We start from the raw sequence: 227,929 nt of genomic DNA, 5'->3' as shown, positions 1-227,929 counted from the left end.
CACAACATCCATCACGTCTTCCAGGTCGCCGACCGCATCATCGTCATGCGCCGCGGCGAGATCGTCGCCGAGCAGACGGTCGCTGATACCGACCTTCTGACGGTGGAAAGCATCATCACCGGGGCCGACATGTCGGCCCTGCTCAAGGAGACGAGAGCAAAGTGAAGGAACTGGCCGTCACATGGTAGAGCTTTACGGCAAGACGCTTTCGCGCCGGCAGGTCTCGGAGCGCTCCGGCATGCTGTCGCAATTTGCCGGCGTGCGGCTGATGACGCTTGGCGACGGCGTCGAGCGCGGCATTCGCATGCTCGAATTCCGCACCGGCTCGGGATTGCGCTTCACTGCGCTGGTCGACCGGGCGCTGGACATCGCCGATTGCGATTTCAAGGGCCAGGCGATTGGCTGGCATTCGCCGAGCGGCTTTCGCCATCCCGGCCTACATGAGTACGAAGGCGAGGAGGGGCTGGCCTGGGCGCGGTCGTTTTCAGGCCTGCTGCTGACTTGCGGTCTCGACCACATCCTGTTCATGAATGAAGTGCCGGCCGACAGCTACAATTATCTACCGAAGAGGACGGTGCGCCATTCCCTGCATGGCCGCGTCGGCACCATCCCGGCGCGGCTGACCGGCTATGGCGAGACATGGGACGGCGACCGCTGCGTGCTGTGGGCCGAGGCTGCTGTCCAGCAGTCGACGGTGTTCGGCGAGGATCTGCATCTCTTGCGTCGCATCGAAGCCGATGTCGGCGGCAATGAGATCCGGCTTTGCGACCGCGTCGTCAATCACGGCTTCAACCGCACGCCGCATATGTATTTCTACCACATCAATGTCAGCCATCCCGTGCTCGACGAAGGCTCGCGCTATCTGGCGCCGATCCGGGATGTGGTCTGGGCCGGGCATGCCGGCGACCGCTACGAGGCGCAGAAGGTGGGCTATCGCACTGTGCCGGCGCCGCAATTGGGTTTCCAGGAACAGGTCTGGCAGCACGAGCTCGGCGCCGACGCCAGCGGCGACGTGCCGGTGGCGGTGGTCAACGACCGTCTTGGCCTCGGCCTCGAAGTCGTCACCCGCAAGGACCAGTTGCCTTGTGCCTACGAATGGCAGAATTTCCAGGCCGGGCAATATGCGCTGGGCATAGAGCCGTCGACGCATCACGTGCTCGGCAATCTGGCCGCGCGCGAACGCGGCGAGATGATCTGGCTGGAGCATGGCGAAAGCCGCTCCTATAATGCGGTGTTCCGGGTTCTCGATGGCGCCAACGATATCGCGACCGCCGAAAGCCGGATCGCGGCGATCGCCAGGCAGCCGCAGCAGGATTATCCGCAGCCGTCAGGTAATTTTCCGGTTCTCGGAGGCAGGTCGTGATGATGGCGAGGACGATGCAAAGCACCAGTTCTGGGGTTGGTCCCGGTCGGAGCAGGGAGGGCTCGCGGCCCATCGGGATTTGGAGGTCACAATGGCTGGCACAATGAAGCGCGATTACAGCCTGGTCGGTGAAAGCGCGCGCAGGGCGATCGAGACGGGGCTGGCCTCGGCCGAATGGTATCACACCGACGTCCCGCGCAAGGCGATGAAGGAATTGATGCAGCGCTCCGACGGCCCGGCGATCCGCGATACGATCATCTGGATCGTGGCCATCCTGGGTTCCGCTGCAGGCGGTATCTATTTCTGGGGCACCTGGTGGTGCGTGCCGTTCTTCTTCGCCTACGGCGTGCTCTACGGCTCCTCCAGCGACTCGCGCTGGCACGAGTGCGGCCATGGCACGGCCTTCCGGACGCGCTGGATGAACGATGTGGTCTACCAGATCGCCAGCTTCATGCTGATGCGCAACCCAGTGACCTGGCGCTGGAGCCATGCCCGCCACCACACCGACACCATCATTGTCGGACGCGACGCCGAGATCGCTGTGATGCGCCCGCCGGACCTTTTGCGCGCGGCGCTCGCCTTCACCGGGATCCTCGATTTCCGCTATTCGCTGCCGGCGCTGGTACGCCAGGCGTTCGGCAAACTCTCGCCCGACGAGAAGAGCTACGTGCCAGAGATGGAACAGCACAAGGCCGTCACCGCCGCGCGCTGGCATATCGCGATCTACATCGCCACGATAGCGCTCGCCCTTACTATGCGATCGTGGGTGCCGCTGGTGCTCATCGGCCTGCCGCGCCTCTACGGCACCTGGCACATGGTGCTGACCGGCCTGCTGCAGCATATCGGTCTGGCCGACAATGTGATCGACCATCGGCTCAACAGCCGGACCGTATACATGAATCCGATCAGCCGGTTCATCTACTGGAACATGAACTTCCATGTCGAGCATCACATGTTCCCGATGGTGCCCTATCATGCGCTGCCCAGGCTGCATGAGCTGATCAAGCACGATTTGCCGGAGCCGAACCCTTCGATGTGGCATGCTTATCGCGAGGTCTGGCCGGTTCTGCTGAGGCAGCTCAGATACGAGGACTACTTCCTCAAGCGCGAGCTGCCGCCGACGGCGCGCCCCTACCGTGGCGAGTTCCACGACGTGAACATGGCGGCCGAGTAGGGCAGCGCGCGGCGTCACCAGCACGACAAAGATATCGGAAGGCAGAGATGGCCGATTGGGTTGAGGCGTGCGCCGTGGACGATGTAGAGGACGAGGACGTCATCCGCTTCGATCACGGCGGTCGCACCTTCGCAATCTACCGTTCCCCGGGCGACGAGTTCTTCGCCACGGATGGGTTTTGCACGCATGAGCAGGCGCATCTGGCCGACGGACTTGTCATGGATGATATAATCGAATGCCCGAAGCACAATGGCCGCTTCAACTACAAAACAGGCCAGGCTAAGGGAGCTCCGGTCTGCGTCAACCTCAGGACCTATCCGGTCAAGGTCGAGGCCGGCAAGGTGATGATCCAGATCTAGAGCATGATCCCGAAAAGTGGGAACCGGTTTTTGCTGCGCTGACCTTCGGTTCGGAAAAGATCATGCGAATTGAAACCTGACCCGCCTTCCATACACGCAACAAGGGGACCAAAATCGATGAGCCGGAAAAGACCCACGATCGCAGACCTGCGCGCCATGAAGGGCAAGCGGCAGCTGACCATGCTGCGCGTTTTGACGATGGACGAGGCCGAGGCCGCCGAAAGAGCCGGGGTCGACATCGTCTCGGTGCCGCCGGAACTGGTGCTCGATCCGCAATACCGCGAAGCCGCACCCAGCCTGTTCACCATGCCGGGTGACAATTTCTACGAGATCGGCACCGCCGACGACTTCGTCCGCTGGGCGTTTCGGCTCTACAAGGCGAGCGCCGACGCGGTCTATTGCAGCGCCGGCTTCGCCACCGTCAAGCGCATGGCCGATGACAATATACCGGTGATCGGCCATGTCGGCCTGATCCCGTCGCGCGCCACCTGGACCGGCGGCTTCAAGGCCGTCGGCAAGACCGCCGACAGCGCCATGCGGATTTTCGAGGCGGTCAAGCAGTACGAGGCCGCAGGTGCTGTCGGCGCCGAGATCGAAGTGGTGCCGGTCGAGGTGGCCAAGGCGATCTCGGAACGCACCTCGCTGATCATGCTGTCGATGGGGGCGGGCACCGGCTGCGACGCGCAATATCTGTTCGCCGACGACATCCTTGGACAGAACCGCGGCCATATGCCCCGCCATTCCAAGGTCTACCGCAATTTCGCCGCCGAATATGACCGCCTGCAGGCGGAACGCGTGGCCGCCTTTTCCGAATATGTCGCCGACGTGAACAGCCAGGCCTATCCCGAAGACAAGCATGTGGTGCATATGGACCCGGACCAACTCGGTCTGTTCATGAAAAGGGTCGACGGCGCGTGAAACCCGACAGCAAGGCTGCAACCGGCGATGTGAAGCCGGTTCATATTCTCAATCTATCGTGTGAAGATCGGCCGGGGGTCGTTGCCGCGGTCACCACGGAACTCGCCGCGAACGGCGCCAACATCGCCGAGAGCAGTCAGTTCTGGGACCGACAGAGCAATCGCTTTTTCATGCGGATCGCATTCACCAGCCCGGCAGGTTCGACGAAGGACGATCTGGAGCGGGCCCTGAAATCCTCCGTCGACCGATTCGGGATGAAGACCGCGCTGGTCGATCAGGCGCGCCGCCCGAAGATCATCGTTATGGTCTCGAAGTTCGACCATGCGCTTCTCCATCTGCTTTACCAGATCAGGGTCGGCTGGCTGAATGCCGAGGTTGCCGCCGTCGTCTCCAATCATGAAGACGCCCGCCGCTTCGCCGAGATGGAGGGCATCCCCTACCATCACTGGCCGACAACCAAGGAAAACAAGGCGGAGCAGGAGCAGAAGCTGCTGGATCTCGTGCAGGAGACGGGGTCCGAACTCGTCGTCCTGGCGCGCTACATGCAGGTCTTTTCGAAAGGCCTGTCGGACCGGCTTTACGGGCGGGCGATCAACATCCACCATTCCTTCCTGCCGAGCTTCAAGGGCGCAAAACCCTATCACCAGGCCTTCGACCGCGGCGTCAAGCTGATCGGCGCGACGGCGCATTACGTGACCTCCGATCTCGACGAAGGCCCGATCATCGAACAGGAGACCGAACGCGTCACCCATGCGATGAGCGCGGAGGATTTCGTGGCCGTCGGCCGCGACATCGAAAGCCGCGTGCTGGCGCGGGCCGTCAAGCTCCATCTTGAAGCCCGTGTCATGCTCAACGGCCACAAGACAATCGTCTTTTGACGAGCGGCCGCTTGACGCGGTATCGCGGATAGTTTGGTGCGGCGTGCCCCTGCGACGTGGCGCTATCCCAGCCACGATCCGCTGGTGAGCGCTGTGTAAATCGCCTCGGCGTCGATGCCGAGCGGCCGGTCCTCCTTGAGCGGCAGGACAAGCGCACGCACTGCCGCATGGATCGCGGCGGTCGCCGGCGCCAGCGTCAGGCCGTCGCGCAGGTCGACTGCCTGTGCGGCAGCCATCAGCTCGAAGGCGATCAGCCGCTGCCAAAGCACAGTCATCTCGGCGCATTTCGAAACGGCCAGAGGTGTTTGCGTCGCGTGGTCCTCGACGGCTTCGGAAACGGCCAAGAAGTCGAGCATCACCGGGTTGGCCTTGTGGCGGATGGCGGCGAGGATAGCGCTCACTGTCTTTTGCAGCGGCACGAAGCCGGCCGAAGCGCCGCCGACCGGCGACAGATATTTGGGCAGGCCGTTGCGGCCAGAGCCGGTGAGCTGGATGAAGCGGGCGGCGGAGGCGGCCGCACATTGAGCGATGGCCAGGCCAAGCGTCTCGAAGGCCAGCGACAGTGAAGCAGTGTGGAAATTGCCGGTCGACAGCACCATGTCGTCGTCGCCCAGCACCAACGGGTTGTCGGCGGCGGCGTTGAGCTCAATCTCGACGGCCTGCCTGGCCTGATCGATCGCCTGTAGCAGCGCGCCGTGGATCGACGGCATGCAGCGGATCGACAGCGGGTCCTGCAAGGTCGTCGGCGCCGCCGCCTTTTCGCGCGTCAGAAGATCGCGCAAGCCTTTTGCCGCCTCTTGCTGGCCGGCGGCCGGCCGCGCCGTCTGCAGGCGCGGATCGAGGATCGTCTGGTTGGCGCCGATGGCTTCCATGATCAGCGCGCTCGCTTGCTGTTGCTGTGCGAAGGCGGACACTGCGTCGGCCACCGCCAGCGCGCCGCTGCCGGCGGACACCGCCGAGGCGTTTATCAGCGATAGCCCGTCCTTGGGCGCGAGGCTGACGGGGGCGAGGCGCGCCATCGCCAGCGCCTTGGCCGCCGGCATGCGCCGGCCCTGAAAGTCGGCTTCGCCGTCGCCGGTCAGCATGCGGCCGAGCGTTGCCATCAGCACCAGGTCGCTGTCGCCGATCGAGCCCAGCGACGGCATCACCGGGTGCACGCCGGCATTGAGCGCTTCAATGAGAGCGACGAAAACCGCTGATGAAATGCCCGAGCCGCCTGCCGAAAACATCGCTGCCCGGGCAAGCATCGTCGCCCGCACGATGTCTTGCGGCAGCGCGTCACCCACCGCGCCGCTGCGTCCTTCCAGTAACTGGCGCTGGAAGGCGCTGGCGTCGCCGCTGACCGACGTGCCGAGATTGGCGCCGAGACCGGTATTCAGGCCGTAGATCGACTGACCGGAGGCGGCGGCGCGGTCGAGCACTTTTCGCGCTCTGTCCAGTCTCTCCATGACCGCGGGCGCTATCTCCACCTTGCGTCCGTCGCGGGCAACCGCGACGACATCCTCGACCCTGATGCCGGCCCCGGTGAGGACGAGCGCGCTCATGCGAAGCGCAGCCGCTGGCCGATGCCTTGCGCTTGCGCCTTGGCCAGCATTGCTTTGCCCAGCGCGATATCGGAGAGCGACAGGCCGCGATGCCAGAACAGGATCGTCTCGTCGTCACTCTGGCGCCCGGCCTTGAGCCCGGCGGCGATCTGGCCAAGTTCGGCGTGCAGCGTTTGTTCGCTCAGGCGTCCGGTCTCGACATGGGCGCGCAGCGAGCCGAATTTGCCGCCCTTGCACTGGCCCCAATCGTCGACGACGATCTTGGCCATGATGTCGGTCAGGGACAGCTCCACCGCGCTCATCGTGCCGTAGGGCATCACCAGCGCGCCGGGCTTGATCCATTCGGTCTTCAGCAGCGGCTGCGGTTCCGGCAGCCGAGAGGCCTCGACGACGATGTCGGCGCCCTCGACGCAGGAGCGCCAGTCGGCGACCGCCGTGACCAGCTTGCCGAGATCGGCGGACAGCTTTGCGGCAAAGCCGTCGCGGCTTTCCGGCCGACGCGAATGCACGCGGATCTCGTCAAAGTCGAAGAGATGGTCGAGCAGGCGCACGTTCCAGTAGGCGGTGCCGCGCGCGCCGACATGGCCCAGCACCTTCGATGTCTTTTTCGCCAGATGCTTGGCGCCGATGGCGGTGACGGCGCCGGTGCGCATGTCGGTGATCACTGTGGCGTCGAGGATGGCACGCGGCGTGCCGGTGCGCGGGTCGAACAGGTTGAGGATGCCGAATTCCGACGGCAGGCCGTGCAGGTAATTGTCGACATAGTCGCCGACGATCTTGACGCCGGCCGCATCGAGCGGCGCGACGTAGCCGCGCAGGACGTTGAAATGACCGTTAAAGGAAGGGTCCGGCTCGAGATGGACGCGCGGCTCGATCACCGTCTCACCGTTGCCCTGCGCCACCAGCCCGGCCTCGACAGCTTCGATGATTTCCGCATCGGTCATAGCGAGTGCTTCGATGTCGAGGGCGTTGAGATAATCGATGTAGATGGGCTTCATGCGCAGATTGGTTCCTGATGAAGAGGGGAGCCTGGTCAAAGGCGAAACGAAATCGCGAAGTGTCGGCGGATTCGATGGCGCGGCTCAGTCATCGCATAACAGGTTGCGATACGACACGAAAGTTTGTTGGTCCATGTCTGGACGGCGCCGCCCAAATGCTGTTCAAACCGGTGCGTCATCGATTTGCCGGACAATTGTTCGGTTGCCGATAGAGCTTCGGACAGTTCTGTGCATGACCGCCATTCCCGAAAACAAAGCCATTCCCGAAAACGAAGCCTTGGCCGAAACCGCGACGGCGGCGCGGCGCGTGGCGCTGATCGTCGCCGTCGCCTTCTTCATGCAGCTTCTGGATTCGACGATCATCTCGACATCGCTTCCGCAGATGGGAGCATCCTTCGGCGTGCCGGCGGTGGCGATGAGCATCGGCATCACCGTCTACATGCTGACCATGGCGGTGTTCGTGCCGCTGTCGGGCTGGCTTGCCGACCGCTTTGGCGCGCGCAACATCTTCCTCGTGGCGATCGCGCTGTTCACGCTGGCTTCGATCGCCTGCGGCATCTCGCAGAACCTAACCCAGTTCGTCGCCGCGCGTGCCGTGCAAGGTCTGGGTAGTGCGCTGATGACGCCGGTCGGCCGCATCCTGGTGCTGCGCAACGCGCCGAAATCGGAACTCCTCAACGCCACCGCGCTGATCACCTGGCCGGCGCTGTTCGCGCCGGTGATCGGACCGGTGCTGGGCGGCTTCATCACCACCTATCTCTCCTGGCACTGGAATTTCTTCATCAACATCCCGCTTGGCGCAGCAGGGCTGGCGCTGGTTGCTCGCTTCATCCCCGGCGACCGCGATTCCGAAACCAAGCCGCTCGACTGGCCGGGGTTCCTTTTGACCTCGGTCGGGCTTGCTTGCCTGCTTTACGGCCTCGAACGCATCGCACATCCGGAAGACGGCGCCTTGCCGACCGTCGCGCTGCTTGCCGCCGGCATCCTAATCGGCTGGCTGGCTATGCGGCATCTGGTGCGTGCAAAGAATCCGCTGCTCGACCTCACAGCGTTCAAAGTGCAGACTTTCGCCATCTCGACGCTGTCGGGCGGCACCATTTTCCGGGTCGCCATCAACGCCACACCGTTCCTGCTGCCGCTGCTGTTCCAGGTCGGCTTCGGCCTGAGACCCGTCGATGCCGGCATGCTGATTCTCGCTTATTTCCTCGGCAATCTCGGCATGAAGACGGTGACGACACCGACGCTGCGACGCTTCGGCTTCCGCCCGGTGCTGGTCATCAACGGCGTGATCGCTTCTTTGTCGATCATGGCCTGCGCGGCGATATCGCCGCAGACCCCGCAGGCGCTGGTGGTGGCGCTGATGCTGATTGCCGGATTGACGCGTTCGATGCAGTTCACCGCGCTCAACACGCTGGCCTTCGCCGACGTGGCCGCGCCGCAGCGCAGCTCGGCGGCGACGCTGTCCAGCATGCTGCAGCAAATGGCGTTGCTGTTCGGCGTGGCGGTAGCGGCGGCGCTGCTCAACCTGTCGCAGATCGCGAGGGGCGGACCGGCGCTCGACCTCGTCGATTTCCGTTTCGCCTTCCTGGCGATCGGCGCTGTCGGGCTCATGGCCTCGTTCCGCTTCCTGGTGCTGCCGCCGGCCGCGGGCGCCGAGGTTTCGGGCCATTTGCCGCGGAACTGAAATCGAAAATCGGCGGCGTTGTCCGCCCTGTGTCGGCGGAGGCGAGGACAAAAAACAATATACGCGGCCGTGCATTAGCCACGTTTCCTCGCACGAAGAATCAAACGTTCGAGGTGGAGGGAGAAGGAAAGGCGCGTACTCTCACACCGGCCTGTAAACCCGCTCGGCAGTGCTCCAGAAAATATCCGCTTCGGCCGCCGCGCCGTGCTTGGCCACCGCCTCGCGGTGCGCCTTGATCAGCTCGGCATGGCCGGTCCACAGTTTTTCGATCGGGAAGTTCGAGCCGAACATCAGGTGGCCGCTGCCGAGGATGTCGATCGCGTTGTCGACGATATAGCCGATCAGAGCCGGGTCGTTGCGGTGAACGAAGGTGCCGAGGCCGGAGAGCTTGGCATAGAGATTGGGCGCCGCCGAAAGGGTGCGCAGGCCGGCCTTCCAGGCTTCCGTGGTTTCCTCCGACATGTCGGTCAGCATGCCGGCATGGGTGAGGATGAAATTGGTCTCCGGATTCTCGCGGACCAGCGTCAGCCCGTCCATCATCTGGGCCGGGAAAAGCTGCAGGTCGAAAGACAGGCCATAGTCCTTCAGCCGCGCCACATTGGCCCGCACCTTCGGGTCGATCACCTGATCCGCTGCTGTGGCGAAGCGGAAGGCCGGCGTTTCGTGCCAGTGCAGCTGCATGCGCACGCCGCGCAGCAATGGGTATTCTTTGAGCCGGTCGATCTGGGGCCTGACATCGTCCACTGTCATGTCGGCGTAGCCGACGATGGCGTGCGGCCAGCCGGTCTCATCGGCTGTCTTCTGCAGGAAGGCGACCTCGGTCTCGAAATCCTCCTTGGCCCAGTTGGTCTGGACGTAGACCGCCTTCTCGACGCCGGAGCCCTTCTGGTCGGCCAGGAATTCCTCGATCGGATAGTCGCGGCGGATCGGCTCGTAGGGGCCGAAGATGCGCGGCACCATCGGCCCGCGCAGCCAGGGCTGATCGTTTTGGCGCCAGATGTGGAAATGCGCGTCGATCGCCTTTTGCATCATGAAACCCTTTTCCAGATTGCCGCGGCCGTCGGAGCGGGGCGGGCAAGCGACAGGATGAAATCGGTGAGACCCGAGATCGAGGAACCATCGACGAGATCGTCGAGTACCGGCAGGATGGCGCGAAGCGCTGCTGTCGCCGGCTGGAAGCGCGGATCTCCGGCCAGCGGCGTCGCCAGCGAAAGCCGGAAGGCGCGGGCGCTCAGCCGGCGCATCGCCATTTCCAGCTCGGCATGGTCGCCGCGCTCCAGCGCATCGGACAGGATGACGACCGCCGCACCACGCGCGAAAGCGGAAAAGCGCGGCACCGACAGGAAGGCGAGCAGCGTCGGCCCCATGCGGGTGCCGCCATCCCAGTCGTCGACTAGTGCTGCCACGCGAGCCAGCGCCTGGTCGCGGTCGCGAATGCGCAGCGCCGGGGTGATACGGGTCAGCCGCGTCCCGAAGGTGAATATCTCCGCCCGGTCCGCGCCTTGCACCGCCGCATGCGCCAGCTTGAGATAGTCCGACGTGTGCAGCTTCATCGAGCCCGACACGTCGATCAACATCAGCAGCTTGCGCGGGACGATCTGCCTGCGGCGCAGCAGCGGCGAGGGGACATCGCCGTCGGCACTGACGATTTCCCTTAGCGACCGGCGCAGATCGAGCTTGCCGCGTGCGTGCGTGCGCACGGCGCGGAAGGAGCGCCGGGCGGGCAGGGCGGCGGAAAGCTTGCGGCGGAAGGCGGCAAGCCCGTCGCCGTCGCGCTGAAAGGCGCGGGTGCTCAACTGTTCGGCGCCGGACGCCAGTTCGCCGCCCTCCTCCTGGCGGGCCACCTGGGTTTCTTCTTCGCTCGCGCCGCCGTCGTCCTTGATGCGGGTTTCCTCGTCGGCCTCGCCTTCGACCACGGCTGCGGTGCTGCCGTAGAAATAGCTTTGGAAATGCGCTTCGAATTCGTCGCGGCGATCGGGCGGCGGTGCCAGCGTGGCAAGGGCGGCCTCGTGGATATCATTCATCGAGCGGGGGCCAAGCAGCGTCACCGCCTGCATGAAGCCCGACACCTGCTCGGGCGCGATCGGAAAACCGAAGCGGCGCAGCCGCCGCCCGAAACCGAGCAAGGGCGCAGCCGCCCGAGGCAGCGTTGCGCTCACGCCAATGCCTCCTCGACGATCCGGCCAAGCTCGGGCGCGAGATAGGACAGGTCCTCCTCGTCCTTGATCAGCACGCCGATGGCGCGGCGGAAGGCCTCTGGCCACGGGCTGCCGCCTTTCTCGAGGATTGTCGCGGCGTTCGCCCATTCGACCGCTTCGGCGATGCCGGGCGGCTTGGCCAGCGGACGGGCGCGGATGTCGTGCACGGCGCAAGCCACTGCGCGCGCAGTGGCTTGCGCCACGTCGCCGGCGCGCAGCATGATGATGGCGGCCTCGCGCTCGGCGTCGGGATAGGTGATCCAGTGGTAGACGCAGCGCCGCCGCAGTGCCTCCGCCAGCTCGCGGGTGCGGTTCGAGGTCAGGATGACGATCGGCTGCGCCGTGGCGCGAATGGTGCCGCGTTCGGGAATGCTGATCTGGAAATCGGAGAGGAACTCCAACAGCAGCGCTTCGAACTCATGATCCGAACGGTCGATCTCGTCGACCAGCAGCACGCGCTTTTCCGGCGCCTTCAGCACCTGCAGCAGCGGCCGCGCAATCAGGAACCGATCGTCATAGATGTCGATCTCGTGTTCGCCGGCATGGCGGATGGCGAGCAACTGGCGCTGGTAGTTCCATTCGTAAAGCGCATGCGCGGCATCGATGCCTTCATAGCATTGCAGCCGCACGAGATCGCGCCCGAGCACTTCGGCGATCGCTTTTGCCGCCTCCGTCTTGCCGACGCCCGGCGCGCCTTCGAGCAGCAGCGGCTTGCCCAGCCGTATCGCCAGGAAGATGGCGGTCGCCAGGCTTTCATCGGCCAGATAGCGCGAGGCGGCGAGGCGCGACGCCACCGCTTCCGGCGAGATTGCGACAGTCTCGGCGCTTGTAGTCCGGGCGCTTCTCTTTGGCATTTCCAACACTCAGTTCGGCGCGTCGGCCTGCGTTTTCAGCGCCCGCAGGATGCGCTCCGGCGTGATCGGCAGCGTGTCGATGCGCACGCCGACCGCGTCGAAAACGGCGTTGGCGACCGCGGGGATCTGCGGGTTGGCGCACATTTCGCCCGGCCCCTTGGCGCCATAGGGTCCGTCGGCCGACGGCCGCTCCAGCACGATGATCTCGGTTTGCGCGAGATCGCCCGGTCCCGGCATCAGATATTGGTTGAAGTCGGTGCCACCATGGTCGCGGTTGGGATAGTAGGGTTCGGTTGTCTCGTAGAGCGCATGGCTGATGCCCATCCATGAGCCGCCGACGAGCTGCTGCTCGACCATTTTCGGGTTCAGCGCCCGGCCGATCTCAAAGACGTTCTTGACGGTGAGCACGGTGACTTCGCCGGTCTCGTCGTCGACCTCGACCTCGGCCACGGTGCAGGCATGGGCATAGCAGGTCGACGGCTTCATCGCGCCTGTCTCCTTCTCCGGATAGGAGCGGGGGATGAGGAACATGCCGCGGCCGGAAATCGAGCGGCCGCGCTTGAAATGCGCCGACAGCGCGACATCGAAGATCGAGATCGACTTCTGCGGCGCGCCCTTGACCAGGATGTTGCCCTCGCCGTCGGTCTCGAGGTCCGAGGCGTTGACCTCCAATTCCTCGGCCGCCACTTCCAGCATCACCTGGCGGGCTTCCCTGGCCGCCTGGATGACGGCGTTGCCGGCGCGGTGCGTGCCGCGCGAGGCGAAGGTGCCCATGCAGTGCGGGCCGGTGTCGGTGTCGGCGGTGTCGACGACGACGCGGTCGGTCGGCACGCCGATCGTCTCGGCGCAGATCTGCGCCATGATCTGCTTCATCCCTTGGCCGAGATCGACGCTGGAGAGCGTCACCATGAAGTTGCCGGTCGGCGTCGAATGCACCAGCGCCTGGGTCGGGTCGCCGCCGAGGTTCATCCCGGTCGGATAGTTGATCGCGGCGACGCCGCGTCCGCGCCTGATCGCCATCTCAAGCTCCCTTCGGGTAGGACGACATGGAGAGGTACTTCTCCGCCACCGGCCAGTTGGCGGCGCGCGAGGCTTCCTGCATGCACTCGATCAGCGCCGCCCCCTCCGTCGGCTGGCGATGCGCCTTCATATCGCCGTCGCGATACGCGTTGATGAAGCGGAATTCGAGCGGGTCCATGCCGATCAGCCGGGCGAGCTTGTCCATCTGCACCTCCAGCGCGAAATCGCCGATGGTGACGCCGAAGCCGCGCATGGCGGAGGAGGGCGTGCGGTTGGTGTAGACGCAATAGGTGTCGATCCAAACATTCGGGATCGTGTAAGGGCCGGGATAGTGGCCGGCGCCCTTCTGCGCGCCATAGGGCGAGTGGCGCGAATAGGCGCCGGCGTCGGTGTAGCCGGTGACCTTGCGGGCGACGATGCGGCCGTCGTTCATGACGCCGTCCTTGATGACGACCTTTTCGGCGGCGCGCGGCGAGGAGATCTGCATCTCTTCCTCGCGGCTGTAGATGAAGGAGACCGGACGGCCGGTCAGCTTGGCGCCGAGGATGGCGATCGGCTCGACGATGACGTCGACCTTGCCGCCGAAGCCGCCGCCGACGGTGCCGCCGACGAAATGCAGCTTGTTGCCGGGCATCTGCAGGATGATCGAGGCATTGTCGAGGGTGAAGAACATTGCCTGCGTGTTGGTGTAGCAGGTGAAGCGGTCGTTGCCCTCGGGCGCGACGATGCAGCCGGTCGTCTCGGTCGGCGCGTGCTCGATCGGCGAAGACTGGTAGGTCTGCTCGAGCACGTGGTCGGCACCTGCGAAGCCCGCCTCGACATCGCCGAAGCGCACCTTGCGGCATTCGCCGCTGTCATAGAGGTAATAGTTCTGGCCGTGATATTCGTTGACCAGCGGCGCGCCGGGCTTCAGCGCTTCCTCCATGTCGAAGACGGCCGGCAGCACCTCGTAGTCGACCTTGACCTTGGCGGCGGCCTCTTGTGCTGCACGCTCGGTCTCGGCCAGCACCGCCACCACGGCCTCGCCCTTCCAGCGCACCTTGCCGTCGGCCAGCACCGTCTCGTCCTCCGGCCCGATCTGGATCAGGATGAGGATGGTGTAGACATTGTGCGGCACGTCCTTGGCCGTCAGCACCTTGACGACGCCCGGATGCTTTTCCGCCTCGGAAGTGTCGATGCTGCGGATGCGGGCGTGATGATGCGGACTGCGCACCATCTTCAGATGCAGCATGCCGGGAAAGTTGCGGTCGGCGAAATAGGCGGTCTTGCCGGTGACATGGCCGGGTGAATCGGAGCGCGGCCGCGGCTGGCCGATCTCGTGCAGATCGTCCTTGCGCTGGTCGGCGAAGTAGTTCTTGCGGAGCTCCATTTCCCGACCTCCTCAAGCAGCATTCTGCGAATTGGATCGCGCGGCGGTCAGCACAGCCTGGATGATCGGCTCGTAACCGGTGCAGCGGCAGATATTGCCCGACAGCGCCTCGACCACCTCGTCGCGGCTGGGGTTCGGCGTGTGGTCGAGCAGAACCTTGGCAGCCATGATCATGCCCGGCGTGCAGAAGCCGCACTGGGTGGCGAAGGCGTCGAGGAAGGCGCGCTGCAAAGGATGCAGCACGCCGCCCTCCGAAAGCCCCGATGTCGTGATGATTGCCGCACCGTTGCAGGTTTCGGCCAGCGTCAGGCAGGAAAGCCGGAGCTCGCCGTCGATGATGACCGAGCAGGCGCCGCATGTCCCCTGGTGACAGCCGCCCTTCGGCGAGGTGTCGCCGATCTTGTCGCGCAGTGCGTTGAGCAGCGTCGTGCCGCTGTCGATGAATTCGGCCTTCTCCGCGCCGTTGAGCGTGAACTGGACCGGGACCTTTGCCATGTTTCCTCCTTGCGCGCCTGCTCGTGGGGCAAGCGCGCGCCTCCCAATGGATGTTTCAGGCGAGCAGCAGCCGGCCGAGATGGACCGGCAGGACTTGCGTGCGATACCAGGCACTGGCGATCGGATCAGTGGCGGGCGAAGTGTCATCGCTCGCCACAGTCAGCGCCGGCGCGATGCCGTCGCTGGTCAGCGTCCGGCCTACCAATGCCTTCTCCGCCGCCTTGGCGCGCATCGGGCGGTCGGCCATGCAGCCAAGCGCGATCCGCGAAGAAGACACGGTCCCGTCCGGCGCCTGTTCCAGCACGGCGGCGATGCTCAGCACCGAGACGCCCTTCGGCTTGACCCGCGACACTTTCAGGAAGCGAAAGACGCCTTCCGTCCGAAGCTCAAACCGGACTGCTGTGACAATGGCTTGGTTGCTTTCGCGTGTTGCCAGGAAGGCTTCGATCGGCAGGTCACCATTATCGCTGCTGACGGTGGCATCCAACGCCAGCAGCGCGACGGTGAAGTCGCCATAGGGCGCCGGTGCGAATAGATTGCCGCCGACGGTCGCCATGTTGCGTATCGCCGGGCCGCCGACGGCGCGCGCCGCCCCGCTAAGTGCAGCGAGACCCGGGTGACGGGCGATCGCCGCCATCGTCACCGAAGCGCCGATGCTGACCTTGCCGCTGGAAACGGTGATGGCCGACAGGGACGGTTCGGTCGAGCGCACGAAGCTGGAGAGCGACACGTCGCCTTCATTGGCGGCGCGAACGACCAGCGTGCCGCCGCCGAGATAGCGGGTGCCGGCGGCTCTTAGCGCCGCATTCGCGTCCTTCACCGTCGAAAAAGTCTGCAGTGCAAGCGCCATGGAACGCTCCCTTTGCTCAACTTTGGCCAGCGAAATGACTTTTCAAAGCGTTGAAACCGCCTTGGAAGACGTTGGCACCCATGCCTTCGGCCAATTTGTCGGCTTCTTCCGGGGGCGCGTCGAAGCTGGCGGTCCATTCGGCATAGGTGCGGTCGCCATCGGTCACCCGGCGCAACTGCAGCGTCGCCTTGTGATCGGTGAGCGGCTGCGGCGTTTCCAGGATGGAGTAGCTGACGAGAAAGTTCTCGTCGGAGAAGTCGAGCAGTTTTTCACGGAGGCGGGCGCCGCTGGCGAGCTGGAAGTTGCGCACGCAGCCAATCGTGCCGGCATCCTTTCCGTCTTCGATATGGCTCTCGACCATGCGCGGATGCCAGCTCGGCAGACCGTTGAAGTCGCGTATGCGCGCCCAGACCTTTTCAACCGGTGCGTCGATGACGCTGGAGATGGTGACTTTCGCCATATGAAACGCTCCCTTGCGAGTTAGCACCTCAGAAGGCTAGGGCGGCAAGCCCGGCCGTGCTTATCAATGCGTCTTGAACGCCTATCAATGAGTCTGAAAAACGTGCGCAGTCTGAAATGGCAGTCTGAAAATAGGCAGGCTGAAAAGGCTGGCGGCGGCTCAGGAAATGGCCCGCGCCGCCTCGCGGTAAAGTGTCGGCGGGACGCCGACATGGTCGCGGAAGAAGCGCGAGAAATTGCCCTGCGTGGTGAAGCCGAGATTGCAGGCGACCGAGATCAGCGGCTCTTGCGACCATTGCAATTGCCGCACCGCTTCCTCCATGCGCAGCGTGTTCCAGTAGACGTTGGGCGTGAGGTTGGTCTGTTCCTTGAACAGCGCGAAGAAATGCGGCCGCGACAGGCCGACGCTGCGCGCCACATCGTCGAAGCAGATGCGCTCGCAGACATTGGCCTTCATCAGCTGGATCGCCTTGCGGACGCGGAAGTCCTGCATCGTATGAACACGGGCGCGTGCCACTTGCGGCGCCGAGGCGTCGGCGGCATCGAGCACGCTGTCGATGAAGCGTTCGATCTCGTAGTTGGCGATGTCGTCGATGCTCTCATTGTCGCTGAGATGGTCGAGAAGGTTGGCCGCCGCCTTGTGCAGCCAGGGCTCCAGCGTGATCGCCGGCGCTGAAAACAGCGGCGCGGATGAAGGCAGGTCACGGCGCCGGCGCGCCCAGTCCGGGTCGATGTAAAAAGCCAGGAACAGGCCGGGCGTGCCGTCGCGGGACAAAGCGTGGCTGTGCGGCTGGAAGGAATTGATGCCGGCAGCGGTGCCGGGTCCAAGCCGCACCGTCTCGCGGCCGATGGTCATCTCGCCCGCCGTGCCCTCCAGCCAGATGATGATATGCGCCTCGACATGGGCATGGGTGACGAAGTCGCTGGCGACGTTCAGGACAGAAACATGTCCGAACCGGCCCCAGTAGAGCCTGATCGCTTCCGTCATGGGTATATCCTCCCGCAGGCGACTGGCCTCCCTTCGCCTGCAATGGGATAGTGCGGCTCAGTCCGGGCCTGCGTCAAGGCGCATGCGCACGCCTGGCGCCCGCCATGGGCCGCGCCGGCTGATTTTCAGACTGAGCGATAGGAAGAAGGTGAATGTTTCCAAGTCGGTATGGCTAGACCGAAGCGGTCAGGCCGCCGTCGACATAGAGCGTGTGGCCATTGACGAAGGACGACGCGTCCGAGGCCAGGAAGACGGCCGCGCCGATCAGTTCGTCGACATTGCCCCAGCGCCCGGCCGGCGTGCGCTTCTCCAGCCAGGCGGAAAATTCCGGATTGTCGACCAGCGCCTGGTTCATCTCGGTGCGGAAATAGCCGGGTGCGATCGCATTGATCTGCAGGCCGTATTTCGCCCAGTCGGCGCACATGCCCCTGGTCAGGTTCCTGATCGCGCCCTTGGTCGCGGTATAGGGGGCGATGCCGGCTCTCGCCAGTTCGCTCTGCACCGAACCGATGTTGACGATCTTGCCCCTGCCGCGCGGGATCATGTGCCGCGCCACCGCCTTGCCGGCGTGGAAGGCGCCCGAGACATTCGTCTTGAACAGGCGCTCCCACTGATCCTCGGGAAAATCCTCGAGCGGGGCGCGGAACTGCACGCCGGCATTGTTGACGAGGATGTCGATGGCGCCGATCTCGGCCTCGATCCGGGCAACGTCCTCATTGACCGCCTGAAAATCCGTCACGTCGAAGATCGACGCATGCGCCTCGAAGCCGGCGTCGCGCAGCCGCGCGACAGCGCCTCCGACCTTGTCCGGGTCGCGGCCGTTCAGCACCACGCTCGCGCCATGCCCGGCAAGGCCCTGCGCCAGGGCAAAGCCGATGCCCTGGCCCGAACCGGTGATCAGCACCAGCCGCCCGTCGAGACTGAACAGCGATTTCGTCACCAGGCTCTCTTTTGTTTTGGCCATGATCCTATCCGAAAACCGGCCTGCACTTTTCGCTGATGCGGCCCTTCGGTTCGGGATCATGGTCCTAAATTAATCGTTGCGCCTGAAATTGCGGATCCGGTCGAACAGGACCGCCAGCAGAATGGCGCCGCCAATGAAGGTGCCTTGCCAGAAGGCATTGATGCCGAGCAGGCCGAGGCTGTTGCGGATCACCTCGATCAGCGCCGCGCCGACGACGGCGCCGAAAGCCGTGCCGACGCCGCCGGCCAGATTGGCGCCGCCGATGACGGTCGCGGCGATCACCTGAAGCTCCATGCCAGCGCCGAGATTGGTGGTGACAGCGCCCAGCCAGCCGGTCTGGATGATGCCGGCAACACCCGCGGCCAGCGCCGAGATCATGTAGACCGCGACCTTGATCTGGCGCACCGGAACGCCGGTCAGCGTCGCCGCATGCTCGTTGCCGCCAATGGCGAAGATGTGCCGGCCGAACTTCGTCCAGCGCAGCGTGAAGCCGGTGATCAGCGCCAGCACGATCGTGTAAAGCACCGGATTGGCGATGCCGAACACCCAGGCGCCGCCGCCCAGTGCGAGAAGCTTGTCGTGGTCCGGTCCGAACTGGAAGACGACAGTGTTGTTGGAGGCGACCATGGCTAGGCTGCGCGCGATCGACAGCATGCCGAGCGTCACCACGAAGGGCGGAAAGCCAAGATAGGCGATCAAGACACCGTTGAAGGCGCCGATGATCAGCGCTGTCGCGATCGAAGCGGCAATGCCGATCTCGATGCCATAGCCGGCATGCATGGTCACGGCCAGCACCATCGAACATAGGCAAAGCACCGAGCCGACCGACAGGTCGATGCCGCCGGTGATGATGACGAAGGTCATGCCCAGCGCGACGATGGCGACGAAGGTGACGTTGCGGGTGATGTTGTAGAGGTTCTTGGTCGTGGCGAAGGAATCCGTGGCCACGGACAGGAACAGGCAGGCGAGGATGACCGCGATCACCACCCAGAAGGTCTGGCTGGCAAACACCCTGGTCAGCAAAGTGTGCTGTTTCTGCGCGATCGTCTGGTCAAGAGTTACTGCCATCGTCGACCTTTATCTGCTTGCGTGGTGAAACCCGCCGACATCAAACCTGTTCGATGGCGCCGGTGATCAAGCCCGTGACTTCCTCGGGCGAACTCGACGCGATCGTCTTGTCGGCGACCTTGCGGCCGCGCCGCATGACGATGACGCGCTCGGCAACGTCGAAGACGTCGGGCATGCGGTGGCTGATCAGCACGACTGCGATGCCCTGGTCGCGCAAATGGCGGATCAGGTTCAGCACTTCGGCGACCTGCCGGACCGAGATCGCCGCCGTCGGCTCGTCCATCAGCACGATCTTGGCTTGCGAAAGCATGGTGCGGGCGATCGCCACCGCCTGCCGCTGGCCGCCCGACATCTGCTTGACCAGGTCGCGCGGGCGGGTCTCGGATTTCAGCTCGGCGAAGATCTGTCCGGCGCGCTTGTACATCGCGGCGTAGTCGAGGATGCGAAACGGCCCGACGCCGCGGCGCAGCTCGCGGCCGAGATAGACGTTGGCGGCGGCCGTCAGATTGTTGCACAGCGCCAGGTCCTGATGGACGATCTCGATGCCGTGCTGACGCGCCTCCACAGGCTTGTGCAGGACCAGCTCCTTGCCGTCCATCTGCATCGTGCCGTGGCTCGGGGGGAAGTTGCCGGCGATCATCTTGACCAGCGTCGACTTGCCGGCGCCGTTGTCGCCCATCAGGCCGACCACCTGTCCGGCCTCGATCGACAGCGACACGTCGTTGACCGCCTGGATGGCGCCGAAATGTTTCGAGATGTTGGTGAGTTCGAGAACCGCCACCAGCCTTCTTCCTCCCGTGCTTTCAGGCCAGCGGTTCTGCCGCGGCCTCGCTCTCTCCAGCCCCTCCCGGAAACAGCGCTTTCGCCCATTTACGCACATGCCCCCTTGGCGTCAACAGCGGCCTCTTTCGAAAAATCCGTTTTGTAGGACAAATAGCATTGACCTTGGTCGCAAGCCGATATTAGCTAAGCGTCGAGAGATTATGCCGATCTCCTGTTCCGGCTCGCCGGGCGGGGGCGGCGGAGGTTTATCGGTCGAGGATCGGGCAGCGTCCGTCGCGCTGGTCCGCGACCGTATCTGGAAATGCTTATCGGCCCGGCTTGGCGACACGAGCGCTCGCGAAACGAACCTCTGTCATCGCGCATCCGGGCTGATCTGTGTGGCGGGCACGTCGTGTCCGTCTGTTTCAAGGGAGGACTGACATGAGGAAATCACTATTGCTCGCTGCCGTCGCCATGTTGGCGTTGGGTGCCGGGCCGGCTTTGGCCAAGAAACAGCTCGTCATCGTGGTCAAGGGTCTCGACAATCCATTCTTCGAGGCCATCCACCAGGGCTGCGAGAAGTGGAACTCGGAAAACGCCAGCTCGGAATATGAGTGCTTCTACACCGGACCGGCATCGACCTCCGACGAGGCCGGCGAAGCCCAGATCGTCCAGGACATGCTGAGCAAGCCGGACACGGTGGCGATGGCCATTTCGCCGTCCAACGCGCCGCTGATCGCGCAGACGATCAAAAGCGCCAATCCGTCGATCCCGATCATGACCCTCGACGCCGACCTTGCCAAGGAAGATGCGGCGCTGCGCAAGACCTATCTCGGCACCGACAATTATCTGATGGGCTTCAAGATCGGCGAGTACATCAAGAAGGGCAAGCCGGATGGTGGCAAGATCTGCACCATTGAAGGCAATCCAGCGGCCGACAACATCCTGCGCCGCGCCCAGGGCATGCGCGACGCGCTTTCAGGCCAGAAGGATCTCCCGGCGCTGGCCGGCGAGGGCGGCTGGACCGAGGTCGCAGGCTGCCCGGTGTTCACCAATGACGACGGCGCCAAGGGCGTGCAGGCGATGACCGATATCCTCGCCGCCAATCCCGACCTCGACGCCTTCGGCATCATGGGCGGCTGGCCGCTGTTCGGCGCGCCGCAGCCCTATCGCGACCTGTTCAAGCCGATGGCCGAGAAGATCGCCAGCAACGAGTTCGTCATCGGCGCCGCCGATACGATCGGTGACGAAGTGGCGATTGCCCGTGAAGGTCTGGTGACCGCACTGGTCGGCCAGCGGCCGTTCGAGATGGGCTACAAGGCGCCCTCGGTGATGATCGACCTGATCGAAGGCAAGCCCGTCGAGGATCCGGTCTTCACCGGTCTCGACGAGTGCACCAAGGATACGGTCGACACCTGCATCCAGAAGTAGGTTCGCAGTTTTCGGGGCGTCCGATCGACGGGCGCCCCGTCACACCGGTTCACGAAAACGTACGAGGTGACGGTGCCGGGGCGATGCGCTCCAGCTTTGCCGCGCCTTGAGTTCAGCCGTGCCGGGGAACATGAATGTCGCACGCAAGACCAAATAAGCGACTTACCAAGGTCAAGGCACTGGCCAAGGTCAAGGCACCGGCCAAGGACAAGGCACCAGCCAAGGTGAGGGCCCCGGCCGCCCGTCCGGCCGGCGCTCGCCGTGCCGACGCAGCGCTGATCCCCGGATCGAGCGTGCATGCGTCGCTGGCCAACGAGATCGGTCTCAGGATCGTGCGCGGCGACTATCCGCCGGGAACCATCCTGCCCAACGAAGCCAAATGGTCGGAGACCTTCGACGTCAGCCGCTCGGCGGTGCGCGAGGCGATCAAGATGCTGATGGCCAAGAGCCTGCTCGCCTCGCGCCCCAAGATCGGCAGCTGGGTCGAGCCGAAAGAACGCTGGAACCTGCTCGATCGTGACGTGCTGGCCTGGTACGCGACCGCACCCGACCGCGAAATGTTCCTGCGCACCGTCCAGGAATTCCGCCACATCATCGAGCCGGAAGCCAGCGCCTTTGCCGCGATCCGGCACAGCGACGAGCAGATGGCCGAGATCAGCCAGGCCTGCCGGGAGATGGGCGAGGCGGCAACGCTGCCGGAGCGCACCCGCGCCGACACGCGTTTCCATCTCGCCATCCTGCGCGCCTCGGGCAACGATCTCCTGGTGCCGCTCGGCGTGCTGATCGAATCGGCGCTCGACCATCTGTTCGTCTTCGTCACACTCCAGACCAGCGACCAGCGGCGGGCACAGTCACTGCATGAGGCGATCGAAAAGAACATCCGTCTCAGGCGCCCGGCGGCCGCAAGGAATGCCGTGCACAGGCTGCTCGCCAACACCGACGACGTTATCGGGCGGTCGCGGCGGTGATTTATTCATTGACGCTAGCGCCGCCGCTCACTGCTTTTTCCTATCCTTGGTCGGCGTCAGGTCGACGCCGTTGACCTTGCCGATATGGGTCGCCAGCATCGGCACATATTGATCGGCCGGCCCGGCGGCGAAGGCGCCGGCGAAGGCGTTCTTGGTGGCATTGCCGAGCGGGTTGGCGATGCCGGCGGCACCCGCCATCGATTCGAGATAGGTGAGGTCCTTGAAGGCGTTGGCGATGGTGAATTTGTGGGCGTCGCGGTCGCCTTCAAGCGTCCAGCGCATGAAGGTCTGGTAGAAGCCGCAATCCATGCGGCCGTTGCGGATGACACTGTCGAAACGCGGCGGCGAGATGCCGACCTTCTCGGCCAGCGCCAGCGCCTCCGAATAGATCGCCGCGTAGCCGAGCGAGATGAAATTGTTGAGCAGCTTCATGCGGTGGCCGTCGCCGGTGTCGCCGATATGGACGATGCGTCCGGCCCAGGTGTCGAGCACCGGCTTCAGCCGGGCAAAGACCGCGTCGGACGCGCCGACCATGGCGTCGAGCGTGCCTTCCCAGGCCTCCTTCGGCGTGCGGCTGAGCGGAGCGTCGACATAGTCGACGCCGAGCGCCTTGAGTTCGGCTGCAAGCGCCACGGTCGAGGTTGGGTCCGAGGTCGAGCAATCGACGACGACCGAGCCCTTTTTCAGGCCCTCCTTGAGGCCGCCGGGTCCGCGGATGATGGCTTCGACCTCGCGCGAGCCGGTGACGCAGATGAAGACGATATCGGATGCCGCCGCCACGTCGCGCGAGGTCGCCGCTTCCTTCGCGCCCCGGCCGAGCAGGTCTTCCGCCGGAGCGCGGTTCTTGCGGCCGAGAAACGTCAGGGAATAGCCCTTGTCGACGATGTTCTTCGCGATTCCGTGGCCCATCAGGCCAAGGCCGATGAAGCCGATCTTTTCGCTCGCGGCAGTCGTGGTCATGTCGGTTCGTCCTGTTTGCGGGTGGTCGATAGCAACGCTGCCGTTGGCAGGCGCGGTGTTGAAGCGGGTTTTTGCCGCAGGCCATGGTAGGCGATTGCAGAGTTCGATATTGTCTGACAATACACATGAATTCTAGGGAATGTGGAGAGCAAAATGACGAAGCGGATCATGTTCACCGGCGGCAGCGGCAAGGCCGGGCGTCATGTCGTGCAGTATCTGGTCGAGCAGGGCTGCCAGGTGCTCAACATCGACACCAAGCCGCTCGACAATCCCAAGGTGCGCACGCTGATCACCGACATCACCGACAGCGGGCAGGTGTTCAATGCGCTGTCGAGCTATATGGGCCTGCATGAGTTCGACCCGTCGCTGCGCGCGCAGCCAGTCGATGCCGTGGTGCATTTCGCCGCCATCCCGCGCATCATGATCACGCCCGACAACGAGGTGTTCCGCATCAACGCGCTCGGCACCTACAATGTCATCGAGGCGGCGGTGAAACTCGGTATCCGCAAGGTCGTGATCGCCTCCAGCGAGACGACCTATGGGCTGGTCTTCGCCAACGAGCCGCGTGATCCGACGCATTTCCCGCTCGACGAGGAGTACGATGTCGATCCGATGGACAGCTATGCGCTGTCCAAGATCGTCAACGAGAAGACGGCGCGCGCCTTCGCGTTGCGCAGCGGCATCGACATCTATGCCTTGCGCATCGGCAACGTCATCGAGCCGCATGAATATTCGCTGTTTCCGAAATGGTTCGCCGATCCGGGTTTCCGCAAGCGGATCGCCTGGAGCTATGTCGACGCGCGCGACCTCGGCCAGATCACGTTGCGGGCCATCGAGAAGGACGGGCTCGGCTATCAGGTGTTCAACGCCGCCAATGATGACACGTCATCCGACCTGCCGACGGCTGAACTCTTGAAGCGGTTTTATCCCGATGTGCCGGTCAAGGGCGAACTCGGCGAATACGAGACGCTGCTCTCCAACCGCAAGGCGCGGGATGTGCTCGGTTTTCGTCCGGAGCATAGCTGGCGGAAGTACGTCAAGACGGCCTGACAGGGCGATGGCTTCGGGCTGATCTGTGCACAGAAGCGGGCTTTGCGGCCCGAGGCTTTTCCCGTGCTTGACAGCTTTCGGAATCCGGACTTTGTGAACGCATGCGGGACGGGAAGCCGAACACGGGAAAAACACCGGCCAAGGCGGCGTCCGCCGAGCGCCCGGCCGCCGCTCGCCGTGCCCCGGCCGGCGTTCGCCGTGCCGACGCTGCGCGTATGCCTGGATCGAGCGTGCATGCGTCGCTGGCCAACGAGATCGGCCTCAGAATCGTGCGCGGCGACTATCCGCCGGGAACCATCCTGCCCAACGAAGCCAAATGGTCGGAGACCTTCAATGTCAGCCGCTCGGCGGTGCGCGAAGCGATCAAGATGCTGATGGCCAAGAGCCTGCTTGCCTCGCGCCCGAAGATCGGCAGCTGGGTCGAGCCGAAAGAACGCTGGAACCTGCTCGATCGTGACGTGCTGGCGTGGTACGCGACATCGCCCGACCGCGAGGTGTTCCTGAAAACCGTGCAGGAATTCCGCCACATCATCGAGCCCGAAGCGACGGCTTTCGCCGCCATGCGGCGCACGGACGAGCAGATGGCCGAGATCAGCCGGGCCTGCCGGGAAATGGGCGAGGCGACGACGCTGCAGGAGCGCACCCGCGCCGACACGCGTTTTCATCTCGCCATCCTGCGCGCCTCGGGCAACGATCTCCTGGTGCCGCTCGGCGTGCTGATCGAATCGGCTTTCGATCATCTGTTCGCCTATACGACGCGGGAACTGGATGATCTGCAGCACGCGCAGAAGCTGCACGAGGCGATCGAGAGAAACATCCGCCTGCAGCGGCCGGATGCGGCACGCAACGCGGTGCGCAAGCTGCTGGCCAATACCGACGGCGTCATCAAATCGAGGTAAGTCGATGTTCAGGTGACGCCGTCTTGTTCTATCCTTCTCTCGGACGCCCAAATGCGGCGCGCAGTTCGTCCTTGGCGTCCTCCAGCACTTTCTTCTGCGTGGCCGGCAGGTTCTTGCCGGCGCGGTTGATGTAGAAATTCAGCATCGACATGGCGGACTGGAACGGCTCGGCCTTGCGCCGCTCGCTGTGCTCGGCCGATCGCTTGAGCGAGGCCGCGATCTTTTTGGGGTCGTGGGATTCGAAAACATGTTGCTCGAGATCCAGCGCATCGCTGTGCTCGGTCACCTCGGCAGACCATTTCCTTTTCGCGGTCATGGCAAACTCCTTCCCTTGATGAGTTGATGGAAAACGCCGGGACGGCGGCTGCCGTTCCACTGCCGCTTAAATCCCTGGAGCCACGGATTTGCCTGTCGTGGCGCTGCACGGCGCCGCGAATGCGCCGATAGTGGTGTCGAACCGGTCGATTTCACAGAACCGCGACGGGAAACGCCTTGACCACAACCGTCTCCAGCCAGGCAAGCAGCCGCGGCATCGACAGCGCCTATGCCTGGATGCGGCTCGGTATTTCGGTGCTTTTGGCGACGATCGGCGGCGTCGGCATGTGGGCGGTCGTCGTGGTGCTGCCCGCCGTGCAGGCCGAATTCGGCGTCGATCGGGCGGCCGCGTCGATGCCCTATACCGCGACCATGGTCGGCTTCGCCGCCGGCAACGTGCTGGTCGGCCGCGCCATCGACCGCATGGGCTACTGGATCCCGGCGCTCATTGCCTCGGTGGCGCTCGGCGCCGGTTTCCTGCTGGCGTCGCTGACCACGTCGATCCTGCAATTCACCCTTGCCCAGGGGATTTTGATCGGCGTCGGTACATCGGCGATCTTCGGGCCGCTGATTGTCGACATCTCGCACTGGTTCAACCGCCGGCGCGGCGTCGCGGTGACGGCTGCCGCCGCCGGCAGCTATCTCGCCGGGACGATCTGGCCGGTGGCCATGCCCTATGTCATGCGGGCCGAAGGCTGGCGCTTCACCTACGCTGCGATCGGAGTCGTCTGCCTCGCGACGATGGTGCCGCTGATCCTGCTGCTAAGGCGCGGCGCGCCACGTGCCGCCGCTCCCGGATCGCCCGGCAGCCGGCCGGTCCAGCCGATCTCGCTGTCGCCGGCAGCTCTGCAGGTGCTGCTCGTCGTCGCCGGCCTTGGCTGCTGCGTGGCGATGTCGATGCCGCAGGTCCATATCGTCGCCTATTGCATGGACCTCGGCTACGGCGTGGCGCGGGGCGCCGACATGCTGTCGATCATGATGGCGGCGGGCGTCGTCAGCCGGCTGGCGTCCGGCTTTCTCGCCGACCGCATCGGCGGCGTGAAAACCCTGCTGATCGGCTCGGTGCTGCAAGGCCTGTCGCTGTTGCTCTACATCCCCTTCGACGGGCTCGCCTCGCTTTACGTGGTCTCGCTGGTCTTCGGCCTGTCGCAAGGCGGTATCGTGCCTTGCTATGCCATCATCGTGCGCGAATACATGCCCGCCAAAGAGGCCGGCCAGCGCGTCGGCATCGTCATAATGGCGACCATCTTCGGCATGGCGATCGGCGGCTGGATGTCGGGCTGGATCTACGACCTGACCGGCTCCTACGCCGCCGCGTTCCTCAACGGCATTGCCTGGAACCTGCTGAATGTAGCGGCTATGGTGCTGCTTTTGTGGAAGGCGCGACGCAGCGCCGCGGCGATGGCCTGAAACGAGGCTGCCTGAGCCAATCACCGCACAGAAAACCCGCCTCGGCAGGGTCGCTGGCGCAAATCAGCACCATGAATAAATTCCTATCATAACTGCCGTCATCAGTCAAGTTGAAACCAGCCACAGTTCAGGGCAATCGCTCCAGGTTTGCGCTGCCCCTCACCCCGGCCTCTCCCCGTGAAAAACGGGGAAAGGGGTCGCCAGCGTTGCGGCAGGCGGATGAGGGGCGGTGCCGACATCGACAATTGGTCATTCGAACATGAGTTGGATGCCATCGTTTGTGCGAAGCGATTGTCCTGGCCGTCCTGCCCGTTCGCTTGACAATGGGGTAAGGCTGCGCGACGCCAGACGGGTGGGGCCGCAGGTCGGGTGGTATAGCGAGAGTGGCAAAGACGCTGAACATCGTTGCGTGGTCGGGCTTCGGCGCAGGCGCCGCGTTCGGGACAAGGCTGTGACCAGACCGCGCTCGCGCCGCGGCGGCGGCCGTCCGACGATCGCCGATGTCGCGCGCAGGGCCGGCGTCGGCGCCATCACCGTCTCGCGCGCCTTGCGCGAGCCGGAGCGTGTTTCGGAGGATCTGCGCCGCCAGATCCAGGCGGCCGTCGATGAACTCGGCTATCTGCCCGACCCGAATGCGCGGGCGCTGGCTTCGGCGCGCGCCGAGGTCTTTGGCGTGCTGGTGCCTTCGCTCACCAACAGCGTCTTTGCCGAAGTGCTGCGCGGCATCTATGACAGCCTGTCGGACAGCTCCTTCCGCATCCAGCTCGGCAACACCCATTATTCCGGCCTTGAGGAGGAACGGCTGCTGCAAGTGTTCGGTCCCCAGCGCCCGGCCGCGCTGATCGTGGCGGGCATCGACCAGACACCAACATCGCGAAGACTGCTCGAGACGGCCGGCTGCCCTGTGGTCCAGGTCATGGAGACCGGGCCCGATCCGGTCGACATGATGGTGGGCTTCTCGCATTTCGACGGGGGCAGGGCGGCGACCGTGCACATGATCGAAATGGGCTATCGCCGCATCGGCTTCATCGGCGCCCGCATGGACCCGCGCTCGCAGCGGCGTCTGGCCGGCTATCGCGCGGCAATGGAGGCGGCCGGCCTGTTCGACGCGCGGCTGGTCACCACCACGCCGGTGCCGTCCAGCGTGACGCTCGGGCGCGAACTGTTCCGCGATGCGCTGGCCAAGGCGCCGACGCTCGACGGGGTTTTCTGCAACAATGACGACATCGCGCTCGGCGTATTGTTCGAGTGCCACCGCGCCTCGATCGCCGTGCCGAAGACGATCGGCATCACCGGCTTCAACGATCTCGACATGATGGAAGTGGCCTTTCCGTCGATCACCAGCATCCGGACGCCTCGCTACGAGATCGGCCGGCGGGCGGTCGCCATGGCGCTTGCGGCGATTGCCGGCAAGCGGCCGCAAGAGCCGGTCGTCGACCTCGGCTTCGAACTCAAGCGCCGCGAGAGCACGGCCCGCTGAAAAGCACTTTGCAGGCATTCGCGAAATGCCGCTTTACACTGCGCCATGGTAGCGCTACCATTCGCCTTAGGGTGAAAGCTCGCGGCAAAGACCGAAGTCTGTTTATTATATATAAGCGACAGGTAAAGCTTGTTTATTATATATAATATGATAGTTTTTACTCCGGTTTACCGAGCGGCAAGGGAGGAGATCGGGTCGGCGTTCGGCCACCTGAAAATGCGCGACGGGCAAGGCGGGAGGTGCCGGGCCTGACGCGCAAGACGCGTAAGAACAATCAAAAACTGCAACTGGGAGGAATATCGATGATCAAGTCACTCGTTGGCGGCATCGTTGCTGCCACTGCATTCGTCATGCTGAGCTCGTCGGCGCTCGCCGAGCCCGAAATCGTCACAGGCCCGTCCGCCGAGCCGGACTGCTTCGCCCCTTGGGCGGCCGATACGCAGTTCTTCAAATTCCCCAAGAAAGACGGTCCGTACCGCATCGCGCTCGCCAATGGCTACATCGCCAACACGTGGCGCATCCAGATGGTGCAGACGGCGAAGGCCTACGCGGCGCAGCCGGAGGTCGCGGCGAAACTGAAGGAGTTCAAGGTCGTCTCGACCGGCGAAGACGTGCCGGCGCAGATTTCGGCGATCAACAACTTCATCGATTCCGGCTATGACGCGATCGTCGTCAACGCGCAGAATCCGACGGCGTTCGGGCCGGTCATCAAGCGCGCCAAGGAAGCCGGCGTCGTGCTGGTCGCCTTCGACAACATTCTCGACACCAAGGACGCCATCAACGTCAATGTCGACCAGAAAGGCCTTGGCGAGTTGTGGGGCAACTGGCTGATCAAGCACGTGCCCAATGGCGGCAAGATCCTCGAAGTGCGCGGCGTTGCCGGCACGTCGGTCGACACCGATCGCCATAATGGCATCCACGAGGTTCTCGACGCTTCGGGCAAGAAGTGGGAGGTCACCGAAGTCGTCGGCAAATGGGATGACGGCGTTGCGCAAAAGGCTTCGGCAGACGCGATCGCCACCAACGGCCCCTTCGACGGCGTCACCGGGCAGGGCGGCGACACCGGCATCGTCCAGGCGATGATCGACGCCAAGCATCCGTTCGTGCCGTTCGGCGGCGAAACGGAGAATGGCTTCCGCAAATTCTGCGCCAAGTTTGCCGCGGACGGGTTGAAATGCTCGTCGGCCGGCACCGGCCCCGCCCAGGTGGCGGTCGCCGTCAAGACGGCGATCGCCGCGCTCGAAGGACAGGTCGTCCCGCAAGCCGTGAAGCTGCCGTTGGCGATCGTCGAGGATCCGAACTTCAAGGAAGGCGAGGACTATTTCCCCGACCAGTCCGACAATTTCTTCGTCGGCAACTCCTTCCCGACCTGCGGCATCAACTTCACCGCGCAGGAAATCATGGGCCAGAGCAAGGAAAACCAGTAGACTGATCGCTTGGCGCCGTGGGACATCCCGCGGCGCCGGTCCCGAAGAACGAGCGCCTTGGGAGGGGCCGATGGACGGTGCGGTTCCGCTCTTCCGCATGGAGGGCATATCCAAGCGCTATGGCGGTGTGCGGGCGCTGGAAAAGGCCGAGCTTTCGGTCACATCGGGCAGCATTCACGCCATTCTCGGTGAAAACGGCGCCGGCAAATCGACGCTGATCAAGGTCATGGCCGGCGTCGTCGCGCCCGACGAAGGCCGCATGATGCTGGACGGAAGCGAGGTGACCTTCGCTTCGCCGGCCGCCGCCAACCAGGCCGGCATCGTCTGCATCTTCCAGGAACTGTCGCTCGTCCCCGAACTCAGCGTCGCCGACAACATCGTCATTTCCGATCCGCCGAAGCGCTTCGGCATGATCGACCGCAAGGCGCAGCGACGCATCGCGGAAGATGCCCTGGCGCGCGCGGGGGCGGCCGACATTCATCCGCTTGCGCTGGTCAAGGATCTGCCTCTTTCAAGAAGGCAGATGGTCGAAATCGCCAAGGCTCTCGCCAGGAAGCCGCGCATCCTGATCCTCGACGAGGCGACGTCGGCGCTGACCGCGGCGGACGTCGCCAAGATTTTCGGCGTCTTGAAGCGGCTGCGCTCGGAAGGGCTGGCGCTGCTCTACATCTCGCATCGCATGAACGAAATCGCCGAGCTTGCCGACCAATGCACGGTGTTCCGCAACGGCCGCAATGTCGCCAGCTACGTGGCTGGCACGAAGAGCGACAATGAAGTCGTCGAGCTGATGATCGGCCGCGAATACAGCCACATCTTTCCGCCAAAGCCGGTGCGCGCGCCGGCCACCGCCGCTCCGGTGCTGGAGGCGCGCAAGCTTTCCTGGACCGACCGGCTGGACAATATCTCGCTCACAGTCGGCGCAGGCGAGGTCGTCGGCCTCGGCGGTCTCGACGGCCAGGGCCAGCGCGAATTGCTGCTCGCCTTCTTCGGCGTGCTGCGCGGCCTGTCCGGCCAGATATTGATCGACGGCAAGCCAATGGCGATCGCCAGCCCGGCCGCCGCGCGCGACGATCGGATCGGCATGGCGCTGATCCCGGAGGATCGCAAGACGGAAGGGTTGATGCTGCCGATGACGGTGCGCGAAAACCTCTCCTTCGCCGCGCTCGACCGGCTGTCCAAAGCCGGCATCATCGACCGTGCCGCCGAGCAGCGACTGATCGACGACATGGTCGGCCTGCTTGCGATCAAGACGGCCGGCCTCGACATTCCGGTCGGCGCGCTGTCCGGCGGCAACCAGCAGAAGGTCGTGATCGCCAAATGGCTGATGCGGCAGCCGCGCATCATCCTGCTCAACGATCCGACGCGCGGCATCGATGTCGGCACCAAGCAGGAACTGTATCAGCTGATGCGCAAGCTCGCCGATCAGGGTGCTGCGATCCTTTTCTACTCGACCGACTATGACGAGCTGATCGGCTGCTGCGACCGGGTGCTGGTGCTCTATGACGGGGCGGTCAAGCGCGAACTGGTCGGCGCCGAGATCACCGAGCGGGCGCTGATTGCCAGTGCGCTCAACATCCATGGCGAAGAGATGCCTGTTAGCGGCATGGCGAAGACGCCAGCCCGAGGCATGGCGAAGACGCCAGCCCGAGGAGCGGACGCGTGAAAGATTGGCGCTACTGGCTTGCCGAACAACGCGGAACGTTGCTGGCGTTCGGCATCTTCATCGTGATGTTTACGATCTACACCTCGAACCATCCGGCGGGCTTTACCGCCAATGTCGTGCAGACGGCCTCGAACAAGGGCGTGCTGCTCGCCTTCGTCGCCATGGCGCAGACGCTGGTGGTGATCACCGCCGGCATCGACCTATCCGTCGGCATGATCTTTCTGCTGACCAACTGCCTGGCCTCATGGCTGGTCATCGGTACCGGCATCGAGACCGCGTTCGGTGTGGTAGCGGTGCTTGGCACAGGACTGCTGTGCGGGGCGATCAACGGCGCCATCGTCATCTACGGACGGCTGCAGCCGATCGTCGCCACCATCGCCACGGGTGCGGTGTATTTCGGCATCGCGCTGCTTTTGAGACCGTTTCCGGGCGGTTCGGTCAACGAGGATCTTGCCGACGCGCTGACCGGGCGGCTGTTCGGCGTGGTGCCGGCGAGCCTGGTGGTGCTTTTGGCCGTCGTGCTCGTGGTCTGGGTGCCGTTCAGCCGGTCGGTGCTCGGCCGCGCGGCTTACGCTGCCGGATCGTCGGAGATCGCGGCCTATATGTCCGGCGTGCCGATCCGCCGTGGCAAGTTCGCCGCCTATGCGCTCGCCGGACTGCTCGCCGCGATCGGCGGGCTGTTCCTGACCTTCTTCACCTATACGGGCGAGGCGGCCTATGCCAGCGGCAACGCCTATACGCTGTTCTCGATCGCCGCCGTGGTGCTTGGCGGCGTCTCGCTGTTCGGCGGCAAGGGCAGCGCCCTCGGCGCGATCTTCGGCGCGCTCGCCTTTCGCACCATCGGCGACCTGCTTTTCGTCTTCGATTTCGATCCGCTCTGGCAGCCGCTGTTCCAGGGTATCATCCTGCTGATCGCGGTCAGCCTCGGCGCCTTCGCCCTGTTCAGGGTCCGCAACCGGCTGGAGTGGTTCCTGTGAGCGAAACGACGATAGGTGGCATCGCCCGCCGCATGCCGAAATTCATCCGCCGCGCCGATCCCGCGGTGTTGACGGCCTTTGCCTGCATCGTGCTACTGCTGTTTGTCGGCAGCCTCTATTCGCGCAGCTTCCTGTCGCCGGATTACCTGCTGCAGCAGCTCAAGGTGGCCTCGTTTCTCGGCGTCATCGCCACCGGCATGATGCTGGTCATCCTGCTTGGCCAGATCGACCTGTCGGTGCCCTGGTCGGTGGCGACGGGCGCCATGATGGCCTGTGCGGCCGCCGCCTACGGCCCGGTCGGCGTGGCGCTGGCGATCCCGTTCGGCATTTTCTGCGGTGTCGCGATCGGCGTCGTCAACGGCATTGGCGTCGCTTATCTGCGCATTCCCTCGATGATCATCACGCTCGCCACCAATGCCGTCGCGCAAGGGCTGATGGTGGTCTATACGGGCGGCTTCTCGCCGCAGGATTCGGCGACCCGGGCGATGCGCTATCTGGCGACCGGCTTTGCCATTCCGGGCGTGCCCAACGCGGTCGTCATCTGGGCGCTGATCGGTGCCGCGATGGTTTTCGTGCTGACCCGCACCGGCTTCGGCCGCACCGTCTACGGCATCGGCAACCGCGAGCGCGCCGCTTACCTCTCCGGCATCGATACGCGGCGTGTCGTAATGATCGCCTTCGCCGTCTCCGGCGGTCTTTCCGCCTTCGGCGGTGTGCTGCTGGCCGGCTATGCCTCCAAGGCGGCGCAGTCGATGGGCGACGCCTATCTCCTGCCGTCGATCGCCGCGGTGGTGCTTGGCGGCACCTCGATCCTCGGTGGGCGCGGCTCCTATCTGGGCACGGTCGCTGGCGTCATCCTGATCACGCTTCTGCAATCCATTCTTTCGGTCATGCAGATGCCGGAGGCGGGGCGGCAGATCATCTACGGCGTCGTCATCGTCGCCATGCTCCTGCTTTACGGCCGCGCGCCGGCCAGCCGCTGACCCGCGTCGTGGACGAAAAGGCAGCTCACGTGCAGCGGGATCCCGTTCGGTCCGCACCGGCCATCGTGGTCATGGGCGTCGCCGGTTGCGGCAAGTCGGCCGTCGGCGAAGCGCTGGCCACGAAGCTAGGCGCCATCTTCGTCGAGGGCGATAGGCTTCACCCGCCCGAGAACGTCGCGCGCATGGCAAGCGGCGAGCCGCTGACCGATGCCTTGCGCGAAGGCTGGCTCGACGCGATCGGCCGGCGCATTGCCGGATCGGTCGGCGATGGGCAAGGCGTCGTCGCTGCCTGCTCGGCGCTGAAGCGCAGCTACCGCGAGCGTCTGCGCGGTTTTTGCCAGGGCATCGTTTTCCTCTATCTGGACATCGATCCCGCGACGGCAAAGCGGCGTGTCGGCTCCCGCCAAGGCCATTTCATGCCGGCAAGCCTCGTCGACAGCCAGTTCGCCACGCTTGAAGCGCCGGCAGCCGACGAGAACGCGTTGACGTTCGATGCGACGCGCCCGATCGCCGACATCGTCGCCGATGCCGTGAGCCCGTTCGAGGCGCCTGACTAAATCTGCGACGTCAGCTCGACCGGAAAATCGTCGTTGTCGGCGTCGCGCATGGCGGCGAGGCTGCGATTGTCCAGCACCTCGGCGACCGCCTGGCGCACCTCCAGCATCATGTGCCGGACCTGGCATGTCGCCTCGTCGCAATCCTCGCAGCGCTGATATTGGGTGCGGCTGGCGCAAGGGATCGGCGCCAGCGGCCCGTCGAGGACACGCACGACATGGCCGATCTTGATCTCGGAAGCCGGTCGGGCGAGGCGATAGCCGCCTTCCTTGCCCTTGCGGCTCTGGACGAAGCCGGCATTGCGCAATTCGCCCAGAATGGCATCGAGGAATTTCTTCGGGATGTTGTTGGCGACCGCAATGTCGTTGACGAATGCGAGCTGGCCGACCGGCAGGCCGGACAGATGGACGAGGGCCTTGAGGCCGTATTTCCCTTTTTTGGTCAGCATGCCCGAGTCAACCCATGAAGCCCCAACCAACCGCGTCTGGCGGCTGTTTGTGTGCAAATCATGACGGTTTAGCCGTGCGATGCCGTTTCGCGCAGACAATCCGCCTGATGACATATTGCACGCAAACGCGTTGATTCTTCGTAACGTTTTGGAGGACAGGCGCCTGGAAAGCGGGAAATCACCTTTCCCGAGCGGAAAACGAAGAAAGCCGGCAAAAGCCGGCTTCCCATCGTGTTCGAAGATCGCTTGCTTCAGCGACTGCCATAGGTCTGGTCGAGCAATCCGCCCGCGGCGAAATGCTCGGCCTGGATCTTGGCCCAGCCACCAAAGACATCTTCCACCGTCAGCAGGCGGACATCGGGAAACTCAGCCTTGTATTTGGCGGCGACGGTCTGGTCGCGAACACGGTTGCCGTTCTCGGCAAGGATGTCTTGGCCCTGCGGCGTGTAGAGGAAGTCGAGATAGGTCTTGGCGAGGTCACCCGTGCCATGCTCGTCGGCGACCGTGTCGACGATCGCCACTGGAAACTCCGCCAGCAGGCTGACCGAGGGCGTCACCTGCTCGAACTTGTCCTCGCCATACTCCCTGCGGATGCCGCGCGTTTCCGACTCGAAGGTGATCAGCACGTCGCCGATCTCGCGCTGCACGAAGGTGGTGGTCGCGGCGCGTCCGCCGGTATCGAAGATCGGCACGTTGTTGAAGAGCTTGGTGACGAATTCCTTCACCTTGGCGTCGTCGCCCTTGAAGGCTTCCTTGGCATAGGCGGTGGCCGCCAGATAGGTGTAGCGCGCGTTGCCCGATGTCTTCGGGTTGGGGAAGATCACCTGCACGTCGTCGCGCACAAGATCGTTCCAATCCTTGATCTGCTTTGGATTGCCGGCGCGCACCAGGAAGGACGGCAGCGAATAGAAAGGCGAGGCGTTGTCGGGGAAATCCTTCTGCCAGTCGGCGGAGATAAGACCCTTCTTGACCAGGAAGTCGATATCGGTGACCTGGTTGAAGGTGACGACGTCGGCGCCGAGGCCCTCGGCGATGGCACGCGCCTGCGCCGACGTCCCGGCATGCGACTGATCTATGGTCACACCGGGGTGACCGGCGACGAAGGCCTTGTTGACCTGCGCAAACAGTTCGCGGCCGACATCGTAGGAAGCGTTCAGCAGTCTGTCGGCCGACCAGGCTTGGGAGGATGCGAGGAACAGGCCGGCCAGAGTGGCGACGCCGAGCAAAAATCGCTTCATGAAAACAGGCTCCATGCAATGCATTTATTACCGGAACATATCGGCGTCATATCGTGTGCGGCGAGGCACGTACAGCAGCTCTGTTGCCGCGTTGCGAGAAAAGACATCGCCGAAACAGCCGGTTGTTAGGATTTCGTTCCAGGCGGAATTTTCCTCGCGCCTGAGTTTTCCGGCGCCTTGCATCACGGAGCTGTATGGCATATACAAAAGGCATATACAAAGGGAGCCGCGACCATGCCCCAGCGCCGCCATTCAACCCCGCCACCGAAGGAGGCGAAGCTGTTCCGCAACAACCGCAGCCAGGCGGTGCGCATTCCCGTCGAGTTCGAGCTTCCCGGCGAAAAGGTCTTGATCAGCCGTGAAGGCGACCGCCTGGTCATCGAGCCGGTCCGCAAACCTGGCCTCACAGCGCTGCTCGCCCAATGGGCGAAAGAGCCGCCGCTCGGTCCTGAAGACGACTTCCCGGAGATCGACGATGCGCCTATCGAATCCGTGGAAATTTTTTGATGCGGTTCATGCTGGACACGAACATTATCAGCGACATGATCCGAAACCCGGCTGGCAAAGCAGCAAGTGCAATGGTGCGCGAGGGAGACGCCGCCGTGTGCACCAGCATCGTGGTCGCCTCGGAACTGCGATATGGCTGCGCCAGGAAGGGATCGGCCAAGCTGCTTAAGAAAGTCGAGGAGCTGCTGGCTGAGATCCCTGTTTTGCCGCTCGATGTGCCGGTAGATACCGAGTACGGCGCACTTCGCACCGAGCTGGAAGGCGCGGGCCAGACCATTGGCCACAATGACCTTTTTATTGCTGCCCACGCCTGCGCACTGGGCATTACGCTGGTGACGGCCAACACGGGAGAATTCAACCGGATCAAGGGCTTGAAGATCGAGAACTGGCTAGCATAGTAGCGCCCTGCGAGGATCAAGCAGCCGGAAAAAGCTTCCAGCGCCGCGGCCGGAACGCCACCCGGCTTTTCTGCGCCGCCGGATGGCCGACGGGCAGCTCGACCTCGACCCGCTGGCGCTCGCCGCCGATTTCGAGCTCCACCCGCCTGGTGCCGGCGACGCGGCGACTGGCGACGACCGTGCCGGCGATGCAGCCATTGCATTCGTCCACCAGTTCGACATCGTGCGGGCGGAAGAACAGCGTCGCTTCGCCCTGCGGCGCCTGCGGCGCGGACAGCCCGATCGGGCGGTCGGCGATCCAGACCTGGCCGTCCTCGACCTTGACAGGGATCGAGCTCGATTCGCCGATGAAGCCGTAGACGAAGGGCGAATTCGGCGTGTCGTAGATCTCATCGGCGGTGCCAACCTGCTCGATGGTGCCCTGGCTCATCACCACGACGCGATCGGCAAGCTCGAGCGCCTCTTCCTGGTCATGGGTGACGAAGACGGTGGTGTGGCCGGTGGCGTCATGGATGTCGCGCAGCCAGCGGCGCAGTTCACGGCGGACCTGGGCATCGAGCGCGCCGAACGGCTCGTCGAGCAAAAGCACGGCCGGTTCGATCGCCATGGCGCGGGCCAGCGCCACGCGTTGGCGCTGGCCGCCCGAAAGCTGCGCCGGATAGCGCTTTTCCAGGCCGGAAAGCTGGACGAGGTCGAGAAGCTCGGAGGCTCGGCGGCGGATTTCCTGCGCCGACGGACGTGTCGGCCCGTGCCGAACCTTGAGGCCAAAGCCGATATTGTCGGCGACCGTCATATGGCGAAACAGCGCATAATGCTGGAAGACGAAGCCGACATTGCGCTCCTGGATCGACTTTTGCGACGCGTCCTCCTCGCCGAAGAAGATCTTTCCTTTCGTTGGCCGCTCCAACCCGGCGATCAGCCTGAGCAACGTCGTCTTGCCGGAGCCGGAAGGTCCGAGCAACGCGATCAGTTCACCGGATTTAATGTCGAGCGAGACGTCTTGAAGCGCCGGAAACCGTTCAAACTCCTTGCGCACGTTGGCAACGCGAACTTCCATATACAGAACCTTCTAATGTCCGCGCGTCGCGGCGATCTCGGCGCCGTAGCGCATTTCGAGAATTGTTTTCAAGACCAGCGTCACCAGCGCCAGGCCTGCAAGCAGCGAAGCGACGGCGAAGGCGGCGGCGGCATTGTACTCGTTATAGAGGATTTCGACATGCAGCGGCATGGTGTTGGTCAGCCCGCGTATGTGTCCCGACACCACCGACACCGCGCCGAACTCGCCCATGGCGCGGGCATTGCACAGCAGCACGCCGTAGAGCAGCCCCCATTTGACGTTGGGCAGCGTCACGTACCAGAAGGCCTGCCAGCCATTGGCGCCGAGCGATAGCGCCGCCTCCTCGTCGCCATTGCCCTGCTCCTGCATCAAAGGGATCAGTTCGCGGGCGACGAAGGGGAAAGTGACGAAGATGGTGGCCAGCACGATGCCCGGCACGGCAAACAGGATGACGATGCCATGCGCCTTCAGCCAGGCGCCGAGCAGGCCCTGTGCGCCGAACAAAAGCACATAGACTAGGCCGGAAATAACCGGCGAGACCGAAAACGGCAGGTCGATGAGCGTGGTGAGAAAAGCCTTGCCCTTGAATTCGAACTTGGCGATCGCCCAGGCGGCCGAGATGCCGAAGACGACATTGAGCGGCACCGAGATCGCCGCCACCAGCAGCGTCAGGCGGATCGCCGAGCGCGAATCGGGGTTGACCAGCGCTTCGGTATAAGCCTCGATGCCCTTTGCGAAGGCTTCGTTGAAGACGATGATCAGCGGTAAGAGCAGGAAAATGCCGAGGAAGGTGAAGGTCACGATCATCAGCACGGCTCTTGCCGAGCGGCTTTCGGTCACCGCCGCCGACTGGCTTTCGTGATGTGGCGCGTAGGATTTGATCTCCGGATCAGCCATAGCGCTTGCGGCTCCACGTCTGCACCAGATTGATGACCAGCAGCATCACGAACGACAAAGCGAGCATGATTGCCGCGATCGCGGTCGCCGCCGCGTAATTGTATTCCTCCAGCCGGATGACGATCAGCAATGGTGCGATCTCGGATTTGTAGGGCAGGTTGCCGGCGATGAAGATGACGGAGCCGTATTCGCCGACGCCGCGCGCGAAAGCCAGCGCGAAGCCGGTGACGATGGCCGGCGCAAGGCCCGGAAGCAGGACACGGGCAATGGTCTGGAAGCGATTGGCGCCAAGCGTGGCGGCCACTTCCTCGACCTCCTTGTCGATCTCCTCCATGATCGGCTGGACGGTGCGCACGACGAAAGGCAGGCCGATAAAGATCAGCGCGATGACGATGCCGAGCGGCGTGTAGGCGACCTTGATGCCGAGCGGCGCCAGCAAACTGCCGAGCCAGCCATTCGGCGCGTAGAGCGTGGTCAGCGCAATGCCGGCCACGGCCGTCGGCAGGGCGAAGGGCAGGTCGACCATGGCATCGACGATGCGGCGGCCCGGAAAGTTGTAGCGAACCAGCACCCAGGCGACGATCGTGCCGAAGACGACATTGACGGCGGCGGCAACGAAGGCGGTGCCGAAGCTGATTTCAAGCGCATTGATGGTGCGCCGGTCGGTGGCGATCGCCCAGAAATCGGTCCAGCCGAGCGCGGCCGATCGCCAGATCAGCCCCGACAGGGGAATGAGAATGATGAGGGTGAGGTAGGCAAGTGAGAAGCCGAGCGTCAATCCGAAACCCGGAATGACGCTCGGCTGTCTGAACCGCCACCTCGCCTTGGCGGGTGCTGTGGTCATGTCGTCCTGATCTAGAGTCTAGCTTATCGGGTCTATTGGGCCGGCTTGTAGATCTGGTCGAATATACCACCGTCGCCGAAATGGTAAGGCTGTGCTTTCTTCCAACCGCCAAAAAGTGGATCGTCGATGGTAATCAGCTTGATCTCAGGCAGTTTGGCGAGGTCCTCCGCCGGCACCAGCTCGGGCTTCGACGGGCGATAGTGGTTCTTGGCGATCAGCGTCTGGCCTTCCTTGGAATAGAGGAAGCTCAGATAGGCTTCGGCGACTTTTCGCGTACCCTTGGCATCGACATTGGCGTCGACCACGGCGACCGGCGGCTCGGCCAGGATCGAGGTTGGCGGGTAGACGACGTCGAAATTGTCGGCGCCGAACTCGTCGAGCGCCAGATAGGCCTCGTTTTCCCAGGCCAATAGCACGTCGCCCAGGCCCTTTTGCGCGAAGGTCACGGTCGCGCCGCGCGCGCCGGTGTCGAGCACCGGAACATGGGCGTAGAGGTTGCCGACGAATTCCTTCGTCCTGGCCTCGTCGCCGCCATCCTTGGCGTTGGCATAGGCCCAGGCGGCGAGATAGTTCCAGCGCGCGCCGCCCGAGGTCTTGGGATTCGGCGTGATCACCTGGACGTCGTCCTTGACCAGATCGCCCCAGTCCTGGATGCCTTTCGGGTTGCCCTTGCGGACGAGGAAGATGATGGTCGAAGTGTAGGGCGCCGAATTGTTCTCGAACTTGGTCCGCCAGTCCGGATTGATCTTCTTCGATTTCGAGACGATGGCGTTGATGTCGCCTTCGAGCGCCAGCGTCACCACGTCGGCGTCGAGGCCGTCGATCACGGCGCGGGCCTGGGCGCCCGACCCGCCATGCGACTGCTGGATGGTCACCGTCTCACCGGTCTCGGCCTTCCAGTGGGCGACGAAGGCCTCGTCGAATTGCTTGTACAGTTCACGCGTTGGATCATAGGACACGTTGAGAATGGTGGTATCGGCAAACGCGAAACCGAGCGTTCCGAACTGGACCGATGCAGCGACCAGTGCGCCGAGCAATTTCCTGAAATGAGGATTGGTCATTTCCGCCTCCGTTGAACTCATTTCAATCTACCGAATTGGTAGAAATTAGATGCATTCGGTGTTGCTTTTTTTGTCCGTTTGAAGCAATTTTTCGCCGATCTTTGGCCTAATGAGGAAATTCTTTCCTCACAACGCCGCCATGCGGAATCCGGGCTCATGAAACGATCTATTTAGGGACAGGTCGCGCCCCGGCAATGGCTGGTCGGGGCGTGGTTGTGCTCGGTAATGGCTGGTTCATTCGGCGGTGATGGGAAAATCGAAGCGCTGCTATGGAAACGGAACGGCTCGTTTTACAGCGTGAAGTGCCGCCATTCGCGAGCATAGTTCCTGAAGCCGCCGGCAGGCGCAAAACGCAATGTGTTGAATCGCTTGGCGCAGTCTACTCAACGAACACTTTCACTCAACGAATACTTTCACGCTGGCCGCACGTCCGGCCGCATCGATCACGGTCAGGGTCGAATAGCCGGCGCCGTCAGGCTGCCAGGTCGCTGTGCGCCGCCGGTCGATGCCGGCCAGCGGCTTGCCGTTGGCCAGCCAGCGGAACGGCGCCCGGCCGCCTTGCAGCTTCAGCACCAGCGGTGAGGCCCCGGCGGAGGTGGTGCCGAGATCGACGCGGGCGCCATCGGGTGGAAAGATGATCGTCGGCGCGGGCTCGGTCGGCGTCGCCTGGACCAGCCCGTCGGCGCCGGCGCCGAAACGGGCGAGCGTCACCGGCAGATCATCGCGCCTCGGTCTAATGACGCCGGCCGGCTGGCCTGGCAGCGGCACGGCAGCCAGGCCGGAGCGGACAAAGCCCTCGAACAGGATGGGTGCGGCCGAGACATAGCCGGACAGGCCGGGCACCGCGCCGGCATCGGGACGGCCGACCCAGACGCCCAGCACGTAGCGCCCGTCGAAGCCGACCGACCAGGCATCGCGGTAGCCGTAGGAAGTGCCGGTCTTGTAGGCGATGCCGCGTTGCATGGCCCCTTCGGGCGGCTTCACCCCCGACAGGATGTCGGTGATCTGCCAGTTTGCCTGATCGTCCAGGATGGTGACGGTGGAGCGCCCGGCATTCGCCGGTTCGGTGCCGTCATGCAGCGTGTGCGCCTTGCCGCCATTGGCAAGCCCGGCATAGAGCTGGACGAGGTCGCGCAGCGTCACGCCGACGCCGCCAAGGCCGATGGCGAGACCTGGCGCCTTGTTCAGGGGCAGCACCGGCGTGACGCCGGCCTGCCGGAAGCGCGCGAGCAGCCGCGCCGGCCCGACCGCGTCGAGCACCCTGATCGCCGGCACATTGAGCGACAGTTGCAGCGCCTGGCGGATGCTGACGTCGCCCTGGTAGCCCATGTCGAAATTCTTCGGCCGGTAGCCCCCGAAATCCGTCGGGCTGTCGTCGATCAGCGTTTCCTGCGCGACCAGCCCTTGTTCGAAGGCGAGCCCGTAGATGAATGGTTTCAACGTCGAACCGGGCGAGCGGACGATCCTGGTCATGTCGATCCAGCCGGAGCGGCTGGCGTCGAAATAGTTGGCCGAGCCGACCTCGCCAAGGATGTCGCCGGTGCGGGCGTCGGCCATCACCATGGCGACGGACAGGCGAGGCCCGAGCCTGGTGGCGGCATCCCTGGCCACCTGTTCCAGCCCTTCCTGGACGCTTTTGCGGATCGTCAGCTGCAACGACTGTCCGGGGACGGCCCTGGGCAGTATCGCATAGGCGACATGGGCGGCGAGCGCCGGCAGCGTGCGGCGGATGCCGGAAACGTCGTCGAGCGCGGCGCGCGCGGCCTCGCGCTCGCCGAGCAGGCCTGCCGAAACCATGCGCGTCAGCACCCGGTCGCGGGCGGCGTGGGCGAGTGCGAGATTGCGGTCGGGCCGGCGTTTTTCCGGCAGTTGCGGCAAGGCGACGAGCAGGGCCGCCTCCGAGATCGTCAGCCGCTTCGGCTCCTTGCCGAAATAGGCGAGCGAAGCGGCGCGCACGCCTTCGAGATTGCCGCCATAAGGCGCCAGCGTCAAATAGCGTTCGAGGATCTCGCGCTTGGTGAGCCGCCGCTCGATCTGGATGGCGCGCAGCATCTGCTTGACCTTCGAGCCGAGGCTGCGGCTGTCGCGCGGTTCGGTCAGCCGGGCGAGCTGCATCGACAGCGTCGAGCCGCCGGAGACGATACGGCCATTGGTCGCGAACTGGCCGGCGGCCCGCGCCAGCGCCAGCGCGTCGACGCCTTCATGGTCCCAGAAGCGCTTGTCCTCGTAAGTCACCAGCATGTCGACGAGCAGCTTGTCGATCTGGTCGAGGCGGGTGGCGAGCCGCCAATAGCCGTCCGGCGTGGCGAAGGCGCGCAACAGCTGGCCGTCGCGGTCCTGCACTTCAGCCGACACGATGAGCTCGGCCGGCAGCGGCGGCGGAAAGGCGCGGTCGAGCTGCCAGAGGGCGGCGGCGGAGAGGGCGAGGAAGCCGGCGCAGGAAGCTGCTGTGATGGCTATGCGGCGTAAGACTTTTTTTGAGAGCATGGCGCTGCCCCCTCATTGCCCTGCCGGGCATTTCTCCCCGTATAGAGACGGGGAGAAAGGGGCTTGCGCGGCGGCTTTCGCCAATTTCCAACGTTGCAGAACAGGTGCTGACGATCGTGACAGCTCCCTTCTCCCCGTCACTATACGGGGAGAAGGTGCCGGCAGGCGGATGAGGGGCAGCGCAATCGCCATTTTTATGATCGCCATCGGCGCCTTACGGCGCCCTGACCTCCATCATGCCTGTCGCGGTGCGGGCCGAATATTGCGGCCGGTACATATCCTCTACCGTTGCCGCCGGATGGGCGTACGTGCCCGGCGTCACCGCGCGCACGACATAGGCGAGCGTGATGTTGCGGTCGCCGTCGCCATCGTTGGGATTGAAGGCCGCGACGAAACGGTCGTCGCGGAATTCGAGATGGGCGGCGTCGGTCTGGGCCAGCCAGGAGAAGTTCGACAACTGGGCGCTGGAAACCAGGCCCGGATTGTCGATCTCGAAGCCGGCCGGCAGCAGATCGGTGATCACGAGCCGCGAAGGCCAGTTGTTCTGCTCGTAGATCTTGAGCACGACGACATAGCGTTCGTTCTGGGTCGCCTCCGTGACATTGGCTTCGGTGCCGTCGAGCTTGTAGTAGGTGCGGCCGATGGTGAAGCCGTTGCCGCTGGCCGGCAGAGGCTGGATCGGCGAGGCCACCGTGGTGACCACCGCCTGCAGCGGGTTGCTGCCGGTGTTGGCGACGGTCAGCGGACTGTCGGCCAGGTCGCTGCCGGCGATCTGGTCCGAATAGGCGCCGGCATGCGGCGCGCCATTGATGGTCAGCGCGATTGCATCATTGCCGGCCTTCAGCGCGCGGGCCGCCAGCAGCATCCAGGACTCGTCCTGCGTGCTGGTCCATCGGACGGCGGCGCGTTCCTTTGTCACCAGCTTGATCAGCGCCGGCACGATCGTCGGCACCGGCTTCGATTCCGCGGCAAGCGCCAGCATCGCCGCGCCGTCACGCAGCGGCGAGCCATAGTCCGACCGGTAGTAGTCGTATGCGGAGGTCGACAGGGCCAGCTGCAGCGCCGCCTGGAAGGTGGCTTCCGAGCGTTGCGTGTCGCCGTAAAGCGCCAGGCCCGCCGCCAACTGGGCGACGGCCATCGGGCTCGTGAAGGCCTCGAGCTGGGTGTCGGCATAATAGCGCAGATCGCCGATCGAGGCCTTCTTGTTGCGGGCCAGCACATAGAGCGCATAGGCGATCTCGCTGCCGCGGTCCTGAACGTCCTGATCGTAGCCGATCGAGTTCTGCAGATTGCTCAGCGCCTGGTTCATGGCCAGCGCCGGCACGTCGTATTTCTGCTCGCGCGCCCGGGTCAGGAAATCGGTGACATAGGCGTCGAGCCACAGGTCGCCGGAGCCCGGACCCCACAGGCCGAAGCTGCCGGCCGAGGCCTGATAGCTCAGCACCTTGTAGATGGCGTCCTGGATCCGGCCGTGCAGGTCGGGGTCGCTGGCCATGCCGACGCCCGACGCCATGTCGTTGACATAGAGAAGCGGCATGGCGCGGCTGGTGGTCTGCTCGGCGCAGCCATAGGGGTAGCGGTCGAGCGTCATCAGGAGCGACGGCACGTCGAAGGCCGCCGCCTGTGAAACGCCGACGCTGACCGAAGCGCCGTCGAGCAGGCTTGCCGCCAGCAGCTCCTTGTCGACGCGCAGCGATCCGCCATTGCCCTTGAGGTCGACGACCATGCGGGTGGTCACCGGCAGTTGCGCCGGGCGTACCGGAACATAGAGCGTCTGCTCGACAGCGGTGCCGTCGGCATGAGCGAGCTTGATGGTGATCGAGGCGTTGCCCGGCGTCGCGGCCATCAGCGGCACGGTCAGTGTCTGCCGCTTGCCCTTGGCGAGCGTCAGCTTTTCGGGCAGGGCGGCACTGCCGGCCGAGAGATCGCCGGTGGTGTCTATCGACAATGCATAGTCGCCGTCCGGACCGTCCGCGTCGGTGACGTCGAGCCGCATGACGGCCGAATCGCCGGGCGCCAGGAAGCGCGGCAGGCCGGAGGTGATCACCACCGGATCGCGCACGATCACGTCAGTCTGGGCATGGCCGACCGCGTCCCTGGTCCAGGCGACGGCCATCACGCGCACGGTGCCGTTGAACTGCGGGATGTCGAAGTCGATCCGCGCCTTGCCGTCGGCGTCGAGCTGGACCGGGCCGGAGAAGAAGGCGACCAGCTTTTCGGTCGGCGGGTTGCCTTGCGACTGCATGTTGGCGCCGTCGCCGCCGGTGCGCAGCTTGCCTGATGTGCCCAGCGAACCGTCGATCAGGCGGCCGTAGAGGTCGCGCACTTCAAGGCCGAGCATGCGCTGGCCGAAGAACCAGGTCTCCGGATCCGGCACCTTGTAGTTGGTCAGGTTGAGGATGCCGACATCGACGGCCGCGACCATGACATAGGCGTTGGCGCCCGGCTGCACGCCGGCCACCGAAACCGGGATCGACAGCTGCTGGCGCGGCATGGCCTTGTCCGGCGGCGTCAAGGCGACGGCGAGCTTCTTGGAGCCCGGATCGACCTTCAGCCATTTGACGCCGATGGCCCGCGCCGGCATGCGCGTTTCCTGCGCATCGCCCGGCCTGAACAGCGTTGCCGTGACATAGGCGCCTGCGCCCCAGTCGTCCGCGACCGGGATGTCGATGGTGCTGCCGCCGGCCGGCACGCTGACGGTGACCGTCTTCAAGAGCTTGTCGGCGCCGATGGTGACGAGCAGCTCGCCGGCGAAATGCGGCGACACTTTGAGCTTGGCCACTTCGCCTGCCGCATAGGTGTCCTTGTCGAGGGCGATCTCGAGGCCGTCAGGCGTTTCGGTGGTGGTGGAGCTGACATACCAGCCGGCGTCGAACTCGTAGCTGGTTGCCGGCCCTTCCGGATCCGATGTCTCGATCTCGAGCCGGTAGCGGCCCCAGTCCACCGGCAGCGAGACGGTGGCTTCGCCGTCGGCGGTCATGTCGACCTGTCCGTTGGCCACCGACTTGGTGAAGGTGACCGGCTCATAGTTCCAGGAATTGCTCGAACGGTACCATTGGTAATTGCGTTCGACCTTGACCAGCGACCATTGTGCGCCTTGCAGCGCCTCGCGCTTGCCGTCGGGGTCGACCGCGATCAGGCTGAACTTCGCCGTGCCGCCTTGCGGCACCTCATCGCCGTCGAAATCCGGACGGATGCCGATCATGTGGCCCTGCGGCCGGATGCCGATGTTGAGCGAGCGCTCGACGGCGCGGCCGCCGGTCTCGCGCATCCTGATTGCAACCTTGGCATCGACGAGCTTGGTGGTCGAGGGCAACTGGTCGACGGAAACCGGGAAGGTCGCCTTGCCGTCCTCGCCGACCGCCGGCAGATCGGTGAATGGCGTGACTGACGGTTCCGCCGACTGCTCGTCGGCGAGGCCGAAGGAATAGCCCTTGAAACGGTCCCAGTCGCGGGTGGTCGACAGCGTCAGCTCGCCTTCGAGCGCCAGCCCAGCGGCCGGCGCGCCATAAAGGAAGCGGCCGTCGACGGTGACATTGGCGGTTTCGCCCTGCGCGATCTCCTGCTTGTCGGAGGCGAGGTCGAACTCGATGCGATCCGGCACGAAATCCTCGACCAGGAACATCTGGCTGGCGACCGCCGCCTGCTTGGGGTCGGTGTGGATCGCCACCGTCCAGGTGCCGCGCATGGCGTTGGGTTCGAGCGGCAGGTCGACGGCATGGCCGCCGGCCGATGCGCCGTCGCTGACGATGCGGCGGTTCTCGACGCCGTCGGGGCGCGTGAAGATGAAGGTCAGCGGCAGGTTCTCGACCGCCTTGGCGGCGCCATCGCGGGCAAGTGCTGCGACATGGACGTCCTCGGAGGCGCGGTAGATGCCGCGTTCGGTCCAGGCATAGACGTCGAGCGCGCCCGGCGCCGGACGCCCGGTGACGCCGCGATCGGAAAGGTCGAAGCCGGCGCGGCCCATGTCAAGGAAGACGAAGTCGCTGTCGCCCTGCTTGGCTGTCAGCACGGCCGGCACCATGCCGCCTTCGCCGCGCGTCAGGCCGGGGTTGAAGACGGCTCGGCCTTCCGCGTCCGATGTCGCGGTGCCGAGGATTTCGTTGTTCCTGGCGAGCAGCGTCAGTTCGGCACCGGCGATCGGCTTGGCGGTTCCGAGCGAACGGGCAAAGACGTTCAATCCATCCTGTCCGGTATAGGTCGACAGGCCGATGTCGGAGACGACGAACCATTGCGTGGCGCGCGAATCATAGTCTTCGTCGTCGTCGCCATTCTCGTCGACCGGTTGTGCGGTCAGCACATAGACGCCGGGCTTGCGCTGCGGCAGGGCTTCGTCGACCGGGAAGGACGTCGTGACCTCCTTGTTCAGGTCGTCGGCGATGTCGAGCTGGCCTTGCCAGACCGGCTCGCCCATCTGATCGGTAATGTTGGAGATGTCGTAGCCGTCAAGCTGGCGCAGGAACTGGTAGCCGGACAGAAGCTGGGTCAGCGAGCGGTCGCCGATGCGGTAGAGCTTCATTTCGGCGGCGTTCATGTTGACGGTGACGACCGGGATACCGCGGCGCGCGCCGGCAGGCAGCACGAAGCTGTCGCCGGTGAAACGGGCGGACGGGGCGCGGTCCTGCACATAGATCGACAGCACTACCGGGGCGGTGATCACCTCGCCGATGGCGGCCGGCAGGCCGGAGCGGAAGGTCACGTCGTAATGCTGGCCGTGCTCGAGCCCTTCGACGCAGATCTGCTTGTCCTTGGCCTCGACGCCCTTGGGGGCGGCGTTGTCGACGGTGACGAATTGCGAATAGTCGACGCCGGTCTTGACCAGATCCTCGGAAAACTGCGCGCAGATGCGCGGCGCGCTGGTGTCGGCTTCGACCGTGTGCTCGACGACGCGGAAGCCCTTGCGCGCCTTCAAATCCTCATAGTCGGCCTTGACCGCCGGCGAGTTGACCAGCGCGAGGCTCGCTTCGTAAGCCTGCAGGGCGGGCCGGGAGAGGTCGCGGCGATCGAGCGCGGCGGCGAGCAGCGCCAGCACGTCGGCGCGCGTCTTGGTGGTGCGCAGCAACTTGTAGGCGTTGAAGCCGGCGGAGGTGGCGTTTGCCGGCAGGGTCGAGGCCTCGGCGCTGTTGGCGGTCGGCTGCACGGCGAGCGTTTCCCGCGCCAGTTCGAACCAGAGCGGGCCGTCGTCGGGCAATACGGAAACCAAGGCCTCGTATTTCTGCATGGCCGAGCGGTGGTCGCCGGTCTGCGACGCCTGTTCGGCCGCCTCCCGCAGCGCCGCCAGCCCTTCGGCGGGCTTGGTGTAGGCCGGGCCCGTGAGCCTGTTGCGGTATTGCTGGGCCTGGTCGGCCATCCAGGCGGGGAAGAAGGCGAGGTCCGGCGGCGCGCCGATATCGGGGTCGCCATCGATGTTGACGACCTTGCCGGCGACAGCGCCGTTGAAGGGTTTCAGCGCATTATAGTCGGATTTGAGAAAACACCATTTGGCTTTGGGGTTGTAGGTGAAGGCGCGGCAGGCAGGATCGCCGAGGCATGCCGTCTTGCACTGGTCGAGGCTGACATTCTGGTCGGATCTGAGATCGAAACCGAAATAATCGGAATTGTCCGATGTCACCACCCGGCGCGCTTCGGCCGCTTGTGCGACACTGCTGCCCCAGGCGAAAAAGAGAAGAATCAGAATCGACAGACCACGAGCCGCGCGCATTGCCATAACACCCCTCCAGACACTGCTTACGTTGCGTCCACACATGTTCAAGCTTCAGTCAGGCTTGTCAACACAAGGACGCGGCAGGTTCCGCCTGCCAACGGTTTCCTTTCCGGCCGATGACCGGTAGTACCTCCATAGGACAGGGATCACGCTTTCTTGCGACGATGCAGAAGGTGTGAATTCCAAGCCCTGTCCATTTCAGACAATTGGATTGTGGCTCCTTTACGAGCAATTCAGAAGTTCATTCCAATTTTAGCTTTGGGAGCTAGGGTAGAGTTGTAATGTTGGCGTATGAAGGGCAGATGTCGGGAGGAACCGCGCCACGGCGTGTGTTTTCGCACGCCCTGCTTTTGGCTTTGCTATGCTCGACTGCATTGGTTGCCGAAACCGGAAATGCGTCGGCTTTCGAGATTTTCGGTATCAAGCTGTGGGGATCGTCGGAGGACGAAGACGCCGATATCGTCGATCCGCTGCGTTATTCCGTGACGATCGAGGCGCCCGATGCCGACAAGGATCTCGTCAAGAAGCTCGAAAACGCCTCGGCGCTGAAGGGCGATGAAGAACGTCCGGTTGCCGGTTCGCTCGGCCTGCTGGCCAAGGCGCGCGGCGACCGCGATCAGCTTATCGCCGCACTTTACGCGGACGCCCGCTACGAGGGTGTCGTCACCATCACCATCGAAGGCAAGCCGCTCGACGATTTGCCGCCCGATGCCGAATTTTCGGGCCCGCAGCCGATCCCGGTGGTGATCGACGTTGCGACCGGGCCGAAATTCACGCTTGGCGACATCAGGCTGGAGGGCGATGCGGCGGGGCTGGCGAGCGCCGATTTCGGATTGATCGCCGGCGGCGATGCCGGTTCCGGCGCCGTGCTCAAGGCCGAGGCGTCGATCGTGCGGGCGCTCAAGGAGGAGGGCAGGCCGCTGGCCAAGGTGACGGGCCGCGAGATCGTCGCCGACCACGCCACCTCGACGCTCGACGTGACGCTGACGGTGGCGGCCGGACCGGTTGCCGGCTACGGCGACACCACCGTCGAGGGCACCGAGAAGGTGGACCGCGATTTCACCGAATACATGACCGGCCTGAAGCGCGGCCGCCAATATTCGCCCGAGGAGATCGACGACGCGCGCGACCGGCTGCTCGGGCTGGAAGTTTTCAACAGCGTGACGCTGAAAGAGGCCGACAGTCTCGACGCCGACGGCAACATCCCGATCGGCGTCGAGGTGAGCGAGCGCAAGCCGCGCTATTTTGGTCTTGGCGGCACCTTCTCCAACACCGAGGGGCTGGGCCTCGAAGGCTATTGGGGCCACCGCAATCTGTTCGGCCGTGCCGAAAAGCTGCGCATCGAGGGCAAAATCAGCGGCATCGGCAGCAACGCCCTGACCGAGCTCAACTACAATGCCGGCATCATGTTCGAAAAGCCGGGCGTGGTCGGGCCGGCCTCGAAATTCTTCGCCGGCGTCAAGACCGTGTTCGAGCATCCCGACGCCTACGACCATTTCTCGGTCAAGGGCAACACCGGTCTGTCCTATGAACTCGACAAACAGCAGACGGTTTCCGCGGAAGTCGCGCTCGACTATTCGAGGATCGAGGATTCCTTCGGCAAGCACACCTATCTGATCGCCAGCGTTCCGCTGCAATATGTCTACGACAACCGCGACAACCGGCTGAATCCGACGAAGGGATTCAGGGTGCTGGCCTACGTCGAGCCGAGCTACGACATTTTGAGTGGTGCGGCGTTCGTCAAGCTGAGGGGCGAGGGGTCGGCCTATCAGTCGCTCGATACGGCTTCGAAGTTCGTCTTCGCCGAACGCGTCGCCATCGGCTCGATCGTCGGCGCCGGCCTTCAGGATGTTCCTGCCGACCGACGCTTCTATGCCGGCGGTGGCGGTTCGGTGCGCGGTTATGCCTATCAGGGCATCGGCCCGAAGGACATCGACGACCAGCCGATCGGCGGGCTTTCGTTGTTCGAGACCTCGGTCGAGATGCGCATCGCCGTCACCGACACGATCGGCGTCGTGCCGTTCGTCGATGCCGGCACGGTCTCGACCGAGGAGTTCCCCAATTTTTCCGACATGAAGGTCGGCGCCGGCGTCGGCCTGCGCTATATAACGCCGTTCGGGCCATTGCGCATCGATGCGGCGGTGCCGCTCAACCGCGATCCCGACGATCCGCGTTTCGGCATCTATGCCGGTATCGGCCAGGCATTCTGATGACAATGTTCAAGCGCATCCTCCGCATTGTCCTTTACACGCTGCTCGTCGTGGTGGCGGCGGTGGTCGGCGCGCTCGTCGTGCTGACCAAGACCGAGCGCGGCCGCGACAATCTCGCCGGCATCATCTCGACCATGGCGTCAACCGATGGCCAGAAGGTCACGGTCAGCGGCATCGATGGCATCTGGTCCGGCGCGCTGAGGCTCGATCATGTGGTGCTGGAAGATCGCCAGGGCGCCTGGCTGGTGGCGCGCAAAGTGGCCGTCGACTGGTCGCCGCTGGCGCTTCTGTCGAAAAATTTCAGCGCCGGCCGCATCGCCGCCGATCGCATCGAACTGGCGCGGCTGCCGGTGGCCGGCACGCAGCCGAGCCAAGGTGGCGCCACCACGCTGCCGGTGTCGCTCGACATCAAGCAGATCGACCTGCCCGAAATCGCGCTCGGGCAGGCGCTGGCCGGCAGCGGCATCGCCGAACTCGCGGCCAAGGGCTCGTTCAAGGCCGACGCGGCGCCATTGGCGGTCGAAACGAACCTCAACATCACCCGCCACGACGGCAAGCAAGGCACGGTCGACGCCAACATCCATTTCGCGCCCGCCGACAATAAGCTCGACCTCGATCTGAAGGCATCGGAGCCGGCCGACGGCATCATCGCCAACCTGCTCAGTTTGCCCGATGCGCCGCCGGTCGACATCGTCGTCTCGGGCACGGGGCCGGTCGCCAACTGGAGCGGTATCGGCACCTTCGTTGTCGACGGCCAGATCGTCACCCAGCTCACCGGCCGTCATCAACTCACCGACAAGGGCAACATGATAGAGGCCAAGGGCGATGGCGACTTCCAGCGCTTCATGCCCGACAATCTGAAACCCTTGTTTGCGGGCAAGACCAGCTTCGACCTCGCCGGAACCGCGATCGACGCGGGCGGCGTCGATGTCGAGCGCGCCAGCATCGACAGCGATGCCGTGCATGGCACCGCCGCCGGTATTGTCGACCCCAACGGCGCCAGCGACCTTTCGGTGGAGCTCGCCGCCAAGGGTCCGCCGATCGTGCTCAGCGTCGGTACTGCGGCGCAGCCGGTGACCGTCGCGATCACAGGCGCCACGGCGCGCGCGTTCGGCGGCGGCAAGGCGCCGATCGTCGACATTGGCGCGTCGCTGGTCTCGGTGGTGGCGGGCGGCACGCGGCTGGACGATCTGTCGGCTGAAATCCATTCCGACGGCTTCGACATCCAGGACCGCAGCGGGCCAGTCACCATCAAGCTTATAGCCGGTGGCCTGAACACCGACGTGGCGACACTGGCGCCGCTGGTGACCGGCAGGGTGACCGCGGCTCTCGCAGGGTCGGTCAGCAAGGACGAGATTGTCCTCGATCAAGGCACGCTGCGCAGCGACGCGCTCAATGCCTCGGTGACGGCCAAGGTGACGCTGGCCGATCTGGCGATGACGCTGAAGATGAACGCCGATGCCGTGTCGACGGCGCTGCCGCCGCAGATCCGCTCGGTTCTCGGCGAACGCGTGACATTCTCGGCGACCGCGACCCGTGACCCGCAAGGTTCCTTTGCCGCCAATGCGCTGCAATTCACTTCCGGCTCGCTTAGCGCCAGCGGCACCGCCAGCGCGACGGGCACCGACATCCAGGCCGACATCAAGGGCACGCTCGGCGACGTTTCGGTGCTGTCGCCCATGGTTGGCGTACCGGTCGGCGGGGCCGTCGATTTCGCGCTGTCGGCGAACGGCGCCCGCTCGGCGCCGGATTTCTCGGTCTCGGCCGACAGCGACAGCCTGACGGCGTCGGGCCGCACGGTAAAGCAGATCAAGCTGTCGGCGACCGGCAAGGCCGACATCGCCAATCCGGCCGCCGATGTCTCACTGACCGGGTCCGTGAACGATCAACCGCTCGATCTTCGGGCATCATTGGTCACGAGCGACGGAAGGCGTTCCCTCAACGGGCTTAGCCTGTCGCTCGCCGACAACAAGGTCTCGGGTGACCTCGTTCTCGACGACAGCTTGCTGCCGCTCGGCACGCTGACGCTCGACGCGCCCGATATCGGCCCGCTGGCCGCGCTTGCCGGGCAGACGGCGGCGGGCGACGTGCAAGGCAGCATCCGCCTCTCGAATGATGGTGGCGCGCCGGCGGTCGCCATCGATATGACGAGCGCCTCGATTTCGCGCGGCGATCTGGCGGCGAAGACCATCGCCGTCAATGCGCTGGTCGCCAATTATCTCAAAGGCCCGGCGATCTCCGGCACGATAAAGGCCGATAACGTCACATCGGGGACCACCGTGATCAGCGGCATCGGCGTCGACTTGAAGCGCGATGGCGATTGGACCGGGTTTGCCGGCGGCGCCACTGTCGCCGGCATTCCGGCCAAGGCTGCAGGCCGGGTGAAGATCGCGGACGGCACGACAAGCGTCGAGATCGCCTCGGGAGAGGCGACCGTCCGCGGCATCAAGGCAGCGATCGCGCAGCCGTCGAGCTTAAGCATCGCCAATGGCGCGACCAGCATCGACAGACTGGTGCTCGACGTCGGCGGCGGATCAGTGGCCGTGTCCGGCACCGCCGGCCAGACGCTCGACCTCGCGGCAGAGTTTTCCGCGTTGCCGGCCGCCCTTGCCAATGATTTTTCGCCCGGGCTGGACGCCGCGGGCACGCTCGGCGGAACGGCGCGGATCACCGGTTCATCGGCTGCCCCCGACATTCGTTTCAACACGCAGCTCAACGGCGCCGAGACCAGCCAGACCCGCCAGGCGGGACTCGGGCCGTTCAATCTTGATGCGGCAGGCAGTTTCTCGTCCGCCGGCGGCATTGCCATCGACCAGGCGACGCTTGCCGGTGACAAGGTTTCCGGCAAGGCGGCCGGCACCATCAATCCGATCGGCGTCAGCGATTTTACGCTCGACCTGGCTTCGACCGGCCCGAGCCTGCCGCTGGCGCTCGGCAGCAGCGAAAGCCCGATCAAGCTCGAGCTGCAGGCGCTGTCCGTCAAGGCCGCGGGGCAGGGCACGCAGCCAAAGCTCGATATCTCAGCGACGCTGCCTTCGGCCGCAACGAATTTTACCAAGGTCGAAGGCATCACGCTTGCACTTCACTCCGATGCTTTCGACGTGAAAGGCCGGACAGGGCCGATTTCCGGCACGGTGACGGCGGACAAGATCGGCTTGGACAATCCGACCATCGCGCCGCTGATCGCCGGCAAGATCACCGCCAAGGTTGCCGGCAGCCTCGCCGCCGACACCATCGTCATCGACAGTGGGTCGGTGACGGGCGACGCGCTGAACACTGGCTTCAACGGAAAGGTCTCGCTGGCCGACGGCGCCATCGACCTCAACCTTAGGGCGGATGCGGCTTCCGCGGCGCTGCCGGCGGCAGCGCGCGGCGTGCTGGCGGAGCGGACGGAACTCAGCGCCGCGCTGAAGCGCGACGCCAACGGCAACGTCACCGCCAACGCGATCAGGCTGGTGTCCGGCGCGCTGACCGCCGACGGGCAGGCCAGCCTTGCCGACAACAAACTCGCCGCCGACATCAAGGGCGCGCTGGCCGACATTTCGCTTCTGTCCGGGGATGCCAAGGGCGCCATCGCTTTCGCGCTGAACGCGCAAGGGCCCAGCACCGCGCCCGACCTGTCGCTCACGGTGAACAGCGACCGGCTTTCGATAGCCGAACGCGAGATCACCAGACTGAAGCTTACCGCCACCGGCAAGGCCGATGCCGCCAACCCGGCGGCCAATGTGCAACTGACCGGAAATGTCGCGGGCCAAGCCCTGCAAGGCAGTGCGGTGCTGGCGACGTCCGACGGCAAGCGCTCCATCGACGGGCTTTTGCTGTCGCTCGGCCAGAACCGGGTATCAGGCGACCTGGCACTTGATGACGCCTTCGTGCCTGAAGGCACCGTGGCGCTCGACCTGCCTGACATCGGACCGCTCGCAGCCCTTGCCCTGGAAAAGGCGGAAGGCGACGTGCGCGGCACGATCGTCTTCTCGAAGACCGGCAATGCGCCTAACGTCGCCGTCAAGGCTTCGACCGCTTCGATCTCGCGCGGCGACGTCTCGGCGAAGACGGTCACCATCGACGCGCTGATCGCCAATTACCTCGCCGCGCCGGTGATCTCCGGAAAAATCCGTGCCGATAGCGTCACCTCAGGCGATACCGTCATCCGCGGCATCGATGTCGACCTCAAGCGTGACGGCGACTGGACCGGCTTTTCCGGCGGCGCCACCGTCAAGGACATTCCGGCCAAGGCGGCCGGCCGCGTCAGGATCGCCAACGGCACGACGACGATCGAACTCGCTTCCGGCGAGGCGACCATGCGCGGCATCAAGGCGGCCATCGCCCAGGCGTCGACCATCACCATCGCCAACGGCACGACCAGCCTGGAGAGGCTCGTGCTCAACCTCGGTGGCGGCACGGCGACGGTTTCGGGTAAGGTCGGGCAGGCGCTCGATCTCAATGCGGCGCTGGCGCGGGTGCCGATCTCGCTCGCCAACAGTTTTTCGCCGGGTCTCGATGCCGCTGGCTCGATCTCGGGTACGGTGAAGGTGACGGGCGCGCCGGCCAATCCGGCCGTCGCCTTCAACATAGACGCCGCGGGCGTCGAGACGTCGCAGACCCGCGGCGCCGGTTTCGGCGGCATGGGTGTTTCGTCCTCCGGCACATATTCGGGCAACAAACTGGCCTTCGACGCCGACATAAGCGACGGAGCCGGCCTTGGCCTCAAGGGTGGCGGCGCGGTGACGACATCAGGAGCGCCTACCCTTGATCTCGACTTTTCCGGCAAGGTGCCGTTCGCCTTCCTGACCCGGACACTCGCCGCGCAAGGCCTGTCGTTGAGCGGCACGGCCAATGTCGATGTGCAGGTGCGCGGCCCGGCGACGTCGCCGGTGATCTCAGGCACGGTCGGCACATCAGGCGCCCGTCTGGTCGATGCACGCTCGGGCCTTGCCATCAACGACATCGCTGCCGATGTCGCGATCGGCGGCGGCGTCGCCAGGATCAGCCGCCTGACCGGCACGCTGTCGACACGTGGCAGCCTGTCGGTCAGCGGCACGGTCGGCATTAATCCGGCGCAAGGTTTTCCGGCCGACCTCTCGGTCAAGCTCGTCGACGGCCGCTACACCGACGGGCGAGTTGTCACCGCCAATCTCGGCGGCGACCTGACCGTCAAGGGGCCACTCGCATCGGCGCCGGTGATTTCGGGCACGATCAACCTGGCCAAGACCGTCATCACCGTTCCCGAAAAGCTGCCGGGCTCGCTGGCGGCGCTCGATGTCAAGCACAAGAACGCGCCGCGCGCCGTGCGCGCGCAGGACAAGGCGCTGCACCCGGCGACGGCGAGCGGCGGCAGTGGCGGCAGCGGCCTCAACCTCGATGTCACGGTCAACGCGCCGAGCCAGATCTTCATCCAGGGCAGGGGCCTCGATGCCGAGTTTGGCGGTTCGCTGCGCCTGACCGGCCCGGCCGCGTCGCCGCAAGCGGTCGGCACCTTCACCTTGCAGCGCGGGCGGCTGTCGATCCTCGGCAAGCGGCTGACCTTCACCGAAGGCACGGTCGGCTTTTCGGGCTCTCTGGTGCCCTATCTCAACCTCACGGCGACATCGACGACGAGCAGCGCCACCGTCACCATCGTGGTGTCGGGCGAGGCGACCAATCCGAAATTCACCTTCTCGTCGGTGCCCGCCCTGCCGGAGGACGAGGTTCTGGCGCAGTTGATCTTCGGCCGTTCGATGTCGAACCTGTCGCCGTTGCAGATCGCGCAGCTTGCAGAGGCCGCCGGGCAATTGGCCGGTGTCGGCGGTTCGACCTCGCTGCTCCAGAACCTGCGCAGCGCGATCGGCGTCGACGATCTCGACGTGACGACGGACGACGAGGGCGGCACTGCCGTCTCGGCGGGCAAATATCTGAACGACCGCACCTATGTGACGATCCAGAAGGGCGACAAGCCGGGTTCGGGCAGGGCGGCGATCGATTTCAATGTCGGGCGCGGCGTCAAATTGCGCGGCGAGGCCACTGATGCCGGCGAAGCCAAGGGCGGCGTTTTCTACGAACGCGAATATTAAAGTCGGCCGGCAGCAGCGCCGCATTTGGCACCATATCCGAGATCGGCTGGCGCTGTGCAGACATTGGTGAATGTCTCAGTTTAATCGATGCCGGAGATTCCGAAGAAATCTGCCGGGCAGTAGCAATTTTGCGCCAAGACTGTCGTTATCACGCGAACTGCTTCCCTTCCAAAGTTGCACATTCCTTGGCATGTTCCCAATCCGTGCCGTTTTTGACATCATGGCCCGGATGCGGAATGGTAAAAGGCAGAAAGCCAACAATGGGAGTTTCGTGATGACAATCTACAAGAGTAATGGCGATCGCGTTCCGGATCACATCCAGGCAATGGCCGAGGAAGCCAGGGCCGGACGTGTCGATCGCCGCGAATTTCTCGCCTTGGCCAGCGTCTTCGGCGCGTCCACGGCGATGGCCTATGGAATGCTCGGCCTCGCTGACCCGACGCCGGCGAGAGCGCAGGACGCAGAGGCCAAGAAGGGCGGCATACTGAAGGTCGCGATGTGGATCAAGGATCCGAAGGATCCGCGCAAGGCCGACTGGTCGGAAATCGCCAATGCCGAGCGCCAGGCGCTCGAGCCGCTGGTCAAGTACACAACCGAATTCACGTTCCGCCCCTACCTGCTCGAGAGCTGGGACGTCAACGACGACGCCACCGAATACACGCTGCATGTGCGCAAGGACGTGACGTGGTCGAACGGCGACGCATTCACCGCGGACGACGTGATCTTCAATCTGAAGCGCTGGGCCGACAAAAAGGCTGAAGGCAATTCGATGCCCGGCCGTCTCGGCACGCTGGTCAAGGACGACAAGCTGGACGAAAGCGCCGTGACCAAGGTCGACGATTTGACGGTGAAGCTGAAGCTCGGCACGCCTGATATCGCGCTGATTCCCAACATGTGCGACTATCCCGGCCTCATCGTCCACAAGACCTTCGACGAAAAGGGCGGCGATTTCAAAGCCTGCCCGATCGGCACCGGCCCGTTCGAGCTCGTCTCCTACGATGTCGGCCAGAAAGTCGTCTACAAGCGCCGCGAAGACAACAAGTGGTGGGACGGCGAGGTCTTCCTCGACGGCATCGAGTTCATCGACTACGGCACCGATCCCGCGGCCACGGTCAGCGCCTTCGAATCGGGAGAGGTCCATACCAATTTCGAGACGTCGGCCGACTATGTGTCGATCCTCGACGGTGTCGACCTGGTCAAGTACGAGGTGGTCACCGCAGCCACCATCGTCTGCCGCACCAATGTGGCCAACAAGCCCTACGAGGACCAGAAGGTTCGCAATGCGCTGCAGCTCGCGGTGGACAACGCTGTCGTGCTGCAGCTTGGCATGGGCAATGCCGGTACCGTCGCCGAAAACCACCATGTCAGCCCGATCCATCCGGAATATTACGAGCTGCCGAAGATTGCCCGCGATCCGGCCAAGGCGAAGGCGCTGATGGAGGAAGCCGGTCAGGCCGATTTCGAGCACGAGCTGATCACGGTCGACGAGGACTGGCACAAGAATACAGGCGATGCGATCGCCGCGCAGATGCGCGACGCCGGCATCAAGGTGAAGCGCACGGTGCTGCCGGGTTCGACGTTCTGGAACGACTGGACGAAGTATCCGCTGTCGATGACCAACTGGAACATGCGGCCGCTCGGCGTGCAGGTTCTGGCGATCGGCTACCGCACCGGAGAGGCCTGGAACGAAACCGCCTGGTCGAATCCCGAATGGGATGCCAAGCTCAACGCTGCGCTTTCGGTCGCCGACGCCGCCAAGCGCAAGGAGATGATGAAGGATATCGAGCAGATCCTGCAGGATTCCGGCATCATCATCCAGCCCTTTTGGCGCAATCTCTACAGTCACTCGGTGGCCGCCGTTAAGAACTACGCCATGCACCCGACATACGAGCGTGATTACGGTAAGATCTGGCTCGACGAGGAGGCCTGACCGGGTCGAAGCCAACGGGGAGGGAGGGCGTTCGTCCCTCCCTCCTGTTTCGAACATGATCCGCAAATGTGGGTCAGCGCAAAAAGCTGCTGACTTTTGAAGCCGGCTCATGCGACAAATCAAGGGTTGACAGCACCAGACCCCAACCCGATCGGCAGGGGGCCACCATGCTTTCCTTCATCCTTCGACGCCTCGGCACGATGGCATTGACGATGCTGTGCCTGACATTGGTCGTCTTCTTCCTGATCAATCTCGACCCCAATCTGAAAAAGCTGGCGATCAGCCAGACCGAAATGCACACCTCGGCCGAGCAGCTCGAAAGCTGGCTGGTAAACCACGGCTACCGCCAGAATTTCTTCTCCCGCTACGCCCAATGGCTGGGTATCGTGCCCAAGCAGCCGGCGATCGACCCTGCGACGGGGGAGCGCACAAAGCGTTTCTCCTTCTGCAACGATCCAGTCGTGCCGACGTTCTCCGGCGTCCTGCAAGGCGACTTCGGCTGCTCGACCAAGTTCAAGACCACAGTGGCGTCAAAGCTCTTTCCAGCACTTGGCGCCACCGGTATCCTGATGTTCTGGGTGCTTGTGGTAATGGTTCCGATCTCATTGCTGATCGGCATCCTCGCCGGTATGCGCGAGGGTACGCGGACCGACCGGACATTATCGGTCGCCTCCATCGCCTCGACGGCGACGCCCGAATATGTGTCGGGTGTCATCTTCACCGTTATCTTCGCCTCATGGCTCGGCTGGCTGAACGGATCGGCGGCTTCGGCCAGCCGGGGCATCACCTTCTACAACTTCACCTTGCCGGTGATGACGCTGGCGATCTACGGCATCGGCTACATCGCGAGAATGACCCGCGCCTCGATGGTCGAGGTGATGACGCAGCAATATATCCGCACCGCGCGGTTGAAGGGCCTCTCCTTCGGCAGCGTCGTGGTCAAGCACGCGCTGCGCAACGCGCTGATCGCGCCGTTCACCGTCATCATGCTGCAATTTCCGTGGCTGCTCACCGGCGTCGTCATCGTCGAAGTGATGTTCCGCTATCAGGGCTTCGGCTACACGCTGGTCGAGGCGGCCGGCAACAACGACATCGATCTTTTGCTCGGCTGCTCGCTGGTCTCGGTGTTCATTGTCCTGATCACGCAGCTCATTTCCGATGTCGGCTACGCGTTTCTCAATCCGCGTATCAGAGTTCAATAGGGGATCGGGCGGATGCAGCTTGAATATATAGGCGCCTTCAATGTGGTGCTTGGCGTGCTTGCGCGCTTCTGGCCGGTTTGGATCGCTCTCGTCGTGGTGATGGGGGCAAGCTTCGCCTATAAGAAGAGGCTTGGCCTCTACGGTCAGCTCTTCGACAGCGCCGTCGGCGTCGCCGGCGTCGGCATCTGCCTGTTCTGGCTGTTCACGGCGATCTTCGCGTCGACCATCTCGCCCTTCAATCCGCTTGCCCAATTGGCGATCATGAAGGATGCGCTGCCGGGCGCGGTCGAGCCACAATCGGGACTTGTCTACCTTTTCGGCGGCGACAAGCTCGCCCGCGACGTGTTCAGCCGCATGGTCTATGGCAGCCAGATCGTGCTGATCATCGCGCCGGCGGCGACCGGTTTCGCGCTGATGGTCGGCATCACGCTCGGCCTGCCGGCCGGCTATTATGGCGGCAGGATCGACACTGTGCTGTCTTTCCTCGCCAACCTGGTGCTGGCCTTCCCGGTGATCCTCCTGTTCTACCTGCTGGTGACGCCGGGCATCATGGACACGCCGATCCCCTATGCGATGGCCGGGCTTTTCTTCCTGTTCCCGATCGTCTTCTTCAGCGTGCTGTTCTGGACGCGCTACAAGAAACGGCCCGACCGCCTCTACATCCTTCTGGGACTGACGCTGATCATTGGCGGCTGGGTCTATGCCGGCCTGGTCTTCGATGCCGACCCGTTCAGGATCATCCATATCGATCCCAACCAGCTCAACATCTTCGTGGCGGTGGTGTTCGCTTCCAGCCCCGGCGTGTTCCGCATCGTGCGCGGCCTGGTCATGGACATCAAGACGCGCGACTATGTTGCGGCGGCGCAGACGCGCGGTGAATCGCCCTGGTACATCATGCTTTGGGAGATCCTCCCCAATGCGCGCGGGCCGCTGATCGTCGACGCCTGCCTGCGCATCGGCTACACCACGATCCTGCTCGGCACGCTCGGTTATTTCGGCCTGGGGCTGGCGCCCGAAAGCCCGGACTGGGGCACCGCGATCAAGGACGCCAGCCGCCTGCTGCGCTCCTTCATCCACCCCGCGCTACCGCCGACGATCGCACTGATGTCGTTCGTGCTGGGCCTTAATCTCCTGGCCGACTCGCTGCGTGAACAATCGATGAAAGATTGATGGACGGGTCTTCGACCCTACTTAGAAGAACAGGATTGGAGCGACCCATGAATGAGGCAGTTCGAAATCCCGCCGAGCCGATCATCGAGATCGAGAACCTGTCGATCTCCTTCTTCACCCGCAAGGGTGAGATACCGGCCGTCATGGACTTTTCCTGCACGGTCATGCCCGGTGAAGCGATGGGCATCGTCGGCGAATCCGGCTGCGGCAAGTCGACCGTGTCGCTCGGCATCATGCGCGATCTCTCCAACATCGGAAAGATCGTCGGCGGCCGGATAAAGTTCCAGGGCAAGGACATGGGCGAATTGTCCGAGGAGGAGCTGCGCTCCATCCGCGGCAACAAGATCGCGATGATTTACCAGGAGCCGATGGCCAGCCTGAACCCGGCAATGAAGGTCGGCCAGCAATTGATGGAAGTGCCGCTGATCCACGACAAGGTGTCGAAGGAGGAGGCTTATAACAGAGCGCTCGAAATGGTGCGCTCGGTCAGGCTGCCCGATCCAGAGCGCATGATGCGATCCTTTCCACATCAGCTTTCCGGCGGCCAGCAACAGCGCATCGTCATCGCCATGGCGCTGCTGTCGAAGCCGGCGCTGCTCCTGCTCGACGAGCCGACGACGGCGCTCGACGTGACGGTGGAAGCCGGCATCGTCGACCTGGTCAAGGGGCTCGGCGAGAAGTTCGGCACCTCGATGATCTTCGTGTCGCACAATCTCGGCCTGATCCTGGAGACCTGCGACCGCATCACGGTGATGTATTCGGGCGAAGCGGTGGAAACCGGCAAGATCAAGGACGTCTTCGACCGGATGCGCCACCCTTACACGCAAGGCCTGTTCCGATCGATCCCGCTGCCCGGCGCCGACAAGAATTCGCGACCGCTGATCTCCATTCCGGGGCAATTGCCGCTGCCGCACGAGCGGCCGAAGGGCTGTAATTTCGGCCCCCGCTGCCACCATTTCGTCGAGGGCGTCTGCAACGTCGCCGAAATCCCGATGATCGCGGTCGAAGGCCATGAGGGCCATTTTTCGCGTTGCGTGCGCTTCAACGAGATCGACTGGGAAGCGCTGCCGCCCGGCGCCAAGAAGATCAACGAACGCGTCGAGCCCGGCGCGCCGGTGCTCAAGATCGAGGACCTCAAGAAGTACTACAAGGTCGGCGGCAGCGAAGTGTTCGGCTCGAGCGGAGGCCGCGTCGTCAAGGCCAACGAGACGATCTCCTTCGTGGCGCGGGAATCCGAGACCGTCGCCATCGTCGGCGAGTCCGGCTGCGGAAAGTCGACGCTGGCCAAGGTGCTGCTCGGGCTGGAGACGGCAAGCTCCGGCAATGTGACGCTCGGCAATGAACAGATCGAGTCGACCAGCATCGAGAAACGCAGCGTCGATACCGTGTCGTCGATCCAGATGGTGTTCCAGAACCCGTTCGACACGCTCAATCCCAGCCACACGGTCGGCTCGCAGATCATCCGCACCCTGGAAAAGTTCAATGTCGGCAACACCGTCGCCGATCGCCGCAAGCGCATGCTGGAGCTTCTCGACCTGGTGAAGCTGCCGCGGGCGTTCGAGACCCGCAAGCCGCGCCAGCTTTCCGGCGGCCAGAAACAGCGCATCGGCGTGGCGAGGGCCTTTGCCGGCGACGCCAAGGTGGTGGTGGCCGACGAGCCGGTCTCGGCGCTCGACGTGTCGGTGCAGGCGGCGGTGACCGAGCTTTTGATGGACATCCAGCGCAAGAACAAGACGACGATGCTGTTCATCAGCCATGACCTGTCGGTGGTGCGCTATATCGCCGACCGCGTCGTCGTCATGTATCTCGGCTATATCGTCGAGCAGGGCACGACCGACCAGATTTTTTCGCCACCCTATCATCCCTACACCGAGGCGCTGCTGTCGGCGATCCCGATCGCCGACACCAGCGTGATCAAGAAGCACATCGTGCTGGAAGGCGACATCCCGTCGGCGATGAACCCGCCAACCGGCTGCCCGTTCCAGACGCGGTGCGGTTACAAGAAGCTGGTGCCGGACAATCTTTGCGAGACGCAGGTGCCGCCGGTGAAGAATCTCGGCGATGGCCATATGAGCCTGTGCTGGCTTGCCGACGACGTGCTGGCCAAAATGGAACCGGTGATCAAATTCGACAAGGAGCATGCCGCCCATGAGGGCGTGCCGGACGACGCGCCGCAGGGTGTCGGTCCGGGCTTTGCCGGTGTCCCGCCCAAGCGTCCGCGCGGCAAGAGGCCGAAGCCGACGGACGGCTAGATGCGTGGTGCCCTCAAGGCGCGCACTGGCGTAGCTGCGTGGCGTAGTCCCGAGCCATCTGCTCGGTGGCCCGCGCATAGCGCTGCACGCCGGCATCACCCCGTTCGCCGCGCTTGTAGGCGGTCCAGCCGAGATAATAGGCAAGATAGAGATTGTAGCTGTCGTTGCGGGCAACGCCGAGCATGTCGGCGCTCCTGGAATGATACCAGCCGACGAAATCGACGGCATCGGCAAAGCTGGTGCGGCGCGCCGCCCAACTGCCCGTCTCGCTTTGATATTGCGCCCAGGTGCCGTCGAGCGCCTGCGAGAAGCCGGTGGCGCTGGAGACACGTTTCCAGGGAATGAAACCCAGAAGCTTGGTGCGCGGCGGCCTGGCGTTGCTCTTGAAGCCGGATTCCTTGCGCACCGTCGCCATCAGCACGGGGACCGGCACGCCGTATTTCTGCTCGGTGCGCTCGGCAGCCGCCTGCCAGTTGTCGAACCAGCCGTCATTCTGGTCGAATACGGCGCAGACATCGTTGATATGGCTCGGCGGCGTCGCGCAGGCCGACAGCGCCAGCAGCACGCTAACAGCTACAATTTTACTAAAACTCGACCTACCCATCGGAAGAGGATTAGGCCGAAAACATAAAAGGAATCTTGCGGTGGTTCTTAACGGCTCATGGTCCAGTCGGGCACATCGAGTATCGATATTTCGACCTTATCCGTCGCTTCTGCTTTACTGAAATTGCAGATATGCCGCCTTGGCTAAAATCGCGCCCGCAGGTGGCGGATTTCTGACAGCTTGGTGATCGCGCCAGGGCTTTGATGCGGCGCATGACCGAACCAAGACGCAAGCGCGGAGCCGAGCGAACCAGCAACAGGGGACCCGCCGCCATCCCGCAACTGCCGTTGCGCCGCGTCACCAATCCCTATCCGCCAATGGCGATGCTCTCGACCGACCAGATCGAGGCGATCCACGAAGCCTCGATGCACATTCTGGAAAATTTCGGCATCGAGGTGATGAGCCCGCGGGCGCTTTCGCTGTTCGAGAAGGCCGGGGCCAAGGTCGATCATGCGTCGATGACCGTCCGTGTCGACCGGGGCATGATCGACGAAGCACTGAAGACGACGCGGTCGAGCTACCGGCTTATGCCCCGCAACCCGGCCCATATCATCCATCTCGGCGGCAACATCATCAACTTCACCCTGGTCGCCGGGCCGCCCAATGTGCACGACATGGAACGCGGCCGCCGCGCCGGAAACCTGCGCGACTATTGCGATCTCACGCGGCTGGCGCAGCATTTCAACTGCATCCATATGCTCGGCAACCAGGTCTGCGCGCCGGTGGAACTGCCGGCCAATTCACGCCACCTCGACACCTATTTCGCCAATCTGACGCTGACCGACAAGAGCTTTCACGTCTCGGCGATCGGCCGGGGCAGGGCGCTCGACGGCATCGAAATGATGGCGATTTCGCGAGGGCTGACGCCCGACCAGATGCGTGACGATCCCGGCGTCACCACCATCATCTCGGTCAACTCGCCGCGCCGCTTCGACGAGATGATGGCCGAAGGGCTGATGACCATGGCCGAGTTCGGCCAATCGGTCGCGGTGACGCCGTTCACCCTGATGGGGGCGATGAGCCCGGTTACGCTTGCCGGCGCGCTTGCCCAACAGAACGCCGAGGCGCTGTTCGGCGTGGTCTTGACGCAGCTTGTCCGCCCTGGCGCCCCAGTCATGTATGGCGCCTTCACCTCCAATGTCGACATGAAGTCCGGCGCACCGGCCTTCGGCACGCCGGAGAACACCAAGGCCAACATTGCCTCGGGGCAGTTGGCACGGCGCTATGGGCTGCCCTACCGGACGACGCCGGGCTCGGCCTCCAACGCCGCCGACGCGCAGGGCGCCTATGAGACGCTGATGGCACTGTGGGGCGCGGTGCTCGGCCACGGCAATCTCGTCTACCACGCCGCCGGCTGGCAGGAAGGCGGGCTGACCGCGTCGTTCGAAAAGCTCATCATCGACGTCGAGATGATCCAGCACATGATGGAGTTTTTGCGCCCCATCGAGGTCAACGAGGCCGAGCTCGCCGTCGAGGCGCTGGGTGCGGTGCCGACCGGCGGCCATTTCTTCGGCGAGCCGCATACGCTGGAGCGCTATGCCACCGCCTTCTACCAGCCGATGCTTTCCAACTGGCAGAACTACGAGGCCTGGCAGGAGGCCGGCGGGCTCGACACCACGGCGCGCGCGACGCGGCTGTGGAAGAAGGCGCTGGAAGATCATGTCGAGCCGGCGATGGATATTGCCGTGCGCGAAGCGCTGGAGGCATATGTGGCCAAGCGCAAGGAAGCGATCGGGGCGGGCGAGCCGTGATAGTTTTTGATGGTCGGCGCCGCTCCTCATCCGCCTGCCGGCACCTTCTCCCCGTGAAGGACGGGGAGAAGGGACGAGCTCCAGCGCTGGCGACCCCCTCTCCCCGTTTTCACGGGGAGAGGGTAAGGGTGAGGGGCGGCGCCGGCCTCGCAACTGTAGACCAGAATCTCCTCGTCTCGATTCACTTCTCTCCTCCAACTCCCTGAAATAACGAGAAAACCCATGAAATCGCATGCAAAGGTCGTGGTCATTGGCGGAGGCGTCGTCGGGTGTTCCGTGCTGTTCCATCTGGCCCGTCACGGCTGGACCGACATCGTGCTCCTGGAGCGCGACGAACTGACCTCCGGCTCGACCTGGCACGCGGCCGGCGGCATGCACACGATCAATGGCGATCCCAACGTCGCCAAGCTGCAGAAATACACGATCTCGCTCTACAAGGAGATCGAGGAGCTGTCCGGCCAGGCGACCGGCGTGCATCTGACCGGCGGCGTGCTTCTGGCGGCGACCGAGGCGCGGCTCGACTGGCTGCGCAGCGTCGTCGCCAAGGGTCGCTATCTCGGCATCGATCTTGAAGAGATTTCACCTGATGAGGCGGCCGGGCTGATGCCGCTGCTCGACCCCAAGCAGTTCGTCGGCGCCGTTCGTAACAAGGAGGACGGCCATCTCGATCCATCGGGCGTCACTCACGCCTATGCCAAGGCGGCCAGAAAACTTGGCGCCGAGGTCGAACGCTTCACCAAGGTCGAGGATATCGTTCGCCGTCCCGACGGGCTGTGGCGCGTCCTCACCAACAAGGGCGAGGTGGTGGCCGAGCATGTCGTCAACGCCGGCGGCCTGTGGGCACGCGAGGTCGGCCGCATGGTCGGGCTGGAGCTGCCGGTGCTGGCGATGGAGCACATGTACCTGATTACCGAGGACATGCCGGAGGTCGCCGCCTGGAACCAGAAGACCGGCACGGAGATCATCCACGCGGTCGATTTCGACGGTGAGCTCTATCTGCGCCAGGAACGGGGCGGCATGCTGATGGGCACCTATGAGAAGGCCAACAAGCCATGGTCGGAATTTTCCACGCCGTGGAATTTCGGCCATGAACTGCTGGAGCCCGACATCGATCGCATCGCGCCATCGCTGGAGGTCGGCTTCAGGCATTTCCCGGCCTTCCAGAATACCGGCATCAAGCAGATCATCAACGGCCCCTTCACCTTCGCGCCGGACGGCAACCCGCTGGTCGGGCCGGTGCGCGGCGTGCCAGGCTTCTGGGTCGCCTGCGGCGTCATGGCCGGCTTTTCACAGGGTGGCGGCGTCGGTCTGGCGCTGTCGAACTGGATGATCGAGGGCGATCCCGGTGCCGACATCTGGGCGATGGATGTCTCGCGCTATGGCGACTGGGCGACGATGGCCTATACCAACGCCAAGGTGCGCGAGAATTATTCGCGGCGTTTTTCCATCCGCTTCCCCAATGAGGAGCTGCCTGCCGGGCGGCCGCTCAAGACCACGCCGGTCTACGATCTTCTGTCGGCCAAGGGCGCGCAATGGGGTGTGGCCTATGGGCTGGAAGTGCCGCTGTGGTACGCGCCGGAGGGCGTCATGGACGAGTTCTCGTGGCGGCGATCGAGCGATTTCGAGCATGTCGCGAACGAGGTGAAGACGGTTCGCGGTGGCGTCGGCCTGTCGGAAATTTCGAGCTTCGCCAAATACAGGGTGACGGGCGGGGGCGCGGCGGCCTGGCTCGACCGCCTGCTTGCCTGCAAGCTGCCAAAACCCGGCCGCATGACGCTGGCGCCGATGCTGAAGGAGGATGGCAAGCTGATCGGCGATTTCTCCCTGGCCAATCTCGGCAGTCCCAATTCCAACGGGGACGGCTGGTTTCTCGCTGGCTCCGGCATTGCCGAGCAGTATCACATGCGCTGGTTCGAGGCGCATCTGCCGCAGGACGGTTCGGTCCGTATCGAGGCGCTGGGGACGAAGCTGACGGGCCTGTCGATCGCCGGACCGAATGCGCGGGACGTGCTGGCAAAGGTTACGCGGGCGGATGTGTCGAATGCGGCGGTTCCGTTCATGGCCGTCCGCAAGATGGATATCGGCATGGCGCCGTGCCTGGTCGGCCGCGTCAGCTACACCGGCGATCTCGGCTACGAGATCTGGGTCGCGCCGGAATATCAGCGTGCCGCGTACCAGACCCTGATGGCGGCGGGCGAAGAATTCGGCATCGGCCTGTTCGGCTCGCGCGCGCTCAACGCGCTTCGACTGGAGAAAAATTACGGCTCATGGGCGCGCGAATACCGGCCGATCTATGGGCCGCTGGAGGCCGGGCTCGACCGTTTCGTCGCCTATGGCAAGGAGGCCGATTTCATCGGCAAGCAGGCGGCGCTCACTGAGCGCCAGCAAGGCGGCAAGCTGCGGCTGCGCGCCTTTGTCGTCGATGCGGCGGACGCCGACGTCATCGGCGACGAGCCGATCTGGTTCGATGGCGCCGTGCGCGGCTGGGTCACGTCAGGCGGCTACGCGCATCATTCGAAGACATCCGTCGCCATGGGCTATGTGCCGAAGGAAATCGCCGACGAGGCCGACGGTTTTGAGATCGAGCTGCTGGGCAAACGCTACCCCGCGCGCGTGCAGCCGTCGCCGCTGTTCGACGCGAATCTCGCGCGGATGCGGGGGTGAAGGCGCCGCTCGTCGGTGACTCAAGCGCTGCGGCGGTTGTCCAGTGCAAAAGCGCCGGGACCGGCGAACACCAGATAGAGGAAGATGAAGCAGAAGGAGATCGCCGAATCGCCGCCATTGTTGACCGGAAAGAAGCCCTGCGGCATGTGCGCCATGAAATAGGCGATCGCCAACACCAGCAGGATGCCGCCGGCGAATTCGAGGATGCCCGCGGTCAGCGACAGGCCGTTCAGGGCGCCGGCTTGGTCGCTGACGGGAAAATTGAACAGTTTCTGGGTGCCGTGCTCCATAAACTGCAGCGCCGTCATGATGCGAAGCACAGCCAGAGCCTGCCACTGATATTTGGCGAGGCCGTCAAAAAACTTCATCGAAAGCTCCATTTCACCCCTCGGGACCGGCCATAAATTATGGCCAAGCCATGGACCACTCACTTCCCATGGCCTGCCATCAACTATCGGTGATTGGAAATAGTTTCACCTCATATTTTTTCTCGCTATAGTTGCATTCGTATCTCTGTGGTTGTATTGATGTGTAGTTCCAAACCATGCGGGTTACCTTTGCCATGAAAAAAGTCGTCGTCAGCCTATTCGCAATCCTTACAGGCACGAGCGTCGCCATGGCCGGCGACGCCGGCTGTGATACCTTCAAATGGCCGGTGACACGCGAGCAGGCCCTGTTTGCGACGGCGCCCGCCGCGCAGCCGGGCACCGCCCTGACGGTCGGGCAAGCGATGGATTTCACGCTCGCAGCGATCGACACGGTCAGCTTTGAAGTGCCGCCGGAACATGCACCGGCAGCCGGCACATTCGGCGCGACGGCAAGCGTGACCGTACCACCTGAAGGCGAACTCCAGTTTAGCCTGTCTGATGAGGCCTGGATCGATGTCGTGCAGGACGGCCATGCCGTGAAGTCGGCGGGTTTCAGCGGCGTGAAGACCTGCCCGGGCATTCGCAAAAGCGTGCGTTTCAAGCTATCCGCCGGTCCGGCCACCGTTCAGCTCAGCGGCGCGAAGAAGGCTGACCTCAAAGTGGCGGTGCTGACGCCGGAATAACTCCCAAGAGTATGAGGTCGGAAGGACAGGCCCTCTCTGTACTGCCCGTCCTCCGCAGCAGTTGCGGAGGATGGACCGGACATCTTCCCACGAGGGGAGAGATCGGCTGTTGCCACCGGCTTCGCCGATGGCGACGCGATGTTTGTTACCGCACCGGCGCCGTCAGCGCGAAATGGGCGCCTTGCGGATCTGTGCACATCACGATCCAGCTTCCACCCGGAACCTCCATCGGGCCCATCAGGATCTGACCGCCATTGTCGGTCACGCGCTTGGCCGCGGCGTCGATGGCAGGAACATTGAAATAGAACTGCCAGACCGGGACCGGGATCTGCTCGGGCTTGTTCATCATGCCGCCAATAGGTTCGCCGCCGGCGGTAAAGAGCTGGTAGATGCCCATCGGCCCCATATCCATGGCATCGCCCTTTTCCCAGCCGAACTGGTCGGAGTAGAAATCGAGGGCCGCCTTCCAGTCTGTTGTATAGAGCTCATGCCAGCCGATATTGCCAGGAGTAGTGGCTGGCAGGGCAGGTTGGTCCGGGCCGTCGGGCTGCAGGAAATTGAACACCGCGCCTTGCGGATCGGCGACGACGGCGAAGCGGCCGACGCCGGGAATGTCGTCGGGTTCGCGGTGAACCGTACCGCCGGCTTCCTTCAACGATTTTGTCGAGGCATCGACGTCTTTCGTGTGGATATAACCGACCCAGGCCGGCGGCATACCCATCTTGCGTACTTCTTCTGGCTGCGTCATCAGCCCGCCGACGCCGCGCTCGCCGACATTCATGACTATGTAGCGCGGCATGCCGGGTGCCATGTCGAAAGGCTGCGCCTTCCAGCCGACCACGTCAGTGTAGAACGCTTCGGCGGCATCGAGATCGGTGGTCATCAGTTCGTACCAGAAGAAAAAGGGCATCGGGGACTTTGGCATTGTCGTGCTCCTTGGGTTTCCAGTCATCGATCATGCGTGGTCCATTCTAGGACGATCTTCGCGACGAAAATCCGACAGCCGAGCCAAAAGTTTGCAGCGCAAGCATCCAATAACATGAGTGTATGTATCAAGTTTTTATCCCGATATTTCAGCGAGTTGCGCTGAAAATTGACCAATTGATAAAAAAACAAAACGTGCTAGCCTTCGCCAAAACGAAAACAAAGGGGAAGCGGAATGGCGACTGGTCATTTCAAGCAGGGTATTGCCGGCGGCCGGCTTTCGCCCGAACAATATGCGGATAATTTTGCCGACCTGCATCCGCCGCTCGATCACCACGAGGCGCTGGTCGAGTCCGACCGCTGCTATTTCTGCTATGATGCGCCGTGCATGAACGCGTGCCCGACCTCGATCGACATTCCGCTGTTCATACGCCAGATTTCGACCGGCAATCCGATCGGCTCGGCCAAGACGATTTTCGATCAGAACATACTGGGCGGCATGTGCGCCCGCGTCTGCCCGACCGAAACGCTGTGCGAAGAAGTCTGCGTGCGTGAGGTGGCTGAAGGCAAGCCGGTGCAGATCGGCCGCTTGCAGCGTTATGCCACCGACGTCGCCATGGCTGAGAACAAGCAGTACTACGGGCGCGCCGCGCCGACCGGCAAGACGATCGCCGTGGTTGGCGCTGGACCGGCTGGGCTTGCGGCCGCTCATCGGCTCGCCCGTCACGGTCATGAGGTGACCATTCTGGAAGCCCGTCCGAAGGCCGGCGGCCTCAATGAATACGGCATCGCCGCCTACAAGAGCATCGACAATTTCGCCCAAGCCGAGGTCGACTATATCACTGACATCGGCGGCATCGATATCCAGAACGGCAAGGCGCTCGGCCGCGACTACCATCTGGCGGACCTGACCAGGAATTACGATGCGGTGTTTCTCGGCATGGGGCTTGGCGGCGTCAACGCGCTGCGCGCCGACGGCGAGGAAGCGCAAGGCGTCACCAATGCGGTGGAGTTCATCGCCGAACTTCGCCAGGCCAGCGATCTCTCGCGCCTGCCGGTCGGCCGGCGTGTCGTCGTCATCGGTGGCGGCATGACGGCGATCGATGCGGCGGTGCAGTCAAAGCTGCTCGGCGCCGAAGAGGTGACGATCTGCTACCGGCGCGGCCAGGAGCACATGAACGCCTCCGAATTCGAGCAGGATCTGGCCGCCGCCAACGGCGTCACCATCCGTCACTGGCTGCAGCCGAAGCGGGTCATTGCCGAAGGCGGCAAGGTCGCGGGCATCGAGCTCGAATACACGGCCTTGAAGGACGAAAAGCTCGTCGGCACCGGCGAGCGGCTGACGCTTGTCGCCGACCAGGTGTTCAAGGCGATCGGCCAGAGTTTTGTCCCGGCCGCGCTCAATGGCAGCGGCGCTTTGCTTGAGCTGGAAGGCGGCCGCATCAAGGTCGATGCCGAGGGCCGCACGTCGCTCGCCAATGTCTGGGCCGGCGGCGACTGCATTTTTGGTGGCGACGACCTCACCGTCTCAGCCGTGGCGCAAGGCCGCGACGCGGCTGAATCGATCCACCGGGCACTGACCTCAAACGGGAGGGCATGAGCATGGCAGATATCAGAAACAATTTCGTCGGCATCAAATCGCCGAATCCGTTCTGGCTGGCCTCGGCGCCGCCGACCGACAAGGCCTACAACGTCATCCGCGCCTTCAAGGCGGGCTGGGGCGGCGTTGTGTGGAAGACGCTCGGCGAAGAAGGCCCACCGGTGGTCAATGTCAACGGCCCGCGCTACGGCGCGATCTGGGGCGCCGATCGCCGCCTGCTCGGCTTGAACAACATCGAGCTGATCACCGACCGCGACCTGCAGGTCAATCTGCGCGAGATCAAGCAGGTCAAGAAGGACTGGCCCGACCGCGCCATCGTCGTCTCGCTGATGGTGCCTTGCGAGGAGCATGCGTGGAAAGCGATCCTGCCGGTGGTCGAGGAGACGGGAGCCGACGGCATCGAGCTCAATTTCGGCTGCCCGCACGGCATGTCGGAACGCGGCATGGGCGCCGCCGTCGGCCAGGTGCCGGAATACATCGAAATGGTGGTCCGCTGGTGCAAGGCCAACACCCGCATGCCTGTTATCACCAAGCTGACGCCCAACATCACCGATATACGCAAGCCGGCGCGGGCCGCGCTTGCCGGCGGCACCGACGCGGTGTCGCTGATCAACACCATCAACTCAATCACCGGCGTCGACCTCGACAGTTTCGCACCGGAGCCGACGATCGACGGCAAGGGTTCGCATGGCGGCTATTGCGGCCCGGCGGTGAAGCCGATCGCCATGAACATGGTGGCCGAGATCGCGCGCGATCCGGAAACGCATGGGCTGCCGATCTCCGGCATCGGCGGCATCACCACATGGCGCGATGCCGCTGAATTCATGGCGCTCGGCGCCGGCAACGTACAGGTGTGCACGGCGGCGATGACCTATGGCTTCAAGATCGTGCAGGAGATGATCGCCGGCCTGGAGAACTGGATGGACGAGAAGGGCCATGCCTCGCTCGACGACATCGTCGGCCGCGCCACTCCCAACGTCACCGACTGGCAATATCTCAACCTCAACTATGTCGCCAAGGCGCATATCGACCAGGAGGCCTGCATCAAATGCGGCCGCTGCCACATCGCCTGCGAGGACACCTCGCACCAGGCGATCACCGCAATCGTCGACGGCGTCAGGCATTTCGAGGTGATCGAGGCCGAATGCGTCGGCTGCAACCTCTGCGTCAATGTCTGCCCGGTGGAGAACTGCATCACCATGGAGCCGCTGGCGGCCGGCGTGATGGACCAGCGCACCGGCAAGCCGGTGTCGCCGGTCTATGCCAACTGGACGACGCATCCGAACAACCCGATGGCCAAGGTGGCGGCGGAATAGACTGGGATTTCCTCGCCCCACGAAGTGGGGAGAGGTGGCCCGGCGAAGCCGGGACGGAGAGGGGCCTTCGCAGCGGCTGGGAAATGTCCAAGGCTCCTGATGGACTTCCTATGCTGCTCGCGCCCGTTCTTCACCGGTTTCCGGCTTCGCAAATGTCGTCCCCCTCTCCGTCCCGGCTACGCCGGGCCACCTCTCCCCCGCTCCCGCGGGGGCGAGGAACTGAGGTCCTGCAACCGCCTCCGAAGACGGCGCATAGCGGCGGCCGCCTCGAATGGCGACCGCGCCCCTGCTCACGCCGCAAAGCGCAGGCCGCCGTCGCAGGTCAGCACCTGGCCCGTCATGAAGCCGTTGGAGACGAGGAAGGCGATCGCGCTGGCGACGTCTTCGGCGCGGCCGATGCGGCCGACCGGGGTCTTGCCGGCATAATCGGCAAAGATCGCCTGGCGCTGCTCGTCCGGCAAAAAGTCCCACCAGGGCGTGTCGATGACGCCGGGCACCACGACGTTGACGCGCAGCGGCTTCAACTCTATCGCCAGGATCGGCACAACGGTCAGCAGCATGCCGTTGATGGCGGCGATGCCGGCGACGCCCGGTGCCGACAATTGTGCCGATACCGCCGAAATGAAGGTCGCCGATCCGCTCTTGCTCAGCGTCGGCAACGCCGCCTGCAGGCAGGAGAGCTGCGGCCGGACTTTCTCGTCGAAGCCGCCGCCGATATCGGCCAGGTCAAGTGTTTCGAACGGGCCAAGTCCCTTGCCGCCGCTGGCGGCCAGAACAAGATGGTCGAACGGGCCGATAGCATCAAAGAATTGGCGGACCTCGTCAGACTTTGCGGCATCGAAGGCTGCCTTTTCGACAGCGCCGCCAAGGCTATGCCATGCGCCTTTGAGCTTCTCCGGGTTGCGGCCGGTGATCGTCACCTTCATGCCCGGGCCAAGCAGTTTGCGCGCCGTGGCAAGGCCGATGCCGGAAGAGCCGCCGATGATGACGGTGTGCTGGATTTTCTCTCTCATGAATGCTGTTCCTTCGATGTGAGGGATTCGACCAAGTCGAGACTCAACTCTCGCAGTTGCTGCCTGGCCTTTTCGTCATAGGCCTGGGCGTCGGCGCGCGATTCCCGCAGGCCGTCGAAATAGAGGCCGCTTCGACCTTCGAGCGCGGGCGATGTCGCAAGGTTGAGGATGGCGTCCGCGCCGGTTTCGACCGAGCTCCATGGCGTGACGCCTGCCTGCCGGACCATCGTGGTGTTCATGTAGCTCGCGGGGTGCAGGGAATTGACGGTGACGCCGGTGCCCTTCAGTTGCTCGGCTAGGTCGATGGTGAAAAGGATCTGCGCCAGCTTGCTCTGGCAGTAGGCGCGCACGCCGCTGTAATCGCGGGTCAGCATGACGTCGCTGAAATCGATCGCCTGCTGGCCGGCCGAGGCGACGTTGACGATGCGCGCCGGCGCGCTTGCCTTTAGCAGCGGCAGAAGTTCTGACGTCAGCAGGAAGCCGGCGAGGTAATTGACAGCAAAACGCAACTCGTAGCCGTCGGCGCTCACCTGTCGCCTGGCGCTCTGATCGGCAGTGCCGATGCCGGCATTGTTGATGAGGATGTCGAGCCGACTGGATTTTGCGCGCACGGCCTCTGCGAGGCGGCGGACTTCAGCGAGCGACGAGAGATCGGCAACGAACAATTCGGCCTCGCCGCCGGCGGCTTCTACCGCGGCGACGGTTGCCTTGCCTCTTGTTGCATCGCGGCCATGCACCAGGATATGCGCGCCGCTGGCGCCGAGCCTCTCGGCAACGACGCGGCCGACGCCATCTGTCGATCCGGTGATGAGGACAATCTTGTCTTTCAGTTCCATATTCAGAGCCTCCATTCTGCTGCTCTGAATGCAAGATGGGATGCTTGGCGCGCGCCAAACAGTTCAAACTTTATCCTGGTATCGATACTGCTATAATGGGCTAATGGATGCTTCCGCACATTCTCCTGAAGACAGCCGCCGACGCGAGCTCGGCGCGTTCCTGCGCTCGCGGCGCGAAAGGTTGTCGCCGCAGGTTGCCGGCATCGCCGCGGGCCAGCGCCGACGCACGCCGGGGCTCAGGCGCGAGGAGGTGGCGATGATCGCTGGTGTCGGCACGACCTGGTACACCTGGCTCGAACAGGGCAGGGACGTGCGGCCTTCCGTCGAGGTACTGACGGCGCTCTGTGAGGCATTACGCTTGGACGCCGTGGAGAAGCGACATCTGTTCATCCTTGCCGGCCGCCAGCCGCTGGAGCGTCGTGTGGCGTCACCGGAAAAGGTCGACGGTCCGCTGCTGCATATGCTGCAAAGCCTCGTTCTACAGCCGGCCTATGTCGTCGGCCGGCGCTGGGACGTGCTGGCCTGGAACCCGGCTGCGGCTGCGGTGTTCGGCGACTATGGCCTGCTGGAGGGCGATGCGCGCAATATCGTCCACATGGTGTTCACCAACCCGCACCATCGCCGCCTGCTGGTCGACTGGGAAGAGCTTGCCCGCGTGGTGCTCGCCTCGTTCCGTGCCGAGAGCGCCAAATATGTCGGCGACCCGGATTTCGACCGCCTGATCGCGCTGATGATGCGCTCAAGCCCGGAGTTTCGCGACTGGTGGCCGCTACGCGATGTCGCCCGGAAACTATCAGGGGTGAAGCACGTTCGACACCCCGCTGTGGGCGCGATGGCCTTCGAGCATATGAGCCTTTCGATCGACGACGGCTCGGACATCAGGCTGATTGTCTACACGCCGCTTGCCGAGCAGAACTCGATCGCCAAGCTGCAAAGACTGCTTGATGCGCTTCCGGTCGAGCGACGCAGCGCCTGACCTACAGCAATCAGCCCTTCGGCTTCAGCCCGTCGATGAACAGTTGCTCGAGAAATCTTGCCGCATCCTCGAAGCGGCCGTCGCCGCCGCGGTTGGGCCCGAGCACGGCGCGGACCTGGACGTCGAAATCGGCATAGTGTTGCGTCGTCGCCCAGATCGAGAAGATCAGGTGCCAGGGATCGGTCTTGGCGATCTTGCCGGCGCGCATCCAGCCCTTGATGACGGTAGCCTTCTCGTCGACCAGCGTCTTCAACTCGCCTTCCAGCATGGGCATGATGCGCGGCGCGCCCTGCAGGATCTCGTTGGCGAACAGGCGGCTTTCGCGCGGAAAATCGCGCGCCATTTCCAGCTTGCGCCTGATGTAGCTGCGCAATTCGGTCAGGGGGTCGCCGATGTCGTCGAGTTCGCGCAGCGGCGCCAGCCAGGTGTCCAGAAGCCGCTTCATCAGCGTCTCGTGGATGTCCTCCTTGCGGCGGAAATAGTAGAGCAGATTTGGCTTCGACATGCCGGCTGCTTCGGCGATCTGGTCGATGGTCGAGCCGCGAAAGCCGTTGGTCGAGAAGACCTCGAGCGCTGCCTCCAGGATGAGCTCGCGCTTTTCCTGCTGGATGCGGGTGCGGCGAGGAGCTGCTGTGTCCATGCCAGTCGTCATCCCCGCAAGACGTTGCCGCGAGGGCCGTCTGGACCAATTCTCTGGACCAGTTTTTCTCCGGCCTGTGGAGCGCGCTTCAGATGCCGCATTTCCGCTAGTAATCCCTTGACCGCCGACAGGGCGGTGCTAACGTTTGTCCAATCGGTCAAAAATTTGCGTAGCACGAAAACGCAGCAGAGACCAAGTGTTGGGAAGACCAAGCGTTAGCCGCACCGAAACAGTTACAAGGGGAAGTCTTGGTCATGTCCAACCGGCTGAAAGTCACGCCGAACGATCTCAGCGCATTCTGGATGCCGTTCACGGCAAACCGGCAATTCAAACAGGCGCCTCGCATGATGGTGTCCGCCAAGGACATGCATTATACGACGAGCGACGGGCGCAAGGTTCTCGACGGCACCGCCGGCCTGTGGTGCGTCAATGCCGGCCACTGCCGGCCGAAGATCACCGAGGCGATCCAGCGCCAGGCCGCCGAACTCGACTATGCGCCGGCGTTCCAGATGGGGCACCCAATCGTCTTCGAGCTGGCCAACCGTCTGGTCGATATCGCGCCGAAGGGCATGGACCATGTGTTCTTCACCAATTCCGGCTCGGAATCGGTCGAGACCGCGCTGAAGATGGCGATCGCCTATCACCGCGCCAGGGGCGAGGGCGCGCGCACCCGCCTGATCGGCCGTGAGCGCGGCTACCACGGCGTCAATTTCGGCGGCATCTCGGTCGGTGGCATCGTTACCAATCGCAAGATGTTCGGCACGCTGCTCGGCGGCGTCGACCACATGCCGCACACGCATCTGCCGGAGAAGAATTCGTTCACCAAGGGTGTGCCCGAGCATGGCGCGGAATTGGCCAACGAGCTGGAGCGCATCGTCGCGCTGCATGATGCCTCGACAATCGCGGCCGTCATCGTCGAGCCGGTGGCCGGTTCCACCGGCGTCATCCTGCCGCCGAAGGGCTATCTCGAGAGGCTGCGCGAGATTTGCACCAAGCACGGCATCCTTCTGATCTTCGACGAGGTCATCACCGGCTTCGGCCGCCTCGGTACGCCGTTTGCTGCCGACTATTTCGGCGTCACGCCTGACATCATGACGACCGCCAAGGGCGTCTCCAACGGCGTCATCCCGATGGGAGCGGTGTTCGTGAAGAAGGAAATCCACGACGCCTTCATGACCGGCCCCGAGCACATGATCGAGTTCTTCCATGGCTACACCTACTCGGGCAATCCGATCGCCTGTGCCGCAGCCTTGGGCACGCTCGACACCTACAAGGAAGAGGGGCTGCTGACCCGCGGTGAGGAACTGGCGCCGTACTGGGAAGATGCCCTGCATTCGCTCAAAGGCGAGCCGAACGTCATCGATATCCGCAACATCGGCCTGATCGGCGCGATCGAGCTGGCGCCGATCGCCGGCCAGCCGACGAAGCGGGCCTTCTCGGCCTTCGTCAAGGCGTTCGAGCGCGGCGCGCTGATCCGCACCACCGGCGACATCATCGCGCTGTCGCCGCCGCTGATCATCACCAAGGGCCAGATCAACGAGTTGATCGACCATGTGCGCGACGTGCTGAGGGCGGTGGACTAGATACTCCACAACGTATAGGGCGGCGACGGGAACCGTCGCCCAATATGTGAATAAATGAGAGGAACTTGAATGGCCGCTCCCGGCGAGAATCTGCGAATCAATTCAGACCGTTTGTGGGATTCGATAATGGAGATGGCGAAGATCGGCCCCGGCGTCGCCGGCGGCAACAATCGCCAGACTGTGACCGACGAAGACGGTGAGGGGCGGCATCTGTTCAAGCGCTGGTGCGACGCGGCCGGGCTCGAAATGGGCGTCGACGAGATGGGCACGATGTTTGCCCGCCGCGAGGGCACCGAGCCCGATCTGCCGCCGGTCTATGTCGGCAGCCATCTCGACACCCAGCCGACCGGCGGCAAGTATGACGGCGTTCTCGGCGTGCTCGGCGGACTGGAGGTTGTGCGCTCGCTCAACGACCTCGGCATCAAGACCAAACATCCGATCGTCGTCACCAACTGGACCAACGAGGAGGGCGCGCGCTTTGCGCCGGCGATGATGGCGTCGGGCGTCTTCGCCGGCGTGCTCGACCAGGCCGACGTCTATTCCCATGTCGACAAGGACGGCAAGAAATTCGGCGAGGAGCTCGAACGCATCGGCTGGAAGGGCACCGAGAAGGTCGGCGCGCGCCGAATCCACGCCTTCTTCGAATTGCATATCGAGCAAGGGCCGATCCTCGAGGACGAGGGCATCGACATCGGTGTCGTCACCCACGGCCAAGGGCTGAAATGGCTGCAGGTGACGCTGACCGGCAAGGAGGCGCATACCGGCTCGACGCCGATGCCGAAGCGCCGCAATGCCGGGCTCGGCATGGCGCGGGTGATCGAGCTGGTGCACGAGATCGCCATGGACTATCAGCCCGACGCCGTCGGCGCGGTCGGCCACATGGAGGTCTATCCCAATTCGCGCAACATCATCGCCGGGCGCACCGTTTTCACCATCGACATCCGCTCGCCGGAGAAGGAAGTGCTCGATGCGATGGACGGCCGCGTCCGCGAAGGCATCGACACGGTCTGCGACGCGCTCGACATCAAATACGCAATCGAGCAGGTCGGCCATTTCGACCCGGTGACCTTCGACCCCGGCTGCGTCAAGGCGGTGCGGGATGCGGCAGAGCGCTTGGGATATACGCACCGCAACATCGTCTCCGGCGCCGGTCATGACGCCTGCTGGATCAACCGCGTCGCGCCAACCGCCATGGTGATGTGCCCCTGCGTCGATGGACTGTCGCATAACGAGGCCGAGGAAATCTCCAAGGAGTGGGCGGCGGCCGGTGCCGACGTGCTGTTCCATGCCGTGGTCGACACGGCGGTGATCGTCGAATGATGGAATAAGACCGCGACCTCGCAGACGCCGCTCGCCAGAAGCGCGATAAGAACAAGGGAACAAGAAAATGACCAAAGTCATCAGGAACGGCACCATCGTCACCGCCGACCGCACGTGGAAGGCCGACGTGCTGATGCAGCACGGCAAGATCGTTGCCATTGGTTCCAATCTGCATGGCGACCATGAGTTCGACGCCACTGGCTGCTATGTGATGCCCGGCGGCGTCGACCCGCACACCCATCTCGAAATGCCGTTCATGGGCACCTATTCGGCCGATGATTTCGAGAGCGGCACGCGCGCCGCCCTTGCCGGCGGCACGACGATGGTGGTCGATTTCTGCCTGCCGTCGCCGCAGCAGTCACTGCTCGAAGCCTTGCAGATGTGGGACAACAAGACATCGAAGGCGTCCTGCGATTATTCCTTCCACATGGCGATCACCTGGTGGGGCAAGCAGGTGTTCGACGAGATGGCCACCGTCGTCGACAAGGGCATCACCTCGTTCAAGCATTTCATGGCCTACAAGGGCGCGCTGATGGTCGACGACGACGAGATGTATGCGTCGTTCCAGCGCTGCGCCGATCTCGGCGCGCTGCCGCTGGTCCATGCCGAGAACGGCGACGTGGTTGCCGGACTGTCGCAAAAGCTGCTGGCCGCGGGCAATAATGGCCCCGAAGGGCACGCCTATTCGCGCCCGCCGGAAGTCGAAGGCGAGGCGACCAACCGCGCCATCATGATCGCCGACATGGCCGGCGTGCCGCTCTATGTCGTGCATGTCTCCTGCGAGCAAGCGCACGAAGCCATCCGCCGGGCGCGGCAGAAAGGCATGCGTGTCTTCGGCGAACCGCTGGTCCAGCACCTGACCCTCGATGAGAGCGAATATTTCAACAAGGACTGGGACCATGCGGCGCGCCGCGTGATGAGCCCGCCCTTCCGCAACAAGCTGCACCAGGATTCGCTGTGGGCCGGCTTGCAGGCCGGATCGCTGCAAGTGGTAGCGACCGACCACTGCGCCTTCACCACCAGCCAAAAGCGCAACGGCGTCGGCGACTTCACCAAGATCCCGAACGGCACCGGCGGGCTCGAGGACCGCTTGCCGGTGCTGTGGACGACGGGCGTCAACACCGGCCGGCTGACGATGAACGAATTCGTCGCGGTGACATCGACCAACATCGCGAAGATCCTCAATATGTATCCGAAGAAGGGCGCCATTGTCGAAGGGGCGGACGCCGACATCCTGGTCTGGGATCCGAAGCGCAAGAAGAAGATCACGGCCAAGAAGCAGCAGTCGGTGATCGACTACAACGTCTTCGAAGGCTTCGAGGTGACCGGCCTGCCGCGCTTCGTCTTCTCGCGCGGCGAACTGTCGATCCAGGAAAACGATGTCAAGGCGAAGCCCGGCCATGGTGAGTTCGTCGGGCGCGAGCCGAATGCGGCGGTCAACCGGGCGCTGTCAACCTGGAAGGACATTACCGCACCGCGCAAGGTGGAACGCACGGGCATTCCGGCGACCGGGGTTTGAGCTTGGCTAACCCGGCAGTGATCGTCTCACTGGTTGTGGCGAGCATTACCACCGGTCCGGCAGCGGCTGAGGTCCTTGCCGGTTCCTATGGCAATGACGTCGGTTGTGCCGGTGTACGGATCGGTTATCAGGACAGCGATGCCTATGTCGTGCTGACCGCCGATGGCGTCGAAACCTATGGCAGCGGCTGCCGGTTCGCGCAGCAACTGGTCGCGGCGCCTGGCACGCAGTCTTTGAGTTCGACTTGTTTCGCTGAAGGCGAGGAAGGAACGACGACCGAGACCGTCAAGGTCACCAACAAGGGAGCGGACGGTTTCTTCGTGACCATTCCCGGCCTTGAAGAAATAGGGCCATTGAAATCATGTTCGTGACGGTGCCGATGACGGCCTCTGCGTCGATGCCGACCTCAGGCGACCAGCACATCCAGTTCCGGCAGCAGGACGACGCTTTCCTGTTCGTTGGGGTCGGTGCGGGCGATGACCGCCGAGGCCGGGCCGTCGCTCAGATTGGCCGGCAGATGCGGCACGCCGGCGGGAATGTAGAAGAGGTCGCCGGCCTTGACCACGATCTGCTGTTCAAGCCGGTCGCCATACCAGGTATGGACTTCGCCGGAGAGCACATAGATCGCCGTTTCATGGCTTTCATGCATGTGCGCCTTGGCGCGGGCGCCGGGCGGCATGGTGAGCAGATGCATGCAGATGCCGGAAGAGCCGACCGTCTCGGCGGCGATGCCGGCGAAATAACTCAGTCCCTGCTTGCCTTCATAAGAGCTTTCAGGGCGGATAAGATGGCAAGTGGGTTTGGGCGGCATCGGGACAACTCTCGATCGAGTGGGAACTCTCAGTCGGATAGGAACTCTCAGTCGGATAGGACGGGGCGAGTGGAAAGCAACATCGAGGAAAGATCAACCGGATTCCGGCCGGCACGGCAGCGGCACGAGAAGGCACGCAGCGGCCGATGACGGGAGCATCGCCAGCCGTCGTTTCGGCAAGCAAGCTTGGCCTGACCTTCCAGACCAGTGACGGTCCGGTGCAGGCACTGTCGAATGTCGATCTGACCATCGGCAAGGGCGAATTCGTATCGTTCATCGGGCCGTCCGGCTGCGGCAAGACGACCTTGCTGCGGGTCATCGCCGACCTGGAGAAGCCGACCTCTGGAACCATCTCCGTCAATGGTGTGACGCCGGAGCAGGCGCGCGAAAACCGCGCCTATGGCTATGTCTTCCAGGCAGCGGCGCTTTACCCTTGGCGCACGATCGATCGCAATGTGGCGCTGCCGCTGGAGATCATGGGCCTGTCCAGGGCGGAGCAGGCGGAGCGGATCAAGCGCACGCTCGACCTCGTCAACCTGTCGGGCTTCGAGAAGAAATATCCCTGGCAGCTTTCCGGCGGCATGCAGCAGCGCGCCTCGATCGCGCGGGCGCTGGCCTTCGACGCCGATCTTCTGTTGATGGACGAGCCGTTCGGAGCGCTGGACGAGATCGTGCGCGACCATCTCAACGAACAGCTTTTGGAACTCTGGAAACGGACCAACAAGACCATCTGCTTCGTCACCCATTCCATTCCCGAGGCGGTCTATCTGTCGACGCGCATCGTCGTCATGTCGCCGCGTCCGGGCCGCGTCAGCGACGTCATCGAATCGACGCTGCCCAAACAGCGGCCGCTCGACATCCGAGAGACGCCGGAGTTCCTGGCGATCGCGGCACGCGTCCGCGACGGCCTCAGGGCAGGGCACAGCTATGATGATTGAGGGGGCTCATGTGCGAGCGGCCAACCGCGCTTTCGTCATCCTAGGGCGAAGCACCCGCGAAGCGGCGTGCGCAGACCCTAGGATCCATGCCTTGACATCGGCCGAAGGGCGCAAGCGGTTGAGGGTATACGCCAGGCAGGGCGAGGTGGAGGGAGCCATGCTCCGCACCGCCGTAATGCTTGGAGGTAACGGAATGGATCCTAGGGTCTGCGCCGCGTCGCTTCGCTCCTTGCTTCGCCCTAGGATGACGAAGAGAGGGCGCGGCAGGGTAACGTCGTTGCCGCCGAAGTCCCCCGACCTCCGCTTCGCTCTGGCCACCCTCTCCCCGTTGGGGAGAGGAGGGGGCCAACCTCGCGAGGGCCGCTGATGGACTCCTTTCGCGACAAGATCGTTCCGGTGACCTCGATCCTCGCGGGCGTGGTGATCGTCTGGTACGTCTTCGCTGTCATCCTCAACGCGCCGTTCCAGCGCGATCTCGACCGCCGTGCCAATGAGACCCCGGGCGTTGTGGAATTCATCGGCAAAACGCTGTCGCAGCCGAAGCCGACGCTGCCGGCGCCGCATCAGGTGGCAGCGAATTTCTTCGAAAACACGTTTCTGCGCAGCGTCACCTCGAGCCGCAGCCTCGTCTACAATGCCTGGGTGACGCTGTCCTCGACACTGCTCGGCTTCGCTTTCGGCACCGCACTCGGCATCGTCATTGCCGTCGGCATCGTGCATGTCGCGACGCTCGACCGCAGCCTGATGCCATGGATCATCGCCTCGCAGACCATTCCGATCCTGGCGGTGGCGCCGATGATCATCGTCGTGCTGGCGGCGATCGGCGTCACCGGGCTGATCCCGAAAGCGCTGATCTCGACCTATCTGTCGTTCTTCCCGGTGGCCGTCGGCATGGTCAAGGGGCTGCGTTCGCCGGAACTCACCCATCTCGACCTGATGCACACCTACAATGCCAGCCCTTCGCAGACCTTCTGGAAATTGCGCGTGCCGGCTTCGGTGCCGTTCCTGTTCACCTCGATGAAGGTGGCGGTCGCCGCCAGCCTCGTCGGCGCCATTGTCGGCGAACTGCCGACCGGCGCCGTCGCCGGCATTGGCGCCAAGCTGCTCGCCGGCGCCTATTACAGCCAGACCATCGACATCTGGTCGGCGCTGGTCGCCGGCTCGGTGGTGGCGGCGTTGCTGGTGATGGTGGTCGGCATTGCCGGGCGCCTCGTCGACCGCGCCATGGGCGGGAGGCCGGCATGAATTGGCTGAAGCCGTCCTGGCAAGCGGTAACTGCAATCGTGCTCTGCATGATCGCGGCTGTGCTTGGCGCCATGTCGGCGCCGGAGGCAGCCGCACTGGCGCAACCCGCGTCAAGCGTCGAGTATCCCTATCTCGGCACGAAAGGGCTGATGTTCGGCTTGCTTGTCGTCACCGCTCTGGTCTCGATGACCAGGATACCGCCAGTCATCGAAGCCGTGGTGCTGTTCGTCGGCGCGCATTGGATCGCCTGGCTGTTGATCAGCGGCATAAATGGTTTCGAAGGCACGGCGCTGGCGCCGTTCTTTCTGCTGCTCGCGGCAGCCTGGCTGCTCGCCTGGCGTTGCGTCAGCGTGCTGTCGGCGACGCACCCTGTTTCGCGCTGGGTGGCGACCGCTTCGAGGCTGATCATCCCGGCCATCTTCGGCGCCTGGATCCTGATCATCTGGGAGGCGGTGACGCGCGGCGCCGGCATCCCCTTCATCCTGCTGCCGCCACCAAGTGCAATCGGAGCGCGCATCGCCAATTCGCTGCCGGTGCTGGCCGCCGACGTGCGGCAGACCATCTTCAAGGCGGTGATCTTCGGCTACATCGTCGGCAGCGGTGCCGGCTTCCTCGCGGCAATCGCGGCTGATCGCGTGCCGTTCCTGCGCCGCGGACTGCTGCCGATCGGCAACATGGTGTCGGCGCTGCCGATCATCGGCGTGGCGCCGATCATGGTCATGTGGTTCGGCTTCGACTGGCAGTCGAAGGCGGCGGTCGTCATCATCATGACCTTCTTCCCGATGCTGGTGAACACGGTCGCCGGGCTCGCCGCCTCCGGTCATATGGAGCGCGACCTGATGCGCACCTATGCGTCGAGTTACTGGCAGACGCTGTTCAAGCTCAGGTTGCCGGCAGCGGCACCCTTCATCTTCAACGCGCTGAAGATCAATTCGACGCTGGCGCTGATCGGCGCCATCGTCGCGGAGTTCTTCGGCACGCCGGTGGTCGGCATGGGATTTCGGATTTCGACCGAAGTCGGGCGGATGAACATCGATATGGTGTGGGCCGAAATCGCAGTTGCAGCACTTGCGGGTTCGGTCTTTTATGGCGTGGTCGCTCTTTTCGAGAGAGCAGTCACGTTTTGGCATCCCTCCGTCCGTGGTGGATAGGGCGGTGGCGGGTTTGGAATCAGGAGTATCGATAACGCCTGGTCCTAAAGGGTGAACACTTAACTCCAGAGGGTAAAAGCATGAAAAGACTCGTTATTTCGATGCTGGCCGGCGCAATGTCGCTTGCCGCGTTCGAGGCGATGGCCGCGGACAAGGTGACGCTGCAGCTGAAATGGGTCACGCAGGCCCAGTTCGCCGGCTACTACGCTGCCAAGGACAAGGGTTTCTATGAGGAAGAGGGCCTCGACGTCGAGATCAAGCCGGGCGGCCCCGATATCGCGCCCGAGCAGGTGATCGCCGGCGGCGGCGCCGACGTCATCGTCGACTGGATGGGCGGCGCGCTGGCTGCCCGCGAAAAGGGCGTGCCGCTGGTCAATATCGCACAGCCGTTCAAGAAGGCCGGCATGCAGCTGGTCTGCCCGAAGGATGGCCCGGTCAAGACCGAGGCCGACTTCAAGGGCCATACGCTCGGCGTCTGGTTCTTCGGCAACGAATATCCGTTCTACGCCTGGATGAACAAGCTCGGCCTGAAGACCGAGGGTGGCCCGGACGGCGTCACCGTGCTGAAGCAGAGTTTCGACGTGCAGCCGCTGATCCAGAAGCAGGCGGATTGCATCTCGGTCATGACCTACAACGAATACTGGCAGCTCATCGACGCCGGCTACAAGCCGGAAGAGCTGATCGTGTTCAACTACTCGGCCATGGGCAACGACCTGCTCGAGGACGGGCTCTATGCCTTGGAAGACAAGCTCAAGGATCCGGCCTTCGAGGACAAGATGGTGCGTTTCGTGCGCGCCTCGATGAAGGGCTGGAAATATGCCGTCGACAATTCCGACGAGGCGGCCGGCATCGTCATGGACAATGGCGGACAGGACGAGAACCACCAGAAGCGCATGATGGGCGAAGTCGCCAAGCTGATCGACAATGCCGACGGCAAGCTCGATCCGGCGACCTACGCGCGTACCGCCAAGGCGCTGCTCGACCAGAAGATCATCACCAAGGAGCCGAGCGGCGCCTACACGACCGCCATCACCGACAAGGCCATCAAATAGGGCCATCAAATAAGGCGATCAAATCGACGCGATCAACCGGGCCTCTGGGCCTGCAAATCGAAAAAAGGGGCGGGCGACCGCCCTTTTTGTTGGGACGTAAAATAGCCGTTACCCGGCGGAAACATCCGCTCGCACAACCGTTGTGCCGGTGCATCCAGCTTCAGCGGATGTCACCGCCACAACGGAGATTTCCATGCGCATCCAATCCTTCTCGCCGATGCTCTCGGCGCTGGCCGTTTCGGCTTCCTTCCTGTGCGCTTCACCGGCCCTGGCCGATATGATGAAGATGAAGGCGACGCTCGATGGCGCGCAGCAGAATCCGCCCGTCACCACGGAGGGCAAAGGCAGGGCCGATCTCGGCTTCGACACCGCCACGAAACAGCTCAGCTGGAACGTGACGTATTCCGGCCTTAGTGGGCCGGCGACGGCCGGACATATTCACGGCCCGGCTGCAAAGGGTGAAAATGCCGGCGTCGTCGTCCCGTTCAAGGGCGCTCCGAAAAGCCCGTTCAAGGGGGCGGCGGTGCTGACCGACGCGCAGGCCGCCAACCTGATGGCCGGCAAATATTACGTCAACATCCACACCGCCGCCCACGAGGACGGCGAAATCCGCGGGCAGATCGAGAAGGCCGAATAGCGTAGATCTCGACAAAGAGGGCACCCGCCCTGTTTGTCAGGCCTTATCCCTTATCTGGGTCAGCGTCCGGGTCGGCGTGATGGCCTCGGGATCAAGCCTGATCTCGACGATCGACGGCTTGCCGCTGGCGCGCGCGCGTTCGAAGGCCGGCGCGAAATCGGCCGTCTTCTCGACCGTTTCGCCATGGCCGCCATAGGCGCGGGCTAGCGCCGCGAAGTCGGGGTTCCGCAGATCGGTGGCGACGACGCGGCCGGGATATTCGCGCTCCTGATGCATGCGGATGGTGCCGTAGATGCCGTTGTTGACGACGACGACGATGATCGGCAGATCGTACTGCACGGCGGTGGCGAATTCCTGCCCGTTCATCAGGAAGCAGCCGTCGCCGGCAAAGGCGATCACCTCGCGCTCGGGGAACAATTCCTTGGCGGCGACCGACGCCGGCGTGCCGTAGCCCATCGAGCCGGAGGTCGGCGCCGCCTGCGTGGCAAAGCGGCGGAAACGGTGGAAGCGATGCACCCAGGTCGAGTAATTGCCGGCGCCGTTGGTGAGGATGGCGTCGTCGGGCAGCATCGTTTCGAGATAGTTCATGATCGGCCCCATCTGGACGGAGCCGGGACCGCTTTCGGGTGGCGTCGACCAGTCGAGATAGGCCGCATGCAGCTTCGGTGTTTCATCCGTCCATGCCGGCGTGGCGGCCGGCTTGCGCCCGGCAAAGGCGTCGACGAAAGCGGACGGCGAGGCGTTGATCGCCAGCGTCGGCCGGTAGACGCGGCCGAGCTCGCCGGCGTCGGCATGGACATGGACCAGCGTCTGGTCAGGGTAGGGGCTCTTCAGCAGCGTGTAGTCAGACGACGGCATCTCGCCCATGCGGCCGCCGACGAGCAGCACGAGGTCGGCCTGCTTGATCGCGGTCGCCAGCTTTGGGTTGAGGCCGATGCCGACGTCGCCGGCATAGTTCGGATGTAGATGATCGAAGAGCATCTGGCGGCGGAAGGAGCAGCCGACCGGCAGCGACCAGGCCTCGGCGATCGTCCGCATCCGCGCGACGGCCTGCGCATCCCAGCGCGTGCCGCCGAGGATAACAAAGGGGCGCTTTGCCTTGCCGAGCAGCTTTTCCAGCGCATCGAGCTCGGCCTCGCCAGGCCGCGTTTCGACCGGCGTGTAATGCCGGGCTTCGGGTGCCTCGGCAAGGCTGGTCAGCATGTCTTCCGGCAGCGAGATGACGACCGGGCCGGGTCGGCCGGAGGTCGCCACCGCGAAGGCGCGGGTGACGAATTCGGGGATGCGCGAAGCATCGTCGATCTCGACCACCCATTTGGCGATGTCACCGAAGAACCTGACGTAGTCGACTTCTTGAAAAGCCTCACGCTCCTTGGCGTGGCTGGCGACCTGGCCGATGAACAGGATGACGGGAACCGAATCCTGCATGGCGATGTGGATGCCGGCCGAAGCGTTGGTGGCACCGGGGCCGCGGGTGACGAAGCAGATGCCAGGCCTGCCGGTCAGGCGGCCGTGGCAGTCGGCCATCATCGCCGCACCGCCTTCCTGGCGGCAGACGATGGTGCGGATCGGCGAATCGTGCAGCGCGTCGAGCACCGCAAGATAGGATTCCCCGGGCACGCAATAGATACGGTCGGTGCCGTTGGCTTCGAGCGCATCGACGATCAGTTGTCCGCCGGTCTTCATTTTCCTGATCTCTCCAGTTCGGCAAGGATTTCTTCGGTGTGTTCGCCCAGACGCGGCGAGGGGCGCTCATAGACCAGCGGCGTGCCGGACATGACCATCGGCGCGCGCACCGAGGGCAACAGATTGCCGTGGCCATCGTCGAGATCGAGCCGCATGCCGCGCGCGATCGTCTGCGGGTCGGCGAACATCTGGCCGATCGTATTGATCGGGCTGGCAGGCACACTTGCCGCCTCCAGTTTGGCCAGCAGCGGATCGCGATCGAAGGTTTTCAGGGCATCGATGATGTGCTCGCGCAGCTTCGTCCGGTTGGCGACCCGGGCGGGATTGGTGGCGAAATCGGGGATCGACGGCAAATCGTCCAATCCGACGGCCGCGCAGAATTTGGCGAACTGGCCGTCATTGCCGATGGCCAGGATGACGTGGCCGTCCTTCACCGGCACCACTTCGTAGGGCGCGATGTTCATATGCGCATTGCCCATCTGCACCGGCGATTTGCCGGAGACCAGATAGTTGAGGTTCTGGTTGCCGAGCGTTGAGATCTGGGTGTCGTAGAGCGCCATGTCGATATGCTGGCCTTCACCGGTCTTCTCGGCGTGGCGAAGTGCGGCCTGGATGGCGATAACCGAATAGAGGCCGGTGAAAATATCCGAGATGGCGACGCCGGCCTTTTGCGGCTCGCGGCCAGCCTCGCCGGTGATCGACATCATGCCGGCCATGCCCTGGATGATGAAGTCGTAGCCGGCGCGTGGCGCATAGGGTCCGTCCTGGCCGAAGCCGGTGATCGAGCAATAGATCAGCCGCGGGTTGACCTTGCGCAAGCTGTCATAGTCGAGCCCATATTTCCTGAGGCCGCCGAGTTTGAAGTTCTCGATCAGCACGTCCGATGTCGCGACCAGCCGGCGGATCGTCTCGGCGCCTTCGGGCGTCGAGAAATCGACTGATATGGAGCGCTTGCCGCGATTGCATGAATGGTAATAGGCGGCCGAAAGATTTTCGCCGTCATGGCTCATGACGAAGGGCGGACCCCATTTGCGGGTGTCGTCGCCGCCGTCCGGGCTCTCGACCTTGATGACGTCGGCGCCGAGATCGGCAAGCAGTTGCCCGGCCCACGGTCCGGCCAGGATACGGGCGAGTTCGATTACGCGGATGCCTTTCAGCGGGGGCTCAGTCATGGATCACCGTGATCGGTCGAAAGCAGAGCCTTGGATCTCTTTTTGTGCATGTGGTTATCCCAAAACCGCTTGCGCACCTAGGTTCAAGACCGAGGGCATCTCTGGGCGACATGCACTAGCAATCCCGCGTGCTGCTGTCACGGCCCTTGCAATGGGCCACCCTCGTCATGCCGGTTTCAGCGTGCCGTCGGCCCATGCGGCGAAATCATCCATGATGATATCCCGGTTCACCTCGTTCAAGCTTTCGTGGCGGGTTTCGGCATAAACCTTTGAAACGAGATTCGAAAAGCCCATCCTGTGCAGGCGTCCGGCGAGATGGCTGACTGCCTTGCCGCCATCGGTGGCGGGGTCCTTTTCGCCGCCGGCCAGGCAGATCGGAAGGGTCTTGCGGACGCAGGAAAAATTAGTGTCGTCGGCACCGTCGAAGACAAAACCGAACAGGTCGCGCCACATCGACACCGAGGCATCCCAGCCGCAGAGCGGGTCGGCGATGTATTTGTCGACTTCGGCGGCGTCGCGCGACAGCCAGTCGAACGGCGTCCGGTGATCGGGGACGGCCTTGCCCCAGGCCTGGAAGGTCAGCCTCGGCAGCATGCGCGACGGCATGTCGGAGCCCAGCCGGAATTTTTCCCAGGCAAGGATGGCTTGCGCGGCACGACCGGCGAGCCCGGCGGAAAAATTGGCGTTCCAGATGGCGGCGGCGTGCAGCCGGTTCGAATGATGAAGCATGAAATTCAGCGCGACGAGGCCGCCCATGGAATGACCGAAGACGATGACCGGCAGGCCGGGATGGTCGCTGGCGATCAGATCGTGCACGGCGGCGACATCAGCGATGACCTTGGCGCCGCCATCTGATTGAGCGAACCTGCCGAGCGGGGCATCGGGCGCCCTGGTTGCGCCATGGCCGCGATGGTCATGGGCGTAGACATGGAAGCCGCGCTCACCCAGAAAGGTGGCGAAGCGGACATAGCGCGCGGCATGCTCGGCCAGCCCGTGATTGATCTGGACAATGGCGCGCGGGCGGCCCTCGGCGCGTTTCACATAAAGGTTGAGTGCGGCGCCGGTTGGCGATTGGAGTACGCGCTGCTGGCTGAATGACATTTCTCGTTCGTTCCCAACGCGCTTTCCACGGCTGCCAAGCGTTGTGTGCCGGCGCCTATCCTGCGTCAATCCGATGGCGTCGTTTTCCGCACCGTTCTTGCTTCGTGACGCCCAGTATCGCAATTCTGACATGGAGAATCCTGATACCGAGAGAGGGCGGCAGTCTGCTGTCGCAGCATTTTCAATCGGGGAATTCATATGCGGACAGGTCTTGCTTTCGGATTGGCGTTTTTGGCTGTGTCGCTGACGGGTGCCGCTCGCGCCGAGGTGAAGATGAGCGGCGCCTTTGTGGCCGACGCAACCTGTCCGGCCACGCAGGCCATCAAGAGCGGCAGGAACCCTGGCAATATCTCGACCAGTGCCGGACAAAGCTACGATCTGCTGGCCGGCAACAAGGACACCCCCACGCATTATCTGATCCTTGTGCCCGGCGCCGATCCGGAGCGCCGCTGGGTTAAGGCCGGTTGCGGCCATGTTTCGGGTGGCAGCGCATCGACGGTGCCTGCAGCACCCGCGCCGGCCGCGCCTGTGCCGGCCGAAGGCGACATGTCTGCTGCGCCGGTGTCGGGAAAGCCCGAATATGTCCTCGCGCTGAGCTGGCAGCCGGCCTTTTGCGAAACCAAGCCCGGCAAGACCGAATGCAAGGCGCAGACCGCGGCCGGTTTCGACGCGACGCATTTCACCCTGCATGGGCTGTGGCCGCAGCCGAACGGAAATTTCTATTGCCAGGTGGCAGCGGCCGACAAGGCCAACGACAATCCGGCGCACTGGCAGGACCTGCCGGCGGTCGAGCTCGATCCGAAAACGCGGTCGGAGCTCGATCAGGTGATGCCGGGCACCGCATCCGACTTGGAAAAGCATGAGTGGATCAAGCATGGCACCTGCTACGGCAAGAGCCAGCAAGAGTATTTTTCCGATGCGCTGAACCTGATGCGCGCGGTGAACGCTTCGCGGGTGCGCGATCTTTTCACCCAGAACGCCGGTCGGGATCTGACGTCGGACCAGATCCGCGGCGCCTTCGACAGCGCCTTCGGCGCCGGCGCCGGTGAGCGGGTCCGCGTCTCCTGCTTGAACGACCGTTCGAGCGGCAGGCGGCTGATCGGCGAGTTGACGCTCGGCCTGACCGGCCCGATCGGGCCGAACAGTTCGCTCAGTGAGCTGTTGTTTGCATCAGTGCCGACGAACAATGCCGGCTGTCCGAAAGGCCTCGTCGATCCCGTGGGATTCCAGTAACAAGCCGAACCGGGCTGCCGCTTCGCGTCAGCCGCCGAGGCCGCGATCCGGTCTGGCCCGTGCAGCGAGGCCGTCGGCCTGGTGGCCGCCCGGTTCGCCGACGACGCGGTCGCGTCCGGTCGATTTGGCCTTGTAGAGACGCTGGTCGGCCAGTGCGAAAAGATCGGCGAGGCAGCGGGTCGTCTCGCTGACGGTGGAGATGCCGGCGCTGACGGTGATGTCGAACCGGCTGGTGCTCGCGGATGCCTTGACCGCATGTCTGATGCTTTCGCCCAGCAGCCTGGCGACCGGATGAGGACGTGAGCAGAGGATGGCGAATTCCTCGCCGCCGATCCGGAACACCTGATCCTCGCGACCGACGATCTCGCCAAGCAGGGCTGCCATGGATTTCAGTACCTTGTCGCCCTCGGCATGGCCGAAGCGGTCGTTGATCGATTTGAAGTGGTCGACATCGATGATCAAGAGACTGAGCGGCCTGGCCGTCCGCAAGCTGGCGGCAACGGCGGCTTCGCCGTCGCTGTCGAAACGGCCCCTGTGCAGCAGGCCGGTGAGGCCGTCGCGGCCGACATGCTCGACCAGCGCTTCATAGCGCTCGCGATAGGTCAGCGTGTCGAAGATGTCGGACAGCCCGCGCGGCGCCGGTATCTGCCGCGCCTCGAACCATCTGATATAGGCGACAAGCATGATGCTGTAGGCAAGTGCCGCGCCCATCTTGGCGAACCAGCCGCCGAAGAAGACCGCGATCGGCGCGCCGGCGACGAAATGCAGCGCGGTGAAAAATCCAGCCTGGTCGAAAGTGAGCACGCAAGCGACGGAGATCAGGATGCGAGAAAACAGCGCCTTGCGAAGATAACGCCCAAGCTTCTCGTAAAGCAGGATGATCAGGATGGCGTCGATGAAGAGCAGCGTCGTGCCCCACACCATCAGCCAGCCCATCTGGTCGATGAAGCCGATGTCGGGAAGCTTGCCATTGGGAAGCGGCGAGATTCCATGCAAGCGCAGGACCAGCACAAGCCCGATCATCAGGCCATTGCCGAGCAGCAGGCCATAGATCGGCTGGCGGACGGTTGCCGCGTCCTCTTTGACGTAGAGCAGCAGGAGCATCACCAGCTTGCCGGAAAACAGCACCGCGGAACCTGGCGAAACCATGCCGAACGGCAGCGCGACGTAGAAGACGCTGGCGAGGTAGGTTTCGAGAAAATGCATGACGCCCAGCGCGCAGACAAACACGCCGAGGCCGATGCGGTCCCTGAACCGGAAAAGCGTGACCATGACGCCGAAATAGAGGACCGCTTCGGCAAGGAGCAGGAAACTGTTCAGCACGGTCCGATCTCTCTGTGGAAATCGCGGCTTACCGGCGATTCCCCATCCAACACCTTTTTGACGCGGAATGGTTAACCGGAGCTTTCGCCCGACTATGCGGCGAACCGAAAACGTCGCCGCTTCGATGAGTGCTTCCGGCCCGGAGACAGGATTGAAGCGCCAAAACAGTTTGCCGTTCGGCGCTGCATCGCCTACATAGCGCGCAACTTCCATTCAATCCGACATTCCAGTCGACTTTTCAGGGAAAGCGCGCGTGGCACGCCAGTTCATCTATCACATGTCCGGCCTGTCGAAGGCCTATGGCACCAAGAAGGTGCTCGACAACGTTCATCTGTCCTTCTATCCGGACGCCAAGATCGGCATTCTCGGCCCCAACGGCTCAGGCAAGTCGACCATCCTGCGCATCATGGCCGGGCTCGACAAGGAGTTCCAGGGCGAGGCGTGGCTGGCCGAGGGCGCGACCGTGGGCTACCTGGCGCAGGAGCCGCAACTCGACAACAGCAAGACCGTGCGCGAAAACGTCATGGACGGCGTCGCCAGGAAGACCGCCATCATCGAGCGCTACAACGAGCTGATGATGAACTATTCCGACGAGACGGCGGACGAGTCCGCCAAGCTGCAGGACGAGATGGACAGGCTCAATCTGTGGGACCTCGATCAACAGGTCGAGATGGCGATGGACGCGCTGCAGTGCCCGCCGGCCGATTCCGAGGTGACCAATTTGTCGGGCGGCGAGCGCCGACGCGTGGCGCTTTGCCGTCTGCTTCTGGAACAGCCCGATCTGCTGCTACTCGACGAGCCGACCAACCATCTCGACGCCGAAACCACGCAATGGTTGGAAAAGCATCTGCGCGACTATCCGGGCTCGGTGCTGATCATCACCCACGACCGCTACTTCCTCGACAACGTGACCGGCTGGATCCTCGAACTCGATCGCGGCCGGGGCATTCCCTACGAGGGCAACTACACCAAATATCTCGACGCCAAGGCCAAGCGCCTGATTCAGGAAGGCCGCGAGGACGACTCCCGCCAGAAAGCGATCTGGCGCGAGCGCGAGTGGATTCAGTCCTCACCGAAGGCGCGCCAGACCAAGTCCAAGGCGCGTATCAAGGCCTATGAGGAACTGGTCGAGCAGTCGCAGAACCGCAAGCCGACCGACACGCAGATCGTCATTCCGTCGAGCGAGCGCCTCGGCAACGTCGTCATCGAGGTCGAAGGCCTCAACAAGGGCTTTGGCGACGAGTTGTTGATCGAGGACCTGTCGTTCAAGCTGCCGCCGGGCGGCATCGTCGGCGTCATCGGTCCGAACGGCGCCGGCAAGACGACGCTGTTCAAGACCTTCACCGGCCAGGAGAAGCCGGACGCCGGCACGGTGCGCATCGGCGAGACGGTCAAGCTCGGCTATGTCGACCAGAGCCGCGACGCACTCGATGCGAACAAGACGGTGTGGGAAGAGATTTCCGGCGGCGCCGAGGTCATCAAGCTCGGCAAGCACGAGGTCAACAGCCGCGCCTATTGTTCGTCCTTCAATTTCCGCGGCGGCGACCAGCAGCAAAAGGTCGGCAACCTCTCAGGCGGCCAGCGCAACCGCGTGCATCTGGCCAAGATGCTGAAGGGCGGCGGCAACGTGCTTCTGCTCGACGAACCGACCAACGACCTCGACACCGAGACGCTGAGCGCGCTGGAAGACGCGCTGGAAGCCTATGCCGGCTGCGCGGTCATCATCAGCCACGATCGCATGTTCCTCGACCGTATGGCCACGCATATGCTGGCCTTCGAGGGCGACGCGCATGTCGAATGGTTCGAGGGCAATTTCGAGGAATATGAGAAGGACAAGCTGCGCCGCCTGGGCGCGGAAGCGGCGACCCCGCATCGCATGACCCATAAGCGGCTGACGCGGTAGGGGGCCTGCGATCCGTTGCAGGTGATCGTCGTTTGGCCTAAATTGATCGGATGGAGCTGCCGTGATCACGGTCAAATTGCCGCAAAAAGCCGAGAAGCTGCTGGCCGACATGGCCAAGGCCAGCGGCCGTACGATCGACCAGGTAGTAGTTGAAGCGATTCTTGAGACCATTGAGGATTGGCAGGATGCCAGGATTGCGGAGGAACGCCTGAGGGATGACGACGGTGCGCGCATTCCGCTGGAGCAGGTGATCCGGAAGCTTGAACTTCGCGAAGTCGAGGAACGGCGTAAGAAACCTGCCGCTGATTGAATTGGCGTGTCGAGTTCACGCGGCGAGCCGAAAAAGATATCGAGGGGCTTTCAACGAAAGACCAGCGGCGCGTCCTCGAATTCCTGCACCAAAGAGTTTTCTGCGCACCCCAATCCAAGAGCACTTGCCAAACGGCTGACTGGGACCAAGGAAGAAGCTTGGCGTTTTCGCGTCGGCGACTACAGAATCATTGCTCAGTTTCAGGATAGCCGGCTCGTCGTGCTGGTCGTGGAAATAGGCAACCGTCGCGAGGTTTATCGATGAACAACAGCATGCCAAAACCCGACTGGTCCGCCGCCCAATATCTGAAATTCGAGGACGAGCGCACGCGGCCGTCGCGCGATCTTGTCGCCCAGGTGCCGGTGGAGGCGCCGCGCCGGGTGGTCGACATCGGCTGCGGGCCGGGCAATTCGACCGAATTGCTGGTCGAGCGTTGGCCGGGCGCGCAGGTCAGCGGTTTCGACACCTCGCCTGACATGATCGACAAGGCGAGGGCACGTCTGCCCGGCGTCACCTTTGCCTTGGCGGACGCGGCGGCGTGGCAGCCTGAAAAGCCGGTCGACGTGATTTTTGCCAATGCAGTGTTCCAGTGGCTGCCGGAGCATCCGGCGATCTTCCAGCGGCTGATGGGCTTCTTGGCGCCCGGCGGCGCGCTTGCCGTGCAGATGCCCGACAATATGGGCGAGCCCTCGCACCGGCTGATGCGGGAGACGGCGGTCGAAATGCCGTTTGCCGAAAAGCTAAGGGGTGCCGCGCGCGCGCCGCTGCCGCCGGTGTCGTTCTACTATGATCTTCTCTCGCCGTTCTGCGACCGGCTCGACATCTGGCACACTGCCTACAATCATCCGCTGGCCGACGCCGGGGCCATCGTCGAATGGCTGAAGTCGACCGGACTGAAGCCGTTCCTCGATCCGCTCGACGAGGACGAGCGGCGGCTTTTCCTCGATCGCTACACGGCAGCGATCGCTGAGGCCTATCCGAAGACGGCGAACAGCAAGGTGCTGCTGCGCTTTCCCAGGCTCTTTATCGTCGCGCGGCGCTCCGCCTAGCCACCGAGAGGTATTGCCCGGCTGCGCTTGACCCGGTGTTGCCGCCATGCGCATTTCAGCGGTGCAAGATCGTGGTCTTTAACCTCAGGCACTTGATTTAAGCCGGTATAAACTAGCTAGGTGCCAAGGATGTTGCGCCGAGCCTTCACGGCGCCCAAATGAAGCCTGAAACGCCTGCGCATGGGGACGGACTGGAAATGCATCGCGTCATCATCAGCGGCATCGGCGTTGAAATCCCCGAGCCTTCGATCACCAATGAAGAACTGGTCGACAGCTTCAATGCCTGGGTCGAGATGGAGAATGTACGCCGCCAGGCTTCGGGCGAGACACTGCTGCAGAAATCCGACAGTGCCTTCATCGTCCACGCTTCGGGCGTCAAGACCCGTCATGTGATCGAGCGGGAAGGCATTCTCGACCCGACCCGGATGGCCCCGCGCATTCCGGCGCGGCCCGACGATGCGCTGTCGCTGGAAGCCGAGTTCGGTATCGCGTCGGCCAGGAAAGCGCTCGACTATGCCGGCGTGGAACCATCCGATATCGACCTGGTGATCTGCTCGGCCTCGCATCACCAGCGGCCCTATCCGGCGGTCGCCATCGAAATGCAGCAGGCTATGGGCACGAAGGGCGCCGGCTTCGACATGGGGCTTGGCTGCTCGTCGGCGGCGGCGGCATTGCACATCGCGGTCAATCTGGTGCGGGCCGGCGCCCACAGGCGCGTGCTGGTGACGACGCCGGAGATCATCACCGGTCATCTCAACTTCCGCGACCGGCAGACGCATTTCATCTTCGGCGACGCTTCTGTCTCGATGGTCGTCGAGGGGCTTGCCCAAGGCGAGAAGCGGCCGGGTCGCTTCGAGGTGCTCGACACGCGCACCTGGACGCAGATGTCCAACAACATCCGCACCAATCTCGGCTACCACACCCGCACCGCCCAGGACGATCCCTATATGATCAATCTGGAAGGAAATCTGATCAAGCAGGTCGGCAACAAGGTGTTCAAGGAAGTCACCGTCGCCGGGCACAAGTTCATCGTCGAATTTTTGGCCGAACACGGGCTGACGCCGCAAGCGATCCGGCGCTTCTGGCTGCACCAGGCCAATGCCCGCATGAACGCCATGATCCTGAAATTGTCGTTCGGCCACGAGGTCGGTCATGACCGCGCGCCGATGGTGCTGGAGCGCCTCGGCAACACCGCCGGCGCCGGCGCGATCGTCGCCCTGTCGGAGAACCACAAGGACATGAAGGCCGGCGACTACGGCCTGCTCTGCGCCTTCGGCGCCGGCTATTCGATCGGCGGCGCGCTTTTGCGCATGCTCTGATTTATTTCGGCGCGAACGGCACCAGCATTGGAACGCGACGGTGTAATCGCATCAGGCTTCTTGATTGGAGCATCAGCGCTTTCGACTGGACCTGATGAGCCGACTGCGGCTAATTGCATCGCATCATGCAAGGAATGAAGCCCATGCCGGATCTCTTCCCCGAGGCCGAGAACCCGGTCGAAATCATCCCGGCGCGGAAGCTCGCCGCGCAGGTGGCAGCGCTCTACGTCGCGCCATCAGATCATTTCGAGACACGCGCGGTGGATGAATTGCGGGTCAGCTTCGATGGCATCGATGGCGATTATCACGCTGGCATCACGCGGCGCTCCGGTGGGCGCGAGCCTTGGTATACACGCGGCACCGAGATGCGCAACGAGCGGCAATTGTCTGTCGTGGCGGCGGACGAACTGGCGATCGTGGCAGGGCGAATGGGCGTCGCCGAGGTCAAGCCGGAGTGGATCGGCGCCAATCTGTTGATCGAAGGCCTGCCGCATCTCTCCATGCTGCCGTCCGGCACGCTGCTGTTCTTTAGGGGCGGCGTCACCGTCAAGGTCGACGCACAGAATGGACCGTGCCGCATCGCCGGCCGCTCGGTCGCCGAAAATGCCGGAATGGCCGACCATGAGGCCGGCGCGCTGCTGTTCCCGAAGGCGGCAAAGCGGTTGCGCGGCCTCGTCGCCTGGGTGGAAAAACCCGGCCGCATCACGGCAGGCGAGGAGATATCGGTGCGCGTGCCGGAGCAGTGGATTTACCGGGCCTAAAGCGCGTCGCGTTTGAACGGATTCACGCGACGCGCTTTAGGCTCTTGTTTTTATGCATGTCGTTATCGCAAAACCGCTGCACACTTTTTGCGCGACATGCATTAGGGGCGTGGCCTGAGGGCTATGCCCCCATGAGGCGGCGCAGCAGGTTTTCTGATCGCCTCAGGCGGCCTTGCGGTTCTTGTTCGTCCCCTGCGCCAAGTCGGACACGTGATCCCACTTTTCCCAGAGCGCGATGCGGTTGGCGTATTCCTGGCGGATCATCGGCAGACCGCCATCGCCGAAGAACACCCTGAGCGGCGGTTCGGCCGCGTCGACGATCGCAAGCATCGCCGGTCCGGTGGCGGCGGGATCGCCTGCGACCGAGCGCTTGCGGCGCTCCGCCATCGCGGCGCGGGCCGGCTCATAGGCCGCGATCGGCTTCGAGACCTTGGCCGACGGTCCGGCCCAGTCGGTAGAGAAGCCGCCCGGCTCGACAAGCGTCACATGGATGCCGAACTCCGCGACCTCCAGGCTGAGCGCCTGGCTGAAACCTTCCAGCGCCCATTTCGAGGCATGGTAGAGGCCGAGCGAGGCAAAGGCGTTGACGCCGCCGATCGACGAAATCTGGATGATATGGCCGGAACGCTGCGCCCGCATGATCGGCAGGGCGGCCTGGGTCACCCAAAGGGCGCCGAACACGTTGGTCTCGATCTGGTCGCGCGCCTCCTGCTCGCCGACTTCCTCGATGGCGCCGAAATGGCCATAGCCGGCATTGTTTATGACGACGTCGAGCTGGCCGAAGCGTTTATGCGCTTCGGCAATCGCGGCATCGACGGCTGTCTTGTCGGTGACATCGAGCTCTATCGCCGCGATATGGTCGCCATATTCATCGACGAGATCGGCAAGCGTGCCGACATTGCGGGCCGTCGCAGCGACACGGTCGCCGCGGGCGAGGGCGGCTTCCGCCCAGACGCGGCCAAAACCCTTCGACGATCCGGTAATAAACCAAACCTTGTGTGTCATGATCCACCAGTTCCTGCCCTTGCGGGCGTTGATTTCGAGTTCTTGTTTGACCAGAGAAAACCGGACTCCACTTTTCGCTGACGCGTTTCTTTGGTTCGGCATCATGGTCTAAACGGAGGCTACTCCGCTTCCGCCATATACGAAGCACGCTCCGTCAATCAAGGTCGAGCACGTTTTGTTGATGAGGGCCGACGCCACAACATCCGGCCGGGTCAGGGATAGCGCACCGGGCTCGACCAGGCAGGATCCTCGTGCTTTTGCCAATAGAGTGCCATGAGGCGCCTGGTAATTGCGCCGACCTTGCCGTCCGCGACCGGAGCGCCGTCGATCATCGTCACCGGCATGATGCCGCCGGCAGTCGAGGTGATGAAGACCTCGTCGGACCGACGCAGCGCCACAACGCTGACATCGGCCGCTGTGACGGCAAGCCCCGCGTCCGCGCAAAGATCGAAGACGGTGCGACGGGTGATGCCGGGCAGCACGCCGACAGCCGGCGTCGACAGTCTGCCGTCATCGACGCAAAAGACGTTGAAGCCGGGGCCTTCCGCGACATTGCCGTTGAAATCGAGGATCAGCGCGGTCTCCGCGCCGCGGTCATAGGCGTCGTAGAGGCCTCGCACCAGGTCGAGCCAATGGTAGTTCTTGATCGCCGGGTCGATCGAGGCCGGAGGGATGCGCACCTTATCGCTGATCGCAACATGCAGGCCGCGCTGCAATTGCTCGGCATTGGCAACCGAGCCAAAGGGAACGGCGAAAGCCATGAAACGGTTGACCGCTTCGCGCGGGTCACGGCTGAAGGTCGGCGATGCGCCGCGCGTGCACAGCATCTCGACATAAGCGGCGCGATGACCCGACAGCGCCACGCAATTGTGGAGGATTTCGGCCACGCCTTCGCGGTCGAGCGGGATCGTCATGCGCAGCTTTTCCAGCCCGCCGAAGAAGCGATCGAGATGCAGGTCGAGGCGGAAGAAGCGACCGTTCCAGACATGCACCGTGTCGTAGGTGGCGTCGGAATGCAGGAAGCCCCAATCCAGCACCGAGATCCTGGCTTGCGACATCGGCAGATATTGGCCGTCCAGGAAGGCAACGCCATCGGGATAGGAATGCGGATCGATGTGATGGGCGGAGAGCACCGGCAGCGGATTGGCTTGCCGATCGATCGAGTTGCTCATCGCGTCCTCCGTCAGGCCGTCTCGGTTCAGATGGCGGGATAGAGCGGCACGGCGGGTGGCGCAAGACACAGGCCGGGCTTGCCGCTGGGCCATTGAAGGGCTGTCATTCTTCCTCGTCGTCTTCGAGCAGGCGCGTGGCGCGCCAGCGGGTCAGCACAATGTTGGTCTGCTCCATGACGAAGAAGCGCGCCGAGTCGCGGTCATAGCCGTCGGCCAGCAGCTTCTCGTAGTCGGTGTGTACATGGCGGATATGGGCGATCGTCGCCAGCCAAACGGCAATCGTCGGCGGCAGGTTGTGCAGATGCGCCCGGCCGGCGTCGGCGCGGATCTTTTCCATATCGGCATAGGGCGCCAGCGGCAAAAGCGCCGTCAGCGCCTTGGCGATGGCGCGGCGGCGGTTGGTCGGCGCTCTCATCGTTCGTCGCGTCCGGCCATGGTCGCCTCGGCAAAGGCATCGGTCGAAGCGAAATAAGGCTTGATGTCGATGACCGGTGTGCCGTCGAGGACGTCGATGGCGTCGAGATCGATGCGGCCGGTGCCGATGTCGAGGGCGACGAGCTTTGCGATATGCAGCCCGACTGGGTTCGGCCGGGCAGGGGAGCGCAGCGCAAAAACGCCTTTCGGTTCGGCCGCATGGCGGGGTTTCTGCACGATCAGTTGACGCGGCGCGTGGTGCAGCCAGGTCAGGATGATGATGTGGCTGGCGCGTTCCAGGCCAAGCAGGCCGTTACGATAGCGCTGGTCGATCGTGAGAACCGCCGGCTGCCCCGTTTCCCGCGCGGCTTTCATGTTCTTGGGGCAAGTCTCCCGCGTGGTCCAGGGTGAGGTTATGCGACCGATGAAGACGACATGACCGTCCGGCGGCATATTGGCCGGATCGGTTTCCAGAAGCTTTTCGCCGTCGCGCGTTTCGAACATGGGTTTGGCCTCGATCATGCTTCCGGTTTTGCGCGATCCGCCACGCATGCGTCATTTTCTTGTCCGGAAGCGACATAGCGCTTGCAAGCCTATCAAAATCGACATAAACATATGTTTATATCTTTTTCAAAGAGAATGCTCGCATGCATGTCGCGCTCGACACTATGGTAGATACATTGAAGGCGGCGGCCGAATCCAGCCGGCTGCGCATCCTGGCGTTGCTGTCGCGCGGCGACCTGACCGTCTCCGATCTCACCGAAATCCTCGGCCAGTCGCAGCCGCGCGTCTCGCGCCACCTGAAGCTTTTGCTGGAGGCCGGACTGATCGGCCGCTACCAGGAGGGCTCGTGGGCTTTCTTCCGGCTGTCGGATTCGGATGCGGCGCGCGATTTCGTGCTGCGGCTGGTTTCCGGCATCCGGGGTGCCGACCCGCAGGTCGAGCGTGATCTCGAGCGGCTGGCAGCGGTCAAGCGCAAGCGGCAGGATCGCGCCGCTGAATATTTTTCCGTAAATGCCGCAAGCTGGGACCATATCCGCTCGCTGCATGTGCCGGACCGCGCCGTCGAGACAGCGCTGCTCAAGCTCGTCGGCAAACGGCCATTCCAGTCGATGCTCGATCTCGGTACCGGCACCGGGCGGCTGCTCGAAATCTTTTCGCCGCTCTACCGGCGCGGCGTCGGCATCGACATGTCGCGCGAGATGCTGACCGTGGCGCGCGCCAACCTCGACAAAGCAGGCGTTTCGAATGCGCAGGTGCGCCAGGGCGACATCTTTGCGCCACCGGTCGAGCGCGACGCCTTCGATCTCGTCACCATCCACCAGGTGCTGCACTATCTCGACGATCCCGCCCGCGCCATCCGCGAGGCAGCAAGGCTGCTGCGGCCGGCCGGCCGGCTGGTGATCGTCGATTTCGCACCGCACGCGCTGGAATTCCTGCGCGACCAGCACGCGCATATGCGGCTCGGCTTTTCCGACCGGCAGATCGCCGATTGGTTTTCCGAGGCCGGGCTCGACATGGAGGACAGCCAGGAATTCGAGCCGCGCGGCGGCAACGAGGCCAGGCTCACCGTAAAACTATGGCTCGGCCGTGACCAGCGCATGCTGATCGCCGATCCTTCCAACGACACGCAGCCGGCCAATGCATATTCGATAGGGGAAACCGTCTGATGAACCAGTTCCGCTTTTCCCGCCGTCCCGACATCGGCGACAAGATCAGGGTTTCGTTCGAGTTCTTCCCGCCGAAGACCGACGAGATGGAAGCAAGGCTGTGGGATACCGTCACCAGGCTGGAGCCGCTCCAGCCGAACTTCGTCTCGGTGACCTACGGCGCCGGCGGCTCGACGCGCGAGCGCACAGCGCGCACGGTCAAGCGCATCCTCAACGAGACGACGCTGACGCCGGCGGCGCACATGACGTGCGTCGATGCGGCACGCCACGAGGTCGATGAGGTCATCCAGGAATTCGCCGGTATGGGGGTCACCCGCTTTGTCGCCTTGCGCGGCGATCCGGCCGAGGGCGTCGGCGCCGCCTACCGTCCGCATCCGGACGGCTATGCCAATGGTGCCGAACTGGTGGGGGCGCTGAAGGGTGTCGGCGATTTCGACATCTCGGTCTCCGCCTATCCGGAAAAGCATCCGGAGAGCCCGGATTTCGCCACCGACATCGACATGCTGAAGCGCAAGGTCGACAATGGCGCGACACGGGCGATCACCCAGTTCTTCTTCGACAATGATCTCTACGAGCGCTATGTCGAGCGGGCACGGCGGGCCGGCATCTACATACCGATCGTGCCGGGCATACTGCCGGTGCATAATTTCACCCAGGTCGCCAATTTCTCGTCGCGCTGCGGCGCGCTGGTGCCGGCATGGCTGGCCGAGCGCTTCGATGGGCTGCAGAAGGATCCGCAGACGCATGCGCTGGTTGCGGCGGCCGTGGCGGCCGAGCAGGTGCTGGATCTGGTAGAACGCGGCGTCGGCGATTTCCACTTCTACACCATGAACCGGGCCGATCTGGCGTTCGCCATCTGCCACATGATCGGCATCCGTTCGCATGAGGCTGAAGCTGCGGGATCAGCCGCGGCATAAATGACTGTGGGAACGCAAAAGGCCGGGTAAAAACCCGGCCTTTTCAATGGTTTGGAGTATTCTGTGCTGGTCTTCCTCCCGCTCTGGCGGCTTACGGAAGAAAGCCCATAATAAGGGCTCCGATGAATGCAAACGCAGCACAAATCATCAATGCGTTGATTGGCCTCGTAAGTCCCATGTCATAGCCTCCTCTTAAAGAGCTATGTGCAGAGTCTAGGGTCATTTGTGCCACAGGCAAGCGGAAAATGTGCTGCAATGCGACGAGATTGTGGAATTTGCGACCTGCTTTTTGCCGTTAGCTATTGAAACTCTTCGGCAAAAGCCGGCGTCGGACCTGTGAATAAATTGTGTCGAAGCCGGGGCAACAATAAGCATGGCAGCGCTACCGCCGTCGAAAATCGGAATCGATTTCTCGGCTCGATGGGAAAATTCAAAGAGTTGGAGCATCCTTTTGCGCGGCCAATTGGACGAGGCGCCCTAAAGCGCGTCTGGGATGCGACGCGCTTTAGGTTCTAGTTTGATGCATGTCGTTGCCCCAAAACCGCTACGCACTTTTGGGCGACATGCATTACCGTCGGCCGAACAGGCGCCCGTCGATGGTAACGAGGCCGAGCGCAATCAGCGCCATGCCGCCGAGTTCGAACAATTCGAGCCGTTCGCCCAGGAACAGGAAGCCAAGCAGGATGGCGCTGGCCGGCACGATCAGCGTGACCAGCGAGGCGTTGGTGGCGCCGGCCGAGGCGACGAGGTTGAAATAGAGGATATAGGCGAAGGCGGTGGACAGCAGGGCCAGCGCCAACACCGCCGCCCAGACCGGCAGCGAGGCCGAAAACAAGTTGGCAGGACCATAGCCGAGCAGCACGACCGGGATCATGATGATGGTCGAGGCGGTCAATTGTCCAGTGGCGATGACCGGTGACGGCACGCCCTTGAAGCGGCGGGCTATCATCAGGGCAACCGCATAGGACAGCGACGCGCCGATCAACGCGAATTTCGCCCAGACCGGGCCGCCCAGCCCGGCAAGCAGGCCGGGACCGATCATCACCGCCGTGCCGACGATGCCGAGCGCGATGCCGGCAAGCTTGTTCCAGGAGAGTTTTTCGTCTGATGTCAGCGCGTTGGCGAGGATCAGCGTCCAGAACGGCGTCGTCGAATTGAGCACCGAGGCGACGCCGGCGCCAAGCTCGGTCTGGCCGGCGAAGATCAGCGAGAAGGGAATGACGTTGTTGGCGAGCGCCAGCAGGATGAACAGGCCGGCATGCGGCAAGGCGAGGCGGAAGGAGGGACCGCGCAGGCCGAGATAAAGCTGCAGCGCCAGCGCCGCGATGGCGACGCGAAACAGCACCAGCACCAGCGGGGGAATCTCGGCAACCGCAATGCGGGCAAAGAAGAACGAGCCGCCCCAGATCGCGCCGAGCAGCAGAAGCTGTGCCCAGTCTTTCAGGACCATGGGTCCGCGCATTGCAGTCGTGGTTGTGATCGCCATGGATCGTCCTCCAAGATGGCTCCGATGCCAAGCCAATCAGGCGCCTGTTCAGGCCATATCCTGTTTGACGGCAAGGGCCACCCGAAACCGGATTGGTGGGCTAGCACTTCTGTCGTCTTGCCTGTCAGCTGGCGTAGCGCCGTGGCCGTCAGGGGCGCGAGACACAGAATTGTTTTCATTCACGCATAGGTTGGATTAATTGTGCGCGGGCCGATTTTGAGGATTCTTCCATGCAGCGATTCGAAAATGCCCGCGAAGCGGCGCTGGCGCTTCGTCCGGACGATCCGGTCTACTGCTTCCGCCCGCAGGTGCTGAAGGCCGACGCCAGGCAGTTCATGGGCATGTTTCCCGGCAGGACCGCCTATGCGGTCAAGACAAACGGCGAGCAGATCGTGCTGAAGGCACTGGTCGAGGCCGGCGTCAATGCTTTCGACGTGGCCTCGCCCGGCGAGTTCGCCGCCGTGCGCGCGGTCTCGCCCGATGCCGAGATGCTTTACATGCATCCGGTCAAGGCGCAGTCGGACATCAAGCTGGCGCTGGAGAAATATGGCATCCGCGTCATCTCGCTCGACCATGAGGACGAGATCACCAAGCTGACCCGCGTGGTGCGGGCGCTCGATATCGATCCGGGTGCGATCACCGTGTTCGTGCGCATCCAGACGAAAGGATCGGCCGCCTACGAACTGTCGAAGAAATTCGGCGCCGGGCCGGCCAACGCGGTCGAGCTGGCCGAACGGCTGAACCGGACGGGCTACAAGGTCGGCCTGTGCTTCCATGTCGGCAGCCAGATCGAGGATCCCGACACCTATGAGCGGGCGCTGGCTTCGGCCGACTGGGTGCGCAACCGCGTCAGTTTCGACATTGCCGGGCTCGATGTCGGCGGCGGTTTTCCCGCCGAATACGGCCATGATCCCAACCGCAAGCAGATCGAGATGCCGTCGCTCGGCCAGATCATGTCGCGGCTGTCCGGCGATTTGAAGGAATACCAGTTCGACCAGATGCCGCTGGTGGCGGAGCCGGGCAGGGTGATCGTGGCGCGCTGCCTGTCGCTGATCGTGCGCGTGCTGCTGCGCAAGGGCAAGCGGCTCTACATCAATGACGGCATCTGGGCGTCGTTGTCGGATTCATGGACCGGCAAGATCACGCTGCCGGCGCGCTTCATTCCTGATCCCGCGATCCGCTCGCGCAATGGCGAGGAGAAGACCATCGTGCCGTTCAAGGTGTGCGGCGCGACCTGCGATTCCGTCGACATTCTGTCGCGGCCGTTCTGGCTGCCGGAAACGGTCGACACCGGCGACTGGATCGAGATCGGCCATATCGGCGCCTATTCGCTGTCGCTGAGGACGCGGTTCAACGGCTTCTACCCCGACACGTTCGTCGAGGTGGCGACGCCGTTCGACGAGGGCGACGCGCCGGAAGGGTTTGCCAGCCTGGAGACGATGGCGGATTAAGCGATAGGTGGCTAAGCCACGCCGCCGCCGGCCTGGATGTTCTCGCCGGTCAGCCAGCGGGCCTCGTCGGAGGCGAGGAAAACCGCGACATCGGCAACGTCGCGTGGCGCTCCGATCCTGCCGAAGGGCGACATGCCGGCGGCGATCGCGCGATCCCGCTCGGGCAGCAGGTCGGTGTCGGTAAAGCCTGGCGAAAGCGCATTCACGGTGATGCCGCGCGGTCCGAGTTCACGCGACAGAACGCGGACGAACTGTTCGACGGCTCCTTTGCTGCCGAGATAGAGAGCCGTCTGAGTGAAGTACATCTTGGTGCCGCCCGTGGAGACGGCGATGATGCGGCCACCGTCGCGCACGCGGCGCGCCGCTTCCTGAAGCGTGAAGAAGGTGCCTCTGGCGTTGACGTCGAAGACGTGGTCGAAGTCGGCTTCGGTGGCTTCGACCAGCGGCTTTATGACGGCGACGCCGACATTGGCAACGACGATGTCGATCGGCCCCATCTGCCTTTCGGCCTCACCGAACAACCGGCGGATGTCGGAAACGCTGGAGATATCCGCCTGGATGTCGACAGCCTTTCCGCCATTCTCGCGGATGGCGGCAACGGCTTCCTGAGCGGCTTTCTCGTTGCCGACATAGTTGACGACCACGGCCGCGCCGTTTGCCGCGAGCCCCTCGGCGATGGCGCGTCCGATGCCGCGCGAACTGCCCGTTACGAGCGCGGTTTTGCCTTCAAGCGAATGATACATAGCTGCTGTCCCTTTTCTCGTCCGGCTACGGCCGCTCCAAACCGAGCGACGTCCCACGTGCAAGTTAGGGGCATGCTATTGCTCATATAATAGCCTATTATCGAACAGGCTTGTTAAGCCTGGAGTATATAATGCGAGGGAGCGAGTTTTCCGAGCTGAAGGCGTTTGCGACGATCGTCGAGGAGGGCAGCTTTGTCCGCGCTGCGACCAAGCTCAGGGTTTCGCCGCCAGCGCTTAGCCAGACGATACGCGGGCTGGAAGAGCGTGTCGGTGTCCGGCTGCTCAACCGAACGACCCGCAGCGTGTCACCGACCGCAGCGGGCGAAACGCTGTTTGCTCGCCTCGCACCGGCATTCAGCGAACTGGAAGGGGCCGTCGCCGACGCGCATGCATCACGCGATCGACCGGCAGGCTCGCTGCGCATCAACGTTCCACGCATCGCCGCCATGCGTTTCATCGCTCCCATCCTTGGCGATTTCCGCCGCGCCTATCCCGATATTGCCCTCACCATAATCGTCGACGACATGCTGGCCGATATTGTGGAGGGACGATTCGACGCCGGGATCAGGCTTGGTGAGCGGCTGCATAAGGACATGGTGGCGGTGAAACTCAGCGAGGATCTGGAGATGGCCGCGGTGGCCGCGCCCAGCTACCTGGAGCATCGCCCCATCCCCCGTCATCCCGCAGACCTGCATCATCACCAATGCATCAATTTCCAGTGGCCCGGCGGCGGCAACATCTATCGGTGGGAGTTCGCGCGTGGCCAACGCGCTTTGGAACTAGCCGTGAACGGCGGTCTGACGGTCAACGACACGGAACTGATGATCAGGGCGGTCCTGGATGGGGTCGGCGTCGCTTACATGCTGGAACACCAGGTTCGGCCGTGGATCGAAGCCGGCAAGCTCATCCGTTTTCTCGACGCCTGGTCGCCCCGATTTCCGGGCTTTTACCTATATCATACGAGCTCCCGGCAGGTTCCGCCGGCCTTGCGTGTCTTCATCGATTTCCTGCTTGCCAGGCGATGACCCGCTTTAAAGCTTCGCCAAAAACTCCGGCGTCGGCCAGCCGTCGACCGGCAGGCCGAGCCTGGTCTGCTCCTTGCGGATCGCCTCGCGGGTGTTGGTGCCCAGGATGCCGTCGACTGTTCCCACGTCATAGCCTTTGGTTTCGAGCTTTGTCTGCAGCGCCTTCATCTGGTCTCCGTTGAGGCCCGGTTCGGGATTGCGCGGATCGAATTGGGGCGCGCCCGCCAGCCGCGCGGCGAGATTTGCCGCGGTCAGCGCATAGGTGAAGGACTGGTTCCATTCGAGATAGACGTCGAAATTGTCGTAGACGAGGAAGGCCGGCCCCTTGCGCCCCATGGGCAGCGCGAGACCTGCCTTCAGGCCGTTGTCGACAAGAGGCGTGCCGTTCGGGTTGGTGACACCCCACTCAGCCCACTGCGTCAGCGGCAGCTTGTTGGTGCGGCCGGTCTGGTCCCACGGCATATCGTCTGGCACGCGGACTTCCTCGATCCAGGGCTGGTCGCGTTTCCAGCCGCGCGACATGATCTTGTTGGCCGTAGTCATGATCACATCAGGCGCGCTGCTGCGCAGGTCGACCAGCCCGTCACCGTCGCCGTCGACGCCGCGGTTGAGATAGTCGGACGGCAGCATCTGAGTCTGGCCGATTTCCCCCGCCCAGGCGCCGGTGACGTCGGTCGGCACCACGCCGCGATCGATCAGTGTCAGCAGCGGCACGATCTGCGGGCGAAAAAGTTGCGGGCGGCGGCAGTCATGCGAGAGCGTGACCAGTGCGCTCAACGTGTGGAAATCGCCCTGCACGGCGCCAAAATCGGTTTCCAGCGCCCAGAAGGCGGCGATGATCGGCGGCTGGACGCCGAATTGCTGGTCGGCGCGGGCAAAGACGTCGGCGTATTTTTTCAGATTGGCGCCGCCCTGCTTCAGCCGATAGGCCGAGATCATGCGGTTCGAGAATTCGATGAAGGTCTGGGTAAAGACGCCCTGGGCGCGGTCGCGCGCCAGCACCTTTTCGTCGGCGGTGGCGTCTTCCAGCGCCTCGAGGCCGGCATTGCCGACGCCGGCGTTCCTGGCCTCCGCCGCCACGCCCTGCTTCCATGCCTCGAAATCGCCGCCGCATTGCTGTGCCACCGCTGGCGCCGCCGTGGCGGCCAGAAGCACCGCCGCGAGAATTTCCAAGCGCAATCGCATCGCCATCCTTCCAAGAAGATCGCCAGCGGTTGCAGGCGTCCTTCATTGGCTGTGTCGAAAAGCAGGCCGCAGGCCCGGTGTCAACGGGTGTTCTGCCGCAGCCATTTGTTCCATGCGGCTTCCGAGCCGTTGAAGACATTGATGTCGGCGTTGCCCCTCATACCAGGCACAACGCCGGTTCCGGTGTACTGCCAGAAAGTGAAGGGGTGGCTGCCGTATTTCTCGCGCGGGTGGCCGGCCACCGAACGCAGCCAGTAGGGGTAGCCGCGAAAGGCCGACAGGCCATTGTCGTCGAAGAAATCGATCGAGGTGTAGATGATCGGCTTCTTGCCATAGTGGTTTTCGACGATTTCGAGGAATGTGCTCATCTCGCTGCGAACCGTCGCGGCATCGGGCCGCAGCTTGCAGGTCGGCGATTGCGGATTCCATTCCATGTCGAGAACCGGCGGCATTGCCGAACGGTCTTTCGGCACGTTCCTGATGAACCAGCGCGCCTGCGTGGCGGCCGGCGTGCAAAAATAGTAAAAATGATAGGCCGCGCGGGGGATTCCCGAGGCTCTGGTGCGGCTCCAATGCTCGTTGAAATACTCGTCGAAGCGATCGCCGCCTTCCGTCGCCTTGATAAAAACGAAGGAGATGCCGCTGGCCCTGGCCGCCGGCCAATCGACCGAGGTCTGGTATTTGGAGACGTCGGTGCCGTGAACGGCATAGCTCCACGGCGCGCCGCTGTCCCATTCATGCGGATCGGAGTCGTCGAAGCGGGGTGCGCGCACCGCAACGGTCGGGGCGCCAGATGAAGGCAGCGACGGCGCAAGATCGTCGACGGTCGAGCAGGCGCCCAGCAGCGTCAGCATGATGAGGACCGCGAAACGGCGCATCGCTACTCCTGAACCGGTTTCAGCCGGCCGCTGATGGGTTGTTGCTGCAGGTGGCCCCTCGACCGAAACCCCTCGAGCGATCGCCCCACAGGATCGCCCGTATCTTAAAGCGCGTCGCGTGGACGCGCTTTAATCTTTGTTTTTGTGCACGTCGTTATCCCCAAACCGCTGCGTACCCTCGGGTCAGGCCCGAGGGCATGCTTTTGGGGACATGCATCCCTATGATCGCCGATCATGGTTGATATTCCGTTGACGGCGCTCGACAAGAGCCGCGATTTTGCCGAAGCAATGGCGGCAAATCGATGACATGAATCAGCGTCCGGGGAGTCGGAAAAATGCGGATTGCTCTGAGGCTCGTCAAATGGCTGCTCGGGCTGGCCATGCTGGCGGTCGCGGCACTCGCCGCCTGGCTTTACATTGCGCCGCCGGAACTGATCCGTCTCGGCTCCGGCTATTCGGCCAAGATCGTCTGCTCGAATGTCTTTATCGCTGGACGCGATGCCGATGAGGTGCTCGCCGTCGACGTGCAGGCGCCGGGCCACCCGCTGCTCAGGCTGATGAGGATCTCCGTCGACAAGGAGCAGGGCACGGTTTGGGCGGGGCTGTTCGGTGTGTTCGGCAAAAGCGTCGCGGTCGTTCGCGACGGGCTCGGCTGCACGTCGGTTCCGGATGGCGACATCGCCACGGCCAAAGCAATTACCGGGCCGGCGCTGACGCCGGCACCGCCGCTCGACGCGCTCTGGCCGGACGGCGACAAGGTCGACGCCTCGCAGGACCCCGAAATCGCGAAAATCCTCGACGATGCAGCGCTCGCCGGCACCGGCATGCGGGCGGTGGTGGTGGTCAAGAACGGCCGCATCGTCGCCGAGCGCTATGGCGCCGGCTTTACCGAAAAGACGCCGCTGCTCGGCTGGTCGATGACCAAGACGGTGAACGCCGCGGTCGTCGGCACGCTGGTGAAGGACGGCAAGATGGCGATGACGAACCAGGGGCTGTTCGGACCCTGGAAAACGGACGGCCGCGCCGCCATCAGCCTCGCCGCCATGATGGCGATGTCGAGCGGGCTCGAGTTCAACGAGGATTACGGCGACGTCACCGACGTGACGCGGATGCTCTATCTCGAGCCTGATATGGCGGGCTTTGCCGAATCCAAGCCGCTGACCGGCGAAGTGGGCAAAGTGTTTTCCTATTCGAGCGGCACGGCGGTGATGCTGTCCAGGCTTTGGCAGGATGCGATCGGCGACAGGGACACAGCGCTGGCGTGGCCAAGGGTTGCACTGTTCGACCCCCGCTCGGCATGCAGAGCGCGGTGCTGGAAACCGACGAGCACGGCACCTTCGTCGGCTCGTCCCATCTCTACGCCACAGCCCGCGACTGGGCGCGCTTCGGCCAGTTCCTGCTGCAGGACGGCGTCTGGAACGGCCGGGAAATCCTGCCTGCCGGCTTCGTCGGCTGGATGCGGGAAGCCGCACCCGCCTCGAAAGTCTATGGCCAGGGCCAATTGTGGATCGAAGGGCCGGGCGACGAGGAGAGCCCCGGCGCCGGCGCCGCCGCGGGCCTGCCTGGGGATACCTATTGGATGGAAGGCCATGACGGGCAGACGGTCGCCATCATCCCCTCGGAGCAGCTGGTGGTGGTACGGCTCGGCCTGACGCCGGCCAAGCTCGGCTACCGGCCGCAAACGATGGTGGCGGCGCTGGCGAAGGCGCTGCATTAGAAAGCTATTTGCGCGGTCCGACAACGGCGAGCCACGCATAGCCGCGATACAGTGTTCTGAACCGAAGGCCCGCGCCGATCCGCTCGGATTCCGATTCCAGAACCGTGCGCAACGACTGACGCGGTTCGACGTGGAATTTTCTCAGCCAGCCGCGCAGCAGCGTGCGAAACCAGCGGGGCAGGGCCTCCTGCTGGCCGAAATCGACGACGTGCAGCGAGCCGCCAGGTGACAGGGCCGCAAGTGCCGCTGAAACCGTCTTTTCCCAACCGGGGATCATCGACAGCGAGTACGAGACAAAAATGCGGTCGAAACTTTCTACAGAAAACAGGGCTTTTGGATCGAAATCGGTGGCGTCGCCGCGCGCCAGCGTAACGCGGCCGGACAGGCCTTCACGGGCAATGGCAGCGTTGGCCGTCTCCAGCATTTCGGCCGAAATATCGAGGCCGTAGAAACGGGCGCCGGGATAGCGGCGGGCGGCAAGCACAATGTTGCGGCCGGTGCCGCAGCCAAGCTCGAGCACCGTGCCGCCGACGGGCGCATCCAGCCCTGATATCAGCCTGTCGCGGCCGAGCAGGTAATATTTGCGGGTCAGGTCATAGATATGGCGCTGCCAGCGGTAGACGCCGTCCATCAGTTCGGCATGCCCGGCCGGCGGTTCGCCGTGCCCGGCCTGCGGTTCGTCGTGCCTGGCCGGCAGTTCGGTCGCGCTCATGCGGCGCGCTTCACATAGAGGTGGAAGCCGCCATAGATGGCCGAGCGGTCGCGGGCCGAGAGCGCGCGGGATGCCTGATCCTCATAGCTCCACTGGTCGAGCAGCGAATTCGAGATTCTGCCGGGCAACAGGCTGGGCTGGGCCGCTGTGCGGAAGATGACACGGGCGTCAGTGGACGCGGTGCGGGTGATCTCGGCCCACAGCGCATTGAGCTGGGCGTCGGTCATCCAGTCCTGCGCGTCGAGCAGGACGAAGCGGTCGACCGAACCGGCATCCTTGCCGGCGAGGAATTCGATCAGATTGGCATGGTGGATGGCGACGCGATCGACATTGTCGCGGATCGTCTTGTAGTTGCGTTTTTCGAGATATGCGGGCAGAGCCGCTTCGCCGGGATTGGGATACCGACGGGCAAAAGCCTGCCAGGCGAAGTAGTTGTTCTCTAGCGGAAAATCGCAGGCGAGCTTTTCGAGCCGCGCCTTCAGCACGCTGGCCATGGTGCCGTCACCCGAGGTGATCAGCGAATCGTATTGGGCCGGCGGAATGCCGAGCCCGAACAGCGAGGCTTTTCGCGAGGTGGCCCATTTCAGCAGTGGCTTTTCGAAGACGGGCGCCAGTTCCTCGTTGAAGAAGCGGCGCTGGTCGGCAACGGTTTTCGCCTTCATGATGCCGGCGGGATCGACGCCGAAGAATTTGCCCGTGCGGTGGCCCATGGCGATGAACAGGCCGAGCAGCCCGGTTTGATAGAAATTGCGGTCGAAGACGGCGATGCGACGACGGCCGCGCCAGTTGCGGCCCTCCCAATAATGACGGCTGACCGGATCGAGATGCGGGGCGATGAACCGGTGGTAGGCTTCCGAATTATGGCTGGTGTCGACGGCGCCGAAGAAACGGAACAGGTCGCCCTGGGACGGCAGATGGCGCACCGCCTCCAGCTTCATGCGGTTCAGCGCGATATGGGCGGCGTTGAGATCGACGGCGTCGATCCTTTCCGGCGACTGGGTGAGATAGGCGAGGATGTTGCAGCCGCCCGAGGCGATGGTGACGACGCGGTGGCCCTGGCCAAGCTGCATCGCCTCCATATCGACGTCAGGATCTTCCCAGATCTGCGGATAGACGAGGCCGGAAAACAGAAAGGCGAAGAGCCGTTCGGAAACACCGGCCCTGGAAAGGGGGCGATTCTGATAGACGGCCTTGCCAACTTCCTTGCCGCGGCGAAAAACCAGATCTGCGGAAACGTCCGTCATGGCAAGGTGATTCCCCATTTGCTCTGACGCAAGCGGGTAGCGCAGGGTCATGACAGGCGGGTGACAGTCTTGTTGATGCCAGCTCAGGGTTTGCCGAAGCCACCCGGCGTCGGTGTCGTGAGGATGACGGCCTCGCCGGCGTCGAGCACGGTCTGGTCACAGGCTTTCAGCATCTCGACCGTGCCGTCCTGCCGGCGGACCTTGGTCGAGCCGACCTCGCCATCGCCGCCGCCGTCCAGGCCTTGCGGCGGGCGGTTGCGATGCGAGGACAGGATGGCGCACTCCATTCTTTCGAGGAAGCGGATGGTGCGTCGGGTGCCGTCGCCGGCACTCCATTTGCCCTTGCCGCCCGAGCCTTCGCGGATGTGGAAATCCTCGAGCAGGACGGGAAAACGCAGTTCCAGCACTTCCGGGTCGGTGAGACGCGAATTGGTCATGTGGGTGTGGACGCCGGATGTGCCGGCAAAGCCGCGGCCGGAGTTCATCCGGCCTGCCGGCGATCCGGAACAGATCGTCTCGTAATACTGGTATTGCTTGTTGCCGAAGGTGAGGTTGTTCATCGTGCCTTGCGCGTTGGCCATCGCGCCCATGGCGCCGAACAGCGCGTTGGTGACATGCTGGGAGGTCTCGACATTGCCGGCGACGACAGCCGCTGGGTAGGCGGGCTTCAGCATCGAGCCATCGGGGATGACGATGTTGATGGGCCTCAGGCACCCGGCATTCATCGGGATCATGTCCTCGACCATGACGCGGAAGGCATAGAGCACGGCGGCGCGGGCGACCGGCTCGGGAGCGTTGAAATTGTTCTTCATGACCGGCGACGTGCCGGCGAAGTCGACGGTCGCCTCACGCTTCTGCCGGTCGACCGATATCTTCACCTTGATGACCTGGCCGGTGTCGGTCGGATACTCGTATACGGAACTGTCGGGCAGCCGCTCCAGCACGCGGCGCACGCTCTCGGCGGCATTGTCCTGGACATGGCCCATATAGGCCTCGACCACGCCGAGGCCGAAATGCGCGACCATCTTGCGCAGCTCGGCGACGCCCTTTTCGTTGGCGGCAATCTGCGCCTTGAGGTCGGCGATATTCTGGTGCGGATTGCGCGCGGGCCAGCGATGGTCGGTGAGCAGCGTTTCCAGTTCCCTCTCGCGAAACCTGCCGCGATCGACGATGCGGAAATTGTCGAACAGCACGCCTTCCTCGTCGACGGTGGTGGCGAGCGGCGTCATCGAGCCGGGCGCGGTGCCGCCGATGTCGGCATGATGGCCACGCGAGGCGACGTAGAAGAGGATCTTCGGCGATTGCCCGATCTCCCCCACAAGGGGGGAGATCGGACGCATTTCCTCGAAAACCGGCGTCACAACCGTAATATCAGGCAGATGCGTGCCGCCATTGTAGGGCGCGTTGAGGGCGAAGACGTCGCCGGAGTGGATGTCGCCCGAGTTCAGGCGGATGATGGTCTCAACCGAACGGTCCATGGAGCCGAGATGCACCGGCATGTGCGGCGCGTTGGCGACCAGCGCGCCATGACGGTCGAAGACGGCGCAGGAGAAATCCAGCCGTTCCTTGATGTTGACCGAATAGGCGGTGTTCTGCAGCGTCACGCCCATCTGTTCGGCGATCGACATGAACAGGTTGTTGAAGACCTCCAGCATGACCGGATCGGCCCCCATCTTCCCGGAGAGACCGGTGCCGAGCGCCGCCTGCCGGCGCTTTTTCTCGATGCGGCGCAGGAGCACATGGTTCCTGCCGGTGATCCCGGCCTGCCAGCCCGGCTCGACGACGATGGTCTGGTTCGGCTCGATGATCAGGGCAGGGCCGGCAACCTTGTGCCCCGGTTTGAGCGCCTCGCGGCGGAAGATACCGGCATCGCGCCAGATGCCGTCGGTGAAGATTTGCCGGCGCTCCGAAGGGTTTGCGGCCATATCCTCAAGGACTGAATCACTTTCCTCGCGGCCGGCGCCGCCGGTGTCGATGCCTTCGACGCCGACCGATTCCACGATCATCGGCTTGTCGTCATAGACGAAACCGAACTGCGCCTTGTGCGCCGTTTCGAAATCGCCCTTGGCCCGTTCGATCGAGCCGTGCTCGAAATTCACCGGCAGCGCGGTGTCGGTGCCGTCGTAGCGGACCTGCAGCACCGGTTTCGAGGTGACGGCGTCCTCGTCGATGCCTTGTGCTGCAAGCTCGTCGATGACGGCTTTTCGCAATGTCGCGATGAGCTCGTCGATTGCTGGCCTGGAGTCTTCCGCCAGCGGTTTCAGCAGCGCCTGCTGGCGCGACGCAAAGACCGAGGACAACCCAATGCCATAGGCCGACAGCAGGCCGGAGAAGGGGTGGAGCAGCACCGCTTCCATGCCGAGTGCGTCGGCAACGAGGCAGGCATGCTGGCCACCGGCGCCACCAAAACAGTTCAAGAGATATTCGGTGACGTCGTAACCGCGCTGCACGGAAATCTTCTTGATGGCGTTGGCCATGTTTTCGACAGCGATGGTGACGAACCCCTCGGCGACAGCCTCCGGTGATCTGCCGTCGCCGATCTCGGCGGCCAGCGTCGCGAATTTCTCGCGCACGGTCTGCACGTCGAGCGGCTCGTTCTGGCCGGGTCCAAAAATGGCCGGGAAGAAGCCGGGCTGCAGCTTGCCCAGCATGACATTGGCGTCGGTGACGGCCAGCGGGCCGCCGCGCCGGTACGCGGCCGGGCCAGGATTGGCGCCAGCCGAATCCGGCCCGACGCGAAAGCGGCCGGCCTCGTAATGCAGGATCGAGCCGCCGCCGGCGGCGACGGTGTGGATGCGCATCATCGGCGCACGAATGCGCACGCCGGCAACCTCGGTGTCGAAGGCGCGCTCATAGTCGCCGTCATAGTGGGCGACGTCGGTGGAGGTGCCGCCCATGTCGAAGCCGATGACCTTGTCGAAGCCGGCGAGCTTCGCCGTCTCGACCATGCCGACGACGCCGCCGGCCGGGCCGGACAACAACGCGTCCTTGCCCTGGAACATGTCGGCGGCGGTGAGGCCACCCGACGACATCATGAACATGAGGCGGGGGGAATGGCCGATCCCCCCCACAAGGGGGGAGATTGGCGCCGTGCCAAGTTCCTTCGCCACCTTCTGCACATATCTCGACAGAATCGGCGACAAATAGGCGTCGACCACGGTGGTGTCGCCGCGGCCGACCAGCTTGACGAGCGGCGAGACCTCGTGACTGACCGAGACTTGGCTAAACCCCAGTTTTCTGCAGACTTTCGCAATAGCCTTTTCGTGGTCGGGATATTTCCAGGCATGCATGAAGACGATCGCCACGGCATCGATGCCGTCGGCCCTGGCCTGTTCGATGGCGGGGCGAACGGCGGCGACGTCGAGCAGCCGTTCGACGCGGCCGTCGGCGCGGACGCGCTCGTCGACCTCGATAACGCGCTCGTAGAGCTGTTCGGGAAGAATGATCTCCTTGGCGAAGATGTCGGGCCGCGCCTGATAGGCGATCCTCAGCGCGTCGCGAAACCCTCGGGTGATGAGCAGCAGCACACGGTCGCCCTTGCGCTCCAGAAGCGCGTTGGTGGCAACGGTGGTACCCATCTTGATGTCGCCGATCAGGCTGGACGGGATCGGAGCGCCGGATTTTAATCCGAGCAACTCGCGAATGCCCTGGATGGCGGCGTCGGCATAGGCTTCAGGATTCTCGGACAGCAGCTTGCGCGGGTGCAGCGCGCCTTCCGGGTCGCGGCCGATGACATCGGTGAAGGTGCCGCCACGGTCGATCCAGAAGTCCCATTTGGCGGTCACGGCAGCTGCTCCCAGGCATTTTATTGATTCAATGTGTTAATTCGCCGTGGCTTGGCCGGCAACGGCAAAAGCGGATGATGTTACATACGGAAATGCAACGTTACGAAACTCATAGGCGCCTGATGCATTTTGTCCTCGATCGTCACCGGTAGCGGGGGCGTGATTAGAGGAGAGATGTTATGAAGAAACTCATTCTTGCGTCGGTTTCGGCGCTTGCCCTGCTTGGCGTTGCGGCTTGCAGCGACAGCGGCACGGGCGGGGACAGCACAACCACGCAGAGCACCAATCCGCCGGCGGCCGAACAGCCGATGCAGCCGGCCCCTGACGCCACGAAGCCGGCCGAGCCGGCTCCGGCAGAGCCAGCTGCGCCCGCGCAGTAATTCTGATGTAACGAACAGAAGGCCGGCATGACGCCGGCCTTCTGACGGATTCGGGACACGCCTTGCGTTCGAAAGCGGTGACCGCCGTCACCGCAAGAGCGAAGGCATGGCCGTGCCCATCACCTTTTCGCCCAGGGCCTCCCAGCCCGGCATTTTCCGCGCAGTTTCCCCGAGAAGGCCGAAGCTCGCCGTCAGGAGGGCAACGAACGGCCAAAGTCCGCGAAATCGATTGAGACCCTGCGGCACTGTCTTCGCTTGATAGCGGTGGCCGGTTGGCCCTAATAGGTGCTTATGTCGATTTGGGATCGCCTCGGCGACTTCATCACACGCGTTTCGTCCTCTGCCTCGTCGGGTGTCGCCGACGTCGTCGAGGCTGTGCGGACGGTTTTCTCCGGCGATGCGGATTTGCGTCGCCGCGTCGCTTTCTCGGTGGCGATGATCGCGCTGTCGGCCAAGATGGCCAAGGCCGACGGCATCGTCACGCAGGACGAGGTGCGCGCCTTCCAGGAAATATTCGAAGTGCCGAAGGAGCAGACGCGCAATGTGGCGCGGCTCTACGATCTGGCCAAGCGCGACATTGCCGGATTCGAGACCTATGCCGAGCGCATGGCGCAGCTTTGCGGCTCCGGCCATTCGAACTGCGTGATGCTGGAGGATATCCTCGACGGGCTGTTCCACATCGCCAAGGCCGACGGGCTGGTCCACGAGCGGGAAGGCCAGTTTCTGCATCGCATCGCCGAGATCTTCCGGATCGAGGAGGCGCATTACCAGAGCATTCTGGCGCGGCACGTCGATCTGGGTGCGGCCGATCCCTATGTCGTGCTCGGCATCGAACGGGGAAAACCGTTCGAGGAGGTCCGAAAGCGTTATCGCAAGCTGGTTTCGGACAACCATCCCGACCGGCTGATCGCGCGCGGCCTGCCGCAGGAATTCATCAAGATCGCAACGAGCAGGATAGCGGCGATCAACGCGGCCTATGAGATGATTGAGCGAGGCCTGCGGCACGCATGAGCGGCTTCCTGCCCGACGAGCCGAGCGCCGAGGTAAGGGTATCGCCGAATTTCGGTCCACGCCGCGAGACGGCAAAGCCCGACATGATCGTGCTGCACTACACCGGCATGAAGACCGGCGGCGGCGCCGAAGCCTGGCTGTGCGATCCGGCCAGCGAGGTCTCGTCGCACTATCTCGTCCATGAGGACGGCCGTATCGTCCAGATGGTCAGGGAAAGCGACCGTGCCTGGCATGCCGGCAAGAGTTCCTGGTTCGGGCGCGCCGACATCAACTCCTGTTCGGTCGGCATCGAGATCGTCAATCCGGGGCATTTGCTGGGCTATCGCAACTTTCCGAAACGGCAGATCGATGCGGTGATCGGCCTGTGCAAGGGGATCGTTCAGCGCCATTCCATTCCAGCCGAACGGGTGCTCGCCCATTCCGACGTGGCGCCGGGACGCAAGATCGACCCCGGCGAGAAATTCCCCTGGAAGGCCCTGTTCGAGGCCGGTGTTGGCCACCTCGTCGAAGCGGCACCCGTCAGGCGCGGCGCGGCGCTGAAGGCCGGCGATGCGAATGCCGAGGTCGAGGCGTTGCAGTCGATGCTGGCGCTCTACGGTTATGGCGTGGAGATATCAGGCGCTTTCGACCGGCAGACCGAAATCGTCGTCGACGCTTTCCAGCGGCATTTCCGGCAGCGTCTGGTCGATGGCGTGGCCGACGGGTCGACAATCCGCACGCTGGAAAGGTTGGTTGCTTCCGTAAGGACAGTTCCGTCCAGCTAGTCTTTTCCTGCTCATCGAGTTACAGTTTGTTACTCAAAGTGATTTGCTTCGCCTTCTTTGCCGCCAATTCGACCGTCAAAGGCGCTACGTGCAAGTTGTCGGATCTACAGCCCCCCAGATGTTCCGATGTTGAATTAGCGTAGCTGCGTGAAACTCTTCGCGCGGTCCAACAGAACAGGATCACATGCAGAAATTGACCGTTTTGACGGCAGCTGTTGCTGCCGGCGTAATGACTTTTGCCATCGGTGCCGCGAATGGCGCGCCACTGAATCAGCGGGCAGACCAAGGTTTCATCGCCGCATCCGATAAAACCGCCGCGCCGAAAGACGCCCAAGGCGCAAAGGAAAAGAAGGTAAAAAGAACAGCCGCAAAGGCGGAAAAAGCTGGCGTAAAAGTGAAAAAGCCAGCTTCCGCAAAAAATGCGGTCTCCAAGCGGCATGTGAAGCGCAACAGGAAACGCATGGACCGGACGACGACGGCGTCGATTGGCCGGAAAGGCAAGGCGGCTTCGACGGCGGCCGCTGGCGGCAGCGGCCAGTTCTCGACGATCATCGAGCGTCATGCCGCCAGCAATGGTGTGCCGGTCTCGCTCGCCAAGGCCGTCATCAAGATCGAGAGCAATTTCCAGCCGAACCAGGTGGGCAGCGCCGGCGAGATCGGCCTGATGCAGATCAAGCCGTCGACGGCGCGGATGATGGGGTACAGCGGTTCGATCAAGGGTCTCTACGATCCGGAGACCAACATCAAATACGGCATGAAATACCTCGCCATGGCGCGGAACCTCGGCGGCGGCACGACCTGCGGCACGATCCTCAAATACAATGCCGGCCATGGCGCCAAGCGCATGAACCCGGTGTCCGCGGCCTATTGCGGCAAGGTCAAGGTACAGTTGGCCGCACTTGGGGCGCCGGCCTGACAAAGCCATAACCTGCTTTTTCGTTTGCGTTTTTGGGCGTGAACCCCTTTATACGCCTTGCCAGCTGGCCGGGCGGCCGCACCCGCGAAGCCGAAAGGCTGCGGGTGAGGAAAGTCCGGGCTCCATGGAGACACGGTGCCGGTTAATGGCCGGCGGGGGCGACCCCAGGGAAAGTGCCACAGAAAGCAAACCGCCACGGTCTACCGTGGCAAGGGTGAAAGGGTGGGGTAAGAGCCCACCGCGCGACTGGCAACAGGAGCGGCACGGTAAACCCCACCGGGAGCAAGACCGAATAGGGACGGTGCGAGGGGAAACCCTCGGGGGCTGTTTCCGGCCCACCGTCCGGGTAGGTTGCGTGAGGCGCATGGCAACATGCGCCCAAGATGAATGGCCGCCACGTTCTCGCCCCGCAAGGGGCGAGGGCCATACAGAACCCGGCTTACAGGCCAGCTGGCAATTTCTTCCAGATTCTACAGGAAATTCCCTGATATCAGCAGGTTGCGTCTTCGGGCGCGCCTGCGGATTCAGGCGCTTCAGAAACTGAATCAGCTTGCCTGAAGCAGCGAGACGTGGTGGCATTTCTTGAAATTGGTGCGATTAAATCGTACCATCCCAATGGGTGGATAGTGTCAGGAGCGCATCATGGGCCAAGTCGATAAACGCAGCATCACGCTTTCGCCCGAACTGGCGGCGGCGGTCGACGACGTGGTTGCCGCCGGCGAATACGCTTCGGCGAGCGAGGTGATCCGCGACGCACTCAGGCAATGGAAGGACCGGCGCGACCTGCACGGCTATACGGTCGAGGAGTTGCGAAAGCTGGTGCAGGAAGGGATCGACAGCGGGCCGGGACGGTTTGCATCGATGGATGAAATCAAGGCTGAGGCGCGCAGGCGTTTGCGATCCGATGACGCAGCATGAGCTTGCTGCCTATCATCCGGGCGGCGCGTGCTGAAGACGACCTGATAGCAATCTGGCTTCATGTTGGACACGATAGCGAGGCCGCGGCAGATCGTTTGCTCGATCGCTTCGAAGCCCGGTGGCAGCAATTGGCGACTTACCCTTTCTCAGGCGCGCCGCGCGAAGATATCGCGCCTGGTATCCGCCATCTGGTCGTCGGCGAATACCTCACCTTGTATCGCGTCGCCGACGATGCGATCGAAATCGTTCGCGTGCTGCACGGTCGGCGCAAGATCGAGGTCGACGACCTGAATCCTTGATCGATCCGTTTAGCGGCTTAGCGGCCGATCCTGTCCAGCGACGCCTCGATCGCCTTCCATAGCTCTTCAACGGGCTCGCAGCCGACCGAAAGGCGGACGAAGCCCGGCGCAACCGCATCGCCTCTTTTCGCCCGCCGTTCGGCGGAGGTGTGGACGCCGCCGAAGGACGTCGCCGCCTGCATCAATGCGCAGTTGTTAATGAAATCCTCGGCCTTGTCCTGCGAGGCCAGCACGAACGAGATCAGAAAGCCGAAGCGCTCCATCTGGGCGCGGGCAAGATTGTGCGAAGGGTCGCTTTCCAGACCCGGAAAGCGCAGCCCGCTGATCGCACGGTGGTCTTTCAGTCGGCGCGCTATCACTTCGGCGGAGGAGCACATGCGGTCGAAACGCACGTCCAGCGTTTCGAGGCCACGATGCACCAGCCATGCTTCGAACGGGCCAGGAATGGCGCCTGAGGTCTCACGCCAGCCGGACACCGCGGCGATGATGTCCGCATTGCGGCTGGCGACATGGCCGAACAGGACGTCGGAATGGCCATTGGGTGCCTTGGTGTCAGCGGCAATGACAATGTCGGCGCCGAGATCGAGCGGACGCTGGCCGAAGGGCGTCATCGTCGTGTTGTCCACGACAAGGATCGCGCCCGCCTTGTGCACGGCTTCGGCGACGGCGGCAATGTCGCAGAGATCCAATCCTGGATTGGCGGGCGTCTCGACGAAGGCCAGTCGATATCCATCGAAGCCGCCATCGAGGAAGGTCGATGTCGGCCGGAGATCGTAGGTGACGCCGAAAGGCTTGAGGAAGCGTTCTGCCAGCGCCCGCGTGGTGTGATAGCCGTCCGACGGCAGCAGGATACGGTCGCCGCCTTTGAGCAGCCCGAAAAAAACCGCCGAGATCGCAGCCATTCCCGAAGGAAAGCCAACACATGGTGCGCCTTCCAGATGCGTCAGCATATGCTCGACCGCGCCCCAGGTTGGATTGCTGAAGCGGCCGTATTGATCGAAGCCGGTGGCGTCGCCAGGCGCGTGAAAAATGGCGGCCATGGTTAGGGGCAGCGGAATTGGATCGCCCTTGGCAAGCCTGCCTCGGCGCAGGTGAGCAAGGGCCGCGGCGCGTGACCTGGCTGTGTCGGGCATGGATTTCAAACCTTGTTTCTAACCGAGAAAAGAATCTGTTTCTGACCAAGAAGAGGCGGGCCGACGCTATGCGTGGCGGCGTTCCGCGGCAAGCCGCTCCGGTTGGGCCAAGCGGCTCTAAACGCTTCGTTAGGCTTAATAGACGATAAAGACGGGAGTGCCGTCAAAGCTGCTCTCACCGGTGGTGGCGCGCGCGTTTGTGAAGCCTGTTCCCGTTGACGCCCATAGTGCCCCATGATATCCCATATCGATATTCAAGCCTTCGTTCCGCGTCAGGGTGAAGCGTACGCCAATCGGGCAGCCGCGGCGGCTGCGCGTTTGCCTGTTTTCGCCCCTCGGAACGAAGTCGGTTTTGGACAGGGACCGCGCCGCGGCGGCGCGGACGGGAAGATGCAGAGGGGTGCGGCGGCGCAGGCGGCCGTAACGCGTAATGGACCGGTTTCTGTCAAGCGCGGTGAACAAGGTCGATGCGAAGGGGCGGGTGTCCGTTCCGGCGCATTTCCGTGCGGTTGTGCAGAAACGCGGCTATTCGGAACTCTATGGGCTGCGCTGCCTGGATCGTCCGGCGATGGATGTCGGCGGGCTCGACCTGCTCGATCGCTACGAGCAGCGCATCGCGCAGGAAGACCCTTTCCTGCAGACGGCGGACGACATGTCGTTCTTCTGCCACGGCGACGGAGCCTTCCTGAAGCTCGACCAGGACGGCCGCATCACGATGACCGATTTCATCCGCGAGCATACGGGCATTGCTGCGGAAGTGGCTTTTGTCGGCCGCGGCAATTTCTTTCAGATCTGGGAACCTGGACGGCTCACCGCCTATGGGGCGGAAGCACGCGCCCGGCTTCTGCAGCTTCGGCAGGGGACGAAGCCTGGGGAGCGACCGGAATGATGGCGGGCTACGGCGATGACCCTCACGCCGTTGGCGGACCGGCCCGTCACATTCCGGTCCTCCTTGCCGAAGTGCTGGAGGCGCTTTCGCCCAAACCCGGCGAGGTGATCGTCGACGGCACCTTCGGCGCCGGCGGCTACACCAAAGCCATTCTGGCAAGCGGCGCTTCAGTCGTCGCCATCGACCGCGATCCGGATGCGATCGCTGCGGGTCGTGCCCTCGAACAACAAGCGGGCGGCAAACTCAGGCTCGTTCAGGCGCCGTTCTCGACATTGGACGAGCATGTCGAAAGCGCCGACGGGGTCGTGCTCGACATCGGCGTGTCCTCCATGCAGATCGACGAGGCGGAACGCGGTTTTTCGTTCCGCGCTGATGGGCCGCTCGACATGCGCATGGCGCAAGCGGGCCTGAGCGCCGCCGATGTCGTCAACAGTTTCAAAGTGGGAGACCTTGCCCGCATCTTCGGGTTTCTCGGCGAAGAGCGCCATGCCGGCCGCATCGCGCGCATGATCGAAGCCCGTCGCGAAAAACGTCCGTTCGAGCGCACGCTCGACCTTGCCGACGCGATCGAGACGCATATCGGCCGCGCGCCGAAGGACAAGATCCATCCGGCGACCCGCGTCTTCCAGGCGCTGCGCATTTTCGTCAATGACGAACTCGGCGAACTGGCCAAAGCGCTGTTTGCGGCTGAACGCGTGCTGAAACCGGGCGGGCGGCTGGCCGTGGTGACGTTCCACTCCCTGGAAGACCGCATCGTCAAACGCTTCATAGCTGATCGCGCCGATGCGGCGACCGGATCGCGGCACCTGCCCGAGGCGCAGGCGCGCACCGCCACCTTCAAAAAGGTGGGTAGCGGCGTAACGCCCGATGAGGCCGAGATATCAGCCAATCCGCGCGCGCGCTCGGCCAGGCTGCGCACTGCTGCGCGCACCGACGCGCCGGCGCGCGCCGGCGACTTTTCGATTTTCGGGCTTCCAAAACTTCCTGACCCAAAACTTCCTGGCGTCGATCGGCCGGGAGAGAGGTGAGCACGTGTTTCGTACCAGCGACATAGTCCTTATCGCCGTCATGGTTTCTGCTGCGGCCCTGACCTACAAGACCAAGCGCGAAGCCGAAGAACAATTGGCGGCGGTGCACAAGCTCCAGGCGCAGATCCGCTACGAGGAGGATACGATCGATCTCCTGAAGGCGGACTGGAGCCTGCTCACCCAGCCGTCGCGCCTGCAAAAGCTGGCCGAGATCTACAAATCGCAGCTCGAACTCGAGCCGGTCAACGCCCGCCAGATCATCGGGCTGGACGATCTGCCGGCAAAACCCGTCACCATCGAGGACCTTTCGTCCCAGCGGCTGGGCGGCATGGCCGACAATTCCGGCGAAGGACCCTTGGGCAAGGACCCCGTGGTGACCGGAGGCATCGTCCAATGATCGCAAGGGTTCCATTGATCGCCGGGCTGCTGAAGCGCCGTGCCAAATCCGGCGACGACGGATCGATTGTGGTCGAAGGCGCCCGCAAGGCGACCGGCGGCAAGGGCAGGACCCGCATCGTGATGACGATGGCGGTCTTCTTCGGCATCTATTCGACCATCACCGGGCGGCTGGTCTATCTGGGTTTCCAGAATCCCGACCTGTCCGGCGGCCCGCAGAGCCGGGTGACGGCGTCACGGCCCGACATTGTCGACCGCAACGGCGAAGTGCTGGCGACGGATATCAAAACGGCGTCGCTGTTTGCCGAACCGCGCCGCATCGTCGACGCCGACGAGGCGATCGAGAGGTTGGCGACGGTGCTTCCCGAAATCGACTACGAGCAGACCTACCACAAGCTCAAGAGCGGTGCCGGCTTCGTCTGGCTGCAGCGGCAACTGACGCCCAAGCAACAATCTGACATCATGCAGCTCGGCATTCCCGGCTTTGGCTTCCGTACCGAAAAGCGGCGTTTCTATCCGGCCGGCGAAACCTCATCCTACATTGTCGGTCTCACCAACATCGACAACAAGGGCATCTCCGGCATGGAGAAATACATCGACGAACAGGGGCTGAGCGACCTTCAGGCGTCGGGCCTGGCGGTGGCCAAGGATCTGAAGCCGGTGCGGCTCTCGATCGACCTGCGCGTCCAGCATATCGTGCGTGACGAGGTCGCCACCGGCATGGAGAAATACCGCGCGATCGCGGCAGGCGCAGTCGTTCTCAACATCAAGACCGGCGAGGTGATGGCGATGGCCTCGGTTCCCGATTTCGATCCGAACAATCCCTACAATGCGCAGGACAAGGACCGCTTGAACCGCATGTCGGCCGGCCTCTATGAAATGGGTTCGACCTTGAAGAGCTTCACCACCGCCATGGCGCTCGATTCCGGCAAAGTGACGCTGGAAAGCCGTTTCGACGCTTCGCGCCCGATCAGGATCGGCCGTCAGACCATCCATGATTTTCATGGCAAGGCCCGGGTGCTGTCGGTGCCGGAAGTGTTCATCTACTCGTCCAACATCGGTTCGGCCAAGGAAGCCGAAGCGGTGGGCATCGAGGGGCACCGCGAATTCCTGCATCGCCTGGGGATCCTCGAGAGGATGCAGACGGAACTGCCCGAGGTCGCCCGCCCGACCGAGCCCAAAGTCTGGAAACAGGTCCATTCGATCACCATCGCCTTCGGTCACGGTGTGTCGACGACGCCGCTGCAGACGGCGGTGGGCTGCGCCGCGCTGCTGAACGGCGGCTATCTGATCCAGCCGACATTCCTGAAACGCGCGCAGGAACAGGCGATCTCGGTGGCCAAGAAAGTCGTCAGCGACAAGACCGTCGAAGACATGCGCTATCTCTACGCACTCAATGCCGAGAAAGGGTCAGGCAGGAACGCCAGGGTTCCAGGCTATCGCGTCGGCGGCAAGACGGGAACGGCCGAGAAGGTTGTCAACGGCCGCTACTCAAAGGACAAGAATTTCAACGCCTTCGTCGCGGCTTTCCCGATGGACGATCCGCAATACGTCGTGCTTACGATCGCCGACGAACCGAAGCCGGAAAAACCCGGCATGGGTGCGACGGCCGCCTCGAATGCAGGCGTCATGGCCGCGAACATCATCCGACGTTCAGCTTCCATGCTTGGCGTAAAGCCAGATTTCAGCCATGAAAATGGCGCAACGCTGGTTTCCTATCAGTGATTCTTAGGGCGCGCCGGCAACTGCGCGCTATTTTGTTGTGATGAACGGGGTTCGATGAAGCTGAAAGATCTAGCCGGTATCCTGCCTGTCGAAGGAACAGCTCCCTTCGATGCGGAGGTTACCGGGATTTCGTCGGATTCCCGCACGGTCAAGACCGGCGTGATCTTCTTCGCGCTCACCGGTGCCAAGGCGGATGGCGCGGCCTATGCCGCTGACGCCGCCGAACGCGGCGCCACAGCGATCGTGGCTGGCAGGGGCAGCGCCGTCGCCGGCCTGCCGGTGCCGGTTCTCGCCGTCGACGATCCGCGCCTTGCGCTGGCGCTGAGCGCTGCCCGCTACTTCGGCAGGCAACCGCAAACCATGGTCGCGGTGACCGGCACCAGCGGCAAGACATCGGTTGCGGCCTTCACCAGGCAGATATGGGAGCAGTCAGGCTTTGCCGCCGCTTCGATCGGCACCACCGGCGTGGTGGCGCCGGGCCGCAACGAATATGGCTCGCTGACCACGCCCGACCCGGTCGATCTGCACAGGCTGCTGCGGGAACTGGCAGATGCCGGCGTCACCCACGCATCGATGGAGGCCTCCAGCCATGGCCTCGACCAGCGCCGGCTCGACGGCGTGAAGCTTGCGGCCGGGGGCTTCACCAATCTCGGCCGCGACCACATGGACTATCATCCGACGGTCGAGGACTATCACCGCGCCAAGCTGCGCCTGTTCGACACGCTGCTGCCGAAGGGCGCGCCGGCCGTGATCTTTGCCGACGATCCGTGGTCGGAGCCGACGATCCGGGCGGCGAGGGCGGCGGGGCTGGACGTGCTGACGGTCGGCCGTCATGGCGCGTTCCTGAGACTGAAGCGGGTCGAGCACGAGCGTCATCGCCAGCGTGCCGAGGTGGAGGTCGATGGCGTTCTCCACGAGGTCGATCTGCCGCTGGCCGGCGATTTCCAGATCGCCAACGCCCTGGTTTCGGCGGGCCTTGCCATCTCCACTGGAACGCCTGCCGCCAAAGCCCTGATGGCGTTGGAGAAATTGAAGGGCGCGCCGGGCCGGCTCGACCTCGTTGGGACAACATCCAACGGTGCGCCGGTCTATGTCGATTACGCGCACAAGCCGGATGCGCTGGAAAATGTGTTGGCCTCGGTACGGCCGTTCACCACCGGTCGCGTCGTTGTCGTGTTCGGCTGCGGCGGCGACCGCGACCGCGGCAAGCGCCCGATCATGGGCGAGATCGCCACGCGGCTCGCCGATGTCGTCATCGTCACCGACGACAATCCGCGCTCGGAAGTGCCCCAATCGATCCGCACTGCGATCCTTGCCGCTGCACCTGGCGCCATCGAGATCGGCGACCGGCGCAGGGCGATCCACGAAGCCGTCGCCATGCTCCATGCCGGCGACACGCTGATCGTGGCCGGCAAGGGCCATGAGGAAGGCCAGACCATCGGCTCTGAAACGCTGCATTTTTCCGACCATGAGGAGGTCCGCTCCGCGCTCCAGGAGCACGCCGCATGAGTTTCCTGTGGACCTCCGAGGATCTGGTCGCCGCCATGGGTGGACGGCCGCTCGGTTCGATGCCGGAGGGCATTTCCGGCATCTCGATCGACAGCCGCAGCCTGCAACCGGGCGATGCCTTCTTCGCCATCAAGGGCGAGGTGATGGACGGCCATGATTTCGCGACCGCCGCCATCAAGGCCGGCGCCGGCGTGCTGGTCGTCGCCGAGGGCAAGCTGCCGTCGCTCGGGCGGCTGACGGCGCCGATGATCGTCGTGCAGGATGTGCTGGCCGCGCTGGAAAAGCTAGGGCTGGCCGCCCGCGCGCGCTCGACCGCGAGGATCATCGCGGTGACCGGTTCGGCGGGCAAGACCACCACCAAGGAAGCGCTGCGCCACGTGTTGTCCGCGATCGGCAAGGTGCACGCGTCGGCCCAATCTTTCAACAACCACTGGGGCGTGCCGCTGACGCTGGCGCGGATGCCGGCGGATTGCGACTATGCCGTCTTCGAGATCGGCATGAACCATCCCGACGAGATCCGGCCGCTGGTCAAGATGGTCCGGCCGCATGTCGCCATCGTCACGCTGATCGCGGCGGCACATCTCGGCTTCTTCCGCAACCTGGACGAAATCGCCAAGGCCAAGGCCGAGATTTTCGAGGGCCTCGAGCCTGGCGGCGCGACACTGCTCAACCGCGACGATCCGCGCTCGAAGCTGCTGGGCAAAATGGCGAGAGACGCGGGCGTCGAACATGTCTACGGCTTTGGCGAGAATGCCCGCTCGACCTTCAAGCTGGTCAAATGCGTGCTGCATGCCGACCATTCCGTCATCACCGCCAAAATCGGCGGGCAGGAGGTCACCGCCAGGATTGGCGCGCCCGGGCGCCACATGGTGCAGAATGTGCTGGCGGTGCTGGGTGCCGCGCATCTGGTCGGCGCCGACATTGCCAGGGTGGCGCTGGCGCTGGCTGATCTTTCGGCCGAGCGCGGCCGCGGCAAGCGCCATGTGCTGCGCCACCCCCGGGGTCCGATCACGCTGATTGACGAGAGCTACAACGCCAATCCGGCGTCGATGGCTGCGGCAATGGCGCTGCTCAACGCGACGCCGGTGTCGGGCGAAGGCAGGCGCATCGCCGTGCTCGGCGACATGCTCGAACTCGGCGACCACTCGGCGAAGCTGCATGCGGCGCTTGCCGGTCTCATCGTCGGCACGGACACGCGCACGGTCTTCCTCGCCGGCCCGGAAATGCGGGCGCTGGCCGATGTCCTGCCCGACGAGATCAGGACGGAGTATCGCCCCAGTGCCGAGGATCTGAAGCTGGTGCTTCTGTCGGCGCTGAAGCCTGGCGATGTGGTGATGATCAAATCGTCGAAAGGCATCGGGTTTTCCAAGCTGGTCGACGCATTGCTCGGCAAATTTCCGGCCGTAACCACAACCGCCAAACAGACCTAGAGCCAGGTCCGGGGACCGCATCGCATGTTCACACTGCTCGTCGAATTCGCGGACAAGATCTCGGTCTTCAACGTCTTCCGCTACATAACCTTCCGTACCGGCGGCGCGCTGATCACCGCGGCGCTGATCGTCTTCATCTTCGGGCCGGCCATCATCAATTCGCTGAGGCTGCGGCAGGGCAAGGGCCAGCCGATCCGCGCCGACGGGCCGCAGACGCATTTCAAGAAAGCCGGCACGCCGACCATGGGCGGGCTGATGATCCTGTGCGGCATCGTCGGCTCGTCGCTGCTATGGGCGAACCTGTCCAGCATCTATGTCTGGGTGGTGCTGCTGGTGACGCTGGGTTTCGGCTCGATCGGCTTCTACGACGATTATCTCAAGGTGACCAAGCAATCGCATCTCGGCTTTTCCGGCAAGGCGCGGCTGGGGCTTGAATTCGTCATCGCCGGCATCGCCGCCTGGGTGATCATGCACAACGGCCAGGCGCCGTTCTCGTCGTCGCTGACTTTCCCTTTCGCCAAGGAATTTCTCATCAACCTCGGCTGGTTCTTCATCCCGTTCTCCTGCTTCGTCATCGTCGGCGCCGGCAATGCGGTGAACCTGACCGATGGCCTCGACGGGCTGGCGATCGTGCCGATCATGATCGCGGCGGCGTCCTTCGGCGTGATCGCCTATCTCTCCGGCAATGCGGTGTTCGCCGAATATCTGCAGATCCATTTCGTGCCCGGCACCGGCGAACTGGCGGTGGTCCTCGGCGCGGTGATCGGCGCCGGCCTCGGCTTCCTGTGGTTCAACGCGCCGCCGGCGGCGATCTTCATGGGCGATACCGGCTCGCTGGCCCTGGGTGGCCTGATCGGCACGGTCGCGGTCGCCACCAAGCATGAGATCGTGCTGGTTATCGTCGGCGGCCTGTTCGTCGTCGAGATCCTGTCGGTCATCATCCAGGTCGGCTACTTCAAGATGACCGGCAAGCGCGTGTTCCTGATGGCGCCGATCCACCATCATTTCGAAAAGCTCGGCTGGACCGAAAGCCAGGTGGTGATCCGCTTCTGGATCATCGCCGTCATCCTGGCGCTGGTCGGCCTGTCGACCCTGAAGCTCAGATAGGAGGCCGCTTGATCCCCGCCGCATCCTTCGCAGGCAAGCGCGTTTCGCTCTTCGGGCTCGGCGGCTCGGGGGTCGCCACGGCGCGCGCGCTGATCGAGGGCGGAGCGGATGTGCTGGCCTGGGACGACAATCCCGACAGCGTCGGCAAGGCCGCGGCCGTCGGCATCGCGACCGGCGATCTGCACGGCGCCGACTGGGCGAAATTCTCGGCCTTCGTGCTGTCGCCCGGCGTGCCGCTGACGCATCCGAAGCCGCACTGGACAGTGGAACTGGCGCGCGCTGCAGGCGTCGAGATCATTGGCGACATCGAGCTTTTCTGCCGCGAGCGGACCTTGCTGGCGCCGGCAGCACCCTTCATTGCCATCACCGGCACCAACGGCAAATCGACGACCACGGCGCTGACGGCGCATATCCTGAAATCGGCCGGGCGCGACACGCAGATGGGCGGCAATATCGGTCGCGCGGTGATGACGCTCGATCCGCCGGAGCCGGGGCGGCACTATGTCGTGGAATGCTCGTCCTACCAGATCGACCTCGCGCCCTCGATCAATCCGACCGCCGGCGTCCTTCTCAACCTGACGCCGGATCACCTCGACCGCCACGGCACGATGCAGCACTACGCCGCGATCAAGGAACGGCTGGTAGCCGGCAGCGAAACCGCCATCCTCGGTGTCGATGATTCCTGGTGCGCCCAGGCCGCCGACCGGCTGGAACGGGCAGGTCGGCACGTCATCCGCATTTCCAGGCGCCTGCCGCTGACCGACGGCTACTTCGCCGACGGCACCAATCTGATGGAAGCGGTGCATGGCCGTTACAGTCGCGTTGCCTTTCTCGAAGGCATCGGCTCGCTGCGCGGCCAGCACAATGCGCAGAATGCACTGGCCGCCGTCGCCGCCTGCCTCAAGGTCGGGCTCGAGCTGGGCGAGATCCAGTCGGGGCTGGAGAGCTTTCCCGGGCTGGCGCACCGCATGGAGCAGGTCGGCCGCAAGGGTCATGTGCTGTTCATCAACGATTCCAAGGCGACCAATGCCGATGCGGCAGCGCCCGCATTGTCCAGCTTTGCGCGCATCTACTGGATCGCCGGCGGGTTGCCGAAGGAGGGCGGCATCGAGCCGTTGCGCGGCCTCTTTCCGCGTATTGCCAAGGCCTATCTGATCGGCGAGGCCGCACCGGCCTTTTCGGCGACGCTCGGCGAGGCGGTGCCTTATGAGATCTCAGGCACGCTGGCCGCGGCGGTCGAACACGCCGCAAGCGACGCGGCGAGCGATGATGGCAATGGCGAGGTGGTGGTGCTGCTTTCGCCGGCCTGCGCCAGTTTCGACCAGTTCAAGAATTTCGAAGTGCGCGGCGAAGCCTTCAGGCAGGCCGCGAGCGCTATTGATGGCGTGAAGCCCATCGGAGGGACACGATAATGCAAAGCCGTCTCGACAAAAGCCCGGTTGCCACCTGGTGGTGGACGGTCGATCGCTGGTTCCTGGCTGCGTTCCTCTCGCTGATGGGGCTCGGCATCGTGCTGTCCTTCGCGGCGAGCCCGGCGGTGGCCCAGCGCATCGGCCTCGACAGTTTCCACTTCGCCACACGCCAGATCATCTTCACCATCCCCGCCCTTGGCGTGATGCTGGCCGTCTCCTTCATGGAATCGCGGCAGATCAGACGCATGGCCCTGGTCATGCTGTGCATCATGCTGGTGCTGATGGTGGCGGTTCTCTACATCGGCGTCGAGGTGAAGGGCGCGCGCCGCTGGGTGTCGCTCGCCGGCGTGTCGATCCAGCCGTCGGAATTCCTGAAGCCGGCATTCGTCGTCATCTGTGCCTGGCTGTTTGCCGAACACAAGCGCCAGCCCGACATTCCGGGCAATCTGTTCGCCATGCTGCTGCTGGCCCTCGTCATCTCGCTGCTGGTGGCGCAGCCGGATTTCGGCCAGACCATGCTGGTGCTCGGCACCTGGGGGGTGATGTTCTTCATGGCCGGGTTGCCATGGCTGTGGATCATCGCGCTGGGCGCTATCGGCATCGGCGGCGTGTTCGCCGCCTATACGGTGTTTCCGCACGTCGCCGGCCGCATCGACCGCTTCATGACCGGCGAAGGCGACACGTTCCAGGTCGACATGGGCCGCGATGCGCTGATCAACGGCGGCTGGTTCGGCGTAGGGCCGGGCGAGGGCACCGTCAAGCGGGTCATACCCGACAGCCATGCCGATTTCGTCTTCTCGGTGGCCGGCGAGGAGTTCGGACTGATCATGTGCTTCTTCATCATGACCATCTTCGCCTTCATCGTGCTGCGCGGGCTCAGCACCGCGCTCAAGGAGCAGGACGACTTCACGCGCTATGCTGTTGGCGGCCTGGTCACGGTTTTCGGTCTGCAGTCGGTCATCAACATGGCCGTCAATCTGCAGTTGATGCCGGCCAAGGGCATGACCTTGCCGTTCATCTCCTATGGCGGCTCCTCGCAGATCGCCATTGCCATCTCGATGGGCATGGTGCTGGCGCTGACACGCAGGCGGCCGGAAAAGCGCAAGCAGTTGGGCTTCGCGCCGTCGCAGCGCGCCATGCCGGCGGAATGAAATGGCGAAGGGGGTCATCCTTCTGGCGGCCGGCGGCACCGGCGGGCATCTGTTCCCGGCCGAGGCGCTGGCGCACGAGCTGACCAGGCGCGGCTGGACGGTGCATCTGGCCACCGATGACCGTGCCGAGCGTTTTGCCGGCCAATTTCCGGCAGCCAGCATCCATCCGATCCAGTCGGCGACGATGAGTTCGAAAAATCCTTTTGCCGTGCTCGCCGCTTTCTGGAAGATCTGGGGCGGCGTGCGCCAGGCATCCGTCGTGATCGGCCGGATCAAGCCCGCCGTCGTGGTCGGGTTCGGCGGCTATCCGACGCTGCCGCCGCTCTATGCCGCGACGCGGCGCAAGGTGCCGACGCTGATCCACGAGCAGAACGCGGTGATGGGGCGCGCCAACCGGGCGCTGGCCGGCCGCGTCGATGCCATTGCCGGCGGGTTTTTGCCGGAAGATTCAAGCGCTGCGGGCGTCAAGACGATGACGACAGGCAATCCGGTCAGGCCGCAAGTGCTGGAGGCGGCAAGGACGCCCTATGTGGCGTCTACGGGCGAGCAGCCGTTCCGGTTTCTGGTGTTCGGCGGCAGCCAGGGGGCACAGTTCTTTTCCGATGCAATGCCGGCGGCGGTCGGGCAGCTTTCCGACGCACAACGCAAGCGGCTGGTGATAACGCAGCAGGCCCGCGCCGACGATGTGGAGCGGGTAAGGGCGGCCTATGCTGCCCTTGGCGTCGAGGCCGAGGTGTCGCCCTTCTTCACCGACATGGCGGCGCGCATGGCTGCGGCGCATCTGGTGATGTCGCGGTCCGGCGCATCGACTGTATCGGAAATCGCGGTGGTCGGCCGACCGGCGCTGCTGGTGCCCTATCCGTATGCGCTCGACCACGACCAGGCGGCCAATGCCGCGGCATTGGCCGCGGCAGGTGGCGCCGAAGTGCACCCGCAATCCTCGCTTTCGTCCGAGCGCATCGCCACGCTCGTCGGGGCCTTGATGGACGATCCGGAGCGGCTGACCGCAATGGCGGCGGCGGCGAAATCGGCCGGAAAACCAGAGGCGGCACGGTTGCTCGCTGATCTGACAGAGGCTATTGCGTCGAAGAAAACCGTTTCGGACTTCAGGAAGGAGACGCACGCATGAAGATGCCGCAGACGATCGGCCTTGTGCATTTCATCGGCATCGGCGGAATCGGCATGAGCGGCATCGCCGAGGTGCTGCACAATCTCGGCTACAAGGTGCAAGGGTCCGACCAGGCCGACAGCGCCAATGTGCAGCGGCTGCGCGACGAAGGCATCGAGTGCTTTGTCGGTCATCACGCCGACAACATCGGCGATGCCGAAGTGGTTGTCGTCTCGACGGCGATCAAGAAATCCAATCCGGAGCTGAAGGCCGCGCGCGAAAAACTGCTTCCCGTCGTCCGTCGCGCCGAGATGCTGGCCGAGCTGATGCGCTTCCGGCAGGCGGTGGCCATCGGCGGCACGCACGGCAAGACGACGACGACCTCGATGGTGGCGACGCTGCTCGAAGCCGGCGGGCTCGATCCGACCGTGATCAATGGCGGCATCATCAATGCCTATGGCACAAACGCCCGCATGGGCGATGGCGAGTGGATGGTGGTCGAGGCCGATGAGAGCGACGGCACCTTCCTGAAGCTGCCGGCCGAGATTGCCGTCGTCACCAACATCGACCCGGAGCATCTCGACCATTACGGCTCCTTCGAAAAGGTGCGCGAGGCCTTTCGTCAGTTCGTCGAGAACGTGCCGTTCTACGGTTTCGGCGTCATGTGCACCGACCACCCGGAGGTGCAGGCGCTGGTCAGCCGCATCGAGGACCGGCGCGTCATCACCTATGGCGAGAACGCGCAGGCCGACGTGCGTTTCACCAATCACCGGATGGACGGCCCGACCTCGGAATTCGACGTGGTGATCCGCGACCGCAAGACCCGCGGCCAGTCGACGATATCGGGCCTGCGCCTGCCGATGCCCGGCCGTCACAACGTCTCCAACGCGACCGCGGCGATCGCCGTCGCGCATGAGCTCGGCCTTTCGGCCGAGGCGATCAGGAAGGGCCTGTCGTCCTTCGCCGGCGTCAAGCGGCGCTTCACCCGTACCGGTTCGTGGAACGGCGTCGAAATCTTCGACGATTACGGCCATCATCCGGTCGAGATCACGGCGGTTCTGAAGGCGGCGCGCGACGCCGCCAAGGGCCGCGTCATCGCCATTGCCCAGCCGCACCGCTTCACCCGGCTGCATGACCTGTTCGACGAGTTTTCCGTCTGCTTCAACGATGCCGACACGGTGATGGTGGCGCCGGTCTATGCGGCAGGCGAAGAGCCGATCGACGGGGTGACGTCCGAGGTACTGGTGTCGCGCATCCGCGCCGGCGGCCATCGCGACGCACGCTACATCGAAGGCCCAGCGGCGATTGCGCCTGTTATCCGCGACCTGGCGAAACCAGGCGATCTCATCGTCTTCCTCGGCGCCGGCAACATCACGCAATGGGCTTACGCGCTGCCCGGGGAACTCGGCGGGACGGCCTCATGATGCGCGGCCAGGCATTGATCGACAAGCTTGGCGGCCGGCTTGCCGGCCTGCGCGGCCGCATCACGCCCAATGCCGAGATGGACAAGATCACCTGGTTCCGCGCCGGCGGGCTGGCCGACGCGCTGTTTCAGCCGGCCGACGAGGACGATCTCGTCGCATTCCTGCGGGCGGTTCCCGAAGAAATACCGCTGACCGTCGTCGGCGTCGGCTCGAACCTGCTTGTCCGCGACGGCGGCATTGCGGGCTTCGTCATCCGGCTTTCGGCCAAGGGCTTCGGCGAGGCCGAAGTGATTGCGCCGACCACCATCAAGGCGGGGGCTGCCACGCCCGACAAGCGCCTTGCAGCCGTTGCCTACCAGGCTGGCATCGGCGGCTTTGATTTTTACCACGGCATTCCGGGCGCCGTCGGCGGCGCGCTGCGGATGAACGCCGGCGCCAACGGCGCCGAGACGCGCGAGCGCGTCGTCGAGGTGCGGGCGCTCGACCGCAAGGGCAATGTGCATACGCTTGGTAACGCCGATATGGGCTACGCCTATCGCCATTCGGCAGCGCCTGAAGGGTTGATCTTCACATCGGCACTGTTCGAAGGTGTTCTGGAAGACAAGGCCAAGATCAAGGCGGCGATGGATGCTGTCCAGCACCATCGCGAGACCGTGCAGCCGATCCGCGAAAAGACCGGCGGCTCGACATTCAAGAATCCGGAAGGCACCTCGGCCTGGAAAGAGATCGACAAAGCGGGGTGTCGGGGGCTGATGATCGGCGGTGCGCAGATGTCGCCGATGCATTGCAACTTCATGATCAACACGGGAACCGCGACCGGCTACGACCTCGAATATCTCGGCGAGACGGTGCGCGCGCGCGTGCTCGAAAAGTCGGGCATCCGGCTGCACTGGGAAATCAAGCGCATCGGTAATTTCCGGCCGGGGCACGAAGTCCAGGAATTCCTCGGACAGCTACTTTAGCGCTGTCGGATGTTCATGTGATGCTTGAACTTCAAATGGTCTGAAATCACCGCGCGACCGTTGCGCCAAAGACTCACAACGCAGTTTTTGTGGCCGTTTTTACGGAAAGTGAATCTCTCGGAATCGTAAGCACTTGCCAGCGAATCAACTCTCTGATTCTCTGCCTGAAAGCGTTTCCTGATTTGAGTCGTTCGACGCGTTTCCCGCGTTTTCCGTCTGGGGGGCAACCTGCCGGGAGACTCGGACTCAAAGTCGCGGAAATCGTGAGAGCAAAAGACTGCTCTGATCGAGAGATGCCGGCCCGCCGTGAGAGGGGATGACGGGAAATGAAAAGCAAGCATGTGGCCGTTCTGCTGGGGGATTCTCGTCCGAGCGGCCCGTGTCTCTGTCTTCGGGGAAGGCCTGTGCGGATGCACTCGAGAATGAAGGCTACCGGGTCACTCGCGTCGATGTTTCGCGCGATGTCGGCTCTGTGCTCGCCGAGCTCGGGCCTGATGTTGTCTTCAATGCGCTGCATGGCCCGTTCGGCGAGGACGGCACCATCCAGGGCATCCTCGAATATCTTGCCATTCCCTACACCCATTCCGGCGTGCTCGCCTCGGCGCTCGCCATGAACAAGGAGCAAGCCAAGAGGGTCGCCAGGGCCGTCGGCATTCCGGTCGCGGAATCGAAGGTGGTCGATCGCTTCGCCATCCAGGACAAGCATCCGATGAAGCCGCCCTATGTTGTCAAGCCGGTCAACGAGGGGTCGAGCTTCGGCGTTGTCATCGTGCATGAAGGCCAGTCGCATCCGCCGCAGGTCATCGGTTCGTCCGACTGGAAGTATGGCGACACCGTCATGGTGGAGCGCTACGTGCACGGGCGCGAGTTGACTTGCGCGGTGATGGGCGATGTGGCGCTCGGCGTCTGCGAGATCATCCCGACCGGCCATTCCTTCTACGACTATGATTCAAAATACGTCGCGGGCGGATCAAAACACGAATGCCCTGCAAAAATTTCACCGAATATTTACCAAAAAATACAGACACTGGCGCTCAAGGCTCACCAAGCTATCGGCTGCCGGGGCGTTTCCCGGTCGGACTTCCGTTATGATGATCGACACTCCGAGAACGGCGAAATTGTCTGGCTCGAGGTCAACACTCAGCCGGGCATGACGCCGACATCCTTGGTGCCTGAAATCGCTGCGCAGGCGGGACACTCGTTCGGCGATTTGTTGAGTTGGATGGTGGAGGACGCTTCGTGTCTGCGTTGAAGTGGGGACAGGGCAAGGGGAAGGACGCGACCGGGTCGACGCTGTTCGACATGCCGTTGTCGTTAGACCACTTCGTGCTGCCGCGTCTGCTTCGCCGGCCGGCGCGCGTGCTGGCGCGCCTGGGCGAGGGCGACTTCGAGGCGCCGCCTTTCTCCGCGGCCATCCTGTCGGCGGCGCTGCTCGTATCGGGCAGTGCCTATGGCGCCTATCTCGGCGGGCATGTCGACGGCATCGTCCAGGGCATCACCGCCCGCACCGGCTTCGCCGTCGAGCAGATCAAGGTGGTCGGCAACCGCGCAACCTCCGAGATCGATATTCTCGACAGGATGCAGCTCGATGGCTGGACGTCGCTGATCGGCTTCGATGCCGAAGCCGCGCGAGAGCGCATCGCCACGCTGCCGTGGGTCGAGGTTGCGGCGGTGCGCAAGGTCTATCCGCATACGCTGGAGGTGCGCATCGAGGAGCGCGAGCCCTTTGCGCTCTGGCAGCAGGGCAGCGGGCTTTCCGTCATCGAGCGGTCCGGCGCCGTGATCGCGCCGTTCTCCGGCGGCAAGCAGGCATTGCTGCCGCTGATCGTCGGCACCGGCGCGCCGGCCAAGGCGCCGGATTTCCTTGCCAGGATCGAAAAATATCCGGAGCTTGCCGCGCGGGTCAAAGGCTATATCCGCATCGGCGAACGGCGTTGGGACCTGAAGCTGGAGAACGGAATCACGGTCAAGCTTCCCGAGGATGGCGAGGATCAGGCGATCGCCGATCTGGTCAGGATGGATCGCGAGAACGGGCTGCTGACACGCGACATCGCCGCCGTCGACATGCGTCTTTCCGACCGCCTCGTCGTCCAGCTGACGCCGGAAGCGGCGACGCAGCGCGAGGCCGCGCTCAAGGAAAAGCCGAAAATGCCGAAGCGCAAGCCGGAGACGAAGATATGAGCTGGCTTGGCGGCAACGGCGACGCCTCGTCGCGCCGGTCCGGCACCTTGACGGTGCTGGATGTCGGTTCGAGCAAGGTCTGCTGTGTGGTGGCCAAGCTCAAGCCGCGCGAGGACGGCAAGCTGCTGCGCGGGCGTTCGCATCGCATCCAGGTGATCGGCATCGGCCACCAGAAATCGCAAGGCGTGAAATCGGGCGTCGTCATCGATCTCGACAGGGCCGAGCACGCCATCCGTCTTGCCGTCGATGCCGCTGAGCGCATGGCGGGCCTGACGGTCGATTCACTGATCGTCAACATGACGGCCGGCCGGCTGAAGAGCGAGAGCTTCTCGGCAACCATCAATCTCGGCGGCCATGAGGCCGACGAGGCCGACATCAAGCGCGTGCTTGCCGCCGGCGCCAAGCAGGCGCTCCGGGCCGAGCGCGAGGTGATCCATTCGCTTCCCGTCGGTTTTTCGCTGGACGCCGAGCGCGGCGTGCGTGATCCGCGCGGCATGGTCGGCGACCAGCTCGGCGTCGACATGCATGTGCTGACCGGCGACGCGGCACCCTTGCGCAATCTGGAGCTCTGCATCAACCGCTCGCATCTGTCGGTCGAGCGCATGGTGGCGACGCCCTATGCCAGCGGGCTTGCCGCACTGGTCGACGACGAACTCGAGATGGGCGCGGCCTGCATCGACATGGGCGGCGGCACCACGACGATCTCGGTCTTTTCGGAAGGCAAGTTCGTCCATGGCGACGCCATCGCCATCGGCGGCAACCACGTCACGCTGGACATGGCCAAGGGCATGTCGACCTCGCTCGACGCCGCCGAGAGGCTGAAAGTGATGCATGGCTCGGCGCTGCCCGGCAGTGCCGACGACCGCGACCTGGTCTCGATACAGCCGATCGGCGAGGATGGCGAGGTGCCGCTGCAGATACCGCGTTCGGTGATGACGCGCATCATCCGGGCACGCATCGACGAGACGCTCGAATTGTTGCGCGACCGGCTGAACAGGTCCGGCTACGGCAACGCCGTCGGCAAGCGCGTCGTGCTGACCGGCGGCGCCAGCCAGCTTTCCGGCCTGCCCGAGGCGGCGCGCCGCATTCTCGGACGCAACGTGCGCATCGGCCGTCCGCTCGGCGTGGCGGGTCTGCCGGAGGCGGCCAAGGGGCCGGCTTTCTCGACGCCGGTCGGGCTTCTGATCTATCCGCAGATGGCGAATTTCGAGAGCCATCCGGCGAAAGGAATTTCTGGTCTCAGGATGACCGGAACGGGCGGAAAACTGCATCGAATGAGTCAGTGGTTGAGAGACAGTTTTTAAATTGACGGGGACAGCCCCATAGGCGGCCGCGGCGGCGAAGCGGCGGGAAAGGCAAAGGACGGAGACAATGACCATCAATCTGCAAAAGCCGGACATCACCGAGCTCAAGCCACGTATCACCGTGTTCGGTGTTGGCGGTGGCGGCGGCAATGCCGTCAACAACATGATCACCGCGGGCTTGCGCGGCGTCGAGTTCGTGGTGGCCAATACCGACGCACAGGCGCTGACCATGTCCAAGTCGGATCGGCTGATCCAGCTCGGCGCGCATGTCACCGAGGGCCTGGGTGCGGGATCGCAGCCGGAAGTCGGGCGCGCGGCGGCGGAGGAATGCATCGACGAGATCGTCGATCATCTCTCCAACACCCATATGTGCTTCGTCACTGCCGGCATGGGCGGTGGCACCGGCACCGGGGCCGCGCCGGTCGTTGCACGTGCCGCTCGTGAAAAGGGGATTCTCACCGTCGGCGTCGTCACCAAGCCGTTCCATTTCGAAGGCCAGCGCCGCATGAAGACGGCGGATATGGGCATCGAGGAATTGCAGAAATGCGTTGATACCCTCATCGTCATCCCCAACCAGAACCTGTTCCGGCTGGCCAATGACAAGACGACCTTCGCCGATGCTTTCGCCATGGCCGACCAGGTGCTCTATTCCGGCGTAGCCTGCATCACCGACCTGATGGTCAAGGAAGGGTTGATCAACCTCGACTTCGCCGACGTCCGCTCGGTCATGCGCGAGATGGGCAAGGCGATGATGGGGACGGGCGAGGCTTCCGGCGAGGGCCGCGCCATGGCCGCCGCCGAAGCCGCGATCGCCAACCCGCTGCTCGACGAGACCTCGATGAAGGGCGCCAAGGGCCTGCTGATCTCGATCACCGGCGGCCGCGACCTGACCCTGTTCGAAGTCGACGAGGCGGCGACCCGCATTCGCGAGGAGGTCGACCAGGAAGCCAACATCATTCTGGGAGCGACGTTCGACGAGGATCTCGAAGGCGTCATCCGCGTCTCGGTGGTCGCCACCGGCATCGACAAATCGGCGGCTGAAATCGCCGCCGCGCCGATCGCCATCCGCACGGCTCCGCCAAAGCCGGTCAGCCGCCCGGCCGCTCCGGCCGTGGAAAGCCGTCCGGCGCCTGTCCAGCAGGGAGGCTACGAGCCACGCGCCGCCGACCCGGTAGCCGAGGCGATCCATCTTGCCGAGGCCAACGCCGCGGCGATGGCGCGTCCCGCGCCGGCTGCCCATGCGGAAGATTTCCGTCCGCAGAGCAAGATCTTCCAGGCGCCTCCGCCCCAGCCGCAGCCGATCGTGCAGCCAATGGTTCAGCAAGCGATGCAGCCCGCGCCGCAGCGCGAAGCGCTTCAGCCGGTCGCCGCGGCACCCCAGCGCATGCCGCGCGTCGAGGACTTCCCGCCAGTGGTGAAAGCCGAAGTGGAAGCCAAGGGCCGCCCGGTAGCCGATCATGAGAACAGCGGACCGATGGGACTGCTCAAGCGCCTGACGAATGGCCTTACCCGCCGCGAAGAGGAACCTGCACGGCTGCAGCCGGCGCAGCCGCGCGAGCCGAAACTGCGCCAGGCGGCGCCTGAAGTGCGTCGCCTTGCCAGCCAGGATCCGCAGCTTTACGCGCCGCGCCGTGGCCAGTTGGACGACCAGGGCCGGCTGACGCCGCAGAGCAGGGCTGTCCAGGAAGACGATCAGCTGGAGATTCCGGCATTCCTGCGCCGCCAAGCCAATTGATCTGTTAACGGTCCGTAACAATTGTTAACAGGCAGACAAGAGATTGTTTGCCTGTTAACGCAAAAAGTTCTTTTAAAACAGAATATTACGTGACCCTGCACGCCTCTGGTCGCGGTTACAGAAAGTAAGAAACCGTGATTTGGAGTCTCCCTGCCGGATCACTATCTTCGCCTCCGACCGACGTCGGTTTGCCGGGATTCGGGGGAAGTGGCCCCTGCCAGCCGATCAAATCAAGTGCCGTGCCCTTTGGGGTGATAAAGCGGACTTGGGCAGTGGGCTATGGGGTTTGTCTTGCAGGACTATCAGACGACACTTAAATCGCGTGCGACGCTGACGGGTACCGGCGTTCACAGCGGCAAGCCTGTTACCGTCCATTTCCTGCCGGCAGACGCTGATACGGGTATCGTGTTCCAGCTTTCGAGTGGAAGCGAGAGCCGTGAGTTCCGCGCGCTTGTTTCCGAAGTCGGCGCCACCGATCTGTGCACCATGCTCGGCGATCCGGCAGGCGAGCATATCGCCACCGTCGAACATCTGATGGCCACGCTTTTCGGGCTCGGCATCGACAACATCGTCATCGAGATCGACGGCCACGAGGTTCCGATCCTTGACGGCAGCGCCATGGCGTTCGTGGAGGCCATCGACCAGGCGGGCATCGATACGCTGCCGGTCAAGCGCCGCTACATCCGGGTGATCAAGCCGGTTCGCATAGAGAACGGTGCCTCCTGGGCGGAATTCAGGCCTTATGACGGCACGCGCTTCGAGATCGAGATCGATTTCGAAAGCCCGGCGATCGGCCGTCAGCTCTTCGCATCCGACATGAACGCCGACATTTTCCGCCGCGATATCGCGCGCGCCCGTACCTTTGGTTTTATGAAGGACGTCGAGCGGCTGTGGGCAGCCGGCTATGCGCTTGGCTCTTCGCTGGAAAACTCCCTGGTGATCGGCGACGACAACCGCGTCATCAACGTGGGAGGCTTGCGCTATCCCAACGAGTTCGTGCGGCACAAGACGATGGACGCCATGGGCGATCTGGCGCTGGCCGGCGCCCGGTTCATTGGCTGCTTCCGTTCCTATCGCGGTGGCCACAGGCTGAACGCGGCAGCGCTGCGTCGCCTTTTGTCGGACCGTTCGGCGTTCGAGATCGTCGAGACGACACGCCGCGAGCGCGGTCGCACCGCCGAGATGAGCGCCGTCTACGCGCCCGTTTACGCGCCCTGGATGATCTGATTCTTAACGTTTCTCGGGCTTTATGGTCGCCGGCCCGTGTTGCATGAATGCATCATTGGCCGGCGAAATCATGCAAGTGTGCAGGCTGCGCCGGGCCGCCACAAAAATGTGCGATTGGCCGGAGATAGCGTTGCCGGGCACGGCGGTTATGGTTTATGGCTGCTGCCCCAGAGCGAATGACGACTGAAATGGCGCCGAAAGGGCGGAATCCAATCATGTTTTTCAAGCGAGTTGGTCAATCGGAAGCGCCGCAGCGGGCTGTTTTCCTGGCGCTTTCGGTGGTCGTTCCATCGCTGTTACTGTCGGCCTGCATGTCGTCCGAGAAGGATGTCGACCTGTCGACCTATGTCGAGCAGACCGAGCCGGCCGACGTCCTCTACAATCAGGGCCTTGCCAATCTGAATGCCGGGCGCCTGCAGGAGGCAAGCCGCAAATTCGGTGCAGTCGACCGCCAGCATCCCTATTCGGAATACGCCCGCAAATCGATGGTGATGGGCGCCTTCGCCGATTATCGCCAGGGCAACTATACCGAGGCGATCGGTTCGGCCAAGCGCTATCTCACGCTCTATCCGACGACCGACGACGCCGCCTATGCCCAGTACATCATCGGGCTCAGCTACTACCGGCAGATCAAGGACGTCACGCAGGACCAGAAGGAAGCGCGTCAGACCGTGCAGACAATGCAGGATCTGGTGACGCGCTGGCCCGATTCGGAATATGTCGACGATGCCAAGGAAAAGATCCGCTTCGCCAACGACCAGCTCGCCGGCAAGGAGATGCAGATCGGCCGCTACTATCTCGAGCGGCGTGAATACATCGCCGCCGTCAAGCGGTTCCGCACCGTGGTGGAGACCTATTCCAACACGCGCCATGTCGAGGAAGCCCTTGCCCGTCTCACCGAAAGCTACTACGCGATGGGGCTGACGGCGGAAGCGCAGACTGCCGCGGCTGTGCTCGGCACCAACTACCCCGACAGCGTGTGGTACAAGGATTCCTACAAGCTCCTGCAGACTGGTGGGCTCGAGCCGCGCGAGAGTGCCGGGTCGTGGATCTCCAAGGCCGGGAAGCTGATCACCGGCGCCTGAAGCGGCGCGTCGCCATGCTTTCCAGGCTGTCGATCCGCGATATCGTTCTGATCGAGAAGCTGGACATCGACTTTTCGTCCGGCCTTTCGGTGCTGACCGGCGAAACCGGCGCTGGAAAATCCATCCTGCTCGACGCGCTGTCGCTGGCGCTTGGCGCCCGCGGCGACGCTTCGCTGGTGCGTCATGGCGCGGCACAGGGCCAAGTCATCGCCGTGTTCGACGTGCCGCGCAACCATCCTGCCCGCATGCTGCTTGCCGACAACGCCATCGAGGACGATGGCGACATCATCCTACGCCGCGTGCAGACGGCGGATGGCCGTACCCGCGTCTTCGTCAACGACCAACCCTCCAGTGTGACGCTGATGCGCGATGTCGGCCACGCGCTGGTCGAGATCCACGGCCAGCATGACGAGCGCGCCTTGGTCGATCCCGGCGCCCATCGCGAATTGCTTGACAGTTTCGGCGGTCATCTCGGCGCTGTCCGCGCGACCGGCGAGGCATGGCGGCATTGGCGGGCCTGCGAGCAGGAATTTTCGCGACACCGCGCCAAGGTGGAAGCGGCGGCCCGCGAGGCCGACTATCTGCGCGCCGCGGTCGCCGAATTGACGAAGCTCGACCCTCAGCCCGGCGAGGAAGCCGACCTGGCCGAACTGCGTGCCTCGATGATGCGGACGGAAAAGATCGCCTCGGAAATCCATGATGCGCAAGATGTGCTCTCGGGCCCGTCCTCGCCCTTGCCGCAGCTCGCCAGCCTGTTGCGGCGGCTGCAGCGCAAGGTGACCGAGGCGCCCGGCCTGCTCGAGGACGTGGTCAAATCGCTCGACGAGGCGATGCTGTCGCTCGACGCCGCCCAATCGGGCGTGGACGCGGCACTTCGCGCCACCGAATATGATCCGCGGCGGCTGGAACAGGCCGAGGAGCGGCTATTTTCGCTGCGTGCCGCCTCACGCAAGCACAACGTGGCGGTCGACGACCTGGCGCAATTGCGCGACACGATGGCGGCCGATCTCGCCGATCTCGATGCCGGCGAGGAGCGCCTGCACGGGCTGGAAAAGCAGGCCGCCGCCGCGCGCGAAGCCTATGACATTTCCGCGGCGCAACTTTCGTCGCTTCGCCTTGCGGCGGCGGTCGGATTGACCAAGGCGGTGATGGCCGAATTGCCGGCGCTGAAGCTCGAGCGGGCCGCGTTCATCGTCGAGATGGCAAGCGAGGCCGAGAGCCGCATGGAAGAGGGCATCGATCAGGTCGAGTTCTGGGTGCGCACCAATCCCGGCACAAGACCGGGCCCGATGATGAAAGTCGCCTCCGGCGGCGAGCTTTCGCGGTTCCTGCTGGCACTGAAGGTGGCGCTGGCCGACCGCGGCTCGGCGCCGACTTTGGTCTTCGATGAAATCGACACCGGCGTTGGCGGCGCGGTGGCGGACGCCATCGGCCAAAGGCTGGCGCGGCTGTCGAAGCGCGTACAGGTGCTTTCGGTTACGCACGCGCCGCAAGTGGCGGCACGGGCGGCGACACATTTCCTGATCTCCAAATCCGGCGGCGCCGATCGCGTCGCGACCGGCATCGCGGAGATGGACCGGGCGGCGCGCCAGGAAGAGATCGCGCGGATGCTTGCCGGAGCGACCATCACCGACGAGGCGCGCGCGGCGGCCGAGCGGCTGCTGCGCGAGAACACCGCGGCGGCTTAGCTACACGCCGTCCGACGTCGATAGCCCGGCCCTTCGGACAGAGTCAGGATATGGCTCCATCCCGCTGTTCAGGAATGATTTTCCCGTGCCTGGTCTCTCCCTTATGAGAGAATCCTGTTCTATTGTGTCGCGCCATCGCTACAGCGCCGCGCGTCCTTTCGGACGCGCAAAGGACGCTGTAGCAATTTTATTTTTACGCATGACCTTCGGGGTCATGCGCCAGGGAGCAGTGCATGGCCGAAAAACCAGTCGATTCGCTCAGCGAAAGCGAGGCCGCAAGCGAATTGAAGCGACTGGCGGCGGAGATCGCCGAGCACGACCGGCGCTACCATACCGAGGACGCACCGATAATCACGGACGCGGAGTATGACGCGCTGACGCGGCGCAACCTCGCCATCGAACAGCGCTTCCCCGCCTTGGTGCTAGAGGATTCGCCGTCGCGCCGCGTGGGCGCGCCACCGGCGGAAGGCTTTGCCAAGGTGCGCCATGCGGTGCCGATGCTCAGTCTCGCCAAGGCCTATACCGACCAGGACGTCGCCGACTTCATCGAGCGCGGCCGGCGGTTCTTTGACCGCGACAAGGATCTGGACATCGCCTTCATGGCTGAGCCGAAGATCGACGGGCTGTCGGCGTCCCTGCGTTATGAAGGCGGTGTGTTCGTGCAAGGCGCAACGCGCGGCGACGGCGCCGTCGGTGAGGACATCACCGCCAATCTCAGGACAATCGCCGACATCCCCAAGCACCTGAAAGGTTCAGGCTGGCCCGACACCATCGAGATACGCGGCGAGGTCTACATGACCTATGCGGAATTCGAGGCGCTGAAGGAACGGTCGGCGGCGGTCGGCGGCCAGGACTACGTCAATCCGCGCAATACGGCGGCCGGATCCCTGCGTCAGAAGGATCCTTCGGTTACAGCCAGCCGCAACCTCAAGTTCTTCGCCTATGCCTGGGGCTACACCACGAAAGATCCGGCTCCGACCCAGTTCGAATCCGTCCAGAAGTTCAAGGATTGGGGATTCAAGATCAGTCCGCTGATGGTGCGGGCGAAGTCGGTCGAGGAACTGGTCGCGCACTACCACCGGATCGAGGAGCAACGCTCGTCGCTCGGCTACGACATCGACGGCGTCGTCTACAAGGTGGACCAGCTCGAACTGCAGCGCAGATGGGGTTTCGTCACCGGCGAACCGCGCTGGGCCGTCGCCCACAAATTTCCGGCCGAGCAGGCAATGACGACGGTGCTCAAGATCGACATTCAGGTCGGCCGTACCGGCACGTTGGCGCCCGTCGCACGGCTCGCACCCGTCACGGTCGGCGGCGTGGTGGTCGAAAATGTCACGCTCCACAACGAAGACTACATCAAGGGCCTGGACAGCAACGGCCAGCCGATCCGTGACGGCATCGACGTACGTATCGGCGACACGGTGGTGATCCAGCGGGCAGGGGACGTCATTCCGCAGATCGTCAGCGTCGTCATCGACAAGCGTCCGCCCGATGCCGTGCCTTACGAATTCCCGCACACCTGTCCGATCTGCGGCTCACCGGCGACGCGTGAGATCAACGAGAAGACCGGCAAGGAAGATTCCCGCCGACGCTGCACCGGCGAACTGATCTGCCCCGCGCAGGCCGTGGAAGGATTGCGCCACTTTGTGTCACGCGGCGCCATGGATATCGAAGGCCTGGGCGCTGAGAACATAGACCTGTTCTTCAATGCGGGATTGATCAAGACAGCCGCCGATATCTTCACGCTCAGGGATCGCCGTCCCGCCGTCACCAAGGCGCTGGCCGAGCGGCGCGAGGAGCAAGCCAGGCAGCGCGAGGCCGCATCGGGCAAGACGCGCAAGAATGTGCGCGGTGTCGAGGAGCGCAATTACGAAGGTCTCGACAAGCTCTTCGCTGCCATCGACGCTCGTCGCGAACCGGAACTCGATCGCTTCATCTTCGCGCTGGGCATCCGCCATATCGGCGAAACGACGGCAGCCGTGCTTGCCCGAACCTTCTCGACCATCGAGGAGTTGATCCGTGTCGGCAAGGAGACGGCGGCGGCGGCCGATCCGCACACTGTCTTCCCATCGATCAACGGCATCGGCGACACGGTGATCGGCGCGCTGCGCGATTTCTTCGGCAATGAACGCAATGACGACGTGCTCGATGCGCTGCTCGCCCAGGTCCGCCCGAAGCCGTACATTGTCAACGTCTCAGCCGACAGCGTAGTCGCCGGCAAGACGATCGTGTTTACAGGTACGCTGGAGAAGATGACGCGCCCCGAGGCCAAGGCGATGGCCGAACGTCTCGGCGCGAAGGTCGCGGGCTCGGTTTCCGCGAAGACCGATCTGGTCGTGGCCGGACCGGGTGCCGGGTCCAAGCTCAAGCTCGCCACCGAACTCGACATCGAGGTGATCGACGAGGATGCCTGGCTCGCGCGGATCGGCAAGGCGTGATGGCCGGCACGTTCAACGGTTTCGGCCAGAAGGCCATTCCATTTCTCAGGGCGTTGGATTTCCACCAGAGCCGGGAGTGGTTCCAGGAGAACCGCGACCTCTTCGAACGCGAGCTGCGCGACCCCTTCGGCGATCTGGTCGAAACCCTCTCCGAGCGCTTCGCGGCAGCAGGGCTGGGCCTGCGCGGCGATCGCAAGAAGTCGCTGTTCCGGATCAATCGCGACGTGCGGTTCGCCAAGGACAAACGGCCCTACAACCGGCATCTGTCGGCAATCCTTTCGCCCGACGGCACCAAGATGGAGCAGGGTGTCTTGTTCGTCTATATCGGGCTCGACCGCTGTTTTGCCGGCGTTGCCTGGTGGCAGCCGGGGCCGGCGCTACTGCTGGCGATGCGCCAGGCCATCGCCGCGCGGCCGGGTGAATTCCGTGCCTTGGTGGCGGCGTTGAGGATGAACGGTCTGGGGCTTGAAACCGAAGGCCGCATGAAGCGCACGCCGCGCGGTTTCGAGCATGTCACGCAAGCCGATCTTCTCGATGCCATCCGCAACCGGCATTTCGTCGTCCAGCATAGAATCGATCCGGCGACAATCCATGGCGCTGCGTTGAGCGACGAACTCGTCGATTTCACCTTGCGCGCCAAGCCGCTGCTCGACTGGGGGCGGGCGATCGAGGGCAAGGTCCCGCAGGACTAGCCCCGGACCGATGGCGCACGCCCGGGCTTGCGGCGGGCCGGGGCGATCATTTCCGCTGATCGTTGGCTCAAGCGAATTGGTGTGACAAGGCAGGCGGCTCTCCCTACATACGGCCTTTCCCCAAGGAGTGGTCGATGTCGGCGGAAGCAATCTCCGAAAACCGCGCGAAAAGCGATTTCTGGCAAGGCGTGCGGCTCTCGATGCCCATCGTGGTGGCGGCGGCGCCGTTCGGGCTGCTGTTCGGGGCGCTTGCCGTCGACAACGGTTTTTCGGTGCTCGAAGCCATCCTGATGAGCGCCATGGTCTACGGCGGCGCCAGCCAGATGGTCGGCATCGAATTGTTCGGCCAGCATGTCGCGCCGTGGCTGATCGTGCTGTCGATCTTCGCCGTGAATTTCCGCCATGTGCTTTATTCCGCCGGTATCGGCCGGCGCATCGCGCACTGGCCGCTGGTCCAGCAAGCGGTAGGCTATTTCGTGCTTACCGATCCGCAGTTCGCGGTGGCCGAACGCAAGGCGGAGGCCGGCGAGACGGTCGGCTTCGCCTGGTATATGGGGCTTGCCCTGCCGGTCTATGTGTTCTGGGTGACCGAAAGCGCGCTCGGCGCGGTGTTCGGCAAGCTCATTCCCGATGCACATGCGCTGGGCATCGACTTTTTGCTGCCGATCTACTTTCTCGGACTGGTCATGAGCTTTCGCAGACGGCCGCTGTGGCTGCCGGTGGTCGTCGCCAGCGCCGCTGCCTCGATCCTCGCCTATAAAACGGTGGGCTCGCCCTGGCACGTCTCCATTGGCGCCGTGGCCGGCGTGCTGCTCGCGGTCATCCTGCCGCCGCACCACAGCGGCGTGGAGGCCCGGCGATGAGCACGACCTTGTGGATCATCGTCGCCGGTGCGATCGCGACCTATCTGACCCGCATCGGCGGGCATCTGGTGATCTCGCGCTTCGAAAACATCCATCCGCGCGTCGAGGCCGGGTTGAACGCCGTGCCGGCCGCGGTGCTGACCACGCTGGTAGCGCCGGCGGCACTTGGCACCGGACCGGCGGAATGGGTGGCATTGATCGTTGCCGGGCTGGTCTCGCTGCGCGGCGGGCTTATGGCGATGTTTTTGGCAGGTGCGGCCGTGCTGATCCTTGCGCGGCAGTTTGTCGGGTAACCAACTCTTGCCTTGGTGGCGCCGCCCCTCATCCGCCTGCCGGCACCTTCTCCCGTATGGTGACGGGGAGAAGGGGCTGGCCGCGGCCTTGGCACCCTTTCTGCAACGCTGGAGATTGGCGAAATCGTTCGCGAAGGCGTCTTTCTCGCCGTCACTATACGGGGAGAAATGCCCGGCAGGGCAATGAGGGGCAGCGCAAACCTGAAGCGATTGTCCGGCAACCACGGGTAGTTTCAACTTGACATGTGAGGGCAGTTATGCTAGGAATTTATTCACAATGATGAGTTGCGCCAACGACCTGCCCGCCGAGGCGGGTTTTTTGTGCCTCCCAACCTCAACGAAGGCTGCCACCGCCGCTACTGCTTGAGGTCGTGCGGCAGCGGTGCGGTTGCCTTTTCCAGCCAGGCCAGCGTCTCGCCGTCGAGCATCGGTCCGATCTCGGCCAGCACGCGTGCGTGGTATTGGTCGAGCCAGTGCAGTTCGTCGCGCGTCAAAAGGTCGGATCGCACCAGCCTGGTGTCGATCGGCGCCAGCGTCAGCGTCTCGAAGCCATGCATGGCGATGTCGCCGCCCTCGATCGGCTCAGCCGGTGTCACCAGGATGAGGTTCTCGATGCGGATGCCATAGGAGCCTTCCTTGTAGTAGCCCGGCTCGTTGGAGACGATCATGCCGGCGAGCAGCTTTTCGGTGCCGGTCCTGGCGATGCGCTGCGGGCCTTCGTGCACGGCCAGATAGGAGCCGACGCCGTGGCCGGTGCCATGGGCGAAATCGCAGCCGTGTCTCCACAGAGCGAGGCGCGCCACTGCATCGATTTCGGAGCCGCGCGTGCCTGCGGGGAAGCGCAGCGTCGAAATGCCGATCATGCCTTTCAGCACGAGGGTAAAACGTTCGCGCATTTCCTCGGTCGGCTTGCCGATCGGCACCGTACGGGTGATGTCGGTGGTGCCGTCCTGGTACTGTCCGCCGGAATCGAGCAGGAACAGCTCGCCATCCCCCAGTTTTCGGCTGGTGGCGCGAGAGACGCGGTAGTGCATGATGGCGCCGTTCGGGCCAGCGCCCGAGATGGTGTCGAAAGACACGTCGCGCAGCGGCATCTGCGTTTCCTCGCCGGTGCTGCGGCGGCACTCCTCGAGCTTGGTGACGACCGCGATTTCGTCGAGCTTGCCGGGTTTCTGGCGATCGAGCCAGCAGAGCAGACTGGCCACGGCGGCGCCGTCGCGGCGATGCGCGGCGCGGGCGCCGTTGATCTCGGCCAGGTTTTTCGTTGCGCGTGGAATGCGGGCAGGGTCGGGTGCTGAAATGACGGTGCCGCCATTATCCTCGACCAGCATCCGGAGTTTTTCGGCCGCCAGCACCGGGTCAAGCGCTATTCTAGCGCCGCCCTTGGCCAGCGCGACAACGGCCGCTTCGAATTCACCGGGCTCATGCAATTCGGCGAGCTGCGTCAGATAGGCCGCGACGGTGCGCGAGAACTTGCGCTGATCCATGAAAAGGAGGTGCGATCCGTCGGCGGCGAGTACAGCGAAGCCGAGCGCCAGCGGCGTATGCGGCACGTCGCCGCCCCGGATGTCGAAGGCCCAGGCGATGGAGGACGGGTCGGTCAGCACGGCATGGGTGGCGCCGTCCTTGCCGATGGCCGACGCCAGCCGCGCCAGCTTGTCCTTGGCCAGTTCGCCGGCAAAGGCGATCGGATGGAGCTCGACCGGCGCCAGCGGCGGTTCGGGCTGGTCCTCCCAGATGGCGTCGATCGGATTCTTCTCGAGCGGCACCAATGTCGCCCCCGACTTTTCGGCCGAAGCTTTCAGTGCCTTGACGTCGCCGATCGTCTGCAGCCAGGGATCGAAACCAAGCCGCACGCCCTTGCCGAGATTGTCCTTGATCCAGGCGGCGGGCGGATTGTCGACCAGGCTTTCGATCGAAAAGATGTCGAGATCGACCTCCTGGCGCACCTGCAGCGTGTAGCGGCCGTCAACGAACATAAAGGCGCGCTCGCCAAGCACGATGGCGACGCCGGCCGAGCCGCTGAAGCCGGTCAGCCATTTCAGCCGTGCCGAGCGGTCTGCGACATATTCGCCCTGATGCTCGTCGGCACGAGGCACGATGAAGCCATCCAGCCCGTTGGCCGCCAGCCATTGGCGCAGCAGCGCCACACGCGGCTTGCCGACGGCGGGGTCGCCGGCGGAATCAAAGGTCTGGAACATGACGGGCCTCTCCTCGGATGCTGGTTTGACCGTAGCGCATGAGTCCGATTTTTGGAAAGGATCACGCGCAAATCAAAGCGCTGCGGTTTTTATGCCAAGGGATGTGCGGCGCCGGCTGAACGCGGTTCAGCGGCACCGCTTTTGCGCATGGACGCCATGCAGAATCAGCGATTTTCAAACAGGTCGGCAGAGCCTACCTTTTTGCTGTGGAGGAACGAGTCTTATTGCCCTGCAAAGGAGACCATCATGTCCACGATTTCAGCCAGACGCGGATTTTTCAGAAGCGCCATGAACGCTCTCATCGAAGCGCGCCAGCGCGAAGCGAGCCGATATGTGAGCGGCGTTCTGCTTGGCTTTGACGACAAAACGTTGAAAGCGCACGGCTACGATCGCGAAGAACTGAAGAAGACGGCAAGGTCGCCCTACTTCTGAGCGAAGTTGCGGCTTGCGTTTGGAGGCGCTGCGCCTCACCGCTTGAGGTGGATCGTCACCCAGCCCTCGCGATGCAAAGTCCTGATATGGCGGAACTGCTGGCCGACATAGGCCGAGACCACCGCGTCGCGCTGCCGGTCGAGAATGCCTGACAGCACGATCGAGCCGCCCAAGTCGGTATGCCTGGCCATTTCGGGTGCCAGCCGCATCAGCGGCCGCGCCAGTATGTTGGCGACGATGAGGTCGAAAGGGCCGCGCGCGGCAAAGATCGGATTGTGGAAGCCCGGCGCCGTCACCGTTTCGACGAACGCCTTGACGTGGTTGAGCCGCGCATTGGCGGCGGCGACCTTTACGGCGACCGGATCGATATCGGTCGCCAGCACCGGGATATGCGCGAGCTTGGCCAGCGCAATGGCCAGCACCGCGCTGCCGGTGCCGAGGTCGAGCGCGTTGCGCGGGCGCTCGCGTCGCACGACCTGTTCCAGCATTTCAAGGCAGCCGGCGGTGGTGCCGTGATGGCCGGTGCCGAAGGCGAGGCCCGCTTCGATTTCGATAGCCAGTTCGCCGCTGTGGCGCTTCCTGCGGTCATGCGCGCCGTGAACGAAGAAACGGCCGGCGCGCACCGGCTTCAGCCCCTCCAGCGAACGCGTCACCCAGTCGATATCAGGCAGGGCCTCCCGCGTGATCGGCCTTAACAAGTCAAGCCCGGCGAGAATGTCCTTCACGCGCGCCTCGACGGCATCGACATCGCCGTCGGCATAGAGCGACACTTCGTGGATGTCGCGATCCTCGTCGACTTCGAGCACGGCAAACGGCAGGCCTTCATCCTCGAAGGCCGCGTCGAACGCCGCAAAGATACGGTCGGCCTCGATCTTTCCAGTGGTGAAATAAAGCCGCGTCTGGGTCATCGAAAGATGGTCTTGTTTGAGCATGATCTATCCGAAAACCGGTTCCCACTTTTCGCTGACGCGGTCCTTCGGTTCGGGATCATGCACTAACCTTCCGCCGCCAGCCGCTTCAGCTTGGCGATGGCGGTGTCCGGGCTTTCGCCATAGGCGATGGTGCCGGCGAAGTCGCCGCTGGCGTTGAGCAGCAGCACCGAAGCGGTGTGGTCCATCGTGTAGTCGCCGTCGCCCGTATCGACCTTCTTCGAGTAGATGCCGAAGGATTTGGCCATGGCGTGGACCTTGTCCGGGTCGCCGGTGATGCCGAGGATGCGGTCGGAGAAATTACTGATATAGGCGTTCATGACTTCGGGCGTGTCGCGCTCCGGGTCGACCGAGACGAAATAGGCGCGTAGGTTCTTGCCGTCGTCCCCCATCGTCTTCAGCCAGCCGGCCAGTTCGAACAGCGTGGTCGGGCAGACCTCAGGGCAATGGGTGAAGCCGAAGAAGACGACGCTGGGCTGGCCGCGAAACGCGGCCTCGGTGACCGGAGTGCCCTTCTGGTCGACCAGCGTGAACGGCGCGCCGAACGGCTCGCCGCCATAATGCCCGCGGTACCAGTCGAAGGTGAGCCAGCCGATGCCTGCCGCCATCAGGACGAGAATGCCGACCAGTATTGAACGCATCATCGATTGGTGTCCGTCGTGATTTTCGCTGGCACTATATCAGCGCCATGGAGCCTGTTCGGCGAACACTCTTAACGGGTTGACCTCGTGCACGCAAAGATGTCGCGTTGCCGCAACCGGCATTCCGGTCAAAAGGTGATCTGCTTGCAAAGCGCTGCCGATCGCCCCACCTGAGGTCGGCAAAACTCGAACCGCAGGAGGAGGCTTCCCTTGCAAAGACTGATTGGGCGAAAACTGATCGGCAGCGCATTGGCCGCATGCCTTGTCGTCGGTGCTGGTGCGGCTGTCGCCCAGGAGGTCGGCAAGGTCGGCGTCGACTGGCTCGGCAACGACATCATCGTCGAGGCGATCAAGGACCCCAAGGTCGAAGGCGTGACCTGTCACGTCTCCTATTTCGACCGTGGCGTGATCGACCGCCTGCAGAAGGGCAACTGGTTCGAGGATCCGTCCGATTCCTCGATCTCCTGCCGCCAGACCGGGCCGATCACCATCGGCGACATCGACATGAGCGAGGCCGGCGAGGAGGTGTTCAAGCAAGGCATCAGCCTGATCTGGAAGAAGCAGGTGGTGAACCGTATCTACGACAAAGCCAATGAGACCCTGATCTATCTGTCGCATTCGCGCCAGGTGCAGGACGGTTCGGCGAAAATGTCGGTCACCACCGTACCGCTCTACGGCCAGAACGTGGTGTGGACCAACGGCCAGCCGAAATAAGCTCTGGCAACAGCTGACCGACGATCGGTCCCGCTTGCGGGACCAATCGGCGACGCGACAATTGCTCCCACCTTGCGGGAGCAATTGCGCGGGAGTAAAGCCGCCGGCATGGATCGTCCTGAAAATCTTGTCGCCAAAGATTCCGAACCGCGCATTCATCCGACCGCGGAATTGAAGGCGTGCAAACTTGGGCGCTACGCCTCGATCGGCGAGCGGGTCATCCTGCGCGAGGTATCGGTCGGCGACTTCTCCTATTTCGAGCGTCATGCCGAGGCGATCTACACGACAACAGGCAAGTTCTGTTCGATCGCCGCCAACAGCCGCATCAACGCACTGGAGCATCCGGTCGAACGGCTGACCCAGCACAAGGTCAGCTACCGGCCGAACGAGTATTTTCGCTGGCTGGGCGTCGACGCGGCGTTCCGGGAGCGGCGGCGGGCGCAAACCGTCAGCATTGGCCACGATGTCTGGATCGGCCATGGCGCGGTGATCATGCCTGATGTGAGCATCGGCAATGGCGCGATCGTCGGCGCCAATGCTGTGGTGACGCGCGACGTGCCGCCCTATGCCATCGTTGCCGGCGTTCCGGCCAGCCCGCTGCGGCAGCGTTTCGCCGCGGATGTCGCCGCGCGAATCGAACATCTTGCCTGGTGGGACTGGCCGGTCGAAAAACTGGCCAGGGCCATCCCCGACATGCAGGCGATGCCGATCAAGGCCTTTCTCGATCGCTGGGAAAACGACAGTCCCTGATTTTTTTGCGGCCGCGTGCACGTCTGTGACGGTGAAATCCGTCCATTCAGGGAACCCGGAGCGGTCGCCGGATGTTTCTCCCTGCCATGATCGAAAAGCGTTTCACGAAGATCGCCAACTACGTCGCCCATCTCGCCGGTCTGCCGTCGACATTTGCCATCTGCTGCCTGATCATTGCGGCCTGGGCGATGAGCGGGCCGATTTTCGGCTTTTCGGACACCTGGCAGCTCATCATCAACACCGGCACCACGATCGTCACCTTCCTGATGGTGTTTCTCATCCAGAACACCCAGAACCGTGATGGCGCGGCGATCCAGACGAAACTCGACGAATTGATCCGGGTCGGCAAAGCCAAAGACACCTTTATCGGCATCGAGCACCTGACCGAATCCGAGGTCGAGGAGATTCGCGCCAAGTGCGAAGAAGCGGCGAAGCGCCATGACCGGAAGATCGCGGAGAATGCCGTCAAGAAAGCCGCGGCGCAAAAACGCGGCTCGAAGACGCGCGCAGCTTGAGCGTCAGCTTTCCATGAACGCCGCGAAAGCCTCCTTGTGGTCCGGGTGCCAGCGCGACAGAGCAGGGCGGTTTTCGATGATGTCGCCGATCGCCCAGGCCATGCGCTTTTCGTCCATGGGCCGCGTCGCCTCGTTGTCGGGGCACAGGATGTAGAAGTCGCCATGCACCAGCGCGGCCAGCATGAAGTCAACCACCTGCTCGCCGGTCCAGGCGCCGGCGGGCTTTTCGGTCGCACCTTCGGTAAGCCCGGTAAAAGTAAACCCCGGAATGAGCAGATGCGCGGCAACCTTTGCGCCGGGCTCGTTGCGCAGCGCGTGTGCCAGGCCTTCGGTGAAGGTCTTCACGCCGGCCTTGGAAACGTTGTAGGCAAGGTTGCCGGGCGGCGTGGTGATGCCTTGCTTGGAGCCGGTGTTGACGATCAGGCCCGGCCTCCCCGTGGCCAGCATGCGCGGCGCGAAGGCCTCGACGCCATGGACGACGCCCCAGAAATTGATATCCAGCAGTCGCTTCCAGGCGTCGCGGTTCTCCCAGGGCTTGCCGGGATTGTTGCCGACGCCCGCATTGTTCATCAGCAGCGACACGTCGCCGAAGGTGCCGAACGCCTTCTCCGCCAACCGGTCGACTTCGTCGGCTTTCGCGACGTCGGTGGCGACAGCGAGCACCGCGCTGTCACCGGTGATCGCGGCGACGGCGCGGCCAGCTTCATCGAGCCGCGCGCCGCCAATGTCGGCCAGCACGATTCTCAGGCCCATTGCCGCCAGCCGCTTGGCCGCGGCAAGACCGATGCCGCTGGCGCCGCCGGTGATGACGGCGACATTGCCGGAGGCGAGCGCAGGCAAAGCGGTCTGGATTTCGGCGTCGGCGGTCATGGGCGTAGTGTCCTCGTTCAAGCTGCGCCGAACTTAGCGCGGCAGGAAGCCCATGCAAGCCCGCTGTGGCACCTTCGGGTTGACCGCGTGGGCAGGCACTGCGCATGTTGCGCGGGTAAAAGGAGATTTGCCGATTGACCGATTGGATCAAGATCTTGAAAGAACAGACCACCACCGGCGACCAAATGAGCCGCGAGGTGCCGCAAATGCTTGCCAATCCCGACATCAGCGAAGCGCAGGTGAAGACGCTGTTTTCGGCACTCGAAAAACAGGCGGAGTTCGTCGAGAAGCTGCGCATGGCGCTGGAGAAATTCGGCCATGATTTTTCGGTGATCAAGGCGGCCGAGCAGCTGGAGGAGCGCTATGCCGATCTCGCCGCGTCCGTCGCCGAAAAGCTGAAGGCGATGCGGAAGTAGCGACGCCTATTTCTGTTTTTCGATCAACCGCTCGAACCGCCTATCCGGCACGAACCAGATCATGGCCACCAGCACGTAGATCGCGACGCCGATCCAGTGATTGAAAAAGGTCAACAGGACGGCGGCAATGTAGAGCACGAGCGAGATCCTTCCCTTGCGGTCACTGCCGATCGCTCGGGCAAAGGTTGTTTCGTGGCCGTGCAGTCGGTGCAGCGCAATGACGAGGATGGTGTAGGCGGCGGCGCAAAGCGCCAGGACGACACCGTAGACGGCGACAGGCACCGGCGCGAAATGGTTCTCGCCCATGAAGGCGGTGGTGACGGGCATCAGCGACAGCCAGAACAGCAGATGCAGATTGGCCCACAGCACCCATCCATCGACCCGCTGCACGGTGTGGAACATGTTGTGCAGATTGTTCCAGTAGATGCCGACATAGATGAAAGACAAGACGTAGCTGAAGAAGACGGGCCATAGCGGCGCCAGGGTGGCAAGGTCGTCGCCATGCGGCACCTTCAATTCCAGCACCATGATGGTGATGACGATGGCCAAGACGCCGTCGGTAAATGCTTCGACCCTGCCTTTGCCCATGGATTCTCCCCTACTGCGCTTGGCTCATCCTAGGCGATCGAAGTGGCTGGAGGGAAGGCTTGGGCGCCATCTTTCAGCCGTTAGGCGTCTCGCGAAAGATGCGCGCGCTGGCGCGGCACGCCGGCAACCGGCCTGTCCTGTGCGTGGTGCGCCAGCGGTCGAAGCGGTAATAGGCCGCCGCAAGCAACAGCGAGGTAATCGAGCCGGCCGGAAAGTTACTTCGCGGCGAGGGTGAGTGCAGCCATCATCAATCGCTGTCGCGCGCGATCAGCTCCAGCGGCCAGACTTCGCGAATGACGCGGGCACCCTCAGGGCCGGCGAAGGCGGGGATTGAGGCCAGCAGCATTTCGGCCAGCCGCCGCCCCATCGGCTCCAGGGGAGGGCGAAAGCCGGTCAGTGCCGGCGAGAAGTAGCGGCAGAGCGGCGTGTCGACGATGACGATCACCGCGATGTCGTGACCGGGGTTGATGCCCATCTCGGCCAGCGCCTTGCAGCCGCCGAGCGCCATCGCGTCATTGTTGAAGATGATGGCGGTCGGCGGGTCCTTGGAGCGCATCACCTGCGGCGTCACTTCGTAGCCGCCGGCCTCGTTGATGAAGCCTTCCGCGATCAGCCCGGGATCGACCTCGATGCCGTGCCGCCGCAAGGCCTTGCGATAGCCGGCCAGGAACAGGTAGCCGAAATTGAGGTCGAGCGACGGGCGGATGGCGGCGATGCGGCGATGGCCGCGCGCCACCAGGCGGTCGACCGCCTCGGCCCCGGCCTTCTCGAAATCGAGATCGAGCGACGGGTAGGACTTGCCGCCGGAGCGGCTGCGGCCGAGCGTCGCGAACGGGAAGCCGACCCTGGTCAGATAATCGATGCGCTCGTCCTCGCGCCGCGTCCACGCCAGTACCACCGCATCGGCCCGGCGCGTCTCGACCACCCGGCGCAGGCGCTCCTGCTGATAGTCGGCCGGCGCGCCCATCACCACGATCAGGTCGAGCCCGCTTTCGGCCAGTTTCGCCTGCAGCCCGGTAAGGAACGGAATGAAGAACGGTTCGCCATATTGCTGGTCGCCCGGATGCGGCTGCAGCATGAAGGCGATCGAGTGGGTGGCGCCGCGCCGCAGGCTGCGGCCGGACTGGTTCGGCGAATAGTTCAGCTTTGCCGCCGCATCGAGCACGCGCTGGCGCGTGTCGGCATTGACGTCGGCACGGCCGTTGAGCGCGCGCGATACGGTGCCGATCGAAATGTTCAGGTGACGCGCAAGGTCGTGAATGCTGGACGCCAAAGGACGGTTCTCCCCTTTCCTGGCTATCACCGGCCGCTCTTCAAGCCAAGGCGATAAAGGTGATTTTCGCGAGCGGCCAATTGACATTCTACGCCTTCGGGTGTGTTGTCGTAAACGTTTACGGAAAACGTTTACGGCCATGCCGTGAATGCCGTGGCGATCGGTCTGGAGGGGCCGAGCGGAGGAGGAGCGCTGGATGATCAATGTCGTCCTGGTCGGCTGCGGAGCGATGAGCAAGCACTGGCTCGATGCCGCGAGGCAGATCGACGGGCTCGCCATTGTCGGGCTTGTCGACCTTGACGCCGAGCGGGCGAGGGCAAGGGCGCGCGAATATGAGCTTGCCGGCGCCATTGTCGGAACCAATCTTGACGCCGTGCTTGACCAGACCAAACCGGACGCAGTGTTCGACGTCGTGGTTCCGGCGGCCCGGCGCGAGGTTGCGCTCTCTGCGTTTGCCCATCATTGCCACCTCCTGACCGAAAAGCCGCTCGCTGATAGCCCGGACAATGCGCGCGCCATCGTCGAAGCCGCCCGGCGCGCCAAGCGCGTGCACGCCGTCGTCCAGAACCGTCGCTACGTCGCCAATGTCAGGCGTATCAGGCGTTTTCTCGAATCCGGCGCTATCGGTGCTGCGACCAGCATCCACGCCGACTTCTTCGTCGCGCCGCATTTCGGCGGTTTTCGCGAGGAGATGCGCCATGTCCTGCTGCTCGACATGGCGATCCACACATTCGACGCCGCCCGCTACATGGTCGGCGGCAACCCGGCCAGCGTCTACTGCCAGGAATGGGAGCCAGCCAATTCCTGGTATCGGCAGGGATCGTCGGCCACCGCAATCTTCGATCTCGGCGGCAAGCTGTTCACCTATGCCGGCTCCTGGTGCGCCGACGGGTTCCGCACCAGCTGGGAGAGCACATGGCGCATCGTCGCCGAGCGTGGCAGCCTGATCTGGGACGGCGAGGACGGGCTGAAGGCGGAAGTCGTGCGGCCGGTTCGTGAGGGCCTGTTCGACCGTACCGAGCCGCTTGCCGTGCCGGCGCTCGACCCCGCCGACCGCATTGGCGGCCATCTCGGCATCATCCAGGATTTCGTGCACGCCATAGAAACCGGCAGCGAGCCGGAGACGCGGGGCGCCGACAACATCAAGAGCCTGGCCATGGTCTTCGCTGCGATCGAGAGCGCCGAAACCGGCCGCCGGGTCGCGATCGCCGCACAGGAAGGACAATGATGCCAAACCCGCTTCTCGACATCAGGATCGGCACCATGGTGCGGGCCAACCTCGATGATCCGGCCGCCTATATCAAGGCGATCCTGCCGCTCGGGTTCGAGAGCATCCAGCCCTTCTTCTGGCAGACGCTGGGCGGTAAGGATCTTCCTCGGCTGGCCGGCGAGATCCGCGAGGCGATCGGTGACGCCGACGTTACCGTCTCGTCACTTGGCGTTTTCGGCAATCCGCTGGAGAGCGGCGATGTCGATCGCGGCGTGCTTCATGCCTGGGAAACGGCCATCGACAACGCGCATCTGTTCGGCACCTCGATGGTGAGCGGCTTCACCGGCCGCATTCGCGGCAAGCCGCTGCCCGACAGCCTGCCGCGCTTCCGCGAGGTCTGGGGACCGCTGGCCAAGCGCGCCGCCGACAAGGGCGTGCGCATCGCCTTCGAGAATTGCGCCATGGACGGCAACTGGGCCAGCGGCGACTGGAACATCGCCCACAATCCGGACGCCTGGGAGCTGCTGTTCAACGAATTGCCGGACGACAATCTCGGCCTGGAATGGGAGCCCTGCCACCAGCTCGTCTACCTGATCGATCCAATCCCGCAGATCCGCAAATGGGCGCCGCGCATCTTCCATGTCCATGGCAAGGACGCGACGGTGCGCTGGGACGTGATCCGCGAGCATGGCGTGTTCGGCCGGCTGCCATTCGTGCAGATGCGCACGCCGGGCTTCGGCGACAGCGACTGGGCGAGGGTGATCAGCGAATTGCGGCTGGCCGGTTACAAGGGCGCCATCGACATCGAAGGCTGGCACGACCCGGTCTATCGCGGCGATCTCGAAATGTCAGGCCAGGCGCGGGCGCTGGACTATCTGAAGCAGTGCCGGGGAGGTGCGATCTATCTGCCGAACCCGGCGTGAGAATGGGCTGGCGGGAGGAGCCTGCAGCGAAGCATTGGTCGAAAACCCCTCGGCTTGTGAGGGAACAAAGGGAGGATAAGTGCATGAGCATGACGATGAGAAGGACACTTGGCCGGTCGACCCTCGTTGCGGCCGCCACGGCGCTCGCCGCCGCAATTTCCACCTTGCCGGCACAGGCGCTCGACGCCCAATGGTGCAAGGACGTCCACATCCGTTTCTTCGTCGGCGGTGCCGAGGGCGACGCCTTCGGCACCATCGTCTACAATGGCGCCAAGCAGGCCGAGGCCGATCTTGGGCCGAAGGTCGACTACATCTTTTCCCAGTGGGACGTCGAGAAGATGGTGCAGCAGCTGCGCGAGGCTGTCGCGGTCAAGCCCGGCGGCATCGCCATGATGGGCCACCCGGGCGATGCCTCGATCATGCCGCTGGCCGAACAGGCGCACAAGGACGGCATCAGGATGATGTACCAGAACGTGCCGGTGCCGAAGGTCACGGCGGCGTTCGGCGGCGGCTATGTCGGCGCCCAGCAGGAAGAGCAGGGCCGCGCGCTCGGTGCCGAGGCGTTCAAGCTTGCCGGGCTCAAGGCCGGCGACAAGGCGATCATGATCGGTCCGTTCGAGAACGAGAGCCGCGGCGCGCGCGAGCGCGGCACGGTCGCAGCCCTGGAAGAGGCGGGCGTCGCGGTCATCAAGTTGAGCTCGCCGCCGAGCGGCGAATGGGCGTCCGACCCCAATCTGGCCATTCCGGTGATCACCGCGGCACTGCTCAACAATCCCGACGTCAAGGCGGTCGGTTATCCCGGCGGGCAGATGCTGGGCAACGTCCCGACCTACATGCAGGCGGCGGGAAGGAAGCCGGGCGATATCTTCAACTTCGGCTTCGATACCAGCCCGCAGATCGTCGAGGGCTTCAAGGGCGGCTGGGTACAGCTGACGGCCGACCAGCAGCCGTTCCTGCAGGGTTATCTGCCGATCCTCAGCCTCTGCCAGCAGGTGGTGCTGGGCCTAGCGCCGATGAATGTCGACACCGGCGCCGGCTTCGTCACGCCTGAGAATTACGAGATCGTCGCCGAGCTCGCCAAGCAGGCGCTGCGCTGACCTCCCAAGCCGCCGCCGGCCGGGATCGAGCCCGGCCGGCGGGACCGCCGGCGGAAAAGGCCGGCAAGCGACAATCAAGCGAGGATCCGATGGCCGAACGCCTCATCGAACTGCGCGACATCAGCAAGTCCTATGGCCAGGTCTATGCACTCGGCGGGGTCAATCTCAGCGTCGACCGCGGCGAGGTGGTCGGACTGATCGGCGACAATGGCGCCGGCAAGTCGACGCTGATCAAGATCCTTGCCGGCGTGGTCAAGCCGACCAGCGGCGAGATCCTCATCCGCGGCAAGCCGGTAACCGGATGGAGCCCCGCGCGCTCGCGCGACGCCGGCATCGAGACGGTGTTCCAGGACCGCGCGCTGGCCGTGCAGCAGACGATCGTGCGCAACATCTTCATGGGCCGCGAACTCACCGGCTTTCTCGGCTGGCTGAAGGTCAACAAGGAGATCGAGGAGGCGAGCCGGCTGATGCGCGAGATCGGCTTCACCTCGAAGGTGTTCACGCCGCAGTCGATCGTCGGCCAGCTCTCCGGCGGCGAACGCCAGGGCGTGGCGATCGCACGCGCCATCTATAAGAAGGCGGAACTGATCGTCCTGGACGAGCCGACGACGGCGCTGTCGCTGACCGAGACCGCCAAGGTCTTCCATTTCGTGCGCCAGGTGCGGGCGAGCGGCCGCTCGATCCTGTTCATCGGCCACAACATCCATCACGTCTTCGACATCGCCGACCGCTTCGTCGTGCTGGACCGCGGTAAGGTGGCGCTCACCGCCGACCGCAGCCAGGTCAAGTCGGCCGAAGACCTCATCAACTTCATGGAAGACGTGGCGCATCCGGGCGGATTGCCAGGGTTGCACGACGGCGCGGAGCACGCAGCACGATGAGCAAGACGATGGAACCCGATCTGCACGAGCCGTCCGCCGGCATTCCCCGCCCGGGCAATCCCCGGAAAGAGTGGAAACACCCATCCGATCATTGGATGCGCGGCTTTGTTCTCGACAACCGCGCCGCACTCGGCACGCTTGCCGTGTTCGTGCTGATGATGGCGGTCTTCATGATCGCCAACCCGACCGTCTTCACCACCTGGTATCTCTACAGCTCTGTGCTCACCACGCTGCCTGTGGCGCTGTTCGTGGTGGTGCCGCTGGTCTTCGTCGTCACCTGCGGCGAGATCGACCTGTCGTTCCCGGCGACGATGGGTTTTGCTTCGTGGGTCTTCGCGCTGGTGGTCCAGGCCGGCTACGATCCCTTCCTCGGCATCGCCGCGGCACTCGTCACCGGCATGCTGCTCGGCTTCCTGGTCGGGTCGCTGGTCGTCTATGGCGGGCTGTCGTCGCTGATCGCGACGCTCGGCATGAATTTTCTGCTGCGCGGCCTGATCCAGATCATCAATGAGGGTAAGTCGACCGCGCTGACCAGCCTTGCCGACAGCTGGGCCTACAAGATTTTCTCCAGCCAGCTCTATGGCATCCCGGTGCAGATCTTCTGGGCCATCGGCTTCGTCGTTTTGTCGGCGCTGCTCTACAACAGGCATCGCTTCGGCGCGCAGGTGAAAGTAGTCGGTGACAATCCCGACAGCGCCCAGCAGATGGGCATCGACGTCAAGCGCGTGCGGGTGAAAGTGTTCGTCTTCGTCGGCATCGGTGCCGCGATCGCCGGCACCTTTTCGGTGATGATCAACTTCACCTGGTGGCCGACCGCCGGCGACGGCTATCTCCTGCCGGTGCTGGCCTCGGTGTTCGTCGGCGGCACGCCGACCTGGGGCGGCATTGGCACCGTGGTCGGCGGGGCGATCGGCGCGGTCACCGTGTCGTTCATCCAGACAGGCGTGGTGGCGGCGGGATTGAGCGGCTTCTACGTGCAGTTCTTCAATGGACTGATCATCATCCTGTCGCTGCTCGGCCATAAGTGGAACCAGGCAAGGTACAGGTGAGGGCAGTTTCGTTGACGGGCCGCATGCCTTGATGGGGGAGACGCCCGTCGCTTCGTCATCCTCGGGCGGAGCAAGGAGCGCAGCGACGCAGCGCAGACCCGAGGATCCATGCCGCGACCCAAACGCGCCACCACGGTGCAGAATTCTGTTCCACTGCGTTCCACGGCCAAGGTCACGGCATGGCTCCTCGGGGTCTCCGCGACGGAGCTTCGCTCCTGCTTCGCCCGTGGATGACGAAGATGGGGAGGCTTCCGCCAGAGAATGTCGCTTTAGGACAACAGGGCAAGTAGGCGGCTCAAACGCCAGTGACAAACCCGTCCAGCACGCGTTTCTGGCCGGCCTTGTCGAAGTCGATGGTCAGCTTGTTGCCGTCGATGGCTGATATGTTGCCGTTGCCGAATTTCTGGTGGAAGACGCGGTCGCCGACGCTGAAGGCGGACGGCGTATCGGCGACGGATTTGGCGACCAGCTCGCCGTCGATGGTGCGGCCCTTGATCGAGGTGCGGCCGGCGCCATAGCCGGAGTCGGTCTCGCCATAGCCGATGCGCTCGACCTGGTGGCCGGAACGCGAGCCCCAGTTGCGGTCGGTCGCCTCGGTGCGGTTCTGTTGCGCGCGCTGCCAGCCCGGCGTTGCATAGGTGTTGGAGAAGCTTCCCGCCTTTTCCTCGCCAACATTGTCGAAGCGCGAAGCGCCGTAAGGGTTCTGTCTTCCTGCCCCTTGGCCGCCCCGTCCGGAGGCGAACGATCCGCCGCCATAGGAATTGCCGTAGCCGCCATAGGAGTTGCCGCTCTCGGCGACATCGACATGGGCTTCCGGCAGTTCCTCGAGAAAGCGCGACGGTATGGTCGATTGCCACAGCCCGTGAATGCGGCGATTTGAGACGAACCAGAGGTGCAGGTTCTTCTTGGCGCGAGTCAGCCCGACATAGGCTAGGCGGCGCTCTTCCTCGAGGCCAGAGCGCCCGCCTTCATCGAGGGCGCGCTGGTGGGGAAAAAGACCTTCCTCCCAGCCGGGGAGAAAAACGGTCTCGAATTCGAGGCCCTTGGCCGAATGCAGCGTCATGATGTTGACGGCGTCGAGCTCGGCGTTCTGCTCGGCGTCCATGACCAGTGCGACGTGCTCGAGGAAGGAGCGCAGCGATTCATACTCCTCCATGGAGCGGATCAGTTCTTTCAGATTTTCCAGCCGGCCGGGGGCCTCCACCGAGCGGTCGTTTTTCCACATGTCGGTGTAGCCGCTCTCCTCCAGGATGGTCTCGGCAAGCTCGGTATGCGGCGTGGTTTCCAGCGCCTTCTGCCAGCGCTCGAAATTGGCGGCGACCTCGCGCAGTGCCGCGCGCGGCTTCGGCTTCAGCTCGTCGCTCTCGGCGAGCGTGGCGGCGGCCTCCAGCATCGGGATGCGCAGCGCGCGCGCCGTGTCGTGGATCTGGCGAATGGTGGCTTCGCCCAACCCGCGCTTCGGCACGTTGACGATGCGCTCGAAAGCGAGGTCGTCGGCGCCTTGCGCGACGACACGGAAGAAGGCCAGCGCATCGCGGATTTCGAGGCGTTCATAGAAGCGCGGCCCGCCGATGACGCGGTAGTTGAGGCCGAGCGTGACGAAGCGGTCCTCGAATTCGCGCATCTGGAAGGACGCGCGGACCAGAATGGCCATGTCGTTGAGATTGTGCCGATTTCCTTGTTTATCTGGGCGCTGGTAGGCCTCGATGGTCTCGCCGACAGCGCGGGCCTCCTCCTCGGAATCCCAGGCGGCGTGGACGTGCACCTTCTCGTCGTCCTCGGCGACTTTTTCGGTGAACAGCGTCTTGCCGAAGCGGCCCTCATTGTAGGCGATGAGGTGGGAGGCCGTGCCGAGGATGTGCGCGGTGGAGCGGTAGTTGCGCTCCAGCCGGATGATGGTGGCGCCGGGGAAATCCTTGTCGAAGCGCAGGATGTTGTCGACCTCGGCGCCGCGCCAGCCATAGATGGATTGGTCGTCGTCGCCGACGCAACAGATATTTACGCTGGCACGGGTTTCGGCTGAAGAGCGCCCAATCTCCCTCCTTGTGGGGGAGATGTCGGCGAAGCCGACAGAGGGGGGCGCTGTCCCGCCGGCCTTTCCACTTTTGAATTCCGCTGTGTGGGAAGGGTTGCGCTCTACGGCGCCCCCCTCTGTCCTGCCGGACATCTCCCCCACATGGGGGGAGATTGGGCGGCCGCTGTCGCCGCGCGCGCCCTTCGTCGAAGCATCCGGCCTTTGAGCGAGCAGGCGTAGCCACATGTACTGCGCGGTGTTGGTGTCCTGATACTCGTCGACAAGGATGTAGCGGAAGCGCTTATGGTATTCCTTCAGCACGTCCGGATTGGCGCGGAAGATGCGGATCGGGTGGCACAGGAGATCGCCGAAATCGCAGGCGTTCAGCGTCTGCAGCCGCTCCTGGTAGGCCTTGTAGAGTTCGCGGCCCTTGCCGTTGGCGAAGCTGCGGGCGTCGCCCTCCGGAATATCGGCGGGGCCCAGCCCCTTGTTCTTCCAGCCGTCGATCATCTGGGCGAACTGCTTGGCCGGCCATCGCTTGTCGTCCAGCCCTTCGGCCTGGATGAGCTGCTTGATCAGGCGCACGACGTCGTCGGTGTCGAGAATGGTGAAATCGGATTTGAGCCCGGCAAGCTCGGCGTGTCTGCGTAGCAGCTTCACGCCAATTGAGTGGAAAGTGCCGAGCCACGGCATACCTTCGACATTGCCTTCGCCGATCAGCAGGCCGATCCGCTGCTTCATTTCCCGCGCGGCCTTGTTGGTGAAGGTGACGGCGAGGATCTGCGAGGGGAATGCCTTGCCGGTGGCAAGGATGTGGGCGATGCGGGTGGTCAAGACGCGCGTCTTGCCGGTGCCGGCGCCGGCCAGCACCAGCACCGCGCCTTCGGTGGTCTCCACCGCGAGCCGCTGCTCGGGGTTGAGCCCCTTCAGATAGTCGGGCGCGTCGTTGCGCCCGCTGCGGGCGGCCATGGCGCGCGCGGCGATGCCGGACGGGGCCGTGGGCCGCGCATTCGGTTCGTCAAAAAAGGGCATGTCTTCCGAAAAGCCGGACATCGTCCCCGAATGTAGTGATTCGGCGGCGAAAGGCCAGAAGTGTCTCCGTTTTGTTCTCGATCACGGCCGCGACCGACAAATCCAGTAGAACACAACCTATCGCGCAGGCCTGCTTGACAGGCACCGCGGGCCGGAGAAAGTTGCGGTGGGGTAGGAACGCAATGCCGGGTTGCCCCATGGACCGCGGCGGAGCGCATCAGTCGAAGGAGTATCGTCTTGGCTGTCGTCATCACCTCCCTCATCCTTTTTCTCATCGGCCTGGCGCTCGGCGGCGGCGGCATCTGGTTAGCTTCGCTGGGCGGCAGCTGGTACTATGCCATTGCCGGTATCGCCTTCCTTGTCGCGGCCTGGCTGCTCTACAGGCGCAAGTCGATGGCGCTGTGGTCCTATGCGGCGATCGTCATCGGCACGCTTTGCTGGGCGGTCTGGGAGGCCGGCTTCGACTGGTGGGAACTCGGCCCGCGCGGCGGCATCATCGTGCTGCTGGCGCTCTGGCTGCTGACGCCGTGGGCGCGTCGTGGGCTCACCGGCCCGGACGGCCGAGCGCCGCTCATCCTCGCGGTGCTGGCATCGATCGGCGTTGCCGGCTATTCGATGACGGCCGATCCAAAGGATATTGCCGGACAACTCAACGCCGACGAGATCACGCCGACCGCCGATCTCGGCGGCAATGTGCCTCCCGGCGAATGGCACTATTACGGCCGCACGGAATACGGCCAGCGCTATTCGCCGCTCGACCAGATCACATCAGGCAACGTCGCCAATTTGCAGCCGGCCTGGACCTACCGCACCGGCGACGTGAAGGGGCCCGACGACGTCGGCGAGACGACCTATCAGGTGACGCCGCTGAAGGTCGCCGATACGCTCTACATCTGCACGCCGCATAATTTCGCCATCGCCATCGACGCCGCGACCGGCGAGGAGAAGTGGCGCTACGATCCCCAGGTCAAGCTGGACAAGGATCGCCAGCACCAGACCTGCCGCGGCGTGTCCTATTACGCGGACGCCAGCATCGCCGCCGGCCAGCCCTGTGCCGCGCGCGTCTATCTGCCGACATCCGACGCGCGGCTGATCGCGCTCGATGCCGCGAACGGGCAGGTTTGCCCCGCATTCGCTGAGGGCGGCACGCTGAACCTGCTCGCCAATATGCCCTATCCGAAGTCGGGCTATTACTATTCGACCTCGGCGCCGCTGATCGTTGGCGGCAAGATCATCGTCGGCGGCGCGGTCAACGACAATTATTCGACAGAGGAGCCGTCCGGCGTCATCCGCGCCTTCGACGTCGACACCGGCGCCTTGGTGTGGAACTGGGATTCGGGCAATCCGGACCAGACGACGCCACTGCCACCGGGCCAGACCTATACCCACAACTCGCCCAACATGTGGTCGACGGCGAGTGCCGACGAGAAGCTCGGCCTGCTCTACGTGCCGCTCGGCAACCAGACGCCGGACCAGCTCGGCGCCGGGCGCAGCGCCAATGTCGAGAAATTCTCCTCCTCAATCACCGCGCTCGATCTCAACACCGGACAATTGCGCTGGGTGCGGCAGACCGTGCATCACGATCTGTGGGACATGGACGTGCCGGCGCAGCCGACGCTGGTCGACATCACCACGCCAAGCGGCGTGGTGCCGGCGCTGGTCGGACCGACCAAGCAGGGTGATCTCTATGTGCTCGACCGGCGCAGCGGCGAGCCGATCGTCCCGGTCAACGAAGTGCCGGCGCCGGGCGGCGCGATCGAGGGCGACCACACATCGCCAACGCAGCCGGAGTCGGATCTCTCCTTCAATCCAAAGCCGCTGACCGGCGCCGACATGTGGGGCATCACCATGTTCGACCAGCTGGCCTGCCGGATCGAACTCCAGGGCCTCCGCTACGAGGGCCGCTATACGCCGCCTTCGGTTCAGGGCTCGCTGATCTATCCCGGCAATTTCGGCACCTTCAACTGGGGTGGCGTGGCCGTCGACCCGGTGCGGCAGGTGATGTTCGGCATGCCGACCTATCTGGCGTTCATCTCCAGGTTGGTCCCGCGCGCGGAGGTGCCGCCGCCGGGCGACACCAAAGGCAGCGAACAGGGCCTAAACCGCAACGACGGTGCGCCTTACGCGGTGATATTGAAGCCGTTCCTGTCGCCGCTCGGCATTCCCTGCCAGGCGCCGCCCTGGGGCTATGTGGCGGGCGCCGATCTCAGGACCGGCAAGATCGTCTACAAGCACAGGAACGGCACCGTCTACGACATGACACCGCTGCCGCTGCCGTTCAAGGTAGGCGTGCCGGGCATCGGTGGGCCGATGATCACGGCCGGCGGCGTCGCTTTCCTGGGCGCTGCCGTCGACGATTACCTTCGCGCCTACGATCTGACGACCGGCAGGCAGCTCTGGCGGACGCGGCTGCCTGCAGGCGGTCAGTCGACGCCGATGACCTATACTGTCGCCGACGGGCGCCAGTTCGTGGTCATTGTCGCCGGTGGCCATGGCTCTGTCGGCACCAAGCCGGGCGATTATGTGATGGCCTATACGCTGCCGAAGTAGGGCATCTTGTCTTTATGCATGTCGTTCGCTGCATGCCGGGGCCTCACTCTTCCGTGACTGGACCATGCGGGCCTCGACCCTATGTTGCGCGGCGGGGGTGTTTCCCCAAAGCCGAGGAGAGCGCCATGACAAAACCGATCCCTGCCAGCCCGGCCGCCACGAGACCCGCCATTACGAGACCTGCCATTACTCAGGCGATGATCGACGCCTATGACGAATACACGCATCTGACGCTCGACCGGCGGCGCTTCATGGAACAGTTGACCAGGCTTGCCGGATCAGGTGCTGCGGCCGCCGCGATCGCACCGCTGCTGGCGGCGAATTCCGCCCGGGCGGCGATCGTTGCCGAGGACGATTCACGCGTGACGGGCGAGGACATCAGCTATCCCGGCAGCGGTGGCGAGATGAAGGGCTATCTGGTCAAGCCGGCCGGCCAGTCCGGCAAGCTCGGCACCGTCATCGTCGTGCACGAGAACCGGGGGCTCAACCCGCACATACGCGATGTGGCGCGGCGCGTGGCGCTGGAAGGGTTCGTGGCGCTTGCCCCGGACTTCCTGTCGCCGCTCGGCGGCACGCCGGCCGACGAGGACAAGGCACGTGACCAGTTTTCCAAGCTCGATCCGGCGCAGACCGTTGCCAATGCGGTCGCAACGGTCGCTTTTCTCAAAGGCTACGAGGATGGCAACGGCAAGGTCGGCGCGGTCGGCTTCTGCTGGGGCGGCGGCACGGTGAACACGCTGGCTGCCAACGCGCCGGACCTGGCCGCCGCTGTCGCCTATTACGGCATGCAACCGAAGGCCGAGGATGTGCCGAAGATCAAGGCGGCGCTGCTGCTGCACTATGCCGGGCTCGACACCCGCATCAATGCCGGTATCGACGCCTTCAAAAAGGAACTCGATGCGGCCAAGATCGAGTACACGGTCTATGTCTATGAAGGTGCCAATCATGCCTTCAATAATGACACGTCCGCGGCCCGCTACGACAAGAACGCCGCGGATCTCGCCTGGGGCCGGACGAGCGTCTTCCTCAGGCAGAAACTGGCCTGATCAGTCATTCACCGGTCTGTGGCACCGGTCTGTGGCGCGGGTTTGTGGAAAGCGACGCCGGCCACCACCAGCGCGATGCCGAGGCAATCGGTAGGGCTGGGTATCTGGCGGAGCACAATGACGCCGATCAGGGTGGCGGTGACCGGCAGCAGCGACAGCATCAGCGCGAAGCTTGATCGCGGCAGCCGCGACATGGCAAGCTGGTCGCAGATGTAGGGGATGACCGACGAGCAGATGCCGACGCCGATGGCGGCGATGAGCAGCGGCGGCGCCGAGAAAGCCGGCAGCGCATCGGTGAAGCCGATCGGCAGCACGATGAGGAAGGCGACCGCCATGGCGGCGCCCAGGCCGGCGATGCCGTCGCCGGCGCCGGCGCGGGCGACGCGATGGCCAAGCACGATGTAGCCAACGAACAGCGCGCCGTTGAGGAAGGCCCAGAACAGGCCGATCGGGTCGCTTGACCATTTGACATCGATCAGCAGCAAGGTGCCGATGACGGCGACGGCAAGGGCTGCGAGATTGCGCGGGCTTCTGACGCCGACAAGCGCGACGCCGATGGTGCCGACGAATTCGATCGCCGCGACCAACGAAATCGGCAGACGGTCGAGCGCCAGGTAGAAGGAGCAATTCATCACGCCGAGGCAGGCGCCAAAGGCGAGCAGCAGCAGCCGTGTCGGCCGGTCGGCGCGAGCGAAGACCGTCCAGGGCCGGGTCAGCGGCGCGAAGGCAAGGGCGGCCGTGACGATGCGCAGCCAGGCCATGCCGAGCACGCCGACATGCGGGAAAAGCAGCACCGCGAAAGCCGGGCCGAGATAATGGAACACGGCGCTGACACCGAACCAGACATGCGGCGGCAGCGAAGTCGCCAGCTTGCCAAAGGCAGGGCCGGCGAGGGCAGGGATTGCAGCGGGTGCTTGTGTTCGATCTTCCATGCAGTCATTATCGCAGGCGATCTTGCCGGTTTACATGGATGATAATCAGCAAGAGAGGTAGTTCTCTTCCCGAAAGCAAGGAGTTTTCGTTGAAACGCCTTCGAAACGAAAATACCGATCTGGATGCGGCTGATCTGAAAATCCTGCGCCTGCTGGAAAAGGATGCGCGCACCAGCACCGCCGAACTGGCGCGCTCGGTCGGCCTGTCGGCACCGAGCGTGGCCGAGCGCATCCGGCGGCTGCAGGAGAGTGGCGTGATCGAGGCCTATACGGTGCGGATCAACCCGGCCGCGCTCGGCATGAAGCTGTCGGCATGGCTGCGGATCAGGCCGGTGCCGGGGCAATTGGCCGTTGTGGCCGAGATCATCCGCGACTTGCCGGAAATCGCGCAATGCGACCGGGTGACCGGCGAGGACTGTTTCATCGCGCTGGCGCATGTCGGCTCGGTGGCCGAACTCGAACGGGTGATCGACCGGATCATTCCCTATGCGATGACCAACACCGCGATCATCCAGTCGTCACCGGTGGTGGCGCGTTCGCCGCTGGAGGCGGTGAAGCGGCTGCCTTAATGTTCAAGAGAGAGGCGATTATTCGTGAGTGAGTTGGCAACAGCGGTTGCACCGGAGCAGAGCCAGAAGCCGCAAGACGACGCTCACGCTCGTACAGCCGTGTGAAGGGCGCGCAGAGGAAAGTCCGAATCAACGGAAGCTAGGTCATTCACCAGCATAATGGCAGCTTCGGCTTCTGCATCAGGTACTTCGGCAGCCATAGCAGCCAACCAAACCACGCGACCTGGCACTTGGGCGGCCCAGCGTGATGCACCAGACAAACCCTTCATATTGTCCTCGTGGGCGATCAACGGCCGATCGTCGCAATCGCCGTCAAGGGATGTTCGCGCCATATCACACAGCGTTGCCAAGTCACGGGCGATACTCGCGAGGTCCGCTCGCAAGGCCGCTGCCTCTTCAAGCAACGCTAGGCAGGCGTGCAGAAAAGCAAGGAGAGTCTCATGCCCGCCATCTGGTGCGGCGACGCGGCGGCGAAGCGCGGCCAGAACGACTGTCAACTTGCCAATGCTGCGTTTGCTGGAATGTCTGCGCCGGAAGAAGTCAAGTCTATTGGCGATTGCCGCCGCCCATATCGGCAATCCTGCTTCGATTTCAGATAGCGAGCCCTTCGCCATCCGCATCTCCATTGCGATCCGCCAGCAATCCATATCGGCAGGGATTATACAATGCAATTCAACGACTCTATAACCGTCGCGGGAACGCGTTGGCGCGATGGCGAGTAGGTGCCGGCAAGCGGATGAGGCAGCGCGGCCGGGAACTATTTTACAATGGCGGCGCTAGGCATGCCCGCGCTTCGAACGCGCCTGCTTCAGGATGGCACGCCAGCGGATCATGGCGAAAGGGATCGGCTCGTTGTTGTTGGCGATGTGAAAAATCTCGTTGTTGAGGTTCTTCAGCGAGCGCCAGAAATCATAGTCGCTGATGCGTGGATCGGCCGCCAGCCTGTCCGCCTCGACCTTGATGTCGGTTTTCATGCACGTTCCCCGAACCGCTTCAGCTCCGCCCCCCGTATCAATCCGATGCGGAGGGTTTTCCAACGCCGCGCTGAGTCGTTCAACGCCTCAATTCGGCTTGTTCACGTTAAAAACTCGGTAAGGTTAACGGCGGCCGGTTCGCGGTTCAAGCCGTCTTGAGGGCGAATGCCCGTCGCTCAACCGCGCATAGTGGCTTTGAGGCAACAACATGAGTGAAAACAAGGACTTATTACCGCAAGTCTCCTTCAAACGCGGCGCGCCTTGATGCCGATCGAACGGCCGGCGCGCTCGGGCATCGGCAGCGCCGCGTGGGCGGCGCGGATGGCTTCCACCTTGGTTAGGACATCGGCCGGGAAGGGTGCCACTTTCGGGCCGGACATGTCGACATGCAGCGAGAGCGATTCGGACGTGGCGGCGAGCCAGCCGTCGATGTGGCGGATTTCCTGGTAGGCCCTGAGACGCTTGTCATCATGGTCGAGGAGCTGGAAGGAGACGGCGACCTTGTGGTCGAGATGCAGTTCCTGGACGTAGCAGACATGGACTTCCGCCGTGTAGATGGTCAGCCGCCGCTGCTTCACATAATCCAGCCCCATCCCCATCATTTCGAAGGCTTCGTCGGAGCAGCGGTCGAACAGCACGTTATAATAGGCCATGTTGAGATGACCGTTGTAGTCGATCCAGCCCTTCTCGATGTCCATGGCGCGAGAGACGAAAGGGGCAGGGATGGGCATCAAAAAACTTCCTTCTGGCTGGACAGATCGTGGTTGACGAGACTACGCATCCATAAATCCATAACAAGGGTGGGCACTGGTCCATTCGCGGAGGAATCGATGGCTCTGAGCGACCTCAATCCGGTCGAACGCAACGAAGAAGGGATCGCCGCGGTGCTCGGCATCCTCAAGCAGCGGCTCGGCGAGCGGTTCCAGACCGGCGAGGCGATCCGCGCCCAGCACGCGCATACGACCACCTACATCCCGACCCAGGCGCCGGACGGCGTCGCCTTCCCCGAGACGACGGCCGAGGTGCAGGAGATCGTGCGTGCTTGCGCTGCGCACCGCGTGCCGGTGATCGCCTTCGGCGTCGGCTCCTCGCTGGAAGGCCATACCAACGCACCTGGCGGCGGCATCTCCGTCGATACCTCGCGAATGAACCGCATCATCGAGGTCAATCCGCAGGATCTTGACTGCACCGTAGAGCCCGGCGTCACGCGCGAGGATCTCAACCGGCATCTGCGCGACACCGGCCTGTTTTTTCCGATCGATCCGGGCGCCAATGCGTCGCTCGGCGGCATGGCGGCAACGCGGGCGTCGGGCACCAATGCGGTGCGCTACGGCACGATGCGCGAGAATGTGTTGTCGCTGACGGCGGTGATGGCCGACGGCGAGACAGTGACGACCGGCAAGCGTGCAAAAAAGAGCTCGGCCGGCTACGATCTGACGCGGCTCCTGATCGGCTCCGAAGGCACGCTCGGCATCATCACCTCGCTGACCCTGAAGCTGCAGGGCATTCCGCAAGCGATTTCCGGCGGCGTCTGCCCGTTTCCCAGCGTCGAGGCGGCCTGCAATGCGGTGATCGCAACGATCCAGATGGGCATTCCGGTGGCCCGCATCGAACTGGTCAACGCGCTGCAGATGCGGGCGATGAAGAGCTATTCGAAGCTCGACTATCCGGAGAGCCCATGCCTGTTCGTCGAATTCCATGGCAGCGATGCCGGCGTTGCCGAACAGGCCGAGACCTTCGGCGCGATCGCGGAGGAGTATAGCGGCGGACCGTTCCTGTGGACCAGCGTCGCCGAGGAGCGGACGAAGCTGTGGAAGGCCAGGCACGACGCCTATTGGTCGTCGCTGACGCTCAGGCCCGGCGCCAAGGGCCTGTCGACCGACGTCTGCGTGCCGATCTCGCGCTTTGCCGAATGCGTCACCGAGACAGAGGCCGACATCGCCGAGATGGGGTTGATCGCGCCGATCGTCGGCCATGCCGGTGACGGCAATTTCCATGTGCTGGTGCTGATGGACGCGGACGATCCGAAGGAAGTCGCGCTGACGGAAGAATTCGTGGCGCGGCTGAACATGCGGGCGATCGGCATGGATGGAACCTGCACCGGCGAGCACGGCATCGGGCAGGGCAAGGTCGGTTTCCTGCGCCATGAACTCGGCCATGGCGTCGACATTATGCGCACGATCAAGCAGGCGCTCGACCCGCTTGATATCATGAACCCTGGGAAGATATTGCCCGCCGACTAGAGCCGCTTTGCTCTTGGGGCCTTTGGCAATGGAATTGCCTCTTTATCGACACGCGGATGCGGGTAGAGTGCGGCTGATTTCAATCGATTGCTCGGGAGCTGATGCTCGCACGCCTGTTCGTGATCTTCGGTGGCCTTTTCGTGCTGGTGCTGTGCGCGGCGCTGGTGGTGCCGTATTTTATCGACTGGACGGGCTACCGTGCTGATTTCGAGCGCGAGGCGAGCGCGATTCTCGGCCGCAAGGTCACCGTTCAGGGCGATGCGACGGCGAGGCTGCTGCCGTTTCCGTCGGTGACCTTCTCGAACGTCACCGTCGCCGGCGGCCCCGGCGGCCAGCCGGCAATGACCGTCGAGACCTTTTCGATGGATGCCGAACTGGCGCCCTTCCTGAGTGGCGAGGTGCTGATCTTCGATATGCGGCTGGTGCGGCCGAAGGCGACGATCGACGTTGCCGCCGATGGTACGGTGGACTGGGCGATACGCCCGTCCTCGCCCTTCGATCCCGGCCAGATCTCGATCGAGAAGCTGACGGTGACGGACGGAGAGATCGCGCTGCGCCATGCAGCCGGCGGGCGCAGCCATCTCCTTTCAGAGATCAATTCAACGATCTCCGCCAGATCGCTGGCCGGACCTTGGCGGATGGATGGTTCGCTGCGGCTCGACGGCCTGCGCAGCACGGTCGTCGCCTCCACCGGCAAGGCCGGTGGCGACGGCCAGATGCGGGTTCGGCTCAAGGCCGGTCCGGACGCCTATCCGCTGGTCATCGAGGCCGACGGCAATGCCGGTATCGTCAACGGTGCCGCGACCTATTCGGGCCAGTTCAAGGTCGCAGGCTCCGACAAGAATGACGCCGACAAGGGCTCGGCGCAGCCTGACGGCACCGACGGCGGGACGACGAAGGCCAACGCGGGCAGGCCGGAGCCGGGGTTCAGGCTGAACGGCAAGTTCTCGCTCGACCACCGGAAGCTTGGCGTCGACGAATTCCGCTTCGAGACCGGGCCGCTCGACAATCCCTACACCGCCGACGGCAAGGCTGCCGTCGACCTTGGGCCGAACCCACGCTTTTCGATCGAGGCCGATGGCGCGCAGGTGCAGTTCGATGAAGCCGTCGGCGCCGCGACCGGATTGACGCTGTCCGAGCGTGTCACGGCGCTGGAGCAGGCACTGCACGATCTGCCCAAGCCGACCATACCGGGCACCGTCGAGGTGAGGCTGCCGGCGGTGTTGGCCGGCGACACAACGGTTCGCGATGTGCGCCTTTCCGCCGAGCCGGCCGATGGCGGCTGGTCGGTGAAGTCGCTGGCCGCGACGCTCCCCGGCCGCACCAGGCTCGAAGCAAACGGCATGCTCAGCGTCGAGGATCATTTCGGCTTCACCGGTTCGCTGCTTCTGGCCGTGGGGCAGCCTTCCGGCTTTGCCGCCTGGTTGTCGAAGGATGTCGACGAGGCGATCCGCCGGCTGCCGGCCGCCGGCTTCAAGGCCGAGGTCGAGCTGAGCGAAAAGCGCCAGGCCTTCAGCGACCTCGAGCTCGTTCTCGGCAAGGCGAGATTTTCCGGCCGTATCGATTCCAGCCAGCCCGACGACGCCAGGCCGTCGGTGCTGATGCGGCTCGAAGGGGGCGAACTCGATGTCGACGGCCTCGCCGCCTTCGCCTCGATCTTCATCAGCGACAAGGGCTCCAACCGTTTTTCCGACCGCGACCTCGATTTCCAGATCAGGGCCGGGCCGGTCAATGCCGGCGGGTTGACCGCCGATACGGTCGATACGGCGCTTCGACTGCGCGACGGTCTGCTCGAAATCGACCGGCTCTCGGTTGGCGGGCTTGCCGGCGCCTCGATCAGCGCCACCGGCCGGATCAAGGATTTCCCAGTGAGCCCGACCGGCAAGCTCGATGCCTCCGTCGTCGCCGTCGACCTCAAGCCATTGGTGGACGTAGCGGCGCGGCACTATCCGGACAATGCCGTGCTGAAGGGACTGGCGGCACGCACGGCGGCCTATCCTGAGCTGTTCCAGGATGCGCGCATCGATCTGGTGACGAGTGCCGCCGCCAATGGCGACGGCACGACAGGGCTTGCGGTCAGCGCGCAAGGCAAGGCCGGCGGCTCGGCGTTTTCGGCGTCGCTGTCGGGCAAAGGGGTGGGCGATCGGCTTCTCGAGGCGCCAGTGGCGCTGACCTTCAACGCCAGGAATGCCGACGCCACCGCGCTTCTGGCGCTTTACGGCCTGCCGGCGCTGCCGCTTGGCATGCTTGGCGAGGCGACCACCGATGTCTCGGCGAAAGGCACGCTTGGCGGCGGCATGGCGACCAGCTTCAATCTAGCCGGCGACGACTTCAAGGCCGGCTTCGACGGGACGGTCGCCGGTACGCCACAAGGCCCCACCGCCAAGGGCAAGATAAGCCTGGAGGCCGCCGACATCGAACCGTGGCTGATGACGACAGGCGTCGGTCTGCCGGGCATGGGGACGGGCATGTCGACATGGCTTACGGCCGACGCCGACTTCGGCAGCGGCCTTCTGGTGCTGTCCGGCCTTAGCGGCGCCATCAACGAGGCGGCGGTTTCCGGTGACGTCAATGTCGACGTCAAGGACGGGCTGCCGCATCTTGCCGGCGCGCTGGCGCTCGATGAACTGGATCTCGACCCGATGGCGGTGACGCTGTTGGGCGACCAGGCCTTGCTGGGCACCGGCGGAGCCTGGCCGAACGCCCCATTCAGCCAGAAATCCAGCCTGACGTTCACCGCCGACCTCGACCTGACCGCAGCATCGCTGGCCGTCGGCCCGCTCGCAACGGCCTATGACGCGGCGCTGGCGCTGGCGCTCGACCAGGAAGGCATCCGCGTTTCGGACCTCAAGGCAAAGTTCTCCGGCGGCGCGCTTTCCGGGCTGTTCGAGCTGAAGAACAATGATGGCACCGGACTTTTCTCCGGTCAGATGAAACTTGCCGGCGCCGATCTGGCGACCGTGCTGCCACAGGCCGGCATCAGCGGCAGCGGCGATTTCTCGGCGGCGCTTTCGACCAGCGGCAAATCGGTCGACGCGATGGTTGCGGCGCTGTCCGGTTCCGGCACGGCGGCGCTGAAGGGCTTGACCATTGCCGGCGTCAATCCAGACGCCTTTGGCGCCTTCATCGCCAAGGCCGATGCGATCGGGCGCGATGTCGATGCAGAAAAGACAGCCGTTTTCGCGCCGCAGATCGCCGCGGACGGCAGGTTTCCGGCTGGGGATACCGACATCGCCTTCACAATTGCCGGCGGCATGCTGAGGGCGCCGCCGGTCAATCTTGAAAATCCGGCGGCGGCGCTGTCCGCCGACATCACGGCGGACCTGAACGCCAGCACGGTCGCCACCAGTGGTTCGATCACGTATCGGCCCGGCGACGAAGCGCTGGTCGGCTCCGACCCGACTGTGAATTTCAGCGTCGGCGGGCCGTTCGGCGCTTTGAGACGGCAATTCGACAGCGAGCCGCTGGCGCAATTCCTGACCCAGCGCGCGTTGGAAAAGGAGCAGCAGCGGGTCGAGGCCATGCAGGCGGCACTGCTTGAAAAACAGCGGCTGCGGCGCGAGGTGCGTTACTACGCGGCCCTGCAAGCCGAGCGTGACAGGGCAGCCGAGGAATTGCGCAAGCAGCAGGAAGCGGCGCGGCTGCAAGCCGAGGCGGATGCCAGGGCGAAGGCAGAAGCCGAGGCAAGGGCTCAAGCCGAGGCAAAGGCTCGGGCTGAAGCAGAGGCGAAGGCTCGGGCCGAGGCAGAGGCGAAGGCCAGGGCGGATGCGCAGGCGAGGGCTGAAGCCGAGGCCAAAGCCAAGGCCGAGGCGGACGCAAAGGCCAAAGCGGATGCCGAAGCGAAGGCCGAGGCGGCGCGAAAGGTGGCCGACGAGGCGGCGAAGGCCGAGGAACAGCAACGCCAGAGGGCGGAAGAGGCGATGCGGATCGCTGCGGAGGAAAAGGCGAAGCTCGACGCCGAACGCAGGGCCGCCGCGGCGCGGGCGCGGAAAGTGGAGCGCGCGCCTCAGCCGCCGGCAAATGACAATCCGCCGCCAGCAGAATCCGGGCCAAAGCTTGAACCCTCGTCGATCGACAATCTGCTGAAGTCGCTGGGCGGCGGATAGCTCGATCTAGAGTCTGCGCCGTTCCATCCCTGTAGAAACGGGATAGGCTCCATCTTGTTTGACGATGATCTTATCCGAACCGGCTCACACTTTTCGCTGACGCGGGCGTTCGGTTTGGGATCGTGATCTAGAAAGAACTTTTCGTCCCCCGCTTCGCCCAATCCAGGACGTAGAGCCGAAGCGCCGAGGACAGGTTGGCATCGCGCGGCCGGGCCTCGTCGATTTCAGCGACGAGAGCGGCGAGCGTCAGTTTTCGCGCAGCCGCAATGGCGACGAGATCGTCGAAAAAGGGCTTTTCGAGCGAATAGCTGGTGCGATGGCCGCGAATGGTCACCGAGCGTTTCTCGACCGGGCTCACCGGGCGTGACTCATTCCATTTCAAGCATCGGATTTATCCGAAAACCGCAACGCACTTTTCGGTCCGATGCTCGGGGAATGCGGATCGCCCGAGGGTTCGCGGCGATGGCCGGCGACGAATCTTTCGGTCTTCTCGGCGTTCAGCCGGTTACGCTCCCGGTCAGCCGTGGAACGGCCGTGCAACGCCCGGTTCTGTTCGGCCAGGCGTTCCTTCTCGGCGCGCGCCTTCTGCTTGCGGGCATGGCGGAGATTGACGATATCGGCCATGTCGCGCGGCTCGTCGGATCACTTCTTGCGGAAGGCGTCGAGCGACACCACTTCGGCACCCTTGGCGGCGGCGTCGGCCACGGCAGGCTTCTTTTCGGTCTCAGCGGCCTTCTTCTTCTCAGGCTTTTTCTCGGCGACGGCGGCTAGCGCTTCGGGAGCGGGCTGGCCGGCCGATCCCTCGTCTGCCGAGGTTTCCGTCTTCACGTCGAATTCGAGCTCGAAATTGACGGACGGGTCGTAGAAGCCGCGCACCGCCGAGAACGGGATCTCCAGCTTTTCCGGCACGTCGGAGAAAGACAGCCCGACCTCGAAGCCGGTGTCGCTCACCTTCAGGTCCCAATACTGGAACTGGATGACGATCGTCATCTGTTCGGGATAACGCTCGCGCAGCCTCGAAGACACGCGCACGCCCGGGGCACCGGTCAGGAACGTGATGAAGAAATGATGGTTGCCGGGAAGGCCGGTGCGCGCGACTTCGGCCAGGACCTTGCGCATGACGCCGCGCAATGCCTCCTGGGCCAGAATGTCGTAGCGGATGTGGTCGTCGGCCATGTGGCTGTCGGGTTCCGTTGAATCGTCCGCATAGCTGTAATCAAGCTTGAGCGCGGCGTAAACCGGATATACAGCCGATGGCGCAGATGCGAGGGGGCGATGGCCGAGATTTGATCGCTCAGGCGTCAGCGAGCGGGCTGTGCTCTTGTGCATCGGCCACCGGCTGGCGTTTGCCGAAGGCGCGCAGGAAGGTGCGGACGCCGTGTGTCGCGGACTGCAGCACCTCCTCATCCGATGGCGTGCCGCCGAGCATGAAGGTCGTCTGCAATTCGGCATTGGCGAGTGCCAGGAACTGGCGTGCCGTGACGTCGGGATCGTCGATGTCGAGGAAACCGGCATGGGCGAGGCGGGCAAAACGGGCGGCGATCGCCGGCCATGTCTGGCCCGGTCCCTGTTCGCGCCATTCGGCGAAGAGCTCGGGATAGCGCTCGCCCTCGGTCTGGATCAGCTTGCGCAGGAATTTTCCATCGCGGTTGCAGACACAGTTTCGGTTCATGCGCACGGCGAAGGCGATCAGGTCGGCCTCGAGATCCCCAGGCTGGTCCGGAAAAGTCGAAATGGTGGCGAAGATGCCGGCATTGCAGCGCTCGGTGAGGTCGCGGACGATGGCGACGAAGAGATTCTCCTTGTCGCCATGGTGGTTATAGATCGTCTGGCGCGAAACGCCGGCCTCGGCGGCAATCATGTCGATGTTGGCGCCGGCGAAGCTCTCGCGGCAGAACACCTTGCCGGCAGCGTCCATGATGGAGATGCGCTTGGCCTCATGGCCGCGTGGCGGGATCGTGTCAGGAGAAACGTTCAGCTTCATGAAAACTATATAGAGGTGATTGACGAATTAGACAAGGGTGTCTAAATTTGTGGACTTAATACAAAGAGATTTCGACTCGGCAGTAGAGTCTGAATTTCACGGGATGGAACGTCCTAGGGTTTGCGCCGGTCGGCGGCGGTAACCAGATTTGAAAGAAGCCTGCTATCATGAGTCCCCAATTCCTCCGCATTGCGGTCGTGCTCGGCCTGTTGACCGCCATCGGTCCGTTCGCCATCGACATGTATCTTCCGGCGTTGCCTTCGATCGGCGCGGATTTGCAGGCCGGCACCGCTGCCGTGCAGATGAGTTTGCTGATCTTCTTTCTGTCCATGGGTTTTGGCCAGATCGTCGTCGGGCCGATCTCCGACATGGTCGGGCGCAAGCTGCCGCTCTATGGCGGTCTCGCGCTGTTCATGGTCGGCGGCATCGGCTCGGCGCTGGCACCTTCGATCGAATGGCTGATCGCCTTCCGTTTCCTGCAGGGGCTCGGCGCCAGCGCAGGCATGGCGGTACCGCGCGCCATCGTGCGTGACCTGCACACCGGCACCGACGCTGCCAAGCTGATGTCGCTCTTGATGCTGGTGTTTTCGGTGTCGCCGATCCTGGCGCCGCTGACCGGCAGCCAGATCATCGAGAATTTCGGCTGGCGTGCCGTGTTCTGGACGGTGACCGGTGGGGCGGTGCTCGCGACCATCCTGCTGGCGACCTCGCTCAAGGAAACACGGCCGGTCGAGGCGCGTGCAGGCAGTTCGTTCGGCACCGCGCTCTCGGCCTACCGCTTCCTGATGGGCGACCGCAACTTCCTTGGCCTGACGGCTATCGCCGGCTTCGGGATCGCGAGCTTCTTCGTCTATCTGTCGAGCTCCTCCTTCATCCTGATCGACCACTATGGGCTGTCGCCATCGGTCTACAGCGTGTTCTTCTCGATCAACGCGGTCGCCTTCATCGGCATGTCGCAGTTGACGGGGGTACTGTCCGAACGGTTCGGGCTAAGGCCCGTGGTGCGGGTCGCGGTGGTCGGTTATGCGACGACGATGGTGGTGCTGTTCGCGGTGATGGCGTCCGGCGTCGACCGGCTCGACGTGATGGCGGCGCTGCTGTTCATCGGCTACGGATTCCTCGGCCTGGTGATCCCGACGACTTCGGTGCTGGCCATGGAGGAGCATGGCGCGATCGCCGGTACGGCTTCGGCGCTGATGGGCACGCTGCATTTCGCCATCGGTGCGGTCGCCATGGGCATCGCCGGCGTGTTCTTCGACGGCACGCCGCTGCCGATGGTGGCCGGCATCACGCTATGCGCGGTGATCTCCTTCACGCTGGCCAAGGTGACGCTCGGCCGCGGTCGCGAGGTTGCCGAAGCGCCGGCCGAATAAGGCAATTGCTACCGACGAAAGAAAAAAGGCCGGACCCGTTCCCGGCCTTTTTCATGTCTGCGAAAAGGTTGAAATCTCCGCGCGCAGGGACCCGCAACCAGCGATGTGCCGGGAGGCCTGGGCGGCCTGAACACCCGCCGCAGCCGCGCGGGATGCAGATCACGTTCCAGACTGCCACGGTTCTGGTGCTCATCGCGCCGCCCCTCGGTCGCTCGCCGTTTGCGCCGCCTCTGCCCAAGAGACGTTGACGGTGAGCCGCTTTCGTTCCAGCAGCCAGGATCTTGAAGATCGCAACAGTGCTTGCAGTGGTAGCATATCCTCGTGTGCCACGAGCAAGTCCAAGCGCAAGACCCAATTGCGAGGCGCGAACCAGAAGCGTGCTGTTCCAGGTTGTCACCCGATCAAAGGCCAGTGACGATGGGTGGCGGCGAGAAGTTTTTGAAGCCAACTCGCGGTTCGTCACAGGTTTTGTCGAATACGCCGAGTGGGACTGAGCGATGACATTGAGGGCCCATGATGTTGGAAGCAGGGGAAGCTTGAATACTACCCGTAGTCTGAGAGCATCCAGCAATCACAAGTAGAGCTGCCGTGACCGCCAATTTCCTGCAGCTGAGAACCAGTTTTCCAAAACGCATGGGAACGCCCCTTCCATATTCTCCATCAACAAATTCACTGATTATTTACCAAGACCTGGTCTCGGATTCTTTGTTCTGGATCAAAAGCAGCTCGGCCTTGAAGCGCCGAGAAGCGGTGGCATGACCGGTTAAGGTGCGTTGATATTCAGGTGATGCCGGCCTGACCTGACTCTCAACACACCTTAGCCGGGCAGACAGCTTCGCGGCCGTTATTTGGCACGCGCGAGAATTCGGCCAGCAAGCCTGCTGCCGCGATAAACGTTGAAGGGGAGAGAAAAGGAGGAGTGGAGGTTTCTGTTGCCAGGTACCTCCGAACCCCGCCTAGAAGTGCGAACCACTAGGGCTTGAATTGAAGCTATCGCACCGCTTACGCGGCGAGACGTGCTTCCGCATAGTTGTCGTTGGCAACTATAAGTTTAGCCCGATAACGGTGGTACAATGCCGGGCAAAAGTACGATCTTTACACCTTCGTCGATCCTATTTCGCCCCCAGCAAAAGCCGCTCTTCGAAGAGCGGTTTTTGGTGGAGGCGCCGGGTACCGCCCCCGGGTCCGAACGGCTTATTTCATCGCCTGTTTATCGCCATAGTCGGTCAAGCCGACAACGCGAATATAGGGATCGATCATGGAAAATGAAAGGCCTCAACCGCGCTTTGTCGCTGTGTCAAACAGCATCGCCAAGGGTTGACTCGTGAACGGTCTCAACCGAAGCTTTGCGGCGGTGAGGAGTTACCGACCTAGCGCACATTTTGCGGCAGCGCGCCACAACCCTCATCGACTGGATCCCGTGGCGCCGACGAGGGGAAATTTGATGGCCGACTATCTCGCAGACGTGAAGAAATACGATGCCGCGGCAGACGCCGACGCGGTCGCCAAGATCGTGAAGCATTTGGGCATTGCGCTCAGGAACCGCGACTCCTCGCTGGTGTCCTGCACGGATCCCAAGGAACTCGAGCGCGTCAAGGACAACTGGGTCGCCAAGAAGCTCGGCATCGCCGACGGCAGCAAGGCGAACGCGGCCATCGAAAAGACCTGCAAGGCGATGGAGGCCGACAACACCAAGAGCCGCGTGACCTTCTATTACCTGGTCGCCAAGGACCTGGGCAAGCTCGCCAGCCTCTGACTGTCGTCCTGCATCAGGCGGAATGCTGACGCGATTTCCGCGCCAGCCCAGAGTGCAGCCGCTTGTTGGAACATTCCGCGCTTTGGTATGTTCGGCCGGCAGCCAGTCGGTTATGATGGCCAGCAACCCGAATCGAGCCGAAGCCGATGCGCCAGTATCTCGACCTCTTGAAGCACGTGCTGGAAAACGGCGCCGATCGCGGCGACCGCACCGGCACCGGAACGCGCTCGGTGTTCGGGTACCAGATGCGCTTCGACCTTGCGCGGGGCTTTCCGGTCACCACCACCAAGAAGCTTCACCTGAAGTCGATCGTGCATGAACTTCTGTGGTTCCTGGCCGGCGACACCAACATCAAATACCTCAACGACCACGGCGTCTCGATCTGGGACGAATGGGCCGACGAGAATGGCGACCTCGGCCCGGTTTATGGCAAACAATGGCGCTCATGGCCTGACGGCCATGGCGGCGCCATCGACCAGATTGCGAATCTTCTGAAGGAGATACGCAAGAATCCTAATTCTCGACGGCTGATCGTTTCGGCATGGAATCCGGCCGAGGTGGAAGCCATGGCGCTGCCGCCCTGTCATTGCCTGTTCCAGTTCTATGTCTCGGAAGGCAGGCTCTCTTGCCAGCTCTACCAGCGTTCCGGCGATATCTTTCTCGGCGTGCCGTTCAACATCGCTTCCTATGCGCTGCTCACCCTGATGGTGGCGCAGGTGACGGGGCTGAAACCTGGCGATTTCGTCCATACGCTGGGTGACGCGCATCTTTACGCGAACCATTTCGAGCAGGCACGCGAACAGTTGCGGCGCACGCCCAAGGCGCTGCCGACGCTATGGATCAATCCGCAGGTGAAGGACCTCTTTGCCTTCCGCTTCGAGGATTTCCGGCTGGAAAACTATCTCGCCGATGCGACGATCAAGGCGCCGATCGCGGTGTGAGCCGCAAACATCGGGCTTCTACCTACCCAGTCTCGAAATCGCTCGGCTGCCGTCAGCTCGTCGATGCCGGCCACGATATCCGATACTTTGACCTACGGCATCGGTCCGCAACGTTGCGCTGTATCCATCTCAATCGATCGCGAGCGGTGGCAGCGACACGCAATGCCATTGGCTGGGCCATTGCACGGCCTAAGTCTGGCAAAAAGCCTTCCCTTGTTATATTCATGCGGATATATCGATTGGCAGGCTTGCGCCGATCGGATTTTCAAGCCCAGGAGAGTTTCATGGTGACGCGCAAGGGTTTCGGATTGACGACGGCCGCCATTGGCGGCCTCGTGACGATGTTGATGGCCGCGATGCCGGCTGCCCACGCGGGTGACAGACTGATCGTCTTCGCCGCGGCAAGCATGAAGAACGCCCTGGACGCCGTGAACGCCGCCTGCGAGGTCGACGTCGGCGAGGCGGCGACCATTTCCTACGCGGCAAGCTCCGCATTGGCCAAGCAGATCGAGGGCGGCGCGCCGGCCGATGTCTTCATCTCGGCCGATCTCGACTGGATGAAATATCTGTCCGACAAGAAGCTGACCAAGTCGGATACCGAAGTGAAATTGCTCGGCAACGAAATCGTGCTGGTGGCGCCGAAGGATTCGACGGTCGAAGCCAGGATCGAAAAGGGTTTTGATCTTGCCGGGCTGATCGGCGAGGGCAGGCTTGCCATGGGCGATTCCAAGGCGGTGCCGGCCGGCAAATATGGCAAGGCGGCACTTGAAGCGCTCGGCGTCTGGTCCTCGGTGGAAGACAAGGTGGCACAGGCCGAGAATGTGCGTGCGGCGCTCAAGCTGGTCTCGACAGGTGAAGCGGCCCTCGGCATCGTCTATGCCACCGACGCGCATGCCGAGCCCGGCGTCCGGGTGATTGGCACCTTCCCCGAGGATTCGCACCCGCCGATCGTCTACCCGGTTGCCCAGACGGCCGACTCGAAGGACAAGGATACGCCGGCCTTCGTGAAATGCCTGCAGTCCGCCAAGGCCGGCGCGCTCTTCAAGGAGCAGGGTTTTACCGTCCTGACACCAAGCAACTGAGGCACTAAACCAAAGCATGAGCTGGCTGCTGGACCTCACTCCCGACGAATGGAATGCGGTCCGGCTGTCGATCAAGGTGGCGACAGTGGCGATGATCGCCAGCTTGCCGCCGGGCATCTTGATCGCGCTTATTCTCGCCCGCGGACAATTCTGGGGCAAGACGCTGCTCAACGGGCTGGTGCATCTGCCGCTGATCCTGCCACCGGTGGTCACCGGCTATCTGCTGCTGCTCTCCTTCGGCAGGCGCGGCCCGGCCGGCGCCTTCCTAGCCGAGCATTTCGGCATTGTCTTCTCTTTTCGCTGGACGGGTGCCGCATTGGCTTGCGGCATCATGGGTTTTCCCTTGATGGTGCGTGCGATCCGGCTGTCGATCGAGGCGGTCGACCGCAGAATCGAGGCGGCAGCCGGGACGCTTGGCGCCAATCCGCTGTGGGTGTTCGGGACGATCACGCTGCCGCTGATCCTGCCTGGTCTGATCGCCGGTGCCATTCTTTCGTTCGCCAAGGCGATGGGCGAATTCGGCGCGACGATCACCTTCGTTTCCAACATCCCCAACGAGACGCAGACGCTGCCGTCGGCGATCTACACGTTCACGCAGGTGCCGGGCGGCGATACCGGCGCGCTCAGGCTGACGCTGATCTCGATCGTCATCTCGATGGCGGCACTTGTCGCGTCGGAAGTGCTGGCGCGTCGCGTTGGGAAGCGGATGGACATCGAATGACGGTGGTAGTCGATATCAGCCATCGGCTCGGCGATTTCGGGGCCGACGCCCGCTTCGAGAGCGCCGGACGGCTGACCGCGCTGTTCGGGCCCTCGGGCTCCGGCAAGACGACGCTGATCAACATGATTGCCGGACTGATCCGGCCCGACAAGGGGCGGATCGAGGCGGACGGCCGCGTGCTGGTCGATACGGATGCCGGCCTGTTCGTGCCAATGCACAAGCGCCGCATCGGCCTGGTGTTCCAGGACGCGCGGCTGTTTCCGCACATGAGCGTGGCCAGCAATCTGCGCTACGGTCGCTGGTTCACGCCGACGGCGGAACGATATGCGGGCATGGGTGCCGTGGTCGATCTGCTCGGCATCGGTCCTTTGCTCGATCGGCGGCCGGCAAAGCTTTCCGGCGGCGAGAAACAGCGCGTGGCGATCGGCCGGGCGCTGCTCGCCAGTCCAAGGCTGTTGCTGATGGACGAGCCGCTGGCCTCACTCGACGAGGCCCGCAAGGCCGAAATTCTGCCCTATATCGAGCGGCTGCGCGACGAGACGAAAATCCCGATCGTCTATGTCAGTCATTCGATCTCGGAGGTGGCGCGGCTGGCAAGCGACGTCGTTGTGCTGGCGCAAGGCAAGGTCGCCGCCAGCGGCCCGACAGGGGCGATCATGCAGCGGCTCGACCTGTTGCCGGCGGAAGAGCGCAGCGAAGGCGGCGCGGTGTTGGATACCGCGGTGCTGCGCCATGACGAAGTCTTTGGCATGACCGTGCTTGGCTCGGCGGCGGGTGAGATCCGCGTGCCGCTTCTGGCAACGCCGGCCGGTGCGTCGGTCCGCCTCCGCATCCGCGCCCGCGATGTGATGATCGCCATCGAACAGCCGACGGGCCTCAGCGCGCTCAACATCTTGCCGGGCACGATCGTGGCGATAGAGCCGGGCGAGGGACCTACGGTGGAGATCGGCGTAGACTGCAATGGCGCAATCGTGCTTGCCCGGATCACCGAGCAGTCACGACAGACGCTGGAACTCAGGCTCGGTCGAAACGTCTATGCCGTGGTCAAGACGGTGAGCTTCGACCGAGCGAACACGAGCGCCGGCCTGCCTGCCGAGGCGGATGGATGACCGGCGGATGACTGTCGCTATATTGTTTTGGAATAGCGGTATCGCCGGAGAGCTTCTAGTATTGACGTGGCGTGACTGCGGAGGAGCAAAATGCCGTCGCTGAGCTTGCGGATAAACCTCGATCCCGAGGGGCGCATCGGGCCGGGCAAGATCGAGCTTCTGGAGCAGATCGCCGCCTTCGGGTCGATCTCGGCCGCGGCGCGCGGCATGGAAATGTCCTACAAACATGCCTGGGATCTGGTCGAGGACATGAACCGGGTGTTCGGCAAGCCGCTGGTCGCGGCGCAGACCGGCGGGAGAAAGGGCGGCGGCGCTCAGTTGACCTCGGTGGGGCTTGCGGTGGTCAGCCGCTTTCGCGCCATCGAACGGGCCGCGGCTTCCGCTGCGGCGACGCATATGGAGGCATTACAGGCGGAAATCGACGCAGGGTAGGGCAGTAAGGCCGTAAGGCAGTAAGGCAGTAAGGCAGTAAGGCAGTAAGGCAGTAGGGCAGTAGGTGTCTGGGGCGTGTTGTTGCAAAATCGAGCGAAAGAATTGCGCGCGTCCCTATTGCCCTATTGCCCTATTGCCCTATTGCCCTATTGCCCTACTGCCTTACTGCCCTAGTTTGCGCAGCAGATAGGTATCCATGATCCAGCCCTTTTTCCGCCGGGCCTCCTCGCGTGTCTTGACGATCTCGTCGCCGACGTCACCAAGGCGGCCGGAAATGAGGATCTCGTCGGGCGTGCCGAGATAGGCGCCCCAGTGGATGACGAGGTCCTTGTCGTCCAGCGTGTTGAATGCGCATTTGCCGTCCAGCATGACGACGGTGCTGCCGGCATTGTCGGGCAAACCTTCCTCGGTGAGCCGGCGGCCGGTGGTGATCGCAATGGCATCGCCGATGCGGTTCAATGCCATCTTGTGGCCGGCGGCAAGCGCCTGGACAGCGGTAATGCCGGGGATGACCTCCAGCTCGAAGTCGACATTGCCCCTCATGCGCACACGTTCGAGGATGCGCAGCGCGCTGTCGTAGAGTGAGGGATCGCCCCAGATCAGGAAGGCGCCGCAGCCATCTTGCGAAAGCTCGTCGCGGATCAGGCCTTCATAGATCGCGGCGATCGCCTCGTGCCAGTCATCGACGGTCGAGCGATAGGAGGGCGCCGGCTCGGCCCGCACCGGCACGTCGAATTCGACGCGGCGCGAGTTCGGGTTGGTGACGAAGCGGTCGCAGATATGGCGGCGCAATTCGGCCAGGTCGTTCTTCTTCGCGCCCTTGTCGGGAATGAACAGCACGTCGGCGCGGTTCAAGCCGTCGATGGCCTGCACGGTCATGTGATCAGGATTGCCGGCGCCGATGCCGATGACGAGAAGCTTGCGCATGGGCGAACTCCTGCCCGATCGCAACGCCGGTGTCCAGACAGGCCTGGCACGGTGGCACGGCATGTGGGCAAGCGTCAGCGGCGCGCGGAAGGGCTTTGAAACGCCACATCGAAACGGCTAGGGTCACAGGACATTCTGTGCCGAGGAAGCGTCCATGTTCCGTTATCTCCTGACCGCAGCGCTGGCGCTCTTGGCCACGCCGGTATTCGCCAATGATTCGATCGCCGAATTGGGGACCGGCGGGCTGATCCTGTCACGCAGCGATGCCGTCGCCATGGAGAGCGAGGATCTCACCATCTCGCCGGAAAAGGTGACGGTCGACTATGTCTTCCGCAACAACACCGACAAGGATGTCGATGCGATCGTGGCCTTTCCGATGCCCGACATCGAAGGCGATCCGTACGGAATGCTGGCGATCCCCGAGGGTCAGAGCGACAATTTCCTCGGCTTTGACGTGACGGTCGACGGGGTGGCGGCAAAGCCGCAGCTCGAACAGAAGGCGTTCGCGCTCGGCATCGACATCAGCGGCGATTTGAAGGCGCAAAACGTACCATTCTACCCGTTCGGTGACGCGGCCAAGGCGGCGCTGGCAAAGCTGCCGCAAGCGGTTGCCGACGACTGGGTCGACCGCGGCATCATCATCGAGGACACCGCTGACGACGGTTCGGGCGTGAAGACCGTCTATGCGCCGTTCTGGCAATTGCGCTCGACCTACTGGTGGCGCTCGACCTTTCCCGCCAACAAGGCTGTCCGCGTCGCCCATCGCTACAAGCCGAGTGTCGGCGGCACGTCCTCGGTCACTTTCTTCTCTGACGGCCAATTCCAGGGCCAATATGCCGCTTACAAGACCCGTTATTGCATGGACAACACGTTCGAGAATGCGGTCCGCAAGGCGGCGAAGAACAATGCCGACGGCACTCCGAAATATTTCGAAAACCGCATCGCCTATGTCCTGACCACCGGCGGCAACTGGGCATCGGGCAATATCGGCAAGTTCAAGCTGACCGTCGACAAGGGCAATCCCAAGAGCCTGGTCTCGTTCTGTGGCGACAACGTCAGGAAGATCGGGCCGACGACGTTCGAGATGACGGCCGATGACTTCTACCCCGAGCGCGACATCGACATATTGCTGCTGCAGCCGACCGACAGTGGTGGCAGCGACGGCGGGAGCGGCGGCTGATGGACGTCGCGATCTATGTCGCCATCGCCGAAAACGGCGTGATCGGGCGCGATGGCGGGTTGCCGTGGCGGCTTTCCAGCGACCTCAAGCGCTTCAAGGCCGACACGATGGGCAAACCTATCATCATGGGCCGCAAGACCTATGATGGTATCGGCCGACCTCTGCCGGGGAGGCTCAACATCGTGGTGACCCGCGACAAGGCCTGGCGCGCCGAGGGCGTCGAGATCGTGCATTCGCTTGACGAGGCGATCAGGCTGGCGAAGGTGCGCGGGCGCTGTATGGCCGGCGCCGACGAAATCTGCGTCATCGGCGGCGGCGAGATCTATACTCAGGCGCTGCCGCTGGCCGACCGTTTGCACGTCACCCATATCCTTGGCCCGGTCGACGGCGACGCGCATTTCCCGCCGATCGACCCGGATTTGTGGCGCATGGTCCGCTCGCAAGAGGTTCCGGCCGGCGAGAAGGATAGCCATGCGACACGCTATTCGGTTTACGAGCGACGCGGCGGCGTGCATTGAGAGATGGTAAAGGGGTCGCGACCGGCCCAAAAACGGATGATGTCGGCTGCCGATCACGTTGAAAGCGCGCCCTCGCATCCCTATAGAAGAACAACATTGGATTCTGCGCCGTTAAAGCGGCGCTTGAGGGAATTCCAAGCGAAAGGACATTCATGCCCTGGAACGACAAGAGTGGCGGAGGCGGCGGCCCATGGGGTGGCGGCGGCAATCAGGGTCCCTGGGGGCAGGGGCCAAGGGGACCCAGCGGCCCGCAGGGCTCGCCCCCCGATCTCGAAGACATCATCCGGCGGGGCCAGGACAGGTTGCGGCGTGCTTTGCCGGGCGGCGGTGGCGCCAGCCCCGCTGTGTTCGGGCTGATCGCGGCAGCGCTTGTCGTGCTGTGGGCGTTCAAGGCGGTCTATACCGTGCAGCCCGACGAGGTTGCGGTGGAACTCAGATTCGGCGTGCCGAAGGCGGAGCTCTCGCAGCCTGGCCTGCATTTCCATTGGTGGCCCATCGAAACGGTCGAGACGGCCAATATCGCCGAACAGCTCGTCAACATCGGCGGCGGCACGGCCACCGGCAACGGTTCCGGCCTGATGCTTTCAGGCGACCAGAACATCGTCAACGTCCAGTTCTCGGTGGCCTATCAGGTCTCCGATCCGAGGGCCTATCTGTTCGACGTGTCCGATCCCGACGGCATGCTGCGGCAGGTCGCCGAAAGTGCCATGCGCGAAGCGGTTGGCCGACGGCCGGCGCAGGATATCTTCCGCGACGATCGCGAGGGCATTGCTGCGTCCGTGCGCGAAATCATCCAGGCGACGCTGGACGGTTACCATGCCGGCCTGAACGTCAACGCGATCTCGATCGAGGATGCCGCACCGCCGCGCGAAGTGGCCGACGCCTTCGACGAGGTGCAGCGCGCCGAACAGGACGAGGACAAATTCGTCGAGCAGGCCAACCAGTATTCCAACCAGAAGCTCGGCCAGGCGCGCGGCGAAGCCGCACAGATTCGCGAGGAGGCGGCCGGCTACAAGAACCGGGTCGTGCAGGAGGCCGAAGGTGAGGCGCAGCGCTTCATCTCGGTCTACGACGAATACGCCAAGGCGCCTGACGTGACGCGCCAGCGGCTTTATCTGGAAACGATGGAGAGGGTTCTGAGGGATTCCAGCAAAGTCATTGTCGAGCAAGGCAGCGGGCAGGGGGTCATCCCCTATCTGCCGCTGCCGGCATTGCAGCAGAAGGCGCCGGCGCCGGTGCTCGGAGGAAACCAGTGATGGCCAACCGTCTTCCCGTCATCGCCGTCATCGCCGCGGTCGTCCTGTTCCTGCTCTATTCGTCGGTCTTCGTTGTCAATGCGCGCCAGCAGGCGCTGGTGCTGAGGTTCGGCGAGATCGTCGACGTCAAGAGCCAGCCGGGCATCTATTTCAAGGCGCCGTTCGCCTTCTTCGATGCCGACAGCGTGCAGTTGATCGAGAACAGGGTGCTGCGCTTCGACCTCGACAACATCCGCGTCCAGGTGTCGGGCGGCAAGTTCTACGAGGTCGACGCCTTCATCGCCTACCGGATCTCGGATCCGCGCGTGTTCCGCTCCGCGGTGTCCGGCCAGATCGAGCTGGCCGAGGCGCGGTTGAGGACGCGTCTCGACGCCGCCTTGCGCCGTGTTTACGGTCTGCGCGACTTCGAGGCGGCGCTCTCGGAAGAGCGCGCCGTGATGATGCGTGAAGTGCGCGATCAGCTGAGGCCCGACGCCACGTCGCTCGGCCTGCAGATCGAGGATGTCCGCATTCGCCGGACCGATTTGACGGCGGAAGTCTCGCAACAGACATACGACCGCATGAAGGCTGAACGTCTGGCCGAAGCCGAGCGGCTGAGGGCGCGCGGCAACGAGGCTGCGCAGCGCATCAGGGCTCGCGCCGACCGCGAAGTGGTGGAGATCGTCGCCGAGGCGCGGAGGGAGTCTGAAATCCTGCGCGGTGAAGGCGAAGCTCAACGCAGCGCCACCTTCGCGGACGCCTACCAGCGCGATCCAGCCTTCTTCGGCTTTTACCGGTCGATGAACGCCTACGGCACGGCGCTGGACAATACCGGTACGACGATGGTGCTGTCGCCGAATTCGGAATTCTTCCGTTTCTTCAGCAATCCGGCAGGCGGAGATACGCCGACAGCGCCGACAGAGCCGCCGGCAGCACCTGCTGCACCGGCAGCGCAGCCAGGCACCGGCCAGTAGCGGCCCGTGCAGGATTTTTTGGCGGCAATAGGTCTGGTCCTCGTCGTGGAGGGCCTGGTCTATGGCGGCTTTCCCGGCCTCGCCAAGAAACTTGCCGGCGAAGTCCTGTCGATGCCGGAGAATGCGCTGAGGATCGCCGGGCTGGTCGCAATCGCCGTTGGCGTCGGCGTTGTCTGGTTGGTGCGCGGTGGATGACGTGGTTGGGCTGTGATTCGGGATAACGCAGGATTTATCCTATGCCGATAGCCATAGCCGCAAACGTGCCGTATTTCTTGCCAACATGACTCGACGCAGCGTTTTCGGCGAGCGCTTTTCTTTTCAGACACACCGGGAGGCTTCTCGATGACATCCAACAGCTTTTTGCGCGCGGCGAGGCGGACGGTCACCGTGGGTGCCGCGGCACTTCTCATCGCCGCCTTTACCGTCCCGTCGCTGGTGTCGCCGACGGCAGCTGCGGATGGCCCGGAATCGGTCGCCGATCTCGCGCAGGGCCTGCTGGGCGCAGTGGTCAACATCTCGACCTCGCAGAGAGTGAAGGGCACCGAGGGGCCTGGCGCGGTGCCGATGCCGCAGCTTCCAGAGGGCTCGCCCTTTCAGGATTTCTTCGACGATTTCTTCAAGAACCGTCCCGGCGACCAGGGCAATCCCTCGCAAAAGGTGCAGTCGCTGGGCTCCGGCTTCGTGGTCGACGCCGAGGAGGGCATCGTGGTGACGAATAACCACGTGATCGCCGATGCCGACGACATCGAGGTGAATTTCTCCGACGGTGTGACGCTGAAGGCGACGCTGGTCGGTACCGATACCAAGACCGACGTGGCGGTGCTGAAGGTCGATCCGAAAGGGCACAAACTGACGGCGGTGAAATTCGGCGATTCCAGCAAGATGCGTGTCGGTGACTGGGTGATGGCGATCGGCAATCCCTTCGGCCTCGGCGGCACCGTGACGGTCGGCATCGTCTCGGCCCGCAACCGCGACATCAATTCCGGACCCTATGACGATTTCATCCAGACCGATGCCGCGATCAACCGCGGCAATTCCGGCGGACCGCTGTTCAACAGCGACGGCGAGGTGATCGGCATCAACACCGCGATCATATCGCCGTCCGGCGGCTCGATCGGCATCGGCTTTTCCATTCCCTCGCAGCTCGCGCTGGGCGTCGTCGACCAGCTCCGCCAGTTCGGCGAGACGCGGCGCGGCTGGCTCGGCGTGCGCATCCAGCCGGTGACGGACGACATTGCCGAAAGCCTCGGCATGGCCACTGCCAAGGGCGCGCTGGTCGCCGGCATCATCAAGGGCGGTCCCGTCGACAACGGCACCATCCTGGCAGGCGACGTCATCATCAAGTTCGACGGCAGGGACGTCAATGAAATGCGCGACCTGCCGCGCGTCGTCGCGGAAAGCACGGTCGGCAAGGCCGTCGACGTGGTCATCGTGCGCAAGGGTGTCGAGCAGACCGTGAAGGTGACGCTCGGCCGGCTCGAGGATGGCGAAAAGCTCGCCAGCGGCGAGAACGGCAACGCCGACCAGGACAATGGCGACGAGGCGCCTGCCGTTTCGACGGCTTCCGTGCTTGGCATGACCGTTGGCGAGCTCAACGACGAGACGCGGACGAAATTCGGCATCGCCGCCGAAGTCTCCGGCGTCGTCATCACCGAAGTCGCCAAGGATTCAGCCGCTGCCGAACGCGGCATCCAGGCCGGCGAGGTGATCACCGAGATCGCGCAGGAATCGGTCGCCACGCCCAAGGATGTCATGGACCGGATTGGCGCGTTGAAGGAGCAGGGACGCAAGAACGCGTTGCTGATGCTGGCGTCGAAGACCGGCGAATTGCGGTTTGTGACGATCCGGATGGATTGAGTCCGGTAAAGTCTCCAACTCTTTGATTTTAAGAAAAAAGGCGGCTAGCGAGCTGCCTTTTTTCTTGCCTGCCATTCCCTGCGCGAGAGCCTGTAGAACACATGCCGCTTGAGCCCGGCGTGGCTGTCCGGAATGCTGGGGTGATCGAAATCGCTGGCCGGGTCAGCGATCATGCCCAGGCGCTCCATGACGGCGGTGGACCGGTGATTATCCTCGACGGCGAAGGACACGATCTCATCGAGGCCAAGCGTTTCGAAGCCATAGGTGAGCCACGCTTCGGCTGCCTCGGTGACATAGCCACGGCCCCAGAAATCAGGCGCCAGCCGCCAGCCGATCTCGACGGTGCCGGCCGGCAAGAAAGGCAAATAATCGGTTGGCGTTATGCCGACGAAACCGATGCATTGGCCGGTGGCGGTGATTTCGGCGGCTGCGAAGCCGAACCCGTCACGGTCGATGATGGCGCGCAACTCATCCATCTTGGCGTCGGCCTGGGCGCGGTCGCGGCGAAATGGAAAAAACTCCATGACGCGTTCGTCGAAATTGATCCGGTGGAAGAGCTCGCGGTCGCGATCCTCCCAGTTGCGCAGGATCAGGCGCTCGGTGCGGATCGGTTTCACTCCACAAACTCCTCCCGACGGTAGCCCTGCAGATAGAGAAGCGCGGTCAGGTCGCCGTGGTCGATGCGGAATTTTGCCTCAGCCGCCACGGCCGGCTTGGCATGAAGTGCCACACCGGTGCCGGCAAGGCGGATCATGTCGAGGTCGTTGGCGCCGTCGCCGACAGCGATGGCGTCAGCGGTCGCCAGCCCGAGGCGCGCCGAAATCTCGAGCAGCGCATCGGCCTTGGCGGCGCGCCCCAGGATCGGCTCGGCCACCAGCCCGGTGAAGCGGCCGTCCTGCTCGATCAGGCGGTTGGCGCGGTTCTCCTGAAAGCCGAGCATGGCGGCGATGCGTGAGGTGAAGACGTTGAAGCCACCCGACACGAGCGCAGTCCATGCGCCGTTGGTCCGCATGGTCTGGACAAGCGCGCGGCCACCGGAGGCCAGCGTCAAACGATTGGCGATGATGCGATCGACCACGGCAGCGTCGAGGCCTTTCAGCAGCTCCACCCGCTCGCGCAAGGCCGGCTCGAAAGCGATCTCGCCATTCATCGATCGCGCCGTGATGGCGGCGACGTAATCCTTGACCCCGATCTCGTCGGCAAGCTCGTCGATGCACTCTTGATCGATCATCGTCGAGTCCATATCGGCGATGAGGATTTTCTTTCGCCTTCCCTCGGCCTGCTGAACGATCACGTCGACCGGTTCGGCAGCGAGCACGGCGCGCAGGCTGGCGGTCGTTTCAGCGGCTTCGGCCGCCTCGGGCAAAACGAATTCGCAGGCGATGCCTTCGGCCAGCCAGCGAACAGTGCTTGCGCCGACCGACCGTGACGCCATATTCGCAAGCGCTGGCGACAATGCACGGCCGGCGGGATGGGACACAAGCGTGGCGATTAAGGGCGTGGCGATCAAGGGCGTAGTAAGCGGGGGCATCGAAAATTCCGGCGAACAGGCGGGCGAGGGCCGCTTGAAGAACGCGATCCTGATAGCCGGGCCGACTGCCAGCGGCAAGTCGGCCCTTGCGCTCGATCTCGCCGAACGCAAGGGCGGCGTCATCGTCAACACCGATTCCATGCAAGGTTATTCGGTGCTCGACGTGCTGACGGCGCGGCCGACTGCTGCCGAACTCGCTCGCGCCCCGCATTATCTCTACGGGCATGTCCATCCCTCCACCGCCTATTCCACCGGCGCCTGGCTGCGCGACGTGATGAAGCTCATCGACGAGGGCACGTTCTTCGAACGGCCTGTGATTTTCGTTGGCGGCACCGGGCTTTATTTCCGGGCACTTGCGGAGGGCATTTCGGAAATGCCCGACATTCCGCGGTCGATCCGTGACCGCTGGCGTTATGAACTCCAGGAGCAGGGCGCGGCCAAGCTGCACCGCATCCTGCTGCGCGAGGATTCCGCGGCCGGCATGATGCTGAAGCCGACTGACGGCCAGCGCATCGTGCGGGCGCTGGAGGTGCTGGACGCGTCAGGCCGTTCCATCCTGGAATGGCAGGCGACGCGCGGCCGGCCGCTGATCGACAGGGCCAGCACGCACTTCTTCGTGATCGAACCGGACCGGGCGGCGTTGGTGGAGCGGATCGAGGCGCGGTTCGACCGCATGCTGGACAAGGGCGCTCTCGACGAGGTCAGGCGGTTGACCGATCTTGGGCTCGATCCCGATTTGCCGGCGATGAAAGCGATCGGCGTTCGCGAACTCCAGGCCGCAATGGCCGGGGAACTGGGTTTTCCCGAAGCGATCGAGCGCGCCAAGATCGCGACGCGACAATATGCCAAGCGGCAGGCGACCTGGTTCAGGCATCAATTGGGTCCGGAGTGGCTGCGATTGCGCCCCGGAGATCGTGCGGAATCCACGATCTTGGATATTCTTTCCAGTGCAACCTGGAAGTTGATCTGAGGCGAGATTCCCGCTGGAGTTGTCCAGGTTAACTGTCCGTAAGGCCGTCCATGGCATAAGGCCTATGGGAATTTTCCAACCGGGGGCAGATGCGTTTTCACAAGGCGGAATCAGCCTTTTTCGTCTTCATCTTCGTGATCCTGGCCGCCGGCCTGGTGACGCTTCACGCCTATGGGCTTCTGCAGGCCTTCGCCAGCGGAGTCAGCGCTCCGGACCGGGTCGAGCAGATCTCCTACCTCAACAAGTTGCTGTTCGCGACCGGCGTGCTTCTGGCAACCGCGCTGTTCTTTGGCATTTTCTTCATCTACCCGCTGATCCGCAAGCAGGCGACGGAAGAAGGCAAGCTCCGCGCCATGACGGTTTCGCTCAGCGCCCGTTCGGAAACGCTTGAGCATGCGGCGCTGACCGACAGCCTGACCGGCATGCAGAACCGGCGCTATTTCGACGATGCGCTGAAGGAGTATCTCGAGGAATTCCGTCGCATCGAAAAGCCGGTCGGGCTGATGATTCTTGATCTCGACCATTTCAAGCAGGTCAACGACACCCACGGACATGATGTCGGCGACGAGGTGTTGCGGGCGGTCGCCAACTGTCTCAAGGACATGACGCGCTATCACGACGTGGTGGCGCGCCTGGGTGGCGAGGAGTTCGCCGTGGTCACGCCCAACATGGATGCCGAACTTCTGTCCAAGTTCGCCGAGCGCATCCGCAAGGCGATCGCCAACATGTCGATACTGTCAGGCAATGTTCGCCTGAAGATCACCACCAGCGTCGGTCTTGCGGTCTGGGACCGCAAGGAAACGGCCGAAGAGTTCTATCGCCGCGCCGACCGCCAGCTCTATGAGGCCAAGAGGCAAGGCCGCAATCGCGTCTGTGCCTGAAATCCCATCATTGAATTCGTGAGGCTGGCCGCCTGCCGCTGCCTTCTGCGCTTCCGGTGCTCACGGACTTGATGTCCGCTCCGCTCCGGTTCTCGAAGACAGCACCATTCGACTCAGCCTGACGAATTCCCTGACGGGATTTACCCAGGGCTTCACGGGATGAAAAGTCTGCGACGCTGGAAGCTCGATGAGCTTGGCGACTGGAGGCAGCCCGGCTCAATCGTTTTGCGGGCGCAGGCCGAAGGTCGCCGGCTTCAGGCCGTAGCGCATGTCGAAGTCGTCGTCCGGCTGGACGCGCGCGACGGGCGGCTTACGATAGTCGGGATCGCCGGCCTGCCTGCTCGAATCCACGACTTCGGCGAAAGCCATCGCCTGCTGCGGTTTCGGCACGTTGCGCAGCCTCTCGACGATCGCCGCCAGGTCGACATCGTTGCCGGTTTCGGACGGCAAGGCGTCCTTGCGCTTGGCCGTGCCAGGAACCAGGTCCTCGGACAGCTTTTCGAACTTCAGCCGCATGGTCGTCGCCACGCCTTCACCGAAGGCGATGGCTTCGCGCTGACCCATCGAAGACAGGAATGCCAGCGTCGAGGCCGAGGAATCGGCGATCGCCGAGCGGATGATCGCCTGGTCCTGCTCATTGGCAAGCCGCATGGCGAAGAAGGTCGAGCACTGCGACAGGATGGTGGGATCGAGTTCGCCAGGGCGCTGGGTGACGACGCCGAGATAGCAGCCATATTTTCGGCCTTCCTTGGCGATGCGCGACAGTGCGTGCCGGGTTGGCGCGAAACCAAGGCGCGGATCGGCCGGCATATAGCGGTGCGCTTCCTCGCACAGCAAAAGCAGCCGCAGCCGGCCTTCGCTCCACAGCGCCAGGTCGAAGGCCAGGCGCGCCAGCACCGAGCAGACGGAATTGACCACTTCCGACGGCATGCCGGCCATCTCGAAGCAGGTCACCGGGCGTCCGTGGTGCGGCACGCGGAAAATATTGCCGATCGTCTCATGGATGGTGTCCTCGATCAGCCGCGAGTTGAACATGAAGCGATAGCGCGGATCCGAGGCCGCCGACTCGATGCGCGTCTTCAGCGATTTGAGGGTGGGGCGGTCGTTCTTGCTTTCCAGCAATCCCATGCGCTCGTCGATCTGCTTGATGAGATCGGCGACGCGATAGGGCACCGGCGTGTCCGCGGTCAGCGCATCGGTGCCGCGCCTGAGATAGGTAGCCGAATTCGGGTTGCGATACAGGTTCTTGGCAGCGGGAATGAGATCGCGCAAGGCATCGACCTCTTCCGGCACCGTCTCGCGTCCACGAAACAGCACTTCGGCAAATTCCTCGAGCCTGAACATCCAGAAGGGCAGGTCAAGCGTCGTCGAATCGACCTTGACGCAGTGTTCGGGCAGGGACGCGGCGAACTCGTTGTGCGGATCGAGGATGAGAACGCGCAGGTCGGGTCGAGCGGCGATCGACTTGCGCAAAAGCAGCGAGACGGCGGTGGATTTGCCGACGCCGGTGGTGCCGACAATGGCGAAATGGCGCGCCAGCGTGTCGTCGATGGCGATGTTGGCATCGATCGACTCGTCCTGTGAAAGCGTGCCGATGGTGATCGAATGACGTCCGGCGAGATCATAGACCGCTTGCAGGTCGCGGCTGCGGATGCGGTGGGCGATGGCGCCGATATGCGGATAGGTGGTGATGCCGCGATCGAAGATCGGCTTGGCGCCGGGCTCTGCGCCGTCGCGCACCTCGCCGATGAGCTCGATGCTGACTTCGATCGGGTTCTGGCCCTCATCGCTCCAGGCGCGATCCGACTTGCCGATCTCGTAGACCAGGCCGACGGTTCGCGTGTTGCCAAGATTGATGGAGATCATCTTGCCGACGGTCCAAAGGCCGGTGACCGTGCCTTCGACATCGTCGGCAAAGGCGCTGATGGTCGCGCGCGCGCCGTCGCACTGCACGACATTGCCCAGGATGCGCTTGTCGCTCTGCTCGGCCTTGCGGCGCTCCTGCGATGTCGGCTCTCCGACGGAGGCTTCGCGGTCGATGAACATGGCCAAGGCTGTTTCCCATTCCCAGGCGATCGACCTTACATCGACGGGGTTAAGGTGGGGTGAGGTCGGATGGTGTAGGGGTGGTTAAGTCATTCGCGAAAATTGACTCGAAACAGCCCCTTGCTCGACTCCGTGAGTTCAATATACTGGATTAATGAATGATATAACGAACAATATCTCCTCGACCATTGGCAGGAGAATACGCTCCGAAAGAGCCTTGAGGGGCTGGTCGCTGGCGGAGCTCGCGGACCGCTCCGGGGTGTCGAAAGCCATGCTCAGCACATAGAGCGCGGCAGGACGAGCCCGACCGCGGCGCTTCTCGTGCGCATCGCGGCGGCCTTCGGCATGACGCTTTCCACCCTTATCGCACGGGCCGAGCTGCAAGGCGGTGGGCTGCTTCGCGAAAGCGATCAGCCGGTCTGGCGCGATCCCGCCACGGGTTATATCAGGCGGCATCTTTCGCCGGTCTCCGACATGCCGCTCGAGCTGATCAGGGTGCAGTTGCCGGCGGGAGCCAAGGTAAGTTTTCCGGCAGCATCCTATGCCTTCATCAGACAGCAGATTTGGCTGATTTCCGGACGGCTGGAATTCACCGAGGGTGATATCGTGCACAGTCTTGAACCCGGCGACTGCCTGGCGCTCGGCGCGCCGTCGGATTGCGCCTTCCACGCTCCTGGACCGGACGCCGCCGACTACCTGGTCGCACTGGCCAGAGGCTGAGGCGATGGCGCGCCGCCCGAAACGCACCGACAATGGCGGCCCGCCTCTCGACGACTATGATGGCCCGCCATGGGGCGAGGGCGACGCCTATATCTTCCTTGCCTGGCAGGCCGCCCATGCCAAGGCCTGGAAGGCGCCAAGCCGTGACGTCATGCTGATGCGGCTGGACAAGGCCGAGCGGCTGGGCCTGACCTATGAGGAATACACGCTCGAACTCTTGGAGCGGGGACGTCATCTGCAGGAAGAGGATGACGAGCGCATCACCGAGATCAAGGCGGCCCGTAAGCGCCGCCGCTCCAGATAAAGATATCAGCCACAAACCAAGCTAGGCGTCGCGTCCTATCCCTTGTGATGGACCTGCTGCAGCCCGTAGACCGGCGTGGCGATGCCTTCGTGCCGTGCCTTCAACTGCAGCGACAGGAACTGCGAATAGTGGCGTGACTGGTGGAGATTGCCGCCATGGAACCAGAGCGCCTCCTGCTGGGTCGGCTTCCACATGTTGCGCTGTTCGCCCTCCCAGGGGCCGGGGTCCTTGGTGGTGTTCGAGCCGAGGCCCCAGCATTTCCCGACCTTGTCGGCGACCTCTTGCGAGATCAGTTCCGCCGCCCAGCCGTTCATCGAACCGTAGCCGGTGGCATAGACGACGACATCGGCCGGCAGCTCGGTGCCGTCGCTGAGCAGGACCGAATGTTCCTTGATCTCCTCCACGTCGACGCCGCTCTTCAGCTTGATGGCGCCGTCGATGATGAGCTGTGAGGCGCCGATATCGATATAGTAGCCGGAGCCGCGCCTGAGATACTTCATGAACAGGCCGGAGCCGTCGTCACCCCAGTCGAGCATGAAGCCGGCCCTTTCCAGTCCCTCGTAGAATGCCGCATCGCGCTTCTTCATCTCTTGGTAGAGCGGGATCTGGAATTCGTGCAGGATCTTGTAGGGCAGGGAGGCGAAGATGAGATCGGCCTTGGCGGTGGTCATGCCGTTCTGCACCGCCTGTTCCGAATAGAGCGCTCCGAGCCCGACATCCATCAGCGTGTCGGATTTGACGATGTGTGTGGTCGATCGCTGTACCATGGTGACGTCGACGCCGGCTTCCCAGAGCGCGGCGCAGATGTCGTGCGCGGAATTGTTCGAGCCGATAACGACGACCTTCTTGCCAACATACTTGTCCGGGCCGGGGTGTTTCGAGGAATGGTGCTGATCGCCCTTGAAATTCTCCATGCCCTTGAACTTCGGAAGGTTAGGCCGACCCGACATACCGGTCGCCAGCACCAATTGCTTCGGCTTCAGCGTGATGTCCTTGCCGTCGCGATGGACGACGACCGTCCATTCCTTTTTCTCGTCGTCATAGGTGGCGCTCTTGGCCTCGGTGGAGGACCAGTAATTCAACTCCATGACCTTGGTGTAAATTTCCAGCCAGTCGCCGATCTTGTCCTTGGGCGAGAAGACCGGCCAGTTCCTGGGGAAGTCGATATAAGGCAGATGATCGTACCAGACCGGGTCGTGCAGGCAGAGCGACTTGTAACGCTTGCGCCATGAATCGCCGGCACGCTCGTTCTTCTCGACGATGATGGTCGGCACGCCGAGCTGCCTCAGCCGGGCACCGAGCGCGATACCGCCCTGGCCGCCGCCGATGATGAGCGTGTGGGGCTGACGGACAAAGCCGAGTTCGGCTGCCTCCCTCTCGCGCTCCTCCTTCCAGGTCGGCCGGTTTTTTCCATGGCCATGCTTGGCGCCTAACGGGCGGGCGAAGCCGGCGGGTTCCTCATGCCCCTTGAGCTCGACCATGGTGGTGAGCAGCGTCCAGATCTTGCCGTTCTTCAGCCTGATATGGCCGAAGCCGCGCGCCACCTCTGTTTCGAAACTGATCCAGCCCTCCAGCAGCTCGCCGCTTTCGCTGGCGTCCTCGCCCTTGGCGATCGCCCAATTCGAAGGTTTTGTCTTCGCCAACTGGCTCACCAGCATGTCGCGCACCTGGTCGCGATCTTCCATGGTCTTGATGTTCCAGGTGAAGGTCACCAGGTCGCGCCAGTAGCAGTCTTCCTGAAAGCACCCGACCGCTCTGTCAATGTCGCCGGCGGTAAGCGCTGCGCCGAATTGGTCGAGCAGGTCGGACAGTTTCTTGGCTGGAGCCTTGTCGAGCATCAAATTTCCTCCCGTGAAGTCCTGGTCGTCATTGTGGCTTTGCCGAGCCCTCCCAGCCCGTCGATCGGAGTATCGCGGCAAAAGCCGCGCCGCGTCACGTCCTCAAATAGTTTGGCGCGTTTTCAATGGCTTATCGGCACGATCGAAGATCGTATACGCTTCCTACAGAAATACCCAACCACCTGTGGTTTTCAGGGGAAAGAGATATTGGGGAATCTTGAAACGGACGGCAGACGGGTGAATGGTCGAGTCCATGAAAACCACAGGGGTGTGGGGCGGTCATGAGTTTACTTCGCGAGATTCAGAAAGCAGTGCTGAGCGACGATGCCGAACTCAGCAGAATATTGCTCAAGGTTCGGTTGCTGGCCTCTAGGTTGGGCAGCGAACCGCTAGAGGATTGGGTCAAGTACGAGACCGAGGGGTATCCGTCCGACGCTGATGTTCCAGATTACCGGGTCATCAGCGTGACTTACAGGGGGACGTGGTCGGGGCCTTTCGGGTCAGGCATCCAGAACGCCCCGATCCCATCCTATCTCATAGAGAAACACGCGAGCAAAGTTTGGACGCATCGCAAGGTGCGCGAAAGCATTGCGAGCGTAGAGGAGCTGGCAAGAACAAAAGATGGAATTCTCAGCATCGATGCTTCCAATCTGATTCTTTTGCTGCAGGGCAAGGTTTACGAAGACTGGGCTTGTAATGGTGTCACCGGAACACTTTCGTCGGTCGCTATGAGAGAGATCGTGCAGTCGGTGCGTAGCCGCATTTTAGAACTCACGATCGAACTTGAAAAGCGAGTGCCGCAGGCAGTCGAGGTTACATTGGACAACCCAGTTTCTCTGAAACCCGAGGGCGAGGCCGCGGTGACCCAAATCTACAACCAGACTGTTTACGGGAATGTCACCCACGTGCACGCCGCTCAAGTCAATTTGTCCATCACCGCTGGTGATTGGGATTCGATGGTGGGCGCACTCGTGGATGCAGGGTTGCCCAAGGATGCAGCCAAGGAATTCGCTGAGATTATCGTGGACGAAAAACCGGAGAGTGTGGAGAAGCCTCTCGGGAAAAAGGCGCTGGCGTGGCTCAAGAAGAATACACCTAAAGCGGCAAGCGGCGCGTGGAAGATCGGTTCTGACGTACTGACAAAAGTGGCCACCGAAGCTGCGCTTCAGTACTCCGGCTTGAAGTAGTGGGCAGCGAGGTCGCTCGACTGCCGCTTCGAGCCGTTTAGACGCCCTCTTTGTATTTACGTCGCAATATTCTATCCTGTGGCAGGGGGAGGGCTCAGCAATGCAGCATTTGCGTTTAATGTTCACTTGGATGGTGGCCGCTTTTACGCTTCTCGCGGGAGGCGCTGTAGCTCAAGATGCTATGGACCTGACCTATCCCTTAGATGCCCTTGCACAGCTTGAAAAAACGCAGACTCCGGCAGTTTCGCAATCTGCAGGGAAGATTTCCGCGAACTGGAATTTCATCGCAGCGAGCTTCAAAAAGGTCGGCGATCCGAGCAATGACTTCCAGCAGGTTATGCAGCACAATGTTTCGCTCCTGCAAAAAGCTGCAGCCAAGCCTGATGATCCATTTTCTGCGACCCTTGTACGTGACGTTGAAGAAGATCTGCAGATCAAGGCTGAATACATCAGTACAGTGGGTGCGGTGGGCATGATGACTGCCGCAGCGTATAGCGAAGTCGACATTGAGGTGAGAACGAAGCAGAGCGATGGCCAAGAGGTCCATGGCTATTTCGTCGGCTTCAGCCCCAGGCATCTGGCCGGGAGCGATCCCATGTATAGATTCAACAATCCCACGAGCCCCAGCAGCGGCACTCTTCCGCCCGGCCGTTACGAGATGACTGCCAATTTGAATGGTCAGATCGTCCAGCGCCAAGAAGTTAGCATCGGGATTCAGGGTCAGGGACAGCCCATTACTTGCTTGGTTCCCTGACGATGTTCAAAGACTTGCTAGCGAAATGGAAGTCGGCTTGGTTACTTCAGGCGGCGTTTGTGGCGTTCCTCGTCCCTATCGTGGGTCAGTTGGTTGCCAGTCCCCCCACACTATGGCGTGAAGCTGGACAGCAACCGGCTTTTGCTACCTTTCTGATAACTGTTGTCGTTGCGTTTCTCGCATGCAGTGTCATGGCTGGAAGACAACCAGCGCTTCGATCAACAATCATATGGCTCGTTCCTGTCGCCGTCGTGTTCATGGTGGTCTACTTCCCTTTGCGTGCGTACTTTAGCTGCCCATTTGCCGACGACCGAATGTCCACCGGATGGACCTATCTTCCAACTGCCGCAGAATATGTGGAGAAAAACCCCGGTCAGGGTTGCGACCTCCTCATCGCCGATTTTATCGGCGATACGGATAAACTTTGGCCAAGAAGCCAAATATTGGTGACGTGGGCTCTTGTCCTCCTAGTCTATGTGGCTGCGGTGACTTTCGTAGCGATGACGCTCGTTCGGGTAATGGATCACATCCGAGGCGAATGAGTTCCCTGACTACGGCGCACAGCGCTCGGCAAAATCGAGCGGTTGCTAACGATCGAGCTCGACCCGCAACACCGTGCGGTGCAGGTGCGCGGTTTCGGCAATCGTCTCGCCTCGCTGGAGGAGCGCAAGATCATAGAGCGCTGGGCCAAGGCGAGGGGCGTAGTGCTCAAGGCTTGAAACGGAACTCCGCGCGGCGGAAGGGCCGTGCATATTCGCCGTTGACAGCGGCGCAAAACCAATTCTATTGTCCGCCACCATGAAAACGGCACTCATTCTCGTAGTAGGAAAGCGCGTGGGCAAGGCGGTGTAACCGCCGGGCGAAAACCTCCCATGCGCAAGACACAGGCTCCCCCGGGGGCCTTTTTTATTGCCCGAAACACGACTAAACGACCAGCAATCGCCGATGGCGGACAGTACGGGACCAGACCGATGAGCAGTGGACAGAACGAGCGGCGCGAAATGCCAAGGACGGAAATGACCGGCGCCGAAATGGTGGTGCAGGCGCTGAAGGACAATGGCGTCAAGCATGTTTTCGGCTATCCGGGCGGCGCGGTTCTCCCGATCTATGATGAAATCTTCCAACAAGAGGAGGTCGAGCACATCCTCGTCCGTCACGAGCAGGGCGCGGGCCACGCGGCGGAGGGCTATGCGCGCTCGACCGGCAAGGCCGGCGTCATGCTGGTGACCTCGGGGCCGGGCGCCACCAACGCGGTGACGCCCTTGCAGGATGCGCTGATGGATTCGATCCCGCTGGTCTGCCTGACCGGTCAGGTACCGACCTCGCTGATCGGCTCGGATGCTTTCCAGGAGTGCGACACGGTCGGCATCACGCGCCCCTGCACCAAGCACAACTGGCTGGTCAAGGACGTCAACGAGCTCGCGGCAATCATCCACGAGGCCTTCCATGTCGCGACCACCGGGCGACCCGGCCCGGTCGTCGTCGATATCCCGAAGGACGTGCAGTTCGCCAAGGGCACCTATGTGCCGCCACAGACGGCGCCGCGCACGAGCTACCAGCCGAAGGTCCAGGGCGATCTGGAGAAGATCAAGGCAGCGGTCGAACTGATGGCCGGCGCCAAAAGGCCGATCCTCTATACGGGCGGCGGCGTCATCAACTCCGGCCCGGAGGCCAGCCATTTGCTGCGCGAGCTGGTCGACCTCACCGGCTTCCCGATCACCTCGACGCTGATGGGCCTTGGCGCCTATCCGGCGTCGGGCAAGAACTGGATGGGCATGCTCGGCATGCACGGCACCTATGAGGCCAACATGGCGATGCACGATTGCGACGTCATGGTCTGCATCGGCGCGCGCTTCGATGACCGCATCACCGGCCGGCTCACCGCGTTCTCGCCGAACTCGAAGAAGATCCATATCGACATCGATCCGTCGTCGATCAACAAGAACGTCCATACCGATGTGCCGATCCTTGGCGATGTCGGCCGGGTGCTGGAGGATCTGGTGCGGCTGTGGCGGGCGACCGCCAGGGCCGACAAGAAGGCGCTGCACCCGTGGTGGGAGCAGATCGCGAAATGGCGCGCGCGGGATTCGCTTGCCTACAAGATGAATCACGACGTGATCATGCCGCAATACGCTATCCAGCGGCTCTACGCGCTGACCAAGGACCTGGACACCTACATCACCACCGAGGTCGGCCAGCACCAGATGTGGGCGGCGCAACACTATCATTTCGAGAAGCCGAACCGCTGGATGACTTCCGGTGGGCTCGGCACGATGGGCTACGGTCTGCCGGCGGCGCTCGGCGTGCAGATCGCGCATCCGGATGCGCTGGTCATCGACATTGCCGGCGACGCCTCGGTGCAGATGACGATGCAAGAGATGAGCGCGGCGGTGCAGCACGAAGCGCCGATCAAGATCTTCATCCTCAACAACCAGTATATGGGCATGGTGCGGCAGTGGCAGCAGCTTCTGCACGGCAACCGGCTGTCGCATTCCTACACCGAGGCGATGCCGGATTTCGTCAAGCTCGCCGAAGCCTATGGCGGCCACGGCATTCGCTGCGAGAAGCCGGACGAGCTGGACGACGCGATCAAGGAGATGATTTCGGTGAAGAAGCCGGTGATCTTCGACTGCCGCGTGGCGACGCTTGCCAACTGCTTCCCGATGATCCCGTCGGGCAAGGCGCACAACGAAATGCTTCTGCCGGACGAGGCGACGGACGAGGCGGTGGCCAACGCCATCGACGCCAAGGGCAGGGAACTGGTGTAACGCGCCAGCCGAGGCAGGGCTTGTCGGGAGAAGCCGTGCGGAAACAGAGAATTAGCGCCAAGAGTTTGAAATCGAGAATCATGTCATGAACGCACAGCTTCAGCCCACCGGCTCCGCCTATTTCATCGCCAAGGAGACGGAAAAGCCCGAGAATCACACGCTTTCCGTGCTGGTCGACAATGAGCCGGGCGTGCTTGCCCGGGTCATCGGCCTGTTTTCCGGACGCGGCTACAATATCGAGAGCCTGACAGTCTCCGAAACCGAGCATGAGAAGCATCTGTCGCGCATCACCATCGTGACGCGCGGCACACCGCATGTGCTGGAGCAGATCAAGCACCAGCTCGAGCGCATCGTGCCGGTGCACCGTGTCGTCGATCTCACCGTGCGTTCGCACGAACTCGGCCAGGAACGGCCGCTGGAGCGGGAACTGGCGCTGGTGAAAGTGGCCGGCACCGGCGAAGCCCGCGTCGAGGCGCTGAGGCTGGCCGACGCCTTCCGCGCCAGCGTCATCGACGCCAATACCGAGCATTTCATCTTCGAGATCACCGGCAAGGGCTCCAAGCTCGACCAGTTCATCGCCATCATGAAGCCGCTCGGCCTGGTCGAAATCTGCCGCACCGGCGTGGCGGCGCTGAACCGCGGCCCGCAGGGGATGTAGCATCCGGCGCTTGGGGCCGATGCTCTGGCGCCGCCTGTATCCGTTCTGTCGCTTTGCAATCCTGATCGTCTGGCCCGGCTGCCGCCCTAGGATGGCTTCTGTACGCCTGGCATAAAAGGGCAATAATGCTGACTTGATTGGAAGGAAGCCATGACCCTCGACGCATTCTTCGCCCTGCTGGTCTATGCCTTCGTGACCTCGATCACGCCGGGTCCGAACAATTTCATGCTTCTGGCTTCCGGCGTGAATTTCGGCTTCGCCAAAACCATTCCGCATATGTTCGGCATCAGCGTCGGCTTTCTCGTGCTGTTGCTTGCCGTCGGCTTCGGTCTGGGCGCCGTGCTGACGGCATTTCCGGTTCTCCACACCGGCTTGAAGATCGCGGGCGGCGCTTACCTGCTCTATCTCGCCTGGAAGATCGCCATGTCGCGTTCGTTCAGCGGTAAGGGCGAGACCAAGGCGCGACCGATGCGTTTCATCGATGCGGCGGCATTCCAATGGGTCAATCCCAAGGCGTGGGTGATGGCGATCACCGCCATGGCCGTCTACACCGATCCGGAGTATCCGTTTCTGTCGGTGGCGCTGATCTCGACCGCGTTCGCGATCGTCAACCTGCCGAGCGTGTCCACCTGGGCAGGTTTTGGTACGGCACTGCGCGGTTTTCTGTCGGATCCGGTGCGGCTGAAATGGTTCAACATCGCCATGGGCGTGCTGCTGGCGGCGACGCTATGGCCGATGCTGCGATAGCTGCCGGGTTTTGGGTCCATGCCGTTGCGCTTGCGGCCGAGGGTTTGCGATCGTAATTTGACGCCATGTCCCATGATCATGACCACGACAATGAACTCGATCCTTTTGCCGCCCGGGTGCGGGCGCTTGAGACGATCCTGACTCAAAAAGGGCTGATCGATCCGGCGGCGATCGACGTGATCGTCGACACCTACGAGACGAAAATCGGCCCGCGCAACGGCGCCAAGGTGGTGACGAAGGCGTGGGTCGATCCGGACTTCGCCGCCTGGCTGAAACGCGACGCGACGGCGGCGATCGGTTCGCTCGGCTATACCGGCCGGCAGGGCGAGCATATGCGGGCGGTGTTCAACACAGCGGACACGCACAACCTCGTCGTCTGCACGCTGTGCTCCTGCTATCCGTGGTCGGTGCTCGGCCTGCCGCCGGTTTGGTACAAGGCGCCGCCCTATCGCTCGCGCGCGGTGATTGATCCGCGCGGCGTGCTGGAGGAATTCGGGCTGACGCTGCCTGAGACGACAAAAATCCGCGTTTGGGATTCTACCGCCGAGCTACGTTATCTCGTTGTGCCGATGCGACCCGAGGGCACGGATGGCTGGAACGAGGAGCGGCTGGCCGGTCTGGTGAGCCGTGACGCGATGATCGGCACCGCTTTGGCGGGAGAGCCGGCATGAACGGGCCGCATGATCTTGGCGGGCAGATGGGATTCGGGCCGGTCGCGCCCGAAAAGGACGAACCCTATTTCCATGCCGCGTGGGAAAGACGGGCGCTGGGCGTGACGCTGTGCGCCGGTGCGATGGGCGCCTGGAACATCGACGAGAGCCGGCGTGCGCGCGAATCGCTGCATCCCGCCGACTATTATGCCTCGAGTTATTATGAGATCTGGATCAAGGCGCTGGAAACCTTGCTGAAGCGGCACGGCTTCGTCAGCGATCGCGATCTGGCCGCGGGCAGGGCGGTCGATCCAGCGGCGACGCCCAAGAGAGTGCTCATGGCGGAGAATGTTCCAGCGGTGCTGGCGAAGGGCGGTCCTTGCGACCGGCCGATTGCCACGCCGGCGCGATTTGCGGCGGGCGACCTCGTGCGGACGAAGAATTTCCATCCGACCGGCCACACAAGGCTGCCGCGCTATGCACGCGGCAAGCAAGCCCTCGTCGAGGCGGTACGTGATGGTTTTGTCTTCCCCGATACCAACGCGCACGGCCAGGGCGAGAACCCGCAATGGGTCTATACGGTGGTCTTCGACGGCGCGGAGATCTGGGGCGAGGGCGCCGACCCGACGCTGACCGTCTCGATCGACGCCTGGGAGAGCTATCTTGAACCGGCGTGAGGCGAAGTCAGTCACCGCCACGCTGCCGGCGGGCGTCGATGCGCCGGTTTTCGCCGAGCCATGGCAAGCGGCAGCCTTCGCCATGACGGTCGCGCTTCACGACAAGGGCCTGTTTTCCTGGAGCGAATGGGCCGACGCCTTGTCCGCCGAGGTCAAGAAGCCGGGTGCCGCGAGCGACGGCGATGACTATTACGAGCACTGGCTCGCGGCGCTGGAAAAGGTGCTGTCGGCGAAGGGCGTTGCCGGCAAGGGCGACGTCGATGCGCTCGCCGCTGCCTGGGAACGCGCCGCGCATGCAACACCCCACGGCAAGCCGATCCTGCTGGAGAACGATCCCAGCCCGACCGAAGGTCGTGGCGGCCATACCCGATAGGCCGTGGCGGCCAGACCGGATAGGTCGGGTCGAGACGATCCTTTGTTCTCTTTACGTTCCGATCCTTGCCTGATAGCCTGATTTATCGCGGTGCCATTGTGCGAACGATAGCATCGATGGTGACGGCCGACCTTGTCTTTCCCTCGCGAATCCGGTCTCTCGCGCTGATGGAATTCTCTCCTCAACAGGACGATGCGCTGAAAGCGGTCGCCAACTGGCTCAAGACAGGCCGGCCGCAGCTCTTTCGGCTATTCGGCTATGCCGGCACCGGCAAGACGACGCTGGCGCGCTACTTCGCCGAGCATGTCGACGGCCAGGTGCAGTTCGCAGCCTTCACCGGTAAGGCGGCGCAGGTGCTGCGTTCCAAGGGCGCGGTCAATGCCCGTACCATCCATTCGCTGATCTACCGGCCGAAGGGCGAGGAATCGGTAGCGGACGAGGTGACCGGCAAGACCTCGATGTCGCCGACCTTTTCGCTCAACCGGCAAAGCCCGATCTCGCGAGCGAAACTGGTGGTCATCGACGAATGCTCGATGGTCGATGAACAGCTTGGCCGCGACCTGATGAGTTTCGGCACGCCGATCCTTGTTCTCGGCGATCCCGGTCAGTTGCCGCCGATCTCGGGAGGCGGCTTCTTCACCGACCATGAGCCGGATATCCTACTTACCGAAATCCACCGGCAGGCGCGCGACAACCCGATCATCCGGCTGGCGCTGGACGTGCGCGAGGGGCGCGAATTCATGCGCGGCGACTACGGCACGGCGCAGGTGATCGGCAAGGAAGACGTCACTCAGGAACTGGTGCTGAAGGCGGACCAGGTGCTGGTCGGCACCAACAGGACGCGGCGTCGCTATAACCAGCGGCTGCGCGAGCTGAAGGGGTTCAATGCCGACTATCCGCAGGCCGGCGACAAGCTTGTCTGCCTGCGTAACGACCCAGCAAAGGGGCTGCTCAACGGCTCGCTGTGGAAGGTGATGACCTCGTCGCGCGAGACCGTGAAGCCCGGCATCAATTTGCTGGTCTCACCGGAGGAGGACGATCCGGACCGCGGCGTGGCCAAGATCAAGCTGCTCAAGGCGGCGTTCGAGGATCCGGACGCCGACATTCCCTGGCAGCAGAAAAAGCGCTTCGACGATTTCGACTACGGCTACGCGCTTACCGTGCACAAGGCGCAGGGGTCGCAGTGGAACGAGATCGTGCTCTTTGACGAAAGCTGGGCGTTCAAGGAAACCCGCCAGCGCTGGCTCTACACCGCGATCACGCGCGCGGCCGAACGGCTGACGATTGTCAGGTAGGCCGCTGCGTTACCGCGGGACAATCGGCCTGGCGTTGAGCCATTCCCAGGCGGCCGCTTCATCCTCGCTCTCGAAATGCCTGAGTTCGACGGGCAACGAAGCAGGCAGCAAACCCTGCGCGTCGGGCACCCAGTTCGGCTCGCCGACCGCCGCGCAGCGGCCGACATGCTCCACGGCATGGGCCGTGCCCTGTTCGAGCGTTTCGTCCGACACATCGGCCCAATCGACGCCTTCATGGTCGATCAGGCGCACCAGCACGTCGATTTTCGGGTGCAGCGCATAAGCCGCCTCCAGCAATCCGAACAGGTTTTCCGCGTCGGCCGCCATGACATGGCCGACGACGTCGATGGCAAAAAGGTCGTCGCGGTCGGTGTCGATGCGGCGAACCGCCGGCACTTCTTCAAGATAATTCACAGGGGCTTCCTCTTGCTGGACATTATCCGCCCTTCTGGAACACCGAAAACCCCCTGTCTGTTCCCGCCAAAGGCGGTATAGATGGCCGCAAATACATCCGGAACCCGAGAAGCCATGCCCGCAAAGCTCTCCGTCAATCTCAATGCCATCGCCATGCTGCGCAACCGGCGCGACCTGCCGTGGCCAAGCGTCATCGGGCTTGGGCGCCTGGCGCTGGCCGCCGGCGCGCATGGGCTGACGGTGCATCCGCGGCCCGATGAGCGGCACACCCGGCATTCCGACCTGCCGGAGATCAGGGCGCTGATCGATGACGAATTCCCCAAGGCTGAATTCAACATCGAGGGCTATCCGAGCGAGGAATTCCTGGCGCTTGTGGAAAAGCACCAGCCGGAGCAAGTGACGCTGGTGCCCGACGACCCTGCCCAGGCCACATCGGACCATGGCTGGAACTTCGCCGCCGAGACTGCGTTCCTGACACCGATCGTCAAGCGCCTGAAGAAAGGCGGCTTTCGCGTGTCATTGTTTTCTGACGCGGACCCGGCGGGCGTGAAGGCCGCGCGCGACACCGGCGCCGATCGGATCGAGCTCTACACGGGTCCGTATGGCAGCTACCATTCCGATTCTGCAAAAGCGGAGAAAGAGCTGGAAAGATTGGGAAAAACCGCTGACGCCGCGCTTGCCGCCGGACTTCAGGTCAATGCCGGCCACGATCTGGTGGTGAGCAACCTGCCGGCACTGGCAAAGCGCATCCCGGCATTGGCCGAAGTGTCGATAGGACATGGGTTGACAGCCGATGCGTTGGAGTATGGCATGGCCGGCACGGTCAAAAGATATCTGAAGGCCTGTGGGTGGTAGAGATGGAAGCCTGGCATTGCGGACATGGCAGCCATCACGTTGGGGCACTTGATATTGCATCGCAGCAAGCGTAGAGCACCGCCCGCTTATCGGAGTGTCGCCTATGGCCCTTACCAACGCCGGTAGTGAGGCAGAACCCGTCGAACAATCAAGCCACCCTGAGGTCGAACAGCACAGCACCAAGGTCTTGATGCTGGGCGCGCTGGGCGTTGTCTACGGCGACATCGGCACCAGCCCGATCTATGCGCTTCGCGAAGCACTGCATGCTTCGTCCGGCACCGATCCGCGCAGCGCCGTTCTGGGCGTTCTGTCGCTGATCGTCTGGGCGTTAACGATTATCGTGACAATAAAATATGTCGCCTTCGTGCTTCGGGCGGATAACAAGGGTGAAGGCGGTACGCTGTCGCTTATGGCGCTGGCCCGGAAAGCTTATCCGGCTGGTTCCAGCATCATTCTTGGCATTGGTCTCTGCGGAGCCGCACTGTTTTTCGGCGACGCGATCATAACGCCTGCCATCTCGGTGCTTTCAGCGGTGGAAGGCCTGAGCGTAGCGACCCCGGCGTTCGATCCGTACGTGGTTCCCATCACATTGGTGATTCTCGCCATCTTGTTTGCCGTGCAGCGCTTCGGGACCGGTAGAGTGGCTTCCGTTTTCGGGCCGGTGACGGGGCTTTGGTTTCTGGCGATCGGCATTGCCGGATTGCTGCACATCCTTGACGATCCCTCGGTGCTTTTGGCAATCAACCCCTATTATGCGGTCGTCTACCTTGCCGAAGCCAAAACGGGCGCATTTCTTACAGTCGGCGCGGTTTTTCTGGCAGTCACCGGTGCTGAAGCGCTTTACGTCGATCTCGGCCACTTCGGTCGCCGTCCAATCGTGCTCGCCTGGTTCTGGATCGTCTTCCCCTGCTTGCTACTCAGCTATTTCGGGCAAGGCGCATTCGTTCTTGCTCACGGTGGGCTGCCCAACAACCCGTTTTTCCAGATGCTGCCAGATTGGGCACTGATACCGATGGTCGCGCTCGCAACAGCAGCGACCGTCATCGCCAGTCAAGCTGTTATCTCCGGGGCGTTTTCGCTGACCCGGCAGGCGGTGCAGCTCAATCTTCTGCCCAGAATCGAGGTTCAGCATACGTCCGAGATGCAACTCGGCCAAATTTACATGCCGCGCGTGAACCTCATTCTCGCGCTCGGCGTGATGCTGCTGGTCGTCGGCTTCGGCAGTTCGAGCTCTTTGGCTTCCGCTTATGGAATTTCGGTTACAGGCGAGATGCTGATGACGACTATTCTGCTATTCGTGGTGATGCGGTGGCAATGGAAATGGCAGGCCGCACTCGCCGCGGCGCTCGCGCTGCTCTTTGGCACGATAGATACCGGCTTCTTCCTGGCAAATGCCGTGAAATTCGTGGAAGGCGGATGGGTTTCGATCGCTGTTGCCTGCATCATGGGGCTGATCATGGGGACCTGGATACGCGGGAGCCGCTACCTGTTCGACAAGACACGCAGGAACGAGATTCCGCTCGATTTCCTTGCCGGCAATTTGTTGAAGAAGAAGCCGCAGCTGGTGTCCGGCACGGCCGTATTCCTGACCAGCGATCCACTCAGCGCACCGACCGCGCTGATGCACAGCCTGAAGCATTACAAGGTGCTGCACGAACAGAATGTCATCCTCTCGGTGGTGACGGCGCAGCAGCCCGTCGTGCCCGATAGCGATCGGGTCAAGATGGAAACGATCAACGAGTTGTTCATGCGGGTGACGCTGACCTTCGGCTACATGGAGCAGCCCAACATCCCGCGTGCGCTGGCGATCTGCCGCAAGCAAGGCTGGAAGTTCGACATCATGACGACGTCCTTCTTCCTGTCGCGGCGCTCGCTCAAGGCGTCGCCGAACTCCGGCATGCCGGTGTGGCAGGACAAGCTGTTCATCGGACTGGCGCGCACGGCGGCGGATGCGACCGAGTATTTCCAGATCCCGACCGGGCGTGTTGTGGAGATCGGAACGCAGGTGGCTATCTAGACGAAAGGCCGTGCCCGTCGAAGGACACGGCCATTTGTCAGACTCTCCGTAACCTTCAGCCGGCGAGCGCCACCTTGTTCGCTTCGAGGAATTGCTTCAGCGATTGCGGCTTTTTGCCTGAAAGCGTCTCGATGGCATCTGTCACCATGCCGATACGGCCGGAGCGCGTGTTGGCGTCGAAGGAAACGATGATGCGAGCGAAGTCCTCGGGAACGCCGGCTGCCTTCACCCCTTCGGTCAAGGCCTCGTCCGGCAATTGGATGACTTCAAGCGGCTTGCCGGTGACTTCGGTCACCAGGGCGGCGATCTCTGCAACGGTATAGGCCTGCGGGCCGGTCAGCGTGTAGGTCTTGCTTTCGCGCGAACCGGAAGCGAGGCTGGCAGCGATCGCCGCGGCCATGTCGTCGCGGGCGCCATGGGCAATGCGGCCGTCGCCCGCGGCTGTATACCAGTATCCCGAGGCAATAGCGTGCGGCAGCGACATGAACAGGTTCTCCTGATACCAGCCGTTGCGGAAGATCGTGTAGGGGATGCCGCTCGCCTTGATCGCCTGCTCGGTGCCGTAATGGTCGCCGGCAAACAGGACCGGCGATCCCGGCTCCGGATTGGGCATCGAGGTGTAGAGCAGATGCGAGACGCCGGCCTCCTTGGCCGCGGCGACCGCCGTCTCATGCTGCTTGAGGCGCTTGCCCCCGAGGTCGATCTCGCCGGTCGAGATGATCAGGACCCTGTCGGCGCCGTTGAATGCGTCGACGAGCGACGCCGTGTCATTGAAATCAGCTTGCCTGACGGTGACGCCGCGCGCCGCCAGGTCGGCGAGGGTTTCCGGATTGCGCGTGGCGGCGATGATGCGCGTGGGCGCAACCTTGAGCGTGTCCAGCAGATGATGGATGACGCCGCGGCCGAGCTGGCCGGAGGCGCCGGTGACGAGAAGGGTTTCGGTCATGAGAAGTCCTGTCGTTGCGCCGGAGCGGCGGGTGCTTATATAAGTCTCAAAAAGAGACCAGCACTAAAATAGGAATTGACCGACCCTCGTAAAGAAGGCAGTTTTGCGGGAGGTAGGCAGGCGCAGGGAACCAGCGATGGATAGCAAGATCGTCAATCTGAGATCGAAGCTCGAGATCTACAAAGCGGGCAGCGGCGGGGGAAAGCTTGCGGACTGTCCGGTTCGCGATGTGATCCAGGGCATCAGCAACAAATGGAGTTCGCTGCTGATGATGGCGCTGGCCGAAAAGCCGTACCGCTTCGGCGAATTGCGGCGGCTGGTCCCCGACATCTCACAGCGCATGCTCACCCAGACGCTGCACGATTTGCAGCGCGACGGCTACGTCCATCGCGAGGTGTTCCCGACCAAGCCGCCGAGCGTCGAATACAGCCTGACCGATCTCGGGCGTTCGATGTTCGGGCCTTTGCACCAGCTGATCCAGTGGGCCGAACTCAACCACGGCGCCGTGCGTGACGCGCGTGCCGCTTTTGACAGCACCCAAGCGTGAAAAATATCCTTGCGTCGATGGCGGCCGGAACCGTGGTCGATCCGTTAGGCGGATCGGGACCAAGGAAGCGCAGTGGCCGCATCGTTGCGGCGGATGATTTTCGAAAGATGCGAACCCTTCGCTTGCAGGAATGCATGAAGGCGCTGCGGATAGTCCGGGGTGACAGCGTCCTTCACCGACCTGCGTTCGTGCAATCCCTCCCGCCAAGCCTCGACAAGCGGTTTTCCGCTCAGGATGCCGAAGTCGCCGATCCGGTCGAAAGCGTCGAAATAGCGGAAGACTGGCCCATAGACCGCATCGACCAATGAAAAGCGCTCGCCGGCGAACCATGGCCCAGCTCGGTCAGCCGCCAGTTCCGCTTCGAGACGATCGAACATTGCCGACAGACCTTCGCTCTCGGCAAGGAAGGCGGCCTCGGTCGGTGCGGAATAGAGCCGACCGATGGCGTTGAGGATGGCCGAGCCGAACTCGATCCATGCGCGATGCCGGGCTCGGGCCAGCGGGTCGGCAGGGTGGAGCGGGTTGGCCTGCGTTTCCTCGAGGAATTCGAGGATGACCGCCGATTCGAAGATCACCGATTCCTTGCCATTTTGCTGCACGCGCAGCAGCGGCACCTTGCCGAGCGGCGATATCGCCTTGAACCAGCCCGGCTTGTTGGCGAGATCGATGGCGATCCGCTCGAATGGTACGTCCTTCTCGCGGAGCGAAATGGCAGCGCGCTGCACGTAGGGACAGAGATGGTGGCTGACGAGGACGAGCTTGTCGGTCATTTCATTCTCCGCAGGCATGGTCCCATGCGCCGTCCTCGACGCGAGTGGAGAGGAACATGAAGCGGTCTTGCAGATTTTATGTCTCATGGCAGCGTCATCCAATGTCAATGCAATTGCATCTATATAGATGCATCTGCATCCATTGTCAATCTTGATGCAATTGCATCTATCGTTTATGCTGCGGCCATGACGGAGAAAACCAATCCTTCGCCCGCGGCCATCAAGGCCTGGGCGCGCCTGATGCGCGTTTCACGCCAGTTGATGGAAAGAGCCGAAGACGCGCTGAAGGACGGCGGCCTGCCGCCGCTTGCCTGGTACGACGTGCTGCATGAGCTTGCCGAAGCAGGCGAGGCCGGGTTGCGGCCATTCCAACTGATCGAGCGCACACTGTTTGCGCAATACAACATCTCCCGCTTGCTGGCGCGGCTCGAAGCAGACGAGCTGGTCGAGAAGCTCAGGGTTGCCGATGACGGGCGAGGACAGAGAATCCGCATTACAGGGAAGGGGCGCGAGACGCGGCGCCGCATGTGGGCCGTCTACGGACGATCGATCGCGGAACTGGTCGGCGCCAAGCTTTCCAATGACGACCTGAACGCATTGTCGGCCCTGCTTGGACGGCTGCGCCATCCGGCCACCCTGGAGTGATGCAGCCTTGGCACCGAAGATAGAGGTGTATTGCAGCGGCGTCAGGCACTGCCCCAGAGGAATGCCAGTGCCGCCAGCACGCCAAGCATGACGCGAACCAGATGCAGATTGCCCCATTTGACGATCAACGCCCTGGCTTGCGGATTGGTGGCGGCCGCATCCATTGTCTCCAGCAATCGGTTTGTCGGCATCATTGCGATCAGCGTCCATGGCCAAGGCAGGATGATCAGCACCGCCCCGACCAGATAGGCGAGACTGCCGGTCTGCCACCAGGCAACGGCACCGAGAACACAGGCCAGGACCGCGATCGACGCCTGCATGGCAGCGCCGCGCTTGTAGGACGGCTGCCATTCCTGCAGCAACGCCCGGTCTTCAAGACGAAGCCGCGCCGGCTGCTCGGCGACGCTGACATAGATGGCGGCGCCGGCGAAAGCGGCGGCAACGGTCAAGGCAAGCAGCCCTATGAGCATCTTCCTTCCGTGACATGTGTTCCGGTAAGACCGTTCCCGTAAGAGGTCGTTCCGGAAGGCGCCAAAAAAACGGAGATAGGGCTTGCACCGTCTCGGACAATACGCCATAGACGTGCCGAACCGTAACGTACGGTACGCATTGGGCGAGCGTCGCCGTCATCGAGCAGGAAAAAGAGTTTGTTGCAGGCAAGCGCCGACATCGACACTGGCGAAGCGCTGACGGAGCGGCAGAAAACCGTGCTCGACGCCGCACTTCGCCTGCTGGTCGAAGAGGGCGATCACCTGACTATGGCCGCCGTAGCGCGCCGGGCGAGCTGTTCCAAGGAAACGCTCTACAAATGGTTCGGCGATCGCGACGGGCTTTTGACGGCAACGGTGCAATGGCAGGCCTCCAAGGTGAGGGTGGTGCCGGTCGACCGCAAGGGGCTCGACCTTGTTTCGCTGACGGCGAGCCTCGAACGCTTTGCGTCCGACTGGCTCAAGGTGATTTCGAGCGACACTTCGATTGCGCTGAACCGGGTGGCGGTCGGCCACGCTGGTTCCGGCAAGGACGATCTCGGCGCCATCGTGCTGGAGAACGGCCGCTTCGCGCTGGCCAGGCGCCTGAAGCCGGTGCTGGAAGCAGGCCAGCAGGCCGGGCTTCTCGAGTTCACGGATGCCGAAACGGCATTCCGGACCTTTTTCGGGCTGGTCGCCCGCGACGTGCAGATCCGCCTGCTGCTCGGCGACCGGCTGGAATTGACTGATGCGGCGATCGGCGGCGATGCCGTCCGCGCGACGCAGCAGTTTCTCGCTCTTTACGGAGCAAAAACCGGGCCGCAAGGCCCCCTAGAGCAAAGAGATAGAGCATGATGTCGTCCGAAACCGCTTCACACTTTTCGGCATCATGCTCTGAATTCAAAAACGGGAAGGAAGAAAAATGCGTGTCTATTACGATCGCGATGCCGATCTCAACCTGATCAAGGGCAAGAAGGTCGCCATCATCGGTTATGGCAGCCAGGGCAGGGCGCATGCGCTCAACCTCAAGGACTCGGGCGCCAAGGACATCGCCATCGGCCTCAAGGCCGGCTCGGCGACCGCCAAGAAGGTCGAGGCCGACGGGCTCAAGGTGATGAGCGTGGCTGAGGCCGCCAAATGGGCCGACCTGATGATGATGGCGACGCCCGACGAGTTGCAGGCCGACATCTACAGATCCGAGATCGCGCCGAACATCCGCGATGGCGCGGCGATCGCCTTCGCCCACGGCCTCAACGTGCATTTTGGTCTGATCGAGCCGAAGGCCTCGGTCGACGTCGTCATGATCGCGCCGAAAGGGCCTGGCCACACGGTGCGCGGCGAATACCAGAAGGGCGGCGGCGTGCCGTGCCTGGTCGCCGTCAACCAGGATGCTTCGGGCAATGCGCTCGATCTGGCCCTGTCCTATGCCTGCGGCGTCGGCGGCGGTCGTTCGGGCATCATCGAGACCAATTTCCGCGAGGAGTGCGAAACCGATCTGTTCGGCGAGCAGGTGGTGCTGTGCGGCGGTCTGGTCGAGTTGATCCGCGCCGGCTTCGAGACGCTGGTGGAAGCCGGCTACGCGCCGGAAATGGCCTATTTCGAGTGCCTGCACGAGGTCAAGCTGATCGTCGATCTCATCTATGAAGGCGGCATCGCCAACATGAACTACTCGATCTCGAACACCGCCGAATGGGGCGAATATGTATCGGGTTCGCGCATCATCACCGCCGATACCAAGGCCGAGATGAAGCGCGTGCTGAAGGATATCCAGACCGGCAAGTTCACCTCGGAGTGGATGCAGGAATACCGCGCCGGCATGTCGCGCTTCAAGGGCATCCGCCGCATCAACGACAGCCACCAGATCGAGGAAGTCGGCACCAAGCTGCGTGCGATGATGCCGTGGATATCGAAGAACAAATTGGTCGACAAGGCCAAGAATTAGCAGCTTCCAGCCTGCGCCTGCCGGCACCTTCTCCCGTAAAAACGGGAGAAGGCCAAGTTCCAACGCCGCCCATTGGCGACTGCCAGGGTTGCTCGCGAGGACAATTCCTTAGCGGCCGGCGCTCAGCCGTAGTGCCAGTGGGGCTTCCGTTCCGTGCCGGTGAACATCACGCCGACGCGGTCTTCGCGGCGCCAGCGGACCACTGCCTTGTAGGCGATGCCGTCGGTCGGCACATAGAGCAGGAACTCGTCGGGCACGCGTGCGTCGACCGAGACCCTCAGTTCGGCGCCGCCGTCATGCATGTTGCGCACCGTGCATGTGACCTCGGAATGGGTCATGCCGGTCAGGATCGTCGCGCCCTTGAAGACGCGCTGCCTGCGTTTGTTCCTGTTTTCCTCTTCAGCCATCGCACAATTCCCGGGCGATCGTCGCATATCAGGTCGTATTGGCAAGATGATTAGGCCTGCCTGCTAAACATAGCGTTATCATCGGCGGCGGCGAAAACAATTTCGCGGGGCCCGGCCGAGCGGAAAACGGCGCCGCGAGGGGGCGGCGCCGTCTGAAATGCATCAGTCGATCAGCTATAGGGCGACCAGCACTGCCGGCGCGGCCCGCCATAGGGCTGGAACGTGTTGTCCCAGGCGCGATATGACCGGTAGCGATCGTAGCACCAGCGGACATGGGCGCTGGAAAGCCGTTGTGTGCGATAGTGACGCCGAGGCGGGTAGTAGCCCGGCTCATAGTAGCCCGGCCCGCCATAATAATTGTAGGCCGGCAGCCCGAGGCCCAGACCGAAATAGATCGCGGAATCACTGTAATGGCGGCGATGATGACGATGGTGGCGCCGCCAGCGCCAGTTGTCGTCGCCGTCACGCCATCTCCAGGCCTCGTGGCGACCGCGGCGCCACCTCCAATCATCATTGCCATGCCGCCACTGCCGGTCGCCGTGCCGATTGCGCCAGCGCCAGTCGCTGTACATCTGCCTGTCGTTGCCGCCGGCCCAACTGTCGCGGACAGGCACGATCTCGGGCGCCACGGCGTTGACCGGTGCCGGCAGGACGGGTTTGGCAATCGGTCCGGCGAGCGACGGAGCCGACAGGCCGGCCAGAAGGCCCAGAGCCATCAGCCCGGACCTGACGGAAAAAGAAAAGAGCGGTTTCATTGCACTCTCCATGAGATTTCAGGCCCCACGCCCGGAACACCCCGAGGAAGAACGCTATTCATGGAACTTCCCGCCTGAACGGAGGATGAACGGAAGGTTTTGTCAACCATGACGGGCAAGGGGCAGGGCCTTGTTTTCGAACGCGCTTGCGGGCAAAGGTCACGCCTATGTCGCTGCGCCTCGCCACGTTCAATGTCGAAAACCTGATGAACAGGTTCGATTTTTCCGGATACCGCAACCAGCTCAACGAAGATCGCACGCTGACGCTCTTCGATATCCGGAGCGAGGCCGAATACAGGATGCTGGAGCAGGCGCGGGCGATCGCGCAATCCGACGATACGCGGCAACTGACGGCGCTGGCGATCGCGGCCACCCGCGCCGACATCATCTGCATGCAGGAGGTCGACAATATCGAAGCGCTGAAGGCCTTCGAATACGGTTACCTGTTCAAGATGATAGGGCATGGCTACCGGCAGAAATACACCACCGCCGGCAATGATTCGCGCGGCATCGACGTCGCCGTGATGATGCGCGACGAGACCGCGGATGGCCAGCCGATCGACTTCGTGCGCATGACCAGCCATGCCCATGTCACCTTCGAGCAGTTCGGCCTGCACACGCCGGAACTGGCGGCACTTGGGCAGCAAGCCAATGAGCGCATCTTCCGGCGCGACTGCCTGGAAGTCGACCTGACCGTTGGCGGCGTGCCGCTGACGCTTTATCTGGTGCATTTCAAGTCGATGGGCCCGCCCCGCAACGGCCTCGACGGACGCGAGGCGACGATGCCGGTCCGCATGACCGAGGCGCAAGCGGTGCGGCGGATCATCGAGGAGCGTTTCGGTGGGGATCACGCCGCCGACAAACGCTGGGCGATCTGCGGCGACATGAACGATTATCGGCAACGCGTGAAGATCGCCGGCGACGCCTTTGACGGTTACCGCTTCGAGGTGGTCGACGAGAGCCAGTCCTGCCTCGACGTGCTCACCGCCGGCGGTTTTTGCGAAAACGTGGTCGAGCGGCGTCCGGAGATGGACCGCTGGACCTTATACCATACGCGCGGACCGCAAGAGCGGCATCTTTGCCAGCTCGACTACATCCTGTTGTCGAAGGCACTGGCAGCCAAGAACGCAACGGCCGTTCCCGATATCATCCGCAACGGCCAGCCCTGGCGCACGATATTTCCGATGGGCCAGGAAGTGGACCGCTTTCCGCGTGCCGGCTGGGACAGGCCGAAGGCGTCCGACCATTGCCCGGTGGCGATCACCCTGGACATGGCATGAGGCGCAGGTGAGCTTCGACCTGCCGCGCAACATCATCCTGCCGGTCGACGCCGTCGACGTCAGGCTCGACCCCGGCCCGCATCCATTCGAACGCGACAATGCGCAGGCGATCGCCGAGAATTGGGACCGTGAGATCGCGGCCAACCCGGCGCTGTTCGACGGCACCGTGGTGCTGCTTTCCGCGCTCCGCTATCGCGACAACAGCCTTGTAGGCCGCTGCCACGCGGTGCGCTACTCGACCTTCATGCTCTGGCGCGGCAAGCGGCAGGTGGCTGGCGCCGAGCACGCCTATGCCCACGCCATGCTGGTCGCCGGCGACAATGCGCTGGTGGCGATCCGCATGGCGTCGCACACGGTCAATGCCGGTCGCGTCTACTTCGCCGCCGGCTCGTTCGAACCAACCGATTTCCGCGACGGCCTTGTCGATGTCGACTTCAACATGATCCGCGAGGTGCGGGAAGAAACCGGCCTCGACCTTGCCGGCGCGGCCCGTGGCAGGCGCTACTATGCCCTGTCGACGGCAAGCGGCACGGTGATCTTTCGCCGTTATCGCGAGACGGCGTCCGCTGACGAGATCGCGCAGCGCATCAGCGCCTTTGTCGCGACCGAGACAGAGCCGGAAATCGAAGGGCCTGTCATCATCCGCGATGCCGATAACCTGCCGGACGGGCTGATGCCGCACATGAAGCCACTGGTCGAGTGGCATTTTGCCGGCAAGGGCTAACGCATCGGCCCGAAAATCGGAATCGATTTTCGGAAAGCACGATGCGCAGATTCAAAGTGTTAGAGCGTACTTTGTGCGTCCAAGTGGACGCACGTCGCTCTAACGACGCGTCTTGTCTTCGAGTGCCTTGCGATCATTGCGGGCAGCGACGAAAAACAGGATGACGCCGACACCCAGCAGGATCCCCATCGCCGTTCCCATCGTCTGACCGACAACCTGCTGGAAATCGGCGGTGACAAGATCGGGATTGGCCATGCCATAGCTGGCCAAATACCACCACAGCCCTGCCAATGCGGCCTCAAGGATCACCGTCACGAAAATCACTCGCTCTTTCTTGCTCATCCCACCATTCCCCTTATCCCCAAGGTGATTCTATCACCGCAGGCTGTGACGCGACAGGGGCAGGCGAGGGCAGCTTCAAATTTCGGGTTTCTGGCGGCGGCGCAGCACCGCGCTATTCGTGCCTCAGCGCGTCGATCGGATCGAGCCGTGCGCCGCGCAGGGCTGGGAAGAAACCGAACACCATGCCGATCAGCGCGGAAAAGCCGACCGCGAGCAGGATGACCGCCGGGCTGGGGGCGAACGGGATGGCCAGCGTCAACGAGGCGAGGCCGGCCAGCGCCAGGCCGATCAGGATGCCGACGATGCCGCCGAGCAGCGACAGCACGGTCGCCTCGACCAGGAACTGGATGAGGATGTGCTTTTCGTGCGCGCCAATGGCCAGCCGGATGCCGATCTCACGGGTGCGTTCGGTGACCGACACCAGCATGATGTTCATGATGCCGATGCCGCCGACGAGCAGGCTGACGCCGGCGACCGCGCCCAGCATGCCGGTCATCGTCGTGGTGGCGCTGGCCATGGCGTCGGCGATCTGGGTCATGTCGCGTATGGAGAAATCGTCCTCGCGGTCGGGCGCGATGCGGCGTGTGTCGCGCAAAATGTCCTCGACGCGCGGCAATAGCTCGATGGTCGGCGTCCTGTCGTCGGCGGCTATGTAGATCGAGTCGATGTCGCGGTTGCCAGCGATGCGGCGCTGGTAGGCGGCGAGCGGCATCAGCACGACATTGTCCTGGTCCTGGCCGAAGCCGGTATAGCCTTTCGGCTCGAGCAGGCCGATGATCTTGCACGAGGTGCGATTGACGCGGATGATCTCGTCCTCGGGGTCGCCGGCGCCGAAGAACTGCTGGCGCACCGTCTCGCCGATCAGGCAGACGCCGGTGCCGGAGCGGGTCTCGGAAT

At 63.5% G+C, this 227,929-nt stretch carries 204 protein-coding genes, 2 other RNA genes and 3 pseudogenes (2 of these 209 only partly in view); 133 read left to right on the top strand and 76 right to left on the bottom strand.

The window, feature by feature from the left end; all coding sequences use genetic code 11:
- The 6 genes from EJ066_RS27355 to purU all read left to right on the top strand — a co-directional run.
- Window positions 1–165 carry the end of an ATP-binding cassette domain-containing protein gene (locus EJ066_RS27355; protein WP_189644569.1) on the top strand. The gene continues 618 nt to the left of window position 1, outside the view, so the window shows 165 of its 783 coding nt (coding positions 619–783); its start codon lies beyond the left edge, outside the window; it ends in the stop codon at window positions 163–165.
- A gap of 16 nt (window positions 166–181) precedes the next feature.
- On the top strand, window positions 182–1,363 hold the full coding sequence (locus tag EJ066_RS27350) for an aldose 1-epimerase family protein (protein ID WP_126043041.1): 1,182 nt from the start codon (window positions 182–184) through the stop codon (window positions 1,361–1,363).
- Window positions 1,364–1,454: 91 nt separating this feature from the next.
- Window positions 1,455–2,537 carry a fatty acid desaturase family protein gene (locus tag EJ066_RS27345; protein WP_126043040.1) on the top strand — a complete coding sequence of 361 codons (1,083 nt, stop codon included), beginning with the start codon at window positions 1,455–1,457 and terminating at the stop codon, window positions 2,535–2,537.
- Between the two features lie 47 nt (window positions 2,538–2,584).
- Window positions 2,585–2,896 (top strand): MocE family 2Fe-2S type ferredoxin, encoded by a 312-nt coding sequence (locus tag EJ066_RS27340; protein ID WP_126043039.1) that lies wholly within the window; start codon window positions 2,585–2,587, stop codon window positions 2,894–2,896.
- Between the two features lie 117 nt (window positions 2,897–3,013).
- Window positions 3,014–3,814 (top strand): 3-methyl-2-oxobutanoate hydroxymethyltransferase, encoded by an 801-nt coding sequence (locus EJ066_RS27335; protein ID WP_126043038.1) that lies wholly within the window; start codon window positions 3,014–3,016, stop codon window positions 3,812–3,814.
- The gene (gene purU, locus EJ066_RS27330; RefSeq protein ID WP_126043037.1) at window positions 3,811–4,692 is read left to right on the top strand and encodes a formyltetrahydrofolate deformylase; all 882 of its coding nucleotides are present in this window, start codon (window positions 3,811–3,813) and stop codon (window positions 4,690–4,692) included. The genes EJ066_RS27335 and purU overlap by 4 nt, the downstream gene beginning before the upstream one ends.
- 62 nt (window positions 4,693–4,754) lie before the next feature.
- Here purU and hutH read toward each other — a convergent pair whose 3' ends face one another.
- Both hutH and EJ066_RS27320 read right to left on the bottom strand, forming a co-directional pair.
- Complete coding sequence (hutH, locus tag EJ066_RS27325) at window positions 4,755–6,236, bottom strand: histidine ammonia-lyase (RefSeq protein WP_126043036.1); 1,482 nt, start codon at window positions 6,234–6,236, stop codon at window positions 4,755–4,757.
- Window positions 6,233–7,234 carry an ornithine cyclodeaminase family protein gene (locus EJ066_RS27320; RefSeq protein WP_126043035.1) on the bottom strand — a complete coding sequence of 334 codons (1,002 nt, stop codon included), beginning with the start codon at window positions 7,232–7,234 and terminating at the stop codon, window positions 6,233–6,235. Before EJ066_RS27320 ends, hutH begins: the two co-directional genes overlap by 4 nt.
- A 232-nt stretch (window positions 7,235–7,466) precedes the next feature.
- On the opposite strand from EJ066_RS27320, the gene EJ066_RS27315 reads away from it, so the two are divergent.
- Entirely contained in the window at window positions 7,467–8,918 is a 1,452-nt protein-coding gene (locus EJ066_RS27315; RefSeq protein ID WP_126043034.1) for a DHA2 family efflux MFS transporter permease subunit, read from the top strand.
- Window positions 8,919–9,059: 141 nt separating this feature from the next.
- On the opposite strand, the gene EJ066_RS27310 is transcribed toward EJ066_RS27315, so the two are convergent.
- From EJ066_RS27310 to EJ066_RS27255, 12 genes are all read right to left on the bottom strand, one after another.
- Window positions 9,060–9,947, bottom strand: coding sequence for an amidohydrolase (locus EJ066_RS27310; protein WP_189644566.1), 888 nt, complete (start codon window positions 9,945–9,947; stop codon window positions 9,060–9,062).
- Window positions 9,947–10,942, bottom strand: coding sequence for a VWA domain-containing protein (locus tag EJ066_RS27305; RefSeq protein WP_348629330.1), 996 nt, complete (start codon window positions 10,940–10,942; stop codon window positions 9,947–9,949). The genes EJ066_RS27310 and EJ066_RS27305 overlap by 1 nt, the downstream gene beginning before the upstream one ends.
- A 131-nt stretch (window positions 10,943–11,073) precedes the next feature.
- Window positions 11,074–11,970, bottom strand: a complete 897-nt coding sequence (locus tag EJ066_RS27300) for a MoxR family ATPase (protein WP_126043032.1) — start codon at window positions 11,968–11,970, stop codon at window positions 11,074–11,076.
- Window positions 11,971–11,979: 9 nt separating this feature from the next.
- Entirely contained in the window at window positions 11,980–12,990 is a 1,011-nt protein-coding gene (locus tag EJ066_RS32460) for a molybdopterin cofactor-binding domain-containing protein (RefSeq protein WP_126043031.1), read from the bottom strand.
- Window position 12,991: 1 nt separating this feature from the next.
- On the bottom strand, window positions 12,992–14,359 hold the full coding sequence (locus tag EJ066_RS32455) for a xanthine dehydrogenase family protein molybdopterin-binding subunit (RefSeq protein WP_126043030.1): 1,368 nt from the start codon (window positions 14,357–14,359) through the stop codon (window positions 12,992–12,994).
- Window positions 14,360–14,371: 12 nt separating this feature from the next.
- Entirely contained in the window at window positions 14,372–14,854 is a 483-nt protein-coding gene (locus EJ066_RS27285; protein ID WP_126043029.1) for a (2Fe-2S)-binding protein, read from the bottom strand.
- 55 nt (window positions 14,855–14,909) lie between these two features.
- Window positions 14,910–15,704, bottom strand: coding sequence for an FAD binding domain-containing protein (locus EJ066_RS27280; protein ID WP_126043028.1), 795 nt, complete (start codon window positions 15,702–15,704; stop codon window positions 14,910–14,912).
- A 16-nt stretch (window positions 15,705–15,720) separates the two neighbouring features.
- The gene (locus tag EJ066_RS27275; RefSeq protein WP_126043027.1) at window positions 15,721–16,164 is read right to left on the bottom strand and encodes an SRPBCC family protein; all 444 of its coding nucleotides are present in this window, start codon (window positions 16,162–16,164) and stop codon (window positions 15,721–15,723) included.
- A gap of 159 nt (window positions 16,165–16,323) precedes the next feature.
- Window positions 16,324–17,151, bottom strand: a complete 828-nt coding sequence (locus EJ066_RS27270; protein WP_126043026.1) for an AraC family transcriptional regulator — start codon at window positions 17,149–17,151, stop codon at window positions 16,324–16,326.
- Window positions 17,152–17,323: 172 nt separating this feature from the next.
- Window positions 17,324–18,115, bottom strand: coding sequence for an SDR family oxidoreductase (locus tag EJ066_RS27265; protein WP_189644375.1), 792 nt, complete (start codon window positions 18,113–18,115; stop codon window positions 17,324–17,326).
- A gap of 69 nt (window positions 18,116–18,184) precedes the next feature.
- Window positions 18,185–19,183, bottom strand: a complete 999-nt coding sequence (locus EJ066_RS27260) for an ABC transporter permease (RefSeq protein WP_126043025.1) — start codon at window positions 19,181–19,183, stop codon at window positions 18,185–18,187.
- 40 nt (window positions 19,184–19,223) lie between these two features.
- Window positions 19,224–19,964, bottom strand: a complete 741-nt coding sequence (locus EJ066_RS27255; RefSeq protein WP_126043024.1) for an ATP-binding cassette domain-containing protein — start codon at window positions 19,962–19,964, stop codon at window positions 19,224–19,226.
- A 422-nt stretch (window positions 19,965–20,386) separates the two neighbouring features.
- Here EJ066_RS27255 and EJ066_RS27250 point away from each other — a divergent pair, with 422 nt between their 5' ends.
- A complete protein-coding gene (locus tag EJ066_RS27250) occupies window positions 20,387–21,376 on the top strand; it encodes a sugar-binding protein (protein ID WP_126043023.1) in 990 nt (329 codons plus the stop codon).
- Window positions 21,377–21,510: 134 nt separating this feature from the next.
- Entirely contained in the window at window positions 21,511–22,344 is an 834-nt protein-coding gene (locus EJ066_RS27245) for a FadR/GntR family transcriptional regulator (protein WP_245454987.1), read from the top strand.
- A gap of 27 nt (window positions 22,345–22,371) precedes the next feature.
- On the opposite strand, the gene EJ066_RS27240 is transcribed toward EJ066_RS27245, so the two are convergent.
- A complete protein-coding gene (locus EJ066_RS27240) occupies window positions 22,372–23,304 on the bottom strand; it encodes an NAD(P)-dependent oxidoreductase (protein WP_126043022.1) in 933 nt (310 codons plus the stop codon).
- A gap of 153 nt (window positions 23,305–23,457) precedes the next feature.
- On the opposite strand from EJ066_RS27240, the gene EJ066_RS27235 reads away from it, so the two are divergent.
- Together EJ066_RS27235 and EJ066_RS27230 are read left to right on the top strand one after the other, a co-directional pair.
- A complete protein-coding gene (locus tag EJ066_RS27235) occupies window positions 23,458–24,354 on the top strand; it encodes an NAD(P)-dependent oxidoreductase (RefSeq protein WP_126043021.1) in 897 nt (298 codons plus the stop codon).
- Between the two features lie 101 nt (window positions 24,355–24,455).
- Entirely contained in the window at window positions 24,456–25,253 is a 798-nt protein-coding gene (locus EJ066_RS27230; protein WP_126043020.1) for a FadR/GntR family transcriptional regulator, read from the top strand.
- 28 nt (window positions 25,254–25,281) lie between these two features.
- Here the strand turns inward: EJ066_RS27230 and EJ066_RS27225 are convergent, their stop codons facing one another.
- Window positions 25,282–25,569, bottom strand: coding sequence for a DUF3175 domain-containing protein (locus tag EJ066_RS27225; RefSeq protein ID WP_126043019.1), 288 nt, complete (start codon window positions 25,567–25,569; stop codon window positions 25,282–25,284).
- A gap of 176 nt (window positions 25,570–25,745) precedes the next feature.
- On the opposite strand from EJ066_RS27225, the gene EJ066_RS27220 reads away from it, so the two are divergent.
- The 7 genes from EJ066_RS27220 to EJ066_RS27190 all read left to right on the top strand — a co-directional run bounded on the left by EJ066_RS27220 (window position 25,746) and on the right by EJ066_RS27190 (window position 34,065).
- Window positions 25,746–26,978 (top strand): MFS transporter, encoded by a 1,233-nt coding sequence (locus EJ066_RS27220; protein ID WP_245454986.1) that lies wholly within the window; start codon window positions 25,746–25,748, stop codon window positions 26,976–26,978.
- A gap of 451 nt (window positions 26,979–27,429) precedes the next feature.
- Window positions 27,430–28,458 carry a LacI family DNA-binding transcriptional regulator gene (locus EJ066_RS27215; protein ID WP_126043018.1) on the top strand — a complete coding sequence of 343 codons (1,029 nt, stop codon included), beginning with the start codon at window positions 27,430–27,432 and terminating at the stop codon, window positions 28,456–28,458.
- 302 nt (window positions 28,459–28,760) lie between these two features.
- A complete protein-coding gene (locus EJ066_RS27210) occupies window positions 28,761–29,885 on the top strand; it encodes a sugar ABC transporter substrate-binding protein (RefSeq protein ID WP_126043017.1) in 1,125 nt (374 codons plus the stop codon).
- Between the two features lie 70 nt (window positions 29,886–29,955).
- Window positions 29,956–31,548 carry a sugar ABC transporter ATP-binding protein gene (locus EJ066_RS27205; RefSeq protein WP_245454985.1) on the top strand — a complete coding sequence of 531 codons (1,593 nt, stop codon included), beginning with the start codon at window positions 29,956–29,958 and terminating at the stop codon, window positions 31,546–31,548.
- On the top strand, window positions 31,545–32,525 hold the full coding sequence (locus EJ066_RS27200) for an ABC transporter permease (protein ID WP_126043016.1): 981 nt from the start codon (window positions 31,545–31,547) through the stop codon (window positions 32,523–32,525). Before EJ066_RS27205 ends, EJ066_RS27200 begins: the two co-directional genes overlap by 4 nt.
- A complete protein-coding gene (locus EJ066_RS27195; RefSeq protein ID WP_126043015.1) occupies window positions 32,522–33,508 on the top strand; it encodes an ABC transporter permease in 987 nt (328 codons plus the stop codon). The genes EJ066_RS27200 and EJ066_RS27195 overlap by 4 nt, the downstream gene beginning before the upstream one ends.
- Before the next feature lie 71 nt (window positions 33,509–33,579).
- Window positions 33,580–34,065, top strand: coding sequence for a gluconokinase (locus EJ066_RS27190; protein WP_126044064.1), 486 nt, complete (start codon window positions 33,580–33,582; stop codon window positions 34,063–34,065).
- On the opposite strand, the gene EJ066_RS27185 is transcribed toward EJ066_RS27190, so the two are convergent.
- The gene (locus tag EJ066_RS27185) at window positions 34,062–34,511 is read right to left on the bottom strand and encodes an Rrf2 family transcriptional regulator (protein WP_126043014.1); all 450 of its coding nucleotides are present in this window, start codon (window positions 34,509–34,511) and stop codon (window positions 34,062–34,064) included. The genes EJ066_RS27190 and EJ066_RS27185 overlap by 4 nt on opposite strands.
- 251 nt (window positions 34,512–34,762) lie before the next feature.
- Window positions 34,763–35,749 carry a sulfate ABC transporter substrate-binding protein gene (locus tag EJ066_RS27180; protein WP_126043013.1) on the bottom strand — a complete coding sequence of 329 codons (987 nt, stop codon included), beginning with the start codon at window positions 35,747–35,749 and terminating at the stop codon, window positions 34,763–34,765.
- A gap of 234 nt (window positions 35,750–35,983) precedes the next feature.
- On the opposite strand from EJ066_RS27180, the gene EJ066_RS27175 reads away from it, so the two are divergent.
- Both EJ066_RS27175 and EJ066_RS27170 read left to right on the top strand, forming a co-directional pair.
- On the top strand, window positions 35,984–36,256 hold the full coding sequence (locus EJ066_RS27175; RefSeq protein ID WP_126043012.1) for an antitoxin: 273 nt from the start codon (window positions 35,984–35,986) through the stop codon (window positions 36,254–36,256).
- Window positions 36,253–36,654, top strand: a complete 402-nt coding sequence (locus tag EJ066_RS27170; RefSeq protein WP_189644374.1) for a type II toxin-antitoxin system VapC family toxin — start codon at window positions 36,253–36,255, stop codon at window positions 36,652–36,654. Before EJ066_RS27175 ends, EJ066_RS27170 begins: the two co-directional genes overlap by 4 nt.
- Window positions 36,655–36,670: 16 nt before the next feature.
- On the opposite strand, the gene EJ066_RS27165 is transcribed toward EJ066_RS27170, so the two are convergent.
- The 6 genes from EJ066_RS27165 to EJ066_RS27130 form a co-directional block, all read right to left on the bottom strand.
- Entirely contained in the window at window positions 36,671–37,711 is a 1,041-nt protein-coding gene (locus EJ066_RS27165) for a sulfate/molybdate ABC transporter ATP-binding protein (protein WP_126043010.1), read from the bottom strand.
- A 12-nt stretch (window positions 37,712–37,723) separates the two neighbouring features.
- A complete protein-coding gene (gene cysW, locus EJ066_RS27160) occupies window positions 37,724–38,608 on the bottom strand; it encodes a sulfate ABC transporter permease subunit CysW (RefSeq protein WP_126043009.1) in 885 nt (294 codons plus the stop codon).
- Complete coding sequence (gene cysT / locus EJ066_RS27155) at window positions 38,601–39,452, bottom strand: sulfate ABC transporter permease subunit CysT (RefSeq protein WP_126043008.1); 852 nt, start codon at window positions 39,450–39,452, stop codon at window positions 38,601–38,603. The genes cysW and cysT overlap by 8 nt, the downstream gene beginning before the upstream one ends.
- A gap of 32 nt (window positions 39,453–39,484) precedes the next feature.
- Window positions 39,485–40,513 (bottom strand): sulfate ABC transporter substrate-binding protein, encoded by a 1,029-nt coding sequence (locus EJ066_RS27150; protein ID WP_126043007.1) that lies wholly within the window; start codon window positions 40,511–40,513, stop codon window positions 39,485–39,487.
- A 396-nt stretch (window positions 40,514–40,909) separates the two neighbouring features.
- Window positions 40,910–43,000 (bottom strand): penicillin-binding protein 1C, encoded by a 2,091-nt coding sequence (gene pbpC, locus EJ066_RS27140; protein ID WP_126043006.1) that lies wholly within the window; start codon window positions 42,998–43,000, stop codon window positions 40,910–40,912.
- Window positions 43,001–43,214: 214 nt separating this feature from the next.
- Window positions 43,215–48,707 (bottom strand): alpha-2-macroglobulin family protein, encoded by a 5,493-nt coding sequence (locus tag EJ066_RS27130; protein ID WP_126043005.1) that lies wholly within the window; start codon window positions 48,705–48,707, stop codon window positions 43,215–43,217.
- A 278-nt stretch (window positions 48,708–48,985) separates the two neighbouring features.
- Between EJ066_RS27130 and EJ066_RS27125 the strand changes: the two genes are divergently transcribed.
- The 6 genes from EJ066_RS27125 (at window position 48,986) to EJ066_RS27100 (ending at window position 63,518) form a co-directional block, all read left to right on the top strand.
- Window positions 48,986–50,914 carry an autotransporter assembly complex family protein gene (locus EJ066_RS27125; protein WP_126043004.1) on the top strand — a complete coding sequence of 643 codons (1,929 nt, stop codon included), beginning with the start codon at window positions 48,986–48,988 and terminating at the stop codon, window positions 50,912–50,914.
- A complete protein-coding gene (locus EJ066_RS27120; protein WP_126043003.1) occupies window positions 50,914–56,964 on the top strand; it encodes a translocation/assembly module TamB domain-containing protein in 6,051 nt (2,016 codons plus the stop codon). Before EJ066_RS27125 ends, EJ066_RS27120 begins: the two co-directional genes overlap by 1 nt.
- Window positions 56,965–57,238: 274 nt before the next feature.
- Window positions 57,239–58,894, top strand: a complete 1,656-nt coding sequence (locus tag EJ066_RS27115; RefSeq protein WP_126043002.1) for an ABC transporter substrate-binding protein — start codon at window positions 57,239–57,241, stop codon at window positions 58,892–58,894.
- A gap of 167 nt (window positions 58,895–59,061) precedes the next feature.
- Entirely contained in the window at window positions 59,062–60,096 is a 1,035-nt protein-coding gene (locus EJ066_RS27110; protein ID WP_126043001.1) for an ABC transporter permease, read from the top strand.
- A 12-nt stretch (window positions 60,097–60,108) separates the two neighbouring features.
- Window positions 60,109–61,266: an ABC transporter permease gene (locus EJ066_RS27105; protein WP_126043000.1), complete on the top strand. Its 1,158-nt coding sequence runs from the start codon at window positions 60,109–60,111 to the stop codon at window positions 61,264–61,266.
- A 47-nt stretch (window positions 61,267–61,313) separates the two neighbouring features.
- A complete protein-coding gene (locus EJ066_RS27100) occupies window positions 61,314–63,518 on the top strand; it encodes an ABC transporter ATP-binding protein (RefSeq protein ID WP_126042999.1) in 2,205 nt (734 codons plus the stop codon).
- Window positions 63,519–63,531: 13 nt separating this feature from the next.
- On the opposite strand, the gene EJ066_RS27095 is transcribed toward EJ066_RS27100, so the two are convergent.
- On the bottom strand, window positions 63,532–64,122 hold the full coding sequence (locus EJ066_RS27095; RefSeq protein ID WP_126042998.1) for a hypothetical protein: 591 nt from the start codon (window positions 64,120–64,122) through the stop codon (window positions 63,532–63,534).
- Window positions 64,123–64,334: 212 nt separating this feature from the next.
- Here EJ066_RS27095 and EJ066_RS27090 point away from each other — a divergent pair, with 212 nt between their 5' ends.
- Window positions 64,335–65,873: a trimethylamine methyltransferase family protein gene (locus EJ066_RS27090; RefSeq protein ID WP_145964714.1), complete on the top strand. Its 1,539-nt coding sequence runs from the start codon at window positions 64,335–64,337 to the stop codon at window positions 65,871–65,873.
- A gap of 222 nt (window positions 65,874–66,095) precedes the next feature.
- Window positions 66,096–68,537: an FAD-dependent oxidoreductase gene (locus tag EJ066_RS27085; RefSeq protein ID WP_126042996.1), complete on the top strand. Its 2,442-nt coding sequence runs from the start codon at window positions 66,096–66,098 to the stop codon at window positions 68,535–68,537.
- 20 nt (window positions 68,538–68,557) lie between these two features.
- Here EJ066_RS27085 and EJ066_RS27080 read toward each other — a convergent pair whose 3' ends face one another.
- Window positions 68,558–68,905 (bottom strand): DoxX family protein, encoded by a 348-nt coding sequence (locus tag EJ066_RS27080; RefSeq protein WP_126042995.1) that lies wholly within the window; start codon window positions 68,903–68,905, stop codon window positions 68,558–68,560.
- A 194-nt stretch (window positions 68,906–69,099) separates the two neighbouring features.
- On the opposite strand from EJ066_RS27080, the gene EJ066_RS27075 reads away from it, so the two are divergent.
- Window positions 69,100–69,588, top strand: a complete 489-nt coding sequence (locus EJ066_RS27075; protein ID WP_189644373.1) for a hypothetical protein — start codon at window positions 69,100–69,102, stop codon at window positions 69,586–69,588.
- 145 nt (window positions 69,589–69,733) lie between these two features.
- Here EJ066_RS27075 and EJ066_RS27070 read toward each other — a convergent pair whose 3' ends face one another.
- Entirely contained in the window at window positions 69,734–70,513 is a 780-nt protein-coding gene (locus tag EJ066_RS27070) for a VOC family protein (protein WP_126042993.1), read from the bottom strand.
- A 234-nt stretch (window positions 70,514–70,747) separates the two neighbouring features.
- Between EJ066_RS27070 and EJ066_RS27065 the strand changes: the two genes are divergently transcribed.
- Together EJ066_RS27065 and preA are read left to right on the top strand one after the other, a co-directional pair.
- The gene (locus tag EJ066_RS27065; protein ID WP_126042992.1) at window positions 70,748–72,112 is read left to right on the top strand and encodes an NAD(P)-dependent oxidoreductase; all 1,365 of its coding nucleotides are present in this window, start codon (window positions 70,748–70,750) and stop codon (window positions 72,110–72,112) included.
- A 2-nt stretch (window positions 72,113–72,114) separates the two neighbouring features.
- Window positions 72,115–73,428 carry an NAD-dependent dihydropyrimidine dehydrogenase subunit PreA gene (gene preA, locus EJ066_RS27060; protein WP_126042991.1) on the top strand — a complete coding sequence of 438 codons (1,314 nt, stop codon included), beginning with the start codon at window positions 72,115–72,117 and terminating at the stop codon, window positions 73,426–73,428.
- Between the two features lie 290 nt (window positions 73,429–73,718).
- Here preA and EJ066_RS27055 read toward each other — a convergent pair whose 3' ends face one another.
- Together EJ066_RS27055 and EJ066_RS27050 are read right to left on the bottom strand one after the other, a co-directional pair.
- Window positions 73,719–74,441, bottom strand: a complete 723-nt coding sequence (locus EJ066_RS27055) for an SDR family oxidoreductase (RefSeq protein WP_126042990.1) — start codon at window positions 74,439–74,441, stop codon at window positions 73,719–73,721.
- Complete coding sequence (locus tag EJ066_RS27050; protein WP_126042989.1) at window positions 74,438–75,277, bottom strand: SDR family NAD(P)-dependent oxidoreductase; 840 nt, start codon at window positions 75,275–75,277, stop codon at window positions 74,438–74,440. Before EJ066_RS27050 ends, EJ066_RS27055 begins: the two co-directional genes overlap by 4 nt.
- A gap of 103 nt (window positions 75,278–75,380) precedes the next feature.
- On the opposite strand from EJ066_RS27050, the gene EJ066_RS27045 reads away from it, so the two are divergent.
- Window positions 75,381–76,253 carry a helix-turn-helix transcriptional regulator gene (locus EJ066_RS27045; RefSeq protein WP_126042988.1) on the top strand — a complete coding sequence of 291 codons (873 nt, stop codon included), beginning with the start codon at window positions 75,381–75,383 and terminating at the stop codon, window positions 76,251–76,253.
- A 10-nt stretch (window positions 76,254–76,263) separates the two neighbouring features.
- Here the strand turns inward: EJ066_RS27045 and EJ066_RS27040 are convergent, their stop codons facing one another.
- Window positions 76,264–76,893 (bottom strand): TetR family transcriptional regulator C-terminal domain-containing protein, encoded by a 630-nt coding sequence (locus EJ066_RS27040; RefSeq protein ID WP_245454984.1) that lies wholly within the window; start codon window positions 76,891–76,893, stop codon window positions 76,264–76,266.
- A gap of 254 nt (window positions 76,894–77,147) precedes the next feature.
- Between EJ066_RS27040 and EJ066_RS27035 the strand changes: the two genes are divergently transcribed.
- The 4 genes from EJ066_RS27035 to EJ066_RS27020 all read left to right on the top strand — a co-directional run bounded on the left by EJ066_RS27035 (window position 77,148) and on the right by EJ066_RS27020 (window position 81,686).
- Entirely contained in the window at window positions 77,148–78,476 is a 1,329-nt protein-coding gene (locus tag EJ066_RS27035; protein WP_126042986.1) for an aspartate aminotransferase family protein, read from the top strand.
- A gap of 69 nt (window positions 78,477–78,545) precedes the next feature.
- The gene (locus EJ066_RS27030; RefSeq protein ID WP_126042985.1) at window positions 78,546–79,796 is read left to right on the top strand and encodes a Zn-dependent hydrolase; all 1,251 of its coding nucleotides are present in this window, start codon (window positions 78,546–78,548) and stop codon (window positions 79,794–79,796) included.
- 67 nt (window positions 79,797–79,863) lie between these two features.
- Window positions 79,864–81,315, top strand: coding sequence for a dihydropyrimidinase (gene hydA / locus EJ066_RS27025; RefSeq protein WP_126042984.1), 1,452 nt, complete (start codon window positions 79,864–79,866; stop codon window positions 81,313–81,315).
- Between the two features lie 2 nt (window positions 81,316–81,317).
- Window positions 81,318–81,686, top strand: a complete 369-nt coding sequence (locus tag EJ066_RS27020) for a hypothetical protein (protein WP_126042983.1) — start codon at window positions 81,318–81,320, stop codon at window positions 81,684–81,686.
- A 35-nt stretch (window positions 81,687–81,721) separates the two neighbouring features.
- Here the strand turns inward: EJ066_RS27020 and EJ066_RS27015 are convergent, their stop codons facing one another.
- On the bottom strand, window positions 81,722–82,126 hold the full coding sequence (locus tag EJ066_RS27015) for a cupin domain-containing protein (protein WP_126042982.1): 405 nt from the start codon (window positions 82,124–82,126) through the stop codon (window positions 81,722–81,724).
- Window positions 82,127–82,272: 146 nt separating this feature from the next.
- On the opposite strand from EJ066_RS27015, the gene EJ066_RS27010 reads away from it, so the two are divergent.
- The 5 genes from EJ066_RS27010 to EJ066_RS26985 all read left to right on the top strand — a co-directional run bounded on the left by EJ066_RS27010 (window position 82,273) and on the right by EJ066_RS26985 (window position 87,149).
- Window positions 82,273–83,064, top strand: coding sequence for an ABC transporter ATP-binding protein (locus EJ066_RS27010; RefSeq protein WP_126042981.1), 792 nt, complete (start codon window positions 82,273–82,275; stop codon window positions 83,062–83,064).
- A gap of 366 nt (window positions 83,065–83,430) precedes the next feature.
- Window positions 83,431–84,309 (top strand): ABC transporter permease, encoded by an 879-nt coding sequence (locus EJ066_RS27000; RefSeq protein ID WP_126042979.1) that lies wholly within the window; start codon window positions 83,431–83,433, stop codon window positions 84,307–84,309.
- A complete protein-coding gene (locus tag EJ066_RS26995) occupies window positions 84,306–85,460 on the top strand; it encodes an ABC transporter permease (protein ID WP_126042978.1) in 1,155 nt (384 codons plus the stop codon). Before EJ066_RS27000 ends, EJ066_RS26995 begins: the two co-directional genes overlap by 4 nt.
- Before the next feature lie 80 nt (window positions 85,461–85,540).
- Window positions 85,541–86,512, top strand: a complete 972-nt coding sequence (locus EJ066_RS26990; protein ID WP_126042977.1) for an ABC transporter substrate-binding protein — start codon at window positions 85,541–85,543, stop codon at window positions 86,510–86,512.
- A 193-nt stretch (window positions 86,513–86,705) separates the two neighbouring features.
- Window positions 86,706–87,149: a CHRD domain-containing protein gene (locus EJ066_RS26985; protein ID WP_126042976.1), complete on the top strand. Its 444-nt coding sequence runs from the start codon at window positions 86,706–86,708 to the stop codon at window positions 87,147–87,149.
- 36 nt (window positions 87,150–87,185) lie between these two features.
- On the opposite strand, the gene EJ066_RS26980 is transcribed toward EJ066_RS26985, so the two are convergent.
- From EJ066_RS26980 to EJ066_RS26970, 3 genes are all read right to left on the bottom strand, one after another.
- Window positions 87,186–88,835 carry a thiamine pyrophosphate-binding protein gene (locus EJ066_RS26980; protein WP_126042975.1) on the bottom strand — a complete coding sequence of 550 codons (1,650 nt, stop codon included), beginning with the start codon at window positions 88,833–88,835 and terminating at the stop codon, window positions 87,186–87,188.
- A complete protein-coding gene (locus EJ066_RS26975; protein ID WP_126042974.1) occupies window positions 88,832–90,007 on the bottom strand; it encodes a CaiB/BaiF CoA-transferase family protein in 1,176 nt (391 codons plus the stop codon). The genes EJ066_RS26980 and EJ066_RS26975 overlap by 4 nt, the downstream gene beginning before the upstream one ends.
- Before the next feature lie 165 nt (window positions 90,008–90,172).
- On the bottom strand, window positions 90,173–91,108 hold the full coding sequence (locus EJ066_RS26970) for an alpha/beta hydrolase (protein ID WP_126042973.1): 936 nt from the start codon (window positions 91,106–91,108) through the stop codon (window positions 90,173–90,175).
- Between the two features lie 198 nt (window positions 91,109–91,306).
- Between EJ066_RS26970 and EJ066_RS26965 the strand changes: the two genes are divergently transcribed.
- Complete coding sequence (locus tag EJ066_RS26965; protein ID WP_126042972.1) at window positions 91,307–92,341, top strand: ribonuclease; 1,035 nt, start codon at window positions 91,307–91,309, stop codon at window positions 92,339–92,341.
- A gap of 27 nt (window positions 92,342–92,368) precedes the next feature.
- Here EJ066_RS26965 and EJ066_RS26960 read toward each other — a convergent pair whose 3' ends face one another.
- On the bottom strand, window positions 92,369–93,664 hold the full coding sequence (locus tag EJ066_RS26960) for a GGDEF domain-containing protein (RefSeq protein ID WP_126042971.1): 1,296 nt from the start codon (window positions 93,662–93,664) through the stop codon (window positions 92,369–92,371).
- A gap of 253 nt (window positions 93,665–93,917) precedes the next feature.
- On the opposite strand from EJ066_RS26960, the gene ettA reads away from it, so the two are divergent.
- The 5 genes from ettA to EJ066_RS26930 all read left to right on the top strand — a co-directional run bounded on the left by ettA (window position 93,918) and on the right by EJ066_RS26930 (window position 99,006).
- On the top strand, window positions 93,918–95,567 hold the full coding sequence (gene ettA, locus EJ066_RS26955) for an energy-dependent translational throttle protein EttA (protein WP_126042970.1): 1,650 nt from the start codon (window positions 93,918–93,920) through the stop codon (window positions 95,565–95,567).
- A gap of 61 nt (window positions 95,568–95,628) precedes the next feature.
- The gene (locus EJ066_RS26950; RefSeq protein WP_126042969.1) at window positions 95,629–95,877 is read left to right on the top strand and encodes a DUF6290 family protein; all 249 of its coding nucleotides are present in this window, start codon (window positions 95,629–95,631) and stop codon (window positions 95,875–95,877) included.
- A gap of 260 nt (window positions 95,878–96,137) precedes the next feature.
- Window positions 96,138–96,926, top strand: coding sequence for a trans-aconitate 2-methyltransferase (gene tam, locus EJ066_RS26940; protein ID WP_189644372.1), 789 nt, complete (start codon window positions 96,138–96,140; stop codon window positions 96,924–96,926).
- Window positions 96,927–97,123: 197 nt separating this feature from the next.
- Complete coding sequence (locus tag EJ066_RS26935) at window positions 97,124–98,245, top strand: beta-ketoacyl-ACP synthase III (protein WP_126042968.1); 1,122 nt, start codon at window positions 97,124–97,126, stop codon at window positions 98,243–98,245.
- Between the two features lie 143 nt (window positions 98,246–98,388).
- On the top strand, window positions 98,389–99,006 hold the full coding sequence (locus EJ066_RS26930; RefSeq protein ID WP_126042967.1) for an MOSC domain-containing protein: 618 nt from the start codon (window positions 98,389–98,391) through the stop codon (window positions 99,004–99,006).
- Between the two features lie 162 nt (window positions 99,007–99,168).
- Here the strand turns inward: EJ066_RS26930 and EJ066_RS26925 are convergent, their stop codons facing one another.
- The 4 genes from EJ066_RS26925 to tsaA form a co-directional block, all read right to left on the bottom strand.
- Window positions 99,169–100,011, bottom strand: a complete 843-nt coding sequence (locus EJ066_RS26925; RefSeq protein ID WP_126042966.1) for an SDR family oxidoreductase — start codon at window positions 100,009–100,011, stop codon at window positions 99,169–99,171.
- A gap of 212 nt (window positions 100,012–100,223) precedes the next feature.
- The gene (locus tag EJ066_RS26920) at window positions 100,224–101,183 is read right to left on the bottom strand and encodes a D-amino acid aminotransferase (protein WP_126042965.1); all 960 of its coding nucleotides are present in this window, start codon (window positions 101,181–101,183) and stop codon (window positions 100,224–100,226) included.
- A gap of 103 nt (window positions 101,184–101,286) precedes the next feature.
- Entirely contained in the window at window positions 101,287–101,598 is a 312-nt protein-coding gene (locus EJ066_RS26915) for a DUF2293 domain-containing protein (protein ID WP_126042964.1), read from the bottom strand.
- Entirely contained in the window at window positions 101,595–102,101 is a 507-nt protein-coding gene (tsaA, locus tag EJ066_RS26910) for a tRNA (N6-threonylcarbamoyladenosine(37)-N6)-methyltransferase TrmO (RefSeq protein ID WP_189644565.1), read from the bottom strand. Before tsaA ends, EJ066_RS26915 begins: the two co-directional genes overlap by 4 nt.
- A 143-nt stretch (window positions 102,102–102,244) precedes the next feature.
- Here tsaA and EJ066_RS26905 point away from each other — a divergent pair, with 143 nt between their 5' ends.
- Together EJ066_RS26905 and metF are read left to right on the top strand one after the other, a co-directional pair.
- Window positions 102,245–103,267 carry a metalloregulator ArsR/SmtB family transcription factor gene (locus tag EJ066_RS26905; RefSeq protein WP_126042963.1) on the top strand — a complete coding sequence of 341 codons (1,023 nt, stop codon included), beginning with the start codon at window positions 102,245–102,247 and terminating at the stop codon, window positions 103,265–103,267.
- A complete protein-coding gene (gene metF / locus EJ066_RS26900; RefSeq protein WP_126042962.1) occupies window positions 103,267–104,184 on the top strand; it encodes a methylenetetrahydrofolate reductase [NAD(P)H] in 918 nt (305 codons plus the stop codon). Before EJ066_RS26905 ends, metF begins: the two co-directional genes overlap by 1 nt.
- 568 nt (window positions 104,185–104,752) lie before the next feature.
- Here metF and EJ066_RS26895 read toward each other — a convergent pair.
- Window positions 104,753–105,670 carry a DMT family transporter gene (locus EJ066_RS26895; protein ID WP_126042961.1) on the bottom strand — a complete coding sequence of 306 codons (918 nt, stop codon included), beginning with the start codon at window positions 105,668–105,670 and terminating at the stop codon, window positions 104,753–104,755.
- A 230-nt stretch (window positions 105,671–105,900) separates the two neighbouring features.
- Between EJ066_RS26895 and EJ066_RS26890 the strand changes: the two genes are divergently transcribed.
- A complete protein-coding gene (locus EJ066_RS26890; RefSeq protein ID WP_126042960.1) occupies window positions 105,901–107,121 on the top strand; it encodes an alanine racemase in 1,221 nt (406 codons plus the stop codon).
- Window positions 107,122–107,132: 11 nt separating this feature from the next.
- Here EJ066_RS26890 and EJ066_RS26885 read toward each other — a convergent pair whose 3' ends face one another.
- Window positions 107,133–107,864, bottom strand: a complete 732-nt coding sequence (locus tag EJ066_RS26885) for an SDR family oxidoreductase (protein WP_126042959.1) — start codon at window positions 107,862–107,864, stop codon at window positions 107,133–107,135.
- A gap of 131 nt (window positions 107,865–107,995) precedes the next feature.
- Between EJ066_RS26885 and EJ066_RS26880 the strand changes: the two genes are divergently transcribed.
- Window positions 107,996–108,889: a LysR family transcriptional regulator gene (locus EJ066_RS26880; protein WP_126042958.1), complete on the top strand. Its 894-nt coding sequence runs from the start codon at window positions 107,996–107,998 to the stop codon at window positions 108,887–108,889.
- 6 nt (window positions 108,890–108,895) lie between these two features.
- Here the strand turns inward: EJ066_RS26880 and EJ066_RS26875 are convergent, their stop codons facing one another.
- Window positions 108,896–110,074, bottom strand: coding sequence for a lytic murein transglycosylase (locus EJ066_RS26875; protein WP_126042957.1), 1,179 nt, complete (start codon window positions 110,072–110,074; stop codon window positions 108,896–108,898).
- Between the two features lie 80 nt (window positions 110,075–110,154).
- Window positions 110,155–110,952 carry a GH25 family lysozyme gene (locus EJ066_RS26870; protein WP_126042956.1) on the bottom strand — a complete coding sequence of 266 codons (798 nt, stop codon included), beginning with the start codon at window positions 110,950–110,952 and terminating at the stop codon, window positions 110,155–110,157.
- Window positions 110,953–111,287: 335 nt separating this feature from the next.
- Between EJ066_RS26870 and EJ066_RS26865 the strand changes: the two are divergent.
- Window positions 111,288–112,669: pseudogene (locus EJ066_RS26865) on the top strand (serine hydrolase).
- Window positions 112,670–112,673: 4 nt separating this feature from the next.
- Here the strand turns inward: EJ066_RS26865 and EJ066_RS26860 are convergent.
- Genes EJ066_RS26860 through EJ066_RS26850 form a run of 3 tightly spaced genes read right to left on the bottom strand, consistent with a single transcriptional unit; the run spans window position 112,674 to window position 118,410 of the window.
- On the bottom strand, window positions 112,674–113,381 hold the full coding sequence (locus EJ066_RS26860; RefSeq protein ID WP_189644371.1) for a class I SAM-dependent methyltransferase: 708 nt from the start codon (window positions 113,379–113,381) through the stop codon (window positions 112,674–112,676).
- The gene (locus EJ066_RS26855) at window positions 113,378–114,676 is read right to left on the bottom strand and encodes a DUF3419 family protein (RefSeq protein ID WP_126042955.1); all 1,299 of its coding nucleotides are present in this window, start codon (window positions 114,674–114,676) and stop codon (window positions 113,378–113,380) included. The genes EJ066_RS26860 and EJ066_RS26855 overlap by 4 nt, the downstream gene beginning before the upstream one ends.
- 32 nt (window positions 114,677–114,708) lie before the next feature.
- On the bottom strand, window positions 114,709–118,410 hold the full coding sequence (locus tag EJ066_RS26850) for a hydantoinase B/oxoprolinase family protein (protein WP_126042954.1): 3,702 nt from the start codon (window positions 118,408–118,410) through the stop codon (window positions 114,709–114,711).
- Window positions 118,411–118,589: 179 nt separating this feature from the next.
- Here EJ066_RS26850 and EJ066_RS26845 point away from each other — a divergent pair, with 179 nt between their 5' ends.
- The 7 genes from EJ066_RS26845 (at window position 118,590) to EJ066_RS26815 (ending at window position 122,698) form a co-directional block, all read left to right on the top strand.
- Window positions 118,590–118,790, top strand: a complete 201-nt coding sequence (locus EJ066_RS26845) for a hypothetical protein (protein ID WP_126042953.1) — start codon at window positions 118,590–118,592, stop codon at window positions 118,788–118,790.
- Window positions 118,791–119,081: 291 nt separating this feature from the next.
- Window positions 119,082–119,801, top strand: coding sequence for a DnaJ family molecular chaperone (locus tag EJ066_RS26840; protein WP_126042952.1), 720 nt, complete (start codon window positions 119,082–119,084; stop codon window positions 119,799–119,801).
- Window positions 119,798–120,565 (top strand): N-acetylmuramoyl-L-alanine amidase, encoded by a 768-nt coding sequence (locus EJ066_RS26835; RefSeq protein WP_126042951.1) that lies wholly within the window; start codon window positions 119,798–119,800, stop codon window positions 120,563–120,565. The genes EJ066_RS26840 and EJ066_RS26835 overlap by 4 nt, the downstream gene beginning before the upstream one ends.
- Window positions 120,566–120,749: 184 nt before the next feature.
- Window positions 120,750–121,481 carry a transglycosylase SLT domain-containing protein gene (locus EJ066_RS26830; protein WP_126042950.1) on the top strand — a complete coding sequence of 244 codons (732 nt, stop codon included), beginning with the start codon at window positions 120,750–120,752 and terminating at the stop codon, window positions 121,479–121,481.
- 60 nt (window positions 121,482–121,541) lie between these two features.
- An RNA gene (gene rnpB / locus EJ066_RS26825) (RNase P RNA component class A) lies at window positions 121,542–121,939 on the top strand.
- A 184-nt stretch (window positions 121,940–122,123) separates the two neighbouring features.
- A complete protein-coding gene (locus EJ066_RS26820) occupies window positions 122,124–122,399 on the top strand; it encodes a type II toxin-antitoxin system ParD family antitoxin (RefSeq protein WP_126042949.1) in 276 nt (91 codons plus the stop codon).
- Between the two features lie 2 nt (window positions 122,400–122,401).
- Window positions 122,402–122,698 (top strand): type II toxin-antitoxin system RelE/ParE family toxin, encoded by a 297-nt coding sequence (locus tag EJ066_RS26815; protein ID WP_245454982.1) that lies wholly within the window; start codon window positions 122,402–122,404, stop codon window positions 122,696–122,698.
- Between the two features lie 17 nt (window positions 122,699–122,715).
- Here the strand turns inward: EJ066_RS26815 and EJ066_RS26810 are convergent, their stop codons facing one another.
- Window positions 122,716–123,831, bottom strand: a complete 1,116-nt coding sequence (locus EJ066_RS26810; RefSeq protein WP_126042947.1) for a cystathionine gamma-lyase — start codon at window positions 123,829–123,831, stop codon at window positions 122,716–122,718.
- Window positions 123,832–124,261: 430 nt separating this feature from the next.
- On the opposite strand from EJ066_RS26810, the gene mraZ reads away from it, so the two are divergent.
- From mraZ to EJ066_RS26695, 23 genes and pseudogenes are all read left to right on the top strand, one after another.
- The gene (gene mraZ, locus EJ066_RS26805) at window positions 124,262–124,720 is read left to right on the top strand and encodes a division/cell wall cluster transcriptional repressor MraZ (protein WP_126042946.1); all 459 of its coding nucleotides are present in this window, start codon (window positions 124,262–124,264) and stop codon (window positions 124,718–124,720) included.
- Window positions 124,717–125,748 (top strand): 16S rRNA (cytosine(1402)-N(4))-methyltransferase RsmH, encoded by a 1,032-nt coding sequence (gene rsmH / locus EJ066_RS26800; RefSeq protein ID WP_126042945.1) that lies wholly within the window; start codon window positions 124,717–124,719, stop codon window positions 125,746–125,748. The genes mraZ and rsmH overlap by 4 nt, the downstream gene beginning before the upstream one ends.
- Before the next feature lie 4 nt (window positions 125,749–125,752).
- The gene (locus EJ066_RS26795; protein WP_126042944.1) at window positions 125,753–126,145 is read left to right on the top strand and encodes a hypothetical protein; all 393 of its coding nucleotides are present in this window, start codon (window positions 125,753–125,755) and stop codon (window positions 126,143–126,145) included.
- Complete coding sequence (locus EJ066_RS26790) at window positions 126,142–127,869, top strand: penicillin-binding protein 2 (RefSeq protein WP_245454981.1); 1,728 nt, start codon at window positions 126,142–126,144, stop codon at window positions 127,867–127,869. The genes EJ066_RS26795 and EJ066_RS26790 overlap by 4 nt, the downstream gene beginning before the upstream one ends.
- A 54-nt stretch (window positions 127,870–127,923) precedes the next feature.
- Window positions 127,924–129,378: a UDP-N-acetylmuramoyl-L-alanyl-D-glutamate--2,6-diaminopimelate ligase gene (locus EJ066_RS26785; protein ID WP_126042943.1), complete on the top strand. Its 1,455-nt coding sequence runs from the start codon at window positions 127,924–127,926 to the stop codon at window positions 129,376–129,378.
- A complete protein-coding gene (locus tag EJ066_RS26780) occupies window positions 129,375–130,808 on the top strand; it encodes a UDP-N-acetylmuramoylalanyl-D-glutamyl-2,6-diaminopimelate--D-alanyl-D-alanine ligase (protein ID WP_126042942.1) in 1,434 nt (477 codons plus the stop codon). The genes EJ066_RS26785 and EJ066_RS26780 overlap by 4 nt, the downstream gene beginning before the upstream one ends.
- Before the next feature lie 24 nt (window positions 130,809–130,832).
- Window positions 130,833–131,915, top strand: coding sequence for a phospho-N-acetylmuramoyl-pentapeptide-transferase (mraY, locus tag EJ066_RS26775; protein WP_126042941.1), 1,083 nt, complete (start codon window positions 130,833–130,835; stop codon window positions 131,913–131,915).
- An 8-nt stretch (window positions 131,916–131,923) separates the two neighbouring features.
- Entirely contained in the window at window positions 131,924–133,327 is a 1,404-nt protein-coding gene (murD, locus tag EJ066_RS26770; RefSeq protein ID WP_126042940.1) for a UDP-N-acetylmuramoyl-L-alanine--D-glutamate ligase, read from the top strand.
- Complete coding sequence (ftsW, locus tag EJ066_RS26765; protein ID WP_126042939.1) at window positions 133,327–134,478, top strand: putative lipid II flippase FtsW; 1,152 nt, start codon at window positions 133,327–133,329, stop codon at window positions 134,476–134,478. Before murD ends, ftsW begins: the two co-directional genes overlap by 1 nt.
- Before the next feature lies 1 nt (window position 134,479).
- The gene (murG, locus tag EJ066_RS26760; protein WP_126042938.1) at window positions 134,480–135,607 is read left to right on the top strand and encodes an undecaprenyldiphospho-muramoylpentapeptide beta-N-acetylglucosaminyltransferase; all 1,128 of its coding nucleotides are present in this window, start codon (window positions 134,480–134,482) and stop codon (window positions 135,605–135,607) included.
- Window positions 135,604–137,010, top strand: a complete 1,407-nt coding sequence (gene murC / locus EJ066_RS26755) for a UDP-N-acetylmuramate--L-alanine ligase (RefSeq protein WP_126042937.1) — start codon at window positions 135,604–135,606, stop codon at window positions 137,008–137,010. The genes murG and murC overlap by 4 nt, the downstream gene beginning before the upstream one ends.
- Complete coding sequence (gene murB / locus EJ066_RS26750; protein ID WP_126042936.1) at window positions 137,007–137,972, top strand: UDP-N-acetylmuramate dehydrogenase; 966 nt, start codon at window positions 137,007–137,009, stop codon at window positions 137,970–137,972. Before murC ends, murB begins: the two co-directional genes overlap by 4 nt.
- A 326-nt stretch (window positions 137,973–138,298) precedes the next feature.
- Window positions 138,299–139,224 (top strand): annotated as a pseudogene (locus EJ066_RS26745) (D-alanine--D-alanine ligase).
- A complete protein-coding gene (locus EJ066_RS26740; protein ID WP_126042935.1) occupies window positions 139,212–140,153 on the top strand; it encodes a cell division protein FtsQ/DivIB in 942 nt (313 codons plus the stop codon). The pseudogene EJ066_RS26745 and the gene EJ066_RS26740 overlap by 13 nt, the downstream one beginning before the upstream one ends.
- Window positions 140,150–141,457, top strand: coding sequence for a cell division protein FtsA (gene ftsA, locus EJ066_RS26735; protein ID WP_126042934.1), 1,308 nt, complete (start codon window positions 140,150–140,152; stop codon window positions 141,455–141,457). Before EJ066_RS26740 ends, ftsA begins: the two co-directional genes overlap by 4 nt.
- Window positions 141,458–141,524: 67 nt before the next feature.
- Window positions 141,525–143,192, top strand: coding sequence for a cell division protein FtsZ (gene ftsZ, locus EJ066_RS26730; RefSeq protein WP_126042933.1), 1,668 nt, complete (start codon window positions 141,525–141,527; stop codon window positions 143,190–143,192).
- A 279-nt stretch (window positions 143,193–143,471) separates the two neighbouring features.
- Window positions 143,472–144,419 (top strand): UDP-3-O-acyl-N-acetylglucosamine deacetylase, encoded by a 948-nt coding sequence (lpxC, locus tag EJ066_RS26725; protein ID WP_126042932.1) that lies wholly within the window; start codon window positions 143,472–143,474, stop codon window positions 144,417–144,419.
- Between the two features lie 215 nt (window positions 144,420–144,634).
- Window positions 144,635–145,504, top strand: coding sequence for an outer membrane protein assembly factor BamD (locus EJ066_RS26720; RefSeq protein WP_126042931.1), 870 nt, complete (start codon window positions 144,635–144,637; stop codon window positions 145,502–145,504).
- A 14-nt stretch (window positions 145,505–145,518) separates the two neighbouring features.
- Window positions 145,519–147,192: a DNA repair protein RecN gene (gene recN / locus EJ066_RS26715; protein WP_126042930.1), complete on the top strand. Its 1,674-nt coding sequence runs from the start codon at window positions 145,519–145,521 to the stop codon at window positions 147,190–147,192.
- 233 nt (window positions 147,193–147,425) lie between these two features.
- Window positions 147,426–149,630: an NAD-dependent DNA ligase LigA gene (gene ligA, locus EJ066_RS26710; protein ID WP_126042929.1), complete on the top strand. Its 2,205-nt coding sequence runs from the start codon at window positions 147,426–147,428 to the stop codon at window positions 149,628–149,630.
- Window positions 149,630–150,322: a TIGR02453 family protein gene (locus EJ066_RS26705; protein ID WP_126042928.1), complete on the top strand. Its 693-nt coding sequence runs from the start codon at window positions 149,630–149,632 to the stop codon at window positions 150,320–150,322. The genes ligA and EJ066_RS26705 overlap by 1 nt, the downstream gene beginning before the upstream one ends.
- A gap of 134 nt (window positions 150,323–150,456) precedes the next feature.
- Window positions 150,457–151,185 carry an AzlC family ABC transporter permease gene (locus tag EJ066_RS26700; RefSeq protein WP_126042927.1) on the top strand — a complete coding sequence of 243 codons (729 nt, stop codon included), beginning with the start codon at window positions 150,457–150,459 and terminating at the stop codon, window positions 151,183–151,185.
- The gene (locus EJ066_RS26695) at window positions 151,182–151,478 is read left to right on the top strand and encodes an AzlD family protein (RefSeq protein ID WP_126042926.1); all 297 of its coding nucleotides are present in this window, start codon (window positions 151,182–151,184) and stop codon (window positions 151,476–151,478) included. The genes EJ066_RS26700 and EJ066_RS26695 overlap by 4 nt, the downstream gene beginning before the upstream one ends.
- A gap of 356 nt (window positions 151,479–151,834) precedes the next feature.
- On the opposite strand, the gene EJ066_RS26690 is transcribed toward EJ066_RS26695, so the two are convergent.
- Entirely contained in the window at window positions 151,835–153,679 is a 1,845-nt protein-coding gene (locus tag EJ066_RS26690) for an aminopeptidase P family protein (RefSeq protein ID WP_126042925.1), read from the bottom strand.
- 51 nt (window positions 153,680–153,730) lie between these two features.
- Between EJ066_RS26690 and EJ066_RS32620 the strand changes: the two genes are divergently transcribed.
- Window positions 153,731–154,111, top strand: a complete 381-nt coding sequence (locus tag EJ066_RS32620; protein ID WP_348629267.1) for a hypothetical protein — start codon at window positions 153,731–153,733, stop codon at window positions 154,109–154,111.
- A gap of 35 nt (window positions 154,112–154,146) precedes the next feature.
- Here the strand turns inward: EJ066_RS32620 and EJ066_RS26680 are convergent, their stop codons facing one another.
- Entirely contained in the window at window positions 154,147–155,019 is an 873-nt protein-coding gene (locus EJ066_RS26680; RefSeq protein ID WP_126044057.1) for a 50S ribosomal protein L11 methyltransferase, read from the bottom strand.
- An 86-nt stretch (window positions 155,020–155,105) separates the two neighbouring features.
- The gene (locus EJ066_RS26675; RefSeq protein ID WP_126042924.1) at window positions 155,106–155,684 is read right to left on the bottom strand and encodes an SCO family protein; all 579 of its coding nucleotides are present in this window, start codon (window positions 155,682–155,684) and stop codon (window positions 155,106–155,108) included.
- Between the two features lie 207 nt (window positions 155,685–155,891).
- Between EJ066_RS26675 and EJ066_RS26670 the strand changes: the two genes are divergently transcribed.
- The 3 genes from EJ066_RS26670 to EJ066_RS26660 all read left to right on the top strand — a co-directional run bounded on the left by EJ066_RS26670 (window position 155,892) and on the right by EJ066_RS26660 (window position 157,660).
- Window positions 155,892–156,395, top strand: coding sequence for a CreA family protein (locus EJ066_RS26670; RefSeq protein WP_126042923.1), 504 nt, complete (start codon window positions 155,892–155,894; stop codon window positions 156,393–156,395).
- Between the two features lie 108 nt (window positions 156,396–156,503).
- The gene (locus EJ066_RS26665; RefSeq protein WP_126042922.1) at window positions 156,504–157,145 is read left to right on the top strand and encodes an antibiotic acetyltransferase; all 642 of its coding nucleotides are present in this window, start codon (window positions 156,504–156,506) and stop codon (window positions 157,143–157,145) included.
- A gap of 86 nt (window positions 157,146–157,231) precedes the next feature.
- Complete coding sequence (locus EJ066_RS26660) at window positions 157,232–157,660, top strand: low affinity iron permease family protein (protein WP_189644564.1); 429 nt, start codon at window positions 157,232–157,234, stop codon at window positions 157,658–157,660.
- A 3-nt stretch (window positions 157,661–157,663) separates the two neighbouring features.
- Here the strand turns inward: EJ066_RS26660 and EJ066_RS26655 are convergent, their stop codons facing one another.
- Window positions 157,664–158,530, bottom strand: coding sequence for an SDR family NAD(P)-dependent oxidoreductase (locus EJ066_RS26655; protein WP_126042921.1), 867 nt, complete (start codon window positions 158,528–158,530; stop codon window positions 157,664–157,666).
- A 134-nt stretch (window positions 158,531–158,664) separates the two neighbouring features.
- Between EJ066_RS26655 and EJ066_RS26650 the strand changes: the two genes are divergently transcribed.
- Window positions 158,665–158,946, top strand: coding sequence for a hypothetical protein (locus tag EJ066_RS26650; protein WP_126042920.1), 282 nt, complete (start codon window positions 158,665–158,667; stop codon window positions 158,944–158,946).
- Between the two features lie 6 nt (window positions 158,947–158,952).
- Here EJ066_RS26650 and EJ066_RS26645 read toward each other — a convergent pair whose 3' ends face one another.
- Entirely contained in the window at window positions 158,953–159,534 is a 582-nt protein-coding gene (locus EJ066_RS26645; RefSeq protein WP_126042919.1) for a TMEM175 family protein, read from the bottom strand.
- A 247-nt stretch (window positions 159,535–159,781) separates the two neighbouring features.
- Window positions 159,782–160,807, bottom strand: coding sequence for a LacI family DNA-binding transcriptional regulator (locus EJ066_RS26640; RefSeq protein WP_126042918.1), 1,026 nt, complete (start codon window positions 160,805–160,807; stop codon window positions 159,782–159,784).
- Window positions 160,808–161,003: 196 nt separating this feature from the next.
- On the opposite strand from EJ066_RS26640, the gene EJ066_RS26635 reads away from it, so the two are divergent.
- The 5 genes from EJ066_RS26635 (at window position 161,004) to EJ066_RS26615 (ending at window position 165,967) form a co-directional block, all read left to right on the top strand.
- Complete coding sequence (locus tag EJ066_RS26635; RefSeq protein WP_126042917.1) at window positions 161,004–162,035, top strand: Gfo/Idh/MocA family oxidoreductase; 1,032 nt, start codon at window positions 161,004–161,006, stop codon at window positions 162,033–162,035.
- On the top strand, window positions 162,032–162,940 hold the full coding sequence (locus EJ066_RS26630) for a sugar phosphate isomerase/epimerase (RefSeq protein WP_126042916.1): 909 nt from the start codon (window positions 162,032–162,034) through the stop codon (window positions 162,938–162,940). The genes EJ066_RS26635 and EJ066_RS26630 overlap by 4 nt, the downstream gene beginning before the upstream one ends.
- An 83-nt stretch (window positions 162,941–163,023) precedes the next feature.
- The gene (locus EJ066_RS26625) at window positions 163,024–164,037 is read left to right on the top strand and encodes a substrate-binding domain-containing protein (RefSeq protein ID WP_126042915.1); all 1,014 of its coding nucleotides are present in this window, start codon (window positions 163,024–163,026) and stop codon (window positions 164,035–164,037) included.
- Window positions 164,038–164,126: 89 nt separating this feature from the next.
- Entirely contained in the window at window positions 164,127–164,918 is a 792-nt protein-coding gene (locus tag EJ066_RS26620) for an ATP-binding cassette domain-containing protein (protein WP_126042914.1), read from the top strand.
- A complete protein-coding gene (locus EJ066_RS26615) occupies window positions 164,915–165,967 on the top strand; it encodes an ABC transporter permease (RefSeq protein WP_126042913.1) in 1,053 nt (350 codons plus the stop codon). The genes EJ066_RS26620 and EJ066_RS26615 overlap by 4 nt, the downstream gene beginning before the upstream one ends.
- 295 nt (window positions 165,968–166,262) lie before the next feature.
- Here EJ066_RS26615 and EJ066_RS26610 read toward each other — a convergent pair whose 3' ends face one another.
- Window positions 166,263–169,034 (bottom strand): UvrD-helicase domain-containing protein, encoded by a 2,772-nt coding sequence (locus EJ066_RS26610; protein WP_126042912.1) that lies wholly within the window; start codon window positions 169,032–169,034, stop codon window positions 166,263–166,265.
- Window positions 169,035–169,250: 216 nt separating this feature from the next.
- Here EJ066_RS26610 and EJ066_RS26605 point away from each other — a divergent pair, with 216 nt between their 5' ends.
- Both EJ066_RS26605 and EJ066_RS26600 read left to right on the top strand, forming a co-directional pair.
- Complete coding sequence (locus EJ066_RS26605) at window positions 169,251–171,563, top strand: glucose/quinate/shikimate family membrane-bound PQQ-dependent dehydrogenase (RefSeq protein ID WP_126042911.1); 2,313 nt, start codon at window positions 169,251–169,253, stop codon at window positions 171,561–171,563.
- A 125-nt stretch (window positions 171,564–171,688) separates the two neighbouring features.
- The gene (locus EJ066_RS26600; RefSeq protein WP_126042910.1) at window positions 171,689–172,609 is read left to right on the top strand and encodes a dienelactone hydrolase family protein; all 921 of its coding nucleotides are present in this window, start codon (window positions 171,689–171,691) and stop codon (window positions 172,607–172,609) included.
- 8 nt (window positions 172,610–172,617) lie between these two features.
- Here the strand turns inward: EJ066_RS26600 and EJ066_RS26595 are convergent, their stop codons facing one another.
- Window positions 172,618–173,541, bottom strand: a complete 924-nt coding sequence (locus EJ066_RS26595; protein WP_126042909.1) for a DMT family transporter — start codon at window positions 173,539–173,541, stop codon at window positions 172,618–172,620.
- An 89-nt stretch (window positions 173,542–173,630) separates the two neighbouring features.
- On the opposite strand from EJ066_RS26595, the gene EJ066_RS26590 reads away from it, so the two are divergent.
- A complete protein-coding gene (locus EJ066_RS26590) occupies window positions 173,631–174,110 on the top strand; it encodes an Lrp/AsnC family transcriptional regulator (RefSeq protein ID WP_126042908.1) in 480 nt (159 codons plus the stop codon).
- Window positions 174,111–174,193: 83 nt separating this feature from the next.
- Here the strand turns inward: EJ066_RS26590 and EJ066_RS26585 are convergent, their stop codons facing one another.
- The 3 genes from EJ066_RS26585 to EJ066_RS26575 all read right to left on the bottom strand — a co-directional run bounded on the left by EJ066_RS26585 (window position 174,194) and on the right by EJ066_RS26575 (window position 175,815).
- The gene (locus EJ066_RS26585) at window positions 174,194–174,724 is read right to left on the bottom strand and encodes a hypothetical protein (protein ID WP_126042907.1); all 531 of its coding nucleotides are present in this window, start codon (window positions 174,722–174,724) and stop codon (window positions 174,194–174,196) included.
- Between the two features lie 162 nt (window positions 174,725–174,886).
- On the bottom strand, window positions 174,887–175,084 hold the full coding sequence (locus tag EJ066_RS26580; protein ID WP_008876617.1) for a hypothetical protein: 198 nt from the start codon (window positions 175,082–175,084) through the stop codon (window positions 174,887–174,889).
- A 245-nt stretch (window positions 175,085–175,329) separates the two neighbouring features.
- Window positions 175,330–175,815, bottom strand: coding sequence for a thioesterase family protein (locus EJ066_RS26575; protein WP_126042906.1), 486 nt, complete (start codon window positions 175,813–175,815; stop codon window positions 175,330–175,332).
- A 99-nt stretch (window positions 175,816–175,914) separates the two neighbouring features.
- Between EJ066_RS26575 and EJ066_RS26570 the strand changes: the two genes are divergently transcribed.
- Both EJ066_RS26570 and EJ066_RS26565 read left to right on the top strand, forming a co-directional pair.
- Window positions 175,915–177,327, top strand: a complete 1,413-nt coding sequence (locus EJ066_RS26570; RefSeq protein ID WP_126042905.1) for an FAD-linked oxidase C-terminal domain-containing protein — start codon at window positions 175,915–175,917, stop codon at window positions 177,325–177,327.
- A 101-nt stretch (window positions 177,328–177,428) separates the two neighbouring features.
- Complete coding sequence (locus EJ066_RS26565) at window positions 177,429–181,433, top strand: AsmA-like C-terminal region-containing protein (protein WP_126042904.1); 4,005 nt, start codon at window positions 177,429–177,431, stop codon at window positions 181,431–181,433.
- 127 nt (window positions 181,434–181,560) lie between these two features.
- Here the strand turns inward: EJ066_RS26565 and EJ066_RS26560 are convergent, their stop codons facing one another.
- The 4 genes from EJ066_RS26560 to EJ066_RS26545 form a co-directional block, all read right to left on the bottom strand.
- On the bottom strand, window positions 181,561–181,791 hold the full coding sequence (locus EJ066_RS26560; protein ID WP_126044055.1) for a ribbon-helix-helix domain-containing protein: 231 nt from the start codon (window positions 181,789–181,791) through the stop codon (window positions 181,561–181,563).
- Window positions 181,792–181,811: 20 nt separating this feature from the next.
- Window positions 181,812–182,057 (bottom strand): DUF4169 family protein, encoded by a 246-nt coding sequence (locus tag EJ066_RS26555; RefSeq protein ID WP_126042903.1) that lies wholly within the window; start codon window positions 182,055–182,057, stop codon window positions 181,812–181,814.
- A gap of 18 nt (window positions 182,058–182,075) precedes the next feature.
- Complete coding sequence (locus tag EJ066_RS26550; protein ID WP_126042902.1) at window positions 182,076–182,609, bottom strand: SspB family protein; 534 nt, start codon at window positions 182,607–182,609, stop codon at window positions 182,076–182,078.
- Between the two features lie 118 nt (window positions 182,610–182,727).
- On the bottom strand, window positions 182,728–183,417 hold the full coding sequence (locus tag EJ066_RS26545) for a TetR/AcrR family transcriptional regulator (RefSeq protein WP_126042901.1): 690 nt from the start codon (window positions 183,415–183,417) through the stop codon (window positions 182,728–182,730).
- 167 nt (window positions 183,418–183,584) lie between these two features.
- On the opposite strand from EJ066_RS26545, the gene EJ066_RS26540 reads away from it, so the two are divergent.
- Window positions 183,585–184,790, top strand: coding sequence for a multidrug effflux MFS transporter (locus EJ066_RS26540; RefSeq protein ID WP_126042900.1), 1,206 nt, complete (start codon window positions 183,585–183,587; stop codon window positions 184,788–184,790).
- Between the two features lie 918 nt (window positions 184,791–185,708).
- On the opposite strand, the gene ssrA is transcribed toward EJ066_RS26540, so the two are convergent.
- Window positions 185,709–186,065, bottom strand: a transfer-messenger RNA (tmRNA) gene (gene ssrA, locus EJ066_RS26535).
- A 169-nt stretch (window positions 186,066–186,234) separates the two neighbouring features.
- Here ssrA and EJ066_RS26530 point away from each other — a divergent pair.
- The 6 genes from EJ066_RS26530 to EJ066_RS26505 all read left to right on the top strand — a co-directional run bounded on the left by EJ066_RS26530 (window position 186,235) and on the right by EJ066_RS26505 (window position 190,831).
- Window positions 186,235–186,546 carry a DUF2853 family protein gene (locus tag EJ066_RS26530; RefSeq protein WP_126042899.1) on the top strand — a complete coding sequence of 104 codons (312 nt, stop codon included), beginning with the start codon at window positions 186,235–186,237 and terminating at the stop codon, window positions 186,544–186,546.
- A 146-nt stretch (window positions 186,547–186,692) separates the two neighbouring features.
- A complete protein-coding gene (locus tag EJ066_RS26525; RefSeq protein WP_126042898.1) occupies window positions 186,693–187,487 on the top strand; it encodes a thymidylate synthase in 795 nt (264 codons plus the stop codon).
- A 287-nt stretch (window positions 187,488–187,774) separates the two neighbouring features.
- On the top strand, window positions 187,775–188,569 hold the full coding sequence (gene modA / locus EJ066_RS26520; protein ID WP_126044054.1) for a molybdate ABC transporter substrate-binding protein: 795 nt from the start codon (window positions 187,775–187,777) through the stop codon (window positions 188,567–188,569).
- Window positions 188,570–188,585: 16 nt separating this feature from the next.
- Window positions 188,586–189,290 carry a molybdate ABC transporter permease subunit gene (gene modB / locus EJ066_RS26515; protein ID WP_126042897.1) on the top strand — a complete coding sequence of 235 codons (705 nt, stop codon included), beginning with the start codon at window positions 188,586–188,588 and terminating at the stop codon, window positions 189,288–189,290.
- Window positions 189,287–190,399, top strand: coding sequence for a molybdenum ABC transporter ATP-binding protein (gene modC, locus EJ066_RS26510; RefSeq protein ID WP_126042896.1), 1,113 nt, complete (start codon window positions 189,287–189,289; stop codon window positions 190,397–190,399). The genes modB and modC overlap by 4 nt, the downstream gene beginning before the upstream one ends.
- Window positions 190,400–190,489: 90 nt before the next feature.
- Window positions 190,490–190,831: a winged helix-turn-helix domain-containing protein gene (locus EJ066_RS26505; RefSeq protein ID WP_126042895.1), complete on the top strand. Its 342-nt coding sequence runs from the start codon at window positions 190,490–190,492 to the stop codon at window positions 190,829–190,831.
- Window positions 190,832–190,993: 162 nt separating this feature from the next.
- Here the strand turns inward: EJ066_RS26505 and cobF are convergent, their stop codons facing one another.
- Window positions 190,994–191,758: a precorrin-6A synthase (deacetylating) gene (gene cobF / locus EJ066_RS26500; RefSeq protein WP_126042894.1), complete on the bottom strand. Its 765-nt coding sequence runs from the start codon at window positions 191,756–191,758 to the stop codon at window positions 190,994–190,996.
- Window positions 191,759–191,912: 154 nt separating this feature from the next.
- Between cobF and EJ066_RS26495 the strand changes: the two genes are divergently transcribed.
- The 6 genes from EJ066_RS26495 (at window position 191,913) to EJ066_RS26470 (ending at window position 197,522) form a co-directional block, all read left to right on the top strand.
- Complete coding sequence (locus EJ066_RS26495; RefSeq protein ID WP_126042893.1) at window positions 191,913–192,938, top strand: DUF4424 domain-containing protein; 1,026 nt, start codon at window positions 191,913–191,915, stop codon at window positions 192,936–192,938.
- On the top strand, window positions 192,938–193,456 hold the full coding sequence (locus tag EJ066_RS26490) for a dihydrofolate reductase (protein WP_126042892.1): 519 nt from the start codon (window positions 192,938–192,940) through the stop codon (window positions 193,454–193,456). The genes EJ066_RS26495 and EJ066_RS26490 overlap by 1 nt, the downstream gene beginning before the upstream one ends.
- Window positions 193,457–193,608: 152 nt before the next feature.
- Window positions 193,609–194,712 carry an FtsH protease activity modulator HflK gene (gene hflK, locus EJ066_RS26485; protein ID WP_126042891.1) on the top strand — a complete coding sequence of 368 codons (1,104 nt, stop codon included), beginning with the start codon at window positions 193,609–193,611 and terminating at the stop codon, window positions 194,710–194,712.
- A complete protein-coding gene (locus EJ066_RS26480; protein WP_126042890.1) occupies window positions 194,712–195,665 on the top strand; it encodes a protease modulator HflC in 954 nt (317 codons plus the stop codon). Before hflK ends, EJ066_RS26480 begins: the two co-directional genes overlap by 1 nt.
- 6 nt (window positions 195,666–195,671) lie before the next feature.
- Window positions 195,672–195,860 (top strand): DUF2065 family protein, encoded by a 189-nt coding sequence (locus EJ066_RS26475; protein ID WP_126042889.1) that lies wholly within the window; start codon window positions 195,672–195,674, stop codon window positions 195,858–195,860.
- 147 nt (window positions 195,861–196,007) lie between these two features.
- On the top strand, window positions 196,008–197,522 hold the full coding sequence (locus tag EJ066_RS26470) for a DegQ family serine endoprotease (RefSeq protein ID WP_126042888.1): 1,515 nt from the start codon (window positions 196,008–196,010) through the stop codon (window positions 197,520–197,522).
- Between the two features lie 44 nt (window positions 197,523–197,566).
- Here EJ066_RS26470 and EJ066_RS26465 read toward each other — a convergent pair whose 3' ends face one another.
- Together EJ066_RS26465 and serB are read right to left on the bottom strand one after the other, a co-directional pair.
- Entirely contained in the window at window positions 197,567–198,139 is a 573-nt protein-coding gene (locus tag EJ066_RS26465) for a GNAT family N-acetyltransferase (protein WP_126042887.1), read from the bottom strand.
- The gene (gene serB / locus EJ066_RS26460) at window positions 198,136–198,957 is read right to left on the bottom strand and encodes a phosphoserine phosphatase SerB (RefSeq protein WP_348629266.1); all 822 of its coding nucleotides are present in this window, start codon (window positions 198,955–198,957) and stop codon (window positions 198,136–198,138) included. Before serB ends, EJ066_RS26465 begins: the two co-directional genes overlap by 4 nt.
- A 64-nt stretch (window positions 198,958–199,021) precedes the next feature.
- On the opposite strand from serB, the gene miaA reads away from it, so the two are divergent.
- Together miaA and EJ066_RS26450 are read left to right on the top strand one after the other, a co-directional pair.
- The gene (miaA, locus tag EJ066_RS26455; RefSeq protein ID WP_189644563.1) at window positions 199,022–200,023 is read left to right on the top strand and encodes a tRNA (adenosine(37)-N6)-dimethylallyltransferase MiaA; all 1,002 of its coding nucleotides are present in this window, start codon (window positions 199,022–199,024) and stop codon (window positions 200,021–200,023) included.
- 89 nt (window positions 200,024–200,112) lie between these two features.
- On the top strand, window positions 200,113–200,904 hold the full coding sequence (locus EJ066_RS26450; protein WP_126042885.1) for a GGDEF domain-containing protein: 792 nt from the start codon (window positions 200,113–200,115) through the stop codon (window positions 200,902–200,904).
- 216 nt (window positions 200,905–201,120) lie between these two features.
- On the opposite strand, the gene EJ066_RS26445 is transcribed toward EJ066_RS26450, so the two are convergent.
- Entirely contained in the window at window positions 201,121–202,950 is a 1,830-nt protein-coding gene (locus EJ066_RS26445) for an ATP-binding protein (RefSeq protein ID WP_126044052.1), read from the bottom strand.
- 154 nt (window positions 202,951–203,104) lie between these two features.
- Between EJ066_RS26445 and EJ066_RS26440 the strand changes: the two are divergent.
- Both EJ066_RS26440 and EJ066_RS26435 read left to right on the top strand, forming a co-directional pair.
- A pseudogene (locus EJ066_RS26440) lies at window positions 203,105–203,670 on the top strand (XRE family transcriptional regulator).
- A gap of 4 nt (window positions 203,671–203,674) precedes the next feature.
- Window positions 203,675–203,974, top strand: a complete 300-nt coding sequence (locus EJ066_RS26435; RefSeq protein WP_126042884.1) for a hypothetical protein — start codon at window positions 203,675–203,677, stop codon at window positions 203,972–203,974.
- A 35-nt stretch (window positions 203,975–204,009) separates the two neighbouring features.
- Here EJ066_RS26435 and EJ066_RS26430 read toward each other — a convergent pair whose 3' ends face one another.
- Window positions 204,010–205,812, bottom strand: coding sequence for an NAD(P)/FAD-dependent oxidoreductase (locus tag EJ066_RS26430; RefSeq protein WP_126042883.1), 1,803 nt, complete (start codon window positions 205,810–205,812; stop codon window positions 204,010–204,012).
- A 281-nt stretch (window positions 205,813–206,093) separates the two neighbouring features.
- Here EJ066_RS26430 and EJ066_RS26425 point away from each other — a divergent pair, with 281 nt between their 5' ends.
- The 11 genes from EJ066_RS26425 to EJ066_RS26380 all read left to right on the top strand — a co-directional run bounded on the left by EJ066_RS26425 (window position 206,094) and on the right by EJ066_RS26380 (window position 214,921).
- Window positions 206,094–206,999 carry a hypothetical protein gene (locus EJ066_RS26425; protein WP_126042882.1) on the top strand — a complete coding sequence of 302 codons (906 nt, stop codon included), beginning with the start codon at window positions 206,094–206,096 and terminating at the stop codon, window positions 206,997–206,999.
- A 100-nt stretch (window positions 207,000–207,099) separates the two neighbouring features.
- Window positions 207,100–207,753 (top strand): hypothetical protein, encoded by a 654-nt coding sequence (locus tag EJ066_RS26420; protein WP_126042881.1) that lies wholly within the window; start codon window positions 207,100–207,102, stop codon window positions 207,751–207,753.
- A complete protein-coding gene (locus EJ066_RS26415; RefSeq protein WP_126042880.1) occupies window positions 207,738–208,295 on the top strand; it encodes a hypothetical protein in 558 nt (185 codons plus the stop codon). Before EJ066_RS26420 ends, EJ066_RS26415 begins: the two co-directional genes overlap by 16 nt.
- A gap of 42 nt (window positions 208,296–208,337) precedes the next feature.
- Entirely contained in the window at window positions 208,338–208,472 is a 135-nt protein-coding gene (locus EJ066_RS32450) for a hypothetical protein (RefSeq protein WP_281035440.1), read from the top strand.
- A 297-nt stretch (window positions 208,473–208,769) separates the two neighbouring features.
- A complete protein-coding gene (locus EJ066_RS26410; protein ID WP_189644562.1) occupies window positions 208,770–210,521 on the top strand; it encodes an acetolactate synthase 3 large subunit in 1,752 nt (583 codons plus the stop codon).
- Window positions 210,522–210,606: 85 nt separating this feature from the next.
- Window positions 210,607–211,179: an acetolactate synthase small subunit gene (gene ilvN, locus EJ066_RS26405; RefSeq protein WP_126042878.1), complete on the top strand. Its 573-nt coding sequence runs from the start codon at window positions 210,607–210,609 to the stop codon at window positions 211,177–211,179.
- A 150-nt stretch (window positions 211,180–211,329) separates the two neighbouring features.
- On the top strand, window positions 211,330–211,926 hold the full coding sequence (locus EJ066_RS26400) for a LysE family translocator (protein WP_126042877.1): 597 nt from the start codon (window positions 211,330–211,332) through the stop codon (window positions 211,924–211,926).
- A 65-nt stretch (window positions 211,927–211,991) separates the two neighbouring features.
- Window positions 211,992–212,597, top strand: coding sequence for a nitrile hydratase subunit alpha (gene nthA, locus EJ066_RS26395; protein WP_126042876.1), 606 nt, complete (start codon window positions 211,992–211,994; stop codon window positions 212,595–212,597).
- Window positions 212,594–213,253, top strand: a complete 660-nt coding sequence (nthB, locus tag EJ066_RS26390) for a nitrile hydratase subunit beta (protein ID WP_126042875.1) — start codon at window positions 212,594–212,596, stop codon at window positions 213,251–213,253. Before nthA ends, nthB begins: the two co-directional genes overlap by 4 nt.
- Before the next feature lie 82 nt (window positions 213,254–213,335).
- Complete coding sequence (locus EJ066_RS26385; protein ID WP_245455238.1) at window positions 213,336–213,626, top strand: nitrile hydratase accessory protein; 291 nt, start codon at window positions 213,336–213,338, stop codon at window positions 213,624–213,626.
- Between the two features lie 167 nt (window positions 213,627–213,793).
- Window positions 213,794–214,921 carry an ATP-dependent RecD-like DNA helicase gene (locus tag EJ066_RS26380; protein ID WP_126044050.1) on the top strand — a complete coding sequence of 376 codons (1,128 nt, stop codon included), beginning with the start codon at window positions 213,794–213,796 and terminating at the stop codon, window positions 214,919–214,921.
- 9 nt (window positions 214,922–214,930) lie between these two features.
- Here EJ066_RS26380 and EJ066_RS26375 read toward each other — a convergent pair whose 3' ends face one another.
- Window positions 214,931–215,335 (bottom strand): STAS/SEC14 domain-containing protein, encoded by a 405-nt coding sequence (locus tag EJ066_RS26375; protein WP_126042874.1) that lies wholly within the window; start codon window positions 215,333–215,335, stop codon window positions 214,931–214,933.
- Between the two features lie 114 nt (window positions 215,336–215,449).
- Between EJ066_RS26375 and EJ066_RS26370 the strand changes: the two genes are divergently transcribed.
- Together EJ066_RS26370 and EJ066_RS26365 are read left to right on the top strand one after the other, a co-directional pair.
- Window positions 215,450–216,190 carry a pyridoxine 5'-phosphate synthase gene (locus EJ066_RS26370; protein WP_126042873.1) on the top strand — a complete coding sequence of 247 codons (741 nt, stop codon included), beginning with the start codon at window positions 215,450–215,452 and terminating at the stop codon, window positions 216,188–216,190.
- Window positions 216,191–216,293: 103 nt separating this feature from the next.
- Window positions 216,294–218,207: a potassium transporter Kup gene (locus EJ066_RS26365; RefSeq protein ID WP_126042872.1), complete on the top strand. Its 1,914-nt coding sequence runs from the start codon at window positions 216,294–216,296 to the stop codon at window positions 218,205–218,207.
- A 55-nt stretch (window positions 218,208–218,262) separates the two neighbouring features.
- Here EJ066_RS26365 and EJ066_RS26360 read toward each other — a convergent pair whose 3' ends face one another.
- On the bottom strand, window positions 218,263–219,153 hold the full coding sequence (locus EJ066_RS26360; RefSeq protein ID WP_126042871.1) for an SDR family oxidoreductase: 891 nt from the start codon (window positions 219,151–219,153) through the stop codon (window positions 218,263–218,265).
- Window positions 219,154–219,289: 136 nt separating this feature from the next.
- On the opposite strand from EJ066_RS26360, the gene EJ066_RS26355 reads away from it, so the two are divergent.
- Window positions 219,290–219,700 (top strand): helix-turn-helix domain-containing protein, encoded by a 411-nt coding sequence (locus EJ066_RS26355; protein ID WP_126042870.1) that lies wholly within the window; start codon window positions 219,290–219,292, stop codon window positions 219,698–219,700.
- Window positions 219,701–219,744: 44 nt separating this feature from the next.
- On the opposite strand, the gene EJ066_RS26350 is transcribed toward EJ066_RS26355, so the two are convergent.
- On the bottom strand, window positions 219,745–220,470 hold the full coding sequence (locus EJ066_RS26350; RefSeq protein WP_189644368.1) for a glutathione S-transferase family protein: 726 nt from the start codon (window positions 220,468–220,470) through the stop codon (window positions 219,745–219,747).
- Between the two features lie 186 nt (window positions 220,471–220,656).
- Here EJ066_RS26350 and EJ066_RS26345 point away from each other — a divergent pair, with 186 nt between their 5' ends.
- On the top strand, window positions 220,657–221,115 hold the full coding sequence (locus EJ066_RS26345) for a MarR family transcriptional regulator (RefSeq protein WP_126042868.1): 459 nt from the start codon (window positions 220,657–220,659) through the stop codon (window positions 221,113–221,115).
- A gap of 41 nt (window positions 221,116–221,156) precedes the next feature.
- Here the strand turns inward: EJ066_RS26345 and EJ066_RS26340 are convergent, their stop codons facing one another.
- The gene (locus EJ066_RS26340) at window positions 221,157–221,585 is read right to left on the bottom strand and encodes a DUF1772 domain-containing protein (RefSeq protein WP_126042867.1); all 429 of its coding nucleotides are present in this window, start codon (window positions 221,583–221,585) and stop codon (window positions 221,157–221,159) included.
- 177 nt (window positions 221,586–221,762) lie between these two features.
- Here EJ066_RS26340 and EJ066_RS26335 point away from each other — a divergent pair, with 177 nt between their 5' ends.
- Both EJ066_RS26335 and ilvC read left to right on the top strand, forming a co-directional pair.
- Entirely contained in the window at window positions 221,763–222,437 is a 675-nt protein-coding gene (locus EJ066_RS26335) for a TetR/AcrR family transcriptional regulator (RefSeq protein ID WP_189644367.1), read from the top strand.
- Window positions 222,438–222,504: 67 nt separating this feature from the next.
- Window positions 222,505–223,524 carry a ketol-acid reductoisomerase gene (ilvC, locus tag EJ066_RS26330; RefSeq protein ID WP_126042865.1) on the top strand — a complete coding sequence of 340 codons (1,020 nt, stop codon included), beginning with the start codon at window positions 222,505–222,507 and terminating at the stop codon, window positions 223,522–223,524.
- A 122-nt stretch (window positions 223,525–223,646) separates the two neighbouring features.
- Here ilvC and EJ066_RS26325 read toward each other — a convergent pair whose 3' ends face one another.
- Together EJ066_RS26325 and EJ066_RS26320 are read right to left on the bottom strand one after the other, a co-directional pair.
- Complete coding sequence (locus EJ066_RS26325; RefSeq protein WP_126042864.1) at window positions 223,647–223,931, bottom strand: PilZ domain-containing protein; 285 nt, start codon at window positions 223,929–223,931, stop codon at window positions 223,647–223,649.
- Between the two features lie 170 nt (window positions 223,932–224,101).
- Window positions 224,102–224,686 carry a BA14K family protein gene (locus EJ066_RS26320; RefSeq protein WP_126042863.1) on the bottom strand — a complete coding sequence of 195 codons (585 nt, stop codon included), beginning with the start codon at window positions 224,684–224,686 and terminating at the stop codon, window positions 224,102–224,104.
- Window positions 224,687–224,853: 167 nt separating this feature from the next.
- Here EJ066_RS26320 and EJ066_RS26315 point away from each other — a divergent pair, with 167 nt between their 5' ends.
- Both EJ066_RS26315 and EJ066_RS26310 read left to right on the top strand, forming a co-directional pair.
- Entirely contained in the window at window positions 224,854–225,966 is a 1,113-nt protein-coding gene (locus tag EJ066_RS26315) for an endonuclease/exonuclease/phosphatase family protein (RefSeq protein WP_126042862.1), read from the top strand.
- A gap of 7 nt (window positions 225,967–225,973) precedes the next feature.
- The gene (locus EJ066_RS26310) at window positions 225,974–226,690 is read left to right on the top strand and encodes a hypothetical protein (RefSeq protein WP_126042861.1); all 717 of its coding nucleotides are present in this window, start codon (window positions 225,974–225,976) and stop codon (window positions 226,688–226,690) included.
- A 99-nt stretch (window positions 226,691–226,789) separates the two neighbouring features.
- Here the strand turns inward: EJ066_RS26310 and EJ066_RS26305 are convergent, their stop codons facing one another.
- Both EJ066_RS26305 and EJ066_RS26300 read right to left on the bottom strand, forming a co-directional pair.
- Window positions 226,790–227,032 carry a hypothetical protein gene (locus EJ066_RS26305; RefSeq protein WP_126042860.1) on the bottom strand — a complete coding sequence of 81 codons (243 nt, stop codon included), beginning with the start codon at window positions 227,030–227,032 and terminating at the stop codon, window positions 226,790–226,792.
- A 112-nt stretch (window positions 227,033–227,144) separates the two neighbouring features.
- On the bottom strand, window positions 227,145–227,929 hold the 3' portion of the coding sequence (locus EJ066_RS26300; RefSeq protein ID WP_126042859.1) for an ABC transporter permease. Its footprint extends 433 nt past the window's final position; only the last 785 of its 1,218 coding nucleotides appear in the window; its start codon lies beyond the right edge, outside the window; the stop codon is at window positions 227,145–227,147.

Source organism: Mesorhizobium sp. M9A.F.Ca.ET.002.03.1.2, assembly GCF_003952365.1.
Classification (GTDB): Bacteria; Pseudomonadota; Alphaproteobacteria; order Rhizobiales; family Rhizobiaceae; genus Mesorhizobium.
This window is presented reverse-complemented; position numbering and strand designations above follow the sequence as displayed.

Excerpts from the sequence above, each read along its gene's own strand:
- EJ066_RS27010 (WP_126042981.1), top strand. The coding sequence starts at position 82,273 with ATGACGGGAGCATCGCCAGCCGTCGTTTCGGCAAGCAAGCTTGGCCTG.
- EJ066_RS27315 (WP_126043034.1), top strand. The coding sequence starts at position 7,467 with ATGACCGCCATTCCCGAAAACAAAGCCATTCCCGAAAACGAAGCCTTG.
- EJ066_RS32460 (WP_126043031.1), bottom strand. The coding sequence starts at position 12,990 with ATGGCGATCAGGCGCGGACGCGGCGTCGCCGCGATCAACTATCCGACC.
- EJ066_RS26830 (WP_126042950.1), top strand. The coding sequence starts at position 120,750 with ATGCAGAAATTGACCGTTTTGACGGCAGCTGTTGCTGCCGGCGTAATG.
- EJ066_RS26845 (WP_126042953.1), top strand. The coding sequence starts at position 118,590 with ATGAAGAAACTCATTCTTGCGTCGGTTTCGGCGCTTGCCCTGCTTGGC.
- EJ066_RS26810 (WP_126042947.1), bottom strand. The coding sequence starts at position 123,831 with ATGCCCGACACAGCCAGGTCACGCGCCGCGGCCCTTGCTCACCTGCGC.
- EJ066_RS27050 (WP_126042989.1), bottom strand. The coding sequence starts at position 75,277 with ATGGAACTGAAAGACAAGATTGTCCTCATCACCGGATCGACAGATGGC.
- EJ066_RS26980 (WP_126042975.1), bottom strand. The coding sequence starts at position 88,835 with ATGAAGACCGGCGGACAACTGATCGTCGATGCGCTCGAAGCCAACGGC.
- EJ066_RS26880 (WP_126042958.1), top strand. The coding sequence starts at position 107,996 with ATGCGAGGGAGCGAGTTTTCCGAGCTGAAGGCGTTTGCGACGATCGTC.
- EJ066_RS26985 (WP_126042976.1), top strand. The coding sequence starts at position 86,706 with ATGCGCATCCAATCCTTCTCGCCGATGCTCTCGGCGCTGGCCGTTTCG.
- EJ066_RS27125 (WP_126043004.1), top strand. The coding sequence starts at position 48,986 with ATGTTGGCGTATGAAGGGCAGATGTCGGGAGGAACCGCGCCACGGCGT.
- EJ066_RS26490 (WP_126042892.1), top strand. The coding sequence starts at position 192,938 with ATGGACGTCGCGATCTATGTCGCCATCGCCGAAAACGGCGTGATCGGG.
- EJ066_RS26630 (WP_126042916.1), top strand. The coding sequence starts at position 162,032 with ATGATGCCAAACCCGCTTCTCGACATCAGGATCGGCACCATGGTGCGG.
- EJ066_RS26495 (WP_126042893.1), top strand. The coding sequence starts at position 191,913 with ATGTTCCGTTATCTCCTGACCGCAGCGCTGGCGCTCTTGGCCACGCCG.
- rsmH (WP_126042945.1), top strand. The coding sequence starts at position 124,717 with ATGATGGCGGGCTACGGCGATGACCCTCACGCCGTTGGCGGACCGGCC.
- ftsW (WP_126042939.1), top strand. The coding sequence starts at position 133,327 with ATGCAAAGCCGTCTCGACAAAAGCCCGGTTGCCACCTGGTGGTGGACG.
- ilvC (WP_126042865.1), top strand. The coding sequence starts at position 222,505 with ATGCGTGTCTATTACGATCGCGATGCCGATCTCAACCTGATCAAGGGC.
- EJ066_RS26365 (WP_126042872.1), top strand. The coding sequence starts at position 216,294 with ATGGCCCTTACCAACGCCGGTAGTGAGGCAGAACCCGTCGAACAATCA.
- serB (WP_348629266.1), bottom strand. The coding sequence starts at position 198,957 with ATGGCGTCACGGTCGGTCGGCGCAAGCACTGTTCGCTGGCTGGCCGAA.
- modB (WP_126042897.1), top strand. The coding sequence starts at position 188,586 with ATGAGCTGGCTGCTGGACCTCACTCCCGACGAATGGAATGCGGTCCGG.
- EJ066_RS26380 (WP_126044050.1), top strand. The coding sequence starts at position 213,794 with ATGGAATTCTCTCCTCAACAGGACGATGCGCTGAAAGCGGTCGCCAAC.
- EJ066_RS27065 (WP_126042992.1), top strand. The coding sequence starts at position 70,748 with ATGGCGACTGGTCATTTCAAGCAGGGTATTGCCGGCGGCCGGCTTTCG.
- EJ066_RS26470 (WP_126042888.1), top strand. The coding sequence starts at position 196,008 with ATGACATCCAACAGCTTTTTGCGCGCGGCGAGGCGGACGGTCACCGTG.
- EJ066_RS27245 (WP_245454987.1), top strand. The coding sequence starts at position 21,511 with ATGTCGCACGCAAGACCAAATAAGCGACTTACCAAGGTCAAGGCACTG.
- murB (WP_126042936.1), top strand. The coding sequence starts at position 137,007 with ATGATGCGCGGCCAGGCATTGATCGACAAGCTTGGCGGCCGGCTTGCC.
- EJ066_RS27110 (WP_126043001.1), top strand. The coding sequence starts at position 59,062 with ATGCTTTCCTTCATCCTTCGACGCCTCGGCACGATGGCATTGACGATG.
- EJ066_RS27095 (WP_126042998.1), bottom strand. The coding sequence starts at position 64,122 with ATGGGTAGGTCGAGTTTTAGTAAAATTGTAGCTGTTAGCGTGCTGCTG.
- EJ066_RS26840 (WP_126042952.1), top strand. The coding sequence starts at position 119,082 with ATGTCGATTTGGGATCGCCTCGGCGACTTCATCACACGCGTTTCGTCC.
- EJ066_RS27280 (WP_126043028.1), bottom strand. The coding sequence starts at position 15,704 with ATGGCGCTTGCACTGCAGACTTTTTCGACGGTGAAGGACGCGAATGCG.
- EJ066_RS27275 (WP_126043027.1), bottom strand. The coding sequence starts at position 16,164 with ATGGCGAAAGTCACCATCTCCAGCGTCATCGACGCACCGGTTGAAAAG.
- tsaA (WP_189644565.1), bottom strand. The coding sequence starts at position 102,101 with ATGTTCGAAACGCGCGACGGCGAAAAGCTTCTGGAAACCGATCCGGCC.
- EJ066_RS27070 (WP_126042993.1), bottom strand. The coding sequence starts at position 70,513 with ATGCCAAAGTCCCCGATGCCCTTTTTCTTCTGGTACGAACTGATGACC.
- EJ066_RS26860 (WP_189644371.1), bottom strand. The coding sequence starts at position 113,381 with ATGAGCGCGACCGAACTGCCGGCCAGGCACGACGAACCGCAGGCCGGG.
- mraY (WP_126042941.1), top strand. The coding sequence starts at position 130,833 with ATGTTCACACTGCTCGTCGAATTCGCGGACAAGATCTCGGTCTTCAAC.
- cysW (WP_126043009.1), bottom strand. The coding sequence starts at position 38,608 with ATGGCTGATCCGGAGATCAAATCCTACGCGCCACATCACGAAAGCCAG.
- EJ066_RS26965 (WP_126042972.1), top strand. The coding sequence starts at position 91,307 with ATGCGGACAGGTCTTGCTTTCGGATTGGCGTTTTTGGCTGTGTCGCTG.
- EJ066_RS26705 (WP_126042928.1), top strand. The coding sequence starts at position 149,630 with ATGGCCGGCACGTTCAACGGTTTCGGCCAGAAGGCCATTCCATTTCTC.
- EJ066_RS27310 (WP_189644566.1), bottom strand. The coding sequence starts at position 9,947 with ATGCAAAAGGCGATCGACGCGCATTTCCACATCTGGCGCCAAAACGAT.
- EJ066_RS26700 (WP_126042927.1), top strand. The coding sequence starts at position 150,457 with ATGTCGGCGGAAGCAATCTCCGAAAACCGCGCGAAAAGCGATTTCTGG.
- EJ066_RS26445 (WP_126044052.1), bottom strand. The coding sequence starts at position 202,950 with ATGTTCATCGACCGCGAAGCCTCCGTCGGAGAGCCGACATCGCAGGAG.
- EJ066_RS26325 (WP_126042864.1), bottom strand. The coding sequence starts at position 223,931 with ATGGCTGAAGAGGAAAACAGGAACAAACGCAGGCAGCGCGTCTTCAAG.
- EJ066_RS26385 (WP_245455238.1), top strand. The coding sequence starts at position 213,336 with ATGACGGTCGCGCTTCACGACAAGGGCCTGTTTTCCTGGAGCGAATGG.
- EJ066_RS32455 (WP_126043030.1), bottom strand. The coding sequence starts at position 14,359 with ATGGAGCTCCGCAAGAACTACTTCGCCGACCAGCGCAAGGACGATCTG.
- EJ066_RS26615 (WP_126042913.1), top strand. The coding sequence starts at position 164,915 with ATGAGCAAGACGATGGAACCCGATCTGCACGAGCCGTCCGCCGGCATT.
- EJ066_RS26370 (WP_126042873.1), top strand. The coding sequence starts at position 215,450 with ATGCCCGCAAAGCTCTCCGTCAATCTCAATGCCATCGCCATGCTGCGC.
- EJ066_RS27165 (WP_126043010.1), bottom strand. The coding sequence starts at position 37,711 with ATGGAAGTTCGCGTTGCCAACGTGCGCAAGGAGTTTGAACGGTTTCCG.
- EJ066_RS26350 (WP_189644368.1), bottom strand. The coding sequence starts at position 220,470 with ATGACCGACAAGCTCGTCCTCGTCAGCCACCATCTCTGTCCCTACGTG.
- EJ066_RS27285 (WP_126043029.1), bottom strand. The coding sequence starts at position 14,854 with ATGGCAAAGGTCCCGGTCCAGTTCACGCTCAACGGCGCGGAGAAGGCC.
- nthB (WP_126042875.1), top strand. The coding sequence starts at position 212,594 with ATGAACGGGCCGCATGATCTTGGCGGGCAGATGGGATTCGGGCCGGTC.
- EJ066_RS27240 (WP_126043022.1), bottom strand. The coding sequence starts at position 23,304 with ATGACCACGACTGCCGCGAGCGAAAAGATCGGCTTCATCGGCCTTGGC.
- EJ066_RS26885 (WP_126042959.1), bottom strand. The coding sequence starts at position 107,864 with ATGTATCATTCGCTTGAAGGCAAAACCGCGCTCGTAACGGGCAGTTCG.
- EJ066_RS26790 (WP_245454981.1), top strand. The coding sequence starts at position 126,142 with ATGATCGCAAGGGTTCCATTGATCGCCGGGCTGCTGAAGCGCCGTGCC.
- EJ066_RS26820 (WP_126042949.1), top strand. The coding sequence starts at position 122,124 with ATGGGCCAAGTCGATAAACGCAGCATCACGCTTTCGCCCGAACTGGCG.
- EJ066_RS26925 (WP_126042966.1), bottom strand. The coding sequence starts at position 100,011 with ATGACACACAAGGTTTGGTTTATTACCGGATCGTCGAAGGGTTTTGGC.
- EJ066_RS26655 (WP_126042921.1), bottom strand. The coding sequence starts at position 158,530 with ATGACCGCCGACGCCGAAATCCAGACCGCTTTGCCTGCGCTCGCCTCC.
- EJ066_RS26580 (WP_008876617.1), bottom strand. The coding sequence starts at position 175,084 with ATGAAAACCGACATCAAGGTCGAGGCGGACAGGCTGGCGGCCGATCCA.
- EJ066_RS26625 (WP_126042915.1), top strand. The coding sequence starts at position 163,024 with ATGAGCATGACGATGAGAAGGACACTTGGCCGGTCGACCCTCGTTGCG.
- EJ066_RS26890 (WP_126042960.1), top strand. The coding sequence starts at position 105,901 with ATGCAGCGATTCGAAAATGCCCGCGAAGCGGCGCTGGCGCTTCGTCCG.
- hydA (WP_126042984.1), top strand. The coding sequence starts at position 79,864 with ATGACCAAAGTCATCAGGAACGGCACCATCGTCACCGCCGACCGCACG.
- EJ066_RS26660 (WP_189644564.1), top strand. The coding sequence starts at position 157,232 with ATGATCGAAAAGCGTTTCACGAAGATCGCCAACTACGTCGCCCATCTC.
- EJ066_RS26360 (WP_126042871.1), bottom strand. The coding sequence starts at position 219,153 with ATGACCGAAACCCTTCTCGTCACCGGCGCCTCCGGCCAGCTCGGCCGC.
- EJ066_RS26780 (WP_126042942.1), top strand. The coding sequence starts at position 129,375 with ATGAGTTTCCTGTGGACCTCCGAGGATCTGGTCGCCGCCATGGGTGGA.
- EJ066_RS26935 (WP_126042968.1), top strand. The coding sequence starts at position 97,124 with ATGCATCGCGTCATCATCAGCGGCATCGGCGTTGAAATCCCCGAGCCT.
- EJ066_RS27100 (WP_126042999.1), top strand. The coding sequence starts at position 61,314 with ATGAATGAGGCAGTTCGAAATCCCGCCGAGCCGATCATCGAGATCGAG.
- EJ066_RS27045 (WP_126042988.1), top strand. The coding sequence starts at position 75,381 with ATGGATGCTTCCGCACATTCTCCTGAAGACAGCCGCCGACGCGAGCTC.
- EJ066_RS26425 (WP_126042882.1), top strand. The coding sequence starts at position 206,094 with ATGAGTTTACTTCGCGAGATTCAGAAAGCAGTGCTGAGCGACGATGCC.
- cysT (WP_126043008.1), bottom strand. The coding sequence starts at position 39,452 with ATGACCACAGCACCCGCCAAGGCGAGGTGGCGGTTCAGACAGCCGAGC.
- EJ066_RS27035 (WP_126042986.1), top strand. The coding sequence starts at position 77,148 with ATGTCCAACCGGCTGAAAGTCACGCCGAACGATCTCAGCGCATTCTGG.
- EJ066_RS26870 (WP_126042956.1), bottom strand. The coding sequence starts at position 110,952 with ATGCGCCGTTTCGCGGTCCTCATCATGCTGACGCTGCTGGGCGCCTGC.
- EJ066_RS27345 (WP_126043040.1), top strand. The coding sequence starts at position 1,455 with ATGGCTGGCACAATGAAGCGCGATTACAGCCTGGTCGGTGAAAGCGCG.
- EJ066_RS26585 (WP_126042907.1), bottom strand. The coding sequence starts at position 174,724 with ATGGCGAAGGGCTCGCTATCTGAAATCGAAGCAGGATTGCCGATATGG.
- EJ066_RS26480 (WP_126042890.1), top strand. The coding sequence starts at position 194,712 with ATGGCCAACCGTCTTCCCGTCATCGCCGTCATCGCCGCGGTCGTCCTG.
- EJ066_RS27115 (WP_126043002.1), top strand. The coding sequence starts at position 57,239 with ATGACAATCTACAAGAGTAATGGCGATCGCGTTCCGGATCACATCCAG.
- EJ066_RS27205 (WP_245454985.1), top strand. The coding sequence starts at position 29,956 with ATGGACGGTGCGGTTCCGCTCTTCCGCATGGAGGGCATATCCAAGCGC.
- EJ066_RS27000 (WP_126042979.1), top strand. The coding sequence starts at position 83,431 with ATGGACTCCTTTCGCGACAAGATCGTTCCGGTGACCTCGATCCTCGCG.
- mraZ (WP_126042946.1), top strand. The coding sequence starts at position 124,262 with ATGGACCGGTTTCTGTCAAGCGCGGTGAACAAGGTCGATGCGAAGGGG.
- murC (WP_126042937.1), top strand. The coding sequence starts at position 135,604 with ATGAAGATGCCGCAGACGATCGGCCTTGTGCATTTCATCGGCATCGGC.
- EJ066_RS27250 (WP_126043023.1), top strand. The coding sequence starts at position 20,387 with ATGAGGAAATCACTATTGCTCGCTGCCGTCGCCATGTTGGCGTTGGGT.
- EJ066_RS27090 (WP_145964714.1), top strand. The coding sequence starts at position 64,335 with ATGACCGAACCAAGACGCAAGCGCGGAGCCGAGCGAACCAGCAACAGG.
- EJ066_RS26690 (WP_126042925.1), bottom strand. The coding sequence starts at position 153,679 with ATGTTCCAGACCTTTGATTCCGCCGGCGACCCCGCCGTCGGCAAGCCG.
- EJ066_RS27300 (WP_126043032.1), bottom strand. The coding sequence starts at position 11,970 with ATGCCAAAGAGAAGCGCCCGGACTACAAGCGCCGAGACTGTCGCAATC.
- EJ066_RS26875 (WP_126042957.1), bottom strand. The coding sequence starts at position 110,074 with ATGCGATTGCGCTTGGAAATTCTCGCGGCGGTGCTTCTGGCCGCCACG.
- EJ066_RS26665 (WP_126042922.1), top strand. The coding sequence starts at position 156,504 with ATGGATCGTCCTGAAAATCTTGTCGCCAAAGATTCCGAACCGCGCATT.
- EJ066_RS26400 (WP_126042877.1), top strand. The coding sequence starts at position 211,330 with ATGACCCTCGACGCATTCTTCGCCCTGCTGGTCTATGCCTTCGTGACC.
- EJ066_RS27075 (WP_189644373.1), top strand. The coding sequence starts at position 69,100 with ATGAAAAAAGTCGTCGTCAGCCTATTCGCAATCCTTACAGGCACGAGC.
- EJ066_RS26905 (WP_126042963.1), top strand. The coding sequence starts at position 102,245 with ATGCATGTCGCGCTCGACACTATGGTAGATACATTGAAGGCGGCGGCC.
- EJ066_RS26315 (WP_126042862.1), top strand. The coding sequence starts at position 224,854 with ATGTCGCTGCGCCTCGCCACGTTCAATGTCGAAAACCTGATGAACAGG.
- hutH (WP_126043036.1), bottom strand. The coding sequence starts at position 6,236 with ATGAGCGCGCTCGTCCTCACCGGGGCCGGCATCAGGGTCGAGGATGTC.
- EJ066_RS26545 (WP_126042901.1), bottom strand. The coding sequence starts at position 183,417 with ATGAAGCTGAACGTTTCTCCTGACACGATCCCGCCACGCGGCCATGAG.
- hflK (WP_126042891.1), top strand. The coding sequence starts at position 193,609 with ATGCCCTGGAACGACAAGAGTGGCGGAGGCGGCGGCCCATGGGGTGGC.
- EJ066_RS26620 (WP_126042914.1), top strand. The coding sequence starts at position 164,127 with ATGGCCGAACGCCTCATCGAACTGCGCGACATCAGCAAGTCCTATGGC.
- EJ066_RS27150 (WP_126043007.1), bottom strand. The coding sequence starts at position 40,513 with ATGACCAATCCTCATTTCAGGAAATTGCTCGGCGCACTGGTCGCTGCA.
- EJ066_RS26530 (WP_126042899.1), top strand. The coding sequence starts at position 186,235 with ATGGCCGACTATCTCGCAGACGTGAAGAAATACGATGCCGCGGCAGAC.
- EJ066_RS27175 (WP_126043012.1), top strand. The coding sequence starts at position 35,984 with ATGCCCCAGCGCCGCCATTCAACCCCGCCACCGAAGGAGGCGAAGCTG.
- EJ066_RS27210 (WP_126043017.1), top strand. The coding sequence starts at position 28,761 with ATGATCAAGTCACTCGTTGGCGGCATCGTTGCTGCCACTGCATTCGTC.
- EJ066_RS26600 (WP_126042910.1), top strand. The coding sequence starts at position 171,689 with ATGACAAAACCGATCCCTGCCAGCCCGGCCGCCACGAGACCCGCCATT.
- EJ066_RS26540 (WP_126042900.1), top strand. The coding sequence starts at position 183,585 with ATGAGTCCCCAATTCCTCCGCATTGCGGTCGTGCTCGGCCTGTTGACC.
- pbpC (WP_126043006.1), bottom strand. The coding sequence starts at position 43,000 with ATGCTCTCAAAAAAAGTCTTACGCCGCATAGCCATCACAGCAGCTTCC.
- EJ066_RS27335 (WP_126043038.1), top strand. The coding sequence starts at position 3,014 with ATGAGCCGGAAAAGACCCACGATCGCAGACCTGCGCGCCATGAAGGGC.
- EJ066_RS27030 (WP_126042985.1), top strand. The coding sequence starts at position 78,546 with ATGGCCGCTCCCGGCGAGAATCTGCGAATCAATTCAGACCGTTTGTGG.
- EJ066_RS27235 (WP_126043021.1), top strand. The coding sequence starts at position 23,458 with ATGACGAAGCGGATCATGTTCACCGGCGGCAGCGGCAAGGCCGGGCGT.
- metF (WP_126042962.1), top strand. The coding sequence starts at position 103,267 with ATGAACCAGTTCCGCTTTTCCCGCCGTCCCGACATCGGCGACAAGATC.
- ligA (WP_126042929.1), top strand. The coding sequence starts at position 147,426 with ATGGCCGAAAAACCAGTCGATTCGCTCAGCGAAAGCGAGGCCGCAAGC.
- EJ066_RS26915 (WP_126042964.1), bottom strand. The coding sequence starts at position 101,598 with ATGAGAGCGCCGACCAACCGCCGCCGCGCCATCGCCAAGGCGCTGACG.
- ftsZ (WP_126042933.1), top strand. The coding sequence starts at position 141,525 with ATGACCATCAATCTGCAAAAGCCGGACATCACCGAGCTCAAGCCACGT.
- EJ066_RS27040 (WP_245454984.1), bottom strand. The coding sequence starts at position 76,893 with ATGGACACAGCAGCTCCTCGCCGCACCCGCATCCAGCAGGAAAAGCGC.
- EJ066_RS26505 (WP_126042895.1), top strand. The coding sequence starts at position 190,490 with ATGCCGTCGCTGAGCTTGCGGATAAACCTCGATCCCGAGGGGCGCATC.
- EJ066_RS26930 (WP_126042967.1), top strand. The coding sequence starts at position 98,389 with ATGCCGGATCTCTTCCCCGAGGCCGAGAACCCGGTCGAAATCATCCCG.
- EJ066_RS26410 (WP_189644562.1), top strand. The coding sequence starts at position 208,770 with ATGACCGGCGCCGAAATGGTGGTGCAGGCGCTGAAGGACAATGGCGTC.
- EJ066_RS26895 (WP_126042961.1), bottom strand. The coding sequence starts at position 105,670 with ATGGCGATCACAACCACGACTGCAATGCGCGGACCCATGGTCCTGAAA.
- EJ066_RS26550 (WP_126042902.1), bottom strand. The coding sequence starts at position 182,609 with ATGGCCGACGACCACATCCGCTACGACATTCTGGCCCAGGAGGCATTG.
- EJ066_RS27260 (WP_126043025.1), bottom strand. The coding sequence starts at position 19,183 with ATGGCAGTAACTCTTGACCAGACGATCGCGCAGAAACAGCACACTTTG.
- EJ066_RS27320 (WP_126043035.1), bottom strand. The coding sequence starts at position 7,234 with ATGAAGCCCATCTACATCGATTATCTCAACGCCCTCGACATCGAAGCA.
- EJ066_RS26995 (WP_126042978.1), top strand. The coding sequence starts at position 84,306 with ATGAATTGGCTGAAGCCGTCCTGGCAAGCGGTAACTGCAATCGTGCTC.
- EJ066_RS27180 (WP_126043013.1), bottom strand. The coding sequence starts at position 35,749 with ATGAAGCGATTTTTGCTCGGCGTCGCCACTCTGGCCGGCCTGTTCCTC.
- EJ066_RS26320 (WP_126042863.1), bottom strand. The coding sequence starts at position 224,686 with ATGAAACCGCTCTTTTCTTTTTCCGTCAGGTCCGGGCTGATGGCTCTG.
- EJ066_RS27225 (WP_126043019.1), bottom strand. The coding sequence starts at position 25,569 with ATGACCGCGAAAAGGAAATGGTCTGCCGAGGTGACCGAGCACAGCGAT.
- EJ066_RS26635 (WP_126042917.1), top strand. The coding sequence starts at position 161,004 with ATGATCAATGTCGTCCTGGTCGGCTGCGGAGCGATGAGCAAGCACTGG.
- EJ066_RS26855 (WP_126042955.1), bottom strand. The coding sequence starts at position 114,676 with ATGACCCTGCGCTACCCGCTTGCGTCAGAGCAAATGGGGAATCACCTT.
- EJ066_RS26340 (WP_126042867.1), bottom strand. The coding sequence starts at position 221,585 with ATGCTCATAGGGCTGCTTGCCTTGACCGTTGCCGCCGCTTTCGCCGGC.
- EJ066_RS26450 (WP_126042885.1), top strand. The coding sequence starts at position 200,113 with ATGCGTTTTCACAAGGCGGAATCAGCCTTTTTCGTCTTCATCTTCGTG.
- tam (WP_189644372.1), top strand. The coding sequence starts at position 96,138 with ATGAACAACAGCATGCCAAAACCCGACTGGTCCGCCGCCCAATATCTG.
- EJ066_RS27130 (WP_126043005.1), bottom strand. The coding sequence starts at position 48,707 with ATGGCAATGCGCGCGGCTCGTGGTCTGTCGATTCTGATTCTTCTCTTT.
- EJ066_RS27105 (WP_126043000.1), top strand. The coding sequence starts at position 60,109 with ATGCAGCTTGAATATATAGGCGCCTTCAATGTGGTGCTTGGCGTGCTT.
- ilvN (WP_126042878.1), top strand. The coding sequence starts at position 210,607 with ATGAACGCACAGCTTCAGCCCACCGGCTCCGCCTATTTCATCGCCAAG.
- EJ066_RS27085 (WP_126042996.1), top strand. The coding sequence starts at position 66,096 with ATGAAATCGCATGCAAAGGTCGTGGTCATTGGCGGAGGCGTCGTCGGG.
- EJ066_RS27120 (WP_126043003.1), top strand. The coding sequence starts at position 50,914 with ATGACAATGTTCAAGCGCATCCTCCGCATTGTCCTTTACACGCTGCTC.
- EJ066_RS27015 (WP_126042982.1), bottom strand. The coding sequence starts at position 82,126 with ATGCCGCCCAAACCCACTTGCCATCTTATCCGCCCTGAAAGCTCTTAT.
- EJ066_RS26975 (WP_126042974.1), bottom strand. The coding sequence starts at position 90,007 with ATGACTGAGCCCCCGCTGAAAGGCATCCGCGTAATCGAACTCGCCCGT.
- EJ066_RS26595 (WP_126042909.1), bottom strand. The coding sequence starts at position 173,541 with ATGGAAGATCGAACACAAGCACCCGCTGCAATCCCTGCCCTCGCCGGC.
- EJ066_RS27305 (WP_348629330.1), bottom strand. The coding sequence starts at position 10,942 with ATGAATGATATCCACGAGGCCGCCCTTGCCACGCTGGCACCGCCGCCC.
- EJ066_RS27080 (WP_126042995.1), bottom strand. The coding sequence starts at position 68,905 with ATGAAGTTTTTTGACGGCCTCGCCAAATATCAGTGGCAGGCTCTGGCT.
- preA (WP_126042991.1), top strand. The coding sequence starts at position 72,115 with ATGGCAGATATCAGAAACAATTTCGTCGGCATCAAATCGCCGAATCCG.
- EJ066_RS27340 (WP_126043039.1), top strand. The coding sequence starts at position 2,585 with ATGGCCGATTGGGTTGAGGCGTGCGCCGTGGACGATGTAGAGGACGAG.
- EJ066_RS26610 (WP_126042912.1), bottom strand. The coding sequence starts at position 169,034 with ATGTCCGGCTTTTCGGAAGACATGCCCTTTTTTGACGAACCGAATGCG.
- murG (WP_126042938.1), top strand. The coding sequence starts at position 134,480 with ATGGCGAAGGGGGTCATCCTTCTGGCGGCCGGCGGCACCGGCGGGCAT.
- EJ066_RS26680 (WP_126044057.1), bottom strand. The coding sequence starts at position 155,019 with ATGACCCAGACGCGGCTTTATTTCACCACTGGAAAGATCGAGGCCGAC.
- modC (WP_126042896.1), top strand. The coding sequence starts at position 189,287 with ATGACGGTGGTAGTCGATATCAGCCATCGGCTCGGCGATTTCGGGGCC.
- EJ066_RS26305 (WP_126042860.1), bottom strand. The coding sequence starts at position 227,032 with ATGAGCAAGAAAGAGCGAGTGATTTTCGTGACGGTGATCCTTGAGGCC.
- EJ066_RS27265 (WP_189644375.1), bottom strand. The coding sequence starts at position 18,115 with ATGGCCAAAACAAAAGAGAGCCTGGTGACGAAATCGCTGTTCAGTCTC.
- cobF (WP_126042894.1), bottom strand. The coding sequence starts at position 191,758 with ATGCGCAAGCTTCTCGTCATCGGCATCGGCGCCGGCAATCCTGATCAC.
- ftsA (WP_126042934.1), top strand. The coding sequence starts at position 140,150 with ATGAGCTGGCTTGGCGGCAACGGCGACGCCTCGTCGCGCCGGTCCGGC.
- EJ066_RS27055 (WP_126042990.1), bottom strand. The coding sequence starts at position 74,441 with ATGAGAGAGAAAATCCAGCACACCGTCATCATCGGCGGCTCTTCCGGC.
- EJ066_RS26355 (WP_126042870.1), top strand. The coding sequence starts at position 219,290 with ATGGATAGCAAGATCGTCAATCTGAGATCGAAGCTCGAGATCTACAAA.
- EJ066_RS26920 (WP_126042965.1), bottom strand. The coding sequence starts at position 101,183 with ATGAGCAACTCGATCGATCGGCAAGCCAATCCGCTGCCGGTGCTCTCC.
- EJ066_RS27190 (WP_126044064.1), top strand. The coding sequence starts at position 33,580 with ATGGGCGTCGCCGGTTGCGGCAAGTCGGCCGTCGGCGAAGCGCTGGCC.
- EJ066_RS26575 (WP_126042906.1), bottom strand. The coding sequence starts at position 175,815 with ATGCCCATCCCTGCCCCTTTCGTCTCTCGCGCCATGGACATCGAGAAG.
- EJ066_RS26565 (WP_126042904.1), top strand. The coding sequence starts at position 177,429 with ATGCTCGCACGCCTGTTCGTGATCTTCGGTGGCCTTTTCGTGCTGGTG.
- EJ066_RS26570 (WP_126042905.1), top strand. The coding sequence starts at position 175,915 with ATGGCTCTGAGCGACCTCAATCCGGTCGAACGCAACGAAGAAGGGATC.
- EJ066_RS27350 (WP_126043041.1), top strand. The coding sequence starts at position 182 with ATGGTAGAGCTTTACGGCAAGACGCTTTCGCGCCGGCAGGTCTCGGAG.
- EJ066_RS26430 (WP_126042883.1), bottom strand. The coding sequence starts at position 205,812 with ATGCTCGACAAGGCTCCAGCCAAGAAACTGTCCGACCTGCTCGACCAA.
- EJ066_RS26695 (WP_126042926.1), top strand. The coding sequence starts at position 151,182 with ATGAGCACGACCTTGTGGATCATCGTCGCCGGTGCGATCGCGACCTAT.
- EJ066_RS26675 (WP_126042924.1), bottom strand. The coding sequence starts at position 155,684 with ATGATGCGTTCAATACTGGTCGGCATTCTCGTCCTGATGGCGGCAGGC.
- nthA (WP_126042876.1), top strand. The coding sequence starts at position 211,992 with ATGTCCCATGATCATGACCACGACAATGAACTCGATCCTTTTGCCGCC.
- EJ066_RS27270 (WP_126043026.1), bottom strand. The coding sequence starts at position 17,151 with ATGACGGAAGCGATCAGGCTCTACTGGGGCCGGTTCGGACATGTTTCT.
- EJ066_RS26435 (WP_126042884.1), top strand. The coding sequence starts at position 203,675 with ATGGCGCGCCGCCCGAAACGCACCGACAATGGCGGCCCGCCTCTCGAC.
- EJ066_RS26970 (WP_126042973.1), bottom strand. The coding sequence starts at position 91,108 with ATGTCATTCAGCCAGCAGCGCGTACTCCAATCGCCAACCGGCGCCGCA.
- EJ066_RS26645 (WP_126042919.1), bottom strand. The coding sequence starts at position 159,534 with ATGGGCAAAGGCAGGGTCGAAGCATTTACCGACGGCGTCTTGGCCATC.
- EJ066_RS27230 (WP_126043020.1), top strand. The coding sequence starts at position 24,456 with ATGCGGGACGGGAAGCCGAACACGGGAAAAACACCGGCCAAGGCGGCG.
- lpxC (WP_126042932.1), top strand. The coding sequence starts at position 143,472 with ATGGGGTTTGTCTTGCAGGACTATCAGACGACACTTAAATCGCGTGCG.
- EJ066_RS26420 (WP_126042881.1), top strand. The coding sequence starts at position 207,100 with ATGCAGCATTTGCGTTTAATGTTCACTTGGATGGTGGCCGCTTTTACG.
- EJ066_RS26835 (WP_126042951.1), top strand. The coding sequence starts at position 119,798 with ATGAGCGGCTTCCTGCCCGACGAGCCGAGCGCCGAGGTAAGGGTATCG.
- recN (WP_126042930.1), top strand. The coding sequence starts at position 145,519 with ATGCTTTCCAGGCTGTCGATCCGCGATATCGTTCTGATCGAGAAGCTG.
- EJ066_RS26720 (WP_126042931.1), top strand. The coding sequence starts at position 144,635 with ATGTTTTTCAAGCGAGTTGGTCAATCGGAAGCGCCGCAGCGGGCTGTT.
- EJ066_RS26555 (WP_126042903.1), bottom strand. The coding sequence starts at position 182,057 with ATGGCCGATATCGTCAATCTCCGCCATGCCCGCAAGCAGAAGGCGCGC.
- EJ066_RS27185 (WP_126043014.1), bottom strand. The coding sequence starts at position 34,511 with ATGCTGACCAAAAAAGGGAAATACGGCCTCAAGGCCCTCGTCCATCTG.
- EJ066_RS26345 (WP_126042868.1), top strand. The coding sequence starts at position 220,657 with ATGACGGAGAAAACCAATCCTTCGCCCGCGGCCATCAAGGCCTGGGCG.
- EJ066_RS26785 (WP_126042943.1), top strand. The coding sequence starts at position 127,924 with ATGAAGCTGAAAGATCTAGCCGGTATCCTGCCTGTCGAAGGAACAGCT.
- EJ066_RS26525 (WP_126042898.1), top strand. The coding sequence starts at position 186,693 with ATGCGCCAGTATCTCGACCTCTTGAAGCACGTGCTGGAAAACGGCGCC.
- EJ066_RS26990 (WP_126042977.1), top strand. The coding sequence starts at position 85,541 with ATGAAAAGACTCGTTATTTCGATGCTGGCCGGCGCAATGTCGCTTGCC.